198 protein-coding genes and 1 pseudogene (2 of these 199 only partly in view) are annotated in these 227,966 nt (G+C 60.7%); 117 read left to right on the top strand and 82 right to left on the bottom strand.

The window, feature by feature from the left end; translation table 11 throughout:
- The 3 genes from ACKUG4_RS12665 to ACKUG4_RS12655 form a co-directional block, all read right to left on the bottom strand.
- On the bottom strand, nt 1-1,198 hold the 5' portion of the coding sequence (locus tag ACKUG4_RS12665) for a TonB-dependent siderophore receptor (protein ID WP_445434122.1). Its footprint begins 1,238 nt before the window's first position; only the first 1,198 of its 2,436 coding nucleotides appear in the window; the start codon lies at nt 1,196-1,198; its stop codon lies beyond the left edge, outside the window.
- Nucleotides 1,199-1,318: 120 nt separating this feature from the next.
- Nucleotides 1,319-2,266: a FecR domain-containing protein gene (locus ACKUG4_RS12660; RefSeq protein WP_064600638.1), complete on the bottom strand. Its 948-nt coding sequence runs from the start codon at nt 2,264-2,266 to the stop codon at nt 1,319-1,321.
- Nucleotides 2,266-2,772, bottom strand: a complete 507-nt coding sequence (locus tag ACKUG4_RS12655; RefSeq protein ID WP_064600636.1) for a sigma-70 family RNA polymerase sigma factor — start codon at nt 2,770-2,772, stop codon at nt 2,266-2,268. The genes ACKUG4_RS12660 and ACKUG4_RS12655 overlap by 1 nt, the downstream gene beginning before the upstream one ends.
- Before the next feature lie 571 nt (nt 2,773-3,343).
- On the opposite strand from ACKUG4_RS12655, the gene mnmG reads away from it, so the two are divergent.
- The 19 genes from mnmG (at nt 3,344) to ACKUG4_RS12560 (ending at nt 22,871) form a co-directional block, all read left to right on the top strand.
- Nucleotides 3,344-5,242 carry a tRNA uridine-5-carboxymethylaminomethyl(34) synthesis enzyme MnmG gene (mnmG, locus tag ACKUG4_RS12650; protein WP_445434121.1) on the top strand — a complete coding sequence of 633 codons (1,899 nt, stop codon included), beginning with the start codon at nt 3,344-3,346 and terminating at the stop codon, nt 5,240-5,242.
- Nucleotides 5,239-5,883: a 16S rRNA (guanine(527)-N(7))-methyltransferase RsmG gene (rsmG, locus tag ACKUG4_RS12645; RefSeq protein WP_007911906.1), complete on the top strand. Its 645-nt coding sequence runs from the start codon at nt 5,239-5,241 to the stop codon at nt 5,881-5,883. Before mnmG ends, rsmG begins: the two co-directional genes overlap by 4 nt.
- Before the next feature lie 18 nt (nt 5,884-5,901).
- Complete coding sequence (locus tag ACKUG4_RS12640; RefSeq protein WP_007954142.1) at nt 5,902-6,699, top strand: ParA family protein; 798 nt, start codon at nt 5,902-5,904, stop codon at nt 6,697-6,699.
- A gap of 9 nt (nt 6,700-6,708) precedes the next feature.
- The gene (locus tag ACKUG4_RS12635; RefSeq protein ID WP_064600630.1) at nt 6,709-7,581 is read left to right on the top strand and encodes a ParB/RepB/Spo0J family partition protein; all 873 of its coding nucleotides are present in this window, start codon (nt 6,709-6,711) and stop codon (nt 7,579-7,581) included.
- A gap of 148 nt (nt 7,582-7,729) precedes the next feature.
- Nucleotides 7,730-8,137, top strand: a complete 408-nt coding sequence (locus ACKUG4_RS12630; protein ID WP_003229783.1) for a F0F1 ATP synthase subunit I — start codon at nt 7,730-7,732, stop codon at nt 8,135-8,137.
- 16 nt (nt 8,138-8,153) lie between these two features.
- A complete protein-coding gene (atpB, locus tag ACKUG4_RS12625; RefSeq protein ID WP_039764981.1) occupies nt 8,154-9,023 on the top strand; it encodes a F0F1 ATP synthase subunit A in 870 nt (289 codons plus the stop codon).
- Between the two features lie 134 nt (nt 9,024-9,157).
- Nucleotides 9,158-9,415, top strand: a complete 258-nt coding sequence (gene atpE, locus ACKUG4_RS12620; RefSeq protein ID WP_003097235.1) for a F0F1 ATP synthase subunit C — start codon at nt 9,158-9,160, stop codon at nt 9,413-9,415.
- Nucleotides 9,416-9,472: 57 nt separating this feature from the next.
- Nucleotides 9,473-9,943, top strand: coding sequence for a F0F1 ATP synthase subunit B (locus tag ACKUG4_RS12615; protein WP_007954149.1), 471 nt, complete (start codon nt 9,473-9,475; stop codon nt 9,941-9,943).
- Nucleotides 9,944-9,955: 12 nt separating this feature from the next.
- Nucleotides 9,956-10,492, top strand: a complete 537-nt coding sequence (locus ACKUG4_RS12610) for a F0F1 ATP synthase subunit delta (RefSeq protein WP_007911956.1) — start codon at nt 9,956-9,958, stop codon at nt 10,490-10,492.
- Between the two features lie 21 nt (nt 10,493-10,513).
- Nucleotides 10,514-12,058, top strand: coding sequence for a F0F1 ATP synthase subunit alpha (gene atpA / locus ACKUG4_RS12605; RefSeq protein ID WP_041073579.1), 1,545 nt, complete (start codon nt 10,514-10,516; stop codon nt 12,056-12,058).
- Nucleotides 12,059-12,108: 50 nt separating this feature from the next.
- Nucleotides 12,109-12,969, top strand: a complete 861-nt coding sequence (gene atpG, locus ACKUG4_RS12600; protein ID WP_007954161.1) for a F0F1 ATP synthase subunit gamma — start codon at nt 12,109-12,111, stop codon at nt 12,967-12,969.
- Between the two features lie 27 nt (nt 12,970-12,996).
- The gene (gene atpD / locus ACKUG4_RS12595; protein WP_007954162.1) at nt 12,997-14,373 is read left to right on the top strand and encodes a F0F1 ATP synthase subunit beta; all 1,377 of its coding nucleotides are present in this window, start codon (nt 12,997-12,999) and stop codon (nt 14,371-14,373) included.
- Nucleotides 14,374-14,418: 45 nt separating this feature from the next.
- Entirely contained in the window at nt 14,419-14,844 is a 426-nt protein-coding gene (locus ACKUG4_RS12590) for a F0F1 ATP synthase subunit epsilon (RefSeq protein WP_007954164.1), read from the top strand.
- 118 nt (nt 14,845-14,962) lie between these two features.
- The gene (gene glmU / locus ACKUG4_RS12585; protein ID WP_445434120.1) at nt 14,963-16,330 is read left to right on the top strand and encodes a bifunctional UDP-N-acetylglucosamine diphosphorylase/glucosamine-1-phosphate N-acetyltransferase GlmU; all 1,368 of its coding nucleotides are present in this window, start codon (nt 14,963-14,965) and stop codon (nt 16,328-16,330) included.
- Nucleotides 16,331-16,458: 128 nt separating this feature from the next.
- Nucleotides 16,459-17,235, top strand: a complete 777-nt coding sequence (locus ACKUG4_RS12580) for a DeoR/GlpR family DNA-binding transcription regulator (protein ID WP_064600626.1) — start codon at nt 16,459-16,461, stop codon at nt 17,233-17,235.
- Nucleotides 17,236-17,237: 2 nt separating this feature from the next.
- Complete coding sequence (gene glmS / locus ACKUG4_RS12575; RefSeq protein ID WP_445434119.1) at nt 17,238-19,070, top strand: glutamine--fructose-6-phosphate transaminase (isomerizing); 1,833 nt, start codon at nt 17,238-17,240, stop codon at nt 19,068-19,070.
- Between the two features lie 74 nt (nt 19,071-19,144).
- On the top strand, nt 19,145-20,071 hold the full coding sequence (locus ACKUG4_RS12570) for a LysR family transcriptional regulator (protein WP_445434118.1): 927 nt from the start codon (nt 19,145-19,147) through the stop codon (nt 20,069-20,071).
- 104 nt (nt 20,072-20,175) lie between these two features.
- Nucleotides 20,176-20,802, top strand: a complete 627-nt coding sequence (locus ACKUG4_RS12565; RefSeq protein ID WP_064600620.1) for a glutathione S-transferase family protein — start codon at nt 20,176-20,178, stop codon at nt 20,800-20,802.
- A 38-nt stretch (nt 20,803-20,840) separates the two neighbouring features.
- On the top strand, nt 20,841-22,871 hold the full coding sequence (locus ACKUG4_RS12560) for a 2Fe-2S iron-sulfur cluster-binding protein (RefSeq protein WP_445434117.1): 2,031 nt from the start codon (nt 20,841-20,843) through the stop codon (nt 22,869-22,871).
- A gap of 4 nt (nt 22,872-22,875) precedes the next feature.
- Here the strand turns inward: ACKUG4_RS12560 and ACKUG4_RS12555 are convergent, their stop codons facing one another.
- From ACKUG4_RS12555 to ACKUG4_RS12520, 8 genes are read right to left on the bottom strand one after another with little or no spacing between them, the layout of a single operon-like run.
- Nucleotides 22,876-24,006, bottom strand: coding sequence for a glycosyltransferase family 4 protein (locus ACKUG4_RS12555; RefSeq protein ID WP_236187639.1), 1,131 nt, complete (start codon nt 24,004-24,006; stop codon nt 22,876-22,878).
- The gene (locus ACKUG4_RS12550) at nt 24,007-25,137 is read right to left on the bottom strand and encodes a glycosyltransferase family 4 protein (protein ID WP_445434116.1); all 1,131 of its coding nucleotides are present in this window, start codon (nt 25,135-25,137) and stop codon (nt 24,007-24,009) included. It lies immediately after the preceding gene.
- Nucleotides 25,121-26,488: a glycosyltransferase family 4 protein gene (locus ACKUG4_RS12545; RefSeq protein ID WP_445434115.1), complete on the bottom strand. Its 1,368-nt coding sequence runs from the start codon at nt 26,486-26,488 to the stop codon at nt 25,121-25,123. The genes ACKUG4_RS12550 and ACKUG4_RS12545 overlap by 17 nt, the downstream gene beginning before the upstream one ends.
- Nucleotides 26,485-27,735: an ABC transporter ATP-binding protein gene (locus ACKUG4_RS12540; protein ID WP_221398383.1), complete on the bottom strand. Its 1,251-nt coding sequence runs from the start codon at nt 27,733-27,735 to the stop codon at nt 26,485-26,487. The genes ACKUG4_RS12545 and ACKUG4_RS12540 overlap by 4 nt, the downstream gene beginning before the upstream one ends.
- Nucleotides 27,735-28,532 (bottom strand): ABC transporter permease, encoded by a 798-nt coding sequence (locus ACKUG4_RS12535; protein ID WP_236187635.1) that lies wholly within the window; start codon nt 28,530-28,532, stop codon nt 27,735-27,737. The genes ACKUG4_RS12540 and ACKUG4_RS12535 overlap by 1 nt, the downstream gene beginning before the upstream one ends.
- On the bottom strand, nt 28,533-29,975 hold the full coding sequence (locus ACKUG4_RS12530) for a mannose-1-phosphate guanylyltransferase/mannose-6-phosphate isomerase (RefSeq protein ID WP_445434114.1): 1,443 nt from the start codon (nt 29,973-29,975) through the stop codon (nt 28,533-28,535). It abuts the gene before it with no gap.
- Nucleotides 29,976-29,978: 3 nt separating this feature from the next.
- A complete protein-coding gene (gene gmd / locus ACKUG4_RS12525; protein ID WP_445434113.1) occupies nt 29,979-30,950 on the bottom strand; it encodes a GDP-mannose 4,6-dehydratase in 972 nt (323 codons plus the stop codon).
- Nucleotides 30,947-31,861, bottom strand: a complete 915-nt coding sequence (locus ACKUG4_RS12520) for a GDP-mannose 4,6-dehydratase (protein ID WP_445434112.1) — start codon at nt 31,859-31,861, stop codon at nt 30,947-30,949. Before ACKUG4_RS12520 ends, gmd begins: the two co-directional genes overlap by 4 nt.
- Before the next feature lie 426 nt (nt 31,862-32,287).
- Here ACKUG4_RS12520 and ACKUG4_RS12515 point away from each other — a divergent pair, with 426 nt between their 5' ends.
- From ACKUG4_RS12515 to ACKUG4_RS12485, 7 genes are read left to right on the top strand one after another with little or no spacing between them, the layout of a single operon-like run.
- Entirely contained in the window at nt 32,288-33,835 is a 1,548-nt protein-coding gene (locus ACKUG4_RS12515) for a glycosyltransferase (protein ID WP_445434111.1), read from the top strand.
- Entirely contained in the window at nt 33,829-35,133 is a 1,305-nt protein-coding gene (locus ACKUG4_RS12510) for a glycosyltransferase (RefSeq protein ID WP_445434110.1), read from the top strand. The genes ACKUG4_RS12515 and ACKUG4_RS12510 overlap by 7 nt, the downstream gene beginning before the upstream one ends.
- Entirely contained in the window at nt 35,130-36,014 is an 885-nt protein-coding gene (locus ACKUG4_RS12505) for a class I SAM-dependent methyltransferase (protein ID WP_445434109.1), read from the top strand. Before ACKUG4_RS12510 ends, ACKUG4_RS12505 begins: the two co-directional genes overlap by 4 nt.
- A complete protein-coding gene (locus ACKUG4_RS12500) occupies nt 36,011-37,165 on the top strand; it encodes an acyltransferase family protein (protein WP_085647133.1) in 1,155 nt (384 codons plus the stop codon). The genes ACKUG4_RS12505 and ACKUG4_RS12500 overlap by 4 nt, the downstream gene beginning before the upstream one ends.
- A complete protein-coding gene (locus ACKUG4_RS12495) occupies nt 37,159-37,977 on the top strand; it encodes a class I SAM-dependent methyltransferase (protein WP_163973762.1) in 819 nt (272 codons plus the stop codon). The genes ACKUG4_RS12500 and ACKUG4_RS12495 overlap by 7 nt, the downstream gene beginning before the upstream one ends.
- Before the next feature lie 48 nt (nt 37,978-38,025).
- Complete coding sequence (locus ACKUG4_RS12490) at nt 38,026-39,219, top strand: DUF3142 domain-containing protein (protein WP_445434108.1); 1,194 nt, start codon at nt 38,026-38,028, stop codon at nt 39,217-39,219.
- Nucleotides 39,206-41,344 carry a hypothetical protein gene (locus tag ACKUG4_RS12485; RefSeq protein WP_445434107.1) on the top strand — a complete coding sequence of 713 codons (2,139 nt, stop codon included), beginning with the start codon at nt 39,206-39,208 and terminating at the stop codon, nt 41,342-41,344. Before ACKUG4_RS12490 ends, ACKUG4_RS12485 begins: the two co-directional genes overlap by 14 nt.
- Here ACKUG4_RS12485 and ACKUG4_RS12480 read toward each other — a convergent pair.
- A complete protein-coding gene (locus ACKUG4_RS12480) occupies nt 41,341-41,970 on the bottom strand; it encodes a LysE family translocator (protein ID WP_445434106.1) in 630 nt (209 codons plus the stop codon). The two genes, ACKUG4_RS12485 and ACKUG4_RS12480, sit on opposite strands and share 4 nt — an antisense overlap.
- 144 nt (nt 41,971-42,114) lie before the next feature.
- On the opposite strand from ACKUG4_RS12480, the gene ACKUG4_RS12475 reads away from it, so the two are divergent.
- Nucleotides 42,115-42,588 (top strand): Lrp/AsnC family transcriptional regulator, encoded by a 474-nt coding sequence (locus ACKUG4_RS12475; protein ID WP_414882456.1) that lies wholly within the window; start codon nt 42,115-42,117, stop codon nt 42,586-42,588.
- Between the two features lie 37 nt (nt 42,589-42,625).
- On the opposite strand, the gene lpdA is transcribed toward ACKUG4_RS12475, so the two are convergent.
- The gene (gene lpdA / locus ACKUG4_RS12470) at nt 42,626-44,026 is read right to left on the bottom strand and encodes a dihydrolipoyl dehydrogenase (RefSeq protein ID WP_064600586.1); all 1,401 of its coding nucleotides are present in this window, start codon (nt 44,024-44,026) and stop codon (nt 42,626-42,628) included.
- Between the two features lie 210 nt (nt 44,027-44,236).
- Here lpdA and hflK (ACKUG4_RS12465) point away from each other — a divergent pair, with 210 nt between their 5' ends.
- The 5 genes from hflK (ACKUG4_RS12465) (at nt 44,237) to cfaB (ending at nt 51,550) form a co-directional block, all read left to right on the top strand.
- On the top strand, nt 44,237-46,183 hold the full coding sequence (gene hflK, locus ACKUG4_RS12465; protein WP_445434105.1) for a protease modulator HflK: 1,947 nt from the start codon (nt 44,237-44,239) through the stop codon (nt 46,181-46,183).
- Nucleotides 46,180-47,226: a protease modulator HflC gene (gene hflC / locus ACKUG4_RS12460; protein ID WP_445434104.1), complete on the top strand. Its 1,047-nt coding sequence runs from the start codon at nt 46,180-46,182 to the stop codon at nt 47,224-47,226. Before hflK (ACKUG4_RS12465) ends, hflC begins: the two co-directional genes overlap by 4 nt.
- Nucleotides 47,223-48,281 (top strand): protease modulator HflK, encoded by a 1,059-nt coding sequence (gene hflK, locus ACKUG4_RS12455; protein ID WP_064600576.1) that lies wholly within the window; start codon nt 47,223-47,225, stop codon nt 48,279-48,281. Before hflC ends, hflK (ACKUG4_RS12455) begins: the two co-directional genes overlap by 4 nt.
- Nucleotides 48,278-50,185 carry a heavy metal translocating P-type ATPase gene (locus ACKUG4_RS12450; protein ID WP_445434103.1) on the top strand — a complete coding sequence of 636 codons (1,908 nt, stop codon included), beginning with the start codon at nt 48,278-48,280 and terminating at the stop codon, nt 50,183-50,185. Before hflK (ACKUG4_RS12455) ends, ACKUG4_RS12450 begins: the two co-directional genes overlap by 4 nt.
- A 177-nt stretch (nt 50,186-50,362) precedes the next feature.
- The gene (cfaB, locus tag ACKUG4_RS12445) at nt 50,363-51,550 is read left to right on the top strand and encodes a C17 cyclopropane fatty acid synthase CfaB (protein WP_064600572.1); all 1,188 of its coding nucleotides are present in this window, start codon (nt 50,363-50,365) and stop codon (nt 51,548-51,550) included.
- A 2-nt stretch (nt 51,551-51,552) separates the two neighbouring features.
- Here cfaB and cls read toward each other — a convergent pair whose 3' ends face one another.
- Nucleotides 51,553-52,992, bottom strand: coding sequence for a cardiolipin synthase (gene cls / locus ACKUG4_RS12440; RefSeq protein ID WP_085612449.1), 1,440 nt, complete (start codon nt 52,990-52,992; stop codon nt 51,553-51,555).
- A gap of 146 nt (nt 52,993-53,138) precedes the next feature.
- On the opposite strand from cls, the gene ACKUG4_RS12435 reads away from it, so the two are divergent.
- Nucleotides 53,139-53,657 carry a DUF3617 domain-containing protein gene (locus ACKUG4_RS12435; RefSeq protein WP_445434102.1) on the top strand — a complete coding sequence of 173 codons (519 nt, stop codon included), beginning with the start codon at nt 53,139-53,141 and terminating at the stop codon, nt 53,655-53,657.
- Between the two features lie 38 nt (nt 53,658-53,695).
- Here ACKUG4_RS12435 and ACKUG4_RS12430 read toward each other — a convergent pair whose 3' ends face one another.
- Genes ACKUG4_RS12430 through folE2 form a run of 6 tightly spaced genes read right to left on the bottom strand, consistent with a single transcriptional unit; the run spans nt 53,696 to nt 58,908 of the window.
- Complete coding sequence (locus ACKUG4_RS12430; protein ID WP_445434101.1) at nt 53,696-55,033, bottom strand: dihydroorotase; 1,338 nt, start codon at nt 55,031-55,033, stop codon at nt 53,696-53,698.
- Nucleotides 55,034-55,036: 3 nt separating this feature from the next.
- Nucleotides 55,037-55,597 carry a gamma carbonic anhydrase family protein gene (locus ACKUG4_RS12425; protein ID WP_011336655.1) on the bottom strand — a complete coding sequence of 187 codons (561 nt, stop codon included), beginning with the start codon at nt 55,595-55,597 and terminating at the stop codon, nt 55,037-55,039.
- Nucleotides 55,594-56,469, bottom strand: a complete 876-nt coding sequence (locus ACKUG4_RS12420; RefSeq protein ID WP_445434100.1) for a metal ABC transporter substrate-binding protein — start codon at nt 56,467-56,469, stop codon at nt 55,594-55,596. Before ACKUG4_RS12420 ends, ACKUG4_RS12425 begins: the two co-directional genes overlap by 4 nt.
- Before the next feature lie 11 nt (nt 56,470-56,480).
- Entirely contained in the window at nt 56,481-57,347 is an 867-nt protein-coding gene (locus tag ACKUG4_RS12415) for a metal ABC transporter permease (RefSeq protein ID WP_085612445.1), read from the bottom strand.
- A complete protein-coding gene (locus ACKUG4_RS12410; protein WP_445434099.1) occupies nt 57,347-58,015 on the bottom strand; it encodes a metal ABC transporter ATP-binding protein in 669 nt (222 codons plus the stop codon). The genes ACKUG4_RS12415 and ACKUG4_RS12410 overlap by 1 nt, the downstream gene beginning before the upstream one ends.
- The gene (folE2, locus tag ACKUG4_RS12405) at nt 58,012-58,908 is read right to left on the bottom strand and encodes a GTP cyclohydrolase FolE2 (protein ID WP_445434098.1); all 897 of its coding nucleotides are present in this window, start codon (nt 58,906-58,908) and stop codon (nt 58,012-58,014) included. Before folE2 ends, ACKUG4_RS12410 begins: the two co-directional genes overlap by 4 nt.
- Nucleotides 58,909-58,992: 84 nt before the next feature.
- Between folE2 and ACKUG4_RS12400 the strand changes: the two genes are divergently transcribed.
- Entirely contained in the window at nt 58,993-60,192 is a 1,200-nt protein-coding gene (locus tag ACKUG4_RS12400; protein WP_445434097.1) for an N-acetylmuramoyl-L-alanine amidase, read from the top strand.
- Here ACKUG4_RS12400 and ACKUG4_RS12395 read toward each other — a convergent pair.
- Nucleotides 60,189-60,563, bottom strand: a complete 375-nt coding sequence (locus tag ACKUG4_RS12395) for a hypothetical protein (RefSeq protein ID WP_064600551.1) — start codon at nt 60,561-60,563, stop codon at nt 60,189-60,191. The genes ACKUG4_RS12400 and ACKUG4_RS12395 overlap by 4 nt on opposite strands.
- Before the next feature lie 223 nt (nt 60,564-60,786).
- Between ACKUG4_RS12395 and zigA the strand changes: the two genes are divergently transcribed.
- Nucleotides 60,787-61,992, top strand: a complete 1,206-nt coding sequence (zigA, locus tag ACKUG4_RS12390; protein ID WP_085647119.1) for a zinc metallochaperone GTPase ZigA — start codon at nt 60,787-60,789, stop codon at nt 61,990-61,992.
- Nucleotides 61,992-62,642 carry a DUF1826 domain-containing protein gene (locus ACKUG4_RS12385; RefSeq protein ID WP_445434096.1) on the top strand — a complete coding sequence of 217 codons (651 nt, stop codon included), beginning with the start codon at nt 61,992-61,994 and terminating at the stop codon, nt 62,640-62,642. The genes zigA and ACKUG4_RS12385 overlap by 1 nt, the downstream gene beginning before the upstream one ends.
- A gap of 4 nt (nt 62,643-62,646) precedes the next feature.
- Here the strand turns inward: ACKUG4_RS12385 and ACKUG4_RS12380 are convergent, their stop codons facing one another.
- Nucleotides 62,647-63,003 (bottom strand): NADH:ubiquinone oxidoreductase, encoded by a 357-nt coding sequence (locus ACKUG4_RS12380; protein ID WP_445434095.1) that lies wholly within the window; start codon nt 63,001-63,003, stop codon nt 62,647-62,649.
- A gap of 25 nt (nt 63,004-63,028) precedes the next feature.
- On the opposite strand from ACKUG4_RS12380, the gene ACKUG4_RS12375 reads away from it, so the two are divergent.
- Nucleotides 63,029-64,000, top strand: coding sequence for a CobW family GTP-binding protein (locus ACKUG4_RS12375; RefSeq protein WP_445434094.1), 972 nt, complete (start codon nt 63,029-63,031; stop codon nt 63,998-64,000).
- 1 nt (nt 64,001) lies between these two features.
- Here the strand turns inward: ACKUG4_RS12375 and ACKUG4_RS12370 are convergent, their stop codons facing one another.
- Nucleotides 64,002-64,415: a DUF3301 domain-containing protein gene (locus tag ACKUG4_RS12370; protein ID WP_039765057.1), complete on the bottom strand. Its 414-nt coding sequence runs from the start codon at nt 64,413-64,415 to the stop codon at nt 64,002-64,004.
- A 117-nt stretch (nt 64,416-64,532) separates the two neighbouring features.
- Between ACKUG4_RS12370 and pdxY the strand changes: the two genes are divergently transcribed.
- Entirely contained in the window at nt 64,533-65,405 is an 873-nt protein-coding gene (pdxY, locus tag ACKUG4_RS12365; RefSeq protein WP_445434093.1) for a pyridoxal kinase PdxY, read from the top strand.
- Between the two features lie 117 nt (nt 65,406-65,522).
- Here the strand turns inward: pdxY and ACKUG4_RS12360 are convergent, their stop codons facing one another.
- Nucleotides 65,523-66,005, bottom strand: a complete 483-nt coding sequence (locus ACKUG4_RS12360) for an acyl-CoA thioesterase (RefSeq protein ID WP_003229693.1) — start codon at nt 66,003-66,005, stop codon at nt 65,523-65,525.
- Nucleotides 66,006-66,287: 282 nt separating this feature from the next.
- On the opposite strand from ACKUG4_RS12360, the gene ACKUG4_RS12355 reads away from it, so the two are divergent.
- Complete coding sequence (locus tag ACKUG4_RS12355) at nt 66,288-68,051, top strand: cation:proton antiporter (RefSeq protein WP_064379734.1); 1,764 nt, start codon at nt 66,288-66,290, stop codon at nt 68,049-68,051.
- A gap of 21 nt (nt 68,052-68,072) precedes the next feature.
- Here ACKUG4_RS12355 and ACKUG4_RS12350 read toward each other — a convergent pair whose 3' ends face one another.
- The 4 genes from ACKUG4_RS12350 to uvrD all read right to left on the bottom strand — a co-directional run bounded on the left by ACKUG4_RS12350 (nt 68,073) and on the right by uvrD (nt 72,350).
- The gene (locus ACKUG4_RS12350) at nt 68,073-68,480 is read right to left on the bottom strand and encodes an SMI1/KNR4 family protein (protein WP_007954245.1); all 408 of its coding nucleotides are present in this window, start codon (nt 68,478-68,480) and stop codon (nt 68,073-68,075) included.
- A 138-nt stretch (nt 68,481-68,618) separates the two neighbouring features.
- A complete protein-coding gene (locus tag ACKUG4_RS12345) occupies nt 68,619-69,497 on the bottom strand; it encodes a Tim44 domain-containing protein (RefSeq protein ID WP_445434092.1) in 879 nt (292 codons plus the stop codon).
- A gap of 175 nt (nt 69,498-69,672) precedes the next feature.
- Nucleotides 69,673-70,113, bottom strand: a complete 441-nt coding sequence (locus tag ACKUG4_RS12340; RefSeq protein WP_064379739.1) for an EamA family transporter — start codon at nt 70,111-70,113, stop codon at nt 69,673-69,675.
- 53 nt (nt 70,114-70,166) lie between these two features.
- Nucleotides 70,167-72,350 (bottom strand): DNA helicase II, encoded by a 2,184-nt coding sequence (gene uvrD, locus ACKUG4_RS12335; RefSeq protein WP_007954248.1) that lies wholly within the window; start codon nt 72,348-72,350, stop codon nt 70,167-70,169.
- Between the two features lie 259 nt (nt 72,351-72,609).
- On the opposite strand from uvrD, the gene ACKUG4_RS12330 reads away from it, so the two are divergent.
- The 3 genes from ACKUG4_RS12330 (at nt 72,610) to ACKUG4_RS12320 (ending at nt 76,814) form a co-directional block, all read left to right on the top strand.
- On the top strand, nt 72,610-75,483 hold the full coding sequence (locus tag ACKUG4_RS12330; protein WP_445434091.1) for a putative bifunctional diguanylate cyclase/phosphodiesterase: 2,874 nt from the start codon (nt 72,610-72,612) through the stop codon (nt 75,481-75,483).
- Nucleotides 75,484-75,632: 149 nt separating this feature from the next.
- A complete protein-coding gene (gene hexR, locus ACKUG4_RS12325) occupies nt 75,633-76,499 on the top strand; it encodes a transcriptional regulator HexR (protein ID WP_007954250.1) in 867 nt (288 codons plus the stop codon).
- A gap of 108 nt (nt 76,500-76,607) precedes the next feature.
- On the top strand, nt 76,608-76,814 hold the full coding sequence (locus ACKUG4_RS12320) for a PA3496 family putative envelope integrity protein (protein WP_007954251.1): 207 nt from the start codon (nt 76,608-76,610) through the stop codon (nt 76,812-76,814).
- Here ACKUG4_RS12320 and ACKUG4_RS12315 read toward each other — a convergent pair.
- Nucleotides 76,756-77,718 carry a LysR family transcriptional regulator gene (locus ACKUG4_RS12315; protein WP_039765068.1) on the bottom strand — a complete coding sequence of 321 codons (963 nt, stop codon included), beginning with the start codon at nt 77,716-77,718 and terminating at the stop codon, nt 76,756-76,758. The two genes, ACKUG4_RS12320 and ACKUG4_RS12315, sit on opposite strands and share 59 nt — an antisense overlap.
- A gap of 190 nt (nt 77,719-77,908) precedes the next feature.
- Between ACKUG4_RS12315 and ACKUG4_RS12310 the strand changes: the two genes are divergently transcribed.
- Nucleotides 77,909-79,324: an acetyl-CoA carboxylase biotin carboxylase subunit gene (locus ACKUG4_RS12310; RefSeq protein ID WP_007954255.1), complete on the top strand. Its 1,416-nt coding sequence runs from the start codon at nt 77,909-77,911 to the stop codon at nt 79,322-79,324.
- An 11-nt stretch (nt 79,325-79,335) separates the two neighbouring features.
- On the top strand, nt 79,336-81,144 hold the full coding sequence (oadA, locus tag ACKUG4_RS12305) for a sodium-extruding oxaloacetate decarboxylase subunit alpha (RefSeq protein ID WP_445434090.1): 1,809 nt from the start codon (nt 79,336-79,338) through the stop codon (nt 81,142-81,144).
- A gap of 104 nt (nt 81,145-81,248) precedes the next feature.
- Here oadA and ACKUG4_RS12300 read toward each other — a convergent pair whose 3' ends face one another.
- Together ACKUG4_RS12300 and ACKUG4_RS12295 are read right to left on the bottom strand one after the other, a co-directional pair.
- Nucleotides 81,249-83,489, bottom strand: coding sequence for an autotransporter outer membrane beta-barrel domain-containing protein (locus ACKUG4_RS12300; protein ID WP_445434089.1), 2,241 nt, complete (start codon nt 83,487-83,489; stop codon nt 81,249-81,251).
- 172 nt (nt 83,490-83,661) lie between these two features.
- Nucleotides 83,662-86,619: an autotransporter outer membrane beta-barrel domain-containing protein gene (locus tag ACKUG4_RS12295; protein WP_445434088.1), complete on the bottom strand. Its 2,958-nt coding sequence runs from the start codon at nt 86,617-86,619 to the stop codon at nt 83,662-83,664.
- Between the two features lie 240 nt (nt 86,620-86,859).
- Here ACKUG4_RS12295 and ACKUG4_RS12290 point away from each other — a divergent pair, with 240 nt between their 5' ends.
- Nucleotides 86,860-88,212 (top strand): HipA domain-containing protein, encoded by a 1,353-nt coding sequence (locus tag ACKUG4_RS12290; protein WP_445434087.1) that lies wholly within the window; start codon nt 86,860-86,862, stop codon nt 88,210-88,212.
- Nucleotides 88,209-88,487, top strand: a complete 279-nt coding sequence (locus ACKUG4_RS12285) for a helix-turn-helix domain-containing protein (RefSeq protein ID WP_445434086.1) — start codon at nt 88,209-88,211, stop codon at nt 88,485-88,487. The genes ACKUG4_RS12290 and ACKUG4_RS12285 overlap by 4 nt, the downstream gene beginning before the upstream one ends.
- A 30-nt stretch (nt 88,488-88,517) precedes the next feature.
- Here ACKUG4_RS12285 and ACKUG4_RS12280 read toward each other — a convergent pair whose 3' ends face one another.
- From ACKUG4_RS12280 to ACKUG4_RS12270, 3 genes are read right to left on the bottom strand one after another with little or no spacing between them, the layout of a single operon-like run.
- Nucleotides 88,518-89,189, bottom strand: a complete 672-nt coding sequence (locus tag ACKUG4_RS12280; protein WP_445434085.1) for a GNAT family N-acetyltransferase — start codon at nt 89,187-89,189, stop codon at nt 88,518-88,520.
- Nucleotides 89,190-89,201: 12 nt separating this feature from the next.
- Nucleotides 89,202-89,648, bottom strand: a complete 447-nt coding sequence (locus tag ACKUG4_RS12275) for a GNAT family N-acetyltransferase (RefSeq protein ID WP_445434084.1) — start codon at nt 89,646-89,648, stop codon at nt 89,202-89,204.
- A gap of 10 nt (nt 89,649-89,658) precedes the next feature.
- Nucleotides 89,659-90,282 carry an FMN-binding negative transcriptional regulator gene (locus ACKUG4_RS12270; protein WP_445434083.1) on the bottom strand — a complete coding sequence of 208 codons (624 nt, stop codon included), beginning with the start codon at nt 90,280-90,282 and terminating at the stop codon, nt 89,659-89,661.
- A gap of 92 nt (nt 90,283-90,374) precedes the next feature.
- On the opposite strand from ACKUG4_RS12270, the gene pdxR reads away from it, so the two are divergent.
- On the top strand, nt 90,375-91,928 hold the full coding sequence (gene pdxR, locus ACKUG4_RS12265) for a MocR-like pyridoxine biosynthesis transcription factor PdxR (protein ID WP_445434082.1): 1,554 nt from the start codon (nt 90,375-90,377) through the stop codon (nt 91,926-91,928).
- 15 nt (nt 91,929-91,943) lie between these two features.
- Here pdxR and ACKUG4_RS12260 read toward each other — a convergent pair whose 3' ends face one another.
- The 7 genes from ACKUG4_RS12260 to aspA all read right to left on the bottom strand — a co-directional run bounded on the left by ACKUG4_RS12260 (nt 91,944) and on the right by aspA (nt 108,140).
- Nucleotides 91,944-96,536: a dermonecrotic toxin domain-containing protein gene (locus ACKUG4_RS12260; protein ID WP_445434081.1), complete on the bottom strand. Its 4,593-nt coding sequence runs from the start codon at nt 96,534-96,536 to the stop codon at nt 91,944-91,946.
- Between the two features lie 141 nt (nt 96,537-96,677).
- Nucleotides 96,678-101,243, bottom strand: coding sequence for a dermonecrotic toxin domain-containing protein (locus ACKUG4_RS12255; protein ID WP_445434080.1), 4,566 nt, complete (start codon nt 101,241-101,243; stop codon nt 96,678-96,680).
- A gap of 155 nt (nt 101,244-101,398) precedes the next feature.
- Nucleotides 101,399-102,424 (bottom strand): histone deacetylase family protein, encoded by a 1,026-nt coding sequence (locus tag ACKUG4_RS12250; protein WP_085612426.1) that lies wholly within the window; start codon nt 102,422-102,424, stop codon nt 101,399-101,401.
- Between the two features lie 133 nt (nt 102,425-102,557).
- Nucleotides 102,558-103,556, bottom strand: a complete 999-nt coding sequence (locus ACKUG4_RS12245; protein WP_236187603.1) for an AraC family transcriptional regulator — start codon at nt 103,554-103,556, stop codon at nt 102,558-102,560.
- 168 nt (nt 103,557-103,724) lie between these two features.
- Nucleotides 103,725-104,729 (bottom strand): asparaginase, encoded by a 1,005-nt coding sequence (locus ACKUG4_RS12240; protein WP_445434079.1) that lies wholly within the window; start codon nt 104,727-104,729, stop codon nt 103,725-103,727.
- A gap of 99 nt (nt 104,730-104,828) precedes the next feature.
- On the bottom strand, nt 104,829-106,274 hold the full coding sequence (locus ACKUG4_RS12235) for an alanine/glycine:cation symporter family protein (protein ID WP_064600511.1): 1,446 nt from the start codon (nt 106,272-106,274) through the stop codon (nt 104,829-104,831).
- Nucleotides 106,275-106,715: 441 nt separating this feature from the next.
- The gene (gene aspA / locus ACKUG4_RS12230) at nt 106,716-108,140 is read right to left on the bottom strand and encodes an aspartate ammonia-lyase (RefSeq protein ID WP_039765095.1); all 1,425 of its coding nucleotides are present in this window, start codon (nt 108,138-108,140) and stop codon (nt 106,716-106,718) included.
- 180 nt (nt 108,141-108,320) lie between these two features.
- Here aspA and ACKUG4_RS12225 point away from each other — a divergent pair, with 180 nt between their 5' ends.
- Nucleotides 108,321-109,232, top strand: a complete 912-nt coding sequence (locus ACKUG4_RS12225; RefSeq protein WP_064600509.1) for a LysR substrate-binding domain-containing protein — start codon at nt 108,321-108,323, stop codon at nt 109,230-109,232.
- Nucleotides 109,233-109,318: 86 nt separating this feature from the next.
- Here the strand turns inward: ACKUG4_RS12225 and ACKUG4_RS12220 are convergent, their stop codons facing one another.
- On the bottom strand, nt 109,319-109,924 hold the full coding sequence (locus ACKUG4_RS12220; RefSeq protein ID WP_445434078.1) for a zinc metalloprotease: 606 nt from the start codon (nt 109,922-109,924) through the stop codon (nt 109,319-109,321).
- 502 nt (nt 109,925-110,426) lie between these two features.
- On the opposite strand from ACKUG4_RS12220, the gene purE reads away from it, so the two are divergent.
- The 4 genes from purE (at nt 110,427) to ACKUG4_RS12200 (ending at nt 113,010) form a co-directional block, all read left to right on the top strand.
- Nucleotides 110,427-110,918 (top strand): 5-(carboxyamino)imidazole ribonucleotide mutase, encoded by a 492-nt coding sequence (gene purE, locus ACKUG4_RS12215; RefSeq protein ID WP_007954291.1) that lies wholly within the window; start codon nt 110,427-110,429, stop codon nt 110,916-110,918.
- A gap of 10 nt (nt 110,919-110,928) precedes the next feature.
- Nucleotides 110,929-112,011 carry a 5-(carboxyamino)imidazole ribonucleotide synthase gene (locus ACKUG4_RS12210; protein WP_011336621.1) on the top strand — a complete coding sequence of 361 codons (1,083 nt, stop codon included), beginning with the start codon at nt 110,929-110,931 and terminating at the stop codon, nt 112,009-112,011.
- A 113-nt stretch (nt 112,012-112,124) separates the two neighbouring features.
- On the top strand, nt 112,125-112,370 hold the full coding sequence (locus ACKUG4_RS12205; RefSeq protein WP_003229635.1) for a GlsB/YeaQ/YmgE family stress response membrane protein: 246 nt from the start codon (nt 112,125-112,127) through the stop codon (nt 112,368-112,370).
- A 103-nt stretch (nt 112,371-112,473) separates the two neighbouring features.
- On the top strand, nt 112,474-113,010 hold the full coding sequence (locus ACKUG4_RS12200; RefSeq protein WP_064379774.1) for a DUF3299 domain-containing protein: 537 nt from the start codon (nt 112,474-112,476) through the stop codon (nt 113,008-113,010).
- Between the two features lie 126 nt (nt 113,011-113,136).
- Here the strand turns inward: ACKUG4_RS12200 and ACKUG4_RS12195 are convergent, their stop codons facing one another.
- Nucleotides 113,137-114,036, bottom strand: coding sequence for a D-hexose-6-phosphate mutarotase (locus tag ACKUG4_RS12195; RefSeq protein WP_445434077.1), 900 nt, complete (start codon nt 114,034-114,036; stop codon nt 113,137-113,139).
- Nucleotides 114,037-114,093: 57 nt separating this feature from the next.
- Complete coding sequence (locus tag ACKUG4_RS12190) at nt 114,094-114,498, bottom strand: acyl-CoA thioesterase (protein WP_003229628.1); 405 nt, start codon at nt 114,496-114,498, stop codon at nt 114,094-114,096.
- A 378-nt stretch (nt 114,499-114,876) separates the two neighbouring features.
- Between ACKUG4_RS12190 and ACKUG4_RS12185 the strand changes: the two genes are divergently transcribed.
- The 8 genes from ACKUG4_RS12185 (at nt 114,877) to ACKUG4_RS12150 (ending at nt 125,541) form a co-directional block, all read left to right on the top strand.
- Nucleotides 114,877-116,175, top strand: coding sequence for an MFS transporter (locus ACKUG4_RS12185; RefSeq protein WP_236192378.1), 1,299 nt, complete (start codon nt 114,877-114,879; stop codon nt 116,173-116,175).
- 154 nt (nt 116,176-116,329) lie between these two features.
- On the top strand, nt 116,330-117,331 hold the full coding sequence (locus ACKUG4_RS12180; RefSeq protein ID WP_064600501.1) for a phosphate ABC transporter substrate-binding protein PstS: 1,002 nt from the start codon (nt 116,330-116,332) through the stop codon (nt 117,329-117,331).
- Nucleotides 117,332-117,755: 424 nt separating this feature from the next.
- Nucleotides 117,756-119,789, top strand: coding sequence for an ABC transporter permease subunit (locus ACKUG4_RS12175; RefSeq protein ID WP_170844920.1), 2,034 nt, complete (start codon nt 117,756-117,758; stop codon nt 119,787-119,789).
- Nucleotides 119,790-119,805: 16 nt separating this feature from the next.
- Nucleotides 119,806-121,476 carry a phosphate ABC transporter permease PstA gene (gene pstA, locus ACKUG4_RS12170; protein WP_445434076.1) on the top strand — a complete coding sequence of 557 codons (1,671 nt, stop codon included), beginning with the start codon at nt 119,806-119,808 and terminating at the stop codon, nt 121,474-121,476.
- Between the two features lie 160 nt (nt 121,477-121,636).
- Nucleotides 121,637-122,470, top strand: coding sequence for a phosphate ABC transporter ATP-binding protein PstB (gene pstB, locus ACKUG4_RS12165; protein ID WP_007954333.1), 834 nt, complete (start codon nt 121,637-121,639; stop codon nt 122,468-122,470).
- 71 nt (nt 122,471-122,541) lie between these two features.
- Entirely contained in the window at nt 122,542-123,303 is a 762-nt protein-coding gene (gene phoU, locus ACKUG4_RS12160) for a phosphate signaling complex protein PhoU (RefSeq protein ID WP_007954334.1), read from the top strand.
- Between the two features lie 177 nt (nt 123,304-123,480).
- Nucleotides 123,481-124,437 carry a response regulator gene (locus ACKUG4_RS12155; RefSeq protein ID WP_011336612.1) on the top strand — a complete coding sequence of 319 codons (957 nt, stop codon included), beginning with the start codon at nt 123,481-123,483 and terminating at the stop codon, nt 124,435-124,437.
- A gap of 207 nt (nt 124,438-124,644) precedes the next feature.
- Nucleotides 124,645-125,541, top strand: a complete 897-nt coding sequence (locus ACKUG4_RS12150) for a peptidoglycan DD-metalloendopeptidase family protein (RefSeq protein ID WP_445434075.1) — start codon at nt 124,645-124,647, stop codon at nt 125,539-125,541.
- A gap of 6 nt (nt 125,542-125,547) precedes the next feature.
- Here the strand turns inward: ACKUG4_RS12150 and ACKUG4_RS12145 are convergent, their stop codons facing one another.
- The 3 genes from ACKUG4_RS12145 to phoB form a co-directional block, all read right to left on the bottom strand.
- Nucleotides 125,548-126,888: a hemolysin family protein gene (locus ACKUG4_RS12145; RefSeq protein WP_007954342.1), complete on the bottom strand. Its 1,341-nt coding sequence runs from the start codon at nt 126,886-126,888 to the stop codon at nt 125,548-125,550.
- Between the two features lie 111 nt (nt 126,889-126,999).
- Nucleotides 127,000-128,286, bottom strand: coding sequence for a phosphate regulon sensor histidine kinase PhoR (gene phoR, locus ACKUG4_RS12140; protein ID WP_218887987.1), 1,287 nt, complete (start codon nt 128,284-128,286; stop codon nt 127,000-127,002).
- Between the two features lie 74 nt (nt 128,287-128,360).
- The gene (phoB, locus tag ACKUG4_RS12135; protein ID WP_007896474.1) at nt 128,361-129,050 is read right to left on the bottom strand and encodes a phosphate regulon transcriptional regulator PhoB; all 690 of its coding nucleotides are present in this window, start codon (nt 129,048-129,050) and stop codon (nt 128,361-128,363) included.
- A gap of 151 nt (nt 129,051-129,201) precedes the next feature.
- On the opposite strand from phoB, the gene ACKUG4_RS12130 reads away from it, so the two are divergent.
- Nucleotides 129,202-129,585 (top strand): COG4315 family predicted lipoprotein, encoded by a 384-nt coding sequence (locus ACKUG4_RS12130; protein ID WP_445434074.1) that lies wholly within the window; start codon nt 129,202-129,204, stop codon nt 129,583-129,585.
- A 63-nt stretch (nt 129,586-129,648) separates the two neighbouring features.
- Here the strand turns inward: ACKUG4_RS12130 and ubiA are convergent, their stop codons facing one another.
- Both ubiA and ACKUG4_RS12120 read right to left on the bottom strand, forming a co-directional pair.
- Nucleotides 129,649-130,539 carry a 4-hydroxybenzoate octaprenyltransferase gene (ubiA, locus tag ACKUG4_RS12125; RefSeq protein ID WP_064600491.1) on the bottom strand — a complete coding sequence of 297 codons (891 nt, stop codon included), beginning with the start codon at nt 130,537-130,539 and terminating at the stop codon, nt 129,649-129,651.
- A complete protein-coding gene (locus ACKUG4_RS12120; protein WP_445434073.1) occupies nt 130,539-131,090 on the bottom strand; it encodes a chorismate--pyruvate lyase family protein in 552 nt (183 codons plus the stop codon). Before ACKUG4_RS12120 ends, ubiA begins: the two co-directional genes overlap by 1 nt.
- Nucleotides 131,091-131,289: 199 nt before the next feature.
- On the opposite strand from ACKUG4_RS12120, the gene ACKUG4_RS12115 reads away from it, so the two are divergent.
- From ACKUG4_RS12115 to ACKUG4_RS12105, 3 genes are all read left to right on the top strand, one after another.
- Nucleotides 131,290-131,457, top strand: a complete 168-nt coding sequence (locus ACKUG4_RS12115) for a rubredoxin (protein WP_007954349.1) — start codon at nt 131,290-131,292, stop codon at nt 131,455-131,457.
- A 21-nt stretch (nt 131,458-131,478) separates the two neighbouring features.
- Nucleotides 131,479-132,627: an NAD(P)/FAD-dependent oxidoreductase gene (locus tag ACKUG4_RS12110; protein ID WP_445434072.1), complete on the top strand. Its 1,149-nt coding sequence runs from the start codon at nt 131,479-131,481 to the stop codon at nt 132,625-132,627.
- A 190-nt stretch (nt 132,628-132,817) separates the two neighbouring features.
- A complete protein-coding gene (locus ACKUG4_RS12105) occupies nt 132,818-133,093 on the top strand; it encodes an HU family DNA-binding protein (protein WP_003213368.1) in 276 nt (91 codons plus the stop codon).
- Nucleotides 133,094-133,230: 137 nt separating this feature from the next.
- Here the strand turns inward: ACKUG4_RS12105 and ACKUG4_RS12100 are convergent, their stop codons facing one another.
- The 3 genes from ACKUG4_RS12100 to tssI all read right to left on the bottom strand — a co-directional run bounded on the left by ACKUG4_RS12100 (nt 133,231) and on the right by tssI (nt 137,733).
- Nucleotides 133,231-133,479 (bottom strand): hypothetical protein, encoded by a 249-nt coding sequence (locus tag ACKUG4_RS12100; RefSeq protein WP_236187597.1) that lies wholly within the window; start codon nt 133,477-133,479, stop codon nt 133,231-133,233.
- Between the two features lie 233 nt (nt 133,480-133,712).
- Nucleotides 133,713-134,384, bottom strand: coding sequence for a DUF2931 family protein (locus ACKUG4_RS12095; RefSeq protein ID WP_064600479.1), 672 nt, complete (start codon nt 134,382-134,384; stop codon nt 133,713-133,715).
- Nucleotides 134,377-137,733 carry a type VI secretion system tip protein TssI/VgrG gene (gene tssI / locus ACKUG4_RS12090; protein WP_445434071.1) on the bottom strand — a complete coding sequence of 1,119 codons (3,357 nt, stop codon included), beginning with the start codon at nt 137,731-137,733 and terminating at the stop codon, nt 134,377-134,379. Before tssI ends, ACKUG4_RS12095 begins: the two co-directional genes overlap by 8 nt.
- 715 nt (nt 137,734-138,448) lie before the next feature.
- Here tssI and tssA point away from each other — a divergent pair.
- The 33 genes from tssA to ACKUG4_RS11925 all read left to right on the top strand — a co-directional run bounded on the left by tssA (nt 138,449) and on the right by ACKUG4_RS11925 (nt 178,342).
- On the top strand, nt 138,449-140,011 hold the full coding sequence (gene tssA, locus ACKUG4_RS12085; protein WP_064600474.1) for a type VI secretion system protein TssA: 1,563 nt from the start codon (nt 138,449-138,451) through the stop codon (nt 140,009-140,011).
- A gap of 32 nt (nt 140,012-140,043) precedes the next feature.
- Entirely contained in the window at nt 140,044-140,547 is a 504-nt protein-coding gene (tssB, locus tag ACKUG4_RS12080; RefSeq protein WP_003229587.1) for a type VI secretion system contractile sheath small subunit, read from the top strand.
- A 28-nt stretch (nt 140,548-140,575) separates the two neighbouring features.
- The gene (gene tssC, locus ACKUG4_RS12075; RefSeq protein ID WP_011336600.1) at nt 140,576-142,051 is read left to right on the top strand and encodes a type VI secretion system contractile sheath large subunit; all 1,476 of its coding nucleotides are present in this window, start codon (nt 140,576-140,578) and stop codon (nt 142,049-142,051) included.
- Between the two features lie 9 nt (nt 142,052-142,060).
- Nucleotides 142,061-142,468 carry a type VI secretion system baseplate subunit TssE gene (gene tssE, locus ACKUG4_RS12070; protein WP_039765135.1) on the top strand — a complete coding sequence of 136 codons (408 nt, stop codon included), beginning with the start codon at nt 142,061-142,063 and terminating at the stop codon, nt 142,466-142,468.
- An 11-nt stretch (nt 142,469-142,479) separates the two neighbouring features.
- Nucleotides 142,480-143,004 (top strand): PAAR domain-containing protein, encoded by a 525-nt coding sequence (locus tag ACKUG4_RS12065; protein WP_085667339.1) that lies wholly within the window; start codon nt 142,480-142,482, stop codon nt 143,002-143,004.
- Between the two features lie 57 nt (nt 143,005-143,061).
- Nucleotides 143,062-144,030 carry a DUF6402 family protein gene (locus tag ACKUG4_RS12060; RefSeq protein ID WP_085647086.1) on the top strand — a complete coding sequence of 323 codons (969 nt, stop codon included), beginning with the start codon at nt 143,062-143,064 and terminating at the stop codon, nt 144,028-144,030.
- Entirely contained in the window at nt 144,027-144,440 is a 414-nt protein-coding gene (locus ACKUG4_RS12055; protein WP_143491788.1) for a hypothetical protein, read from the top strand. Before ACKUG4_RS12060 ends, ACKUG4_RS12055 begins: the two co-directional genes overlap by 4 nt.
- 134 nt (nt 144,441-144,574) lie before the next feature.
- Nucleotides 144,575-144,856 carry a hypothetical protein gene (locus ACKUG4_RS12050; protein WP_236187594.1) on the top strand — a complete coding sequence of 94 codons (282 nt, stop codon included), beginning with the start codon at nt 144,575-144,577 and terminating at the stop codon, nt 144,854-144,856.
- Nucleotides 144,857-145,003: 147 nt separating this feature from the next.
- Nucleotides 145,004-146,791 carry a type VI secretion system baseplate subunit TssF gene (tssF, locus tag ACKUG4_RS12045; RefSeq protein ID WP_445434070.1) on the top strand — a complete coding sequence of 596 codons (1,788 nt, stop codon included), beginning with the start codon at nt 145,004-145,006 and terminating at the stop codon, nt 146,789-146,791.
- The gene (tssG, locus tag ACKUG4_RS12040) at nt 146,755-147,762 is read left to right on the top strand and encodes a type VI secretion system baseplate subunit TssG (protein ID WP_085647085.1); all 1,008 of its coding nucleotides are present in this window, start codon (nt 146,755-146,757) and stop codon (nt 147,760-147,762) included. The genes tssF and tssG overlap by 37 nt, the downstream gene beginning before the upstream one ends.
- An 11-nt stretch (nt 147,763-147,773) precedes the next feature.
- Nucleotides 147,774-150,431 carry a type VI secretion system ATPase TssH gene (gene tssH, locus ACKUG4_RS12035; protein ID WP_445434069.1) on the top strand — a complete coding sequence of 886 codons (2,658 nt, stop codon included), beginning with the start codon at nt 147,774-147,776 and terminating at the stop codon, nt 150,429-150,431.
- 10 nt (nt 150,432-150,441) lie between these two features.
- Nucleotides 150,442-151,968: a sigma-54 interaction domain-containing protein gene (locus ACKUG4_RS12030; protein ID WP_085612406.1), complete on the top strand. Its 1,527-nt coding sequence runs from the start codon at nt 150,442-150,444 to the stop codon at nt 151,966-151,968.
- Nucleotides 151,969-152,061: 93 nt separating this feature from the next.
- Complete coding sequence (locus tag ACKUG4_RS12025; protein ID WP_003229566.1) at nt 152,062-152,202, top strand: hypothetical protein; 141 nt, start codon at nt 152,062-152,064, stop codon at nt 152,200-152,202.
- An 18-nt stretch (nt 152,203-152,220) separates the two neighbouring features.
- Entirely contained in the window at nt 152,221-153,414 is a 1,194-nt protein-coding gene (gene tagH, locus ACKUG4_RS12020) for a type VI secretion system-associated FHA domain protein TagH (RefSeq protein ID WP_236179737.1), read from the top strand.
- 5 nt (nt 153,415-153,419) lie between these two features.
- On the top strand, nt 153,420-153,920 hold the full coding sequence (gene tssJ, locus ACKUG4_RS12015) for a type VI secretion system lipoprotein TssJ (protein ID WP_011336587.1): 501 nt from the start codon (nt 153,420-153,422) through the stop codon (nt 153,918-153,920).
- 2 nt (nt 153,921-153,922) lie between these two features.
- A complete protein-coding gene (tssK, locus tag ACKUG4_RS12010; protein WP_039765155.1) occupies nt 153,923-155,254 on the top strand; it encodes a type VI secretion system baseplate subunit TssK in 1,332 nt (443 codons plus the stop codon).
- 5 nt (nt 155,255-155,259) lie between these two features.
- Nucleotides 155,260-156,135: a type IVB secretion system protein IcmH/DotU gene (icmH, locus tag ACKUG4_RS12005; RefSeq protein ID WP_064600459.1), complete on the top strand. Its 876-nt coding sequence runs from the start codon at nt 155,260-155,262 to the stop codon at nt 156,133-156,135.
- A 13-nt stretch (nt 156,136-156,148) separates the two neighbouring features.
- Entirely contained in the window at nt 156,149-159,688 is a 3,540-nt protein-coding gene (tssM, locus tag ACKUG4_RS12000) for a type VI secretion system membrane subunit TssM (RefSeq protein ID WP_445434068.1), read from the top strand.
- Nucleotides 159,688-160,416, top strand: coding sequence for a PP2C family protein-serine/threonine phosphatase (locus tag ACKUG4_RS11995; RefSeq protein WP_236187592.1), 729 nt, complete (start codon nt 159,688-159,690; stop codon nt 160,414-160,416). The genes tssM and ACKUG4_RS11995 overlap by 1 nt, the downstream gene beginning before the upstream one ends.
- On the top strand, nt 160,413-161,414 hold the full coding sequence (locus ACKUG4_RS11990) for a serine/threonine-protein kinase (RefSeq protein WP_134334182.1): 1,002 nt from the start codon (nt 160,413-160,415) through the stop codon (nt 161,412-161,414). The genes ACKUG4_RS11995 and ACKUG4_RS11990 overlap by 4 nt, the downstream gene beginning before the upstream one ends.
- Before the next feature lie 28 nt (nt 161,415-161,442).
- Nucleotides 161,443-163,497: a type VI secretion system Vgr family protein gene (locus ACKUG4_RS11985; RefSeq protein WP_445434067.1), complete on the top strand. Its 2,055-nt coding sequence runs from the start codon at nt 161,443-161,445 to the stop codon at nt 163,495-163,497.
- A gap of 51 nt (nt 163,498-163,548) precedes the next feature.
- The gene (locus ACKUG4_RS11980) at nt 163,549-166,350 is read left to right on the top strand and encodes a glycoside hydrolase family 19 protein (protein ID WP_064600453.1); all 2,802 of its coding nucleotides are present in this window, start codon (nt 163,549-163,551) and stop codon (nt 166,348-166,350) included.
- Entirely contained in the window at nt 166,347-167,279 is a 933-nt protein-coding gene (locus ACKUG4_RS11975; RefSeq protein WP_445434066.1) for a tetratricopeptide repeat protein, read from the top strand. The genes ACKUG4_RS11980 and ACKUG4_RS11975 overlap by 4 nt, the downstream gene beginning before the upstream one ends.
- A 37-nt stretch (nt 167,280-167,316) precedes the next feature.
- Nucleotides 167,317-167,778 (top strand): XAC2610-related protein, encoded by a 462-nt coding sequence (locus ACKUG4_RS11970; protein WP_064600452.1) that lies wholly within the window; start codon nt 167,317-167,319, stop codon nt 167,776-167,778.
- Between the two features lie 20 nt (nt 167,779-167,798).
- Entirely contained in the window at nt 167,799-169,163 is a 1,365-nt protein-coding gene (locus ACKUG4_RS11965; RefSeq protein ID WP_064600451.1) for a lysozyme inhibitor LprI family protein, read from the top strand.
- A gap of 138 nt (nt 169,164-169,301) precedes the next feature.
- Nucleotides 169,302-170,696: a TIGR01777 family oxidoreductase gene (locus ACKUG4_RS11960; RefSeq protein WP_445434065.1), complete on the top strand. Its 1,395-nt coding sequence runs from the start codon at nt 169,302-169,304 to the stop codon at nt 170,694-170,696.
- A gap of 9 nt (nt 170,697-170,705) precedes the next feature.
- Nucleotides 170,706-173,156 (top strand): PEP-utilizing enzyme, encoded by a 2,451-nt coding sequence (locus ACKUG4_RS11955; protein WP_445434064.1) that lies wholly within the window; start codon nt 170,706-170,708, stop codon nt 173,154-173,156.
- 53 nt (nt 173,157-173,209) lie between these two features.
- Nucleotides 173,210-173,941, top strand: a complete 732-nt coding sequence (locus ACKUG4_RS11950) for a hypothetical protein (RefSeq protein WP_445434063.1) — start codon at nt 173,210-173,212, stop codon at nt 173,939-173,941.
- A 208-nt stretch (nt 173,942-174,149) separates the two neighbouring features.
- Nucleotides 174,150-174,527: a hypothetical protein gene (locus ACKUG4_RS11945; protein WP_445434062.1), complete on the top strand. Its 378-nt coding sequence runs from the start codon at nt 174,150-174,152 to the stop codon at nt 174,525-174,527.
- 18 nt (nt 174,528-174,545) lie between these two features.
- Nucleotides 174,546-175,412 (top strand): tetratricopeptide repeat protein, encoded by an 867-nt coding sequence (locus ACKUG4_RS11940; protein WP_445434061.1) that lies wholly within the window; start codon nt 174,546-174,548, stop codon nt 175,410-175,412.
- Nucleotides 175,413-175,414: 2 nt separating this feature from the next.
- Complete coding sequence (locus ACKUG4_RS11935) at nt 175,415-176,170, top strand: lysozyme inhibitor LprI family protein (RefSeq protein WP_445434060.1); 756 nt, start codon at nt 175,415-175,417, stop codon at nt 176,168-176,170.
- An 89-nt stretch (nt 176,171-176,259) separates the two neighbouring features.
- The gene (locus ACKUG4_RS11930; RefSeq protein ID WP_445434059.1) at nt 176,260-177,225 is read left to right on the top strand and encodes a hypothetical protein; all 966 of its coding nucleotides are present in this window, start codon (nt 176,260-176,262) and stop codon (nt 177,223-177,225) included.
- Nucleotides 177,226-177,253: 28 nt separating this feature from the next.
- Nucleotides 177,254-178,342, top strand: coding sequence for a hypothetical protein (locus tag ACKUG4_RS11925; RefSeq protein WP_445434058.1), 1,089 nt, complete (start codon nt 177,254-177,256; stop codon nt 178,340-178,342).
- Nucleotides 178,343-178,404: 62 nt separating this feature from the next.
- On the opposite strand, the gene ACKUG4_RS11920 is transcribed toward ACKUG4_RS11925, so the two are convergent.
- Nucleotides 178,405-178,773 (bottom strand): DUF6124 family protein, encoded by a 369-nt coding sequence (locus tag ACKUG4_RS11920; RefSeq protein WP_085612088.1) that lies wholly within the window; start codon nt 178,771-178,773, stop codon nt 178,405-178,407.
- Nucleotides 178,774-179,360: 587 nt separating this feature from the next.
- Here ACKUG4_RS11920 and ACKUG4_RS11915 point away from each other — a divergent pair.
- Nucleotides 179,361-179,744 (top strand): SCP2 sterol-binding domain-containing protein, encoded by a 384-nt coding sequence (locus ACKUG4_RS11915; RefSeq protein ID WP_096817262.1) that lies wholly within the window; start codon nt 179,361-179,363, stop codon nt 179,742-179,744.
- Nucleotides 179,745-179,780: 36 nt separating this feature from the next.
- Here the strand turns inward: ACKUG4_RS11915 and ACKUG4_RS11910 are convergent, their stop codons facing one another.
- From ACKUG4_RS11910 to exbB, 8 genes are all read right to left on the bottom strand, one after another.
- Nucleotides 179,781-180,542, bottom strand: coding sequence for a Fic/DOC family protein (locus ACKUG4_RS11910; protein WP_445434057.1), 762 nt, complete (start codon nt 180,540-180,542; stop codon nt 179,781-179,783).
- Nucleotides 180,539-180,796, bottom strand: a complete 258-nt coding sequence (locus ACKUG4_RS11905) for a hypothetical protein (protein WP_085612086.1) — start codon at nt 180,794-180,796, stop codon at nt 180,539-180,541. The genes ACKUG4_RS11910 and ACKUG4_RS11905 overlap by 4 nt, the downstream gene beginning before the upstream one ends.
- A 137-nt stretch (nt 180,797-180,933) precedes the next feature.
- Nucleotides 180,934-182,334 (bottom strand): aminoacyl-tRNA deacylase and HDOD domain-containing protein, encoded by a 1,401-nt coding sequence (locus tag ACKUG4_RS11900; protein ID WP_039765182.1) that lies wholly within the window; start codon nt 182,332-182,334, stop codon nt 180,934-180,936.
- Between the two features lie 79 nt (nt 182,335-182,413).
- Entirely contained in the window at nt 182,414-184,489 is a 2,076-nt protein-coding gene (gene recG, locus ACKUG4_RS11895; protein ID WP_064600430.1) for an ATP-dependent DNA helicase RecG, read from the bottom strand.
- Nucleotides 184,490-184,498: 9 nt separating this feature from the next.
- Nucleotides 184,499-185,428, bottom strand: coding sequence for a hydrogen peroxide-inducible genes activator (locus ACKUG4_RS11890; RefSeq protein ID WP_007954418.1), 930 nt, complete (start codon nt 185,426-185,428; stop codon nt 184,499-184,501).
- 175 nt (nt 185,429-185,603) lie between these two features.
- Nucleotides 185,604-186,350, bottom strand: coding sequence for a TonB family protein (locus tag ACKUG4_RS11885; protein WP_445434056.1), 747 nt, complete (start codon nt 186,348-186,350; stop codon nt 185,604-185,606).
- Nucleotides 186,347-186,775 (bottom strand): TonB system transport protein ExbD, encoded by a 429-nt coding sequence (gene exbD / locus ACKUG4_RS11880; protein WP_039765185.1) that lies wholly within the window; start codon nt 186,773-186,775, stop codon nt 186,347-186,349. Before exbD ends, ACKUG4_RS11885 begins: the two co-directional genes overlap by 4 nt.
- A gap of 6 nt (nt 186,776-186,781) precedes the next feature.
- Nucleotides 186,782-187,735, bottom strand: coding sequence for a tonB-system energizer ExbB (exbB, locus tag ACKUG4_RS11875; protein ID WP_445434055.1), 954 nt, complete (start codon nt 187,733-187,735; stop codon nt 186,782-186,784).
- 188 nt (nt 187,736-187,923) lie between these two features.
- Here exbB and ACKUG4_RS11870 point away from each other — a divergent pair, with 188 nt between their 5' ends.
- Entirely contained in the window at nt 187,924-188,781 is an 858-nt protein-coding gene (locus ACKUG4_RS11870; protein ID WP_445434054.1) for an SDR family oxidoreductase, read from the top strand.
- Between the two features lie 139 nt (nt 188,782-188,920).
- Here the strand turns inward: ACKUG4_RS11870 and ACKUG4_RS11865 are convergent, their stop codons facing one another.
- From ACKUG4_RS11865 to ACKUG4_RS11840, 6 genes are all read right to left on the bottom strand, one after another.
- Complete coding sequence (locus ACKUG4_RS11865) at nt 188,921-189,661, bottom strand: putative periplasmic lipoprotein (protein ID WP_011336562.1); 741 nt, start codon at nt 189,659-189,661, stop codon at nt 188,921-188,923.
- A 70-nt stretch (nt 189,662-189,731) separates the two neighbouring features.
- Nucleotides 189,732-190,112: a deaminase RidA gene (gene ridA / locus ACKUG4_RS11860; RefSeq protein WP_003229509.1), complete on the bottom strand. Its 381-nt coding sequence runs from the start codon at nt 190,110-190,112 to the stop codon at nt 189,732-189,734.
- Nucleotides 190,113-190,136: 24 nt separating this feature from the next.
- Nucleotides 190,137-192,242 carry a bifunctional GTP diphosphokinase/guanosine-3',5'-bis pyrophosphate 3'-pyrophosphohydrolase gene (spoT, locus tag ACKUG4_RS11855; protein ID WP_007954439.1) on the bottom strand — a complete coding sequence of 702 codons (2,106 nt, stop codon included), beginning with the start codon at nt 192,240-192,242 and terminating at the stop codon, nt 190,137-190,139.
- 57 nt (nt 192,243-192,299) lie between these two features.
- Nucleotides 192,300-192,563 carry a DNA-directed RNA polymerase subunit omega gene (gene rpoZ / locus ACKUG4_RS11850; protein WP_003229503.1) on the bottom strand — a complete coding sequence of 88 codons (264 nt, stop codon included), beginning with the start codon at nt 192,561-192,563 and terminating at the stop codon, nt 192,300-192,302.
- Between the two features lie 168 nt (nt 192,564-192,731).
- Nucleotides 192,732-193,352, bottom strand: a complete 621-nt coding sequence (gmk, locus tag ACKUG4_RS11845) for a guanylate kinase (RefSeq protein WP_236187573.1) — start codon at nt 193,350-193,352, stop codon at nt 192,732-192,734.
- Nucleotides 193,353-193,364: 12 nt separating this feature from the next.
- Nucleotides 193,365-194,228: a YicC/YloC family endoribonuclease gene (locus tag ACKUG4_RS11840; protein ID WP_016770639.1), complete on the bottom strand. Its 864-nt coding sequence runs from the start codon at nt 194,226-194,228 to the stop codon at nt 193,365-193,367.
- A gap of 267 nt (nt 194,229-194,495) precedes the next feature.
- Between ACKUG4_RS11840 and rph the strand changes: the two genes are divergently transcribed.
- The 3 genes from rph to gltS all read left to right on the top strand — a co-directional run bounded on the left by rph (nt 194,496) and on the right by gltS (nt 197,209).
- Nucleotides 194,496-195,218: a ribonuclease PH gene (rph, locus tag ACKUG4_RS11835; RefSeq protein WP_003229494.1), complete on the top strand. Its 723-nt coding sequence runs from the start codon at nt 194,496-194,498 to the stop codon at nt 195,216-195,218.
- Nucleotides 195,219-195,247: 29 nt separating this feature from the next.
- Nucleotides 195,248-195,616 (top strand): DUF4870 domain-containing protein, encoded by a 369-nt coding sequence (locus tag ACKUG4_RS11830; RefSeq protein WP_064600417.1) that lies wholly within the window; start codon nt 195,248-195,250, stop codon nt 195,614-195,616.
- Nucleotides 195,617-196,000: 384 nt separating this feature from the next.
- Nucleotides 196,001-197,209, top strand: a complete 1,209-nt coding sequence (gltS, locus tag ACKUG4_RS11825) for a sodium/glutamate symporter (protein WP_064600414.1) — start codon at nt 196,001-196,003, stop codon at nt 197,207-197,209.
- Nucleotides 197,210-197,288: 79 nt separating this feature from the next.
- Here gltS and crc read toward each other — a convergent pair whose 3' ends face one another.
- On the bottom strand, nt 197,289-198,068 hold the full coding sequence (gene crc, locus ACKUG4_RS11820) for a catabolite repression control protein Crc (protein WP_007920349.1): 780 nt from the start codon (nt 198,066-198,068) through the stop codon (nt 197,289-197,291).
- Nucleotides 198,069-198,150: 82 nt separating this feature from the next.
- Between crc and pyrE the strand changes: the two genes are divergently transcribed.
- The gene (gene pyrE, locus ACKUG4_RS11815) at nt 198,151-198,795 is read left to right on the top strand and encodes an orotate phosphoribosyltransferase (RefSeq protein WP_011336558.1); all 645 of its coding nucleotides are present in this window, start codon (nt 198,151-198,153) and stop codon (nt 198,793-198,795) included.
- A gap of 69 nt (nt 198,796-198,864) precedes the next feature.
- On the opposite strand, the gene argB is transcribed toward pyrE, so the two are convergent.
- The 4 genes and pseudogenes from argB to coaBC form a co-directional block, all read right to left on the bottom strand.
- Nucleotides 198,865-199,770 carry an acetylglutamate kinase gene (argB, locus tag ACKUG4_RS11810; protein ID WP_007954443.1) on the bottom strand — a complete coding sequence of 302 codons (906 nt, stop codon included), beginning with the start codon at nt 199,768-199,770 and terminating at the stop codon, nt 198,865-198,867.
- Nucleotides 199,771-199,794: 24 nt separating this feature from the next.
- A pseudogene (locus tag ACKUG4_RS11805) lies at nt 199,795-201,171 on the bottom strand (phosphomannomutase/phosphoglucomutase); the annotation flags it as partial.
- A 256-nt stretch (nt 201,172-201,427) separates the two neighbouring features.
- Nucleotides 201,428-201,883, bottom strand: a complete 456-nt coding sequence (gene dut / locus ACKUG4_RS11800; RefSeq protein ID WP_007954445.1) for a dUTP diphosphatase — start codon at nt 201,881-201,883, stop codon at nt 201,428-201,430.
- A 5-nt stretch (nt 201,884-201,888) separates the two neighbouring features.
- Nucleotides 201,889-203,097: a bifunctional phosphopantothenoylcysteine decarboxylase/phosphopantothenate--cysteine ligase CoaBC gene (gene coaBC / locus ACKUG4_RS11795; protein ID WP_064600412.1), complete on the bottom strand. Its 1,209-nt coding sequence runs from the start codon at nt 203,095-203,097 to the stop codon at nt 201,889-201,891.
- A 135-nt stretch (nt 203,098-203,232) separates the two neighbouring features.
- Here coaBC and radC point away from each other — a divergent pair, with 135 nt between their 5' ends.
- On the top strand, nt 203,233-203,907 hold the full coding sequence (gene radC / locus ACKUG4_RS11790) for a RadC family protein (RefSeq protein ID WP_064600411.1): 675 nt from the start codon (nt 203,233-203,235) through the stop codon (nt 203,905-203,907).
- A gap of 132 nt (nt 203,908-204,039) precedes the next feature.
- Here the strand turns inward: radC and ACKUG4_RS11785 are convergent, their stop codons facing one another.
- Nucleotides 204,040-205,626: an ABC transporter substrate-binding protein gene (locus tag ACKUG4_RS11785; protein WP_064600406.1), complete on the bottom strand. Its 1,587-nt coding sequence runs from the start codon at nt 205,624-205,626 to the stop codon at nt 204,040-204,042.
- A gap of 446 nt (nt 205,627-206,072) precedes the next feature.
- Between ACKUG4_RS11785 and rpmB the strand changes: the two genes are divergently transcribed.
- Together rpmB and rpmG are read left to right on the top strand one after the other, a co-directional pair.
- Nucleotides 206,073-206,306 (top strand): 50S ribosomal protein L28, encoded by a 234-nt coding sequence (gene rpmB, locus ACKUG4_RS11780; protein ID WP_003177273.1) that lies wholly within the window; start codon nt 206,073-206,075, stop codon nt 206,304-206,306.
- An 11-nt stretch (nt 206,307-206,317) separates the two neighbouring features.
- Nucleotides 206,318-206,473, top strand: coding sequence for a 50S ribosomal protein L33 (gene rpmG, locus ACKUG4_RS11775; protein ID WP_003177274.1), 156 nt, complete (start codon nt 206,318-206,320; stop codon nt 206,471-206,473).
- Between the two features lie 74 nt (nt 206,474-206,547).
- On the opposite strand, the gene ACKUG4_RS11770 is transcribed toward rpmG, so the two are convergent.
- Both ACKUG4_RS11770 and ACKUG4_RS11765 read right to left on the bottom strand, forming a co-directional pair.
- Nucleotides 206,548-206,757: a peptidase inhibitor gene (locus ACKUG4_RS11770; RefSeq protein WP_064600404.1), complete on the bottom strand. Its 210-nt coding sequence runs from the start codon at nt 206,755-206,757 to the stop codon at nt 206,548-206,550.
- Between the two features lie 160 nt (nt 206,758-206,917).
- Entirely contained in the window at nt 206,918-207,280 is a 363-nt protein-coding gene (locus ACKUG4_RS11765) for a cupin domain-containing protein (RefSeq protein ID WP_236187571.1), read from the bottom strand.
- Between the two features lie 234 nt (nt 207,281-207,514).
- On the opposite strand from ACKUG4_RS11765, the gene ACKUG4_RS11760 reads away from it, so the two are divergent.
- A complete protein-coding gene (locus ACKUG4_RS11760) occupies nt 207,515-209,008 on the top strand; it encodes an aldehyde dehydrogenase (RefSeq protein ID WP_064600402.1) in 1,494 nt (497 codons plus the stop codon).
- 184 nt (nt 209,009-209,192) lie between these two features.
- Nucleotides 209,193-210,338: an MFS transporter gene (locus ACKUG4_RS11755; protein ID WP_064600400.1), complete on the top strand. Its 1,146-nt coding sequence runs from the start codon at nt 209,193-209,195 to the stop codon at nt 210,336-210,338.
- A 21-nt stretch (nt 210,339-210,359) separates the two neighbouring features.
- Here ACKUG4_RS11755 and ACKUG4_RS11750 read toward each other — a convergent pair whose 3' ends face one another.
- Together ACKUG4_RS11750 and ACKUG4_RS11745 are read right to left on the bottom strand one after the other, a co-directional pair.
- Nucleotides 210,360-211,928, bottom strand: coding sequence for a phospholipase D family protein (locus ACKUG4_RS11750; RefSeq protein WP_445434053.1), 1,569 nt, complete (start codon nt 211,926-211,928; stop codon nt 210,360-210,362).
- Nucleotides 211,929-211,988: 60 nt separating this feature from the next.
- Nucleotides 211,989-213,410, bottom strand: coding sequence for an aminotransferase-like domain-containing protein (locus tag ACKUG4_RS11745; RefSeq protein ID WP_064600394.1), 1,422 nt, complete (start codon nt 213,408-213,410; stop codon nt 211,989-211,991).
- Between the two features lie 179 nt (nt 213,411-213,589).
- Between ACKUG4_RS11745 and ACKUG4_RS11740 the strand changes: the two genes are divergently transcribed.
- Nucleotides 213,590-213,835, top strand: coding sequence for a DUF1127 domain-containing protein (locus ACKUG4_RS11740; protein ID WP_039765237.1), 246 nt, complete (start codon nt 213,590-213,592; stop codon nt 213,833-213,835).
- Between the two features lie 114 nt (nt 213,836-213,949).
- Here the strand turns inward: ACKUG4_RS11740 and ACKUG4_RS11735 are convergent, their stop codons facing one another.
- Complete coding sequence (locus ACKUG4_RS11735) at nt 213,950-215,260, bottom strand: NAD(P)/FAD-dependent oxidoreductase (RefSeq protein ID WP_445434052.1); 1,311 nt, start codon at nt 215,258-215,260, stop codon at nt 213,950-213,952.
- Nucleotides 215,261-215,405: 145 nt separating this feature from the next.
- Here ACKUG4_RS11735 and ACKUG4_RS11730 point away from each other — a divergent pair, with 145 nt between their 5' ends.
- Nucleotides 215,406-215,759: a YkgJ family cysteine cluster protein gene (locus ACKUG4_RS11730; protein WP_064600390.1), complete on the top strand. Its 354-nt coding sequence runs from the start codon at nt 215,406-215,408 to the stop codon at nt 215,757-215,759.
- Between the two features lie 4 nt (nt 215,760-215,763).
- Here the strand turns inward: ACKUG4_RS11730 and ACKUG4_RS11725 are convergent, their stop codons facing one another.
- A complete protein-coding gene (locus ACKUG4_RS11725; protein WP_003177284.1) occupies nt 215,764-216,252 on the bottom strand; it encodes an Lrp/AsnC ligand binding domain-containing protein in 489 nt (162 codons plus the stop codon).
- Nucleotides 216,253-216,406: 154 nt separating this feature from the next.
- Between ACKUG4_RS11725 and dadA the strand changes: the two genes are divergently transcribed.
- The 6 genes from dadA (at nt 216,407) to ACKUG4_RS11695 (ending at nt 222,499) form a co-directional block, all read left to right on the top strand.
- Nucleotides 216,407-217,711, top strand: coding sequence for a D-amino acid dehydrogenase (gene dadA / locus ACKUG4_RS11720; RefSeq protein ID WP_445434051.1), 1,305 nt, complete (start codon nt 216,407-216,409; stop codon nt 217,709-217,711).
- The gene (locus ACKUG4_RS11715; RefSeq protein ID WP_039765240.1) at nt 217,683-218,036 is read left to right on the top strand and encodes a RidA family protein; all 354 of its coding nucleotides are present in this window, start codon (nt 217,683-217,685) and stop codon (nt 218,034-218,036) included. Before dadA ends, ACKUG4_RS11715 begins: the two co-directional genes overlap by 29 nt.
- 95 nt (nt 218,037-218,131) lie before the next feature.
- A complete protein-coding gene (gene alr / locus ACKUG4_RS11710; RefSeq protein ID WP_445434050.1) occupies nt 218,132-219,205 on the top strand; it encodes an alanine racemase in 1,074 nt (357 codons plus the stop codon).
- A gap of 88 nt (nt 219,206-219,293) precedes the next feature.
- On the top strand, nt 219,294-219,842 hold the full coding sequence (locus ACKUG4_RS11705) for a cupin domain-containing protein (protein ID WP_003229444.1): 549 nt from the start codon (nt 219,294-219,296) through the stop codon (nt 219,840-219,842).
- Nucleotides 219,843-220,023: 181 nt separating this feature from the next.
- On the top strand, nt 220,024-220,440 hold the full coding sequence (locus ACKUG4_RS11700; RefSeq protein ID WP_039765242.1) for a c-type cytochrome: 417 nt from the start codon (nt 220,024-220,026) through the stop codon (nt 220,438-220,440).
- Between the two features lie 136 nt (nt 220,441-220,576).
- Nucleotides 220,577-222,499, top strand: a complete 1,923-nt coding sequence (locus tag ACKUG4_RS11695; protein ID WP_445434049.1) for an acetyl-CoA hydrolase/transferase C-terminal domain-containing protein — start codon at nt 220,577-220,579, stop codon at nt 222,497-222,499.
- Between the two features lie 131 nt (nt 222,500-222,630).
- Here the strand turns inward: ACKUG4_RS11695 and ACKUG4_RS11690 are convergent, their stop codons facing one another.
- Both ACKUG4_RS11690 and rep read right to left on the bottom strand, forming a co-directional pair.
- The gene (locus tag ACKUG4_RS11690) at nt 222,631-223,203 is read right to left on the bottom strand and encodes a xanthine phosphoribosyltransferase (protein ID WP_003229440.1); all 573 of its coding nucleotides are present in this window, start codon (nt 223,201-223,203) and stop codon (nt 222,631-222,633) included.
- Between the two features lie 57 nt (nt 223,204-223,260).
- Nucleotides 223,261-225,270 carry a DNA helicase Rep gene (gene rep, locus ACKUG4_RS11685; protein ID WP_039765244.1) on the bottom strand — a complete coding sequence of 670 codons (2,010 nt, stop codon included), beginning with the start codon at nt 225,268-225,270 and terminating at the stop codon, nt 223,261-223,263.
- Nucleotides 225,271-225,534: 264 nt separating this feature from the next.
- Here rep and ACKUG4_RS11680 point away from each other — a divergent pair, with 264 nt between their 5' ends.
- Nucleotides 225,535-227,205 (top strand): putative bifunctional diguanylate cyclase/phosphodiesterase, encoded by a 1,671-nt coding sequence (locus ACKUG4_RS11680; RefSeq protein WP_064600376.1) that lies wholly within the window; start codon nt 225,535-225,537, stop codon nt 227,203-227,205.
- Between the two features lie 42 nt (nt 227,206-227,247).
- Here ACKUG4_RS11680 and ACKUG4_RS11675 read toward each other — a convergent pair whose 3' ends face one another.
- Nucleotides 227,248-227,966 carry the 3' portion of a NorM family multidrug efflux MATE transporter gene (locus ACKUG4_RS11675; protein ID WP_064600374.1) on the bottom strand. Its footprint extends 676 nt past the window's final position, so the window shows 719 of its 1,395 coding nt (coding positions 677-1,395); its start codon lies off the right edge, out of view; its stop codon occupies nt 227,248-227,250.

Here is a 227,966-nt window from a genome sequence, read left to right as displayed (position 1 = left end):
CAGTGCTCCACGTTTCCCTTTCGAACGTGTTCCAGTCCGGGTCACCGAGCATGGTGCCTTTGGATAACTTGCCGTTAGGGTTTGTCAGCAGAGTCCCGGCGGCCGGCAGGCCAAGTTCCATGTTGGTGTGATCCTTCTGGTAGTTGGCCAGCAGGGTCAGGGTGTTGAAGTCGTCAAAATTCAGGGTCAGGGATGGCGCGATGTAAATCCGGTCATCGGGGACATGATCGGTCTGGGTGTCCGATTTACGTCCGAGCATCACCACCCGCCCGAGAATGTTGCCGCTGTCGTTGAGCGGACCGGAGACATCGACGCCGACCTGCCGGCGATTGTTCGAGCCATAGCCCAGTTGCACTTCCCCCTGGGGTAAAGCGGTTGGACGTTTGCTCACCAGATTCACCAGCCCGCCCGGTGCGTTCTCCCCATAAAGCAGCGAAGAAGGACCTCGGAAGATCTCCACTCGCTCAAGGCCATAAGGCTCGGTGCTGGTGTCATACCGGTTGCCCTGTACGCGTAGTCCATCATGCAACAGACCGTAGCCGTAATCGGTGGCGTTGAAACCGCGAATGTAGAACAGATCCCCCGCCAGACTGTCGCCGGCGGCAAACGGTGGCGCAAAGATCCCCGGTACGTAGCCAAGTACTTCGGTGAGTGTCTGAGATTTCTGATCCTTCATGCGTTGGGCGGTTACGACTGACACGGAACGTGGTGTTTGCGACAACGGCGTACTGGTTTTCGTACCGACCCGACTGTTCTGCGCCTTGTAACCGACGTCGTCGGCGTAATCCAGGTTCATCGGGTTGGCCAGCTGACCATTAATATTGGTCGGTGCCAGCTCCAGCGAATCGCCGTTTGGCAGTGCCTGCAGAATGTAGCTGCCCGGCGCCTGTGGCACGGCTTGCAATCCCGACCCCTGCAGCAGTTGGGCAAACCCTTGTTCCACGCTGAAGTTGCCGTTCAGCCCGGCGCTGCGCAAACGGCTGGTCTGTTGCGGCGAGAACGACAGAATCACATTCGCGGCAGAGGCGAACTGGCTCAGGGCGGTATCGAGCGGTCCCGCAGCAATGGCGTACCGCTGAGCTGCTGTCGCAGCGAAGGCGTCATCGGTGATGACCAGGCAGGACGCAGCACTGGTGATCAGTAAGCTGTAGGCAATGCAGTGGTGGGAAAAACGCTGACGGAACGTGGGAAGACGCATGTGTGGATAAGCCCTGAAAGTGGCAAAGAGCCGCGTTTATCGCGATTACCTGTAGGGCCGGGTCAGGGCAAAAAAAGATAACCCTTGTGTTCAATTATTTTTCCCCAGGTATTTTTTCGCTCAGGCGTCGTGACTGATCGAAACCCAGTAACGGGTGAAGTAGCGGACCTTTATCGGCAGGGACGCCTGAAGATTGGCCAGCACTGCGTCGGTGGAGTCGAGACGAAAGGTGCCGGAAACCCGAAGATCCCGTGCGCGGGTATCGCAATGCAAAACACCGCTGCGATAGCGCCCCAACTCGTCGATCACCTCGCCCAACCGGGCATTGAGCACAATCAACTGACCGTTGGTCCACGCTACTTCCGAGGATTTGAAAGGATGAATCAACCCGATGTGCCGACCATCGAAGTCGGCGCCTTCGCCCGCCTTCAGGATGATTGCGGTTGTCGACAGGTCGGCGGGCTGGACGCTGACCCGGTCTTCCAGCACACCCACACGGGTAGAAACCGACAACTGATGTACAGAGAATCGGGTACCCAGCGCTTGAATCCGGCCATTGCGGGTTTCGACGAAAAAAGGCCGTTGATCACCGAGCTTGCCGGTTTGAATCAGGATCTCTCCAGAGCGTAAACGGATCAGTCGCTGGGCTGCGTCAAAAGACACATCAATCGCTGTACCGGTATTGAGCTGAATCTGGCTGCCATCGGCCAATGTAATGTTGCGGCGCTGACCGACGCCGGTTTTATAGTCGGCCCAGACATCGCCAAGGGAGGTACGCTGCTGAACATTCCAGCCAACGAAACCAGTTCCTGCGGCGAGCAACAACAACTTCAGTACCTGGCGTCGTTGCTGGCCGGTATTCAGCGCACGACGTTTCAAATCCTGCGGCAGGGTGCCGAGGTGACGCTGTAGTTGTTCCATCTGATTCCACGCCGCCAGATGCGCTGGATCACTATCTATCCACAGTTGCCAGGCTTTCTGTTCGGTGAGGGTCGGCGGGTCGGCTTGAAACTGCACGTACCAACTGGCGGCGGTTTCGAAAATCTTGCGGCTGGGTGCGATGGCCATCAACGCTGCGCCATGATCAGGGCACATTCCGTCAAAGCGCGGATCATGTGCTTCTTCACTGTTGTCAGCGACACCTTCAACTGCACGGCGATCTGTTGATAAGTCAGCCCATCGATCTGCGAAAGCATGAAGATCCGCTGGGTTCGTGCGCCAAGACCGGCCAAGGCTTTATCCACAGCAACCAGGGTTTCGATGATCAGCGCCTTGTCTTCTTCGCTGATGGCCGTGGCTTCAGATCTGGCGGCGAGGGTCTGCAAATACGCGGCCTCGATCGCGCGTCTTCTATACCGATCAATGACCAGGCCGCGTGCAACGGTGGCCAGATAATCCCGAGGTTCGCGAATCTGAGCCGCATTGCGGGCGGCCAGGATCCGCACAAACGTGTCATGCGCGACATCGGCCGCATCGCAGGCGTCATGCAATTTTCCCTTCAGCCAACCATATAGCCACGAATGGTGTTGCTCGTAGATTTGCTCGATCGCAGCGTTATGGGCGGGTAGGGACATGGGAGCAACTGGCGAGTTAATGATAATGGCTATTATTAGCCTCTGTTACGTTCTCTCACAATAGCCCTGTCACTTCCCTCCATCAGCTTTTCCACCGTCACCTGCCCCCGGACAGGCGCTTTTATGGCGCCCTGGAAAAGCCGTTTCGTCGATTTTCTGTGGATTAAGCCCTGTGAATAACTGCCACTGAGGGCAGTTGATAACAGGACCTGAAAGCTGAACATAACTGCCTCTGTGGATAACCACCCCATTCATCCACAGGCTTACACCGGTTATCCAAGGGCCTCATGGCGACATGGCCACAGGGTTTTGAATCTCTGTACACATTGAAAATAAAGGCCTGTAGAAATCTATCCACAGATATCATGGGCAGTAAGAATAAGCTTTAAAACAAAGGTTTTATAAATTTCTCTCTTTTTTATTCTTTTAACCGCAAGTTCTCCACAGCTGGTTAAATTTTGTGCAAAGGGTTCTTTAGGAAGGGCGAAGTCCCTATACTTGCCGACCAGGTCCAGAAACCTGATCTCAAACTATTCCTGAATTACCTACTTAAGCAGGCACGAGGTGCGTGGTGGATTTCCCTTCCCGTTTTGAAGTGATCGTCATCGGCGGCGGTCATGCCGGTACCGAGGCAGCACTGGCCTCAGCACGCATGGGTGCAAAAACCCTTCTGCTGACGCACAACGTGGAAACCCTCGGTGCCATGAGTTGCAACCCGGCCATCGGCGGCATTGGCAAAAGCCATCTGGTCAAGGAAATCGACGCCCTCGGCGGCGCGATGGCCATGGCCACCGATCTGGGCGGTATCCAGTTTCGCGTGTTGAACAGCCGCAAAGGCCCGGCCGTACGGGCAACCCGTGCGCAAGCCGACCGGATTTTGTACAAAGCCGCTGTCCGCGAAATACTGGAAAACCAGCCGAACCTGTGGATATTTCAACAAGCCGCTGACGACCTGATCGTCGAGCAGGAACAGGTACGCGGTGTTGTCACGCAAATGGGTCTGCGTTTCTTCGCCGATTCCGTGGTGTTGACCACTGGTACGTTCCTCGGCGGACTTATCCACATCGGCTTGCAGAATTTTTCCGGCGGTCGCGCCGGTGATCCACCGTCGATCGCCCTGGCGCATCGTCTGCGTGAACTGCCGCTGCGTGTCGGTCGCCTGAAAACCGGTACGCCACCGCGTATCGACGGCAAGTCTGTGGATTTCTCGGTGATGACCGAGCAGCCAGGTGATACGCCGATCCCGGTGATGTCGTTCATGGGCAACAAGGAACAGCATCCACGGCAAGTCAGTTGCTGGATTACCCACACCAACGCCCGCACCCACGAAATCATTGCCGCGAACCTCGATCGCTCGCCGATGTATTCCGCTGCAGGCGAAATCGAAGGCATTGGTCCGCGTTATTGCCCGTCGATCGAAGACAAGATTCACCGATTTGCCGACAAGGAAAGCCATCAGGTGTTCATCGAGCCGGAAGGCCTGACCACCCATGAGCTGTATCCGAACGGGATATCCACAAGCTTGCCGTTCGACGTGCAATTGCAGATCGTGCAATCGATCCGCGGCATGGAAAACGCTCACATCGTGCGTCCGGGTTATGCGATCGAGTACGACTACTTCGATCCGCGCGACCTGAAGTACAGCCTGGAAACCAAGGTGATCGGCGGTCTGTTCTTCGCTGGCCAGATCAACGGCACCACCGGTTACGAAGAAGCCGGTGCGCAGGGTTTGCTCGCCGGTGCCAACGCTGCATTGCGTGCGAAAGGCAAAGAGGCCTGGTGCCCGCGTCGCGACGAAGCCTACATTGGGGTATTGGTCGACGACCTGATCACCCTCGGTACCCAAGAGCCGTACCGCATGTTCACTTCCCGTGCCGAGTACCGTCTGATCCTGCGTGAGGACAACGCCGACCTGCGTCTGACCGAAAAAGGTCGCGAACTGGGCCTGGTCGATGACGAGCGCTGGGCAGCGTTCTGCAAGAAACGCGAAAGCATCGAAATCGAAGAGCAACGCCTGAAAAGCACCTGGGTTCGCCCGGGCACCCCGCAGGGCGATGCGATTGCCGACAAATTCGGCACTCCGCTGACTCACGAATACAACTTGCTCAATCTCTTGAGCCGCCCGGAAATCGACTACGCTGGTCTGGTCGAAGTGACCGGGCAGGGCGCCGAAGATCCACAGGTCGCCGAACAGGTCGAGATCAAGACCAAGTACGCCGGTTACATCGATCGCCAACAGGACGAAATCGCCCGTCTGCGTGCCAGTGAAGACACGAAACTGCCTGTGGATATCGATTACACCAACATTTCCGGTCTCTCCAAGGAGATCCAGAGCAAGCTGGGTGCCACGCGTCCCGAGACGCTGGGCCAGGCTTCGCGGATCCCCGGTGTGACCCCGGCAGCGATCTCGCTGTTGATGATTCATTTGAAAAAACGCGGCGCGGGCCGTCAGTTGGAGCAAAGCGCTTGAGTTCTAAGGTCACTTCGCAACACGCCGAAGAGTTATCCACAGGAGCCCGCGAGCTCGGTGTCAATCTCACTGAAACCCAGCACGAACTGCTGCTGGGTTATCTGGCCCTGTTGATCAAATGGAACCAGGCCTACAACCTGACTGCCGTTCGCGATCCGGACGAAATGGTTTCCCGTCATTTGCTCGATAGCCTGAGCGTGATGTCGTTCATCGAAAATGGGCGCTGGCTGGATGTCGGCAGCGGCGGCGGAATGCCGGGGATCCCTCTGGCGATCCTGTATCCGGACTCGCAGGTGACCTGTCTGGACAGCAACGGCAAGAAAACCCGCTTCCTGACCCAGGTCAAACTCGAACTCAAACTGGATAACCTGCAAGTTATCCACAGTCGCGTCGAAGCCTTCCAGCCTGCACAGCCGTTCAACGGGATCATTTCCCGGGCGTTCAGCAGCATGGAGAACTTCACCAACTGGACTCGCCACCTCGGCGACGCCGATACGCGCTGGCTGGCAATGAAGGGCGTCCATCCGGCGGATGAGCTGGTAGCATTGCCGGCAGACTTCAAACTCGATAGCGAACACGCCCTGGCCGTACCCGGTTGCCAAGGCCAACGCCATCTGCTGATACTGCGCCGCACGGCATGATTGGGAACACAAGCAAGAATGGCTAAGGTATTCGCGATAGCGAACCAGAAGGGTGGTGTGGGCAAGACCACCACCTGCATCAACCTCGCAGCATCCCTGGTCGCGACCAAGCGCCGGGTGCTGTTGATCGATCTCGATCCACAGGGCAACGCCACCATGGGTAGCGGTGTGGATAAGCATGGCCTGGAAAACTCGGTCTACGACCTGCTGATCGGCGAATGCGATCTGGCCCAGGCGATGCACTACTCCGAACATGGCGGTTATCAACTGCTGCCGGCCAACCGTGACCTGACGGCGGCCGAAGTGGTGCTGCTGGAAATGCAGATGAAGGAAAGCCGTCTGCGCAGCGCGCTGGCGCCGATCCGCGAGAACTACGATTACATTCTGATCGACTGCCCGCCGTCACTGTCGATGCTCACACTGAACGCACTGGTCGCCGCTGACGGGGTCATTATCCCCATGCAGTGCGAGTATTTTGCGCTCGAAGGTCTGAGCGACCTTGTGGATAACATCAAGCGCATCGCTGAACTGCTGAACCCGAACCTGAAAGTCGAAGGCCTGTTGCGGACCATGTACGACCCGCGCCTGAGTCTGATGAACGACGTTTCGGCCCAGCTCAAGGAACACTTCGGCGATCAGCTTTACGACACGGTGATCCCGCGCAACATTCGTCTGGCCGAAGCACCGAGCTACGGCATGCCGGCGCTGGCCTACGACAAGCAATCGCGTGGCGCGCTGGCCTATCTGGCCCTGGCGGGCGAGATGGTTCGCCGTCAGCGCAAAAATTCACGCATCGCCGCTGCCCAGCCAACTTAAGGAATCCCCATGGCCGTCAAGAAACGAGGTCTCGGACGAGGACTGGATGCGCTGTTGAGCGGTCCGACTGTCAGCTCGCTGGAAGAACAAGCGGCGCAGGCTGACAGCCGCGAGTTGCAGCACCTGCCGCTGGACCTGCTGCAGCGCGGCAAGTATCAGCCACGCCGGGACATGGATCCGCAGGCGCTGGAAGAGCTGGCGCAGTCGATCAAGGCCCAGGGCGTGATGCAACCGATCGTGGTTCGCCCGATTGGTGGTGGTCGTTTTGAAATCATTGCCGGCGAACGTCGCTGGCGCGCGAGTCAACAAGCCGGGCAGGAAACCATCCCGGCGATGGTGCGTGATGTGCCGGATGAAACGGCAATCGCCATTGCGCTGATCGAGAACATCCAGCGCGAAGACCTGAACCCGATTGAAGAGGCGGTAGCCCTGCAGCGCTTGCAGCAGGAATTCCAGCTCACTCAACAACAGGTTGCCGAGGCTGTGGGTAAGTCCCGCGTCACCGTGGCCAACCTGTTGCGCCTGATTGCGCTGCCGGAAGTCATCAAGACCATGCTGTCCCATGGCGACCTGGAGATGGGTCATGCCCGTGCATTGCTTGGTCTGCCGGACAATCAGCAGGTGGAAGGGGCGCGACATGTTGTCGCACGCGGTCTCACCGTGCGCCAAACTGAGGCACTGGTTCGCCAATGGTTGAGTGGCAAACCGGAGCCGGTCGAACCGTCCAAACCCGACCCGGATATCGCCCGCCTCGAACAGCGTCTGGCCGAGCGCCTGGGCTCTGCGGTGCAGATCCGCCACGGGAAGAAGGGCAAGGGGCAGCTGGTGATCGGTTACAACTCCCTCGATGAGCTTCAAGGTGTGCTCGCACACATCCGCTGAAACAATTCCTCTTGTAGCGCGCAGTCGGAAATCACTACCTGACAGTTGAATAGGGGCAGAACCGCCCCTATACTCTGCGCGCATTTTGTCGGCACAAATTATGCCAAGTTATTGAATTTCGGCAGCCGGCCATTGGAGAGCAATAGTGATGGAAACCCGCAAGCCAAACCGCCTGCCGTTCCATCGCCTGGCGGTTTTTCCGGTGTTAATGGCTCAATTTGTCATTTTGCTCATTGCCGCTTTGGCGCTCTGGCAATGGCACGGAGTCGTTGCCGGATACTCGGGACTTTGCGGAGGCCTGATAGCCTTGCTGCCCAATGTTTATTTCGCTCACAAGGCATTTCGGTTTTCCGGCGCCCGAGCAGCCCAGTCCATCGTCCGGTCTTTCTATGCCGGCGAGGCAGGCAAACTGATTTTGACGGCAGTGCTGTTTGCACTGGTGTTTGCAGGTGTGAAGCCACTGGCGCCGATCGCTGTATTCGGCGCCTTCGTGCTGACTCAGTCGGTCAGCTGGTTCGCTCCCCTGCTGATGAGAACAAGACTTTCGAGACCTTAGGGCGTTTGAGGCAACCATGGCAGAAACAACCGCTTCGGGCTATATCCAGCACCACTTGCAGAACCTGACCTTCGGTCAGCTACCCAACGGCGGCTGGGGCTTTGCCCACACCGCAGCAGAAGCCAAGGAAATGGGCTTCTGGGCTTTCCACGTCGATACCCTCGGCTGGTCGGTCGCGCTGGGTCTGATCTTCGTCATTCTTTTCCGCATGGCGGCCAAGAAGGCGACTTCCGGTCAGCCGGGTGCACTGCAGAACTTCGTTGAAGTCCTGGTCGAATTCGTCGATGGCAGCGTGAAAGACAGCTTCCATGGCCGTAGCCCGGTGATCGCACCACTGGCACTGACCATCTTCGTCTGGGTGTTCCTGATGAACGCCGTCGACCTGGTACCGGTCGACTGGATTCCTCAGCTGGCCATCCTGATCTCCGGCGACCACCACATCCCGTTCCGCGCCGTGTCGACGACCGACCCGAACGCGACCCTGGGCATGGCGTTCTCGGTTTTCGCACTGATCATTTTCTATAGCATCAAGGTCAAGGGCATCGGCGGTTTCATCGGCGAACTGACCCTGCACCCGTTCGGCAGCAAGAACATCTTCGTTCAGGCCCTGCTGATCCCGGTGAACTTCCTGCTGGAATTCGTGACCCTGATCGCCAAACCGATCTCTCTGGCTCTGCGTCTGTTCGGCAACATGTATGCCGGCGAGCTGGTGTTCATCCTGATCGCTGTGATGTTCGGCAGCGGCCTGCTCTGGCTCAGCGGCCTGGGCGTTGTCCTGCAGTGGGCGTGGGCTGTGTTCCACATCCTGATCATTACCCTGCAGGCGTTCATCTTCATGATGCTGACCATCGTCTACCTGTCGATGGCGCACGAAGAAAACCATTAAGACCAGTCTCGACTAGTCTGATGTCCTTCCCGGTCAAACGGGAAGGGGCTCCTCACGGGGCACCATGAAACGATTTGTTTTACCGCTTTAATCTAAAAAACCTAAACCATACGACGTAAAAGTCGGGAGGAAAGATGGAAACTGTAGTTGGTCTAACCGCTATCGCTGTTGCACTGTTGATCGGCCTGGGCGCACTGGGTACCGCAATTGGTTTCGGCCTGCTGGGCGGCAAGTTCCTGGAAGGCGCAGCGCGTCAGCCAGAAATGGTTCCAATGCTGCAAGTTAAAATGTTCATCGTTGCCGGTCTGCTCGACGCCGTAACCATGATCGGTGTTGGTATCGCTCTGTTCTTCACCTTTGCGAACCCGTTCGTTGGTCAGATCGCTGGCTAATCATTCGGATCTCCGAGTGATTTGGTGTGATGGACAACGTAACTGCGAGGTGTTGGCGTGAACATTAATGCGACCCTGATTGGCCAGTCCGTTGCGTTCCTGATTTTTGTACTGTTCTGCATGAAGTTCGTATGGCCTCCGGTCATCGCGGCTCTGCACGAACGTCAAAAGAAGATCGCTGATGGTCTGGACGCTGCCAGCCGTGCAGCTCGCGACCTGGAGTTGGCCCAAGAGAAAGCGGGTCAGCAACTGCGCGAAGCGAAAGCTCAGGCAGCTGAAATCATCGAGCAAGCCAAGAAACGCGGTAACCAGATTGTCGAAGAGGCCGTTGAAAAGGCCCGCGTCGACGCTGACCGTGTGAAGGTTCAGGCTCAAGCCGAGATCGAACAGGAACTGAACAGTGTCAAAGACAAGCTGCGCGCCCAAGTGGGCTTGCTGGCTGTCGGCGGCGCCGAGAAGATCCTGGGTGCCACAATCGATCAAAACGCGCACGCAGAGCTGGTTAACCAACTGGCTGCTGAAATCTAAGCGAGGGCGATCATGGCAGAACTGACCACGTTGGCCCGACCTTACGCTAAGGCGGCCTTCGAGCACGCTCAGGCCCACCAGCAACTGGCCAATTGGTCAGCCATGCTCGGCCTGGCAGCAGCGGTGTCGCAAGACGACACCATGCAGCGCGTGCTCAAGGCCCCGCGACTGACGAGCGCAGAAAAGGCCGCCACGTTCATTGACGTGTGCGGCGACAAGTTTGATGCCAAGGCACAGAACTTCATCAATGTCGTTGCCGAAAACGACCGTCTCCCGCTTCTGCCGGAGATCGCCGCTCTTTTCGACCTGTACAAGGCCGAGCAAGAGAAATCGGTAGACGTTGAAGTGACCAGTGCTTTTGCATTGAACCAAGAACAGCAAGACAAACTCGCCAAGGTTCTCAGTGCACGACTCAACCGGGAAGTGCGCCTGCAAGTTGCGGAGGATGCTGCCCTTATAGGTGGTGTCGTTATCCGCGCCGGCGACCTGGTTATCGATGGCTCGATTCGCGGCAAAATCGCGAAACTTGCCGAAGCATTGAAATCTTGAGTTTGAAGGGGCAGCAGAGCAATGCAGCAACTCAATCCTTCCGAAATAAGTGAAATTATCAAGGGCCGCATCGAAAAGCTCGATGTGACCTCCCAAGCCCGTAACGAAGGCACTGTCGTCAGCGTATCTGACGGTATCGTGCGGATTCACGGTCTGGCCGACGTCATGTACGGCGAGATGATCGAGTTTCCGGGCGGCGTCTACGGTATGGCCCTCAACCTGGAGCAAGACTCCGTAGGTGCCGTTGTACTGGGCGCATACACCAGTCTGGCTGAAGGCATGAGCGCCAAGTGCACCGGCCGCATCCTCGAAGTTCCGGTTGGTAAGGAACTGCTGGGTCGCGTTGTCGACGCACTGGGTAACCCTGTTGACGGCAAAGGTCCACTGGGCAACACCGAGACCGACGCGGTCGAGAAAGTTGCTCCGGGCGTGATCTGGCGTAAGTCGGTAGACCAGCCTGTACAGACTGGCTACAAGGCTGTCGATGCCATGATCCCTGTCGGCCGTGGCCAGCGTGAGCTGATCATCGGTGACCGTCAGATCGGTAAAACCGCTCTGGCGATCGACGCGATCATCAACCAGAAAGACAGCGGCATTTTCTGCGTCTACGTGGCAATCGGTCAGAAGCAATCGACCATCGCCAACGTGGTTCGCAAGCTGGAAGAAAACGGTGCACTGGCTAACACCATCATCGTTGCAGCGAGCGCTTCGGAATCTGCAGCACTGCAATTCCTGGCTCCGTACTCCGGTTGCACCATGGGTGAATTCTTCCGCGACCGCGGAGAAGACGCGCTGATCGTTTATGACGATCTGTCCAAGCAAGCAGTGGCTTACCGCCAGATTTCCCTGCTGCTGCGCCGTCCACCAGGCCGTGAAGCTTACCCAGGCGACGTGTTCTATCTCCACTCCCGTCTGCTGGAGCGTGCATCCCGCGTTTCGGAAGAGTACGTAGAGAAGTTCACCAACGGCGCAGTGACCGGCAAAACCGGTTCCCTGACCGCACTGCCGATCATCGAAACCCAGGCTGGCGACGTTTCCGCGTTCGTTCCGACCAACGTGATTTCCATCACCGACGGTCAGATCTTCCTGGAATCGGCCATGTTCAACTCGGGCATCCGCCCTGCAGTGAACGCCGGTGTTTCGGTATCCCGTGTGGGTGGTGCCGCTCAGACCAAGATCATCAAGAAGCTGTCCGGTGGTATCCGTACCGCTCTGGCTCAGTACCGTGAACTGGCGGCATTCGCCCAGTTCGCTTCTGACCTGGACGAAGCGACCCGCAAGCAACTTGAGCATGGTCAGCGCGTTACCGAGCTGATGAAGCAGAAGCAATACGCACCGATGTCGATCGCTGACATGGCGCTGTCGCTGTATGCCGCTGAGCGTGGGTTCCTGACTGACATTGAAATCGCCAAGATCGGCAGCTTCGAACAAGCGCTGATCGCTTTCTTCAACCGCGATCACGCCGATTTGATGGCCAAGATCAACGTTAAAGGTGACTTCAATGACGAAATCGACGCTGGCCTGAAGGCTGGTATCGAGAAGTTCAAGGCCACCCAAACCTGGTAAGCCGCAGCGGGAGCCGCAAGGCTCCCGCTTGCTAACCTGATAGGTGTTACATGGCAGGCGCAAAAGAGATTCGCAGTAAGATTGCGAGCATCAAAAGCACGCAAAAAATTACCAGCGCCATGGAAAAAGTGGCGGTCAGCAAAATGCGCAAGGCACAAATGCGCATGGCTGCTAGCCGTCCTTATGCGGAGCGTATCCGCCAGGTAATTGGGCATCTGGCCAACGCCAACCCGGAATACCGCCACCCGTTCATGATCGATCGCGAAGTAAAGCGCGTCGGTTATGTCGTGGTGAGCAGTGACCGTGGTCTGTGCGGCGGCTTGAACACCAACCTGTTCAAGGCCCTGGTCAAGGACATGGCGGTAAACCGCGAAAACGGCGTCGAGATCGATCTGTGTGTCGTTGGTAGCAAGGGTGCGGCCTTTTTCCGCAACTTCGGCGGTAACGTCGTTGCAGCTATCAGCCACCTGGGTGAAGAGCCGTCGATCAATGATCTGATCGGCAGCGTCAAGGTGATGCTGGATGCCTACCTGGACGGCCGTATTGACCGCCTGTCCGTGGTATCCAACAAGTTCATCAACACCATGACGCAACAGCCTACCGTGGAGCAGTTGATTCCACTGGTGGCGACCCCGGATCAAGAACTCAAGCACCACTGGGACTACCTCTACGAACCAGACGCCAAAGAGCTGCTTGACGGCTTGATGGTGCGTTACGTGGAGTCGCAGGTGTACCAGGCGGTGGTCGAGAACAACGCGGCTGAACAGGCTGCGCGGATGATCGCGATGAAGAACGCTACCGACAACGCCGGTGATTTGATCAGCGATTTGCAGCTGATCTACAACAAGGCGCGTCAGGCTGCGATCACCCAAGAGATCTCGGAAATCGTCGGCGGCGCTGCCGCGGTTTAACGGTTCAAATATTCAGAGGATCCAGCTATGAGTAGCGGACGTATCGTTCAAATCATCGGCGCCGTTATCGACGTGGAATTTCCACGCGACAGCGTACCGAGCATCTACGACGCCTTGAAGGTTCAAGGCGCCGAAACCACTCTGGAAGTTCAGCAGCAGCTGGGCGACGGCGTGGTTCGTACCATTGCGATGGGCTCCACCGAAGGCTTGAAGCGCGGTCTGGACGTCAACAACACTGGCGCAGCCATCTCCGTACCGGTCGGTAAAGCGACTCTGGGCCGGATCATGGACGTACTGGGCAACCCGATCGACGAAGCTGGCCCGATCGGCGAAGAAGAGCGCTGGGGTATCCACCGCGCCGCTCCTTCCTTCGCTGAACAGGCCGGTGGCAACGAGCTGCTGGAAACAGGCATCAAGGTTATCGACCTGGTTTGCCCGTTCGCCAAGGGCGGTAAAGTCGGTCTGTTCGGTGGTGCCGGTGTAGGCAAGACCGTAAACATGATGGAACTGATCCGTAACATCGCCATCGAGCACAGCGGTTATTCCGTGTTCGCCGGTGTGGGTGAGCGTACTCGTGAGGGTAACGACTTCTACCACGAGATGAAGGACTCCAACGTTCTCGACAAGGTAGCCCTGGTCTACGGTCAGATGAACGAGCCACCGGGAAACCGTCTGCGCGTAGCGCTGACCGGTCTGACCATGGCCGAGAAGTTCCGTGACGAAGGTAACGACGTTCTGCTGTTCGTCGACAACATCTATCGTTACACCCTGGCCGGTACCGAAGTATCCGCACTGCTGGGCCGTATGCCTTCGGCAGTAGGTTACCAGCCGACCCTGGCTGAAGAGATGGGCGTGCTGCAAGAGCGCATCACTTCGACCAAACAAGGTTCGATTACTTCGATCCAGGCCGTATACGTACCAGCGGACGACTTGACTGACCCGTCGCCAGCGACCACGTTTGCTCACCTGGACGCCACCGTCGTTCTGTCCCGTGACATCGCTTCCCTGGGTATCTACCCGGCGGTAGACCCACTGGACTCGACTTCGCGTCAGCTGGACCCGAACGTGATCGGCAACGATCACTACGAGACCGCTCGTGGTGTTCAGTACGTGCTGCAGCGTTACAAAGAGCTGAAGGACATCATCGCGATCCTGGGTATGGACGAGCTGTCGGAAGCCGACAAGCAGTTGGTAAACCGTGCTCGTAAGATCCAGCGCTTCTTGTCGCAGCCGTTCTTCGTGGCTGAAGTCTTCACCGGTGCTTCGGGTAAATACGTTTCCCTGAAAGACACCATTGCTGGCTTCAAAGGCATCCTCAACGGTGACTACGACCACCTGCCAGAACAAGCGTTCTACATGGTCGGCGGCATCGAAGAAGCGATCGAGAAAGCCAAGAAACTGTAATCCAGGCGCCCGGCAACGGGCGCTAATTTAGGTTGAGGCAATCAGATGGCTATGACAGTCCATTGCGACATCGTCAGCGCGGAAGGAGAAATCTTTTCCGGCCTGGTCGAGATGGTGATTGCGCACGGTGCTCTGGGTGATCTTGGTATCGCTCTGGGCCACGCGCCGCTGATCACTAATCTGAAGCCAGGTCCGATCCGCCTGATCAAGCAAGGCGGGGAAGCCGAGGTGTTCTACATCTCCGGTGGTTTCCTCGAGGTTCAGCCGAACATGGTCAAGGTGCTTGCCGATACCGTGCAACGTGCCGCCGACCTGGATGAAGCTCAGGCTCAAGCAGCTCTCAAGGCTGCCGAAGCTGCTCTGCATGAGAAGAGCGCAGATTTCGACTACGGAGCTGCGTCCGCACGTCTGGCCGAGGCTGCAGCTCAGCTGCGCACCGTCCAGCAGATCCGCAAGAAGTTTGGCGGTTAATCCGTCAGCCACTTGTTGTGCGATTGATAAAAAAGGGTAGCCTCGGCTACCCTTTTTTCTTTTCAGAATTCTACAAACCCGGTCGCAGTTGCTGACCACCCAGGATTGGTAGCCAGTCATGTCTCTTGAAATCGTTATCCTCGCGGCCGGTCAGGGCACCCGCATGCGTTCCGCGCTGCCAAAAGTGCTGCACCCGATTGCCGGCGACTCCATGCTCGGCCATGTTATCCACAGCGCCCGTCAACTTGATCCACAGCGCATTCATGTCGTCATCGGCCACGGCGCCGATGTAGTGCGCGAGCGTCTGGCCGCTGACGATCTGAATTTCGTATTGCAGGACAAGCAGCTGGGCACCGGCCACGCCACGGCCCAGGCTGTTCCTTTCATCACCGCCGATACCGTACTGATTCTCTACGGCGATGTGCCGTTGATCGAAGTCGAGACCCTGCAACGTCTGCTCAAGCACGTTGTACCCGGGCAGATGGGCTTGCTCACCGTCGAGCTGGACGATCCGACCGGTTATGGCCGCATCGTGCGCGATGCCGACGGCAAGGTTGCCGCCATCGTCGAACACAAGGACGCCAGCGAAGCGCAACGGGCGATCACTGAAGGCAACACCGGCATCCTGGCAGTGCCGGCCAATCGTCTGGCGGACTGGATGAGTCGCCTGTCGAACAACAACGCTCAGGGCGAGTACTACCTGACCGACGTGATCGAGATGGCGGTCAGCGATGGCCTGACCGTCGCCACCGAACAACCTCACGATCCGATGGAAGTGCAGGGCGCCAATGATCGCAAACAGCTCTCCGAGCTGGAGCGTCATTACCAGCTGCGCGCCGGTCGTCGCCTGATGGCTCAGGGTGTCACCCTGCGCGACCCAGCCCGTTTCGATGTGCGAGGCGAAGTGACCGTCGGTCGCGATGTGCTGATCGACATCAACGTGATTCTCGAAGGCAAGGTTGTCATAGAGGACGATGTGGTCATCGGCCCGAACTGCGTGATCAAGGACAGCACCCTGCGCAAAGGCGTAGTGGTCAAGGCCAACAGCCACATCGAAGGCGCGGTGCTGGGCGAAGGCAGCGATGCCGGCCCGTTTGCCCGCCTGCGTCCGGGCACTGTGCTGGAGGCCCGCGCCCATGTGGGTAACTTCGTTGAACTGAAAAACGCGCGCATGGGCGAAGGCGCCAAGGCCGGGCACCTGACTTACCTGGGCGATGCCGAGATCGGTGCGCGTACCAACATCGGCGCCGGCACCATCACTTGCAACTACGATGGCGCCAACAAGTGGAAAACCGTGTTGGGTGAAGACGTGTTCATCGGTTCCAACAACTCGCTGGTGGCGCCTGTGGATATCTCTGCCGGTGCAACTACTGCAGCCGGCTCGACCATCACTCAGAATGTGGATAACGCGCAATTGGCTGTTGGCCGGGCACGGCAGAAGAACATCGATGGCTGGAAGCGGCCTGAGAACATCAAGAAGAGCTGAGTTATCCACAATGCTCAAATTAAAAAAGACCGCTGCCAGCGGTCTTTTTTTTGGGCGCCGACTTGACGATTCGCAGCTGATAGGTTTTGATTGCTTCCGTTATCTTTCGAATCGAAACTTAATTAGCCATGTCGAAACGCAACACACCTCAGCGCCGTCACAACATTCTGGCTTTGCTCAATGAGCAGGGCGAAGTGAGTGTGGATGAACTGGCCAAGCGCTTCGAAACTTCGGAAGTTACGATTCGCAAGGATCTCGCCGCTCTGGAAAGTCATGGCTTGCTGCTGCGTCGCTATGGTGGCGCGATCACCATGCCCCAGGAACTGGTGGCGGACGTCAGTCAGAACGTTTCCAAATACAAACAGGCGATTGCCCGCGCCGCCGTCACACGCATCCGCGAGCACGCCCGCATCATCATCGACAGCGGCAGCACCACCGCCGCGATGATTCCCGAACTCGGCCAGCAGCCAGGCCTGGTGGTGATGACCAACTCTCTGCATGTGGCCAACGCCCTGAGCGAACTCGAGCACGAGCCTGTGCTGCTGATGACCGGCGGCACCTGGGATCCGCACTCGGAATCCTTTCAGGGCCAGGTCGCCGAGCAGGTACTACGCTCTTACGACTTCGACCAATTGTTTATCGGTGCCGATGGCATCGACCTGGTGCGTGGCACCACCACCTTCAATGAATTGCTCGGCCTGAGCCGGGTGATGGCGGAAGTGGCGCGGGAAGTGATCGTGATGGTCGAGGCCGACAAGATCGGCCGCAAAATTCCCAACCTGGAGCTGCCATGGAGCAGCGTCCATACCCTAATTACCGATGATCGCCTGTCCCTGGATGCGCGCGATCAGATTCAGGCTCGCGGTATCAACTTGATTTGCGCGACTGTCAGTCAGGAGAAATAAGCATGTGTGGAATCGTCGGCGCAGTAGCTGAACGTAACATCACCGCCATTCTGGTCGAAGGCCTCAAACGCCTCGAATACCGGGGCTATGACAGTGCCGGTGTGGCGGTGTACACCAATGACGGCATTCTGGAACGCACTCGTCGTGTGGGCAAGGTCAGCGAACTCGACGCGGCGCTGGCCGAACATCCGCTGGTTGGCCGTCTCGGTATTGCCCACACCCGCTGGGCCACCCACGGTGCGCCGAGCGAGCGCAATGCCCACCCGCATTTCTCCGGTGACGTCGCTGTCGTGCACAACGGCATCATCGAAAACCATGAGGCGCTGCGTGAACAGCTGAAGGCACTGGGCTACGTGTTCACTTCGGACACCGACACCGAAGTCATCGCTCACCTGCTGACCGAAAAACTCAAGTCGTTGCCAGACCTCGCCGACGCGCTGAAGGCTGCGGTCAAGGAGCTGCATGGCGCTTACGGTCTGGCGGTTATCCACGCACAGCAACCGGATCGACTCGTTGCTGCTCGCAGCGGCAGCCCGCTGGTGATCGGTCTGGGCCTGGGTGAAAACTTCCTCGCTTCCGATCAACTGGCCCTGCGTCAGGTCACCGACCGTTTCATGTACCTGGAAGAGGGCGATATCGCCGAAATCCAGCGCGACAAGGTGCAGATCTGGGACGTGACCGGCAAAGCCGTCGAGCGCCAGACCGTCCAGTACACGGATGGCGCCGAAGCCGCCGACAAAGGCGAGTTCCGTCACTACATGCTCAAGGAAATCCACGAGCAGCCGTCCGTGGTGCAGCGCACTCTGGAAGGTCGATTGAGTGCGGATCAGGTGCTGGTGCAGGCTTTCGGTCCACAAGCTGCTGAATTGTTCGCCAAAGTGCGCAACGTGCAGATCGTGGCGTGTGGCACCAGCTATCACGCCGGCATGGTTGCCCGTTACTGGCTCGAAGAGCTGGCCGGCATTCCGTGCCAGGTCGAAGTCGCCAGCGAGTTCCGCTACCGCAAGGTGGTGGTGCAGCCGGACACCCTGTTCGTCACCATCTCCCAGTCCGGCGAAACCGCCGACACCCTGGCCGCCCTGCGCAACGCCAAGGAACTGGGTTTCCTCGCAAGTCTGGCGATCTGCAACGTTGGGATCAGTTCGCTGGTGCGCGAGTCCGACCTGACCCTGCTGACCCAGGCCGGTCGTGAAATCGGCGTGGCCTCGACCAAGGCCTTCACTACGCAGTTGGTCGGTCTGCTGCTGCTGACCCTGTCTCTGGGTCAGGTGCGCGGTACTTTGGGCAAAGGCGTTGAAGCCACGCTGGTCGAAGAACTGCGTCGCCTGCCAACCCGTCTGGGCGAAGCCCTGGCGATGGACAGCACCGTGGAAAAAATCGCAGAGCTGTTCGCCGAGAAGAACCACACCCTGTTCCTGGGCCGTGGCGCGCAATTCCCGGTGGCGATGGAAGGGGCCTTGAAGCTCAAGGAAATCTCGTACATCCACGCCGAAGCCTACCCGGCCGGCGAACTGAAGCACGGTCCGCTGGCGCTTGTGGATAACGACATGCCGGTGGTGACCGTCGCACCGAACAACGAACTGCTGGAGAAACTGAAGTCCAACCTGCAGGAAGTCCGCGCCCGCGGTGGCGAACTGGTCGTGTTCGCCGACGAAAAGGCCGGGATGACCAACGGCGAAGGCACACACGTAGTGCAGATGCCGCACATCCACGACATCCTGTCGCCGATCCTCTACACCATTCCGCTGCAACTGCTGTCGTACTACGTTGCGGTGCTCAAGGGCACGGACGTGGATCAGCCGCGTAACCTGGCGAAGTCGGTGACGGTGGAATAAGTTATCCACAGTTGATCACCCCCCAATAAAATCGCAGCTTAGGCTGCGATTTTTTTATCCGGATCGAGGGCACCATGGATCGCTTCCAGGAAATGCAGGTATTCGCCATCGTCGCCCAGGAACAGGGCTTTTCCGCTGCGGCGCGGCGTTTGGGTCTGTCGGCGGCGAGCGTGACCCGGGCGGTGGCCGCGCTGGAGCAGCGGATCGGCACGCAGTTGTTGATCCGTACTACCCGCAACGTGCATTTGAGCGAAGCCGGTCTGCGTTTCCTGGAAGACTGTCGGAGAATTCTCGCGGAGGTGCAGGAAGCGGAGGATTCCGCTGCCGGCAGTCATACCCAGCCGCGTGGGCAGTTGACGGTGACGGCGCCTGTTTTATTCGGCGAGCTGTTTGTCACGCCGGTGATGGCGCGTTATCTGACGCAATACCCGGACGTTTCCATCAATGCCCTGTTGCTCGACCGGGTGGTGAACATGGTCGAGGAGGGCATCGACGTCGCGGTGCGTATCGGCGAGTTGCCGGACAGCAATCAGCATGCGATCCGGGTCGGTGAGGTACGGCGGGTGATTTGCGGCTCGCCGGAATACTTCGCGGTCCATGGTCGGCCTGCCCATCCACAGGCATTGGCCGGGGCGCCGGTGGTGGCGACATCGGCCATCGGTCAACAGCGCAGTTGGCCATTCATGGAACACGGTGAACTCATCGGCGTAAAACCGGAACCGCGTCTGGTGGTCACCGCCAATCAGGCTGCGATCACGGCGGCGTCGCTGGGCCTGGGTCTGACCCGGGTGCTGTCTTATCAGGTGGCCAGCAAGGTCGCCTCCGGCGAACTGGAAATCGTCCTCGCCGAGTTTGAACTGCCTGCTTTGCCGATCCATGTGGTGTATCAGGGCGGGCGCAAGGCGCCGGCGCGGATACGCAGCTTTGTCGACTTTATCGTGCAGGCGTTGCGCGAGCATCCGGCGCTGAAAAACGCCGCGTTATTTCATCCAGAGAAATAATGGATTGCGTTTGCTGGTGATTCTATTGCTTTCGCGATCAAGGGAATATGGCTCCCACGGCCGCCGTCCACCCTGAACGGCGCCATCATCCAGCGGAGTCGACCATGCAAGCGATCAAACTCTACAACTTCCCGCGTTCCGGCCACGCCCATCGCGTCGAACTGATGTTGTCACTGTTGCAACTGCCGACCGAGCTGATCTTTGTCGATCTGGCCAAAGGCGAGCACAAACAGCCCGGCTACCTGGCGATCAACAGCTTCGGGCAAGTACCGGCCATTGATGACAACGGCGTGGTGCTGGCCGACTCCAACGCGATCCTCGTCTATCTGGCACAGAAATACGGTAATGGTCGCTGGCTGCCAAGCGATCCGGTCGGCGCCGCGCATGTGCAGCGCTGGTTGTCCGCTGCCGCCGGGCCGATTGCTTTCGGCCCTGCCGCCGCCCGCCTGATCACGGTGTTCGGGGCGAAGTTCAACGCCGAGGAAGTCATCACCCGCGCGCACAATTTTCTCAAGGTGATGGACCTGGAACTGGGCAAAACCCCGTATTTGGCAGGTACTGAGCCGACCATCGCTGACGTGGCGGCCTACAGCTACATCGCCCACGCACCGGAAGGCAATGTGTCGCTGGACGACTACGCTAACGTTCGCGCCTGGCTCTCGCGCATCGAGGCGTTGCCTGGCTTCGTCGGCATGCCGCGCACCGTTGCCGGCCTGCAAACCACCGTCTGACATTCAATCTGCGCCAACGGCGCAGGGGAGAGACCGTGATGGAACGTTCACCGTGGCACGCTGGCGAGCAACAGTTGCAGGCCCATGTCGGCGTTGCCGAGCGCATGGCGGAATTCGGGCGTAAGGTGATTCGCACCTGGATGCCGGATCAGCACCGTCAGTTCTATGAGCAATTGCCCTTCATGCTGTATGGCGCGGTGGATGCCGAAGGTCGCCCCTGGGCCAGTGTGCTGGAGGGGGAGCCGGGCTTTGCTCACTCTCCCGAGCCGACGCAACTGCAGTTCGCCAGTCTGCCGGCTGCCGATGACCCGGCGCAGTTACAAGCCGGCGCCGCCATCGGTCTGCTTGGTATCGAACTGCACACCCGCCGGCGCAATCGGCTCAATGGCCACATCGATAATCTTGACGCGAACGGGTTCGGGCTGACGGTGGATCAATCGTTCGGCAACTGCCCGCAATACATTCAATTGCGTCAGTTTCAGCGGGTGCCGCTGACCGATCCGCAGACCCGCAAAGCCGAACATCGTGACAGCCTCGACGACGCCGCCATTGCGCTGATTGAAAGTGCTGATACTTTCTTCGTCGCCAGTTACGTCGACGTCGACGGCGAGCGTTCGGTGGATGTTTCCCACCGCGGCGGTCAGCCCGGTTTTGTGCGGATCGAGGGTAATCGCCTGACGATCCCTGATTTTGCCGGCAACCTGCACTTCAACACGCTGGGCAATCTGCTGCTCAATCCCTTGGCCGGCTTGCTGTTCATCGACTTTTCCACAGGCGATGTGTTGCAGCTCAGCGGTCGCACCGAGATCATTCTCGAGGCGCCGCAGATCGAGGCCTTCCAGGGCGCCGAACGCCTGTGGACTTTCGAGGTGGAAAAACTGGTTCGGCGTCCGGCAGCGCTGGCTCTTCGCTGGCGCTTCGACGGCATGTCACCCACCAGCCTGCTGACCGGTAACTGGGCCCAGGCCGATGCACGGTTGCAGGCCAAGGCATTGGGGGACAGCTGGCGGCCATTGCGCGTGGCAAAAGTCGAAATGGAAAGCCGTCACATCCGCTCGATTTATCTGGAGCCGGACGATGGCGCAGGACTGCCGGTGTTTCTCGCCGGTCAGCATCTGCCGCTGCGGTTCACCCTCGATGGCGAGGTGCACATCCGTACCTACAGCCTGTCCGGCGCGCCGTCGGATGATTTCTTCCGGATCAGCGTGAAACGCGAAGGCCGGGTGTCGACGCACCTGCATGAGCAGATTCGCGTGGGCGATGTGCTGGAGGCGCGCTTGCCTCAAGGGCATTTCACGGTCGCGGCGCTGGAGCGTCGTCCACTGGTGTTGTTGGCGGCCGGCGTCGGCATCACGCCGTTGCTGTCGATGCTGCGTGAGGTGGTGTATCAGGGCCTGCGGACCCGGCGGATTCGTCCGACCCTGTTTGTTCAGAGTTCCCGCAGCCTCGCCGACCAGCCGTTCCGCGCAGAGGTGGATCGGTTGCTGGAGGATGCCGGTGATGCCGTGAAAGTGTTGCGAGTGCTAAGTCAGCCGGAAGACGATCTGGTCGAAGGAAAAGACTTCGACCTGCGCGGCCGCATCGATGGCGAGTTGTTACGCAATCTGCTGACCGACGAGGACTTCGATCAGGTCGACTTCGTGCTCTGCGGTCCCGGCGGTTTTACCCAAGGTATTTATGACATCTTGCGCGAACTGGATGTGCGGGACGGGCAGATCCATGCCGAAACCTTCGGCCCTTCGACCCTCAAGCGCCAGGCCGATCCGGACGCGATCGTGATGGAACAACCGCCGGCTGCGACCACGTCGGTGCCGGTGGTGTTCGAACGTTCAGCCAAGGAAGCGCGCTGGCAGCCCGATGGCGGCAGTTTGCTGGAGCTGGCGGAAAGTCGCGGCTTGCGTCCGGAATTCAGTTGTCGCGGGGGTTCGTGCGGCACCTGCAGGACGCGGCTGATCAGCGGCGCGGTGAATTATCCACAGCCTCCGGCAGAAGTGCCGGAGGAGGGGCAGGTGCTGATTTGCTGCGCGGTGCCGGCGCAGAGTGCCCAGCCGCTGGTGCTGGATCTGTAACGGATCAGGCGTAGGACAACGCCTTTTCTTCCAGCAGCTCCTGATACAGCTCGGTCCACTTGCGGCCCATTTCATCGGCTGTGAATAACTGCCGATAGCGGGCCTCCGCCTTGAGGCCCATTTCGGCGGCGCGGGCCGGGTTTTCCCACAGGGTGCGCATCGCTTCGCGAAATGCCGATGGATGACTCGGTGGCACCACCAGTCCGGTTTCGTTGTGGATGTTGATGTAGCTGGTGCCGGTGCCGATTTCGCTGGAGATCATCGGTTTGCCGTACATCGCGCCTTCGAGCAGCGAAATGCCGAACGCTTCCGAGCGCAGGTGCGATGGGAAGACGATGGCGTAGCTCAGTTGCAGCAGGGCGACCTTGTCTTCATCGCTCAGCCGCCCAAGGAAATGAATGTTGCGCAGACCCAGGGCCGCGGCCTGGGCGTGCAGTTCCTGCTCCAGCGGGCCGGCGCCGACGATCACTACCGGATAGTCCACGTCTTTCAAGGCTTCGAGCAGGATGTGCAGGCCTTTGTAATAGCGCATCACCCCGACGAACAGGAAAAACTTGTCCCCAAGCTGCTGACGCCAGCGGTTCATGCGCTCGACGTCAGGCTGTGGATAACCGGCCTTGTTCAAGCCATAGGGGATGACGCGAGTCTTGTCCTGGAATTGCTGCAACACATCACTGGTGTGCAGATAGTTTGGCGAAGCCGCGACAATCCGGTCGGCGCTGGCGAGAAAGCGGTTCATCAGTGGGCGATAGAGTTTGAGCAGGTGCTTCTGGCGAATGATGTCCGAGTGATAGGTCACCACCGTCGGTTTGTTCACGCCGCTGGCAAAATGCACGAGATCCATGAACGGCCACGGGAAGTGGTAGTTGATTACGTCGGCTTCGGCGGCCAGTTCACGAAACTGCTTGAACACGCTCCAGGAAAAACCCGTGGAGGCGAACTGGATATCCAGTTTGGCCCGATGCACTTCATGCTGGCCGAGACGCACCACCGCAGGTTCTGGATTGGCGCTGAGGGTCAGCACCTGGCCTTCGATGCCGTGTTGGGCGCCACTTTCGCAGAGTTGAAAGATCACTTGCTCGATACCGCCGACCGAGTCAGGCAGGTACGTCTTGAAGAAATGAAGAACTCGCATTCAACCTCCCATGGCCTGGTGGTAGGCGCCGGCCGTGGCCTGCGCGCAACGCTTCCAGGAAAAAAGCCGTGCCCGCTGCAATCCGGCTTCCCGGCATGCCTGCCAGTGCGCTTGATCATCGATCAGTCGGCTCATCGCATCACGCAAGCCGTCTGCATCGTCAGCTTCAATATAGTTGCCGGCGTCGCCCGCCACTTCCGGCATGGCCGAAGAGCGGGTGATTACCACTGGCGTGCCGCTGGCCATCGCTTCCAGCACCGGCAGGCCGAAACCTTCATACAGCGACGGAAAAATCAGCGCCCGGGCGCCGGCCAGCAATTGCGCGACTTGCTCATCGGGCAGGTAGCCGAGCAGGCACACGTTCCCGCAAGCCAGCGCCTGATTCAATTCATCACTGAACTGGTCGCGCTGCCAGCCGGCCATGCCGACGATCAACAGCGGGAAACGCTGGCGCACCCGATCCGGCAGCAGCGCGTGGGCACGCAGGGCCAGGTTCAGGTTCTTGCGCGGCTCCAGGGTGCCGACGCAGAGGAAGTACTCCCGGTACTCGACCGCATGGGCCTTGAGCACCGCATCGATGTCCTGCGGCTCGCGCGGATGGAAACGCTCGGCGACACCCAGCGGCGCGACCACGAAGCGCTCGGCAGGCAGTCCGAAATACTCCCGGGCCTCGTCAGCGATGGCTTGCGAGTCGGTCAGAATGATCCGCGCCTGGCGTACGCCTTCGGCGAGCCGGCGCTCGATTTCCCGCAGCCGCGCCGGTGGCTGGGTCTCGGGGAAATGCAGGTGCGTGAGATCGTGCAGGGTAATCACGGTCGGGCCATCGAAGGCCAGCGGCCACAGACTCGGTTCGTGGTACAGATCGACCGGTTGCGCCGGGCCCTGATCGAAGCGTTTCTGCTCCAGCCAGCGGCGCGCCTGATAGGCCCCGGGGATCTGCCGCAGCAGCGGCGTCAGGCGCGAATAACCGGGCATCGCCGCTTCCGGCAGTTGCGAACTCCAGCCCCAGCCATGGAACAGCGCCACCTCGATATCGGTTTCAGTGTGCAAGGCATTCACCAGTTCGGCCACGTAATGGCCGATGCCGGTGCGCGGTGCCTGGAGAATGCGGGTGTTAAGGGCTATGCGCATGTTGCCTCGCTGACACCTGAGGTGCCTCCAGCACATGGCGCGCGGTGCGCTCGGCCAGTTGCGCGCTGGCTTCCCGCCAGCCGATCCATTGCCAGTCACTCACATCGCGAGCGGCGGGGAATCGACCGCTGCGCTCAAAGGTCTGTAGCAGATCGGCGAGGCTTTGCGGCGACTGCAGGTCGAAATACGCCATGAACTCACCGCCGATTTCGCGAAACACCGGGATATCGCTGCCCATCGCCGGCAGCCCGCGTTGCATGGCTTCCACCAGCGGCAGACCAAAGCCTTCGACGAACGACGGAAACACCAGCGCACTGGCATGGGCGTAGGCGTGTTCGAGGCTGGTATCGCTCAAGTCATTGAACATGAACAGCCGCCGGTCCAGCTCGGGATGATGGCGAATCCGGGCCAGCAGTGCGTCGCACTTCCAGCCAATGCGCCCGGCGATGCACAACCGGGCGTTCGAGCCGTTCGCCCAGGCATGGTCGAAGGCATCCAGCAGATAGTCGTGGTTCTTGCGCGGCTCGATGGTGCTGACCATCAGGAACACCGGCTCCTTTGTTGCGAACAGCTTTTGTAGACGCGGTTCGACGGCGGCTTCGACGCTCTGCAGATCCAGCTCCGAACCGAGGTGAAAGTAGTCGAACCAGCGTTTGCCGACTTGTGCCGAACCAAGGCGACGTTGCAGTTCTGCACGCAGCTGATCGCGCACGGTGGCGGAGATGGCCATGAAACCGTCGGCATTACGGGCGATCCAGTCGAACCACTCGCTGTACACCTCGACCAGCCGCGTGTCGTAGAACTGCGGGTGGGACAGGGGAATCAGATCGTAGATCACCGCAACGATGCCCAAGCCTTCCTGTTTGAGGCGCTCGGCATGCAGGAAAAAGTCCGAATGCCAGGACGAGTCCAGCAGCACCAGATGATCGCCAGTCTGGTGTTGCAGTGGTTCGCAGCGTTGAGGCAATTGATAGCGATTGACCTGCTCGACCAGCCGCAGCGGTATTCCGAATGCACCGAACGAGGTCAGGCGATAGCCGACGTACAACAGGCGTCGTACCAGTTTTGTGCGGCAACCGGTATCCAGCCGCTGATGCAGTTGCCAGAAACGATGGGCCAGCCGCTCTAGGCGTTCGCCAAACGTGACGATGGCATTGAACAGCGGCGAATCCAGCGGCGCCAGACGCTTCACTCGGTACAACTGGCCCTTGAGCAGAACCACCGGCACGCATTCGACGCCTTCGGCGCTCGGCGGCAGTTGTTTGATGACGTTGCGCACCACCCGCTGAATCCCCGAATTGACCTTCGGGTGTTTGAACACGTGGGTGCATTCAACCAGCAGGCGGGTCATGGCGCGCGCTCCGCGAGGCTGTCCGCGTGGCGGGTGATCGAGGTGCTGGCGCCCAGCCAGGAACAGCCGACGAAATCTTCCTGACGGTTGTTGATCACGTGGAACACCAGGCCGTAGTCACGCCATTCGAAGTTGCGGTCCAGGTGCGAGTCCAGTCGCGACAGGCTCAGGGCCACGGAGTAATTGCCCTTGCCCAGGCCCATGACGAAGGCGAAGCGATAGGTGATGCGTTCACCCGCACGCAGGTCTTCCAGCGCCTGGTTCTGACGGTGGGTGTTGATCCCGTACATGGCTTGGCCCAGGCGATCCTTGATCATGAAGCCGAGCACCAGCCGTTCGATGTCCTGGCGAATCTCCACCTCGACTTCCAGTGTCACCGGCTGACCGACTTCGGCGGCGTCGATGGAGCGTCCGCGTTCATCGAGCAGGCGCACGCTGAGGATCCCTGCCTCGCCGGTGCCGGACACGGTGCGCACCTGGCCGCCGTCGAGCAGTTCCTGGCGCACGGTCTGGCCTTCGCGTTCAGCAAGCAGGGCGTTGTAGTAATCCATGACCGCTTCGGGCTTGTCGTGCATCACCATGTGGCCGCCTTCGAGCAGGATCGCCGAGTCGCAGATCGACTGGATCGCCGAGCGGTCGTGGGAAACGATCAGCAGCGTGGTGCCAGCCTTGCGGAAGCTGCGGATGCGGTCGAAGCTCTTGTGCTGGAAGTAGGCGTCGCCCACCGACAGCGCTTCGTCGACGATCAGAATGTCCGGGCGGCGCGCGGTGGCGACGCTGAAGGCCAGGCGCATCTGCATGCCGCTGGAGTAGGTGCGCACCGGGTGATCGATGGCTTCGCCGATTTCCGCGAAGCGTTCAATGTCCGGCATGAGTGCTTCGATGTCTTCGACCTGCATGCCCAGCAGTTGCCCGGCCATCACTGCATTCTGCCGACCGGTGAAGTCCGGATGAAAACCCATGCCCAGTTCCAGCAGCGCCGCGACCCGGCCCTCGAGCTGAATCTGGCCGCAGGTCGGTTGGGTGGTGCCGGTGATCATCTTGAGCAAGGTGCTTTTTCCGGCGCCGTTGACCCCGACGATGCCCACCGCTTCACCGGGGGCGATCTCGAAATTCACGTCCTGCAGCACCCAGTGCTGGCGATGGCGCATCGGCGAAAAAGGAATCAGCCATTCGGCCAGGCGACTCCAGCGGGTGGGGTACTGCTTGTAGGCCTTGCCCAGGCCCGTAACGCGTATGTGCCCCATCAGAGTTCATCCACCATTTCGCCGACCCGCCGACGAAACAGGCGCAGGCCGATCGCGCACAGCAGCAGGCCGATCACGAAGATCGGCAGCAGCGAACTCCACACCGGCCACTGACCGTAGAGAAACAGGTTCTGGTAACTGCCGATCAGGTTGGTCAGCGGATTGAGCTGCAACAGGCGCTGCACCCACTCGGGCAGGATGCTCAGCGGATACACGATCGGCGTCAGCCAGAACCAGAATTGCAGGCAGATGGCGAACAATTGCCCGACATCGCGAAAGAACACGTTGAGCACGCCGAGGATCATCCCCAGTCCGGCGCAGAACAGCACTTGCAGCGCCAGCAGCGGCACCAGTGCCAGCAGGGCCATGCCCGGCCAGCGCCCGCTGATCAATAGAAACCCGAGGAACAGGCCGATGATGATCGCGAAGTTGATTCCCGCATTGAGCAGCACGATCACCGGCAGGCAGAGGCGCGGGAAGCTGATTTTCTTCAGCAGGTTGGCGTTTTCCAGAAACATGTTCTGGCTGCGCAGGGTGATTTCCGAGAACAGGCCCCAGGTCAGCAACCCGGCGCACAGGTAGACGCTGTAGGCCATGCCGTCGTCCACGCCGGGCAGGCGGGCGCGCATGATGTGGGAAAAGATCACCGTGTACACGACGATCATCGACAGCGGGTTGAGTACCGTCCACAGCGCGCCGAACAGCGAATTGCGATACCGCGCTTGAAACTCCCGCTTGACGCTACCGAGGATGAAACCTCGATAGTCGTGCAGCGAGCGGTACAGGGAAAGCAGCATTCACACCGTCCTGCCGTATTGGTCTTCGAAGCGGACGATGTCGTCCTCTCCCAGGTATTCGCCGCTTTGCACTTCGATGATCACCAGGTCGATCACGCCGGGGTTTTCCAGACGGTGCTTGTGACCGGCGGCAATGAACGTCGATTCGTTCTTCGCCACCAGGGTCGTGCCGCTGCCGTTGTTGGTGACTTTGGCCATGCCTTCGACCACCACCCAGTGTTCATTGCGGTGATGGTGCATCTGCAACGACAGCTTGCCGCCGGGCTTGACCACGATGCGCTTGATCTTGAAGCGCGGGCCTTCCTCGAGCACGGTGTAGGTGCCCCACGGACGGCTGACCGTGCGGTGCAGGCGATAGGCTTCGTGGGATTTGTCCTTGAGCTGCTTGGCCACCCGCCGCACATCCTGCGCACGGTCGGCATGGGCTACCAGCACGGCGTCGGCGGTGTCGATGACGATCAGGTCTTCCACACCGACGGCGGCCACCAGCCGACCATCGCTTTGAACGAAGTTGTTGCGGCTGTCGATGAAGATCGCCTCGCCGCTCGCACGGTTGTTATCAGCGTCGGCCGGCACCAGCGCGGCCACCGCACCCCAGGACCCAATGTCGCTCCAGTCGAAACCCGCCGGCACCACCACAACCTTTTCCGAGCGCTCCATCAGTGCGTAGTCGATGGAAATGTCGGTGATTTCGGCGAACAGCTGCGCGGACAATTCCTGTTGCAGGCAACCAGCGGTTTCCACCGGTTCGCTGGCGGCCATGCAGGCGCGGGCCTGTTCCAGCAGCTCGGGGGCGTGCAGCGCCAGCTCGGCGATCACCGTTGCGGTGGAGAAACAGAACATTCCCGAATTCCACAGGAAGTTGCCGCTCTCCAGATAATGGGTGGCGGTCTGCAGATCGGGTTTTTCCACGAAACGCTGCACCTTGGCAGCGCCTTTTGCATCCAGCGGGGCGCCGGTCTCGATGTAGCCGAAGCCGGTTTCCGGGGCGGTCGGCACCACGCCAAAGGTCACCAGATAACCGTCCTTCGCCAGATTGACCGCGTGCTCGACCGCGCTTTTGAGCGCCTCTTCATTGACGATCAAATGGTCGGCGGGCATCACCACCATGATTGCCGCATCGCCGTGCAGGGCTTGCAGCGACAGTGCCGCCGCCGCAATGGCCGGTGCGGTGTTGCGTCCGGTGGGCTCGAGCAGGAAGTGCCCGCGATGCCGGGACAGGCGCGCGGCCTGATAGTGATCCTTGCTCTGGAAGTAGTACTCGCGGTTGGTCACCGTGACAATGTCGCCCCAACCGTCCAGCAGCGCGGCGGCGCGCCGGTAGGTCTTGCCCAGCAGCGACTGGCCGTCGGGCAGGGTCATGAACGGCTTCGGATGGCCCTCGCGGGACACCGGCCACAAACGGGTGCCGGCACCGCCGGACAGAATCACGGGGATCAGCATGGCCTACTCCTTGGCGACGCGCTTCATGTCCGCATCCATCATCATGCGAATCAGGGTGTCGAGGTCGGTCCTGGGTTTCCAGCCGAGCACGCGCTGGGCCTTGGCCGGGTTGCCGAGCAGCACTTCGACTTCCGCCGGGCGGAAAAACGCCGGGTCGATCTTCACGTAATCCCGGTAGTTCAGGCCGACGTGATCGAAGGCGATGCGGCACATCTCGCGCACGGTGGTGGTGACGCCGGTGGCGACCACGAAATCGTCGGGCTTGTCCTGTTGCAGCATAAGCCACATGGCCTCGACGTAATCACCGGCAAAGCCCCAGTCGCGCTTGGCGTCGATGTTGCCCAGGGCCAGCTCCTGCTGTTTGCCCTGTTTGATCCGGGCGGCGGCGTCGGTGACCTTGCGGGTCACGAACTCGATGCCGCGCAGGGGCGATTCATGGTTGAACAGGATGCCGCTGCTGGCGTGCAGGTTGAAGCTTTCGCGGTAGTTGACGGTGATCCAGTGGCCATAGAGTTTGGCCACGCCGTAAGGGCTGCGTGGGTAGAACGGGGTGTTCTCGTCCTGTTGCTCGGCCTGGATCAGACCGAACATTTCGCTGGTGGACGCCTGATAGAAACGCGTGTGCGGGCTGAACTGCCGGATCGCTTCGAGCAGGTGGGTCACGCCCAGGCCATCGACGATGCCGGTAGTCACCGGTTGGTCCCAGGAGGCCGCGACGAAGCTCTGGGCTGCCAGGTTATACACCTCGTCCGGCGCCGACTTGATCACCGCGCGCTGCACCGAGCAGGCATCGGCCATGTCGCCATCCAGATAGACGATGTCCGCTTCGACGCCCATCTCCCGCAGGCGCCAGCGTGAATCGCTGCTGCGCCGTGCGACAAGGCCGTGAACCTTGTAACCCTTGTCGAGCAGCAGCTTGGTCAGATACGCGCCGTCCTGGCCGGTGATCCCGGTGATCAATGCACTTTTTGTCATTCTTGTCGTACTCGCGTCTCCCAGTCGGACAGGATCGCCCGCAGGGATTGTTGTGTAGTGATTTGCGGCGTCCATCCTGTGGTCCGGGCCAGCCGTTGGTGGCTGCCGCAGACGCGACGCTGATCCGCGCGGCGCATGCGTGCCGGATCCTGAACCAGTTGCAGCTTGACCTGGGCCAGGTCGCCCATCTGTTCGATGAGGCTGCGGATGCTTTGCTCATGGCCTGAGCAAATGTTGTAGACCTGTCCCGGCGTGCCTTTTTCCAGCAGGGCGAAATAGGCCGAGACTACGTCGCCGACGTCGAGGAAGTCGCGGGTGACATCGATGTCGCCGACTTCCAGGCGCGGCGCTTGCAGCCCTTGCTTGATGCGGTTGATCTGCCGCGCGGCGCTGGCGATGACGAAGCTGTCCTTCTGCCCGGTACCAATGTGGTTGAACGGCCGCGCGACCATTACTCGCCAGCCTTCGCTCAGCCCCCATTGCAGGCTGAGAAATTCCGCCGACAGTTTGCTCACGGCGTAAGGATTGCGCGGGCAGGGTGCTTGTTGTTCGGTGATCGGCAGCGCGGGTTCTTCGACCTGGCCGTAGACATCGCCCGAGCTGACATACAGGAACGTGCCCTTGAAGCCGCGGGCCTTGAGGGCCTGCAACAGGTTCAGGGTGCCGAGCAGGTTGATGTCGAAGGTTCGTGCCGGATCGCGGAACGCTTCAGGAACAAAGGTCTGGCCGGCGAGATGAATGACCGCATCGGGCAGTTGCGGCCACAGATCGATGAGGCTGTCCGGGTTTGTCAGGTCATAGGCAGAGGCGGCAGGCAGCAGTTGCCACGACGCGTCTTCCCCTTGCAGACGTGACTGAATGTGTTGTCCTACGAACCCACTGAGGCCCGTGATGAACAGACTTTTTTTCAAACAGCGACCCCTTGGTCTTTAACTTTCACCTCTTCCCACAGGCTGTAAGGGGATGTCTGTCAGACCGAGAGAAAACCCGGCCCAGACAAAGGGTGAAGTCGTTGTTGTAGTTGTTTGGTTGCCAATCTGTGCCAATTGCGCAGCAATTTCAACAGGGCAAATCGTGACCGGTCAGTTCTCGTCAGCGTAGTCGGGTTTTTCTCGCCCGGCGGTTCCCGAATGCGCGACGGATGTGTTTAGAATGCCCCTCGTCGCGATCCCCGGCGGCTTTTCGCAAGGATCGTGCGACAGGGTAAAACCGACCATTAAAACAAGAACAAAGACGTGCCCGATGACGCAGGACGAACAGCGCTGATGCCGGTTCGATCCGACGCCCGGCCGTCATAGCGTGAAGCTGCCGGGATGGCGGTTGCACCGTGGGATGCCATGAATTTCATTCTCTACTCGGACGTCAACGACCGCTCCATCAGCCAGAGTCTTGGGCGTCCCGAATATAGCTACTACTTCGTGCTCAAGGCCTATCGCCCGGTGCTGGAAAGCCTGGGGCGGGTGCATGTGGTGTCTACCAGCGCCGAGGTTGATCCACTCTATCGGCAACTGCTCGCCGCCGGTGAAAGCAGCGTTTTCCTGTCTTTCACGCCGCCACAAAATACCCCGACCGATCTTGAATGCCCGACGATCTGCGTGATCGCATGGGAGTTCGACTCGATCCCCGATGAGTCATGGGACGATGATCCGCGCCACGACTGGACGCAGATGCTCGCACGACAGGGACGGGTCATCACGCTGTCGAGCCACACCGCCCGCGCGATTCGCCGCGCCATGGGCGAGGACTTTCCGGTACTCGTGCTGCCGACGCCCTTGTGGGAAAACTTCGCCGCCATTCGTGAGCAGCATGTCAGTGCGCCGATCAATCCCGGCGCGACCCTGGCCATCAAGGGCTGCATTTTCGACAGTCGCACGCTGGCGTTATCTGCCGACGATCTGTTGCCCAAGCCGCTGACTGCCGAACAACTGGCTGAAATCGAGGCACTGCGCCCGCCACCGCTGACGTTCAAACGCCGCCTGGTCATTGCCCGTCATTATCTGCGCCTGTGGATGCTGGGGGCGGGTGAAGAACGGGTGAAATACCTGCACCACTGGTACTGGGAAGGTGTGCAGGATCTGCTGTCGGATCGCACACACGCCTGGCTCGAGAAACGCCTGCCGGCCATTGCCGCTCCGCATGCGGTGGCCGTGGCCGAGCCACCGCCGCTGGATCTGCCGGACACGTCCTCGGTGGTCGAGACCACGGTGGAAGGCGTGATCTACGTGACGGTGTTCAACCCCAGGGACGGCCGCAAGAACTGGCATCATCTGGTTACCGCCTTCTGCTGGGCCTTTCGCGAAACGCCTGACGCGACACTTGTGCTGAAGATCACGCAGAACGATCTGGCGTCCTACTACAGCGAACTGATGACCCTGCTCGCACAACTGACACCGTTCGCCTGCCGGGTGCTGGTGATGCACGGTTATCTGGACGACGCGCAATACGCGCGGCTCTACCAGGCGGCCAGTTTTTACGTCAACGCTTCACGCTGCGAAGGCCTGTGCCTGCCGTTGATGGAGTTCATGTCCAGCGGCAAACCGGTGATCGCCCCGGATCACACGGCCATGGAAGACTACATCGACGACACCGTGGCCTTCGTCGTGCAGTCCAGCGAAGAGCTGACGATCTGGCCCCAGGACACCCGCATCATCTACCGCACCCTGCGCTATCGGCCGGACTGGGCTTCGCTCAAAAGCGCCTATGAGAACAGCTACCGGATGGCCAAGGCGCAGCCGCAGGAATACGCGCGCATGTCTGCCGCCGCTGTCGAACGCATGCACGACTACTGCGCGTTTGCTCCGGTGCAGCGGCGCATGGCGGACTTTTTCGGCCTCGAGCCATTGGCCGCCGATACCGCCCCCGTGACGGACAACGCCTCATGCTGATCATCATTCATTCGGAAACCAACCAGCACACCATCGCGCAAAACCTCGGTCGCTCGGAGTACAGCTATTACTTCGTGCTCAAGGAATACCGGCCGGTGCTCGAGCGTCTTGGGCGAGTGGTGGAGGTCGTCGACCCGGCGCGCGAAGTCGATGCGCTGTATCTGGAATGCCTGGCCCGTGGCGAGCCGTGCGTGTTCCTCTCGTTCTCGCCGCCGCACCGCACGCCGATCCACCTGGCGTGCCCGACGTTGCCGGTGTTCGCCTGGGAGTTCAGCACCATCCCCAACGAACCCTTCGACAACGAGCCGCGCAATGACTGGCGCACGGTGCTCCGGGCCTGCGGCGCGGCGATCACCCATTCCACCTACACGGTCAACGCGGTGCGCGAGGCCATGGGCGCCGATTACCCGATTGTCGCGGTGCCGGCGCCGGTGTGGGATCGCTTCGCGGCCCGTGGCGCGCAGCTTCAGGGCCAGCCCTCGACAGGGCCGGTGCGCCTGACGATCAAAGGGCTGGTCGCCGACAGTCGTCAGCTCGATCTCGACGCGTTCGGCCCGAAACACCTGCGCCGTGGCAAGGGCATCGATTTCCAGGCGCCGGCGCGCGAGCAGGAGCTGCTGCTGGACGGTGTCGTCTACACATCGGTGTTCAATCCCGGTGACGGACGCAAGAACTGGGAAGACATGCTCAGCGCATTCTGCGTGACGTTTCGCGAGGTCGAAGACGCGACGCTGGTGCTCAAGCTCACGCACCACGATGCCGAAGAAGCGCTCGGCGACATTCTTCATCACCTGTACAAAAACCAGTCCTACCGCTGCCGCATCGTGCTGATTTATGGCTACCTCGCGGATGCCGACTACGAGCGTCTCGTGCAGGCCACCCGTTACGTGGTGAACACTTCCTACGGCGAGGGCCAGTGCCTGCCGCTGATGGAATTCATGTCCTGCGGCAAGCCGGCCGTGGCGCCGCGGACCACGGCGATGATCGATTATCTGAGCACCGACAACGCGTTCCTGGTCGAGTCCACCGATGAACTCACCGCCTGGCCTCACGATCCGCGCAAGGCGTTCCGCACGTTGCGCTACATGACCAACTGGGCGTCGGTCTGTGTGGCCTATCGCGACAGCTATGAGGTGGCGAAGAACGATCCCGGGCGCTATGCGCAGATGTCGGCGCAGGCCGTTGCCAGCCTGCAGGCGTTCTGCAGTCAGGCGGTGGCCGAGCAGCGGTTGCGTGATTTTCTCGCTCAGGTACACGAGCACCGTGGTGCCGCTGCAACGGAAGCCGCGGGCACATGATCCGCGCATTGCTGAAGCGTTTGCGTCCGGTTGCGCACCCGGCGCCGGTATCCGTGCCTGAACCGGTTGCCGCGGGCGTGTCGCCCAGGGAGGTGGGTCTGCATGACGCCATGCTCGACGGCTGGTTTCACGGCGACAGTGGTGAGTTGCTCAAGGGATTTGTCATTGACGCGGACGACACCCTGCTCGACGTGGGGTGTGGCGAGGGCGTGGCAACATTGTTCGCCGTGCGCCAGGGCGCCTCGGTGATCTTCACCGACAGCGAACACGACAAGGTGCGCGACCTCGCCCGACAAGTCGAAGCGCAGAGCCGCAAGGCCAGTCTCGGTCTGGTCAGCAACAGCCTGCCATTGCCGCTGAGCGACGGCTGTGCGAGCAAGGTCGTGTGCATGGAAGTGCTGGAACACATCGATCATCCCGAGCCGTTCATGGCCGAGCTGGTACGCATGGGCCGTCCCGGTGCGCTGTACCTGCTCAGTGTGCCGGCGCCGGTGGGCGAGCATTTGCAGCAGGGCATTGCCCCGGCGGGTTATTACCAGTCACCCAATCATGTGCAGATCTTCACCCCGGAGCGCTTCGCGGCATTGGTTGAGGATGCCGGTCTGGTGATTGAGCATCGTCAGGCCACGGGATTTTTCTGGGTCATGGGCATGATCTTTTTCTGGGCCAGCGAACGGGCTGCAGGACGTGACCTGGGCGGTGCCGTGCGCGACCGGATCCAGGCGCCGTATCCACCGTTGATGGAGAGTTGGGCCAGAACCTGGCAGGACTTGCTGGCGCAGCCCGATGGATTGGCGATCAAGCAGATGCTCGACCGGTTCATGCCCAAGAGTCAGGTGATCATCGCCCGCAAACCGCTCGATGCAGGACCTGTGTCATGAGCGGCAAGCGGATCATGGACATTGAAGTCCTGCGCGCTGTCGCGGTACTCGGCGTGTTGTTTCATCACTTGCAGGGCAGCCTGTTCACCGACCCGGTGCCGCTGCTTGAAAGGATCCATACCTGGGCGCAGCCATGGTGGGGCGTTGACCTGTTTTTTGCGATCTCGGGGTTTGTCATTGCCCGCAGCCTGATCCCGGCGCTGCGCGGTTGCAGCAATCGCCAGGAATACTGGGAGCAGACGCGCAATTTCTGGCTGCGTCGGGCGTTTCGTCTGTTGCCCTCGGCCTGGCTGTGGCTGGCGTTGATGCTGCTGGCGTGCGTGTTTCTGAATCGATCAGGCGCGTTCGGGACCTGGTCCGCCAACGTCCAGGCCACGTTGGCCGGGGTACTGCAGTACGCCAACTTCCGCTTTGCCGATGCGTTCTTTCATTACGAATACGGCAGCAGTTTTGTCTACTGGAGCCTGGCGCTGGAGGAGCAGTTCTACCTGTTGTTCCCGCTTGTGATCATGCTGTGCCGCAAGTATCTGGTGTGGGCATTGCTGGCGCTGGTGGCGGTGCAATTGTTCACGGTGCGCACGCCGCTGTTGATGGTGATTCGTACCGATGCGCTGGCGCTGGGTGTGCTGTTGGCCATGTGGAGCGTGCAGCCGGGTTATCGCCGTTGGGAGCCGGTATTCCTGCGGCGGCCATGGGCCGGAGTGTTCGCGCTGATCGGCCTCGGAGCGCTGCTGAGCTTCATGGCCACCGACCGTTTCACCTTCGCCGGTTACCGCATCGGGTCGATCGCCGTGCTCAGCGCCGTGCTGGTGTGGATTGCTTCGTACGACCGCGATTACCTGCTGCCGGCCGGCAGGCTGCAACGACTGATGGCCTGGATCGGCAGCCGCTCCTACGGCATATACCTGATCCACATCCCGGCCTATCAACTGGTGCGGGAACTGATCTTTCGTTTGCAGGGCGCCGGCCTACCGAGCCCGGCGGGACATCCGATCCTGACACTGCTGATTGCCGGTGGCCTGATCGTGCTGCTCAGCGAACTCAATTACCGCTTGATCGAAATGCCCATGCGCAATCGAGGCGCCACGCTGGTGAAACGCCTCGCCACCTCGCGAACCGTCGTCTCGTCCCCTGGAGCCACCTCATGCTGAGCCTTCTGAAAAAACTCACGGCGGCTCCGGCCCCCGCACACGCTGTCGCACCGGTCGCCGACAAGGTCGACCCTTACATGCTCGGCCTGCACGACGCGATGCTCAGCGGCTGGTTCAACCAGCAAACCGGTGAGCTGTTCAAGGGTTTCCCGGTGACCGCCGACGACACCCTGCTGGACGTTGGCTGTGGCGACGGTGGCAACGTGCATTTCTGCGGCATGCGCGGGGCGAAGATCATCATCGCCGACATTGACGGCGCCAAGGTCGAAGCGACTCGCCAGCGCCTGAGCGATACGCCGGCGCGTGGCGTCGAATGCCATGTGACCGACTGCAATCCGCTGCCGATCGCCGATGGAACGGCCACTCGCGTGGTGTCCACTGAAGTCATCGAGCACGTCGACGACCCGGCGCAGTTCCTTGCCGAACTGGTGCGCGTCGGTCAGTCGGGCGCGCTGTATTTGCTGAGCGTGCCGCACCCCAGCTCCGAAGACCTGCAAAAAGACATCGCCGCGCCGGAGTATTTCCAGAAGCCCAACCACATTCGCATCATCAGCGAAGAGCAGTTCAAGGCGATGGTCAGCGAGGCGGGACTCGAGATCATCAGCCATAGCCAGTACGGCTTTTACTGGTCGATGTGGATGATGCTGTTCTGGGAAGCGAAGGTCGAGTTCAGCAACCCGGATCATCCGCTGCTCAACCATTGGGCCGAGACCTGGCAAGCGGTGCTCGACTCGCCGCGCGGCGCGCAGATCAAGCAGGCGCTGGATGCGGTGGTGGCGAAAAGTCAGGTCATCATTGCCCGCAAGCCCTGAACGCTTTTGTGTAACCTTGCAGCCTGATGTCTCAGGGATCTGCAAGGTATGCGCTTTATCATCGGGTGGTTCGCCCTGGTGGCTGTGTTGTTGCTGTGTGCTTGTGAGCGACAGGACGCAGTGCCACTCGATCAGCAACTTTACGTCTGGCAACGGCAATGGACGCCGGCCCATGAACCTGCCCTGAACGACAGTCGCAGCGACTTTTCGACGTTGCGGGTCTTGGCGTTGCAGGCGTTCCCGAATGCCGGATGGAGTCGGGCACGCGTCGATTCTGCGTTGCTGAGACGCGATGCCCGGCCGTTGATCGCGGTGATTCGCCTCGACGGCCAGCTCAAGGCGCTCGACCCGCAAGCGGTCACGGCGCAGATCCTCCAAGTGCTCGCTGACTGGCAAGGTCAGGGACTTACCCTGGCCGGGATCGAGATCGACCATGACGCCGGCAATGCCCGCCTGCCTGCTTACATCGGATTCCTTGCTCTCTTGCGTACGGCATTGCCGGCCAATCTGCCCCTGAGCATCACTGCGTTACCTGCCTGGCTCGACAGTCCGCAATTGCCGGCGTTGCTGGCGACCGTCGACAGCAGTGTGTTGCAGGTGCATGCCGTCAGCGATCCGCGTCGCGGTCTGTTCGACTCCGAACAGGCGCGGCGCTGGGCCAAGGCCTGGGGGCGAGTGACCGACAAACCGTTTTATCTGGCGCTGCCGGCCTATGGCGTGGCGCTGTTGCCGGATGTCGATGGCGCTCCGGTGGTGGAAAGCGAAGTACCGCTCGAACGGGGTGGCCAGCGCCGCGAATTGCTTGCCGATCCACAACAACTGGGCCGGCTGGCAAATGAGTTACGCGAGGATCGCCCGGCGCATCTGGCCGGTCTGATCTGGTTTCGGCTGCCATTGGCCAACGACCGCAGGGCCTGGAGCCTGAGCACGCTGCGTGCGGTCGCCCGAGGCGATGCGTTGAGCAGCCATCTCGGCGTGGTGTTTACCGAACAGAATGGCCTGCAAGACATTGCCCTGCGTAATGTCGGTAACCTCGACAGCGCCTGGCCCGCCCGCATCACCCTCAAGGCCCGGGGCTGCGAAGGGGCTGACGCGCTCGCCGGTTATGCGTTGCAACAGACGGCGGATCTGCTTACCTTCACCCGCCTGCGCGACGGCCGCCTGCCGGCGGGCGGGCAGCGGGCGATCGGTTGGGCACGCTGCGCAAATATTGATCAAGGAGGTTCGCATGTTGACCCGTAACTGGCCCCGCCATCTGCTTTGCCTGAGCCTCAGCCTGCCGCTGGGCTCGGCGCTGGCCTGCGGCCCGGATTTTCCGATGCGTCTGCTCGATGATCGTGGGCAATCACTGGCGGAACTGCCGGAGGGCAACTTCAGATTCGAGATCAGTCGCCTCGGCAAAACCATTGCCGGGCTGAAGAACGTTACCGCCGCCACCCACAATCCGGATGACATCTACGCCGAGGCGCCAGATCCCGCCGAGGTGCGCGACAAGGCCGAGCAGATCGGCCTGACCCCTGAACAGCAAGCGCTGGTCAAACAACTGCGCGGCCTGACCGATGCGCATCAGGTTGACGTGCAGGGCGCGAGTCTGCCGGCGGAACTGCGTCTGTATGTGGCGGGCGCGGTGGCATTCGGCGCCGGTGACCATCAACTGGCGGTCGAGTATTTCCGTCAGTTGCTGGCGCTGCCGGCCGATCAGCGTGCGTTGCGCAGCACCTGGGCTGCCTATTCTCTGGGCCGGGCGTACTTTGCCATGAGCATCGAAGCGGGCGATGCGCTCGAAGCCTGGGAAAACGCTATCGACGCGTTCCGCCAGACGCGGCAACTGAGCATCGACGGTTTCAGCGATCCGCTGGAACTGGGCGTGGCCAGCCTTGGCGAAGAGGCGCGGGCGCTGCGCATGGCGGGTGACTGGAACAACGCCATCAAGCTGTATGCCGCGCAAAACCTGCACGGCTCGAACGTCGGTTACACCTCGCTGAAGCAGTTGATGAACGAACTGGCCGAGGAGCCCGAAGATCGGCTGGCGAAATTGCTGCGCCGCGAAGCGGTGCAGCAACTGGTGACCGCCTCGCTGATTAGCCGCATTGGCTGGTCGTTCGGCGATGAACCGCCGAACGAGAAGAAGCTGGTCAAAGCGCTGCAAGCGAGTACCCGAGGCAGCCTCGACAACGCTGATCGCCTGGCGGCGATGAATTATCAGCAAGGCGATTACGCCAGCGCCAAGGCGTTCCTCGAACACGCGGGCGACAGCGGTCTGGCGTGGTGGCTGCGGGCAAAACTGGCGGTGCGCGATGGCGACCGGAACGCAGCGGCTGCGGCCTACGCGAAGGCTGCGCAAGCGTTCCCGCAGGACGAATCCTGGGGCGAGCGGCGCACTGCCGACTGGAATCTCGAAAGCGTGCAGCCCAAATGCCGGGTCGAAGGTGAAAGCGCAATTCTTGCGCTGCAACGTGGCGAGTACCTGCAGGCCTTCGACCAGTTGTATCGCAGCCAGCATATTTACTGGTTCGACGCGGCGACCGTGGCCGAGCGAGTGCTGACGGTCGATGAGCTGAAAAACTATGTCGATACCAACGTCCCGGCACCGCCCGCGCTGAGCCAGCAGGATCGCGACAATTACGTGCCGCTGCCAGTGGCCGCCAGCCTGCGCAATCTGCTGGGCCGGCGTCTGTTGCGAGAGGGGCATTACGAAGAAGCGGTCGGCTATTTCGACAATGCTGATCTGCAGAACAAGGCCCGGCTCTATGGCCAGCAACGCCTCAAGGCCGATTCGGCATGGTGGCCGACCAAGCGTGCCAGCGCGCTGTTCAATGCCGCGTGGACGGCCCGTGAGTGGGGCATGGACATCCTGGGCTATGAAATGGCTCCGGATTACGCGACCTTCGGCGGCAACTACAGCCTGGAAAATACCGAGCTGAAAGTCGGCCCGCTGGTCAGCGAAGCCGAAGTGCAGCGTCAGAAGACCAGTGAAGCGCAGCCGGATGAGCGTTTTCACTATCGGTTTGTCGCCACGGCGCTGGCCAGCCGGGCGGCGGATAATCTGCCGCACACCAGTCAGGCGTTCGCCGCCGTGTTGTGCTCGGCGGCGGGCTGGAACAGCAGCCTGGAAGAGCAGAGCGCCTTGTACAAACGCTATGTCGACGAAGGGCCGTACGTGCCGTGGGCCGTAGATTTCGGCCATCAGTGTCCTTATCCGGACTTCGAAAGTGCCGACAAGCGCTACGTCACTCAGGTGACCGATTCGGTGCGTTCGACACTGCGGCCGTACAAGTGGCCGGTGCAGATCGGAGCGATCGTGGCCTTCAGCGCTGTGGCGTTGCTGCTGATCACCCGCCGCCAGCGTAAGGCCCGCAAAGCCTAAGCCTGCTGGACGAACGTCAGGCGCACGGCGAAGCCGATCAACAGGCTGCCGAACAACCACTGTTGCACTCGCTGGGCCGTCGGGCTGTGTTTCAGCCAGCGGCCCAGCGCGGCGCCGGTCAGGGCGTAGGCGCTGTCGAACAGCAGACCTGTGCCCACCAGCATCGCACCGAGCACGGCGAATTGGGTCAGCACCGCTGCGCCATTTGCCAGGATGAACTGCGGCAGCAGCACCGAGCAGAACAGTAACGCTTTAGGGTTGAGCAGGTTGGTCAGCAGGCCGCGGCGGATGGCTGCATACCACTGCGCATGACTGTCCGTCACGGTGCCGGCGTCCAGATCCGGCAACAGCGTGGTGCGCAGGCATTGAATGCCGATCCACAGCAAATACGCCGCCCCGGCGATCCGCACAGCATCGAAGGTCCACGGCGCTGCCTTGAACAGCGCCGCCAGCCCCAACGCCGCGAGCGCTACATGACAGCCTCGGGCGATGGCCAGACCCACCGCCGTGGCCAGCGCTGCGCCGCGTCCCTGACGGGCACCGGTCTGCAACAGCAGGATCATGTCCGGGCCGGGCAACAGAAAGACCACTGCCAGCGCCAGGAAAAACAGCCAGAGACTTGCCATGTCGCACCCCTTTCGTTGTCGATTCGGTAGCCTCAGTCTAGGGCCGAAGGGCAGGGCAGGTGGTTGCGTAGTCAGCTTCTAAAGGCCTCTGGATTGGCATAATCTGCGCTCTTTCACCGCGAAAACCATCAGGATCTGCCAACCATGAAACTGGATGCCTTCGACCGCAAGATTCTTGCCGCACTGCAACGGGACGGACGCCTGAGCAACGTACAACTGGCCGACGAAATCGGCCTGTCGGCATCGCCGTGCCTGCGCCGGGTGCGGATGCTCGAAGAGGCCGGGGTGATTCGCGGATATCAGGCCAATCTGGATCGTGATGAAGTGGGGTTGGGGCTGACGGTGTTTGTCGGGGTCAAGGTCGAGCGCCACAACGACGAACAGGCCGAGGCATTCCACCGGGCGGTGACCGCATTGCCGGAGGTGATTTCAGCGTTTCTGGTGTCCGGGGAATCGGACTTTCTGCTGCAAGTGGTGGTGCCGGATCTGCGCGCCTACGACCGCTTTCTCACCGGTTGCCTGTTGAAGCTGCCGGGGGTGAGCGATATCCGCAGCAATTTTGCGATCCACACGGTGAAAACGCCCGGCGCATTGCCGCTGGGGCATCTGCCGGCCTGATACTTCCCGCATTGCGCGGGAAGTATTCGCACAGTGCTTACATCTGCGTCGCCATCCCTTCGACATTCATTGCCGCCTGACGCAACGCTTCGGAGCGGGTTGGATGCGGGTGGCAGGTCAGCGCGATGTCTTCGGCCGAGGCGCTGAATTCCATGGCCACGCAGAACTCGCCGATCATTTCGCTGACGCTCGGGCCGACCAGGTGCACGCCGAGGACTTCGTCCGTGCGTTCATCGGCGATGACTTTGGCAAAGCCTTCGGTCTCGTGATTGATCTTCGCCCGGCTGTTGGCGGTGAACGGGAATTTGCCGACCTTGTACGCCCGGCCTTCGGCCTTCAACTGCTCTTCGGTCTTGCCGACGCTGGCCAGCTCCGGCCGGGTGTAGATCACGTTGGGAATCAGCTCGTAATTGACCTCACCGGCCTTGCCGACGATCTGCTCGATGCAGGCCATGGCTTCGTCTTCAGCCTTGTGCGCGAGCATCGGCCCCGAGGTCACGTCACCGATCACCCACACACCGGGCGCTTCGGTGCGATGCTGTTTGTTGGCGAGCATGCCGCGTTTGTCGGTGCTCAGGCCGACGTTTTCCAGGCCCAGGCCCTGGGTGTACGGGCGACGACCAATGGCCACCAGCACGTAATCGGCCTCGAGGATTTCCGCGCTGCCGCCAGCGGCGGGTTCGACGCTGAGCTGTACGCCAGTGGCCGAGGAGGTGGCGCTGGTCACTTTCGAGCTCAGCTTGAAGCTGATGCCTTGTTTGCTCAGCGAGCGTTGCAGGGTCTTGCCGGCTTCGCCGTCGACACCGGGGCAGATGCGGTCGAGGTATTCCACCACCGTCACCTGCGCGCCGAGCCGGCGCCAGACCGAGCCGAGTTCGAGGCCGATCACGCCCGCACCGATTACCACCAGATGCTTGGGCACTTCGCTCAAGGACAGCGCGCCGGTGGAGTCGAGGATGCGCTTGTTGTCGATCTCCACGCCGGGCAGGGGAGTGGGCTCGGAGCCGGTGGCGATGACGATGTCCTTGGCCGTCAGCTCGATCCGGCTGCCCTGATCGCCGGTCACGCTGACTTTTCCGGGGCCGTCGATATGGCCCCAGCCCTTGATCCAGTCGACCTTGTTCTTACGGAACAGGAATTCGATACCTTTGGTCAGGCCGCTCACGCTTTCGTCTTTCTGTTTCATCATTTGCGCGAGGTTGAGCGTGGGTTTGACCTCGATACCGAGGTTGGCGAACTCCGTTCCCAGCGCCGCTTCGTACAGCTCGGACGCATGCAAAAGCGCCTTGGACGGCATGCAGCCGACGTTCAGGCAGGTGCCACCCAGCGTGGCGCGACCCTCGACGCACGCGGCCTTGAGGCCCAGCTGGCCGGCGCGGATCGCTGCGTTATAACCGCCGGGGCCACCGCCCAGAATCACCACGTCATAGTTGCTCATGCTCTTACTCCTGGCTGAAGGATGCGGATCGGTAAAAGTAGTTCGTGCTAAAAATTACGAACGTAATATGTGCGTTTCCAGACATTTCGGTCAAGGCTTCAGGCAAGCGACAGGTTGCCCATCTTTGAATGATGCAAATGAGTACAAATATTTCACGACTTTCGTTATATCGTAACGATATGTGCAGTGAGCCAAAGAGTTTGGGGGGATATGCAAGTCGATCTGGATGAAGGCACGCCGGTGACCGGGTTGCCGCGCTTTCAGCAAGCGGCAACGCAGGGCCGGCGTTTGCGTCGCCTGGCGATCAGTCTGGGCGCGCTGACCGGGGCAGGGTGGGTACTGGCATTTTTTGTCGGGCTGTTTGCGCCGCAATCGCTGTGGCCCGCGCTGCTGGTCAATCAAAGCGCGGCGCTGCTGGTGCTGGTGGCGGGGCTGCAATCGGCGTGGTGGGTGACGCAATGGCGGGCGCGGGTGATCAATCCCGTGGTGCCGGTGACGGTTGCTGAAGAACCTGCGCCGGACGGCTGGTACGAGCGGCTGCTGGATCGGATGAGCCAGCGCAGTCTGCATCTGCTCGGGCAGATCGGCGCGTCCACGTTGTGGCTCGGCGCGTGGTCGTTGTTGGTGTTGTTGAGTCTCGAACAGACGTGGAACCTGACGCTGCCGGCGGCGGGGGTGGGATTGTCCGCTACGGTCGGCGCGGCCATTGCGTTGCTGCTGGCGTTCGGTCTGCTGGTACTGGAGCGACAGCTGGCGCAGGAAAACTCGGCGCAATGGCCCGAAGCCGGAGCGCTGGCGCAGCTGACGCGAGTGGCAATCATCAGTCTGGTGCTGGGCGCGTTGTGCCTGTTGTTCGCCAGTGACAGTGCAATCTGGCCGGTGCGTCTGGCAGTGCTGATTGGCATTCTGCCGGGTTTGGTCGCTGTGGAATTGCTGCTGCGTGCCTTGCTGTCGCTGTTCAGCCCGCGCCGCGAACAACTCGAACCGGTGCTGCTGGCCCGCAGTTTTGTCGCTGATCTGCTGCGTTGGCCGCCACAACCGTTGCTCGCATTGCAACATGAATTGCACAACCGCTTCGGCATCGATCTGCGCCAGATCTGGGCCTTCAGTTACATGCGCCGCGCGTTCTTGCCGGTGTTGGTACTGGTGGCAGCGGTAGGCTGGTTGCTCACCGGCCTTCACGAAATTCCGATGCAAAGCCGTGGGATTTACGAGCGTTTCGGCAAACCGGTGCAGGTGTTCGGGCCGGGGCTGCATGCGGGTTTGCCCTGGCCCTTGGGGCGTGTACTGAATGTTGAAAACGGCGTGGTCCATGAATTGGCGACCAGCGTCGGCGAGAACCCGGCGCCCGTGCAGTTGGACCCGGCAGAAGGCCCGGCGCCACTCACCGCCAACCGTTTGTGGGACGCCAGTCATGTCAATGACAAGTCTCAGGTTATCGCCAGCAGTCGGGGCGATCAGCAGAGCTTTCAGATCGTCAACATGGACGTGCGCTTCGTCTATCGCATCGGCCTGAGCGATCAAGCCGCACTGGCCGCCACCTACAACAGCGCCGATGTGCCGACGCTGATCCGCAGCACCGCCAGCCGGATTCTGGTGCATGACTTTGCCTCGCGTACCCTCGACGGATTGCTTGGCGAGGACAGGATCGGGCTCGCCGAAGAAATCGGCCGCGCCGTGCAAAGCGATCTGCAGAAACTCGACAGCGGCGTGGAAATTCTCGCCACGGTGGTCGAAGCGATACACCCGCCCGCCGGGGCGGCCAATGCCTATCACAGCGTGCAAGCGGCGCAGATCGGCGCTCAGGCGTTGATCTCCCGCGAGCGCGGTGCCGCTGCCGAAGCGAGTAACCAGGCGCAGTTGCAGGCCAGCCTCGCTCGGGATCAGGCCAGTGCCAACGCCCATGAAATCAATGCCACCGCCCGGGCGGCGGATCTGAAATTCAGCGCCGAACAAAAAGCCTACGCCAGCGCCGGCCAAGCCTTCGTGCTGGAGCAATACCTCAGCCAACTCAGCCAGGGTTTGAGCAAAGCCAAACTGTTGGTACTCGACCATCGCCTGGGCGGCAGCAGTAACGCACCGACCATCGACCTGCGTACGTTCACGCTGCCGGCAGATCCGGCGCGCACCACCGCTCAGCCAGGAGCCACCCATTGAGCCAGTCGCACACTCACGATCACCATGACCACAGCGGCCACGATCATGCTCATGGCGGCGGTCATCACCATCACGGGCATCATCACCATCACCACGGTGCGCCGGAAGAGGCGGGGCCTTTTCCGTGGAAACGCATGGGCTGTGCAGCGTTGCTGGTGGCGTTCGCCATCGCGGCGGCGAGTCTGGTGCAAGTGCGTTCCGGTGAAGCCACGGTCATCACCCGTTTCGGCAATCCGTCCCGCGTGCTACTGGAACCGGGGCTGAGTTGGCGCTGGCCGGCACCGTTCGAAGCGGCGATTCCGGTGGATCTGCGTTTGCGCACGACCTCCAGCGGCTTGCAGGATGTCGGCACCCGCGACGGTTTGCGCATCATCGTTCAGGCGTACGTGGCTTGGCAGGTGCAGGGCGATCCCGACAACGTGCAGCGTTTCATGCGCGCTGTGCAGAACCAGCCGGACGAAGCGGCGCGGCAGATTCGCACGTTTGTCGGCTCGGCACTGGAAACCACGGCCAGCAGTTTCGATCTGGCCAATCTGGTGAATACCGATGCCAGCCAGGTACGCATCGCCGATTTTGAAGCGCAGCTGCGCCAGCAAATCGATCAGCAGCTGCTCGCCACTTACGGCGTGCGGGTGGTGCAGGTGGGTATCGAACGGCTGACATTGCCATCGGTGACCCTCACTGCAACGGTTGACCGGATGCGTGCCGAGCGTGAAACCATCGCCACCGAGCGCACGGCCATCGGCAAGCGAGAGGCAGCGCAAATTCGCTCCGCCGCCGAACGCGATGCGCGCATCGTGCAAGCCGATGCCACGGTGAAAGCCGCCGATATCGAAGCCCAATCGCGGGTGGAAGCGGCGCAGATTTATGGGCGCGCTTACGCCGGCTCACCGCAGCTGTACAACTTGCTGCGCTCGCTGGATACCCTCGGCACCATCGTTTCGCCAGATACCAAACTGATCCTTCGCACCGATGCCGCGCCATTTCGGGTGTTGGTCGACGGTCCGCCCAATCTCGACAGCAAGAGCGGATCGCAGCCATGAATGAAGTTCCACGTGGAACACATTCGCTGAACAGTCCGTGGATTCAAGCGGGACGTCTGGCGTTTTTCGCGCTGTATGCGGTGACAGTGCTCGCGGCATTGGCCTGGGCGTTTTCCAATGTCCGGCAGATCGACCCGCAAAATCGAGCGGTGGTTTTGCATTTCGGAGCGCTGGATCGCATTCAGAATGCCGGGTTGTTGTTGGCCTGGCCGCAGCCGTTCGAACAAGTGGTTTTGTTGCCGGCGGCGGATCGGGTGATCGAGCGCAGGGTGGAAAACTTGCTGCGCAGCGATCAGGCCCTGCAGGCGGATCGCGTGGCAACCTTCGCCACGCCGCTGAGTGATGCGCTGGCCGGTTCCGGTTATTTGCTCACCGGTGATGCGGGTGTGGTGCAGCTGGATGTGCGGGTGTTCTACAAAGTCACGGATCCCTATGACTTCGTACTGCAGGGCGAACATGTGCTACCGGCGCTGGATCGATTGGTGACGCGCAGCGCGGTGGCGCTGACGGCCGCGCGGGACTTGGACACGATTCTGGTGGCGCGGCCGGAGTTGATCGGCGCTGACAATCAGGCGGCCGAACGTCGCGAACGGTTGCGCGGTGATCTGGTGCAAGGCATCAACCGACGTCTCGCCGAGTTGAAGGCGAGCGGTCAGGGCATCGGCATCGAAGTGGCGCGGGTCGATGTGCAATCGAGCCTGCCGGAGCCGGCAGTGAGCGCGTTTAACGCGGTCCTCACCGCCAGCCAGCAAGCCGACAAAGCGGTCGCCAATGCCCGCACCGAAGCCGAGAAACTCACCCAGTCCGCCAACGAGCAAGCCGACCGCACGCTGCAAGTCGCCCACGCCCAGGCCGGTGAGCGCCTGGCCAAAGCCTCCGCCGACACGGCGACGGTATTGAGCCTGGCCAAGGCGCAACAGCAGGGCACGGACCCGCAAATGCTCTTGCGTCTGTACCGCGAGCGGATGCCGAAGATTCTCGGTCAGGCCGGTTCGGTCACCACGGTCGATCCGAAAGACGATTCACGCCTGATCATTCAGGGAGCCAGTAAATGACTGCCACCACCACCGCACCGAGCCTGTTGTCCTCGGCCGAACAACGCCGCGCCGCGCGCCAGTTGACCTTGGCGATGCTCGCCCTCGGCTTGCTCGGTTTGGGGCTGATCTGGCGCTGGTTGATGCCGGAACAGACGGGCGTCAGTCAGTTGCTGCTCGGATTTGCTTCTTTGTTAGTCGCGGTGCCGGTAATGCGTTCGGCCTGGTTCAGCCTGCGTTATCCGAGCCTGCACGGCATCACCGACCAGTTGATCGCCCTGGCGATGATCGGGGCCTGGGCCACGGGCGATCTGCTCACGGCGGCGCTGTTGCCGATCATCATGATCTTCGGCCACGTGCTGGAAGAACGCAGTGTGATCGGTTCCCAGGAAGCGATTCATGCCCTCGGCCAATTGACCCGCAGCCACGCGCGCAAGGTGCAGGCGGACGGCTCGATCATCGAAGTCGACAACGGCACGCTCAAGGCCGGCGACAAAGTCGAAGTGCGCGCCGGGGATCGAGTGCCGGCGGACGGTCGGGTTTTATCCGGCCAGGCCAGCCTCGATACGGCGTCGATCACCGGTGAGTCGGTGCCGGTCGAGGCGGGCGTCGGCATGGCGGTATTCGGCGGTGCGATCAACCTCGACGGGCTGCTGCGAATCGAAGTGACTCGCACCGGGGATGAATCCACCCTCGGCAAGGTCATCGCGCTGATGCAGAACGCCGAACGCTCCAAGCCACCGATCACCCGGTTGCTCGAACGTTATGCCGGCAGCTACATGGTGCTGGTGTTGCTGCTCGCGGCGGTGACCTGGTTTATCACCAACGATGCGCAGGCGATGCTCGCGGTGCTGGTGGCGGCATGCCCATGCGCGCTGGTGTTGTCGGCACCGGCCACGGCGATTGCCGGGGTGGCGGTGGCGGCGCGGCACGGGATTCTGATTCGCAGTTCGGCGTTCCTTGAGGAGCTGGCCGATCTCACTTCGCTGGTGGTCGACAAGACCGGCACCCTGACGTACGGCACGCTGCGCTTGCAGTCGATCAACAGCCCGCGAGCAGATCACGGGTCGGTGATGGCGCTGGCTGCAAGCCTGGGTGCGGCTAGCAGCCATCCGGTCAGCCGCGCGCTGGCCGGACTGGTCAGCGCAGAAGAGGCGCTGGTGCTGACCGATATTCATGAGCGGCAGGGGCTGGGCGTAGTGGCCAAAACCGCGCAAGGCGAGGCCGCACTCGGGCGTCCGGAGCTGTTTGCGCAGTTGGGCATCCCGACCACCGCCATCCCCGACCACGATGGCCCGATTGCCGGGTTGGCATTGAACGGAGAATTCCTTGCCTGGCTGTTGTTGGCCGACACGGTCAAACCAGAAGCACGATTTGCGCTGAGTGAACTGCGTGACCTCGGGCTGGGGCGGCAACTGCTGTTGACCGGCGACCGGCAAAGCGTCGCGCAGACACTGGCCAAGGATGTCGGCCTGCACGAAGTCGAAGCCCAGGCGTTGCCCGAAGACAAACTCAATCGAGTGCTCAAGGAAATCGACAACGGCTTCCGGCCGATGGTGGTCGGCGACGGGATCAACGATTCGCTGGCGCTGAAGGCGGGTGTCGTGGGTGTGGCGATGGGCGCGGGCGGCGCGGATATTGCGCTGGCATCCGCCGATATCGTGCTGATCGGCAGCGACCTGCGTCGGCTCGGCACCTGTGTGCGCCTGAGCCGCCAGTGCCGACGGACCTTGCAGGTGAACGTGATCATCGGCCTGGGCTGGACGCTGGCCATCGTGGTTTTCGCCGCCTTCGGCTGGCTCGGTGCGGCGGGGGCGATGATCGCCGCGTTGCTGCACAACCTGAGCACGCTGTTGGTGCTGGGCAACGCCGGACGCCTGCTGCGATTTCAGGAGCCACTGCTGAAGCTGAAAGCGCCGGACTGATCAATTTTCGAACTGTGCGCCGGTCTCGCAGTCATTTGAGAAGGCGCACTGAACCAGGGATGACAGCGCGGTGGCAGCCTCTGTGGCTGATAGTCGGCGACTATCAAATCGATAGCCTGCTAATTTTCAAGGATGGTCTACCCTCAGATCAGACGTCTGAAACCAGGGGGATATTCCATGCTCGCGCAACTTCCACCGGCCTTACAGAATCTGCAGCTTCCGCTACGCCTGCGACTCTGGGACGGCCATGAATTCAATCTGGGCCCGGCGCCCAGTGTCACCATCGTGGTCAAGGACCCGTTGATGGTGTCCCAGTTGACCCATCCAAGTCTCGACGCGCTGGGGGCGGCGTTCGTCGAGGGCAAACTCGAACTGGAGGGCTCGATCAGCGAGGTCATCCGGGTGTGCGATGAGTTGAGCACGGCGCTGCTCGACGAGGACGAAGACAGTCAGCCGGTGCGCACCGTGCATGACAAGGAAACCGACGCCAAAGCCATTTCCTATCACTACGACCTTTCCAACGCGTTCTACCAGCTGTGGCTGGACAGCGACATGGCGTATTCCTGCGCGTATTTCGAAACCGGCAGCGAATCCCTGGAGCAAGCCCAGCAAGCCAAGTTCCGGCACCTGTGCCGCAAGCTGCGCCTGCAGCCCGGCGACTATCTGTTGGACGTCGGTTGCGGTTGGGGCGGACTGGCGCGTTATGCCGCCCGAGAGTTCGGCGCCAAGGTCTTCGGTATCACCCTGAGCAAAGAGCAACTGGCGCTGGCCCGTGAGCGGGTCAAAGCTGAAGGTCTGGAAGACCAGATCGAACTGCAACTGCTTGACTACCGCGATCTGCCCCAGGATGGGCGCTTCGACAAAGTGGTCAGCGTCGGCATGTTCGAGCACGTCGGCCACGCCAACCTCGCCGAATACTGCAAAACCCTGTTTGGCGCGGTGAAAGAGGGCGGTCTGGTGATGAACCACGGCATCACCGCCAAGCACACCGATGGCCGCCCTGTGGGGCGCGGCGCCGGGGATTTCATCGAGAAATATGTGTTCCCCAACGGCGAGTTGCCGCACCTGGCGATGATCTCGGCCGAGATCAGCGAAGCGGGTCTGGAGATCGTCGATGTCGAGAGTCTGCGCCTGCACTACGCGCGCACCCTGGACCACTGGAGCGAACGGCTGGAGGACAACCTTGAAGCCGCCGCGAAACTGGTGCCGGATCAGGCGCTGCGTATTTGGCGTCTGTACCTGGCAGGCTGCGCTTATGCATTCGCTCGCGGCTGGATCAACCTGCACCAGATCCTCGCCGTGAAGGCCCATGCCGACGGCAGCCATGAACTGCCGTGGACGAGGGACGACATCTACCACCCTTGAACCTAGAGGATCGGTGAAATCAGCCGGGCGATCCGCATACCGACCTGTTGCAGGCGGTGGATCTCCCGGCTTTCTTCTTTGGCGACTTCGTAGGCCTGGGCGAAGTCATCGTTGAGCATCTGTTCCACGCTGGCGGCGAATTCGCTGTCGACGGTCAGCAGCATCACCTCGAAATTCAGCCGGAACGAGCGGTTGTCCAGGTTGGCGCTGCCGATGGCGCTGATCTCGCTGTCGATCAACACCACTTTCTGATGCAGGAACCCCGGTTCATAGCGGAATACCCGCACGCCGGCGCGTACCGCTTCGAACGCATACAGGCTGGAAGCGGCGTAGACGATGCGATGGTCGGGGCGCGAAGGCAGCAACAGGCGCACGTCGACCCCGCGCAATACGGCGAGGCGCAATGCTGCGAATACGGCTTCGTCGGGAATGAAGTAGGGGCTGGTGATCCACACGCGCTCGGCGGCGGCGTGGATGGCTTCGACGAAGAACAGCGAGCAGGTTTCGTAGGCGTCCGCCGGGCCGCTGGCGAGCAATTGGCAAAGCACGCCTTCATCCGGGTAAGCGTCCGGCAGGATCAGCGGCGGCAATGACCGCGCGGCCCAGAACCAGTCTTCGGCAAAGGACTCCTGCATGCACGCCACCACCGGGCCGCGCACCTGGACGTGAGTGTCGCGCCACGGTGCCAGCGGTGGTTTTTCACCCATGTACTCGTCGCCGACGTTGTGGCCGCCGACAAATCCGATCAGCCCGTCGACCACCACGATCTTGCGGTGGTTGCGGAAATTCACCTGGAAACGATTGAGCCAGCCGCTGCGGGTGGCGAACGCCTTGACCTCGACGCCGCCATCGCGCAGCGCCTGCACGTAGCTGTGGGGCAGGGCGTGGCTGCCGATGCGGTCGTAGAGCAAATGAATCACCACGCCTTCGGCGGCTTTCTTCAGCAACAGGTCACGCAAACGCTGGCCGAGGCGATCGTCGTGAATGATGAAAAACTGGATCAATACGGCTTTCCGCGCTTGGTCGATTGCGTGGAAAATCGCCTCGAAGGTCGCCGCGCCATTGATCAGCAATCGCACTTCATTGTTGGCCAGGCATGGCATGCGCCCCAGCTTCGGCATTGCGCGCAACGAGTCGTAAGCATTCGAGGCGCGGGCGGTCAGGGCTTCTTCCACCCAGGGCCGCCAGTTGAGCTCGGAAATCGCCAGGCGCATTTGTTCGTTGGCCTGACGGCGGGCCTTGATGTAGCCATCGAAGGTGCTGCGGCCGAACACCAGATAAGGAATAAGGGTGAGGTAGGGAATGAAGATCAGCGACAGCGCCCAGGCGATCGAGCCTTGGGCGGTGCGTACGGTCAATACGGCATGGATCGCGGCGATCGAGCCGAGGGTGTGTATCAGGGCGATCAGATAACCGAAAATGTGCGGTCCGAAATAATCCATGGGGCAACCTTGCTCCTGAAGATTCAATGCTTAACAGACCATGTTCCATGGCGATTGTCGCTATTTGTTTTCAAGACGCCAGCGCCCGCCATGAACCGAAACAGGCGGCCGGCGTCTAACGGCCACTACTGATCAGGAGTTTTTCAATGAACGTTCGTCTGCTGGGTTTGGCGCTGGGCCTGGGTTTGGCCTTGCCGGTGGTTGCTCAGGCGCAAATGCTGCAGCCGGGGTTGTGGGAAATGACGTCAAGCAATGTGAAGGTCGATGATCAGGTGTTGGATGTGCAATCGATCCTCGGTCAGATTCAGGGCCAGATCACCCCGCAGCAGCGGGCGCAACTGGAGAAGCAGGGGATCAACATCGGTGGCAAGGGTATCCGCGCCTGCCTGACGCCACAGCAGGTAGCAACCAACGATATCCCGCTGGCGGACCCGCAGTCGGGTTGCAAACAGCAGATCACCGAGCGCGTCGGCAACCAGTGGAAATTCCGCTTCAGTTGCCCGAAAGCCCAGGGCACCGGCGTCGCGACATTCCTCAGTGATCGTGAGTTCACCACCGTCGCCAACGGCACTTTCAACGCTATCGGGATCAACCAGAAGGGCAGTCTGGAAACCCGGGCGGTCTGGCTGGGGCAGGATTGCGGTACCGTCAAACCGAGAGCGTAAATCAAACCGCCTCCACATCGAGTGGAGGCGGTTTTTTTTCAGCGCATGAACCGCAGCGGCAATCCCTGACAGTTGTCATGGATCCGATGGTCATGCCACGCGATCTGCCCCGACACCATCGTCGTGCTGACCCGATGCCGAAAGCTGCGCTGAGCGAACGGCGTCCAGCCGCATTGCGACAGAACCGGTTGGCGGGACACCGCGACACCCCCAGGCTCCGGTTGAACCAACACCAGATCCGCCCAATACCCTTCACGTAAATAACCGCGATCGGGAATGGCAAACAGATCAGCCACCCGGTGGCTGGTCTTCGCCACCAGCGTGGTGATCGGCAATACGCCATCCGCCACCAGTTCCAGAAGCGCCGGCAGCGCGTGTTGCACCAGTGGCAGTCCAGACGGCGCCTGTTCATACGCTTGCTGCTTTTCCGCCCAGGTGTGCGGTGCGTGATCGCTGCCGATCACGTCCAGTCGATTGCTCAGCAGTGCCTGACGCAAGGCATCACGATCGGCTTGGGACTTGATCGCTGGATTGCATTTGATCAGGTTGCCAAGGTTCGGATAGTCACGGTCATCGAACAGCAAGTGATGCAGGCAGACTTCGGCGGTGACGCGTTTTTGCGACAGCGGTTTGTCTTCGAACAACGCCAGCTCGCGGGCCGTTGTCAGGTGCAGGACGTGCAGGCGAGTGCCATGACGTTTGGCCAGATCCACCGCCAGAGACGATGAACGAAAGCAGCTGTCGGCATTGCGGATCTGCGCGTGGGCATCGGGCGGCAGTTGGTTGCCGAAGCGTTCGCGCAGGTTCGCGGCATTCGCCTCGATGCTCGGGGTGTGTTCGCAGTGGGCCAGCAGAATCGTCGGCACTTCAGCGAACAGGCGCTCGAGGGTGTGCGGGTCGTCCACCAGCATGTTGCCGGTGGACGCGCCCATGAACACTTTCACACCGGCCACCTCGCTCGGATTCAGCGCTGCAACCGTACCCAGATTGTCGTGACTGACTCCAAAGTGAAAACCGTAGTTGGCCACCGAGTTGATTGCTGCCCGGCGCTTTTTGTCGGCCAGCGCTTCAAGGGTCAGGGTGGCTGGGTTGGTGTTGGGCATGTCCATGAAACTGGTGATGCCGCCGGCCACGGCTGCACGGGACTCGGTGTGGATGCTGCCCTTGGCCGGCGCACCCGGCTCACGGAAATGCACCTGGTCGTCAATCATTCCCGGCAGCAGCCATTGACCGTTGGCGTCGATTTCCCGGGTTGCGTTTTCCCCTTCGATGCTGCCGGCGATCTTGACGATGCGCCCGTGGCTGACCAACAGATCGGCGTCGAACTCACGCCCCTCGTTCACCAGCCGCGCATTGCGAATCAACACACTGCTCATGATTCAGAACTCGTTCTGCAAGGCTTTGTAGCCGCGCACCAGGTCGACGTTGGTGCGCGCCACGTCTTCGGAAAACTCCGAAGCGCTGACGCTCACCGGCGGGAATTGCGAGAGGTCGGTGCCCGGGCCGATGCGCGTGGTGGAGGGCACGTAGAACGCGTCCGGCAGATCCCGGCCGTCGACCACCGAGTTGTGCCGCACTACGCAACCGTTGCCCACGACGCAGTTGAACAGCACGCTGTTGAAGCCGATGAACACCCGGTCGCCTACCGTGCACGGGCCATGCACGATCGAGCGGTGGGCGATGGAGCTGAATTCGCCGATGGTCACCGCCGCGCCGGATTTGGAGTGGATCACCACGCCGTCCTGGATGTTCGAATTGGCGCCGATGGTGATCGGTTCCATCTCGCCCGTGGCGTCCACTTCATCGGCGCGGATCACCGCGTACGGGCCCACGAATACGTTTTCACCGATGACGACTTTGCCGCAGATGATCGCGGTTTTATCGACGTAGGCGGACTCGGCAATCTGCGGCAAATCACCGGAAGGATTTTTACGGATCATGGTTGGCTCAGGGCTTGGTAAAGAGTGTTGAGGTTGTATTCGAACAGCCCTGTGAAGGTGCTGGCCGGACCGCTGGCGGCGAGGGCGTCGGAGTACAGCGTGCCGCCGATGTGTGCGCCGCTTTCGTCGGCGATCTGTTTGAGCAGGCGTGCGTCCTTGATGTTTTCCATGAACACCGCTTTGACCTTGGCCTGGCGAATCTGGGTGATCAGCGCGGCGACTTCGGCGGCGGAGGGTTCGCGTTCGGTGGACAGACCTTGTGGCGCCATGAAGTCGATGCCGTAGGCCTGACCGAGATAACCGAAGGCATCGTGGCTGGTGACGATCTTGCGGTTACCCGGCGGCAATGAACCGAGCTTGGTTTTCGCCTGGGCGAGGAGGGCGTAGATCTGTTTCAGGTAGGCCTGGCTGTTGCGCTCGTAGTCGGCCTTGTTTGTCGGGTCAGCAGCGATCAGCGCCTTGGTGATGTTGGCGACGTACAGCTCGGCGTTCGCCAGGTTGTGCCAGGCGTGAGGGTCGGGAACGGTTTCGCCGTCTTCATCCAGCGAGCGCGGAATCACGCCACGACTGGCGCTGATTACCGGAGCTCTGGTGTCGGTGCTGGCGACCAGCCGATCCAGCCACGGCTCGAAGCCCAGCCCGTTCTTGACGATCAGTTTCGCCTTGAGCAGGGCCTTGGCGTCATCCGGAGTGGGTTCGTAAGTGTGGGCATCGGCGTCAGGGCCGACCATGTTGGTGATCTGGATATGCTCGCCGCCGACCTGATGCACCATGTCGGCAAGGATGCTGAAACTGGTGACCACTGGAAGTTTTTCCGCCGCCGATAACGACATCGACAGCATCAGGCTGAACAGCACGAGTAGAGCGCGCATCGGGAAACACCTCATTGGGATGTGAGCAAAGGCGGGCGGCGCAACAGACCGTGCACCGGTCCGAACACCACGGACAACAGGTAACCACCACCGGCGACCAACACGATGGCCGGTCCGCTGGGCAGCGAGTAGTAGAACGACAGCAACAGGCCGAGCCATACCGATGCGCAACCGATGAGCGCGGCGATGGCAATCAGGACCGGCAGGCGTCGGCTCCAGAAGCGTGAAGCGGCGGCGGGCAGCATCATCAGGCCGACTACCATCAAGGCGCCGATCGCCTGGAAACCGATCACCAGATTGAGCACCACCAGCGTCAGGAACACGCCATGGGCGACGGGGCCGAGTCGGCTGACCGTGCGCAGGAAAAACGGATCGAGGGTGTCGAGCAGCAAGGGTTTGTAGATCAGCGCCATGGCCATCAGGCTGAGTGCCGACACCCACAGCATGCCGTTGAGGGTCGGCCCATCGACCGCCAAAGCGGAGCCGAACAGCAGGTGCAGCAAATCGAGTCGCTTGCCAGCGATGCCGAGAATCAGCACGCCGCTGGCCAGCGAGATGGGATAGATGGCCGCGAGGCTGGCGTCTTCGCGCAGGCCGGTGCGGCGGGTGATCCACGCAGCGAGTCCGGCCATGCTCAGGCCGGCACCGAGTCCGCCGAGGGTCAGCGCCGGCAGACTCAGCCCGGCGAACCAGAACCCCAACGCGGCGCCAGGGAGGATGCCGTGGGCAACGGCGTCGCCAATCAGGCTCATCCGGCGCAGGATCAGAAACACGCCCAGTGGCGCCGTGCTGCACGCCAGGACCAGACCGCCGAGCAGGGCCCGGCGCATGAAGACGAACTCGTGGAACGGTTGCCATAAATGGCTCAGCGTGAGCATCAGGCCACCTGCGTGTGAGGCGTTTGCTGGATGAGGTCGGTGCTGCTGCCGAATGCGCAGCCGCTCTGTTTGATCAGCAAGGTCTGTGGAATGTGTTGGCGCACGGCGGCAAGGTCATGGCAAACCACGACCAGGGTTCGTCCCTGCTCATGCCAGGCGTGCAGGTGTTGCCACAACAGTTTCTGCCCCAGTTCGTCGAGCGCGGCATGGGGTTCGTCGAGCAGCAGCAACGGAGTGTCGACCAGACTCAATCGGGCGAGCAGGGCGCGTTGCAGTTCTCCGCCGGAGAGGGCCATCAGGGGACGGTGTTCCAGTCCGCCCAGGTGCCAGTCTTCCAGTGCGGAATCGAGACGTTGGGCCCTGAGTTGCGACGACAGTCGGCGTCCCCAGAAACCGGCGGCCACCAACTCTTGAAGACTGATCGGGAACTGTCGATCCAGATGCTGTTGCTGAGGCAGGAAGGACAAACCGCTTTGGCGTGGAACACCCAGTTCGACTTTGCCGGCCAGCGGTCGCTGTAATCCGGCGATGACTTTGAGCAGGCTGCTTTTGCCGCTGCCGTTGACGCCGATGATTGCCGTCAGACTGCCGCTTTCCAGCCGAAGGTTCAGAGGCGCAGTGAGCGGTTGGCCGGGTGTTCCCCAGCTCAGGTTCTGGCAACGAATCATGGCTGCTCCCGGCGCCAGTGACTTTCGGCGACCGCATCGTGGGCATGAAGGCTTTCGGCGTGGATGACTCGGACGTGAAACTCGCTGATACCGGGTGAACGACGCAGGGCCAGATTCAGGCGTCGAGCAGCGTCTTCGCAGAACATCAGGTTCTGGCCGTTGGCGAGGGCGAAGGCTTGTTCGTCGGCGCGTTTCACAGCGGTTTGCACGGCGGTGCCGAGGGCTGCTTCGGCGTCGTTGATGATGGACGTCAGCGGTAGTTCGTCGACGAATTCGTCCAGATGCAGATGCAACTGGGCGGTACTGCGTTGGCTGTGAGGTGTGGCCACGATGCCTTGGGTCGAACCCAACCACGCCAACACGTCGGCGTGCTGCAGCGGTTTGTTGGCAAAGTCGTCGATGAACTGTTGCTGGATCAGTTGCCTCGCCAATGCTGCAGAACACGGGCAAGTCGACGAGTACGCCACCTCCATTTTCAGTTCCACGTGGAACATTTTGCTTTTCAGGTGGGCTGAAACAGTGACGGGGTAGGTTTTCCATCCTGCCAAAGGACTGACCAATGCCGACCTTCTCAGCAATAAATCTGTGTGGATATTGAGATAGGCGGCTTCGGAAAGATCTTCGTGGCTGTCGAGAAAACGCTGCAGAACTTTTCGCAGAAGCGCGGGAGACAGGTTCTGCTGCTCCAGCGCTTCCAGCCCCAGATAGAGCCGCGACATGTGAATGCCTCGTGCGTCTCCATCATCCAGACTGACGCCTGCATCCGCTTTGGCAGCCAGACGTTGGCCTTCGATAAACACAGGTAATGCGATGCCGCACATCCCCACCCATTCGAGAGGCAGGGCCTGGCGGGCGGCTTGAGCCGCGACATCCGGCAAAGTCAGCGCGTTCATGAGCAGTTCCATCATGGTGATTTAATTTAATGTTACATTATAACAATTCAAACCACGATGCCTTTTTCATGAACAGGCTTTCATATGCACAGACGCCATTTGCTCAACCTGATGCTGGCCAGCGCGGCCTTTGTTTTGCCTTTTTCGGTGTCCGCCACGCAGATACGCAATGCGCGGCTTTGGCGTTCGGATGACAAGCTTCGGCTGGTGTTCGATCTGAGTGGTCCCGTGAGCTACAAGACGTTTACCTTGAGTGCACCGGAACGGTTGATCATCGATTTGAGCGGTGCCAGCCTGAATGGAGATTTCAGCCAGTTGGCCTTATCCGGCACCCCTATTCATTCGATTCGCTCCGGCCATTTTGGCCAAGGGAACACCCGGATCGTGCTGGATTTAAGCAGTCCGGTTCAGCTCAATTCATTCTTGCTGGCGCCTCAAGATGGGCAAGGGCACCGTCTGGTTTTGGACTTGATGAGTGCATCACCGGGGTTGCCTGCGAGCGTTCCACGTGAAACACCTCAGGAAAAATCTCACCCCAAGCGCGACATCATGGTGGTGGTTGACCCAGGGCACGGCGGAAAAGACCCGGGTGCCATTGGCGCCAAAGGCGAGCGCGAAAAGGATGTGGTGCTGTCCATCGCGCAATTGCTTGCACGTCGGCTTAGGCGAGAGAAAGGCTTTGATGTGAAGCTGGTTCGCAACGACGATTTCTTCGTCCCGTTACGCAAGCGTGTGGAGATCGCGCGTCAGCACAAAGCCGACATGTTCATCTCGGTGCACGCCGATGCTGCGCCGCGTCTGACGGCTTCCGGGGCGTCGGTGTACTGCTTGTCCGAAGGTGGCGCTACGTCCGCCACCGCGCGGTTCATGGCGCAGCGTGAGAACGGTGTGGATCTGCTTGGCGCCACCAGCCTGCTCAATCTCAAGGACAAGGATCCGATGCTCGCTGGCGTGATCCTCGACATGTCGATGAACGCAACCATCGCTGCCAGTCTGCAACTCGGAAGCACAGTGCTGGGCAGTCTGGCTGGCATCACTACGCTGCACCAAAAGCGCGTGGAACAGGCTGGATTTGCCGTTCTGAAATCGCCGGATGTGCCGTCAATCCTGGTGGAAACCGGGTTCATTTCTAACGCGCGGGACAGTCAGCGTCTGGTGACCGCGCGTCACCAGCAGGCCGTAGCAGACGGTTTGTTTGAGGGCTTGCAGCGCTATTTCCAGAAGAATCCACCTGTCGACAGCTACATGGCCTGGCAGCAAGAGCAGAAAGGATCGCGGGTTTAACAGCCGGTGATCCGGCTGCAGGTGAACTTTGCGCTGCTGCCGCCGGAGCTGGAGAACCGATTGATTGTCGTCCAGCCCACGCGCCGGTTGTAGCCCACCCAGGCTTCCCCATCGGAAGCGATGCCGGTGAAGAACGTCAGTTGCCCGTAGCGGCTGTTGGTTTGTGCCCAGTAGCGGTTTCCCGCTTTTTCAAATCCGCGCAGGTAAATCGTGCTGCCGACGGTGTTGACGCTGTAGGCGTTGCCGTTGCCATCGATGCACGCCAAAAGGTTTGCGCTGCGCGTGCAATTGGCGAGCCCCGGCACTTGTGCTTCGGCATTCAGCGTCAGCAATGCCAGCCAGATAAACGAGTATTTCAACGCGGTTTTCATGACGTAACTCGGCGACGACCTGATTACAGCTTCCGGCCCTTTGTCACTTTGGGCAAGAAGAGAGTGGATTGATTTTGTTGTTATACTATAACATTCATCGGGCAAGGCTTTCCGTGGCTTCCATTTCAAGCGTACGTTTCCTTGGTGACCCCATCGAAGCCCAAGAACGCTCGCCCGGAGAGCCTCCAGCGCTGTTTAGCGACCGTCTGATGAGGTTTATCCAATGTCTTCCCGACTTCCCGTGACCGTTTTGTCCGGCTTTCTCGGCGCCGGAAAAAGTACACTTTTGAATTACGTACTACGTAACAGAGATGATTTGCGCGTCGCCGTTATCGTCAACGATATGAGCGAGATCAACATCGATGGCAGCGAAGTCCAGCGTGATGTCAGCCTGAACCGTGCTGAAGAGAAGCTCGTCGAAATGAGCAATGGCTGTATCTGCTGTACGTTACGTGAGGACCTTCTGGAAGAGGTCAGTCAGTTGGCCCGCGAAGGCCGCTTCGACTATTTGCTGATCGAGTCCACCGGAATCTCCGAGCCGTTACCCGTGGCCGAGACATTCACCTTCCGTGATGAGCAGGGGCAAAGCCTCGCCGACATCGCACGCCTCGACACCATGGTCACTGTAGTCGACGGCATGAACTTCCTGCCGGACTACCAGGCCGCCGAAAATCTCGCCTCCCGTGGCGAATTCCTCGGTGAAGAAGATGAGCGCTCGATCACCGACCTGTTGATCGAACAGATCGAATTCGCCGACGTCCTGCTGATCAGCAAGATCGACCTGATCAGCAGTCGCGAGCGGGAAGAGCTGATGGCCATTCTCAGACGCCTCAACGCTCAGGCCGAGATCATTCCGATGGTCATGGGTGAGGTACCGCTGGAGAAAATTCTCAATACCGGTCGTTTCGACTTCGAAAAAGCCGCCCAGGCCCCGGGCTGGTTGCAGGAATTGCGTGGCGAACATGTGCCGGAAACCGAGGAGTACGGCATCGCATCCACGGCCTATCGGGCGCGTCGGCCCTTTCATCCGCAACGCTTCTTCGACTTCATTGATCGTCCTTGGGTTAACGGCAAACTGCTGCGCTCCAAAGGCTTCTTCTGGCTGGCCAGCAAACCCACCGACGCCGGTAGCTGGTCTCAGGCAGGTGGCCTGATGCGCCACGGTTTCGCCGGGCGCTGGTGGCGCTTCGTGCCAAAAGAACAGTGGCCGCAGGATCAGGAAAGTACCGCCGCGATCATGGAAAACTGGATCGCCAGCGTAGGCGACTGTCGTCAGGAGCTGGTGTTTATCGGGCAGAACATCGATTTCGCACAGCTGTCGTCGGAACTGGATGATTGCCTGCTGACCGATGATGAAATGGCGCTCGGTACCCAAGGCTGGCTACAACTGCGCGATCCGTTTGGCTCCTGGCACGAAGAGGTGGCCTGATGCTCGCCCTGAAACCGCTGCCAGGCAGTACACGTCATCAATCGTTCGGCCAGACCCCGCAGGCGCTGGCGGACATTCTTGACGATGAGACCAACCTCGCGGTCTGGCAACGCCAGCTTCCGCTGCACATTGCCGAGTTTGCGGACTTGTTGCTGTCTCTGAACGAACCCTACGCCGAGGCACTGTGCCTGGAATTGCCGGACGAAGACGCAGAACCGGATCTCACGGGACTGGCCGGCGGTTTTCGCGACCTGGAGGGCTATGAAGGGTTCATCACTGATCTGAAATGGCTGGTCAGTGCCTTCGCGTGCCTGCTGGGCGCGCGGCGAATCGGCTTGCGCTTGCGGGTATTGGACAAGGCCATGTGTCCGCGTTTTCACGTCGATCATGTGCCGGTGCGGTTGATCACCACGTACGCCGGTGTCGGCAGTGAATGGTTAAGGGAAGGGCAGATGGACCGTCGGCAACTGGGACAACCGCAAGCCGAGCCCCAGGAGACGTCACGGACTCAGCAATTGAATCGGGGCGAAGTGGCATTGCTCAAGGGCGAAAAATGGCACGGCAACGAAGGTTTCGGCCTGATCCATCGCTCGCCACAACCGACGCCGGGAGAGCGGCGACTGATGCTGACCCTCGACTGGCTCGGATAGCGCCTCAGGGCTTGAGCCACTTCCCCTGGCTCTGGCCCTCGCAATAGGGCTGCAAATACGCCGCATCGGTGGCTATGCCGTAATAGTGGATGTCCTGGCGATAAGGCATATTGGCGACTTGCGCGTTGCTGCACACGCCGAACGCGCCAGCGGGGCACTGGTCGACGTATTGAACCTCGACTTTTTGCCCGGCCAGAGTCGGCTGGCAGAAGCCGTCGTTGAACAGTTTTTCCGGGATGTTGCGGTTCTGCTGGCAGACTTTCACGTCGAGCCGCTCCGCCTGGCTGTGCACCACGCAGGCCTGTGCCAAAGCCTCGCTCGACACCAGCGTCAGCAGCAACGACCATCCCATCCACCGCATCTTTGACCTCCAGAAAACCTTGATCATGTTGCAGAACATTCCCACCCACGTCATCGCCGGCCCCTTGGGCGCGGGCAAGACCAGCCTGATCCGCCAGCTCATGGCCCAGCGACCGGCGGGTGAGCGCTGGGCGGTGCTGATCAACGAGTTCGGCCAGATCGGGCTCGACGCTGCGCTGCTGACCCGCGACGCCGATGGTATCGCACTGGGCGAAGTGGCCGGGGGCTGTTTGTGTTGTGTGAACGGTGCGCCGTTCCAGATCGGTCTGGGGCGATTGTTGCGCAAGGCACGGCCGGATCGCTTGTTCATCGAGCCCTCGGGGCTCGGACATCCGGCGCAGTTGCTGAAGCAACTGAACGAGGCGCCGTGGCAAGGCGTACTCGCCGTACAACCTTGCTTGCTGGTGCTGGACGCCCAGGCCCTTGCCGCGGGCAAACCGCTGCCGGACGCGCAGCAGGAAACTTTGTCCAGTGCGGGTCTGCTGCTATTGAACAAGGCAGAAAACCTCGACGAGCCCACACGTAAGCGAATCACCCGACAGTTGCCGCCTGTCAGACTGATCTGGACGCAACAGGCGATGTTGTCGCTCAGCGAGCTGCCGGGGCTGGCCGTACAGGCGCAGGCAGGTGTGGATAAGTTGGTCGTGCCTCAGGGGCTGGCACAAATCCCGGCCATCTGGAGCGATCCGGCGTTGCCGATCTGCCTGAGTCAGGCGCAGGAGGGTGGCTGGAGCATCGGTTGGCGCTGGCATCCGAGCCAGATGTTCGATGTGTCGGGGATAACCCAATGGCTGAAAAGCCTGAACTGGCGCCGGGCCAAACTGGTGATTCACAGCCCGGTCGGCTGGCAGTCAGCCAATGCGCTGGACAATGCCGAGCTCAGCTGGCTGCCCAGTGAATGGCGCAAGGATTGCCGGATCGAGCTGATTTTCGACGAGCCGCAAGCGGTCGGTGAATTACAGGCCGGGCTGGCCCGGTGTCGGCTTCAGGCGAGCTGATTCAAGGCTTCCACTTGGTGTGCTCCTGACGCCACTGGCTCAGCTCGATCACTTCACCACGCGGTTTTGTCACCTCCACCACGGGTGGTGTGTCATCGAACGGTGCCGGGTAGGGCGCCAGTTCAATCTGCGCGCTGTGCGCACCGAACTGGGTGATCGTGCCGTTATGTCGGGTTTCGCCGGTCACGGTAAATTCGAAATTGTAGACCCGGGCCAGACGTCGCCGACCGCTGGCGTCCTTGATCAGGCCGATCTTCTTCAGCGCCACGTTACCGTCGAGCAGCTCGACGCCGACATTCACGCAATGCTGTTTAACCCGCTCCAGCGCCCGCTCGCGCAAGCCGTGGTTGTGCCAGAGCCACGCACCGGCGGCGGCGAACAGCATCAGCACGAAAATGTTTTCCAGGGTGAGCATCAATACGAAACTCCAAATGATGGCGTCAGCTTAACTGCGTCGCCGGTCTGTCGTACAGGCTGCGTTTCGTCGCATACTGCGCGGCTTGAATTTCAATCGTTTTACGGAAAAACCCGAATGAAACGTACGCCTCATCTGCTCGCTATCCAGTCCCATGTGGTGTTCGGCCACGCCGGCAACAGCGCTGCGGTTTTTCCGATGCAGCGGGTCGGGGTGAATGTCTGGCCGCTCAATACGGTGCAGTTCTCCAACCACACCCAGTACGGCCAGTGGGCCGGTGAAGTGCTGGCACCGCACCGGATCCCCGAACTGGTCGAGGGCATCGCCGCGATCGGTGAGCTGGGCAATTGTGATGCGGTGCTGTCAGGTTATCTCGGCAGTGCGGCGCAGGGGCGGGCGATTCTCAGTGGCATCGAGCGGATCAAGGCGGCCAACCCGAAAGCCCTTTATCTGTGCGACCCGGTGATGGGGCATCCGGAAAAGGGCTGCAGCGTTCCTGCTGAAGTCAGTGACTTCCTGCTGGAGGAGGCCGCTGCCGTTGCGGATTTCATGTGCCCGAACCAGTTGGAGCTGGACAGCTTCTCCGGGCGCAAGCCGCAGTCGCTGTTCGATTGCCTGGCGATGGCACGGGCGCTTCTGGCGCCTGGGCCGAAAGCGGTGCTGGTCAAGCATCTGGATTATCCGGGCAAACCGGCGGATGGCTTTGAAATGTTGCTGGTGACGGCCGAGGGCAGCTGGCATTTGCGGCGTCCGCTGCTGGCGTTTCCGCGTCAGCCGGTGGGGGTGGGCGATCTGACGTCCGGTCTGTTCCTGGCGAGAGTGCTGCTCGGTGACAGCCTGGTGGCGGCTTTTGAATTCACCGCAGCAGCGGTGCATGAAGTGCTGCTGGAAACCCAGGCCTGCGCCAGTTACGAGCTGCAACTTGTGCGGGCGCAGGACCGGATTGCGCATCCGCGGGTGAAATTCGAAGCCACGCCGATCAGTCTGTAAGACCGAGTTGTCCCCATTCGCGAGCAAGCCCGCTCCCACAGGGGGAACGCATTCCAAATGTGGGAGCGGGCTTGCTCGCGAAAGCTATCTACAGAGCGCCCTAGATCGAAGGGTTGATCAGGCGTCGCCCTTGATTTCCTGATAGCGCTTTTCCAGCTCCTGACGGATCTGCCGGCGCTGCTGCGCCTGCATGTAGCGGCGCTTATCTTCGCTGTTCTGCGGTTGCAGCGGCGGTACGGCGGCGGGTTTGCGCTGATCGTCCACCGCGACCATGGTGAAGAAGCAGCTGTTGGTGTGGCGCACCGAGCGCTCGCGGATGTTCTCGGTCACCACTTTGATGCCGACTTCCATCGAGGTGTTGCCGGTGTAGTTCACCGACGCCAGGAAGGTCACCAGTTCGCCTACATGGATCGGCTCGCGGAAAATCACCTGATCCACCGACAGGGTCACCACGTAGCGGCCGGCATAACGGCTGGCGCAGGCGTAGGCCACTTCGTCGAGGTATTTGAGCAGGGTGCCGCCGTGGACATTGCCAGAGAAGTTGGCCATGTCGGGGGTCATCAGTACCGTCATCGACAGCTGGGCGTTTCCGGGTTCCATAACGTTCTCACGGGTCAAGGCAGGGTTGCTGGAAGAAACACCTCTGCGGGTGCCTGGTCGCTTTTCAAAAGCACCGTTATCGGGACGCCAGGCAACTGGCCGCCGTCACGCCCGAATCGATCTGTTTCCATATATTGCACCGCCTTTCAGCCGGAAGTCGCGGTGTTACCCTGCAAAAGCGCCTCCCCAAGGGCGATTCCTACACCCAAAGCGGATTTTTACTCAGCTCACCCAGACATTTCCGATGCCTGCGTGAGCCTCGTCATTCAAGGAGCCCACACCATGCATGCCATCAGCTTTATTCAGGATCTGGCGGTGATCATGTTGGTCGCAGGTGTGGTGACCGTGTTGTTCCACCGTTTCAAGCAGCCGGTGGTACTTGGCTATATCGTCGCCGGTTTCATCATCGGCCCTCACACGCCGCCGTTCGGCCTGATCCACGATGAAGAAACCATCAAGACCCTCGCCGAGCTGGGGGTGATTTTCCTGATGTTCTGCCTGGGCCTGGAGTTCAGCCTGCGCAAGCTGTTCAAGGTCGGCGCCACGGCATTCATCGCGGCATTCCTCGAAATTGTCCTGATGATATGGATCGGCTACGAAATCGGCCGCTGGTTTGACTGGAACACCATGGATTCGCTGTTCCTCGGCGCGATCCTGGCGATTTCCTCGACCACCATCATCGTCAAGGCGCTCAACGACCTGAAGATGAAAAACGAGCGCTTCGCGCAGCTGATTTTCGGCGTGCTGATCGTCGAGGACATTCTCGGCATTGGCATCATCGCCTTGTTGTCGAGCATCGCCGTCAGCGGCACGGTGAGTTCCGGCGAAGTGTTTTCCACTGTCGGCAAGCTCTCGCTGTTCATGATTGTCGCCCTGGTGGTCGGCATCCTGCTGGTGCCGCGTCTATTGGCTTACGTCGCCAAATTCGAAAGCAACGAGATGCTGCTGATTACGGTGCTGGGCCTGTGTTTCGGTTTCTGCCTGTTGGTGGTCAAGCTTGAGTACAGCATGGTGCTGGGGGCGTTCCTGATCGGCGCGATCATGGCCGAGTCGCGGCAACTGCTGAAAATCGAGCGCCTGATCGAGCCGGTTCGCGACCTCTTCAGCGCAATCTTTTTCGTCGCCATCGGCCTGATGCTCGACCCGATGATCCTGCTGCAGTATGCGTGGCCGATCGCGGTGATCACGGTCGCCGTGGTGCTGGGCAAGATGCTGTCGTGCGGGCTCGGTGCGTTTATCGCCGGCAATGACGGGCGAACCTCACTGCGGGTCGGGATGGGACTTTCACAGATTGGCGAATTCTCCTTCATCATCGCGGCGCTGGGGATGACCCTGCAGGTCACCAGCAACTTTCTCTATCCGGTGGCCGTGGCGGTTTCGGTGATTACCACGTTGCTGACGCCGTACCTGATTCGGGCTGCCGATCCGCTGTCGATCAAGCTGTCCGCCGCCATGCCGCAACGCCTCGGTCGAGTGTTCGGGATGTACGGCGAGTGGCTGCGCAGCATTCAGCCGCAAGGTGAGGGCGCGATGCTGGCTTCTATGATCCGGCGGATCCTGCTGCAGGTCGGGGTCAATCTGGCGCTGGTGATTGCGATCTTCTTTGCCGGCGCTTTCTTTGCCGGGCGCCTCTCGATCTGGATGCAGGACTGGATCAGCGATCCAAGCTGGCAGAAGGCGTTGATCTGGGGCGGGGCGTTGCTGGTGTCGTTGCCGTTCCTGATCGCGGCCTATCGCAAGCTCAAGGCGCTGTCGATGCTGCTGGCGGAGATGGGCGTGAAGCCGGAAATGGCCGGGCGTCACACGCAGCGAGTGCGCCGGGTGATCGCCGAAGTGATCCCGATCATCTCGCTGCTGGTGATTTTCCTGCTGCTGGCAGCCTTGTCGGCCAGTATCTTGCCGACCAACAAGCTGCTGGTGCTGATCGCCGTGGTCGCGGCCGCCGTGGCGGCGCTGCTCTGGCGCTGGTTCATCCGGGTGCACACGCGGATGCAGGTGGCCCTGCTGGAAACCCTCGACAACCACAAGGAGCCGTCGGGGCACTGACCACCCATGGGGAGGGGCGTTTCAGCTTTCCAGCCAGACGTCCCGCGCCCAGTGCCAGACCGATTCCCAGGACTCTTCGGTGATCAGTTCTTCTTCGCCCGACCACAGCACCACGGTGCCGTCTTCTTCGACGCAGTAGTAGTCGTCGCCGTCCTGGCAGATCGGGATCAGGTCGCGCGGCACGCCGGCATCCCAGGCGTTGGCGGCGACGTCCGGCAGGTAGGTGTGGGATTGCGGGTCGGTGACGGTCACCGGCTCCAGGCTGCCGTAAACCACGTCGCTGACGGTCAGCAGAAACTCTTTGAAGACGAACGGGATGTTGATGAAGAGTTCTTCTTCGATTTCCACCAACTGGTCTTCGTCAGGCAATTCCAAAGGAACCGGTACGGGTTCGTTGGCTTCGCGCAGTTGTTCGATGATTTCTTCCACGTCCGGGATCCTCTTGCTTGAATGGCGCGGTTTATATGGGGCGGTTTATACAGTAGCTCGCTATAGATGCAACCGCGAAATAGAAAACCCCGGCCGAGGCCGGGGTTTTCATTACTGCGGGTAAAACGTCGGAGGTGATCAGCCGTTCTGGCGGATACCGGCGACCAGCCAAGGCTGGTTGTCGCCCTGTGGACGTTCCATGTTCCAGCTTTCGCTGAACACTTCGCCCTGCTGGTCGAAACGCGAAGTCTTCGACACGCCGTTGAAGGTCAGGGTAGCGATGGTCTTGTCCGCACGGTCATCCACGCCATCCAGTTGTACCTGGAGGTTGTCGATGTAGGTGGACTGGAACGCGTCGCCCAGTTCCGCGCGCTCGCGCTTGAGGAACTCGAACATCTGCGGGGTCACGAACTCGGCGATCTTGTCCATTTCGTTGGCGTCCCAGTGCTGCTGCAGCGCCTGGAAGTGGCTGCGGGCAGCTTCGAGGAAACGCTGTTCGTTGAACCAGGCCGGTGCATTGATCACCGGACGGGCGGCAGCAGGCGCCGCCGAACCACCGAAGATCGAACCCATCGCCGCTGGTTTCTGTTCGAACACTTCACGCTGCATCGGCGCGCCGGCCGGAGCGAACTGCTCCTGCTGTTTGCGGCGACGGGCGGCAATGAATCGGAAGATCACGAACGCGATCACGGCCATGATCAGGATGTCGAAGATCTGCATGCCTTCGAAGCCGCCGCCCATGAACATGGAAGCGAGCAGGCCACCGGCCGCGATGCCGGCCAGAGGGCCGAGCCATTTGGAAGCGCCGCCGGCCTTGGCCGCAGCGCCCGCGGCACCGGCAGCACCAGCGGTCGCCGCAGCGCCGCCCATGCCTGGGGAAGAAGGAGCCATCTGGCTGGTCTGGTGCGTCGGCGCAGCGCCGGCGCTTTTGCCACCACCAAAGCGCTTGGCGTTGGCGTCGAGGCTCATCGTCAGGCCGATGCACAACGCCATGGCGATGCTAAGAAAACGTTTCATAAAGGGAATTCCCGTTTGTGGAGACACGCGCGCCATGTTGCACAGCTGAAGTGTTACTGGCTAGCGAGAGAGTGTTTCGGGCTTTTGCCTGACAGGTTACGTTCAGCTCGGTCGGGGCAATAAGGCCATGTACTTTTGTCTGTAGGAAAAGGAGATAGGTTCAGCAGGAAATGGATCAGCGCCGCAAGGCCAGCATCACCACACCGGCGGTGATCAGGCCGATGCCGCCCCACTGGCGCAGGTCGAGTTTCTCGCCCAGCAGGATCACCCCGAGCACCGCCACGAAGACCACGCTGAGCTTGTCCACCGGGGCGACCAGCGATGCCGGGCCGACTTTCAACGCCCGGAAGTAGCACAACCATGAAGCGCCGGTACCCAGGCCCGACAACAACAGGAACAGGTAGCTCTTGGCGGAGATCGATCCCAAGGACTGATATTGGCCCGTGGCGTACAAAATCAAGGCCAGACTGACCAATACGACGATTGTGCGCAGGAGGGTGGCGAAGTCGGAGTTGACGTTTTCGATGCCGATCTTGGCGAAGATGGCCGTCAGCGCGGCGAAAGTAGCCGAGAGCAGGGCCCAGAATGTCCAGGAGGAAAAGAAGCCCGAGCCCATGGATGTTGCCTCCAGTGTTCGTTCCCGCGCCGGGCGCGGGAACGAACGTTGACTTATATGGCTTCCAGCTTCGCGTACCCGAGCATCAGCCACTTGCTGCCTTCGGCGAAGTTCACCTGCACCCGGGCCTGGGCGCCGGCGCCTTCGAAGTTGAGGATCACGCCGTCGCCGAAGATCGAGTGACGGACAGCCTGGCCGAGGCTCAGGCCGGTTTCCGGAATCTCGCTGCCGCTGAACAGGTTGCTGCCGCCCATCGACTGGTTGCCGCCGAACGGCCGACTGACGCTGTTGGACAGACGCACTTCCTGAATCAGGCCTTTCGGTACTTCCCGTACGAAACGCGACACCTTGTTGTAGGTTTCACTGCCGTACAGGCGTCGGGTTTCAGCATAGGTCATCACCAGATTCTGCATTGCCCGGGTAATGCCGACGTAGGCTAGACGCCGCTCTTCCTCAAGGCGTCCCGGTTCTTCCAGGCTCATCTTGTGCGGGAACAGGCCTTCTTCCATGCCCACCAGGAACACGTAAGGGAATTCCAGGCCCTTGGCGCTGTGCAGGGTCATCAACTGAATGCTGTCTTCGTGCTCGTCGGCCTGGGTGTCGCCGGCCTCCAGCGACGCGTGGCCGAGGAATGCCGCCAGTGGCGTCAGCTCTTCGTCTTCTTCGGTGTTCTCGAAGTTGCGCGCGGCGCTGACCAGTTCCTCAAGGTTTTCTACCCGGGCCTGGCCTTTCTCGCCTTTTTCCGCTTCGTGGTAGGCGATCAGTCCGGATTGCTCGATGACGGTCTGGGTCATCAGGTGCAACGGCATCTCGGCGCACTTGGCGGCGAGGTTCTCGATCAGCTCGATAAACGCACCGAGTGCACCGGCGGCGCGACCGGTCAGGCCTTTATTGGCCACCAGCTGGCGCATGGCTTCCCACATCGACACATCGCTGTGGCGTGCATGGTCGCGGATCGCTTCGACGGTTTTTTCGCCGATGCCCCGCGCCGGGACGTTGATTACCCGCTCGAGCGCCGCATCGTTGCCGCGACCTTCCAGCAAACGCAGGTAGGCCATGGCGTTCTTGATTTCCGCCCGCTCGAAGAAGCGCTGGCCGCCATAGATGCGGTACGGAATGCGTTCACGCAGCAAGGCTTCTTCCAAAACGCGCGATTGGGCATTGGAGCGGTAGAGAATCGCGATATCGCTGCGAGCCAGGCCGGTTTTCAGCGCGCTTTCGATGGTCTCGACAACGTAGCGTGCTTCATCGTGTTCGTTGAACGCGGCGTAGAGGTTGATGGCTTCGCCGTCGCCGCCATCGGTCCACAGCTCTTTGCCCAGACGCCCGGTGTTGTTGGCGATCAGGGCGTTGGCGGCTTTCAGGATGCCGGCCGTGGAGCGGTAGTTCTGCTCCAGACGGATGGTCACCGAATCCGGGAAGTCGGAAGAGTACTGGTGGATGTTCTCGATTTTCGCGCCGCGCCAGCCGTAGATCGACTGATCGTCGTCGCCGACCACCATCAGGCTGTCGCCGCCCTTGCCCAGCAGACGCAACCAGGCGTACTGCACGGCGTTGGTGTCCTGGAATTCGTCCACCAGAATGTGTCGGAAACGCTTCTGGTAGTGCGCCAGCAGGCCCGGGTGGTCGCGCCACAGGTCGAGGGCGCGCAGCAGCAGTTCGGAGAAATCGATGACGCCGGCCCGCTGGCATGCCGCCTCGTAGGCTTCATAAATGCCGCGCATGGTCGCCAGGAACAGATCGCCGCTGGCTTGAATGTGTTGCGGACGCAGACCTTCGTCTTTCTGCCCGTTGATGAACCATTGGGCCTGACGGGCCGGCCAGCGTTGCTCGTCCAGCCCCAGCTCGCGGATCACCCGCTTGACCAAGCGTTGCTGGTCGTCGCTGTCGAGAATCTGGAAGGTCTGGCTCAGCCCGGCTTCCTGCCAGTGCGCCCGCAACAGGCGGTGCGCCAGGCCGTGGAAGGTGCCGACCCACATGCCGGCCGGGTTGATGCCCAACAACTGCTCGATGCGGTGACGCATCTCGGCAGCGGCCTTGTTGGTGAAGGTCACCGACAGAATCGAGTGGGGCGAGGCGTTCTCGACCTGGATCAACCAGGCGATACGGTGCACCAGCACTCGGGTTTTGCCGGAGCCGGCACCGGCCAGGACCAATTGACGACCAACGGGAGCCGCTACGGCCTGGCGTTGGGCATCGTTGAGGGAGTTCAGCAGAAGGGAGAGATCATCGCGCATCGGGGCATTCTAGGGTGCGCCGCAGGCCCGGGCAAACCGAGCTTTGCATTAGCCGATGAAAGTGCTGCCCGTGACGACCGGTCGGTCACCGGCTACAGGCGTTGGCCCGCCTGAGCTCAGGGCTTTGGTGGGGGCTGGGCGGCGGAAAAGTTTCGGTGAAATTATGATCTGGGGCAGTTTGGCAAGTGGTTCGGCTTGTGTATGCTCCGTCCACGTTTCCGGGCGCATGCTCACACTTATAAGAACAAGAACGTTGCCTATGACCCTCAGCTTCGACCTGTCGGGCCCCTCCGTGGAGCCTCGGGTGATCCGCAAGCTTTACGCCACCCAGATGGCGGTCGAGCGCACGCGCCTTCTTTATCAGGGTTCGCTGCTGCCCACCCTGTTCATGTTGATCAACGGTCTGGTCTGCGCCGCTCTGCTCTGGAGCCCGCAGCGTTACTTCGTGGTCAGCGTCTGGCTGGTGTGGCTGTTGTCGCTGGTGGCGTTGCGGGTGATTCAGGTCGCCGCGTTCGACTCGGCGACTCCCGATCGCCAGGCCCAGCCGATCTGGGGGCGCATGTTTCTGCTCGGCTCGACCATGACCGGCCTGACCCTGGCCGGCGCCGGCATCGCGCTGGTCCCGGCCGACAACTTCATGCAGCAGGCCTGGGTGTTCGGCCTGATCGGCGCCGCGACCCTGTCGGCCAGCGTGGCTTACGCCGTGAGTATTCCGGCCTTCCTTTCCTTTACCTTGCCGTGCCTGCTGCCGGCCATCGGCTACCTGTTCTGGGGCGGTGACGAACTGGCGCGCGGCTGGGGCTGGCTCGGGCTGATTCTGCTCGGCTCGCTGAGCGTGGTGGCGTGGCAGGTCAACCGGTTGATCGATCGCGGTTTGCTGCGTCGCTTCCAGAACCAGCACCTGATCGAGCACCTGCAACAAACGCAAACCCGCAGCGAACAGCTCAATCAGGAGCTGGCGAAGGAAATCGAGCAGCGGCGTTGCGCCGAGGGCAAGCTGCGCGAGGCGCAGGTCGAGCTGGAGGATCGGGTCGCCCAGCGCAGCCGAGAGCTGGACGTCGCCAACCAGGCGCTGAGCAAAAGCGAGGCGCGCCTGGCCCTGGCGTTGAAGGCCAGTGAGCTGGGGCTGTGGGACTGGAACCTGCAGACCGACGAGGTTCACCACACACAGATTCAGGAACTGTTCGGCCTCGACCCGCAATACGTCACCGGGCTGCTCAGGCATCTGCGGCCACGGCTGCACCCGGAAGACGTGCCGCCGCTCAAACGAGCGCTGATCGAGCACTTGAAGGGGCGCACCGAGGATTATCAGATCGAATACCGCGTGCGCCACGGCGACGGCCACTGGGTCTGGATCGAAGACCGTGGGCGAGCGGTGGAGCGCGACGAGAACGGGCGGGTCATCCGCATGGTCGGCACCCGCCGCGACATCAGCGTCAGCAAAAGCCTGGAAGCCCAGCAACAACTGGCGGCGACGGTGTTCGAGGCCGCCAGCGAAGGCATCGTGATCCTCGACCCGAATTATTCGCTGATCGCCATCAATCAGGCTTTCAGCCGGGTCACCGGGTATGACATCGACGACATGCTCGGGCGCAACGTCGTGGAACTGCCGTGCAGTCGCGATGCCCGCCGACACTACGTCGCGATCCGCCACGCGCTGGAGCAGCACGGCAGCTGGCAGGGCGAACTGGTGGAAACCCGCAAGAACGGCGAGCTGTATCCGCAGTGGCTGCAATTGAATGCCGTGCGCGACAGTCGGGGAAATGTCAGTCATATCGTCGGCTTCTTCGCCGATCTGTCGGCGCGCCGCGAATCCGAAGAGCGCATGCGCTACCTGACCCACTACGACGAGCTCACTGGCCTGGCCAATCGCTCGCTGTTCCGCGAACGCCTGCACGAAGCCCATCAGCGCGTGCGACAGGGCGGGCGTCGGAGTCTGGCGTTGCTGCACATCAATCTGGATCGCTTCAAGCTGCTCAACGACAGCCTTGGCCACGAGATTGCCGACCAGTTGCTGCAAAAGATGTCCCGGCGTCTGGTCAATGCTCTTCCGGAAGCCGACACCATCGCCCGGCTGTCCGGCGATGAGTTCGCGGTACTGTTCGACGCCTACGGCAACCTGTCGAGCCTGGCGCGGGTCGCCACGCGACTGTCGAGCAAGCTGCGCCTGCCGTTGACCGTGGAGGGGCATGAGCTGGTAGTCAGCGCCTCGATGGGCATCAGCATGCTGCCGGACAACGCCCGGGAGATTTCCGCGCTGGTCAGCCAGTCGAACATGGCCATGCAACATGCCAAGCACCTGGGCGGCAACAACTTCCAGTTCTACACCGATAGTCTGCAGGCCAGCACGCTGGAGCGCCTGCAACTGGAAAACCAGCTGCGCAAAGCCATCGAGGAAAAGCAGCTCAAGGTCTTCTATCAACCGAAGCTGTGCCTGGGGACCGGCCGTCTCAACGCGGCGGAAGCGCTGGTGCGCTGGGATCATCCGACCATGGGGCGGGTGCCGCCGGGGGACTTCATCGGTCTGGCGGAGGAGACGGGGCTGATCGGCCCTATCGGCGAATTCGTCCTGCGTCAGGCCTGCTGGCAGGCGTGTGAATGGCAGCGTCAGGGGCTGGCGCCGATTCGGGTTTCGGTGAACCTGTCGGTTCATCAACTGCGCCAGGGAAAACTGGTCAGTCTGGTGCGCCAGGTGCTGGAGGAAACCGGCCTGGCGCCGCACTACCTCGAACTGGAACTGACCGAAAGCCAGCTGCTCGACAGCGTCGAACACATCATCGCCACGTTCCAGCAGTTGCGGGATCTGGGGGTGAAACTGGCCATCGACGATTTTGGCACCGGCTATTCATCGCTGAGCTATCTGAAGCGGATTCCGGTGGATTACGTGAAGATCGATCAGGCCTTTATCCGCGGGTTGGGCGAGGGCAGCGAAGACGCGGCGATCACCCGGGCGATCATTGCGATGGCTCACGGGTTGTCACTGAAAGTTGTCGCCGAAGGCGTCGAGCGATCCGAGCAGCTGGCGTTTCTGAAGGCTGAAGGTTGCGACGAGGTGCAGGGCTATCTGATCAGCCGTCCGGTGGAGGCGGTCGGCCTTGCCGCGTTGTTGCGTGAACAGGAAAAACCGCTGTAAGGGCTACATGCAGCGCATGTCGCCTGATCCGGGGGGATCCGGTTACGCATTGAGCAGGCAAAAAGCCGATTCATGTAGTATAACTACAAGCTTGCTACATCCCTGGCATCTGGCCAAAGCACATCTTTCCATAACAAGAGTCCAGCCCCTTGAATCTGCTGCAACACATCGCCCAGTCACGTCACCTGTTACGCAAGTCGGAGCTCAAGGTCGCCGACCACGTGCTGCTTGACCCTGCGGCAGTGATGCACAGTTCCATGGCCGACCTGGCCCACAGCGTCGGCATCAGCGAGCCGACCATCGTGCGCTTCTGCCGGGCCATCGGTTGTTCCGGTTTCCAGGATCTGAAACTCAAGCTCGCGCAAAGCCTCGCGGCCGGCGCCAGCTTCGGTCAGTTCGCGATCCATGAAGACGACTCCGTCGCCGACTACAGCCTGAAGATTTTCGACACCACGTTGCACACGCTGATGGAGGTTCGCGAGAAGCTCGATCCTCTGGAGCTGCAACGGGCGGTGACGCTGATGTCCCAGGCCCAGCGCGTCGAGTTCTACGGCTTTGGTGCGTCGGGCGCGGTGGCGGCGGATGCGCAGCACAAGTTCTTCCGTTTGCTGCTGACCGCCGCGGCGTATTCCGACCCGCATATGCAGGCGATGTCGGCGGTGACGCTGAAGCCGACCGACGTGGCGATCTGCATTTCCCAGTCCGGCCGCTCCAAAGACTTGCTGATCACCGCCAACCTCGTTCGCGAGAGCGGTGCGTCGCTGATCACCTTGTGCCCGAGCCAGACGCCGCTGGCCGAGCTGTCGACCGTCAACCTGGCGATCGACGTTCATGAAGACACCGAAATCTACACGCCGCTGACTTCGCGTATTGCTCACCTGGTGGTGATCGACGTACTGGCGATGGGCGTGGCCATGGCGCGCGGGCCGAGCCTGGTCAACCACCTCAAGAGCGTCAAGCGCAGCCTGCGCAGCTTGCGGCTGTCGCCAAAATCGGTGAAAGCGCTGGATGACTGATTGTTGTGGGGTGCAGGCAATATTCATCTGCCTGTAACCCCGACGAAGCCAAACCGTCATCCCCCGGGCCTATCGTGAAACTCCCGTAATCGCCTTGGGAGACTCGAAATGGCTCAGCCTTACGAAGAACGCAACAGCGCCGCGAAAACCCGTCGTCAGCAGGAAGACCAGCGCCGCATGGAATTTCGCCGCGCTATCGAAGATCGCTTCGAACTCCGCCAGCTTCAGGCCGAAATCGGCGATTTTCCCGAGGACATCAATCACTGGCAGGCAGCGCCGGCAGCTTCCCGTCGAAGCGCTCAACCAGCGCGCTGATCTGCACCCGTTCGCTGCGGATAAACGCCAGGAAGGCGTGCGCCACCGGTGACAGCCGTTTGGCTTTGGCTTGCACCAGGCACCAGCTGCGAAACAGCGGCAACTCTTCGACCGGCAGCTCGACCAGGCCGCCGGTCGCCAGCTCCAGGTTCAGGGCGTGGCGCGTCAACAGCGCCAGGCCCAGACCCGCCACCACGCATTCACGCTGGGCTTCGGCCGACGCCACTTCCTGGGTCTGGGTGAAGTGCACGCGCTTCTCCTTGAAATACTCCTCGCAGGCCAGCCGCGTACCCGAACCCGGTTCGCGGATCAGCAGGGTGTATGGCTCGAGGTCCTGCAAGCGCAGCGGGCCCATGTGCGCCAGCGGATGATCCGGCCGCGCCACGGCAACGATCGGGTTGTTGAGGAACGGCAGGAATTCCAGGCCCATGTCCTGCGGCACCATCGACATGATCACCAGATCGTCGCGGTTGTCGGAGAGTCGACGAATCACCTGGCCACGGTTGACCACTGTCAGTTGCAGGTTCACTTCCGGATGCTGGCGCTTGAACGCCGCGAACAGGTGGGGCACGAAGTATTTGGCGCTGGATTCCACCGCCAGTTTCAACTGGCCCTGCAGCGAACCCTGCATGTCCGACAGCTGCATGTCGAGGTTTTCCAGGCGGCCGAAGATGTCCCGGCTGGCGCGCTGCAGTGCTTCGGCCGCCTCGGTCATGTAGAGTTTTTTGCCGACGTAATCGAATAATGGCTGGCCGATCAGCTCTTCGAGCTGACGAATCTGTAGGCTGACGGCCGGTTGTGTGAGCGACATTTCCTCGGCCGCTCGGCTGTAGGAACGTAAATCACACACTTCGTTGAAGATCTGCAATTGACGCAATGTCATACGCATCAGGGACTTACGCATTTTCTACTGACTCTGGCCATTGGCTGATGCAATGACTATAAGTCTTTACTTATGCCTGACCCAATTTTTATTCATTTTTGTTAATCCCTTGTCAGCGCTAGTGTGGGGCCGAGACCAGATTGAAACATTTGGTCACGTGCCGACCTGGGTCTAGCAGGTCGTGGTGCCACCGGCTCAAGGGAACCTCCAAGTGATAACAAAGATCCTGATCGCCAACCGTGGTGAGATTGCCGTACGAATCGTGCGTGCCTGCGCCGAGATGGGCATCCGTTCGGTCGCGATCTATTCCGACGCCGACCGGCATGCCTTGCATGTCAAGCGTGCGGACGAGGCCCACAGCATTGGTGCCGAGCCACTGGCCGGTTACCTGAACCCGCGCAAGCTGGTGAACCTGGCCGTGGAAACCGGTTGCGATGCACTGCACCCCGGCTACGGTTTCCTCTCGGAAAACGCCGAGCTGGCAGACATCTGCGCCGAACGCGGGATCAAATTCATCGGCCCGTCGGCGGAAGTCATTCGCCGCATGGGCGACAAGACCGAAGCGCGCCGCAGCATGATCAAGGCCGGTGTGCCGGTCACGCCGGGCACCGAAGGCAACGTCTCGGGCATCGAGGAAGCGTTGAGCGAGGGCGACCGCATCGGTTACCCGGTGATGCTCAAGGCAACTTCCGGTGGTGGCGGTCGCGGTATCCGTCGCTGCAACAGTCGCGAAGAACTCGAACAGAATTTCCCCCGGGTCATTTCCGAAGCCACCAAGGCTTTCGGTTCGGCGGAAGTGTTCCTGGAAAAATGCATCGTCAATCCGAAACACATCGAAGCGCAGATCCTCGGCGACAGCTTCGGCAACGTCGTGCATCTGTTCGAGCGTGACTGCTCGATCCAGCGTCGCAACCAGAAGCTGATCGAAATCGCCCCGAGTCCGCAACTGACCCCGGAACAGCGCGCCTACATCGGCGACCTGTCGGTGCGCGCGGCCAAGGCTGTCGGGTACGAGAACGCCGGCACCGTGGAGTTCCTGCTCGCCGAGGGCGAGGTGTACTTCATGGAGATGAACACCCGGGTGCAGGTGGAACACACCATCACCGAAGAAATCACCGGGATCGACATCGTCCGCGAACAGATCCGCATCGCCTCCGGCCTGCCGCTGTCGGTGAAGCAGGAAGACATTCAGCATCGCGGTTTTGCCCTGCAATTCCGGATCAACGCCGAAGACCCGAAAAACAACTTCCTGCCTAGCTTCGGCAAGATCACGCGCTACTACGCCCCCGGCGGACCTGGCGTGCGTACCGACACGGCGATCTACACCGGCTACACCATCCCGCCGTTCTACGACTCGATGTGCCTGAAACTGGTGGTCTGGGCGCTGACCTGGGAAGAGGCCATGGACCGTGGTCTGCGCGCGCTCGACGACATGCGTCTGCAAGGCGTGAAGACCACCGCCGCGTACTACCAGGAAATCCTGCGCAACCCGGAATTCCGTAGCGGCCAGTTCAATACCAGCTTCGTCGAAAGCCACCCGGAACTGACCAACTACTCGATCAAGCGCAAACCCGAAGAGCTGGCCCTGGCCATCGCCGCCGCCATCGCCGCCCACGCAGGCCTGTGAGGAATACAAGAATGAGCAAGAAGATCTTTGTCACCGATACCATCCTGCGCGACGCTCACCAATCGCTGCTCGCCACCCGCATGCGCACCGAAGACATGCTGCCGATCTGCGACAAGCTCGACAAAGTCGGCTACTGGTCGCTGGAATGCTGGGGCGGCGCGACCTTCGACGCCTGCGTGCGTTTCCTGAAAGAAGACCCGTGGGAGCGTCTGCGCCAACTGCGCGCCGCGCTGCCCAACACCCGTCTGCAAATGCTCTTGCGCGGGCAGAACCTGCTGGGCTACCGCCACTACAGCGATGATGTGGTCAAAGCGTTCGTCGCCAAGGCCGCGGTCAACGGCATCGACGTGTTCCGCATCTTCGACGCGATGAACGACGTGCGTAACCTGCGCGTGGCGATCGAAGCGGTGAAGGCTGCCGGCAAACATGCCCAGGGCACCATCGCCTACACCACCAGCCCGGTGCACACCATCGACGCGTTCGTCGCCCAGGCCAAGCAAATGGAAGCCATGGGTTGCGACTCGGTGGCGATCAAGGACATGGCCGGTCTGCTGACCCCATACGCGACCGGTGAACTGGTACGTGCACTGAAAGCCGAGCAGTCGCTGCCCGTTTTCATCCACTCCCACGACACCGCTGGCCTGGCAACCATGTGCCAGCTCAAGGCGATCGAAAACGGTGCCGACCACATCGACACCGCAATCTCCAGCTTCGCTTCCGGCACCAGTCACCCAGGCACCGAATCGATGGTTGCTGCGCTCAAAGGCACCGAGTTCGATACCGGTCTGAACCTGGAGCTGCTGCAGGAAATCGGCCTGTACTTCTACGCCGTGCGCAAGAAGTACCACCAGTTCGAAAGCGAGTTCACCGCCGTCGACACCCGTGTTCAAGTCAACCAGGTGCCGGGCGGGATGATTTCCAACCTGGCTAACCAGTTGAAGGAGCAAGGCGCCCTGAACCGCATGGGCGAAGTGCTGGCGGAGATCCCGCGCGTGCGTGAAGACCTCGGCTTCCCGCCGCTGGTGACCCCGACTTCGCAGATCGTCGGCACCCAGGCGTTCTTCAACGTACTGGCCGGCGAACGCTACAAGACCATCACCAACGAGGTGAAGCTCTACCTGCAAGGCGGTTATGGCAAGGCGCCGGGCACCGTGAACGAGAAGCTGCGTCGTCAGGCCATTGGCAGCGAAGAGGTGATCGACGTACGCCCGGCCGACCTCCTCAAGCCGGAAATGGCCAAGCTGCGTGCCGATATCGGCGCACTGGCCAAGTCCGAAGAAGACGTGCTGACCTTCGCCATGTTCCCGGACATCGGCCGCAAGTTCCTCGAAGAGCGTGCCGCCGGCACCCTCACCCCGGAAGTGCTGCTGCCGATCCCGGAAGCGGGCAAGGTGGCTTCGGCCGGCGGCGAAGGCGTACCGACCGAGTTCGTCATCGACGTACATGGCGAAACCTACCGCGTGGACATCACCGGTGTCGGCGTCAAGGCTGAAGGCAAGCGTCACTTCTACCTGTCCATCGACGGCATGCCGGAAGAAGTGGTGTTCGAACCGCTCAACGAATTCGTCGGCGGCGGCAGCAGCAAGCGCAAGCAGGCTTCGGCACCGGGTCACGTCAGCACCACCATGCCGGGCAACATCGTCGATGTGCTGGTCAAGGAAGGCGACACCGTCAAGGCGGGTCAGGCCGTGCTGATCACCGAAGCGATGAAGATGGAAACCGAAGTCCAGGCTGCGATTGCCGGCAAGGTCACTGCCATCCATGTTGCCAAAGGCGACCGGGTGAACCCGGGCGAAATCCTGATCGAGATCGAAGGCTGAGATAACGGCCTCGATACAACGCTTTAAACCTCGGGGGGGCATGTGCTCCCCTTTTTTTGCTTTCAAGGCGCTGCCGCAACGTGCGGCAGCAATCCCGTCTGTACTCAGAACGCCATTCGCCATTGGCCTGAGATGCCATGGCTACGGCTGTCGGTACCGATTTCTCCGGACAGTGCGACACCCAATGTGTGACTGTTCGAGACCGCAAGATCCAGCCCGGTGTCGAGTTTCAAGCTGTCGCGATCCAGTTTGGCGCCGTAAACAGTGAAGTCTTCAGTTTCCGTGGCCAGGCGTTGGCGGGTGCTGGTATAGGTCTCGCCGTAAACGTGTTTCCATCCCGCGCTGAGTCGTGGCGTGAGGCGCATGCCGTTATCCAGCGTGCTGACTTTCGCCATGCGCAGGCCGACGGTGGTGTTGAAGTTGCCTTGGGATTGAGCGTGAACCTTGAGCGCCGCATCCCCGCCTTTTTCGGTGTAGCCATCGCGGTGGTAACGCTGGTAGCCAAGGCCGGCAAATGGCTCGATGCTGACGTTGGCCCGACCCAGGTTGTATCCCGATTCGATGAACGCTTGCTGGGTGCTGGCCTGGTAGTTGCCTTTTAGCCGGTCATGGAAACGGCCGAACGCGACTTCGCGACGGGTATTGCCTTCATGACGGCTCCAGGCTGCGCCTAACCGAAGTGACAGCGGGCCGGTCTGGCGCAAGGCGTAGGCGCCGAGGTGCCAACTGTCGAGATCGCCGTCCAGTTCTTTGCTGTCGATGCGCGTGTCGGAGGTGCCGCCCATCAAGCCAAGACGCCAGTCTCCGTCGAGACGCCAGTCCGCGCCGAGCAGCAGTCCTTTGGTGGAGTGCTGCATGGGCTCCATATCGCGATCCAGTTTGCCGCGATGACCGAGGGCCTGCAGCCAGACCCTGCCGCTCTCGGCGTTTCCGGCCGCGTGGCGGGGTGCGTTTGGCTGGTTGTCATGCAGGTTATCGAGCTGGTGCATAGCCGACAGCAGGCTGGCGCTGACCGATGTGACGCTGCTCAGGGTTGCATTGGCGAGGTTGGCGGTGCTGCCGCCGGACAGTTGATCGAGGGCGACGGCGGCTGTGACTTTGTCGCTGGTCAGCAGGGCCGCGACGGCTGCGTTGCGCGGAATGGTCGAAGCCGCCGGCTTCGGAGGCGTGACAGGGGATTGCCGAGTTTGCGTTTGCAGGGGGCGTTCGGGAGGCTGTGACGTTCGGGATTGTGGCTCCCGTGCAGCATGAGAATCTGGCGTTTCTCGCGAAGCCTGGGTTTGGGCCGGGGATGGGTCTGGCAACGCCTGAGTTTCTTTAATGCTTTTACCGAGCTCGCGGCCGTTGTCACTGGTGGCGACTTGCTCGATGGGCACATCGTTGCGGGCATAAGTCAGGCCGACTCGCTTGGGGTCATCATAGTCCAGGGTCGGCGTCATGTAGGCCAGATCATTTTCGACGGTGCCGAACCGGCCCTCGACCTTGCCGGCCTCAAGGATGGTGTGCTGACTGCTTTGTGGATAGTCGCCGCTGGTGACCAGTTTCAGGGTCGCATCCCCGAGGCTGGCAGTGCCCTCGATGATGATGGTCGGGCTGTTGCCGGAAGCATCGACCGAGTAGGCCAATACCGCTGGGCGCGACAGGTTCAGGTCGCCCCTGATCCTGGGCGCGCCATACACCTCGTCAACGGAAAAGCGCCCCTGCACATTCAGGCCACCGACGATACCGCTGCCGGCGAAATGACCGTTCTCCTGTACATCCACGTTGCCGGCGATCAATCCAGAGTGCATCAGGTCTCCACCGGGCAACACCGTGACGTCTCGACCGATCCGTCCCCTGTTGATGAAAATGCCTTCGGTCAGCGCGCCGCCATGAATGTTCCCCTCGTTGACCAGCGAAGCCTTGGCGCGAATCAGCACGCCCGAAGTGAAGTCCCCCGAACCTGTGCGCGTCCAGGTTCCTTGCTTGACCTCCAGTCCCTTGAAGTTACGTGATTCGCCGAGCTTTCCTTCTTTGGCATCGAGTTGCAGTACGTTGTCACCGGCACCGCCATCAACAACTCCGGCGAAGCTGCCACGAGGCTTCACGATCACCAGATCGTTCGCCTCCGTCTGTTGCAGAGAAACCCCGTCCTTGGCTTTTTGCCCGCTCCTGATCGTGGTTGTAACCGTGTCCGGGGCTTTGATGAAGGCATCGAGTGCCGAGATCACTTGCTCCGGGGATTGCCTCAAATGCTGATCAAAATCCAGTTCAAGTTGCTGCGCCAGTGAATTCCCGGCGTAGCCAAGCGTCAATGCAATTGCGACAGCCAGGTGGTGAAGTCGGTGTATATGTCGAGCAGGCATCGGGTCAACCTCCGTGTTGGGAGGTCGAACTCTAGAACGGTGCGACGGGGTATCGATGTCAGACGGATCTGCCGAACATGCAGGGATTGTCGACTGTAGCGACAGTAAAGAGGCCCGTTTTGCTTAATGGGCCGCCTTTGCGTTCATCGTGTGGAACATTTGCCTACAGCATTCAAAAGTTTATCTGCCACTGCCCGATCAACCCGTGATTTCGGCTGTTGCTGCCAATCTCGCCGCTGTATCCAACCCCCAGCGTATGCCGCGAAGAAATGCCCAGATCCAGCCCTGCTTCGAGCACCAGACTGTCACGATCCAGCGAGCTGCCATCGACACTGAACGCCGTGCCGCCGACCACAAACGCCTGACGGGTCGAGCTGCTGACATCGCCGTAGGTGTGCTTCCAGCCAGCGGCCATGCGCGGGGTGAGGCTCATGCCATTGTCCAGCGAGCCGAGGTGCGCCAGGCGTACGCCGAAGGTGCTGCTGAAGTTGTCCTGAGTCTGGCTGTCGACCTGCAAGGCCGCCGCGCCGCCCTTTTCCTGATAGCGGTCGCGGTGATAGCGCTCGTAGCCGAGGCTGGCGAACGGTTCGGCGCTGAGCCGGCCAGTGCCCATGGCATAGCCGAGTTCGGCGAAGGCTTGCTGGCTGTCGGCGTCGTAGTCGCCTTTGGGACGATCGCTGAAACCATTGAACGCGATGGTGCGCTTGCTTTCGCCCTGATGGCCGCTGTACGCCGCGCCCAGGCGCAGGGCCAGCGGGCCGTTTTGATGCAGCGCATAAACACCGGCGTGCCAGCTCTCGACATTGCCGTCGACGCCGGTGGCGTCAAGGTCGGTCTTCGAATAGCCGCCGAGCACGCCCAGTCGCCATTGTGGATTCAGCGCCCAGTCGGCGCCGAGCACGCTGCCCTTGGTGCGCTGTTCCAGACCGCTGCTGCCGTGTTCGCCATCCAGCTTGCCATAGCCGCCGATGGCCTGCAGCCAGAGCCGGCCCCGGGCATTCGGGTCATTAAGGTTTCGCGCTTCGGACGGAACGCCGTTAGCCGCGAGGATCGGCGTATCACGCTGATCAAGACCGACCATCAAGCCGGGACTGCCACCCATTTGCTGCATGGCCGAGAGCATGCTGCTGCCAACCTGGCTGCTGGCGCCGAGGGTGGCGCTGGTGAGGTTGGCGTTGCTGGCGCCGGCCAGTTGCTCGATGGCCGCGCCCGCGCTGGATTGAGTGGTGTTGAGCAGGGCGTTGTACAGCGCATTGTTCTTGCCGATCGAGGCCAGGCTGTTGGCGGCGTTGCTGCCGTTGCCGGTGGCGGCGAATTCATTGAAGGCCACGTCATTGCGGGTATAGGTCAGGTCGACCTGCGTTGGTGTGTAGGCGAGGGTCGGCGTGAGGAAGGCGTAGTCGCTGGTGACCGCGCCGAACTTGCCGTTGACCTTCGCAGCCTGCAGCACCGTGTAATGGCTCTGCCACGGATAGGTTCCGCTACCGGGATTGACCGCCAGCGTCGCGCCGTTGAGGTTGGCCGTGCCGCCAACCTGAACCGGTGCGCTGCTGCCATCGGCGTTGACGCCGTAGGCGAGGGTGGATGCGCTGCCCATGTTCAAGTCGTGCACGATGGTCGCGGTGCCGAGGCGGGTGTCGGTGCGCAACGTGCCATTGACGTTGAGGTTGCCCACCGAACCACCACCCGCATACACACCACCGGCGTCCACGGTCAGATTGCCGGCGATGCCACCCTGGTTGACCAAAGTGGCGCCGTTGCGCACGGCACCGCCGTCGCTGAAGTCGCCGCTGCCGGTGAGCGTCCAGGCGCCTTGTTTGACTTCCAGCCATTCAAAGTTGCGGCTGGCACCGAAGCTGCCGCCCGCCGCGTCGTCCATCACCACCCGGTCGTAACCGCTGCCGCCATCGACCACGCCGACAAAGCGGCTGCCGCTGCGCAGGGTCAGGCTGTCATTGCCGCCACCCAGGTCCAGCGCCAGGCCGTTGCTGCCGCTGATCGTGCCGCCGTTGATCACGCTGTCGGCGAACTCTCCGACGAATTTCACGCCGAAACCGTCGAGACCCTGGATGGTGCCGTAGTTCTCCAGCGTGGTGGCCGCCAGCCCTGAACCGCCGCTTCCGTCATCTACCAGAATGGCGCTGTTGGCGCCGCTGATCAGTGCATCCTTGGCGTTGAGAATGTAACCGCCGCCCAGGGCAATGCCTTCACTGCCATTGGCGAAACCACCCTTGTCCACACCGCCGGCGCCGACGCCCTGGATGGTGCCGTAGTTTTCGATGTGGGCGATGTTGTCGATGTCCACGCCGTCGCCGTCGCCATTGGGTTGCAGCCCGGAATACGCGCCAGTGATGGTGCCGTGGTTGATCACCGTGCCGTCGCCATCGGAGCCGAAACCGGAGCCATTGCGCCCGGTGATCTGCCCGTAGTTGACCAGCGTCGCTCCCAGGTCGGTGGTGATGCCATGCCGGCCGCCGGAAATCACGCCGTAGTTGGTCACGCTGACGCCGGTCGCGGTGTCGATATCGATGCCGTCGAACTTCTGATCGGCATTGTGCGAGTCACCGGTGGAGATCTCGCCGTAGTTGCTGATGGTCGCATTGGCGCCGGTTTTCATGCCGTCGCTGGCGTCGCCACGAATCAGCCCGCCCGCGCGGTTGATGATCGTGGTTTTTACCCCGTCGCTGCGCAACGCATCCAGATCCAGGCCTTGGCCGGTGGTCGAGCGAATGGTGCCGCTATTGTCGATCAACAGGCTGCCGCTGACAAAGTTGCTGTCGATGCGAATCGCATCGTTGGAACCGAGAATCTGCCCGCCGCTGCGGTTATGGATGGCGTAGTTGCGCGCCTGGGTCAGATCGCCGCTGCTATCAATCGCCCGGCCACCGCTGGAAATGATCTTGCCGGCGTTATCGATGATCACACCGACGCCGCTGGTGCCGTCCTTCAGGCTCACAGCCTTGCCGCTGTTGGTGATGCTGCCCGGCGCCGAAATCGTCAGTGTGTCTTTACCGCCCAATGTTTGCGACGCGGTGGTGGCGGTGTCGATCTGCACGGTCTTGCCATGGGCGGCGCTGGTGGCGATCAGCAGGGCAATGGCAAACGACAGGCGCTGGGGCGGGAAGGGCATGGGCAGAACGTCCTTTTTGTTATAAGCGGGGCGTCCTGTATAGCGGAGGGTTTTTACAAAATGATGTCCATGGCGAACTCAGCGGCATCTGCATTATTTTGCGTTTATTTCGAGGTTTTAACCCTTCATCTGCACTTTACTGCATGTTGACGAGACTCCCGATCTTCTGAAATGCACTATATTGCATTTAAAGTTCACCAAACGACCGCAGTAATGCATTTAATTGCAGATGAGAGCCGCATGCACAACCTGACATTGCAGATATTCAACGCCGGCAAATGGCACGACGCGATGGTGTTGAGTTTCGACTCGCCCGAAAAAGGCTTCGAAAGCCGCTGCAGCTTTGGCTACGAGTCGGCGTATCTGGTCGAGAACATCGAGGTCATCGGCTCCCCTTTTTCCAAGGCCGTGAGTGCGCTGTTCCCCCTTGATTGGGAAGGCCGGCGATCCATCACCCCTGCATTCGTGCATGACATCGCGCCGGCAGGCGCCGCTAAAAGGTTTCTTCTTGCACGTCTGGGGCAGGAGAAACCTGCAGGCATCAGTGCCGATCTTTATCTGCTTGGTCGCTGCACTCCGGCTCCGATCGGCAACATGCGGATAAAAGAATCGGCCGAGGCTGTCGATGAGCGCAAGCCCATCGGTTTTCAGCGTCAGGAGGTCGTCAGCCGTGACCACCGCTTCCTTGAATATGCCTATGAAATGGGAGCTGCGATTGGTGGGGCGACAGGGGCCGGAGGTGAGGCTCCCAAGATTCTTCTGGCAGAGGATCACGCCGGTCTTTTGTATCCCGATGCCGTGCTGGATGATGAAAACGTCCATCAGCACTGGTTTGTGAAGTTCGCCCGGAATAAGGGAGGTCAAACCGATCAAGACATCCTGCGCAGCGAATTCCACTACTACCAGGCGCTTCAGGCACTGGGCATCGAAACCGTCGCGGCAGAAGGTCTGGCGTTAGAGGAAGCGAACAAACCCAGCTTGTGGGTGCAGCGTTTTGATCGCCAGGTGACGAGCCGTGGGGTAGAGCGTTTTGCCGTGGAGTCGATTTATTCGCTGGCCGAAGTGACGACGCCGGGAAGCGCGATGAACCATATGGATGTCATTCGCATGCTCGCCGAGCTCTGGCGCAATGCGGGGCAAGCGGATCAGATTCCGGCGCTGGTGGCGGACTATTTACGCCGGGACCTGATCAACAAGATTCTTGGCAACTCGGACAACCACGGTCGCAATACCGCAATCATTCGTGACGAGGGCTCGTATCGTTTGGCCCCCATTTATGATCTGGCCCCCATGGTCATGGATGACGAAGGTGTGACCCGCACCACCAAATGGCCAAAAGAGCTGGAGAGGGCGGGAGATGTCGATTGGCGAGGGGTTTGTCGCGCATTGGCGGATATTTCCGATCCGGATGACCCATTGGCAGGGTTGTCCGACGCGCCGAAATCTTTCGAGCGCCTGCGTGAAGACGCGCAGTGCCTGGCCGAGTTGCCGGACATTTTGAGCGCCAGCGGTTTGCCTGACCGGACAATGAATCATCCGGGCGTCCACCTGAAAAACCTGGAGCAACGATTGAAAGAATGGGATCTGAAATGAGCATGACCGTCGTCGAGCGCACCTTGCTCATCGAAAGCATTCAAGAAGCGCTGGCTGAAGGAACCGTAGAAATCGGTGAAGCCGTTCGCCGTTTGCGCGTGGAGGTGACCGGGCTGCATCAGACCCAGTTCGCGAAGATGTGCAAGATTTCGGTACGCACGCTGGTGCACATCGAACACGGCGAGGGTAATCAGACACTGAAATCGCTGAATGCCGTGTTCCGCCCGTTTGGACTGAAAATGGGCGTGGTACGGGTTCGGCGAAACAACAGCTGAACCCGCAACCCGCTTAGTGTCGATCGAGTTTCAAGCGCGGCACTCGACCAACCCCTTCACCTGCCCATCCGCCGTCTGATTCTCATCGCTCAACCAACGTTCGAACCCGGCCGCAATCGCCGGCCATTCCGAATCCAGAATCGAGTACCACGCGGTATCGCGGTTCTGGCCCTTGACCACCATGTGTTGGCGGAACACGCCTTCGAAGCTGAAGCCCAGGCGCTCGGCCGCGTATTTGGAGCGGGCGTTGCCGTTGTTGCATTTCCATTCCAGGCGGCGGTAGCCGAGGGCGAAGGATTCCCTGGCCAGCAGGTAGACCGCCTCGGTGCTTTTCGGCGAGCGCTGCATCGGGGCGCCGAAGGTGACGTGGCCGATTTCGATGCGGCCCTGAGCCGGGACGATCGACATCAGGCTGAGGATGCCTTGCACCTGGCCGCTGGCGCGGTCGATGACGCTGAAGAAATACGGATCGCTGTGGGCGGCGTGGTTGTTCAGCCAGTCATTGAAGGCACTGCGTTCCGGAAACGGGCCGTAGGGCAAGTAATCCCAGAGTTTCGGGTCGGCGCCGGGGCCTTGCAGGGCATTGAACAGGTCGTCGCCGTGGCGCGCCGGGTCGAGCTTTTCCAGACGGATGAAGCGGCCTTCGATCAGGGTGGTCGAGGGCGGCGGCACGCCTTTCCAGTCAGCGGGAGAAATGGTCATGCGCGTGGCTCCTTAAATGGCTTTGCGAAACTGGATGAAACCCGGGCGTTCGGCGATGCGCTCGTAGAGCTGGATCGCCGTGGCATTGGTTTCGTGGGTCAGCCAGTGCACCTTGCAGCAACCGTTGGCCTTGGCCGTGGCGTAGACGTGTTCGATCAACAGGCGACCGACGCCGGTGCCACGGGTTTGCGGCTCCACCAGCAGGTCTTGCAGGTAGCAGGAGTTTTCGATGCTCCAGTTCGAACGATGGTAGATGAAATGCACCATGCCCACCGCTTTGCCGTCAGCCCAGGCGAGGGCGGCGTGGGTTGGTTCGTTCGGGTCGAGAAAGCGCTGCCAGGTGCTTTGGCTGACGGCGTCCGGCAATTCCGTGTTGTAGAAGCGCAGGTAGGCCTGCCACAGCGGCAGCCAGGCGGCGTGATCGGCGGCGCTGACCGGACGGATGTCGATCTGACTCATGGTGATTTCCTTAACGCATCAAGTGAGCGAGGGTTTGATCGTTGATGTCGGGGCTGGCAGCCAGGCCTTCGCGCACGCCGGCGATGTCTTCGGCGCTGCGGTTCTGGCTGAGCTTGCGCTTGCCTTCGAGGCGGTCGATCGGAATGGCGAACCCGACGATGGCCTTGAGCATGCCGTCGATGTAATCGGCCGGGGCATCGTCGACCGACCAGGGCTGGGCGCGGCCCGCTTCATGGCGATTGGTGAGGGTGCTGACGATATCCAGCAGCCGACCGCCATCGCTGAAGGTTTCGGCGTGACCGTAGGCGTGCACGGCGACGTAGTTCCAGGTTGGCACGACTTTGCCGTGCTCGGCCTTGCTCGGGTAAAAGCCCGGGCTGACGTAGGCATCGGCACCGGGGAAAATCAGCAGGGCCTCGGCGCCGTCGCGCAGGTCTTTCCACTGCGGATTGGCCTTGGCCAGATGCCCGTACAGCGTACCGTTCGGACCTTGTTCACGATGCAGCAGCACCGGCACATGACTGGCCTGCAAGCCTTGTTCGCCGTGGCTGACCAATATGGCGAGGCGGGTGGCGAGGATCAGTTCGTGCAGTTGGGACAGGTCGTCGATGGCAAAGGCGCGGGGTGTGTACATGGAGAAAATTTCCTTGGCGAATGCCTGCATCGTAGGCAGGCTATTGGTCTGTTGTAAGAGCCATTGATGACCAATTTCATAGGTCCATTGTCATGCCCGATCCGACCACACTGTCGCTGCCGTTCAACCCTGCCGGTATCGAACTCGACCGCCGCAAAGGCCTGAGCCGTCAGCTCTACCAGGCCTTGCGCCTGCGGGTACTCGACGGGCGCCTGGCCAGCGGCACGCGGTTGCCGGCGAGCCGTGATCTGGCGGCAGCACTGGCGATTTCCCGCAACAGCGTGGTGCGTGCCTACGATCAGTTGTATGCCGAAGGCTTTATCGAAGGGCGGGTCGGGGACGGCACTTACGTGGCGCAATTACCGCAATCGCTGGCGCCCGCGAAAAAACTATCCACAAAAGTATCCACAGGGTTTTCAACAGGCTTACCCACAGCCTTATCCACATTTTCGTTAGATTCCACTGGTGATTTATCCAGCAAAGTTATCCACAGCGGTGCGTTGCAGCGGCTTGAACAGAACCATTTACCGACGCCACCAAGCGGTCCGCCGCGAGCATTCCGGGTCGGTGTTCCGGCCTTCGATCTGTTCCCGTTCGACGTCTGGGCCAAGCTGAACGCGGCGTTCTGGCGCAAACCCGATTTGCAGCAGCTGTGTTACGGCGACCCGGCAGGCGATGCGCGCCTGCGCGGTCTGATTGCCGCTTATCTGCGAAGTTCGCGGGGTATGCAGTGCTCGGCTGAACAAATTGTGATCACCAGTGGCGCTCAACAGGGAATCAGCCTTTGTGCACAGTTGCTGGTAGAGCCGGGCGCCGGGGTGGGCATCGAGAATCCCGGCTATCGCGCAGCGGGTCATGCGTTCGCGCTGGCCGGTGGTCGATTGCATGGCATTGCCGTGGACGAAGAGGGTATCGACTGCGCGGCACTGGCGGCTGCCGAAGATTGCCGGGTGGCGTATGTCACGCCGTCTCATCAATACCCGACCGGGGTGGTGATGAGCCTGGCCCGTCGTCTCGAACTGCTGGCCTGGGCCGAGCGCACTCAGGGATGGATCGTCGAGGATGATTACGATGGTGAGTACCGCTACACCGGTGCGCCACTGGCCCCTCTGGCTGCACTCGACCGGCAAGGACGGGTGTTGTATGTGGGGACTTTCGGCAAAGTGGCGTTTCCGGCCTTGCGCCTGGGATATCTGGTGTTGCCGCCGGGCCTGGTCGAGGCTTTCTCGCAACGTCGCGCGGTAGACGTACGGCATTCCGAAGTCAGCACTCAGGCGGTGATGGCCGAGTTCATGGCCGCCGGCCATTTTCAGCGGCATATCCGCAGGATGCGCCGAGCCGCCCTGAGCCGGCGCGACACCTTGATGAGTGGCTGGCCGCAGGAGGTCGAGGGTGTCGGCCCGCTGCCCGCAGTCTCCGCCGGCCTGCATTTGACGGTGCCGGTGGAGAGCGTCGAGCGCGAGCGCCAACTGATCGAACTGGCGCGCAGCGTAGAGGTTGAGATCAGCGGATTGAGTAACTACTGGCTGCCCGACTCGCTGACCCCGCTCGATCGGCGAGCCGGTCTGGTGCTGGGTTTCGCCGCCGTCCCGGAGCCGGCGATCGATTCGGCGCTGGGCCGTTTGCGCCGGGCCTGGCGGGTGTGAGCCTGCGACGTGACGTCAATCGTCGACCGGGTCGCGGGGCTGCGGCTTCAGGAACAGGTCCCGAACCACCGGATCGACAATTTTACGCAGCGCATTCTCGACCGCATCGAACGTGCTCAAGGATTGCCGCGTCGCCGCGTCGAGCGTTTGCAAGTAGGGCTCGGCGGGTTTGAGGTGGGCGGTGGTGTATTTCGCGTCGGGGTCCTTCAGGGCGTCGTAATGGAAATGCGCCACCCAGAGCGGTTCATTATTGCGGGCTTTGTCGAGGATCCGGTATTCCTGAAAATAATCCCCGCGTTGCCGGGTGCGGATGCGTCCGCGTTCATCCTTGACCACCTCCACCAGCCCGTTGTCATACAGCCAGTGAAAGTACGCCTCCCGGGGTTTGCGTTGCTTGAGCATCGCGGCATAGGTGCTGATGCCTTCGGTCCGGGTGCGTTGCGCTCCGTTGCGTAGTTCCTGACTGAGAGAGGCCACCGGCAGAGGGGGGCGCCCAGCCCTTTGCTGGGCTGCGAGCGCAGCGTCGACGTCGCTGGCCGTTTGCGTGAGCCTGACCGATTGCTGTTCGAACATGTCACGAATGTCCGCTGGAATGCGGCCGGGACGTTTGGCATCTTCCCGGGTTGTACGGTTGAACTCGTTGATTTTCAGATTCAGTTCCAATGCCCGCGCGATGACATCGACGGCATCAGATTTTTTGGGGAGCCGCGAACGCGACAGTTTGATAAAGGGGATTTCCCTGATAGCACCGGACTCTTCGCTCTCGCGTGACGATTCGCTGGCGCCCTGACGAGGGCGGCTCTTGCTGACCTTCACCCTGGGTCTCGACGTCGACGGTCCCGGCTGCGAAACGGACACGACCGACTGCTCGGTGCGCTCCGGTAGTTCTGCGACCAGGCGCGCGCCGGCCAGCGCATGGAATTCACCGATCAGCTCATGGATGCGATCCAGTCGCGCCTGCACGAACAGTCCCGGGTGGGCGGCGGGCAACTGCTCGATTTCTTGCGCGAGGCTGGCGAAGCGGTCGTTCAAGCGGGCCAATTGCTCGATTCGTTGGTGCTGCGCGCCAGCGATCGGTTCAGCCCTGGTCAGCTCGATCAGGTCATGGCTGGCAGTCGAAGCGTTGCCGGTGATGAGGTTGACGGCTTCTCGGGCATCTTCCATGGCCGGGCCGGGCTGTTCGCGCACGCACCATTCGTAAGCCATGCTGATTTCGTTGGCCTTGAGGTCCAGATCGGTGAACGCCGGAAGCAGCCGTTCCAGATCGTGCCCCACTTTGCTCGAAATCCCCGCCAGTTGCCCCAGGGTGTCCAGCGACTGACGCAGAACCTGCCGTCGGGCGATCATCTGGTCGCTCAGTGCCGTGGCTCGGGTGGTGATATCGATCTGTTCGTCCCGTGACAGGGAGATATCTGTGCTTGCACTGTTGGCGAATTTTTCGGTCATTTGTGCATAGACACGCATCTGCAGGCGCAGTGCACCGCCCAGGCATCGGTGTTGTTCTGCGGTCAGGCGCATCAGTTGGGACTGATAGAACACGCCACCGCCTCCGCTCTGACGCCAGGTTTCCAGGTGTCCGAGCGCCTGGGTGTATTCGTCACCCAGCGCCTCGGCCAACGCCAGGTAGCGTTGGGCCCTGGGTTCGAATTCACTCGAGGAACCGTCCCGTGGCAACTCGAGCAGGGCGCTGCTCACTGCGTTTTTGCGGGTCACTTCCTGCGCCATGAACTGATGAAGGGCCGTCCAGGCTTTTTCCTTGTTTTGCGCCTTGGCGCGCCGCAGCGCCTCGATTCGCCCGGTCGGGCTGCCTCCGCGCAGTCGCAGTTTCGGGTCCCAGTGCCACTCACCCAGCGTGTCATCGAATTTGATGGCCAGGCCGGTATGCGAAGGGTCGGCCGGGTCTACGATGCAGACCGGTTCATTGTCGGGCGCCGTCACTTGAAACCAGCGCGCTCCCACGCGTGCGCATAACCGATCGCCGAGGGTGTAGAGGTGGCTGACCGGGGAAATCGAATGTCCGTCCAGATCCGGATCGGGTATTTGGAAACGCTCCAGCATGGCCGTGAATCCGGCGCTGGTTGACGGTCGTACCAGAGTGCCTGGCTCGACGCTCGACAGATGGTTCGGGGCAATCACGTCGGTCATGGCGTTTGCGTTGAAACGGATGGTCGGCGGCGTTGGCGGGAAAGCACCGGAAACGGCGGGTATCTCTTCCAGTGTCTGTTCAGCCGAGGTCTCGAACAGCGCCAGGGGCGTACGACTGCGCAGCGTGGCGATGTGCTGCGTCAGGATGATGCCGAGGGTCAGCAGGATGTCTCCGACGGAGCGCCACTCCACCAGCGTGTCTCCCTGTTCCCGGGCATCGATTGCCTGCTGGATCTGTTCGATGGTTTGCCAGACCCACACGGCGGTGCCTGCTGCGCCAACCATGAAATTGGACGCGATACTGAACACCGCCCAGCCGCTGTTCGCGAGCAAGGCTCGCCGACGTTCGCTGTTGGAGACTGACTGGCGGTCGGCCAGTTCGGCCAGCGCCTGGCTGTTGGCAGTGTGAAGGGCGTCGAGGATATCGCCGGTCAGCGGCGTATCGTCCAGTCCGATCGGGCCGATCAAGTCGAAGTGGATAAAGGGCTCGAACGCCATCCGGGGAATGATCCAGGGTGACGGAATGCCGCTGGAAAAAACGAACTGGGCGTATTCGAAACTCAGCGACGGGCTGGCCAGCCAGGCCAGCACCGAGTCTCGCAACTCTCCAGGCTGATAAATCGCGTAGAGCAGGTTTTGCGGGGAAGCGAACTGCCGCAGCGGGGTGTCCGACAATGGCCGGTAAAGCACACAGGGGCCCAGCTCCGGCTCGCGCGGCCCGATGATGAACGTGTTGGCCACCGTGTCGGCCACGTTGCTTATGCGGTATCGAGGCCTGAAGGCCAAAGGGCGGATGTACACGCCGGGCTCGGTGTCGGACTGTCCCGCGCTGATGGATGCCATCAGTTGACAGATATACGTGTAACCGCGCTCGTCGACATCGCCTCGATGCCGGAGCTTACACTCCAGGGCCAACAGCGGCAGCAGGGTCGGCAGCTGGCGCCGGTAGCGGGCCCTGTGGCGGGCGGCCTGTTGCGGGTCGTCGATCAGTGCCTTTTTTATCAGTGCCGGATAATGGCCTCCAATATCGACCTGCTCTGCCATCTGCGTCAGGTAGTCGACGGTCAACCATGCCGGCACGCCATGGCCATTGGTGAACGCGACGCTGGCGAGATACGGCGTGGTGTTTTCAAGGGCGAACTCACCGAGGGTCTGATGTTCCTGCTCCAGAGGGTTGGGCAGGGTCAGGCCGGCAACCTCGAAGCTGTGAGTGACGGTTATCTGCAGGTCGTCGAGCGGCAGCGAGGCGGCGTCTTCGGCAGCCTTGTCGGCGACAATCGCCTCGCGCATCTGTTGTTGAGCGTAGGACTTGATCGAAAGCAGAGGCTGTCCGACGTTATCACTCGGTTCCTCCTTATGAAGCCTTCCGAGTTCGACGATGTAGCGTGTGTAAGCCTGAAAATCACGGATCGATCCCGTGTTAAGCCACTTGGGAATGGCCCGGTTCAACTGGCTGAGCCGGGCATGGTCCCTGCCGCTTAAATGCCTGTTGTGCGATGGCGAGGAAAGGGCAGTCGGAACGACGGGGCGGTTGGCGGGATCAAGGGCCTTGATGTCGTCCAGCTGAATGTTCACCAATGCCCACGTACAACTGTCGAAAATGTTTTCCTGCGGCTCCACCAGTCGCCACTCGAGGCTGCGCCCGCTCAGGTCCAGGTCGAGGCGTCCGGGCAGTGACTCTCCCAGTTCGGCAAGGGACGAAAACGATTCGTGGCCGGCGCCGATGGTGTACATCAAAAACCGTTCGCGCTGTTTGACGGTCGCGGTCAGCACGATCGCGCCTGCGATGGTCAAGTGAGTGGTGTTCGAGCCCTCGACCAGGTCGATATCCAGCAGGCAAGCGCGGATCTGGCTGAATCCGTTTAGTGTCGATTGACGCATGGGCTTTTCCGGATGGTTGGCCACCCACCGCCCCAGGGCGCAGGCGTCGGCATCCCAGCCAACCGCGGATTGCACGTCCACGGCGGTTTTCAACGTGTCGGACAGCTCCTGCCAGCGGGGGCAATGTGCGCCGGTTCCATTCCAGTAGTCGAGTTGTTGCTGTGCGAAGGCGATGAAAAAGAATGCGGCGTGCTCGTTGAGCAGCGATGTCAGCTCATCCATGTCGACGGCCAGGTGAGTGGCCGGTTGGGCGTCCGGCGTGACCGTCAGGAAATGTTCGCCTTCGATCAGGTTCGCTCGGGTTTTCTCGACACTCTGTCGGATGAGCGCGTGGGTCAGGGATTCGAACCGGAAAGACTCGATCGCGAACCCTTGTTCATCGTCGCGCCAAACCGGAGTGGCGAGCATGGTGTGATCGGGGTCGATCTGCAGGTGTGCATAGTGCTTTCCCAGCGCCTGTTGCAGTAGCGTCGAGGCCACCTGATTCAGCGTCGGGCCCTGGCTGATCAGATCGATCAGCCGGCTCTGTTCGAGCAAAAACGGGGAAGAGGCAGGCGTGGTGCCGGCGGCGGTTTCAGTCATGGTTCAGATCCCGTGTGAAAGGGCAGCGCGGCTGGCGGCCCTGATGCGACGCACGTTATCCGTGCGGGCATCGGGCAGGGCGGTGCATAGATATATGCCGTCGGCCGATGCCCGAATTTCGCGGGCAGCGGCGCACCGGCGTCAGGAAAAGAACAGCGCAGCGGCCTGCGCACGATTGATTTCACCGCGGTAAATGGCGATGAGTTCCTGGTTGCCGGTGGTGCGCGGATCGAAGCGCCCACCCAGTCGGCGTTGCTCTACGGTTTTCAGGTGCGCGGCGTTGAAGGCGGTCACCGGATCATTGATTCCGCTGTAGTGAAAGTGCGCGTACCACAGAACCGCGTGGGTTTCGTGATCGAGCACCTCGTACTCGTCCAGGTAACCCTTCCCGGAGCCCTTGAGCCGCTGCCGGGCAGTGGCTTTCGAGATGTCTACCTGGCCCTTGCTCTTGAGCCATTCGACACGGGCCGCGGTGGGTGGTTGTTGCTTGATGATCCGGATGCGTGCGCTTTGGCCGCGCTGATAAAGCGCGGTGGCGGCATCGGCGAGTTCTCTGTTCAAAGTGCTGGCCGTGGCATTGCGATCATCGGTGAGATTGCGCGCGGTCAGGGCCCGGTCGATTGCATCCCTCGCTTCGCGCAACCGGTCGGCATGCAGGTAGTAGAGATCCTGAATTTCGCTCGGAATGCGCGCGGCCCGGTTGATGTGGGCCTCCGTGCGCCGGTGAAAGGCAGGCAGGCCATCGATCAGTGCCTGGCCTTCCTCGATACAGCGGTGCAGGCTGGGTGCCGGTCCTTTTGACACGGGTTTGGGTGTGACCCTTTCGAGCCAGACACCCGGACTCTTTTCGTGAAAGGTGGCGATGATCTTGCCCGTCAGGGGCGCGCGCACGTCGACCAGATCGGTTTCCCGGCCACTGGCGTCCTTGCGTGGCTCACCGACGACCGTACCCTTGTAACGGGTCTTGATGACCTTTTTGGCCGACGCCGTCGATGGTTTAGAAGGGCCCGGTACGGGATCGAACTGTCGTTGGTCGCGCAGCAGGTTCACCAGCCGGTCGACCGTCCTGTCGGCAAATCCGGCAACGCGCCGGCGTACCTGTTCGATGCGATCGGCAAGCAGTTGCTCCGGATACTCGACGAGCAGGTCTGCAAAGCGCTGATCGACAGCGACGAACTGTTCGGCCAGATTGCTCATCGTCTCGATCCGCTGACTCAGATTTTGCAGACTCTCCTCGTTGCTCACTTCCAGAGAGCTCTGGATGTTCAGCGCCGCATCATCGATCAGGTTTTCCAGCGCCAGCCGCGCATCGACCGGCTCTTGTGTCAGGTCCGGCCTGATGCACAGCTCCTGCTCCAGCGTGATTTGCAGCAGCTTGAGGTCATCGATCGTGTAGCGGGGGAGTTTCGCCTTGTAGTCTCGCGTGACTTCAAGGGCGTCCCTGCCCAGCAGGCTCAGTTCATCGAGTCGGCTACGGGCGTATTCGATCTTGTCGATCATGCCCTGGGTCATGTCACTGGCTTTGGTAAAAGGCGCGTTGCGCTCTGCCGACAGGGGTGCCGAGGGTTCGTCAAGCAATGCCAGGGTAGTGCTCAGGCTGCTGCGGAATTCGGACGATTGTTCGTCGAGCCAGGATTGCACCAGAAACAGCTGCAGTGATAACCGCTCGATCATGGCGGTACGGTAATTGGGGATAGGTTCGACGACGTTCATGGCCTTGAGCTGCTGGATATGCTCACCGTACGCCCTGATCTGCACCTCCAGGGTGTCGAGAAACTGCTCCCGGGCGCTCGAACGGTTATCGGGGGTGGCCTGCAGCATGGCCTCGCGCACCTCTTTGAGCTGGGTCTGTTTGGCCTGCAAGGTGGCGTCGAAGTCGGTGAGCGCGGCCTTCATCTGAATCAACCGCGCCCGGTTATCGTCCTGCAGTTTCCTGAGCCGGCTGCGCAGGCCGCCACCGTTGAGGCGCAGGCGAAGATCGACGAACCACTGACCGTCGGCATTGTGAGTCAGCAGCGGCCCGGTACGCGCAGGCTGCTGGCGCGAATCGCTGATCTGGACACGTTCGTCGTCATTCACCATCACCTCGAACCAGCGCTGACCGACTGCTGCATACCAGGCGCGCCCATGGGCATGAAGGTGTTGGTATGGGCCCTCGTCCTGGGCATCACCCAGGCTTTCGGGCCTGGGGACCTGGAGGCTGTCGAGCAGCGAGCCAAGCCCCGGTTGCGAGCGGTCCATAGCGCCGATGGCGTTGACCGAGATGTCATGGCTGGCGGACAGTTCGCGGTCGCCGATGTCCGGCAGGCGCAGCACCTTGATGGCCGGGGATAGCGTTCGGGCAGGTGTTTCAACGACGGTTTGCGGCGACGCCGGTGATTCATGGACCGGCCTTCTGCCAACAGCGGCCCTGTGGGCCAGTACCATGCCCAGTGCCAGGAGGATGTCGGCCAGCGCGCTCCAGTCGAGTCGGGCCGGAGCCTCATTGGCGGCGTCATTCATTGCCTGCAAGTCATCGATGATCTGCCAGATCCACGCCGCCGTCCCCACGCTGCGCCCCAGGAACGGCAGCGCCGCATTGAAAATCCGCCAGCCACCATTCTTCAGCGAAGCCCAGCGTGCTTCAGCGTTGGATACCGACTGCCGGTCCGACTGGGTGAGCATGGCTTGCACATTGGCGTTGAACAGGGCTGGCAAAATCGGGTCTTCGATCACGTCGCTGGCCAACGAAACAGGACCGCTCATATCGAGGGCGGCGCTCGGATCGACCAGCGATTGGGGAATCGTCCAGATCGAAGGCAGCCTGGCGGGAAATACGTACTGCTCGTAATTGAAGCGCACGTCGTCAGGCAACCAGGCCAGTACCGCCTGGCGAATCGAGCGTGAATGCTTGATTGCGTATAGCAGGTTGGCGGGGCTGGCGTATTGGATCAGTGGCGGATCGAGCAGAGGCCGGTAAAGCAGGCAGGGGCCCTGATCGGTCTGACGCGGACCGATGATGAACATATTGGCAACGATGTCACGCGGACGCTGGCCGACAATGAAAGCCAGCGGGCGGACAACGATCTGCTGTCCATCCACTTGCCGTTCGCTGGCGGTGTCGGCCAGTGCAGCGACAATGTACCGATAGCCTTGTTCGTCGATATCCATTTCGCCACGGATCTTGTGTTGCAACGCCAGCAGCGGCAGCTCGGCGGCTAACTGTCGAGTGTAAAGCCGCTGCAGGGTGGAGGCCCGGGTGCTGTCCTCGACCAGGCAGCGTTTGAGCATGGCCGGGTAACGGGCCCCGATGTCGACGGTGGTCACGAGCCTTTCCAGATAATCGGCACTCATCCAGTCAGGCACCGGAGTGCCGTCCTTGCAGCGCACGACTTTGTTGCCCGGCGGCAGCCCGGCCAGATTCTGCAAGGCGAGATCGGTGAGGGACAGCGTGAGGGTCTCGGTATTGCCCGGCCACATGAACGTGCCCCAGACCACCAGGCTGGTAATGCTGATTTCGAGGTTGTCGACCCTTACATCGTTTGTCTGGGGTTGTTCTCTGCGGATCTGTGCGCTCAGGGCTTCGAGGGTGAAAGTGCGCAGGTCGGGGACTTCGTTCTGGAACGTCTTGCCGGCGTTCTGGTGTTGTATCAGCACCAGATCCAGCAGGTGGCGGCTGTAGCAGGTCTGGTCATCGGCCCTGGCCTGGTCCAGCCAGGACGGCAGCAGTGGTCGCAAGTGCTCGGCCTGGGGTTGGAGTTGCGGTGGCAGCTCTGCGGTGTGTCTGCCGAGCGTGCCCGGATGCGGTAGAACGCCCGGCCGGGTCGAGGGCGGCGACCCGAGCGCGCCGATGGCGTCTGCTTCCAGAGCGATGAGAATGCAGGCCTGGCGATCAAAAAAATTGCCCTCCGGCTCGATCAGCCGCCAGTTCAGCGAGACCGGAACAGCCTTCGCCGGATACGCGTTCCTGATAGCCTCGCCCAGCTCCTCGAAAGAGTCGAAGCGCTGGAAACCCAGCGGCAGTGAGTGGCTCAGGATCAGGGTGCGCCCGGCTACCGAGCCGACCAGCACGGCGGTGTCGAGGACGTGGAGATGGCGGCGTTGCACCTCGTCACCCGCGTCGACATCGATCAGGTACGCGCGGGTCTTGTACTTGTCCCGGGGCAGGCGCTGCGTTTTGTCAGGATCGGCGAAAACGGCCCGGGCCATGGCCAGCCGATGTTCGTCCCAGTCGGTTGTATCCTTGACGTCCCACAGTGCACGCAAGGCGTCCGACAACGAATACCAGCGCGGATGCGACAGGCCTGTGGGTTCGTTCCAGTAATCGATCTGTTGTTCCTGATAAGCCACGAACAGCAGTGGCGCGAGTTCATTGATCAAGCGGGCGAGCGCATCGATCTTGACCGCCAGCGTGACCGGTTGCTCATTCGTCGAGCGCCGGACAAGGTAATGCTCCCCATCAATCCAGGTGACGGTGGTCGCGCCAAGTCCGAGACGCACCAGCACATTGGTCAGGGATTCGGAGCGGCTTCGGCCAGGAATCACGCGATCTCCGTCGATTTGCCAGACCGGAGTCACCACGAGGGTCTGGCGCGGGTCGAGCTCCAGTTCCGGATACAGGGTCTTGAGTGCCGGGCGCAAGGTATTCGTGGCGACCTCCCACAGTGACGGACCGGTCACCAGTTGGGTCAGTACGTCGACAGCGCTGGGCGTCGGGATTTCAGGCATGGCCATCTCCTTGATTGAACCTCAGGCGGCCGGAAGCGGCGCCGGGTCGAGCAAGGTAGCGGGCGAGACGGGAGCGGTTGCGGTACATAAATATCGCAGGCAAAAAAAGACCCGCGTGTGCGGGTCGGGGTATCAGGTGGCGGACTTGAAGCGGCTCATTGCTCGAAACCTTCGAGCACATTCACCGCGTTGATACCGATTTCTTCTACCGCGTAGCCACCTTCCATGACGAACAGGGTCGGTTTGCCGAGGGCGGCGATGCGCTTGCCCATTGCCAGGTAATCCGGGCTGTCGAGCTTGAACTGCGAGATCGGATCGTCCTTGAAGGTGTCGACGCCCAGCGACACGACGATGATGTCGGCGCCGTAGTTATCGATCTCCTGGCAGGCCTGATCCAGCGCTGCGCTCCAGACATCCCAGCCGGAACCGGCCGGCAGCGGGTAGTTGAAGTTGAAGCCTTCGCCGGCCCCTTCACCGCGTTCGTCTTCGTAGCCGAGGAAGAACGGGAATTCCGCTTCCGGGTGGCCGTGGATCGAGGTGAACAGCACGTCGCTGCGCTCGTAGAAAATCGACTGAGTGCCGTTGCCGTGGTGATAGTCGACGTCGAGGATCGCGACCTTCTTGTGGCCCTGATCGAGGAATGCCTGCGCGGCGATGGCGGCGTTGTTGAGGTAGCAATAACCGCCCATCAAGTCGCCGGCAGCGTGGTGTCCCGGCGGACGGCACAGGGCGAAGGCACCCCGGGCGCCACGCTGGATTTCCGCTTGTGCGGTCAGCGCCACTTGCGCCGCGCTGTACGCCGCTTGCCAGGTGCCGGCGGTGATCGGCGCGCCGCCGTCGAAGCTGTAATAGCCGAGCTGGCCGTGCAGGCTGGTCGGCTTGATCTGACGCAGGGTGCGCGCCGGCCAGGTGTAAGGCAGCAAATCGCCGTCGGTGTTGAATTCGGTCCAGCGCGCCCAGGCGCCTTTGAAGAAGTCGAGGTAGTCGCGGCTGTGGATGCGCTCGATCGGCCCGAGGCCGAAATCCTTCGGTGCCTCGACCGGGCCGAGGTTTTGGTTTTTCACCCGCTGCAGCACGTGGTCGGCACGCGACGGCATCTCGAAGCAAGGCTTGAGCTGCCCGTCGATCAACTCGCAGCGGCCATGGTGCAGGTGGTGATCGTCAGAGTAGATCGTCAGCATTTGTTGTTCTCCGCAGGGGGCTGATTCGGTTGATCACAGTGTTGCGGCGTGAGCCGAATCGGAGAACGGTCAGAGAGGCCAAAAGGGGATCGATGTGGCCAAAAATACTGACCTGATATCGCCCCTCGACGGTTTAACCGTGTGGCCGGAATTGACTCGGTGCCACACCGCTCCAGCGCACGAAGGCATGGCGGAAGCTTGCGGTCTCGCTGAAGCCGAGGGTTTCGGCGATGCGATAAATCGGCAACTGATCCTCGCAAAGCATCTGCTTGGCCCGCTCGAAACGCAGTTCGTCGAGCAGTTCCTGATAGCTGCAACCCATGTCCTTCAGATGCCGGCGCAGGGTGCGCGGCGAGCAGTTCATCTGCTGCGCCAGACCTTCCAGCCCCGGCGCGGCGTTGAGTTGTGCGCAGAGCAACTGACGGATCCGCCCAAGCCACGCCTGACGGCCAGTGAACTCGATGTTCTGCTTGCGGCACCGCTCGGCCATGGCTTGATGGGTGATGATGTCGGCGAGTGGCAGCGGCTGGTCTAGCCAGCATCGGTCGAAGGCGAAGGCGTTGTCCTTGGCGCCGAAATGCACGGGCGCCTTGAAGTGCTCGGCGTAGCTGTCGCGATAGTCCGGCGCAGCGTGTTCGAAGCGGGCAGCCAGCAATGGCAGCGGATGGCCGAGCAGGTCGTCGCAGATGACTTTCAGCGACACCAGACAGAACTCGGCATTGAACACCGCCATTGCCGGGCTTTCGCGGTAATCGGCGGCAACGAACCAGACGCGCTCGCCGTCGTCCTCCAGGCTCAGCTCGAAAAGTGTTCCCAGCAGCGCCGGATAACGGATCGCCAGCCGTAAAGCGTCACCGAAGGTGGCACAGGTCAGCAGCGCGTAACCGAGGATGCCGTAGCAGGAAACATGCATGCGCCGGCCCAGTTCCAGTCCGATGTCGTGCTTGAGCGCGACCGCATTGGCGCAGACCTGCATCTCCTGATTGGTGGTGATGCGGGTGTCGGCGCGGGCCAGATCGGCTGCACGGATGCCGCTGCCAGCGAGCAGCGCTTCACTGGGTAGGCCTTCGGTCTTGAACGTGTTGAGGATCAACGAGACCGCATTGAGCGTAGTGAGGTGGGAGTGGAGCATAAGATCTTCCAGCCTTGGGATAGCTGGAACGCAGCAAGTTACATGCCGCACGAAGAGTCAATTGTGGGGGCGGGCTGGCACGCGAATGCGTTGTGTCAGACGACATCAACGCTATCTGACATAGCGCTTTCGAAAGCAAGCCCGTTCCCACAGGGCGATGACGCGGTCTCAGACCAACTCACCGCACAGGTCGAGTTCGACCAGGCGCCGCACTTCGGCCGTATCAAGGCCTGCACCGAGCAAGCCGTTCAACTTGCCGAACGCTGCTTCGCGGGTCATGCCGCCACCGGACAACACGCCAACACCACGCAAGCGGCTGCCGGCTTCATATACATCCAGTTCCACACCGCCTTCATGGCACTGCGTGACCGCAACCACCACCACGCCGTTGTCCCGCGCCCGGCCAAGGCTGGCGAGGAACTCTGGATTGTCGCTCGGCCCGGTGCCGCTGCCGTAGCACTCCAGCACCAGACCCTGAATGCCGCTGTCGAGCAGGCCGTCGATGATCTCGGCGCCAATGCCCGGGAACAGCGGCAACACCGCAACCTTGGCCAGTTGCTTCGGTTGGTTGTAGTTCAGCGCTGCCGGCAGGGACGTGGCTTTCACGCCGCCGCCCTGACGCTCCAGACGTTTGAACGGATGACGGCCGAAGCTGCGCACTTTCGCGCAACGGGTCGGGGCCAGCAGTTCGCCGTGGAAATACAGGTGCACGCCCGGCGCCAGGCCTTGGCCGAGGGCGACCAGTGCGCCGCTGAGGTTTTCCCAGGCATCGCTGTCGGTGACGCCGGCCGGCAGCATCGAGCCGGTGAAGCACACGCGGGCATGCAGGCCGAGCAACTGGAAGCTCATGGCGGCGGCGCTGTAGGCCAGAGTGTCGGTGCCGTGCAGGATCAGCACACTGTCGCAGCCTTGCACATCGACGGCGTCGACCACCGCTTCACGCAGTTGCTGCCAGTAGGCCGGGGTCATGTTGGCGCTGTCGATCAGCGGCGACATTTCGCGAAAGCGCCACTGCGGCACCACCAGCTCAGGCTGGCTGTGCAGGTAATCGCGCATCCGCGCTTCGAAACCGGACGCCGGGGCCAGGCCATTGGCGCTGGCCTGCATGCCGATGGTGCCACCGGTGTACAGCACCATGACGTGCTGGGCGGCAGGGTAGGTCGAGGAATTCATGGGGAGTTCTCCTGAACGAGGACAGCATGCGGTCGAGCATGACGCCGACCGCTGCTTGTGTCACGCCGGGCGCAGGATCTGCGCCCGGTTTTTACCCGATCAGCGTTGCGCTGCCGGGATGCCTTGCGGCTGAGCGTCAGTCTGGGTGTCGGCCGACGGGTTGGCAGGCCAGGCTTTCAGGTCCAGATCCAGGTCGCTGAACTTGCTGGAGTCGAACACAGGCTGGTCGACGCCGGCGCGGCGCTGCGCGTCGTAGTCGCGCATCACGCGCATGCCGACCTTGAACAGCAGGGCCAGGGCCATCAGGTTGACGAAGGCCAGGCAGGTCATGGTGATGTCGGCGAAGGCGAACACGGTCGACAGATCCTGCATCGAACCCCAGACCACCAGCGCCAGCACCAGGCCGCGGAATGTCATCAGCGCAGCGCGGTTGCGGGTGAGGAACTGCAGGCTGTTTTCGCCCAGGTAGTAGTTGTAGAGGATGCACGTGAAGACGAACAGCGACAGCGCGACGCTGACGAACATGCGGCCCCAGTCACCCACCACGGCGGCCAGCGAGTTCTGGGTCAGGACGATGCCGTCACCTTCGAAGCCCGGGGTGTAGAAGCCCGACAGCAGGATCAGCAGTGCGGTGCAGGTGCAGATCACGAAGGTGTCGAGGAACACGCTGAACGCCTGAACCACGCCCTGAGCACCCGGGTGTTTCACGGCGGCCACGGCGGCGACGTTCGGCGCACTGCCCAGGCCCGCTTCGTTGGCGAACACGCCACGCTTCACGCCCATCACGATCGCGCTGCCGAGCAGGCCGCCGAAAGCCGGGTCAAGACCGAAGGCGCTTTTGAAGATGGTGACCAGCATGGCTGGCACGTGTTCGATCTGAGTGCCGATCACGTACAGGGTCACACCGATGTAGGCCAGGGTCTTGATCGGCACCAGCAGGTCGGACACCGAAGCGATGCGCTTGATGCCGCCGATGAAGGTGATGGCCAGCAGCACTGCCAGGACGATGCCGGTGTGTTGCGGATCAAAGGCAAAGGCGTTTTGCAGCGAGTGGGTCACGGTGTAGGACTGCAGGCCGATGAAGGCGAAGCCGTAGGTGACCAGCAGCAGGATCGAGAACACCACCGCCATGCCTTTGAGCTTCAGGCCGTGCTGGATGTAGTAAGCCGGGCCGCCACGGTACAAACCGTCGCCATCGGCGCGCTTGTAGACCTGGGCCAGCGTACATTCGAAGAAGCTGCTGGACATGCCGACCAGCGCGGTCACCCACATCCAGAACACTGCACCCGGACCACCGAGGGTCACGGCGATGCCGACACCGGCGATGTTGCCTGCACCGACGCGGCCGGCGAGGCTGAGCATCAGGGCCTGAAACGAGCTGAGTTGCCCGGCGCTGCCCTTGAGGCTGTCGCGGAACACCGCGAACATGTGGAAGAAGTGGCGCAATTGAACGAAACGCGAGCGAATCGTGAAGTAGCTACCGAGCCCGACAATGAGCACGATCAGTACTTTCCCTGAGAGGAAGTCGTTGATGACTTCGAGCATGGATTTTTCCTCGCTGTTTATTGTTTAAGCAAATGCTGGATGGTCAGAAACATCGCGTTACACCGGTGTGCGCGCGGCACAACGGGCGAGGCGAGGGTTCGTCCCGGATCCATATCGCGGGTTTGTTATTAGTTCGGGTTTCGCATGGGTTATGGCCTCGTTACCGACGACCGCTCACGCGAAGAGGGGCGGCACTATACCGATCAGTGCGGCGCCCGTCTGCACGGTTGTGGTGCAAGCGACGAAACGAAGCTTTGAAACACCCGACGTTACCGGCGTCGGGCTTGTCTGGGAGCCGGTTTGCAGCCAGCTTCCATACATACGGTTCTCAGGTTCAAACAGTTAAAAAAAAGGGCTCGGGGAATCATCCCCAAGCCCTCAAAAGGTGAGAGGTGTCTAGTCCCTCGACCTGGTGAGCGGTGCTACAAGTCACGCGTCGGCTCAGGCTTTGAGCGGAACCAGACGCGGAGCAATCATGTTTTCCGGGCGCAGGATGTCGGCGAGCATGGCTTCGTCGAGCAGACCTTCTTCGCGCACCAGTTCCAGCACGCCGCGGCCGCTTTCAAGGGCGATACGGGCGATGCGGGTGGCGTTTTTGTAGCCGATGTACGGGTTCAGTGCAGTGACCAGACCGATCGAGTGCTCGACCAGTTCGCGGCAGCGCGCTTCGTTGGCGGTGATGCCGACGATGCAGTGCTCGCGCAGCATGTCCATGGCGCGTTGCAGCAGGCGGATCGAGTCGAGGATCTTGAAAGCGATCAGCGGCTCCATCACGTTCAGTTGCAGTTGGCCGCCTTCGGCTGCCATGGTCAGCGCCAGATCGTTACCGATGACCTGGAACGCCACCTGGTTCACGGCTTCCGGAATCACCGGGTTGACCTTGCCTGGCATGATCGAGCTGCCTGGCTGACGCGCCGGCAGGTTGATTTCGTTGATGCCGGTGCGCGGGCCGCTGGACAGCAGGCGCAGGTCGTTGCAGATCTTCGACAGTTTGACCGCGGTGCGCTTGAGCATGCCGGAGAACAGCACGAAGGCGCCCATGTCGGAGGTGGCTTCGATCAGGTCGGCGGCTGGAACCAGCGGTTGACCGCTGATCAGCGCCAGACGCTGTACGGCCAGGGCCTGATAGCGCGGGTCGGCGTTGATGCCGGTGCCGATCGCGGTGCCGCCCAGGTTCACTTCGGTCAGCAGTTCCGGGGCCAGCGTCTTCAGACGGGCCAGGTCTTCGCCCATGGTGGTGGCGAAAGCACGGAATTCCTGACCCAGGGTCATCGGCACGGCGTCTTGCAGCTGGGTACGACCCATCTTCAGGACGTGGTTGAATTCTTCACCCTTGGCCGCGAATGCCTGAATCAGGCTGTCGAGGCTGGCCAGCAGCGCGTCGTGACCCAGCAGCAGACCCAGGCGGATCGCGGTCGGGTAGGCGTCGTTGGTCGACTGCGCCATGTTCACGTCGTCGTTCGGGTGCAGGTACTGGTACTCGCCTTTCTGGTGACCCATCGCTTCCAGCGCGATGTTGGCGATCACTTCGTTGGCGTTCATGTTGGTGGAGGTACCGGCGCCACCTTGAATCATGTCGACCACGAACTCTTCGTGGAAATCGCCGCGGATCAGACGGGCACAGGCTTCGCTGATGGCAGCGTGCTTGGCTTCGCTCAGGTGACCCAGCTCGCGGTTGGCGTCAGCAGCGGCCTGTTTGACCATTGCCAGACCGACAACCAGCTTCGGGTAGTGCGAAATCGGAACGCCCGAGAGACGGAAGTTGTTCACCGCTCGCAGGGTCTGGATGCCGTAATACGCTTGAGCAGGGACTTCGAGGGTGCCAAGCAGGTCGTTTTCTGTGCGGAATGATGCAGCGGAGGACATGATAGAAATCATCTCGATAGGGACCCGGTCTGTGCCGGAACGCTGCGAATGCTAGGCTTGTGGGAATTTTTGGGCCAATGCTGTTAAACACTGCCCTATGCACATTCGGCATAATGCCCGTGTGACGCCGCGTGGACGGCAGACGTGTGACCTGTTTTGGTGCGTGTCCGGGAGGACGTGATGAATCTGGAAAGCAAATGGCTCGAGGACTTCAGTGCTCTGGCCGCCACCCGCAGCTTCTCGCAGGCGGCCGAACGGCGCTTCGTGACCCAGCCGGCCTTCAGCCGGCGGATCCGCAGCCTGGAAGCGGCGCTCGGGCTGACGCTGGTCAACCGCTCGCGCACGCCGATCGAGCTGACGGCGGCGGGGCAATTGTTCCTGGTCACCGCGCGCACGGTGGTCGAACAGCTCGGTGAAGTGTTGCGCCACCTTCATCACTTGGAAGGCGGGCAGGGCGAAGTGATCCAGGTCGCAGCGGCGCATTCGTTGGCGCTCGGATTCTTCCCGCGCTGGATCGCTCAACTGCGCAACGAAGGCCTGAACATCGCCACCCGGCTGGTCGCGACCAACGTCGGCGACGCGGTGCACGCGCTGCGTGAAGGTGGCTGCGACTTGATGCTGGCGTTCTATGACCCGGACGCGGCCATGCAGATGGACCCGGAAATTTTCCCGTCGCTGCACCTGGGCCAGACCGAAATGCTCCCGGTGTGCGCGGCGGATGCCGATGGCAAACCGATGTTCGATCTGGAAGGAGAGGGCAGTGTGCCGTTGCTGGCGTATAGCGCCGGAGCGTTTCTCGGGCGTTCGGTGAATGGCTTGCTGCGCCAGCGTCAGCTGCGTTTCACCACGATTTATGAAACCGCCATGGCCGACAGCCTGAAAAGCATGGCGCTGGAAGGCCTTGGTATCGCCTGGGTTCCGCAACTGAGCGTGCGGGCCGAACTGGCCCGTGGCGAACTGGTGGTCTGCGGCGGTGCGCAATGGCATGTGCCGCTGGAGATTCGCCTGTACCGCTGCGCGCTGGTGCGCAAGGCCAATGTGCGGTTGTTGTGGCGCAAGCTGGAGGGCGGTGCGGCGAGCAGTAATGCCTGATTGAAAGAAGCAGAGGCGCAAGTTGTTTTGCGCCTCTGCCATTTTGTTGGGTGGCTTTCTTCTGTTCAGTCCCAATCTTCATAATCTTAGAAGCGGAATGTCCAACTCCCTGGGCCTGCGGGTGCCGAGGAGTCTAAATATTTTTGAATGTTTTCCCGATTCTTATCGCTGTATCGGTTTGCGTCAGGGCGAAGTTCAGAGAAGCCACCTATCTCTAACATGATCGTTTCGCTCCACCATCCATTATATAGAATTTCGCCATCTTCATGGGTGGCGTTGAACATATGCCCAACTTCGTGAGCGGCGGTTCTGGTTTTTTCAATTGAAGCTATGCCCGCGAAGCCAGGGGAATGTGCAGCTCCCAGTACGCGATCGTTTATGGGGTAGCGCGTCAGTAATAGATATTTGTTAAATCGAGGGTTCAAATCTTTCCTCGGGCGAGCTCCATGATGTTTACTTACCTTGGTCGTCCACTCTCTCAGCGATGCCCTTGCATCATCGTTTTGATAGGGATGATCGCTCAGATCTTGTGCTTCCGATGGACTGATCAAACGAACCAGCATCTTGCGCCCGGAGATGTTTTCCATTTCCTCGACGAGCCAGGAGAAATGTTTATCGTACAAGTCGTCTTTGTTGTAGTCCGCGAGATCCTTGTGGATGAAGACCAGGAGTGCCAATGGTTCCTTGAACATGTTTTAACCTTTTGATAGTTAGCGGTCAGGCATGAGGCCTGTGACAAAAGTTGTGTCAGATGTAAGGACACAACTTTGTGTGAAGTTATTTAGAGATATAAGCTCTGAAAACAGTTTGGTTGCTGTTTGGTGAGCGGTATTACAGCTGCAGTAGCTGGCGGCTGTTTGTATATCACTAACTATCAGCAATGGCTTTCTGAAGTGTTTTGGATTTTATGTCATAAGAACTGACAGGGCTGAAAGTGCACTTATATGAACGTATGGACGTTCTTTGTTTTTAGAAAAAATTGGCGCCAGATTCTTGATCCTGAAGTCAATTGGATGAATGATTCTGACCAGATGACAGATGGTCGCAACGGGGGCTGTTTATTGCTTTCTTTGCGGTATACTGCGCGGCCTTCGGCCGGTTCGTCCGGCCATTTTTCCTACAACAAGCCACGCATCCTGCGTGGCTTGTTGTTTTTGACGCGCCTGCGGGCGCCCAGAGAGAAGAGGCGCGACGATGAGTGCACTGGTTGGCGTGATCATGGGCTCCAAGTCCGATTGGTCCACCCTTAGCCACACCGCCGATATGCTGGAAAAGCTCGGCATCCCGTACGAGGTCAAGGTGGTTTCTGCCCACCGCACCCCGGATCTGCTGTTCCAGTACGCCGAAGAGGCTGAAGGCCGCGGCATCGAGGTGATTATCGCCGGTGCCGGTGGCGCAGCCCACCTGCCAGGCATGTGTGCGGCCAAGACCCACCTGCCGGTGCTGGGCGTGCCGGTGCAGTCGGCGATGCTTTCGGGCGTCGACTCGCTGCTGTCGATCGTGCAGATGCCGGCCGGTATTCCGGTCGCCACCCTGGCCATCGGCAAGGCCGGCGCGATCAACGCCGCGCTGTTGTCGGCGAGCATCCTGGGCGCCAAGCATCCACAATTCCACGCGGTACTGAAAACCTTCCGTGCCGAGCAGACAGACAGCGTCCTGGACAATCCAGACCCACGTATTGCCTGAGGTTGTTGAGATGAAGATCGGTGTAATCGGTGGCGGCCAGTTGGGTCGCATGTTGGCCTTGGCGGGCACCCCGCTGGGCATGAACTTCGCTTTCCTCGACCCTGCGCCGGACGCTTGCGCCGCTGCGCTGGGCGAACACCTGCGGGCCGATTACGGCGATCAGGATCATCTGCGCCAGTTGGCCGATGAAGTCGATCTGGTGACCTTCGAGTTCGAAAGCGTCCCGGCGGAAACCGTAGCTTTCCTTTCGCAATTCGTGCCGGTCTACCCGAGCGCTGAAGCCCTGCGCATCGCCCGCGACCGCTGGTTCGAAAAGAGCATGTTCAAGGACCTGGGGATTCCGACCCCGGCGTTCGCCGACATCCAGTCGCAAGCCGATCTGGACGCCGCCGTCGCGTCGATCGGCCTGCCGGCCGTGCTGAAAACCCGCACCCTGGGTTACGACGGCAAGGGCCAGAAAGTCCTGCGCAAGCCGGAAGACGTGGTCGGTACGTTCGCCGAACTGGGCAGCGTGCCTTGCCTGCTGGAAGGCTTCGTGCCATTCACTGGCGAAGTGTCGCTGATCGCCGTGCGCGCCCGCGATGGCGAGACGAAATTCTATCCACTGGTGCACAACACCCACGACAGCGGCATTCTCAAGCTGTCGGTCGCCAGCTCCGATCACCCGCTGCAGGCCCTGGCCGAAGACTATTCCAGCCGCGTGCTCAAGCAGCTGGATTATGTCGGTGTGATGGCGTTCGAGTTCTTTGAAGTCGACGGTGGCCTCAAGGCCAACGAAATCGCCCCGCGCGTGCACAACTCCGGGCACTGGACCACCGAAGGCGCCGAGTGCAGCCAGTTCGAAAACCACCTGCGGGCCGTTGCCGGTCTGCCGCTGGGTTCGACCGCCAAGGTCGGCGAGAGCGCGATGCTCAACTTCATCGGTGTGGTGCCGCCGGTCGAGAAGGTCATCGCCATCGACGATTGCCACCTGCATCATTACGGCAAGGCCTTCAAGGCCGGGCGCAAGGTCGGTCACGCCAACCTGCGCTGCAAGGACAAGGCGACCCTCGAGCAGCAGATCCTCAAGGTCGAAGCGCTGATCGCCGAGTAACGACAGTTTCATCTGGCAGCGGCGGAACCATTAAGGGGCCGCCGTTCTCTGATGGCAGGATGCGAAAGTCTGGCTAGGCTTCATCGCATATCTACCATTCAGAGGGAAATGCCATGGGAATTATCGGAACCATCTTTATCGGCCTCATCGTCGGCCTGCTGGCGCGGTTCCTGAAACCGGGCGATGACAGCATGGGCTGGATCATGACCATCCTGCTCGGTATCGGCGGTTCGCTGGCAGCCACTTATGGCGGCCAGGCTCTGGGCATTTATCAGGCCGGTCAGGGCGCAGGTTTCATCGGTGCGCTGGTTGGCGCCATCGTATTGCTGGTGATCTACGGCCTGATCAAAAAGAACTGATTCAAAGCGACAAAGTCCTCTCCGCCAATCCGGCGGGGAGGGCTAAAATGCTCGGCGATTCAGCGTCCCCTCCCTTTTCGAGCATCCTTTACCGAGCACCTTCATGCGCCGTCTTCTGTTGACTCTCCTTTTGCTGGGCAGCGGTCTGGCCCACGCCGGCGAACTGCCGGAAACCGACTGGCTGGAACTGATGCCCAAGTCGGACCAGAAAGCCCTCGAGGCCATGCCTGAAATCGACCACAACTCCCCGGAAGCCACCGGCACCTTCACCCAGAAAGGCGGGATGAAGCAGGCCAAAGGTTTGCCGGCGGTGATGTATTCGACCAAGACCGTGGCGTCGATGAATGACAAACACATCCGCATCGGCGGTTATCCGGTGCCGCTGGAATCCGACGCCAAGGGTCGCAGCACGCTGTTCTTCCTGGTGCCGTACCCGGGCGCCTGCATCCATGTGCCGCCACCGCCACCGAATCAACTGGTGCTGGTGCGCTATCCGAAGGGTTTGAAGCTGGACGATATCTACACGCCGTTATGGGTGACCGGCACGCTGAAGATCGAAAAGGTCAGCAACGACCTGGCCGATGCGGCGTATGCGCTGGAAGCGGACAAGGTGCGGGTGGTGCAGGAATCTGATCTGTAATAGTCACTCCAAAACAACTGTGGGAGCGAGCCTGCTTGCGAAAGCGGTGTATCAGACACTTGAAGGGTGGCTGACATAACGCATTCGCAAGCAGGCTCGCTCCCACATTTTGTTTTGCGGTACTGGTTACAGCGGCTTGCTGCCGACGCTGACGCCCATTGTATGGCTAGCACCTGGCGCCAAAGTCACCACGTCGTCCATCACGTTCGCCGTCTCGATGCACAGCATGCGTTGCCAGCCGTCGTTGTCCATGTCGGCCAGTGCTGCCGCGCGGTCGATCCACGGGTTCCAGATTACCGCCGTGCGCGAGCCGGTAGCCGTCAGCACAATGCGCCGCTCCCAGGCCGGGTCGACGATGCTCAGTTGCGGCGGGGCGTCGAGGTAGATGCGGTCGGTTTCGCCGGCAAAGTGCAGGTCGCCTTGCTGGGTGCAGGTCTTCCAGTCGTCCAGGGTCTCGATGTAATTCAAGCCATCGACGCCGGCGACGTGCACGTTGCGCACATCGCTGACGGAAAAATACGTGTGCAACGCCTGACTGAGGCTGACGGTGTCGTTGCCACGGTTGTGGCTGGTCAGGCTGAACTGCAATTGCTCGGACAAATGCAGGGTCAGGGTCAGGTCGACCTGATGCGGCCAGCCCGGCAGTCCGCCTTCGGGGTGGGGCAGCGTGAATTCGACCTTGACGCCGTCAGCCTCTGATTCGATGCCGCCCAGCTCCCAATCCATTGCCCGCACCAGACCGTGCGCGGCGGCCGGTTGCGCACCTGTGTACATGGCCTGCACGCTCTGCGGGTTGCGTTCGAACTTGCCGAACCACGGCCAGCACACCGGCACACCGGCGCGGATGCTCTGGCCGGTCTTGAACACGGCCTTGTCGTTGAGCCAGATGATCGGCGGCTGGCCGTCCACCTGATAACTGAGGATGTGCGCGCCTTGCTGGGCCACCAGCACTTCGGCCTGACCGTGGCGGATGCGCCAGCAGTTCAGTTCATCCAGTTTCACGGCTTCAACGTTGGGCGTGTTCATGGGACAACTCTCGATCAGCAACTTGGACGACTATCGACCGTGAAACGGTCGCGAGGTTTAACGTGCGCGTGGCGGCACCGAGCGGGTGCGACCGCTGCCATCGATGGCAACGAACACGAACACCGCTTCGGTCACTTTACGCCACTCGCTGGACAGCGGGTCGTCGCTCCACACCTCGACCATCATCTGGATCGAGCTGCGGCCGATTTCCAGGGTCTGGGTATAAAAGGACAATTGCGCGCCGACAGCCACCGGCACCAGAAACGCCATGCGGTCGATGGCGACGGTCGCGACACGGCCACCGGCAACACGGCTGGCCATGGCCGTGCCGGCCAGGTCCATCTGTGCGACCAGCCAACCGCCGAAAATATCGCCGAAGCCGTTGGTTTCGCGGGGTAGCGCGGTGATTTGCAGGGCCAGGTCGCCTTGCGGGATCGGATCTTCTTGTTCGAGCTCTATCATGCCGGGGGTGCCTCTGACCCGTGACTCTTCGTTGGGTATTGCTGGTGGTAGCCGTCTTCGGGAAAAACGATTCAGCACCGAACATACTACGTTCGTCACGTTTTCCATCAGGCGCCTAAGGAGAAACTCTGCGAAACCGGCTAATCCCGAGCAAGGGTCGGGCCAACGACGTTTTCGCACAGCAACCCCTTACAAACCGGAGCAAGGTTGCGAGTATATCGGTCGGTAGACTCCGCGACGACCGTCCGGTTCTGATTTCGACCGGCAAATACGCGCCTCTATGTGCTTTTTCGAACAATTTGCTATGGTGCCGAACCTGCCCGAGCCACAGCCAGCGTTGTTGTGGCGGCAGATCCGACTATAAGAGAAGACCTTGCCATGACCACAGCGCCCTCGAGCCTCGCGCAGCCCGACCAACCCGCACGACCGTTGACCCGCAATGACTACAAGACTCTGTCGCTTTCGGCCCTGGGGGGCGCGCTGGAGTTCTACGATTTCATCATTTTTGTGTTCTTCGCCACCGTGGTCGGCAAATTGTTCTTCCCGGCCGACATGCCCGAGTGGCTGCGCCTGATGCAGACTTTCGGCATTTTCGCCGCCGGCTACCTCGCGCGGCCGCTGGGCGGGATCGTGATGGCGCACTTCGGCGACCTGCTGGGGCGCAAGAAGATGTTCACCCTGAGCATTTTCATGATGGCCGTGCCGACCCTGATCATGGGTCTGCTGCCGACCTACGCGCAGATCGGCCTGTGGGCGCCGATCCTGCTGCTGTTGATGCGCGTCATCCAGGGCGCGGCGATTGGCGGCGAAGTACCGGGGGCATGGGTCTTCGTTTCCGAACACGTACCCGGCAAGCACATCGGCTACGCCTGCGGCACCCTGACCAGCGGCCTGACGGCGGGCATCCTGCTCGGCTCGCTGGTCGCCACTGCGATCAACAGCATTTATACGCCGACGGAAGTTTCGGATTACGCCTGGCGGATCCCGTTCCTGCTGGGGGGCGTGTTCGGCCTGTTCTCGGTTTATCTGCGTCGCTGGCTGCACGAAACCCCGGTGTTCGCCGAACTGCAACTGCGCAAGGCCCTGGCCGAAGAAGTGCCGCTGCGCGCCGTACTGCGCGACCATCGCGGGGCCATTGCAGTGTCGATGCTGCTGACCTGGTTGCTGTCCGCCGGCATCGTCGTGGTGATCCTGATGACCCCGACCGTGCTGCAGACGGTCTATCACTTCTCGCCGACCACCGCGCTGCAATCCAACAGCCTGGCGATCGTGTTCCTGAGCTTTGGCTGCATCATTTCCGGCGCGCTGGCGGATCGCTTTGGTGCCGGTCGCGTGTTTGTGTTCGGCTGCGCGGCTCTGCTTGCCAGCTCCTGGACGTTCTATCACAGCCTCGCCGATCACCCGAACTGGCTGTTCCCGCTGTATGCGCTGACCGGTTTTCTGGTCGGCACCATCGGCGCGGTGCCTTATGTGATGGTCAAAGCGTTCCCGCCGGTGGTGCGCTTCAGCGGTCTGTCCTTCTCTTATAACGTCGCTTACGCGATCTTCGGCGGCCTGACCCCGATGGTCGTCAGCCTGCTGCTGAAAGAAAGCGCGATGGGGCCGGCCTACTATGTGGCGGTGCTGTGCGGGATGGGGATCCTGGTCGGCGCGTGGTTGTGGAGCAAAGGTCGCTAAGCCAACTTCACACTTGCGGTTACAACTGAAAGGCCAGCCTTCCGACAGGGATGCTGGCCTTTCATCCAATTGTCATATTTCAGCCATAGAGTATTCACACGGCCTGCTGATACTTGGCCCCGACTTAACACACCCTATCTGCTAGGAGTAAGGCATGAAACTGAAGCGTTTGATGGCGGCAATGACTTTTGTCGCTGCTGGCGTTGCGACCGCCAACGCGGTTGCCGCTGTTGACCCTGCGATCCCGAGCTACACCAAGACCACTGGTGTGTCGGGCAACCTGTCCAGCGTCGGCTCCGATACCCTGGCCAACCTCATGACCCTCTGGGCCGAGAACTACAAAAAAGAATACCCGAACGTAAACATCCAGATTCAGGCCGCTGGCTCCGCCACCGCGCCACCTGCGCTGACTGAAGGCACCTCCAACCTGGGCCCGATGAGCCGCAAGATGAAGGACACCGAACTGGCAGCCTTCGAACAGAAATACGGCTACAAGCCAACCGCTATCCCGGTTGCCGTGGACGCCCTGGCTGTTTTCGTGCACAAGGACAACCCGATCCAGCACCTGACCATGGAACAGGTTGACGCGATCTTCTCGTCCACCCGCCTGTGCGGCGCCAAAGCCGACGTGAAAACCTGGGGCGACCTGGGCGTGACCGGCGACCTGGCCAACAAGCCGGTTCAGCTGTTTGGCCGTAACTCGGTATCCGGCACCTACGGCTACTTCAAGGAAGAAGCCCTGTGCAAAGGCGATTACAAGCCTAACGTCAACGAACAACCAGGCTCGGCTTCGGTCGTGCAGTCGATCAGCTCCTCGCTGAACGGCATCGGTTACTCGGGCATCGGCTACAAGACCGCCAGCGTGAAAACCGTGGCCCTGGCCAAGAAAGGCAGCTCGGACTTCATCGAAGACACCGAAGAAAACGCCCTGAACGGCAAGTATCCGCTGTCGCGTTTCCTGTACGTATACGTCAACAAAGCCCCGAACAAGCCTCTGGCCCCGCTGGAAGCCGAGTTCGTGAAACTGGTTCTGTCGAAACAGGGCCAGGAAGTGGTCGTGAAAGACGGCTACATCCCGCTGCCGGCCAAGGTTGCTGCAAAAGCACTGGCTGACCTGGGTCTGCAGGAAGGCGGCGCTGAAGTCGCAAAAAAGTAACAAACTGAGTCAGGGGTGAACCCCGCCTGACTCCCGTGTGGGGCCCGGCCCGCAAGCGGCCCGGCCCCCACACTCCCCGAATTCTTCTATCCACTGCCAGTGCCCTGCTGGCGGCGGATTTGGTGCGTCACTGCATTGTCATCTTTCTGTCATACAGGATCGCTAGGGTGTGCGCATGAATGATCTGGCCAATTCCAAAATGACTACGAACCCTCCCAAGCGCATTGACTTCAATACGCCTGAGTTGCAACGCAAGCGCCGCATTCGCGCGCTCAAGGATCGCTTCACCCGCTGGTACGTCCTCGTCGGCGGTCTGGCGGTGCTGGCAGCCATCACCCTGATCTTCTTCTTCCTCGCCTACGTGGTCGCGCCGCTGTTCAAAGGTGCCGACCTGACCGCGAAAGATGCACTCACCCCGGCCTGGATGCAGGACGCCGGCAAGCCGCTGATGATTTCGCTCGAAGAGCAGAATCAGGTGGCCATGCGCGTTTCCGACAAGGGCCAGGCGCTGTTCTTCGACATCGACAGTGGCGCTGAACTGAAGCGCGTCGATCTGCCCCTGCCGGCAGGCGCCAGTGTGACCTCCATCGGCGAAGACCAGCCGGGCCATCCGCTGGTGGCCGTGGGCCTGTCCAACGGCCAGGCGCTGGTGTTCCGTCACACCTATAAAGTCAGCTACCCGGATGGCAAGAAGACCATCACCCCGGCCATTGAGTACCCGTACGGCGAGACACCGATCGCGCTGAACGAAAGTGGCGGTGCGCTGGAGCACGTCAGCCTCAATGCCACCGATTCGACCCTGATGCTGGTCGGCTCCACCGGTTCGCAACTGAATGTGCTGTCGCTGACCAGCGAAGAAAACATGATGACCGGCGAAGTCACCAACGAGCAGAAGCGTATCGATCTGCCGCAGATGACCGAGCCCGTAAAAAACATCTTCGTCGACCCGCGCCAGCAATGGCTGTACGTGGTCAACGGGCGTGCTCAGGCCGACGTGTTCAGCCTGCGCGACAAGAGCCTCAACGGTCGCTACAAACTGCTGGAAAATGCTGACGCTGAAGTCACTGCGACTACGCAACTGGTCGGTGGTATCTCGCTGATCGTCGGTGACTCCAAGGGTGGTCTGGCCCAGTGGTTCATGGCCCGCGACACCGATGGCGAACTGCGCCTGAAGCAGATCCGCACCTTCCAGATGGGCACCACGCCAATCGTTGAAATTTCTGCCGAAGAACGTCGCAAGGGCTTCCTGGCCCTGGATGCCAGCGGCAAGCTCGGCGTGTTCCACAGCACCGCGCATCGCACCTTGCTGGTCGATCAAGTCGTCGAAGGCCAGGGCCTGTTCGGCCTGTCGCCGCGCGCCAACCGCGTGATCGTCGAAGCCGGCGGCAAGCTGCAACCGCTGCTGCTCGACAACCCGCACCCGGAAGTCTCGTGGAGCGCACTGTGGAGCAAGGTCTGGTACGAGAACTACGACGAGCCTAAATACGTCTGGCAATCGACAGCTGCCAACACCGATTTCGAACCGAAACTGAGCCTGTCGCCACTGACCTTCGGCACCCTGAAAGCCGCGTTCTACGCGATGCTGCTGGCCGCACCGCTGGCCGTCGCCGCTGCGATCTACACCGCGTACTTCATGGCCCCGGGCATGCGCCGCAAGGTCAAGCCGGTGATCGAGCTGATGGAAGCGATGCCGACGGTGATCCTCGGCTTCTTCGCCGGTCTGTTCCTCGCGCCTTATGTAGAAGGGCATCTGCCGGGCATCTTCAGCCTGCTGATGCTGCTGCCGATCGGCATCCTGATCGCCGGTTTCACCTTCAGCCGCCTGCCTGAATCGATCCGCCTGAAAGTCCCGGATGGCTGGGAAAGTGCGCTGCTGATCCCGGTGATCCTGTTCGTGGGCTGGCTGTCGCTGTACATGAGCCCGTTCATGGAGAACTGGTTCTTCGGTGGTGACATGCGCATGTGGATCTCCCACGACCTGGGCATCACCTACGACCAGCGCAACGCACTGGTGGTCGGTCTGGCCATGGGTTTTGCGGTGATCCCGAACATCTACTCGATCGCCGAAGACGCCGTGTTCAGCGTGCCGCGCGGCCTGACCCTGGGCTCGCTGGCCCTCGGTGCCACGCCGTGGCAGACCATGACGCGCGTGGTGATCCTGACCGCCAGCCCGGGCATCTTCTCGGCGCTGATGATCGGCATGGGCCGTGCAGTCGGTGAAACCATGATCGTGCTGATGGCCACCGGCAACACCCCGGTCATGGAAATGAACCTGTTCGAAGGCCTGCGCACCCTGGCCGCCAACGTCGCGGTGGAAATGCCGGAGTCGGAAGTCGGCGGCAGCCACTACCGCGTGCTGTTCCTGTCGGCGCTGGTGCTGCTGTTGTTCACCTTCGTCATGAACACCCTCGCGGAACTGATTCGTCAGCGTCTGCGCAAGAAATACTCGTCGCTTTAAGCAAAGGTAGAAGTCTGTGAAACAGAACTCCCTGAAAGGATGGTTCAAGAGCGGCGCCCCCGGCGTCTGGATCAGCGGCGGCGCGGTGTCCATCGCGGTCATCATGACCATTGGCCTGCTGGCGGTGATCGCCGTGCGCGGTCTGGGTCACTTCTGGCCGGCGGATCTGATCCACGCCAGCTATGACGTACCGGGCCAGGGCCAGCATCTGGTCGTGGGCGAAGTGGTGCAGAAAGAAGAAGTGCCGCGCGCCCGTCTGAAGAGCGCCGGCCTGCCGGTGCCGGACGAAGGTCCGGAATTCATGACACGCGAGCTGATCAAGGTCGGCAACCGTGACCTGAACGGCAACGACTTCACCTGGATCGTCGGCGAGTGGCTGACCGACCAGAAGAGTCCGCCGGAGCTGATGGCGCTGGAGCGTCGTGAGTGGGGCAACTTCTACGGCTACCTGGTCAACGTCAAACAGGACGGCAAGGTGATCGCCGAAGGCGAAGCGGCCTGGCCTGAGCTGCAGGCGCGGATCAACCGCGTGAACGGCCTCGCCGCGCAGCTCAAGTCGCTGGAAAAAACCGACATCGGCGCAATCAACGCCGGCCTCGAGCGCATCCGTCTGCACGGTCGCAAGCTGGAGCTGGAAGGCAAGCTCGACGCCACCGCGCAAGCGGACATGGAATCCGAGCGCGCCGAGCTGAACGCCCGCTATCAGGACATCGAAGCCCGTCTGGCTGATCTGCACGCGCAGTTCAACCGTGACGCGCTGACCGCTCGCGATGCCAACGGCAAGGAAATCGAAATCGGCCTGGGCAAAGTGGTTCACGCCTACCAGCCGAACGCGATGGGGACGTTCACCAAGATCGGTTTCTACTTCAGCAAGGTCTGGGAATTCCTGTCCGACGACCCGCGTGAAGCGAACACCGAAGGCGGGATTTTCCCGGCGATCTTCGGCACCGTGATGATGACCCTGATCATGGCGATGATCGTGACCCCGTTCGGCGTGTTGGCGGCGGTGTACCTGCGTGAATACGCCAAGCAGAACACCCTGACCCGGGTGATCCGGATCGCGGTGAACAACCTGGCGGGTGTTCCGGCGATTGTTTACGGCGTGTTCGGTCTGGGCTTCTTCGTCTACGTGCTCGGTGGCTCGCTCGACCGTCTGTTCTTCCCTGAAGCGCTGCCGGCACCGACCTTCGGTACGCCGGGTCTGCTCTGGGCTTCGTTGACTTTGGCGCTGCTGGCGGTGCCGGTGGTGATCGTGGCCACCGAAGAAGGTCTGGCGCGTATCCCGCGCACCGTGCGTGAAGGCTCACTGGCCCTCGGCGCGACCAAGGCTGAAACCCTGTGGAAGATCGTTCTGCCGATGGCCAGTCCGGCCATGATGACCGGCATGATCCTCGCCGTGGCTCGCGCCGCCGGTGAAGTGGCGCCGCTGATGCTGGTAGGTGTGGTGAAACTGGCGCCGTCGCTGCCGGTGGACGGCAACTACCCGTACCTGCACCTGGATCAGAAGATCATGCACCTGGGCTTCCACATCTATGACGTTGGCTTCCAGAGCCCGAACGTCGAGGCCGCGCGGCCGCTGGTGTACGCCACGGCGCTGCTGCTGGTGCTGGTGATCGCCACCCTGAACCTGTCGGCGGTGTACATCCGTAACCACCTGCGCGAGAAGTACAAAGCATTGGATAGCTGATTTCCTGTGGGAGCGGGCTTGCTCGCGAAAGCGGTGGGTCAGGCAGCATTGATGTTGAATGTGCCGACCTCTTCGCGAGCAAGCCCGCTCCCACACTAGATTGCGTACAGCCGCACCAAGCGGCAAACCGAACCGAATTTGTTAGCACAGGGGATCTCCCATGCAGCACGAAACACATACCCACGGCATCAACATGTCTGCCCTGGGCCGCGACAAGCAGAGCCTGAACCTCGAGCAGGAAACCGTGGCCATCGAAGTACCGGGCCTGAGCCTGTACTACGGCGAGAAACAGGCGCTGTTCGACGTCAGCATGAACATCCCGAAACAGCGCGTGACCGCCTTCATCGGCCCGTCCGGCTGCGGCAAGTCCACGCTGCTGCGCACCTTCAACCGCATGAACGACCTGGTGGACGGCTGCCGCGTCGAAGGCGCGATCAACCTGTACGGCAACAACATCTACCGCAAGGGCGAAGACGTGGCCGAGCTGCGTCGCCGGGTCGGCATGGTGTTCCAGAAGCCTAACCCGTTCCCGAAGACCATCTACGAAAACGTGGTCTACGGCCTGCGCATCCAGGGCATCAACAAGAAGCGCATCCTCGACGAAGCCGTCGAGTGGGCGTTGAAAGGCGCGGCCCTGTGGGACGAAGTGAAAGACCGTCTGCATGACTCGGCCCTCGGTCTGTCCGGTGGTCAGCAACAGCGTCTGGTGATCGCCCGTACCATCGCCGTGGAACCGGAAGTGCTGCTGCTCGACGAACCGTGCTCGGCACTCGACCCGATCTCGACCCTGAAAGTCGAAGAGTTGATCTACGAGCTCAAATCCAAGTTCACCATCGTCATCGTGACCCACAACATGCAGCAGGCGGCGCGGGTGTCCGACTACACGGCGTTCATGTACATGGGCAAACTGGTGGAATTCGGCGACACCGATACCCTGTTCACCAATCCGGCCAAGAAGCAGACCGAAGACTACATCACCGGTCGTTACGGCTGACAGTTGCGGGTTATTCACAGAATTGACGCTGCGGCCCGCCGCACCTTACCGGACGCTCCAAGGACGCCAACATGATTAGTAAAGAAGGCCTCACTCATCACATCTCAGCGCAGTTCAACGCCGAACTGGAAGAAGTGCGCAGCCACCTGCTGGCCATGGGCGGGCTGGTCGAGAAGCAGGTCAATGACGCAGTCACCGCGCTGATCGAGGCCGACTCGGGCCTGGCCCAGCAAGTGCGCGAGATTGACGACCAGATCAACCAGATGGAACGCAACATCGACGAAGAATGCCTGCGCATTTTGGCCCGTCGTCAGCCGGCGGCCTCCGACCTGCGTCTGATCATCAGCATCTCCAAGTCGGTGATCGACCTGGAGCGCATCGGCGACGAAGCGACCAAGATCGCCCGCCGTGCGATCCAGTTGTGCGAAGAAGGCGAAGCGCCGCGCGGTTACGTCGAGGTTCGCCACATCGGCGACCAGGTGCGCAACATGGTCCGCGATGCGCTGGACGCTTTCGCCCGCTTCGACGCCGACCTGGCGCTGTCGGTGGCGCAATACGACAAGATCATCGACCGCGAATACAAGACCGCCCTGCGCGAGCTGGCGACCTACATGATGGAAGACCCGCGCTCTATCTCGCGGGTCTTGAGCATTATCTGGGTGCTGCGTTCGCTTGAGCGGATCGGCGACCACGCGCGCAACATCTCCGAGCTGGTGATTTACCTGGTGCGCGGTACCGACGTGCGGCACATGGGCCTCAAGCGCATGAAGGAAGAAGTTGAAGGGACAAGTGGCGAAACCGCTAATGTTCCGGGCGATGCTGACGATAAGTAAGATTGCCTGAGAAAAGCGCCCGGCCCTTTGGCCGGGCGTTTTTGTTTCTGCTTTTCATTGGCAGAACCGAAATAAAAAGCAGCACCCGCGAACGAAAAGTCCCGGCGTGACTGAAGAGTTTTGGCAATGTGCCATCAGCCAGCGTTATGCTTGCCGGGATTTTAATAGGGGTGTTGGATGAGCAAGATCAGTGTGTTGGTCGTGGACGATGCATCGTTCATTCGTGACCTGGTGAAAAAGTGCCTGCGTAATTACTTCCCGGGGATCCGCACCGAGGACGCCATCAACGGCAAGAAGGCCCAGGCCATGCTGGCCAAGGAAGCCTTCGACCTGGTGCTGTGCGACTGGGAAATGCCGGAAATGTCCGGTCTCGAACTGCTGACCTGGTGCCGTGAGCAGGACAACCTCAAGACCATGCCGTTCATCATGGTCACCAGCCGGGGCGACAAGGAAAACGTCGTGCAGGCGATCCAGGCCGGTGTTACCGGTTATGTCAGCAAGCCGTTCACCAACGAGCAACTGCTGACCAAGGTCAAGCAGGCCCTGAACAAGGTCGGCAAGCTCGACACTCTGATGAACAGCGCTCCAACCAAGATGAACTCGGCGTTCGGCAACGACTCCCTGAGCGCGTTGACCGGCGGCAAGGCTGCCGTGGTCGGTTCCGCTCCGGCTGCTGCTGCGGCCAACCCGTTTGCCAAGCCTGCCGCTGCAGCCCCGGCACCTGCCGCCGCGCCACAGCGTGGCCTGCTCAACAGCCCGCCGGTGAAGGCTCCTGCAGCGTCCAGCGCTCCAGCCGGCGGTCGCGGTCAGGGCCAACTGCGCCTCCCTAGCGGCACTCAGCAATGCGTGATCAAGGCCCTGAGCATCAAGGAAGCGCTGCTGGTGGTGAAACGCACCGACACCCTGCCGCAGATCCTCGACAGCGCCGTGCTCGATCTGGAGCAGGGCGACAACGCCGAAATCGCCCGTCTCAACGGCTACCTGCACGCCGTCGTCGCCCACGAGCCGAAACCCGACAGCGACTGGCTGCAACTGACCTTCCGCTTCGTCGACCAGGACGCGCAGAAGCTCGACTACATCTCCCGCCTGATCGCCCGCGGCACGGCGCAGAAGCACTTCGTTCCGGGCGCGTGATCTTCGTCGCCTGACCGTCCGCCATCGCCAGCCGGCTGGCTCCCACGGGGTTCACACCGAACCTGTGGGAGCCAGCCTGCTGGCGATGGGGTCATCAAAAGCACCACCCATCTCTCGCACTGCCCAATTTGAAACATCTGTCGACTAGCCTGGTCTGCTTCAGCTGCTAGGCTCATTCCCAGGCCTTACTCGACAGAACTTTTGCCCATGCCCCTGCGCCTGCTGTTTTTCTGTGGTCTGTTCATGGCCTCCACCTCGACGGTGGCCATGACGATCTACAAGTCCACCGATGCCAACGGAGTGGTTTCGTACAGCGACCGTCCGAGCAAAGGCTCCCAGGTGTTCGTGTTTCAGGATCGGATGGTCGAGCGCCTCGAGCGCCAGGTCTATCTCGACATCAAGAAACAGAAGGGCGCGGACGTGGTGTTCGTGCGCAACGACCTGTATGCGCCGGTCGAGGTTGCCCTGGCGTTTACCGGGATGAGCAACGTGCGCGGCGCACCGGCGCAAACGATTCGCCGGGTGCTGCCGGCGCGCAGCAATACGCGGCTGGCGTTGCTGACGCCGGTATCCGGTGGCAAACCGCTGGTGTACACGCCGATGTTCCAGTATTCCCTCGGCGACCCGGCTGGCGCGGCTCAGGGCTATCGCTATCCGTTTCCATGGCGTGGCGGGCCGTTCCGCCTCAGCCAGGGCGCCAATGGCGATTACAGCCACTTCGGGCCGAAGAACAAATACGCGATGGACATTGCCATGCCGGTCGGCACGCCGATCATTGCGGCGCGGGCCGGGGTGGTGGTGAAGACCGAGAATTCCCAGAACGGACGCGGCACCGATCCGTCCGGCAACTTCGTTCGGATCCTGCACGACGACGGCACGATGGGCGTGTACCTGCATCTCAAACAAGGGTCGGTGAGTGTGCGCGAGGGGCAGCGGGTGACGGTGGGCAGTCCGCTGGCGCTATCCGGCAACACCGGCAACAGCAGCGGCCCGCACTTGCACTTCGTGGTGCAGCGCAATACCGGGATGGGGCTGGTGTCGATTCCGTATCAGTTCAACCAGCCGCTGGGGGCGTTGCCCAACTTTGCGCTGGGCAAGCAGTAAACCCCGTCAGTCGAGCATCAGCACCTTGGCCAGAATGATCTTCGGACCTTTCATCTTCTTGATGATGATCCGCAGGCCTTCGACTTCCAGCACTTCTTCCTCTTCCGGCACCCGTTTCAGGGTTTCGTAGATCAGCCCGGCGAGGGTTTCGGCTTCGATGTGATCCAGGTCGATCCCCAGCAGGCGCTCGACCTTGAACAGCGGCGTATCGCCCCGCACCAGCAACTTGCCCGGCTGGTAGGCGAGGATGCCGCGCTCGGCCTTGCGGTGTTCGTCCTGGATGTCGCCGACCAGCACTTCCAGCACGTCTTCCATGGTCAGGTAGCCGATGATGTTGCCGTCGGCCTCTTCGACCACAGCGAAGTGCGAGCCGCCCTTGCGGAACTGTTCCAGCAGCTGCGACAGCGGCATGTGCCGCGACACGCGCTCCAGTGGGCGGGTCAGTTCGGCGAGGTTGAACGACTCGGGAATGTGATCCAGCGCCGCCAGCTCCAGCAGCAGATCCTTGATGTGCAGCAGGCCGACGAACTCCTTGCGCTCGCTGTCGTATACCGGATAACGGCTGAACTTGTGGCGACGGAACATCGCCAGGATTTCTTTCAGCGGGGCGTTGAACTCGAGGGTGATCAGGTCTTCCCGGGAGTTGGCCCAGTCGACCACTTCCAGTTCGCCCATTTCCACCGCCGAGGCCAGCACACGCATGCCTTGGTCGCTCGGGTCCTGGCCACGGCTGGAGTGTAGGATCAGTTTCAGTTCTTCGCGGCTGTAATGGTGCTCGTGATGCGGGCCGGGCTCACCTTGCCCCGCGATACGCAGGATGGTGTTGGCGCTGGCGTTGAGCAGGTAGATCGCCGGGTACATGGCCCAGTAGAACAGGTACAGCGGCACTGCCGTCCACAGCGACAGCAGCTCGGGTTTGCGGATCGCCCAGGATTTGGGTGCGAGCTCGCCGACCACGATGTGCAGGTACGAAATGATGAAGAACGCGGTGAAGAACGAGATGCCTTTGACGACTTCCGCCGACTGCACGCCGACCGCGCTCAGCAGCGGCTCGAGAATGTGCGCGAACGCCGGCTCGCCGACCCAGCCCAGGCCCAGGGAGGCGAGGGTGATACCGAGCTGGCACGCCGAGAGGTAAGCATCGAGCTGACTGTGCACTGTGCGCAGGATGTGCCCGCGCCAGCCGTGCTGCTCAGCGATGGCTTCGACCCGGGTCGAGCGCAGTTTGACCATGGCGAACTCCGCCGCAACGAAGAAGCCGTTGAGCAAAACCAGGATCAGAGCGAAAAGAATCATGCCGAAATCGGCGAATATTGTTGCGAGGGACAAGCCAGGGGAAGGGTCCATGATGGAGTTTTGCGGGTTCCGTGTGATTCGAAAGAAAGAAAAATCCGCACCTGAAAGGCAGGCGCAAGTCAGCCAATGTAGCGGCTGACCTGGCGATTGCCTAGTCCGGCATTACTCAGCGGCGCTGATGACCCGTGCCTGAGCGACCTGGGCCGGGGCGAAATGGCAGGTGAAGGTGCTGCCATGACCGGGCACGCTGCTGATCTCCATCCGGGCGCGATGGCGCAGCAGTACGTGTTTGACGATGGCCAGGCCCAGGCCCGTGCCGCCGGTGTTGGAGTTGCGGCTGGAGTCGACGCGGTAGAAGCGTTCGGTCAGGCGCGGCAGGTGTTTGCTGTCGATGCCGATCCCGGAATCCTGCACGCTCAGGTGCGCGCCCTGATCGTCGCCCCACCAGCGGATGCGGATATTGCCTTCGGCCGGGGTGTATTTGACGGCGTTGAACACCAGGTTGGAAAACGCACTGCGCAGTTCCGCCTCGCTGCCCTTGAGCAGGATGCTGGTATCGGCTTCCAGGGTGATGCGCTGATTCTTTGAGCCTGACAACTGCTGCGCATCGCTCTTGATCGACTGCAGCAGGGTGTCGATGTGCACCGGCTGGTTGTCCGACGGGTAATCGGTGGCTTCCAGCTTGGCCAGCAACAGCAGGTCGTTGAGCAGGGTTTGCATACGCCCGCCCTGTTGCTGCATCTGCTGCAGGGCGCGGCTCCAGCGCGGGTTCACTTCCTCGACGTTGTCGAGCAGGGTTTCCAGGTAGCCGCAGATCACCGTCAGCGGGGTGCGCAGTTCGTGGGAGACGTTGGCGATGAAGTCTTTGCGCATCTGTTCCAGCTGATGGATGCGGGTGACGTCGCGGACCAGCATCAGGTGTTCGTTGTTGCCGTACCGCGTGAGGTACAGCTGGATGCGTACGCGATCGTTGGTGGGCGAAGGGATTTCCAGCGGTTCGGCGTAGCTTTCCTGCTCGAAGTATTCCTTGAAGCGCGGATGGCGAACCAGATTGGTCACCGGTTGGCCGCTGTCCTGCGGGGTTTTCAAGCCGAGCAGGGTTTCGGCGGCGCGGTTCCACCATTCCAGGTTGCCGTCGCTGTCGAGCATGATCACCGCGTCTTTCAGCGCAGCGGTGGACTCCTGAACGCGGTCGATCACCGCTTGCAGGCGCCCGCGCACTCGTTGGTCGCGGCGTTGCAGGTGGTAGATGCTGTCGAACACCTCGCCCCACAGGCCGTAGCCGTCGGGCGGTGCTTCATCGGGTTGGTGCAGGCGCAGCCATTCGTGCAGGCGCAGCAGTTGCTTGAGCGTCCAGGCCAGGTACAGGCCCAGGCCCGCCGCCAGACTCCAGCCGTAGTAGCCGGTGATCAGGCCGATCACCAGGCAGCCGGTGACCAGCAACAGCATGTGGCGAATCAGGGTGCCATGCCAGTTTTGGTTCACGGAAAATGCGGTCCTTGTCTACGGGGCTGACGCTCGGCTCAGGCTTTGGTGGAGAATCGGTAGCCGGTGCCGCGCACGGTTTGTACCAGATTTTCGTAGGCATCGCCGAGGGCCTTGCGCAGGCGCCGGATGTGCACGTCGACGGTGCGCTCTTCAACATAGACGTTGCCGCCCCAGACCTGATCCAGCAACTGGCCACGGGTGTAGGCGCGCTCCTGGTGGGTCATGAAGAATTGCAGCAGACGGTATTCGGTCGGGCCCATCTCGGCAGGTTTGCCGTCGATGGTCACGCGGTGGCTGATCGGGTCGAGCAGCAGGCCGCCGACTTCGATCGGCGCTTCGCCATCGGTCGGGCCGGCGCGACGCAGCACGGCCTTGAGGCGTGCCACCAGTTCGCGGGGGGAAAACGGTTTGGTGATGTAGTCGTCGGCGCCGACTTCCAGGCCCTGGATCTTGTTGTCCTCTTCGCCCTTGGCGGTGAGCATGATGATCGGGATGTCCCCGGTCAGCTCGTCACGCTTGAGGCGGCGGGCCAGCTCGATGCCGGAAGTGCCGGGCAGCATCCAGTCGAGCAGGATCAGGTCCGGCTTGCGGTCGACGATGATGGCGTGGGCCTGCTGCGAGTTCTCTGCCTCGAGGCAGTCATAGCCGGCCATTTCCAACGCAACGGCGATCATTTCGCGAATGGGCGCTTCGTCGTCGACGATCAGAATGCTCCTGCCAACCATGCCTTAATCCTCTTGTCATTTAACTGTCTTGCGCCGCATTAGATAACGGAATTATTGCAGTCGTGTGACAGTATTTTAGTCCGGCGGCGATTGTGCGAATCCTGAACTAAGCTCTAAGTCCGAATCCTGACAACCACAAGAGAAGGTTTCCATGACTCAAATGACTGCTTCCTTTAAGGCTTTGCTGATGGCTGCCGCCCTGACTCTGCCTGGACTGGCGATGGCGGCCGAGCCGGCCATGATGAAAGACGGAATGATGGTCGACCACAAGGGCATGACGCTTTACACGTTCGACAAGGACAGTGGCGGCAAGTCGATGTGCAACGGCGATTGCGCCAAGAACTGGCCGCCGTTGATGGCGCCGGCAGATGCCAAGGCTGAAGGTAAATGGACAGTCATCAAACGCGATGACGGCATGATGCAGTACGCCTACGACGGCAAGCCGTTGTACACCTTCATGAAGGACGAGAAGCCTGGAGAAAAGAAAGGCGATGGCATGAAGGACGTGTGGCACGTGGTTCACGAGCACAAGTAATTCATTGGCAGTGAATCAGGATCGCGGCCCGCAGGCATTGCCTCGGGCCGCGATTTCTTGAGATCAGCGCAACGCGTAATCCAGCACGATCCCTACGAAAATCGCCAAACCGGCCCAATGGTTGTGCAGGAACGCCTTGAAGCAACGCATCCGGTCCCGGTCGCGGGTGTACCAGAATTCCCAGGCGTAGCACCCGGCGGCTACCAGCAGGCCGAGGTGGAACCAGATTCCCAGCTCGAATTTCGACCCCGCCAGCACCAGACAGCCCAGCGACAGCGCCTGCAAGGTCAGGATGATCACCCGGTCTGCATCGCCGAACAGGATCGCCGTGGATTTCACGCCGATCTTCAGGTCATCGTCGCGGTCGGTCATCGCGTAATAGGTGTCGTAACCCACCGTCCACAGCAGATTGGCGATCCACAGCAGCCAGGCGGTGGCCGGCAGCTCACCGGTTTCGGCGGTGAACGCCATCGGCATGCCCCAGGAAAACGCCGCGCCCAGCACCACTTGCGGGTAGTAGGTGTAGCGCTTCATGAACGGATAAGTGAACGCCAGCGCCAGACCGCCCAGCGACAGCCAGATGGTGGCGGCGTTGGTGCACAGCACCAGCAGGAAACTCACGCCCATCAGCAGCGCGAAAAACACCAGCGCTTCTTTCGAGCTGATCCTGCCGGCAGCAATGGGTCGCTGCGCAGTGCGTTTGACGTGGCCGTCGACCTTGCGGTCGGCCCAGTCATTGATCACGCAACCCCCAGCGCGGGTCAGGATCACGCCGAGGACGAAAATCACGATATTGGCCAGCGATGGCGAGCCTTTACCGGCAATCCACAGGGCCCAGAGCGTCGGCCACAGCAGCAGGTAAATGCCGATCGGCTTGTCCATCCGGGTCAGCTGGATGAAGTCCCAGGCGCGCGGGTTCAAGCGATTCAGGGATTTGAGCAGGCTTTGGTACATCAGCAGTTCTCCGGACAGGCACGGACGGCTTCCCACAGCGCAGGCAGGAAAATCTCCGCCACCAGGACGCTCAAGGCGCCACGGTCGAAACGCGAACGGCGGCCCCACAGGCCGGCAGCCCGGGAACCTTCGGGCAACCAGTGCTCAGGGTAATGACAGACTTCGATGGCGCGACGCTGGAAGGCGTGATCGCAGAACAGCAGTTCGCCCAGCGAGCGGCTGCCCAGTTCATCCATGTGCAAGCCGTCGCCCTGCAAGGCACTGCGCGACGCCACGCTGCGGGCGAACACCCAGGCCTCGCCATGCCCGCGCAGATACACCTCGCGCACCCAGCCCTCGCTGCCTTCGGCCAGGTCCAGCGCGGCGCATTCGTCGTCGCGCAGGGTCTGCCAGCCTTCGAACAGCGGCGTGACGCTGAAGCCGTCATCGGACAGGCGCGTCAGCCGGCGGGTCAGGGAGCCTTCATCGAACAGCCAGTCGAGCGTGGATGTGTCGGGCAGGGGTGTCAGTTCGCTTTGCGGGCGCCACAGCGGAGCGTTTGTGTGTTGCACAATGAGTCATTATTGGCAGCAAATGAGGCGGCGAGCTTACCATGGCGAGCCGTGAGTTTGATTGATCCGGGTCGCCGCTGCGCCGAACAGGCTTGCATCTGCCCGGCCCGATCAGTACAAAACGCCCTGAGCCGGACGGCAACGCTGCACCATCGACCGTCCGCGCCGGCTAAAGCCTGAACCCTGAGGAAGTACCTGAATGAAAAAGTGGCAATGTGTGGTCTGCGGCCTGATCTACAACGAAGCCGACGGCTGGCCGGATGACGGCATTGCGCCGGGCACCCTGTGGCAGGACGTGCCGGAAGACTGGCTGTGCCCGGACTGCGGTGTCGGCAAGATGGACTTCGAAATGATCGAAATCAACTGAGAAAACACTGAGGAGTAGGGCATGAGCGCACCTGTCGTCATCATTGGCACTGGGCTTGCGGGTTACAACCTGGCCCGCGAGTTTCGCAAACTCGATGGCGAAACCCCGTTGCTGCTGATTACCGCCGATGACGGTCGCTCCTACTCCAAGCCGATGCTCTCCACCGGTTTCGGCAAGAACAAGGACGCCGAAGGCCTGAGCATGGCCGAGCCGGGCGCCATGGCCGAGCAGTTGAAGGCCGAAATCCGCACCCACACCCGCATCAGCGGCATCGATCCGGGCCACAAGCGGCTGTGGATCGGTGAGGAAGCGGTGAGCTATCGCGACTTGATCCTCGCCTGGGGCGCGGAAACCGTGCGTGTGCCGATCGAAGGCGACGGCGGGGATCTGGTGTTCCCGATCAACGATCTCGAAGACTACGTGCGCTTTCGCGCGGCGGCCGCCGGCAAGCGTCGGGTGCTGTTGCTCGGTGCCGGGCTGATCGGCTGCGAGTTCGCCAACGACCTGATTCTCGGTGGCTACGAGGTGCAACTGGTTGCACCGTGCGAGCAGGTGATGCCGACCCTGCTGCATCCCGCTGCGGCGGCTGCGGTGCAGGCCGGGCTGGAAAGCCTCGGTGCACGTTTCCACCTCGGCCCGGTGCTGACCCGCCTGCAAAAAGTCGCTGATGGGCTGGAAGCGCACCTGTCCGACGGTCAGGTTGTCCCGTGCGATGTGGTGGTCTCGGCCATCGGCCTGCGCCCGCGGATCGATCTGGCGGCGGCCGCCGGCATCCAGACCAATCGCGGCGTGGTGGTCGACCGTCATCTGCAAACCTCTCACGCCAACATTTACGCCCTAGGCGACTGCGCCGAGGTCGACGGGCTGAATCTTCTGTACGTCATGCCCCTCATGAGTTGTGCGCGAGCGCTGGCACAGACCTTGGCCGGCAACCCGACCGTGGTGAACTACGGACCGATGCCGATCACCGTGAAAACCCCGGTTTGCCCACTGGTGGTTTCCCCGCCGCCACGGGGCCGCGAAGGCGTCTGGACGGTCGAAGGGCAGGGCGCCGACGTCAAGGTGCTGTGTCATGACGCCGAAGGGCAACTGCTCGGTTATGCCCTGACCGGCACGGCGGTGATGGAAAAACTTGCGCTGAACAAACAGCTTCCGGCCTTGCTGGCGTAAATACCGGTCGTTCTGTCGGAATCACCCCGCTTTTGCCCCCACAAACGTCGCGGGGAGACTGGCGCCGCCCTTAACCGCGTGCCATCCTCACTCCCGTCTGCCGCAGAGTAGAGCCTGCGGCGCCTTGGGCGCTGTTCCAACGAGAACAGCACGGACATAACAACAAAAAACCGTCAAAGGGGCTTCACTAATGCGTAAACCAGAACTCGCCGCTGCAATCGCTGAAAAAGCGGATCTGACCAAAGAGCAGGCCAACCGCGTTCTCAACGCCGTTCTCGAAGAAATCACCGGCGCCCTGCACCGCAAGGACAGCGTCACGCTGGTGGGCTTCGGCACCTTCCTGCAACGCCACCGCGGTGCCCGCACCGGCAAAAACCCGCAGACCGGTGAACCAGTGAAGATCAAGGCCAGCAACACCGTTGCGTTCAAGCCAGGCAAATCGTTGAAAGACAGCGTTAATCCATAATCGCGGCGCACTCCCTGAACAGCGGGGGAACACCGTAATAAAAAATGGGCATACCGATTGCGGTCGGATGCCCATTTTTTTGGCTGATGGCGAGCCGAGCTGGTCTTGGTGGATCGTTATGGGATTCGTCTAGCCGGTTACCCGTAGGTGGCCAGCACCATTCTGGCGAACTCGTTCTTGCTTGGCTGGTGTCCATAAGATTTCAGGTATTTACGCCACTCGGACTCGAGAATGGGACTTTCGTATTCGCCCTCCGTCGCCAGATGCGCAGCTGCATCGTCTATCAAGGCTTGGGTGTAATGTTTCGAGGGGCCGTCCGAACTGGCGTCTGAAGTTGAAATGAACGGTCCAACCGTTGTGAATAGCAACCCGATCCCGGTCAGCATCGAGAACTCCAAGGGGCCACCGTTCAATAGGCATCCAAATCCGATGCAGCCCTCAGCACGAGCAGAGGTGCTGGTTGTGAGCGTTAGCATGACAACCAAAGCGCATCCAAACCCTGATATTGATCGTTTATTGTGTCTGCCGCTCATGATGGTTTAACCCTCCCTAACGTTACTTATGGATCCCTTTGTTCAGTGATTGCAGATTGGCAGGTGACTGAAGGGGATGTGATGCCTTACCAGCTCCCGAAGGGAATGCCGTATTTTTCGATGTAGGTTTTGGACTCGGGTGAAAGAGGTAGCGCGTAGCGTCCTCCATTTTTCCCTTGATACGGCCCCTGCTTGACGATGCTCCCTTCAACCCGAGTTATCTCGACAGACTTGAGACAAGGCGCTCCCAGCCAGACCTTGGCAATGCCGCCGGGAGCCAAGCCAATACCTATGCGGTCGCGGTAGTCTGTGATCCATTTGCCATCCAGTCTGCAAAAAGCCTTTTCCGGTTTGCGCATGATTTCCCGCGCGGACTCGGGAATAACAATGTAGGCCTCGTAGGTTTGAGGCTCTGCCAATGATTGCCATCGCACATAGATCAAGCGGGGAAGATCGGCACCGGTGACGTCACGTCCGGCGCCGCTGCCGGGGCTGTCAGGCCAGCCCGCAGGCTTGCCCTTGTTGTCGGCGGGGGTGTTTACCGAGGCAATCCCGGCGCCGGCACGTTTGAACACACGTTCACGGATATCCACTACGTCGGCCGTTTCAATCCAGACCTCCATGTAGGCGGGTGCTCCGAAGCCGAGGTACCAGGGCCGTTTGGTGATCGGTTGTGCATGACTTTGAGTGCAAAGCACCAACAGCAATCCGAGGACGAACCCCGTGTGTTTTTTGATGGGCCGAGTGAGTTTATTCATGGGGGTGCACCACTCGTTGTTTGTCTTTTGTCGGTCGGTTTATGAAAACAATGCTCATGTCGCTGTTGTTGAAATCTTTGGCTGCGTTCCAGTGCGCAGAAAGATGGATATAGCGACTGCGTAACAGAGCCCGTTCTTTGATAGTCAGTCCTTCAACAGATGACTCGCCCAAGGCGTAAGCCTGGAGTTTTTTGTGAATGGGTATTAACTCTACGGGCAAATTTAGCTCTGGCCTGTCGGGAATCAACTTGAGCGGTACACTGACTCTCACCGCAAGCTCATGCATGATGCGTAGATACACCAGCGACAACTCACCGTGTACCGGGCGCTCAATCATGGCCGCAGCATAAACCCGCTTCTGGGGATCCGGTGTGGATCGGCCCCTTTCCAATCGTTGAATGACAGGGGTTTCCCAGAGTGCAACCCGCAGTTGATTGCCTGGAGCGTCATCTTCGATGACGCCTTTTGTATACCAGGTAAATGCCTCCTTTTCGGCAGCGACGTAAGCTGCGCTACGGGTCGCTTCGTGGCTTCGGCTGATGGTGCTGGTGACCGGACTGCTCAATAGAAGTTTCTCCCTGGCCCTGGGCAGATAACCACCTCCCAGATCCGAGTGGGCGCCGGGTAATACCAGATCAATCTCACCCAGGCTGTTAAGGGCAAAGTTCTCGCGATGTTCATCACGCGCCACCAGGTGCACCACTTTGTTGGCGCAACCCTCCGGCAGCTTCAAGTTCAGTCCCGGATTTCTGCTGTTGGCGCCAGTGAAGTCGAGCAACCATGGATTGGCGATTGCCGCGACGGTATCAAACAGACCAATGAAATTGATGCTGATACTGGATTGTGAATCCCAGTCAAAGCTACTGACCAAGAACGGAGAGCCCGCTGGCAACGCCTTTGCGAGAATGCTGCGCTTGCCTTTGAGCACCTCGTTTGCGAAGTGCCGTGCAGCGGCGGCGCCGCGACTGAAACCGAAAATATCGAACTCGATTCTTTCTATTAGCGCATTGGGGTTTTTTTTAATCAGTGTTCGCATTTGGTCCATGATTTTTTCAGGGCTCTGCTCCACACGAGCCAGGACACCGGTTTCGCCTCGGCCGGTTGCCTGTGCGTAAAGTGAATCGCCTCCATCAGCGGTTGTACCGATGCCTTCGATGTATACGCGCAGGGAGGCCTGTTTCGTGTTCTCCGCTAATACCTCGAAGGCATGGTCCGTATACAGTTCATGCAACCGCACAATGTTGCTCACATCGTTTCCATAACTGTTATCCGGCGAGTTGCCATTTCCGTCATAGCCATAAGTGGCGCAGTGCTTCTGAATCTCTTCGGCAGCCTCAGCCAGATTGGCATCTGGCGCATAGCAAGCCGCGACCGTTTCGCTGTTGGCCTTGTTGTTCCCCGTCCCATCGAAAAACACGCCAATCCGCAAAGTAATTCCGGCAGGCGTTTCATCCTCCAGTTCGACCTCTTCCTCCTCTTCTTCGAGTTCTCCTTCCTCCGCTGCTTGAGTGGAAGCAGTTGCTGGTCCTGCGGCCAAGGCACCCGCCATCGCGGCTTCTGGATGATCAACGGTTCCGCTGGCGGACGTCTTTCCACTCGCCACCATCTCGGTACTGCTGAAGATCCCGCCGCTGTCGATCACGATGTGGTGACCGCCCGCCTTCAGCGTGATGCTGGCGCCGGCATCCAGCACCACGCTGGCGCCGGCCTTGATCTGCACCTGCTGGCCCGCCTCGACGGTGATGATTTTTCCGGCCGTCGTCTGGCTGCTGCCCTGGATGCTTTCCCAACGATCGCGCCCGACCGCCAGCCGGCTGTCATGGAGAACCTGCCGCTCCATGTCGCGCTGGGCGCGCAGGTAAACCAGTTCCTGACCGGCGCGATCTTCAAGCGTCAGTTCGTTGTAGCCACCCGTGTCAGGCGAGCTGCGACTGCGCAGCACGGTTCGGGTCTTGTGCTCGGGAAGCTTGTACGGCGCGGGGGTTATCTTGTTGATCACGCAGCCGGTAATCAGCGGCTTGTCGGGATCACCTTCCTCGAAGGTCACCACCACTTCCATCCCGATGCGGGGGAGGATGACGGCACCGAAACCGTTACCGGCCCAGCTCGACGCCACCCGCACCCAGCAACTGCTGCGCTCACTGTTGAATTCGGCGCGGTCCCAGTGGAATTCGACTTTTACGCGGCCGAACTCATCGCAGTAGATCTCTTCCCCTTTGGGGCCGGTTACTCGAGCGGTCTGGCTGACCAGCGGTGACCGGCGTGCGGGCAGTGGCGGGCGGAACACTACTTCGGCAGGAATCGCGCGGAAGGTGTTGCGATAGCCTTGGGTAAAACCGTCCGCCGATTGAGTTTCGCTGCTGGCCGACTCCTCCAGAACTTGCGGCTGCCGTCCGGTGTGGGTGACACCGAGCAGCAGCCACAGACCGTTGTATTTCTGACGAGGGTGTTCGGTCAGTTCAAGCAGATGGCCACAGCGCAGGGTCGGTTGGTTGCTTTGACCCTCGGCCATTTCATAGTCGGCGCGATGGCGTTCCAGAGCCTGACGGGCCAGCTGCTTGCCGCGCTTTTCGTTCTCCAGCAGCAGCGGGTATCGGTAGTCCTCAAGCGTCGGCGTGAATCCGGCGCTGAAGCGGCTTTCGAGTAAAAGCGTCGGTCGCCTCAGGTCATAGTCGCGTCGCGTGACCCGGCTTGTCCGAGCGGCGGCGCGCACGGAAAACCTGCTGACCACCGTATATTCCGGGACCATCCCGCTATCCCGGCGATAGGGTGTGGCGCGCAAAGTCGGGAGGAACACCGCGTCATCGGTGAACACCAGCAAATGGCCTTGCGCGGAGTGCTGGTGATGCCAGGCGATGCCCTCCTCGGCACACAAGCGCTGAATGAACTCGAAATCACTTTCGCCGTATTGGGTGCAGTACTCCCGTGCCGCGAGGGGCTGGACATGAAAGGTGAACGCATCGGCGAGGATGCCATGTCGTTTGAGCGTTTGCGTGATGATCTGCGGGACAGTCTGCTCCTGGTAAATCCGTTGATCGTGACTGAACTGCAAATAGTGGAGGTTCGGCACCAGTGTCAGGCGATAGCGGGTCAGGCGTTTTTCCGACTCACCCGCCAACACATCTTCGATGCGCCCGTGAATACCTTCGCCGTTGAGGCCGAACTGCAGGAAGGCAGGCTGACTGAGCAGGCCTTCCATATCGAAGTCGGGGTCTTCACTGACCAGTTCGACGTGGAGGGCATAAAGGGTACTGACGGTCTCTGTGCCTTCGAAGGCCAGCACCTTGAAATCGTTGCGAACGGCAGGAATCTGCAGCGCAAAGTGCGCAGAACTGACAGCTCCAGGCATACGCTTGTCCTTAAGCAGAGAGGGGAAGACGGCGTGATGTCGAAACCCTCCCTGGTCAGCGCACGCGAACATTGGCCGGCACGCTAACAAGGCGTTAAACAGATTTATGTAAGAAGGATCGCTTGTTTAAGTCGGAGCTTTCCGGGTTGTAAAACAACGTAGAAATTGTGGGAAATGGCTGTGAGAAAGTGACGGCGAATGATTGGAATCCTGCGTAATAGTCTTATGCAGGCAAGGATCCAGGACTCTTAAACATATAAATGCCATCAAATTGATGGCACTTTTAATGTTGTCTGTTGTCGCCAGTCATTTGTTAATAAATGGCGGTGTATTTTCGGAAGCGTCCTACTTCAAATTTTTTCGGGGTTTGTCATGCTTTCGCCGCTTACTTGTGGAACGAGCGTGCAGATGTTCTCGATGCCGCGCGCCGGCCGCTCTGGTCCAATGCTTTCGGAAGGGATAGGCTTAAAAGTGAAATATAAAGGGACATCAGGGAAACCCCTGTCACATATAGGGCGATCTCCTACAGCGCCCAATGAACAGTTCGTCTTGTTGTTTAATCAGATGCTTGCTAGTGGCCATCATAGTGATTACGATGCGCGCACTTGAAAGAGCAAACACTCAATTGGATGAGTCTTCCGACTGCTCTTCGATACTGTCCCGCGCCGCTGCAACTCCAATAGGCGCACGACCGTAATCCTGATAAAGGCCATGGATGTCCTACTCAAGCAAACTTTCCGCCCATTACCTCGAACTCGCTAAAGTCTCTGTTTCCAAAGAGAATTTTGCGGGCGAAGACGTTCGTTTCTCGAGCGAATTCGAGGCCCTGGAAAGCGAGCTGGCCAAAGCCTCGTCGATGCACGAAAGCGGGCAGATCGACTGGCTGAAAATTCGCGAAAACAGCGAAAACCTCCTGCGTACCCAATCCAAGGATTTGCGTGTCGGCGCCTGGCTGACCTGGTCGCTGTACCAGCGTGAATCCTTCCCCGGCCTGCTGGCCGGCCTCGGTTTTCTGCACCATTTGTCGGAAAACCACTGGGCCGAGATTCACCCGCTCAAACCCCGCACCCGGGCCGCCGCCATCGGCTGGCTGGTGCCGCGTCTTGAGCAGGTGATCACCGAAAATATCGCGATCAAGGAACAGCTGCCGATGTTCCGGCAGTTGTCCGAGCATCTGTCCGGTCTCGACGCCGCCTGCACCGAGCATTTGGGCGATGATGCGCCGCTGCTGCTGCCGCTCTCCCGCCGCCTGAAAACCATGATCCAGCGCGCCGCCGACAACCAGCCGGCACCCGGTGTGGTGGGGGCGGCGGTGGCGCAGGTCAAGCAGGCCGCCAGCCAGTTGCTGGCGCCCGGCGCGCCGATCGACAACGAGAAAGAAGCCCACAAGGCCCTGCGCGCCCAGCAGGAAAGCGCCCGCCCGCTGTGCGCCTGGTGGCTCAAGCAGAAAGCCACCGACCTGCGCGCCCTGCGCCTCAACCGCACCTTGCTGTGGATGACGATCGACGCGGTGCCCGAGCGCAACGCCGAGCAGATCACCGTGCTGCGCGGGTTGCCGGTGGACAAGCTCAAGCAGTATCAGGACCGTTTCGATCAGGGCAAATACGCCGACTTGCTGGTGGAACTGGAGGCGAGCCTGGCGAAGGCGCCGTTCTGGTTCGATGGCCAGAGGATGGTCTGGGAATGTCTCCAGAACCTCAACGCCGAGCTGGCCATGCGCGAAGTGGAAATCCACTTCGCGCTTTTGATTCAACGCCTGCCCGGCATCATCGAGCTGCGTTTCCATGACGGCGCGCCGTTCGCCGATCCGTCCACCCGGGCGTGGATCGCCGGCAACGTCATGCCGCACCTGCAAAGCGCCAGCGCACCGCGCAAGGTCGAGACCGAGAACGCCGAAACCCAGCCGGCCTGGGAAAAGGCCCTCGAAGAAGTCCAGCCGATCCTGCGCAAGGAAGGCCTCAAGCCCGCAGTTCAGCTCCTCAAGCAGGGCCTGCAATCGGCGCACGGCGGCCGCGAACGCTTCTTCTGGCAGTTCGCCCTCGCGCGGCTGTGTTTCCTGGCCAAGAAATACGAGCTGGCCAAGAACCAGCTCGAAACCCTCGATCAGACATTACAGGACTCAGGTCTGCACGCCTGGGAGCCCGATCTTGCATTGGAAGTGCTGCACCTGCTGCACAGTTGCTGCGAGTTGTTACCGCAGAACCATGCCGTACGTGAACGCAAGGAAGAGATTTATCGCAGGCTGTGCCACCTCGACCTCGAAGTGGTACTCGAATAGGCCCCAGGGCCACAACCGCAAGGAGAAAAGCCATGGCCAAAGAAGGCTCGGTAGCCCCCAAGGAACGCATCAACGTCACCTTCAAACCCGCCACCGGCGGTGCTCAGGAAGAGATTGAACTGCCGCTGAAGCTGCTGGCAATCGGTGACTACACCCACCGCAAGGACGATCGCAAGATCGAGGATCGCAAGCCGATCAGCATCGACAAGATGACCTTCGACGAAGTGCTGGCCAAGCAAGAGCTGGGTCTGACGCTGAGCGTGCCGAACCGTCTGCAGGAAGATGGCGAGGCCGACGAGCTGGCTGTGCAACTGCGCGTCAACTCCATGAAGGACTTCAACCCGGCCAGTCTGGTCGAGCAAGTGCCCGAGCTGAAAAAACTGATGGAACTGCGCGACGCGCTGGTGGCCCTCAAAGGCCCGCTGGGTAACGCACCTGCGTTCCGTAAAGCCATCGAAGGCGTGCTCGCCGACGATGAATCCCGCGGTCGCGTACTCGGTGAGCTGGGCCTGAACGCCGCAGCTCCGGACGCTTGAGACTCCAGCAGCCAAGGAAGCCAACACAATGAGCACTAGCGCAGCACAACAGAACGCCGCAGAAAACGGCGAATACAGCATCCTCGACAGCATCATCGCCGAAACCCGCCTGACGCCGGACGACGAAGCCTACGACATCGCCAAACGCGGTGTGTCGGCGTTCATCGAAGAGCTGCTCAAGCCGCAGAACAACGGTGAGCCGGTCAAGAAAGCCATGGTTGACCGCATGATCGCCGAGATCGATGCCAAGCTCAGCCGTCAGATGGACGAAATCCTGCACCACCCGGACTTCCAGGCCCTGGAATCGTCGTGGCGTGGCCTGCAACTGCTGGTCGACCGCACCAACTTCCGCGAAAACATCAAGATCGAAATCCTCAACGTCTCCAAAGAAGACCTGCTGGACGATTTCGAAGACTCGCCGGAAGTCATGCAGTCGGGCCTGTACAAGCACATCTACACCGCTGAATACGGCCAGTTCGGTGGTCAGCCGGTTGGCGCGATCATTGCCAACTACTACATGTCCCCAAGCTCGCCGGACGTGAAGCTGATGCAGTACGTGTCCAGCGTAGCCTGCATGTCCCACGCGCCGTTCATCGCCGCCGCCGGCCCGAAATTCTTCGGCCTGGAAAGCTTCACCGGTCTGCCGGACCTGAAGGATCTGAAAGATCACTTCGAAGGCCCGCAATTCGCCAAATGGCAGAGCTTCCGTACCTCGGAAGACTCCCGCTACGTTGGCCTGACTGTGCCGCGTTTCCTGCTGCGTAACCCGTACGACCCGGAAGAAAACCCGGTCAAATCGTTCGTGTACAAGGAAAACGTTGCCAACAGCCACGAGCACTACCTGTGGGGCAACACCGCTTACGCGTTCGGCACCAAGCTGACCGACAGCTTCGCCAAGTTCCGCTGGTGCCCGAACATCATCGGCCCACAGAGCGGCGGCGCCGTTGAAGACCTGCCTCTGCACCACTTCGAAAGCATGGGCGAAATCGAAACCAAGATTCCTACCGAGGTTCTGGTTTCCGACCGTCGTGAATACGAACTGGCCGAGGAAGGCTTCATCTCCCTGACCATGCGTAAAGGCTCCGACAACGCGGCGTTCTTCTCCGCAAGCTCGGTGCAGAAGCCGAAGTTCTTCGGCATCAGCGCAGAAGGCAAGGCTGCAGAGCTGAACTACAAGCTCGGCACCCAACTGCCGTACATGATGATCGTCAACCGCCTGGCTCACTACCTGAAAGTGCTGCAGCGCGAGCAGCTCGGTTCGTGGAAAGAACGTACCGACCTCGAGCTGGAACTGAACAAGTGGATCCGCCAGTACGTGGCCGACCAGGAAAACCCGAGCGCCGAAGTGCGTGGCCGTCGTCCGCTGCGCGCTGCGCAAGTGATCGTCAGCGACGTTGAAGGCGAGCCGGGCTGGTACCGCGTCAGCCTGAACGTGCGCCCGCACTTCAAGTACATGGGTGCCGATTTCACCCTGTCGCTGGTTGGCAAGCTGGACAAAGAGTAAGAGCGACTCATGGACGGATACGGCAGCCTTTTCGAACGCCTCAACGGCGACGCGGAACTACGCAAGGGCAGGAGCCTCGAGGCTTCGGCCATGGCGTCGGTGGCTGCCCATCTGGCCAAAATGCTCAGCACCCGGGCCGGCAGCGTGCAAACGCTGTCCGACTACGGGTTGCCCGATCTCAATGACATGCGCCTGAGCCTGCACGACTCCCTGAGTCAGGCCCGCCTGGCCATCGAAAGCTTCATCGAAGCCTACGAGCCGCGCCTGAGCAACGTGCGTGTCATTTCCCTGCCGCGTGACCACGATCAGCTCCGCCTGGCCTTCAGCATCGAAGGCCTGCTGGAAGTCGAGGGGTTCAAGCGTCAGGTCAGTTTCTCCGCGCGCCTGGATGGCAGCGGTCAAGTGAAGGTCAACTAAGGAGAACCCCGATGTCTGGCAAACCTGCAGCACGCGTATCCGACCCCACCGCTTGCCCGCTCCCCGGCCACGGCACCAACCCGATCGCCGCCGGTTCCGGCGACGTGTTCTTCGACGGCCTCGCGGCCGCCCGCGAAGGCGATGCCTCCGCGTGTGGTGGTGCGATGGTCGGCGGTTTGGCCACGACGGTGAAAATCAATGGCAAGTCTGCTGTCACTGTGGATTCCGTGGGCTCTCACGGCAACAAAGTCACTGCCGGTTCCGGGACGGTGATTATCGGCAATTCACATTCGCCGGCGCCGTTTGTGCCGCCGTTGCCGGTTGAACTCAAATGGCCATTTAACGAGCACTTCGTGATCAATTGCGAAGAGACAGGCAAGCCGCTAGCTGGGGTGGAATACACACTTAAAACAGCTTCGGGGAAAATCATAAACGGTGTGACAGGTGCCGACGGGAAAACTCAAAAAGTGTTTTCCACTACTGCAGAAGCGGTTGAGCTGATCATAGAGCCACAGAGTAGGGTTGTTCTCGCTTAGTTGTTGAACTTTAAAACTGGCGAAATTTACGTGAAGTGATATCAGAGGGATGTGAAGATGGCTGCAACGACAGTAGCAACGACAATGACTCCGGCGAGTAACAAGTCCGGCCAGACTGCTACTGCACGTCAGTTCAAGATTACTGATATTCCGAACACGATGAGAAAACTCAACTGGCCTGTTGCAGCGGATCTGATGGCCCATTGGTTCAATGGCAAACCGTGGCCAAACGAAAGTGGTGGGATGGATGATGCTGTTAAAAGGCATGAAGCTTTTGCACCGGCAGAGTACATCGAAGAGTCCATAGTAAAAATGAGTTGGGTCCTTGGGTTTGAGCGTGCAAATACCGCATTCAAACAACTGAAGGCGAATTGGAATAGCCCGCTTGGGACCGATCTAATAAAGCAGAGATTGCGCAAAGCTTTTTCCAATAGCGCTCCTGGCTGTTATCCACTGGCTTTTAATGGAGTGGCAAGTGCTGCTGAAAAGTTTGGTTACTCCAATAATAAAGTTGTCGAGTTCGAACAGACCGGGGCTGATGACGTAAACGAGCTTCGAGCAGCGCTCGCTAACTTCAATTTGCGTGTCATTGCCGAAGGCTCAGTCGTCGTGACAGGTAAGAGCATTGTTTTTACGCCATCAAAAATTGGTTTTTATATTGAAGATGCTTACGACTTTAATGATGGCATTGCTCTTTTTAGCCAGGTTCTAGGCTATTGGAACTTTGATAAATTGATTGCTGATCCCGTTGTCGGTTTTAAAACAAACGCCAAGCTCGCTACCGAAATGAATTCTGTGATGGCTGAGTCCACGTACAAGCAGGTCACGGGGCAGCAATCGCCTCAGCAGAAAGAAGAAGCCGTACGTCGTTATAGAGAGTTAGAAGGCAAGCATTACATACTTGTTCAAAATAGCGATTTTCGTGACTATCGGGATCAAAATAAAAAAGGCGGAGACTTTCGCGTTTATTCGGACATCTTGTACGAAAGTGTATCAGTCGCTCCTATTGAGGTCATTTCTAAATGAACTCATGGCGTAAGCTTTTTATAAATTTTGCAGCGCTGCTAGCTAGCTTGGTAATCGCTGTTGCTTTTGTAGTAAATGGTATTTTGAGTCGTGCGCCTGATGTCTCAAAAAAGAGTCCGTCCGGACAATATCTTATAGAGTCTATTCCGGCGAGTTCGCTTTTGACTCCACGAGATTCGGTGTACTTGCGCTTTACGGATTTGAATAACCCTGCTCGTACTTATCGAACTCCTCTTTTTTCTGATGTTTCACTGGATATGAATGCCGATGAGGATGATGAGGCGGTCGGTGTTGTATTCATTGAGCTGGATAAGGGAAGCAAGGAATTCACGTTGGCGCTATCTAATCCGAGAAAACATTGGCTTGATCTGTTTATCAGTAATACGCCTTACAAGGTGCTGGAAAATTGATGTCTGGGCTAGGGAAAGAGGGAGTTTTGTGCAATTGCACCAACAGAGCGCATCCAGCTCTTAAGTTGCTTGTTGCTTTCCTTAGTTCCGTTGGACTTCTGGCGATTGTGGTTTTGTTAGCAGTATTGCTGCGAATGGAACGATCTAACCCGCCGACGTTGATCGCTCACCCCAACGCACATTGGGTGGGGGCTGAAGATGGTGGCGTATTTGTCGAGATCGCCAAAGCCGAGGCCCCGGACTACTACGTGCAAGTCCGTCACGAAAGTGGCGAGATATGGTCAGAAGGCTGGGTTCGCTATGGCACAAAAGACGGCTATCCACTAAGTGCTGCCGGGATTGTCGGGTTTGATGGTGTAGAGCTTTATCTGCACACCAGCATGGCGATGACACCTGAAAAATCGAAGGACCAATAATTATGAGGGCGATGGATTTTCGCAATGTCTGTGAACCGTGTGCGAGGAGCCGTTGCCTTGCTCATCGTGGGCTAGGTGGTGTCCGGGCTGGCAGTCGCGCTCTACAGGATATTTTTTTGATGAGTTCCACTACCAGGCAGGTAACCCGTGTCCTTTAACCACTACTACCAAAGCGAACTCACCGCACTGCGCCAACTGGGCCGCCGTTTCGCCGAGCGTAGTCCCGCGTTGGCGCCGTTCCTGGGGCAGGCCGGGCGGGATCCGGATGTGGAGCGGTTGCTGGAAGGCTTTGCGTTTCTGACCGGGCGGCTGCGCCAGAAACTCGATGACGAGTTGCCGGAGCTCAGCCACTCCCTGATGCAATTGCTGTGGCCGAACTACATGCGTCCGCTGCCGGCGTTCAGCATTCTGCAGTTCGATCCGCTCAAGCGTTCCGGGCCGGCGCTGAAGGTCGAGCGTGACACGCCGATCGAGAGCGTGCCGATCGAAGACGTGCGCTGCCGCTTCCGCACCTGCTACCCGACCGAAGTCATGGCACTGGATCTGGCCGCACTGAACTACTCGGTGAAGGGTGACGGTTCGCTGCTCAGCCTGCGTCTTGAGATGAGTGCCGACGGCCACCTCGGCGAGCTGGAGCTGAGCAAGCTGCGCCTGCACTTTGCCGGTGAGCGCTATATCAGCCAGATGCTCTACCTGAGCCTGCTGCGCAACCTCGAGGGCATCGAACTGATCCCGCTTGACGGCGCCGGCAAGCCGATCGATGGCGTGAGCGGCAAGCCGATGGCGTTCAAGATTCCGGGCGACCGCGTGAAGCCAGTGGGCTTTGCCGAAGAAGAAGCGTTGATCCCGTATCCGCTGAACACCTTCCGCGGCTATCGCTACCTGCAGGAATACTTCGCCTTCCAGGACAAATTCCTGTTCGTCGATGTCCACGGCCTGGACATTCTCAAGGCGCTGCCGGAAGACACCCTCAAGCAGATGCGCGGCCTGGAATTGCGCTTCGATATCCGCAAGAGCGGCATCATGCGCATGCGTCCGACCCTGGATAACGTGAAGCTGTTCTGCACGCCGATCGTCAACCTGTTCAAGCACGACGCACTGCCGATCCGCCTCGACGGCAAACAGGACGAATACCTGCTGCTGCCGGCCGAATACGATCTGGAAAACTGCGGCGTGTTCTCGGTGGAGACCGTGACCGGCTGGAAACCCGGCGGCCTCGGCTATCAGGAGTACGTGCCGTTCGAATCCTTCGAGCACGACCCGAGTTTCGACGTGCCCAACAGCCGTCCGCATTACAGCATCCGTCAGCGTTCGTCGCTGCTGCACGACGGCCTCGACACCTACCTGAGCTTCGGTATCCGCCACACCGAAGCCCATGAAACCCTGTCGATCGAGCTGGTCTGCACCAACCAGAACCTGCCGCGCAAACTCAAGCTCGGGCAGATCTGCATGGCCTGCGAAGAGACCCCGGAGTTCCTGAGTTTCCGCAACATCACCCCGGCCACTTCCAGTTTCGCGCCGCCGCTGAACCGTGAATTCCTGTGGAAGCTGATCAGCAACATGTCGCTTAACTATCTGTCGCTGGCCGACGTCAATGCACTGAAGGTGATTCTCGAAACCTACGACCTGCCGCGCTACTACGATCAGCACGCGGAGAAGGTCAGCAAACGCCTGCTCGGCGGCCTCAAGCACATCAAGCATCACCACGTGGACCGGCTGCACCGTGGTCTGCCGGTGCGCGGTTTGCGCACCGAACTGACCATCGACCCGGAAGGGTATATCGGTGAGGGCGACCTGTTCGTCTTCGCCTCGGTTCTCAACGAGTTTTTCGCGCTTTACGCCAGTCTCAATTCATTCCATGAGCTGCGGGTAAAAAGCACACAGGGAGAGGTGTACCAATGGACACCACGTATGGGCCTGCAGCCCCTGCTTTAAGCGGGCTGACGAAGGTAATACGCGAGTACTCGCTGTTTCAGGCCGTGCTGCTGGTGATCGACCGGCTGCGCGATGCGCACCCGTACCTGAGCGAAGACGATTTGTACGACCAGCTGGAATTCCAGGCCAACCCGAGCCTCGGATTTCCGCGCAGCGACGTCGATCGCGTGGAGTTTTTCGAAGAGCACGGGCAGATGCGCGCGCGCCTGCGCTTCAACCTGATCGGCCTGGTCGGTTCCGGTTCGCCGCTGCCGGCGTTCTACGGCGAGCAAGCCCTGGGCGACAGCGAAGACGGCAACCCGACGCGCAACTTCCTCGACCTGTTCCACCATCGCCTGCAACGGCTGATGCTGCCGATCTGGCGCAAATACCGTTACCGCGCGAGCTTCCAGAGCGGCGCGGTCGACCCGTTCTCCTCGCAACTGTTCGCCCTGATCGGCCTCGGCGGCGACGAGATCCGCAAGGCCAAGGAACTGAACTGGAAACGCCTGCTGCCGTACCTCGGCCTGCTCAGTTTGCGGGCGCACTCGGCGGCGCTGATCGAAGCGGTGCTGCGTTACTACTTCAAGCACGAAGAACTGGTGATCGAGCAGTGCATCGAGCGCCGCGTGGAAATCCTCGAAGAACAGCGCAACCGCCTCGGCTTCGCCAACAGCGTGCTGGGTGAAGACCTGGTGCTGGGCGAACGCGTGCGCGATCGCAGCGGCAAATTCCGCATTCACATCACCGAACTCGACTGGGAACGCTTCCACGAATTCCTGCCCATCGGTTTCGGTTACCAGCCGCTCTGCGCGCTGGTGCGGTTCACCCTGCGTGACCCGCTCGATTACGACATTCGCCTGGTGCTGCGCCCGGAAGAAATCCGCGAACTGCGCATTGGCGAGAAGAACGACTGTCGCCTGGGGTGGACCAGTTGGCTGGGCTGCGAAAAAGCAGACGGCGTGGTGACCCTGGGCAGCAAAATTCATTAAGGACGTGAGCCATGATCAACGTAGACCTGCAACAACTCATCCAGGCGCTGGACGCCGAAACCCGTCGCGATCTGGAGCGTTCGGCCGAGCGCTGCGTGGCCCGTGGCGGCAGCAAGATTCTGGTCGAAGACTTGCTGCTCGGCCTGCTGGAGCGCCCGAACGGTCTGCTCTCCCGCGCACTGCAGGATGCCGACGTTGATGCCGGCGAACTGAGCGCCGCCCTGCAATCGCGGGTCGAGCACAGCGCTTCGCGCAACCCGGTATTCGCCCCGGAGCTGGTGCAGTGGCTGCAAGACGCGCTGCTGGTGGCCAACCTTGAGCTGGGCCAGACCTCGGTCGAAGACGCGGCGCTGATCCTCGCGCTGTTGCGCAACCCGATGCGCTACGCCGGCAGCCGCTACCAGCCGTTGCTCGCCAAACTGAACATCGATCGCCTGAAGGAATTTGCCCTGTCGCAACAACCTCAGGCAGCGGCCAACGGCAAACCGGCCGCTCAAGGCGAGTCGTTGCTTGAGCGCTTCACCCACAACCTGACCCAACAGGCCCGCGACGGCAAACTCGACCCGGTGCTGTGCCGCGATGGCGCGATCCGCCAGATGGTCGACATCCTCGCCCGTCGCCGCAAGAACAACCCGATCGTGGTCGGTGAAGCCGGGGTCGGTAAAACCGCCATCGTCGAAGGCCTGGCCTCGCGCATCGCTGCCGGTGAAGTGCCGCAAGTGCTCAAGGGCGTCGAGCTGCTGTCGCTGGACATGGGCCTGTTGCAGGCGGGCGCCAGCGTCAAAGGTGAATTCGAGCGTCGTCTGAAAGGCGTGATCGACGAGGTCAAAGCCTCGCCGAAGCCGATCATCCTGTTCATCGACGAAGCCCACACCCTGATCGGCGCGGGCGGCAATGCCGGCGGTTCCGACGCGGCCAACCTGCTGAAACCGGCGCTGGCGCGCGGCGAGCTGCGCACCATCGCCGCGACCACCTGGGCCGAGTACAAGAAATACTTCGAGAAAGACCCGGCGCTGGCCCGTCGTTTCCAACCGGTTCAACTGCACGAACCGACCGTGAGCGAAGCCGTGACCATCCTGCGTGGCCTGGCTCAGGTCTACGAGAAGAGCCACGGCATCTACCTGCGGGACGACGCGGTGGTTTCCGCAGCCGAGCTGTCCGCCCGTTACCTGGCCGGCCGCCAACTGCCGGACAAGGCTGTCGATGTGCTCGACACCGCGTGCGCCCGTGTTCGCATCAGCCTCGCTGCGGCTCCGGAAAGCCTGGAACGCCTGCGTGGCGAGCTGGCTGAAGGTGGCCGTCAGCGTCAGGCCCTGCGTCGCGATGCCGAAGCCGGTTTGCTGATCGACCACGAAGCGCTGGAGGCACTGGAAACGCGTCTGGACGAAGCCGAAACCGAAATGGTCGCACTGGAAACCCAGTGGACCGAGCAGAAACAACTGGCCGAGCGCCTGCTGGAACTGCGCCAGCAACTGGCCAAGGCCCGTGAAGCCGCTGCGGTCGAGCCGGTGGTCACCGTTGAAGAAGACGCCGAAGGCGCGGTGATCGAAACCGTTGCTGCTGAGGTTGAAGAAGGCCAGAGCGTCGAAGCGCTGGAAGCGCAACTCAACGAAACCCACAGCGCCCTGACCGCCGCTCAGGTCAAGGAGCGTCTGGTCAGCTTCGAAGTCTGCCCGCGTCTGGTGGCCGAAGTGATCAGCGCCTGGACCGGCGTGCCACTGGCGCAACTGGCCCGCGAACACAACGCCAAGGTCGCGAGCTTCGCCACCGACCTGCGCACCCGCATCCGTGGTCAGGAACAAGCCGTGCACGCCCTGGATCGCTCGATGCGCGCCACCGCTGCCGGCCTGAACAAGCCTGACGCACCGGTCGGCGTGTTCCTGCTGGTCGGCCCGAGCGGCGTCGGCAAGACCGAAACCGCTCTGGCACTTGCCGACCTGCTGTACGGCGGCGACCGCTTCATCACCACCATCAACATGTCCGAGTTCCAGGAGAAACACACCGTTTCCCGCCTGATCGGTGCACCGCCAGGCTACGTCGGATACGGCGAGGGCGGCATGCTCACCGAAGCCGTGCGCCAGAAGCCGTACTCGGTGGTGCTGCTCGATGAAGTCGAGAAGGCTGACCCGGACGTGCTCAACCTGTTCTACCAAATCTTCGACAAAGGCGTGGCCAACGACGGCGAAGGGCGCGAGATCGACTTCCGCAATACGCTGATCCTGATGACCTCGAACCTGGGCAGCGACAAGATCAGCGACCTCTGCGAAGACGGCGCGCGTCCGACCGCCGAAGTGCTGGAAGAAACCATTCGCCCGGTGCTCAGCAAACACTTCAAACCGGCGCTGCTGGCGCGGATGAAAGTGGTGCCGTACTACCCGGTCGGCGGCCCGGTGCTGCGCGAGCTGATCGAGATCAAGCTCGGTCGTCTGGGCGAGCGTCTGAACCGTCGCCAGCTGGACTTCACCTGGTGCCAGAACCTCGTCGATCACCTGTCCGAGCGCTGCACCCAAAGCGAAAGCGGTGCACGCCTGATCGACCACTTGCTCGACCAGCACGTGCTGCCGCTGGTGGCCGACCGCTTGCTCGACGCCATGGCCACCGGTGAAAGCCTCAAGCGCGTGCATGCGACGCTTGACGGTGAAGCCAGCGTGACCTGCGAGTTCGCCTGAGGTGAGTGTGATGTTCACTCAAGTGCCGCAGCCACTGCTCTATGCCGAAGCCTTGCTGGCGCAGTTCGCCAGCCTGTCGCGGGCGGCGGACGGTGCTGCGCTGCTGGGTGACTTCGTGCGCGGTCTGGCCGGGCTGAGCGGTTGCGAACTGACGCAGCTGTACTTGCTGGATGCCACGCACACGTCGCTGGGGATGAACGCCGAATGCCTCGACGGCGTGCTGCAACCGCGCAGCGCGGCGAGCCTGCCGGCGGACTACAACGGCGAGCAACTGTTGCAGTTCGCCCTGTGCCAGAACCGCGTGGTGTGCTTCGACGACCTGGGCGGCAGCCTGCACGAAACCAGTTTTCTGCCGGCCTCGTCCACGCCATGGCAGTCGCTGTTGTGCGTGCCTCTGGTCAATCAGCAGAAGGCCGTCGAAGGCCTGTTGCTGTGCGCCAGCCGTCGCCACATCAACCTGCAAGGGTTTGCCGATTCTCTCGGCCAGCTCGGCTCGTTCGTGCTTGGTCAGTTGCACTTGCTGCAACGCCTGCGCCAGCCAGTGGATGCGGCCGCGCCGGTCGTGCGCAGCCTGCCGAGTGCCAGCGGCTACGGCCTGATCGGCAAGAGCGCGGCAATGCGCCAGACCTACTCGCTGATCAGCAAAGTCCTGCACAGCCCGTACACCGTGCTGTTGCGCGGCGAGACCGGCACCGGCAAGGAAGTGGTCGCGCGGGCGATCCACGATTGCGGCCCGCGCCGGTCCCAGGCGTTCATCGTGCAGAACTGCGCGGCGTTCCCGGAAAACCTGCTGGAAAGCGAGCTGTTCGGCTACCGCAAAGGTGCGTTCACCGGTGCCGACCGCGACCGCGCCGGGCTGTTCGACGCGGCCAACGGCGGCACCCTGTTGCTCGACGAAATCGGTGACATGCCGCTGTCGCTGCAAGCCAAGTTGCTGCGCGTGTTGCAGGAAGGCGAGATCCGTCCGCTGGGTTCCAACGACACGCACAAGATCGACGTGCGCATCATCGCTGCAACGCACCGCGATCTGTCGGTGCTGGTCAGCGAAGGCAAATTCCGCGAGGACCTGTACTACCGTCTCGCGCAATTCCCGATCGAATTGCCGGCCCTGCGTCAGCGCGAAGGCGACATCCTCGACCTGGCCAAGCACTTTGCCGATAAGGCCTGCACTTTCCTGCAACGTGATCCGGTGCGCTGGTCGGACGCAGCGCTTGAACACCTGTCCGGCTACACCTTTCCCGGCAACGTGCGTGAACTCAAAGGCCTGGTCGAGCGGGCGGTGCTGTTGTGCGAGGGCGGCGAGTTGCTGGCCGAACATTTCTCGCTGCGTCTGGAATCGGCGCCGGTGCCGGAAGACCACTGCGGCCTCAATCTGCGCGAACGACTGGAAGCGGTCGAACGCAATCTGCTGCTCGATTGCCTGCGCAAGAACGACGGCAATCAGACGCTCGCCGCCCGCGAACTGGGCTTGCCGCGCCGCACGCTGCTGTACCGGCTCGGCCGCTTGAACATCAATCTGGGTGATTTTGATGGGTAGGCGAAAGTCCGTCGGATTCACCTCGAACACCTATTTCAGCGCCGCCCGTGAGGGTCGGCGCTTTGTGCTTTGTCTACACCTGGAGACCCTCTGATGTCTGTTCGTCACTGGCACGCTGTCCTGCTGACCCTCGTCGTTCTATGCGGCCTCGGCGGTTGCAGCGGCAATTACAAATTCAACGATAACGATTACCGCCCGTTGGGTGATCCGCAGGCGGTCAATCGCGGCAAGTGACCGCAAGGAGCATCAAACATGGAATTGGTTTTCGAAATGCTGAACACCAAGCAGTTCGTGCCCACCGAGCTGTGCCAGCGGACCTTCAAACAGGCCGGCGGCGTGATCGGGCGGGGCGAGGACTGCGACTGGATCATCCCTGACCGCAAGCGTCACTTGTCCAATCACCACGCGATTGTCAGCTATCGCGAGGGTTCGTTCTTCCTGACCGACACCAGCAGCAACGGTGTACAGGACGGCGACAGCGGCGCACGCCTGCACAAGGGCGAACCGGTGCGCATCGAGCACGGCAGCACCTACGTGCTGGGCGACTTCGAGATTCGCGCACGACTGGTGCGCGACCCGGCGACGTTCGACGGTGAAGTCGGTCTGCCACGCGCCGCCGGCAGCATCATTCCGGATGACGCGTTCCTCGACCTCGACCCGCTGAAGTCGCTGGAGCAGCAAGAGCGCGTGTACTCGGAATTCGAGGAAATGCTCGCACCGGTGACCGACCCTGAAGACTCCCGTCAGCGCGCCGACTACGCGCGCATCGACATGGAAAGCCTGATGGTGCCGGAGCTGATCGTCGAGCCCACGCCTGAGCCGGCACCGGCCCCGAAAGCGGTCGAGCGTCAGAGCGAAACCTTCTGGGATAAATTCGGCGCGGCCCTTGGCGTGAACGTGAAGAACCTCAGCCACGACGAGCGTGAAGCCCTCGCGCTGAACGCTGCACGTCTGCTGCGCCAGAGCGTCGGCGGTCTGCAACAGAGCCTGCGCACCCGTTCGGAGCTGAAGAACGAACTGCGTCTGGCCCAGACCACCGTGCAAGGCACCAACAAGAATCCGCTGAAATTCGCCGTCGACCCGAGCGAAGCGCTGGACATCCTGTTGCAGCCACACAAGCCGGGCCATCTGCCGGCCGAGCAGGCGATCTCCCGGGCGTTCCGCGATTTGCAGGCGCATCAGGTGGCGCTGCTGACCGCCAGCCGCGCGGCGGTGCGCGGCACTCTGGAACACTTCTCGCCGGAGCAACTGACCCTGCGTTTCGAGCGCGACAACAAGCCGTTGCTCGCCACCGCTGGCGGGCGCTGGAGAGCGTTCAACCGTTATCACCATGCGCTGCGTCAGGACGACGACTGGAGCGAGCGCCTGCTGGCTCGCGACTTCGCCCAGGCCTACGAAGAACAGATCCGCCTGATCTCCACCCTCCACACCGACCACCAAGGATGATGCGCATGTCTCGCCGCTCGACCGCTTTTTTCAAGACGCTGACCGCGCTCACCCTGTTGGTGCTGCTCGCCGGTTGCTCGTCGCTGTCGCCGTACTCGAAAGTGACCAAGATCAACCTGAAGCTGACCGGCAGCGATCAGTTGAACCCGGACCTCAACGGTCGTCCGTCGCCGATCGTGGTGCGCCTGTTCGAACTCAAGCACCCGGTGACCTTCGAGAACGCCGATTTCTTCAGCCTCTACGAACGCGCCAAGGAATCCCTCAACCCGGATCTGGTGGCCAGCGAAGAACTCGAACTGCGCCCGGGTGAAACCGTGGAGCTGAAACTCAGCGTGGAGGAGGGCAGCCGCTTCATCGGCATCCTCGCCGCGTACCGCGACCTGCCGGAAACCAAGTGGCGCCACACGTTCCCGATCACACCGCTGGAAGTCACCGAAGCCGATCTGACCCTGGATCAGGCCGGTATCCGCAAGACCAACGAAGTGCTCGCCAAGGCGGATGACTGACCATGAATACCCATAAAGTCATCTGGCAGGAAGGCATGCTGCTGCGTCCGCAGCACTTCCAGCACAACGACCGCTACTATGATCACCAGATGAAGACCCGCACCCGGTTGCTGGGCGGCTACACCTGGGGTTTCCTGAACCTTGAGATCGACCTGCAGTTCCTCAACATGGGCAAACTGGTGATCAGTGAAGCCTCGGGAATTCTGCCGGACGGCAGCCTGTTCGAACTCGGCGGCAACACCGAACCGCTGGCGCTGGACGTGCCGCCGAACACCGGCAACACGCCGATCTACCTGGCGCTGCCACTGGTCACCGGTAACCACATCGAGGCCCGTCGCCCGGAGCAGTCCGACGTTCTTGCGCGTTACACCGCATATGACGCCGAAGTGGCCGACTCCAACGCCGGTGATGATTCCGCCAGCCAGGTCAGTTGCGGTCGCCCGGACTTCAAGCTGTTGCTCGGCGAGCAGCAGAGCGACCAGGCCTACGTGAAGCTGAAGATCTGCGACGTGCTCGACACCACACCGGACGGCGTGATCAGCCTCGATCCGGATTTCGTGCCGACCTACATTCAGGCCCACGCCTCCAGCTACCTGCTGTCGTGCCTGAAAGAAGTGATCAGCATGCTTGGCCACCGGGGCGACACCATTGCCGAACGGATTCGTTCGAACGGCAAGGTCGGCGGCGCGGAAATCGGCGACTTCATGATGTTGCAACTGATCAACCGCACCGAACTGCTGCTGCGCCACTACCTGGGTCTGGAGCAGGTTCACCCGGAAGAGTTGTACCGCACGCTGCTGACCATGCTCGGCGATCTGGCGACGTTCTCCAGCGACAGCAAACGCCCGCGTCTGGACAGCCGTTACTCCCACGCCGACCAGGGTGCGAGTTTCCGCAAGCTGATGGAGTCGATCCGTCAGGTACTGTCGATGGTGCTGGAACAGCACGCCATCGAACTGATCCTGCAAGCGCGTCAGTACGGGATCATCGTGTCGCCGCTGCACGACCACAAACTGCTGGGCTCGGCGTCGTTCGTGCTGGCAGCCAGTGCCAACTGCGACTCCGAAGAACTGCGCAATCGCTTGCCTGCGCACCTCAAGGTCGGCCCGGTGGAGCGCATCCGCCAACTGGTCAACCTGCACCTGCCGGGGATCAAGGTCAAACCGTTGCCGGTGGCCCCGCGGCAGATCGCGTTCCACTCCAACAAAACCTATTTCATCCTCGAACTCAGTTCCGAAGACCTGGCACAACTCGAGCGCTCCGGCGGCTTCGCGTTCCATGTGTCCGGCGAATTCGCCGAGCTTGAACTGAAATTCTGGGCCATCAGGAACTGACCGACATGATCAAGGACATGGAACACAACCAGGACGACAAAACCGTCCTGCTCGACCGTCAGGGCCATGGCCCGGCGGCGAGTCCGCTGACCGACTTCGCCGCGCCACCGCGCTTCGAGCAACTGGAAGAACGGATGATCTACGCCGCGCGCCTGCGCCCGGCGGAGGCCTTCAACATCAGCCTCAATTCGCTGGTGGCGGCGTCGTCCGAACTGCTGTCGGAAGTGGTGCGCCTCAAGCACAGTGAAACCCGCGAAGACCTCTACGCGCTCAACGAGCGCCTGACCGCCGGGCTCAAGCTGTTCGAAGTGCGCGCCCTGCACAACGGCGCCGAAAGCAGCCAGGTGATGGCCGCCCGTTACGTGCTCTGCACCGTGGTCGACGAAGCCGTCGTGACCACGCCGTGGGGCAATGAAAGCGAGTGGTCGCAGATGAGCCTGCTCAGCAGCTTCCACAACGAAACCTTCGGTGGCGAGAAGTTCTTCCAGTTGCTCGATCGGCTGTCGAAAAACCCGGTCAAGCACCTGCCGATGCTGGAGCTGATGTACCTGTGCCTGTCCCTCGGTTTCGAAGGCAAGTACCGCGTGCAGGCGCGCGGCATGCTGGAACTCGAAGGCATCCGCGACGCCCTGTACCGGCAGATCCGTCAGTTGCGTGGCGACGTGCCGCGCGAATTGTCGCCGCAGTGGGAAGGCCTCAACGATCAGCGCCGCAACCTGGTGCGCATCGTGCCGGCGTGGATGGTGGTGCTGTTCACCTTCGTCTGTCTGGTGATGATGTATTCGGGCTTCGCCTGGGTCTTGGGCGAGCAGCGCGACACCGTTCTGCAACCATATCAGCCGCTTGATCCGGCCGCGGCCTCGCCGCAGTCGCAGCCGTAAACAGGGACGTGTGATGAAAAAGTTTTTCAAGAAAGTCGGCGCCTTCCTGCGCCAGACCTGGGTCTGGACCTTGCTGCTGGTGCTGTTCGTGGCGCTGCTGGTGTGGTTCGTCGGCCCGTTGTTGGCAGTGGATGACTACAAGTTCTGGGAAAGCGCGACTTCGCGTCTGCTGACCATCAGCGTGCTGTTCCTGATCTGGGGCCTGACCATGGTCTTCGTCAGCTGGCGCGCCGGTATCCGCAAGAAAGCCGTCGAAGAAACCGAAGACGGCCAGGACCGTATCCGCCGCGAAGAGTTGATCGACGAAGAGCAGAAAGAGTTGAAGGAGCGTTTCAAGGACGCCCTGAAAACCCTCAAGACTTCGAGCCTGTATCGCGGCCGCAGCGAGCGCTGGCGCAATGACTTGCCGTGGTACTTGCTGATCGGCCCGCAGGCCAGCGGCAAGACCAGCCTGCTGGACTTCTCCGGGCTGGAATTCCCGATCAACAAGATCGACCGCAAACTGACCCGCGACACCCACGGCACCCGTCATTGCGACTGGTACTTCGCCGATCACGGTGTACTGATCGACACCGCCGGCCGCTACCTGACCCAGCCGGATGCGGAAGTCGACGGCAGCGCCTGGACCACCTTGCTGGAACTGTTGCGCAAGCGTCGTCGCGGTCGTCCGCTGAACGGCGTGCTGGTGACCATTCCGGTGGAAACCCTGACCGGTGGCAGCGAACAGGACATCGAAACCCTGGCCCGCCAGGTGCGTGCGCGTCTGCAAGACGTCTATCAGAAGCTGCACGTCGATGTGCCGGTGTATCTGGTGCTGAGCAAGGCCGACAAGCTGCTGGGCTTCGATGAGTTCTTCGACCAACTGACTCGCGAAGAAAGCGATCAGGTGCTGGGCACCAGTTTCCGCAAGGATCAGGTCGGCACCGACGTGACGGTGCTGCGCAACGAGTTCGAAGAGCTGCTGCGTCGCCTCAACAGCCAGGTGATCATGCGCATGCACTCCGAGCGCGACACCCAGCGCCGTGGCCGCATCCTCGACTTCCCGCACCAGATGGGCCAGATCGGCGAGCGTCTGTGCCTGCTGGTCGACATGGCGTTCACCAGCAACCGCTACCAGCGTGCGACGCAACTGCGTGGCTTCTACCTGACCAGCGCACCGCACCTGACTCAGGAAATGGATTCGACCACCGCCGGCATCGGCGCGAGTCTGGGCATGAGCGCCGGCGTGCTGCCGACGCTGCGCAGCGGTCGTTCGCGTTTCATCCATCACTTGCTCAGCCGGGTGATTTTCCCCGAGGCCGATCTGGCCGGTCTGGACAAGCGCGAGCGCAGCCGCATCCACTGGGGCCAGCGTGCGTTGTACGTCGGCGCACTGGGTGCGCTGGTGCTGTTCGGCATGCTCTGGGCCGGTGGTTTCTCGGCCAACTACGAGCGTCTGGAAAGCCTGCGCAATCTGGCGCAGAACTGGACGCAGCAACGCACGGCACTGTCGCCGCGCGATGACGCCATGGGCGCACTGAAAACCCTCGACACCAGCTACGCTGCCACCCAGGTGTTCCCGAAAAAAGGCGACGCGGCGTACCACGAACGGATGGGTCTGTATCAGGGCCAGGACGTCAATCCGGTGGTCAAGGAGGCTTACGAGCACGAGCTCGAAAAGCAACTGCTGCCGCGCGTTGCAACGATGCTCGAAGGCCAGATCCGCGCCAACATGAAGGACCGCGAAAAGCTGATCAACAGCCTGCGCGCGTACCTGATGCTGAACATGAAGGATCGTCGTGACGCGGCATGGCTCAAGGACTGGATCGCGGCGGACTGGTCGCAGCGTTACACCGGCAACACCGCGGTGCAGAACGGTCTGAACACGCACCTCGAGCGTCTGTTGCAGCAGCCGTTTATCTATCCGCTCAACGAGCAACTGGTGGCCCAGGCGCGTCAGATCCTGCGCAGCGAGTCGCTGGCGACCGTGGTTTACCGCATGCTCCGCGAGCAGGCGCGCAACCTGCCGGATTACCGTTTCAGCCAGCACCTCGGGCCGCAGGGCTCGCTGTTCATCGGCACTGAATACGTGATTCCGGGCTTCTACACCCAGACCGGTTATCAGCAGTATTTTTCGGTGCAAGGCGCGTCGCTGGTGACCGACATCCTGCGTGACAACTGGGTGCTGGGCGAAGGCGCGGGCATCAGCGACATGGATCTGCGTCGCCTGATGGTCGAGCTGGAGCAACTGTACTTCCGCGACTACGCCAACTACTGGAGCGAGGCCGTTGGCCAGGTAGCACTGCCGCCGATCAGCGATGCCGGTGAAGGCGCCGAGCAACTGGCGGGCCTGACCTCGGCCAACTCGCCGGTGCTGGCGCTGCTGACCGAAGTGCGCGAGAACACCCGCTTCCCGGCCGCTGCCGATCCGGTGGACGAGGCGGGTGACGCGGCTGATGCGCTGGCCGGACAGAAAGGCAAACTGGGCAAGGTGGGCAAACTCGCCGCGGCGGCAGCGGACAAGGCCTCGGCCCTGAACGTGGCGAAGAACCTGCCGGACACCGCCAAGAAGTCCCTGCAACGCCGCTTCGAGCCGCTGCACAAATTGCTCGACGACAACAACGGCCCGGCCGCTGACCTGACCCCGGCCTTCACCGCGCTCAACGACCTGCAACTGCAGCTGGCGGGCCTCGCCCGTTCCAGCACGCCGGAGCAGGCCGCGTTCGAGCTGGCCAAGACCCGCATGAGCGGCCAGCGTGATGCGCTGACCAACCTGCGCAATGCGTCCGGTCGTCTGCCGCGTCCGCTGAGCGTGTGGTTCAACGTGCTGGCCGAAGACTCGTGGCGCCTGGTGCTTAACGATGCCTACCAGTACCTGAACGGCCGTTATCAGAACGAGCTGTACAGCGTGTATGGCAAAACCATCAACAAGCGTTACCCGTTCAGCGCCTCGAGCACCAGCGACGTGGCGATCAGCGATTTCCGCGAGTTCTTCCGCGCTCAAGGCACCATCGACCGCTTCTTCGACAGCTACATGCGTCCGTTCGTCAGCGGTGATCCGGGCAACTACCGGATGCGCAGCGTCGACGGCCGCAGCCTGCCGGTGTCGAAGGTCTTCCTCGACCAGATGGCGGCGGCCCTGAACATTCGCCAGAGCTTCTTCTCGATCAACCCGGCCGAACCGACCGTGCAGTTCAAGCTGGAGCCGTACACCCTCGATCCGGCGGTCAGCCGTTCCGAGTTCAAGTTCGGCGACAAGACCATGGAGTACCGCCACGGTCCGATCCTGCCCATGAGCTTCAAGTGGCCGACCGATGCTGAAGACGGTCGCACCAGCCTGGTCATGGACAAGATGGCCGGGCGCCCGATCGGCATCGAGAAGAACTCCGGCCCGTGGTCGCTGTTCCGTCTGTTCGACCTGATGCAGACCGAGTACCTGACCGGTCGCGACGTGCTGGTGCTCAAAGCCGACGTGGGTGGCCTGCGCGCCAATTACCTGCTGACCAGCCAGCGCACGCCGAACCCGTTCGACATGGGCGTGCTGCGCACCTTCCGTATGCCGGTGCAGCTCTGATGCTGGTGGCCAGTCCCTGGCGCAGCGCGGCGCGAACCGACCCGGGCAAGGTGCGGTCGCGCAACGAAGATGCCTTCCTCGACACCCCGCAGCATGGGCTGTGGGTGGTCGCGGACGGCATGGGCGGTCATCAGGGTGGCGACATCGCCAGCCAGTTGATCGTCGCCAGCCTGGCTGAACTGCCGCAGTACGAAGACTTCGACGAACGCCTCAAAGCCATCCGCCAGTGCCTGCACTGGCTGAACCGGCGCCTGGGGCAGGAGTTGACCGTCACCGCCGGGCGCCACGACAGCATCATGGGCAGCACCGTCGTGGCGCTGCTGGTGGAAGGCAATCGCGCGGCCTGCATCTGGGCCGGCGACAGTCGTTGCTACATGTGGCGTGGGCAGCGGTTGTATCAGCTGTCGAAGGACCATTCGCTGCAGCAGCAATTGATCGACGAGCAGCAGATGAGCGTCGAACAGGCAGCGGCGCACCCGGCGGCCCAGGCCTTGACCCGGGCGGTCGGCGCGGCGGAACAACTGACGCTGGATGTGCTGGAGCTTGAGGTGTATCCGGGCGATGTGTTCCTGCTGTGCAGCGATGGTTTGTATCAAGGCCTGAGCAGCGATGCCCTCGGCAACGCCCTCAGCCTGGCGGCGCCACATGTGGCGCTGGAACGTCTGTTCGACGGTGCCCTGCGGGGCGCCGCACGGGACAATCTGACGGCCGTGGTGATCCGCCAATGACTGAAATCGAATCCTCAGTCGATGACTTGCTGATGAGCGAGGAGCAGGCCAACAACCTGACCTATTTCGCTTTTGCAAAGCAGCACAACGCCGAACCCGCGCTGGCGCCAACCAAGGCCAGCGTCGGCGCACTGCCGGATGTTCTGGCAGGCCGCTACCACCTCGAGCGCCTGCTCGGGGCCGGTGGCATGGGTGCGGTTTACCGGGCCCGGGATCTACTGCACGAACAGTTCGGCGATCCCGATCCTTACATTGCGCTGAAAATCCTCAGCGAAGAATTTGCCGAGTCGCCGGACGCCAGCGCCTTGCTCTACAGCGAGTTCGCCCTGACCCGACGCCTGCGCCACGACAACGTGCTGCGACCGCACACGTTCGAAGTGGACACCGATTGCCAGCGGGCCTTCATCACCATGGAACTCATGCGTGGCCTGACCCTGGACAAACTGCTCTGCGAGCGGCCGCTGGGGCTGCCGTGGAAAGAACTGCGCGACATCGCGCTGCCGCTGCTCGACGCGCTGGCTTACGCCCACCGTCGCGGCGTGCTGCACGGTGACATGAAACCGAGCAACGTCATGCTCAGCGAAGACGGCGTGCGCCTGTTCGACTTCGGTCTCGGGCAGGCCGAGGAGGGCATTCTGCCCGGCCTGCCGCACCTGAGCCGCGAGCGCTTCAACGCCTGGACCCCGGGCTACGCCGCCCCCGAACTGCTTGAGGGCCAACCGCTGTCGGCCAGCGCGGACGTGTACGGCGTGGCCTGCGTGATCTATGAACTGGCGGGCGGCAAACACCCGTTCCGCCGCTTGCCCTCGACCCAGGCCCGTGACGAACACCTGGATCGCGAACTGCAAGCCCCGGCAAATCTGCCGACACACTGCTGGCCCGCGCTGCGCACCGCGCTGGCCTTTGACGCGGCAGAGCGCAACATTTCTGCCGACCAATTGCGTGACGCCTTGGGCGCCACTTCGTCCTGGCTGCAGCGTTTGCGGCTGAGGGCGTAACGGATGACATTCGAACAGGGAGCACTTTATGTTCAACCCAGCTAACGAAACGCACTTCAGCCTGACTGTTGAAGATTACGTAGGCGACCTGCAAGTCCTGTCGTTCACCGGCACCGAAGGCATCAGCCAGCCGTTCCGTTTCGACATCGAACTGGTCAGCGAAAACCCGGATCTGGACCTGGAAAAGCTCCTGCACAAACAGGCCTTCCTCGCCCTCGATCCGCAGGGCTCGGGCATCCACGGCCAGATCTACCGCGTCGCCCAGGGCGATGCCGGCAAACGCCTGACCCGCTACAAGGTTTCGCTGGTGCCGCAGCTGCAATACCTGCATCACCGCACCAACCAGCGCATCTACCAGCAGATGTCGGCGCCGAAAATCATCGCGCTGATCCTCGACGAGCACGGCATCAAGGGCAACGCCTACAGCTTCCAGCTCAGCCAGCCGTGCCCGGATCGCGACTACTGCGTGCAGTACGACGAAACCGACCTGCACTTCGTCCAGCGTCTGTGCGAAGAAGAAGGCATTCACTACCACTTCCAGCACAGCAAGAAAGGCCATCTGCTGGTGTTCGGCGATGACCAGACCGTGTTCCCGAACCTCGGCCAACCGACCGCGTATGTGCAGGGCAGCGGCATGGTCGCCGAAGAACCGGTGATCAAAGGCTTCAAGCTGCGCCTGGAAACCCGCACCAGCCGCACAACGCGCCGCGACTACGATTTCGAAAAGCCGCGCCTGCAAATGGAAGCGGCCTACAAACCAGACGGCGCTCTCGATAGCAAAGACGCTGAACCGGATCTGGAAGACTACGACTACCCTGGCCGTTTCATCGATCGCGCGCGCGGCAAGTTCCTCAGCCAGCGCGCCCTCGAACGTCATCGCGCCGACTACCGTCAGGCCGAAGGTCGCGGCGATCAGACCAAACTGGTCAGTGGCCATTTCATGGAAATGTCCGACCACCCGCGCAGCGAGTGGAACGACCTGTGGCTGCTCACCGAAATCTTCCACGAAGGCAAACAGCCACAAGTCCTCGAAGAATCGGTGACCAGCGACACCACCGACAACAAGGACGACTTCCACCAGGGCTACCGCAACCGCTTCCTCGCCACCCCGTGGGACGTGTTCTACCGCCCGGCCCTGGAACACCCGAAACCCCGCGTGCTCGGCAGCCAGACCGCGATGGTCACCGGACCCAAAGGCGAAGAAATCCACTGCGACCAGTACGGCCGCATCAAGGTGCAATTCCACTGGGACCGCGAAGGCCTGGCCGACGACAAAACCAGCTGCTGGCTGCGCGTCTCCAGCTCCTGGGCCGGCGACCGCTATGGCGCCATCTCCATCCCGCGCATCGGCATGGAAGTCCTCGTCACCTTCCTCGAAGGCGACCCGGACCAACCGCTGGTCACCGGCTGCCTGTACCACAAGGAAAACCCGGTGCCCTACGCCCTGCCGGCGAACAAAACCCGCAGCGTCTTCAAAACCCTCAGCTCCCCGGGCGGCGGTGGCTACAACGAACTGCGCATCGAAGACAAAAAAGGCGCCGAACAAATCTTCATCCACGCCCAGCGCGACTGGGATGAAAACGTCGAGCACGACCAGAAAATCCGTGTCGGGAATGAACGTCACGACACCGTAGTGAAGAACACCTACACCGAGCTCAAGGCTGAAGAACACCGCACCACGATTTCCGATCGTAAAGTCGAAGCGCGGATGGACGACCACCTGACTATTGGTGAGAGCCAGCATGTGAAGCTCGGGACGGCGCAACTGACCAGTGTCGGGAAAGAGATTCACATCAAGGCGGGGGACAAGATTGTCATTGAGGCTGGGACTGAGCTGACGATTCTCGGCGGCGGCAGTTTCATCAAGCTCGATGGCGGTGGTGTGACGGTGGTTGGGCCGGTGGTGAAGATTAATGCTGGCGGGTCGGCTGGCTCGGGGACCGGGATCGGGATTAAGCCGCCGGTGCTGCCGGGGGCGGCGGATAAGGATAAGGCGGGGAGTTTGATGGATCAGGCGTTGTTGAATGCGCCTGAAGAACAGGCCAAACGCAAGCCAAAACGCATGCTCAATTTTTCCGGTTAAGACATCGACGGCAATCCAAGCCACCAGGGATCAGAATTTAGGTAATTGGTAATGACAGAGACAACGAACAAAATTCAAAAATGGTCGTATCCCCTGAAAGTTGGAACAGCTGAAGCGACCGATCCGCAGCAGTTCTACAAAGCGTTAGCTAAAGCGAAGGATGGTTACTACCCATTGGGGGCCAATGGTCTTTGGCATGGTGGTGTTCATTTCGATGAAGCTTCGGGGTTGGTGAAGGATCTGACGGAGGTCAGGTGCATCGCTGATGGAGAAGTCGTCGCCTACCGTATTGACGAGAAATATCCGACTTCGGATTTTGGCTCGACGCACTCGGTTTATTCGACGGGGTTTGTGCTGGTTAAGCATCGACTTGAGTTACCGGCACCTCCGGCGCCTGCAGCCGGGGCGGCCCCGGCAAGCTCGCCAGTGGCAGGGCCAAGCCTGACGTTTTTCAGCCTCTATATGCACTTGCTGGATTGGGAGGGTTACAAAGCGAACCCTACGCTTAAAGACCGGCCGGGCTTTTGGGGAAAGGGGCTTTATGAAGTTAAGGCCAATGCTCCAGACAAGCCTTTGGGTATCCGGATGCGAAGTGGTAACGCCGGGCACTTTCCCGTCTTGGCAGTTTTGCCCCGGGGGACGACCGTGGTTACACAACCTGCCCCAGCGAATCAAATGTGGGTTGCGGTTATCAGCGTTAGTCCTGAAATCGCAGGCTTGCCTGCGGGCGGATGGGTATATAAGGGGCAATTGAAAGACTTGGGAGGTGGCAAGTATTTTGTGGGTAACGAAGCTCAAGATCCTGTCCCTGGAGGCGCTCAGCACGGAGCGAATATCCGCGGCGCCCATACCAGCGGCCTCCCGCTTAGCCACTTACCAGCAGGCGCACAAGTACGGCTTGGTGACGAAGCGACACCTAACAACTTTCGTAAACTCGCCGAAATCGTCAGTGGCCAGGCGACTCCGGCCTTAGCGCCCGGCGCGGATGGGAAGCTTCCTGGGTTTATTTGGTTGCAGTCACTTACGCCAAAGAGTGAGCCGCACAGCCCAATGGGAGATGTTGTTGTTCTCTCTCCGACATACAAGATCAAAGCTGGTGAGATTCTGGGGCATGTTGGCAAGTATCAGAACCATTCAGATGCAGCTCCGAAGAATCTCTTGCACCTAGAGGTTTTCAGCTGTGAGGATGTGAAGGCGTTCACTGAGCAGAGTAAAGCTAAAGCCGCAGGGGCCCCCGTCGCTGAGAAATCGATAGTCAAAATACCTGTAGGCACCAAGCTTATTACCCACGTGCAAGGTATGAACGCTACAAATCCTCCTAAAGCATCAGACGCTGGGAATGATGTGGGGTACGATTTTTATGTCCCTGTAGGATTGCTGGAGACGCTACCTGCGGACAAAAAAATAAAACAAACAGTCACAATGGGGCAGTCAACGACAACCACGTATTGGTGGCGTCTAGATGGTCTTTTGGGGGACAAGGACGGTAACGGGATTGATGGGTGGTTTGCGGAGCAAGACATAGTCATTTCGCGACATTCACCATTTGAGTGGAATGGCTTCGATTTTATCGAAGAGACCACCAGCAACGCTGATCACTTTGCAGCGTTTTTACATGCCCAAGAGAATCTCAGTGAGCAGGAGCGTGAAGGCTATTTGCCAAACGTGGAGGCGGCTATTGCGGGTTCCGTTAACGAGAAGCTGTATAAAATACTTGATCGGGACGGGGATAAAAAAATCGCCCCGACTGAGATTGCAGAAGCATTGAACAAACCTTGGTTCTCTCAGCCAATATCGCAAATGGTCACCCGTTATGAAAATGAGTGGGACTTTAAAAAAGATAAGTGGGATGCCCTAGACGAAATAATTGGGCATAGCGATTCTGAACCCCATGAAGAATGGGTAGAAGAAAAGGCGCGAATTGAGAAGCTAAGTTGGTGGAGCAAGCTGTTGGGTCAGCATGGAATTACCAGCAATGCGAGTGTGCAACATATTCATCCTATTGGGCTAATTTCGTCATTTGCACATGCAGGTGGTTGTAGCTGCTCGGATACCATTACTAAAGATCAAATGAAATTGATCGATCCTTCAGCGACTCAGGCTAATATTGATAAATATACAGATCTTTTAGGTGAGATGTTTGAGAGGTCTGGGGTAGCTAAGTGTATAAGTAAGGCGCATATCCTTGCGCAAATGCTGCACGAGAGCGGACATCTGCACTACACAGTAGAAGGTCTCGACCCAGATAAACCTTTGCCTACATATCACCCTTACATTGGTCGTGGTCTTATGCAAATTACCCATAGAGTCAATTATGAGGCCTATGGGCAGTTTGCCGGTGAGAGTTTTATAGGTGCGCCAAATTATAACAAACTCGGTCAGTTGCCGCATAGCGTACTGTCGGCGGGATGGTATTGGGTTGACTATAAAAAAATACTCACGCACTCGGATGCCGATGATTTTATATATTGCACGATTTTAGTGAATGGTGGTTTGAACCATTATGATGAAAGATTGTTGTTTTTGAACAATGCTTTGAAAGCCTTGGATATTAAAGGTTGTGCGAAGTTGAATAAATCTGGCGCCTATGATTTGCTCGATAGCAAGGCATATAATAAAGCTAAGTTTTCCTTTGCTTGGGGTCTGTGGAGCGATCCCGCGGGTGGAAAAGCTGGGAAGACACCGGATGCTGCGCAAGCAATAATCGGATATAAAAGGTTCTTGGATTTATATAACTCGGACTCGTCTGTTAGTGGTAATACCAATACCACTTACTATGCGTCAGGACGAATAGCATCGGTAGCTAAACAGTACGCGGAAGCGCGTATCGTCGCACTTGGGGGGACCTTATGATCAAAGTAGCTGTTTTTTTTATTCTCACGTTCATGGCAACAGCGGCAAGTGCGAGCTCTGGCTGCGAGGCTGACCTGAATGGAGATGGAATCTGCGATCCGTATAGTGTTAGCCCACTCGAGGATGACGGCACAATTTCGCGAATCACTATCGATATTGGCGGGAGTAATAAGTCTGTTTCGGGAAATTTTGAGCTTGGAGACGGTGGGTTGTCTGTAGGTTATTTACCAAGTGAATTCTCGTTGCTGCTGGATTTTTATACTCGTAATACAGATCTCACGCAGTTCAGTTTTAAATGGAGTTCTGCGCAGCAAGATTGGGTTCTCTATAAAAAATCTACTTGGGTGGAGCCTAGTAGAGATGAAAAATATACCTTGAGTGGTGAGAAGGCGCCAATTGAATTGCTATTTCCTCAGCAATTTAATGTTCAGCGTATAGCGTGTTGCACTTTGTTTTCTCAATTCTCAGAAAGTGCACCGAATTTTAGCTATTTGAGTGATGAGACTCAGCTTGCAGAAATCAGGAAAGACTTCAAATATATCCTTAGCAAGCTTCCTCAGGGTGAAAAAGGAGAATTATTTTATGGGCTCGATGATAGCGGGAATAAGGTAAGGCGGAACATTCCCCAAGAGCTGGTGTATGAGCTGACTTTGATTGTTGCTGATGATAATGTCGGACCTTTAAATGACTATGCTTATTATTTGTATCGCAGCAAAAACAATGTTTTAGCTGCTTTGCTTTTGAGGGAGATTCATAAAAAATTCCCGGAGAGAGTCGTTGCAACACTAAATTTGGCAGATGCCTATTGGGATATAGGAATGAGGTCCGACGCATGTCCGCTTTATAAGGAATACATCGCGCAAATGACAAAAAACGGAAAAGGTGGACGTATTTCACAGGCGGCGAAATCTCGGGAAAACTGCAATTGAGACGAGCCGCGTTTTTCAGTGAAAGTTAGGCAAGTACATGCAATTCAAAAATCTAGCGGTACCACTGCTCGGCTTGATGTGGACCCTCCAGGCGTTTGCCGAGACGTCGACGTTCAGCCCAACCCAAGGCGTCGAGGCGGCGCTGGTTCTCGAAGGCTCCACGCTGAACATCGCGGTTAAAGGCGAAACGCATAACGAGTCGCGGACAATCGATTTTCAAGCCGAAAACGAACTCCATGTGCAGGTCGATGATTTCAATTTTGACGGCGCCAAGGATTTCGCGGTCCGGCAGCTCGATGACGGCATGGGCACTTACGACTACTACCGGGTATTCATTTACCAAGCCAGAACGGGCACCTTCAAAGAGTTACAGCCGGACTGTGGCGATGGCTTCGTTAATTTGCGTGTCGATAAAAAACGTAAAGCTTTGCTCAGCACCTATTGGGAAATGAACATAGCCAAGCAATGCGTCACCCGGTTCGCCAAACGCAAAGCCTGAATGACTCAAGGAAGAACATAGTGAAACGTTTTGTTTTTACCCTGCTGGCCGTGCTGCTGCCTGTTTCAGCAGTGTATGCGCAGGATGGCTGCAGCAATGTCACCTCTAGCCTGGAAATGGTGCCGTGCTCGGAGGCGGCGAAGAAGGCTGCCGATACGCAGCTGAACGTCAGCTACAAGCAATTGATGGCGCGGCTTGAGTCTGACTATCGAGCAGATCCGGCATTGGGCGCGGAGTACGCGGCGAAGGTTAAAGAGTCGCAACGTGCATGGCTGAAGTTGCGCGATGCGAATTGTCCGTTGGAGGCATTCGAGATCGAGACGGGGATGCCAGCGCATGTGTTCGCGGTCAACTCGTGCATCGCCAGAATGAGTCGCGAACGCTCGGCGTATCTGGACAAGATCGTCCCTGCTCTTGCATCCGACAAGAGTACTTCGACAGCGCCGGCCAACGGCGCTTGTCCTTCGGAGGAGTTCCCTGCTTTCCTGACAGCCTTTTCCGCCAGCAGTGAATTACAGCGCCGTCTCACTGCGATGACGGTCAAGTCGCTTGTTTTGAAGCCGGTAGCAGGCAAGGACCGTAGTACCTTTGAGCCTTCGACCTCGGGCGTCAGCGGAGCTTCCTTCACCTACCCGCTGATGGCCGCCATCACACCCGGCAAGACACCTGGAGTCGAGATTGAAGAGGTCGATGACAGTCACGTCAACGTGGTCGATAAGCGGGCGGGCAACAGCAATGTGAAAATCTTCAACTTCTCTCGTCAGGCATGTTGGGTGCTTGAGGGGATTGAGGATTGGTCAGTGAGTGAGAAGGATCTTGTCGCAACTCGTAACCCCGGAATGAGCCGCGCTGAGAATTTCTGCGAACAGCGTGCTGAAGCTTTAGGAGGGTTAGGTTTTCTTGAGCAATACCCTCTGACTGGGGAGTTGATTGAAGCGTCTCTGGAAAACTATGTCTGTGCAGCAGAGTCGGGTGACCCACAGGCGAGTCTCTCAGCGGCAAGCTTGAGCCTTTCGCAGATGGCGTCTCAGTTGGAAACGAGCAAGGTTGAGGCGTTGTTCAAAGCGGCCTCGAAAATACCGAGTGGTGCGTTGGGCTATGCCACGTTTCTTTGTTCAGGAAACTCCACCGACTATAACGGTCCTTGTCTTCATCCCAAGCAGGCAGAAGAGCAGGTCATTCGAGCAATCAACATGGGCTCCATAGAGGGAATGAGTTATCTGGCTTCTACCTTTGAGGGTGGCGAGTTGGGAACAAAGGATATGTCCCGAGCATTAGCCTGTTATCAAATGGCGGCTGACAAAGGTCATCGGTTGAGCATCGACAACGTGGCGCGATTGAAGTCGCAAGGTCCAGAGCCGATCAAGGCGAGCCACTGCATTTGAATTTCGGGTTCATGCTTGATGCGCTTCCGCACTTGTTGGGCGTGAGCCTGTCACGGTAAACGTTTAACGCTTGTGCATCTGACAACCCCCATTTTCCTTTAAACTCCCCGCCCTCAAGGAACGCGCTCAGGACACGGAATGCCAGCCCCCTCTTTCTCTCTTCGCTCCGCGATGGTGCTTTGGCTGTATGCCGCCGCGATCGTGCATGTGCTCGCCGGTCTCACGCTGACCTGGGCCGGTCATTCCGGATTACTCGACGGCTATTTGCACACCCTCGAACTCGCGTTCTGGGGCGCCGATGCGGTCCCTGCCGCCGGTCACGAACTGCAGGTCTGGTGGCTCGCACTGTTCGGCGCGACGCTGCAAAGTTATTCGCTGTACATGCTTGCGTTGGTGCACCTCGGCAACCGTCTTAAAACTCCCGCAATTTGGGGATGGTTGATGGCGGGCGTGCTGTTATGGGCGCCGCAGGACATGTGGCTTTCAGCTCAACAACAGGTCTGGTCGCATCTGTGGCTCGACGGTTTTGCGTTGCTGGTGCTGTTGCCGCCGCTGATCTGGTTGCTGCTCCATGATCGTCGGAAGTCTCCGCCAGAAAGGGCCGTGAGCAAATCCAACCCGTTTGCCGGCGGCGCCTACAAGCGGGTACTGATCACCGGTGGCACCGGGTTTATCGGTGAAGCCGTAGTCAATCAATTACTCGATGCCGGCCACACCGTCAGCGTGTTGGCGCGTGATCCGCTGAAAGCGGCGAACCTGTTCGACGGTCGCGTCCGCTGTGTACGGTCGTTGAGCGAACTCGGCCGTGACGAACCCTTCGACGTAGTGATCAACCTCGCCGGCGCACCGGTCGCCGGTCCACGCTGGAGCCCCGAGCGGCAGGCGCAATTGCTCGCCAGTCGGGTCAACACCACTGAAGCGTTGATGACCTGGCTGAAAAACGCCAGGCACAAACCGGCGCTGTGGATTCAGGCCTCGGCCATCGGTTTTTACGGCGTGCGCGATGCCAGCGAAAGCCTCGATGAACAAGCCAGCAAGGGCGACGGTTTCATGGCCGAGCTCTGTGCGCGTTGGGAGGCTTCGGCGCAACCCGCCACGCAGTTTGGCGTGCGTCAGGTGGTGCTGCGCCTCGGCGTGGTGTTTGGTCCGGGCGGTGCGCTGCTGCCGTTGCTGATTCCGTTTCGCCTGGGTTTCGGCGGGCGCATGGGTGATGGTCAGCAGATCATGAGCTGGGTGCATCGCGACGATGTGATTCAGGTGATCGCTCGATCCTTCCACGATGAAAATTTGCGCGGCACCTACAACATGGTCGCGCCTGAAACCGTCAGTCAGGCAGCCTTCGCCGAGAGCGTCGGCAAAGTCCTCAAGCGTCCGGTGTGGTTCCACATTCCTGCAGCGCCGGTGCGTGCGTTGGCCGGGGAAATGGCTCAGCTGTTCTTCGACGGTCAGCGTGTGGTGCCGCAGCGTTTGAGCGAGGCGGGCTACACGTTCCGCTATCCGACTCTCGACGCCGCGCTGCGCGATCTGGCCTGAGGATCGCCCATGAGCAAGCCCCTGATGTACTTGCTGGCCGGCAACGGCAGCGCCGCCGATTGGTGGGATGACGCGCTGTCGCATTTTCAGCGTTACACCGTGGTGCCGCTGGAGCTGCCGGGCTTCGGCACCAACCCGCAGCCTCCCTGCGATGATCTGGCGGCTTACGCGCAGTCCTTGTTGGCGATGACGCAAAAGGGCAGCGCGATCATGGCCGTCGGGGTCAACGCGTTGCTGGTGCTGCATGCGCTGCAACGTCGGCCCGGACATTTTTCTCGCAGTGTGTTGCTGGCGCCGGTAGGCGCCTTTTTGTGGCAGCGCCGATTGCCGGCGCTGATGTCACCGCTGCCGATCCGCAAGTCCATTCATTGGCTGCTGTCGAACAAACCCACGCTGTTCGCCCGCAAGTTCTCCAACCAGACCTGGACGCCCGCGCAGTATCAGCGCATGGGCGCCGGCTATGCGCGCTGCCGTGCGTTTGTGCCGCACTGGGATCTGATCCGTGCCGACACCGCGCTGCCATTGTTGGAGTGGATCACCGACTCGGTCGAGCTGGTCTGGGGCGATCAGGACAAGGTGCTCGGCATCGAACAAGCCGCCGCGTGGTCAGCGATTCTTGCGCGTGCAGACCTGACCATCAGCCTCAAACCCGGTTGGGGCCATTACCCGTGGATCGACGCGCCCGCGCAGTTTGCGCAGTGGCTGGAGTCGGGCGAGCGCGGGTTTGTCGCGCACACCAAGGGCGGGCGTTTGCGTCTGGCGGAACTGGCCCGGCAACCGGTGCCGGCGGCGCTGACCCTCAATGATTGCAACGACCCGCGACTACCGAGCTTCCTCGCCAGCCAACCACAGGCGATCTGGGCGGTGCGTTCCTCCAGTTACGGCGAAGATCAGGCCGACTCGGCAAATGCCGGTTTAAGCACGACCTACCTGCGCGAGCCGAGCGCCAACGTGCCGGCGCGCATTGCGGAGCTGACAGCAGAAGGTGTCGAGGAAGTGGTGGTGCAGCGCTTCATCATGCCGCAGGTGTCGGGCATCGCGTTTGTGCGTCATCTGTCGGTGGAACTCGAATGGGTTGAAGGTCATCTTGAGTCCCTTGCCGACGGTCAGATCAGCCCGGAACGAGCGACGCTTTCGCGGCTCGGCGATGCCTGGCGCAGTGGCACGTTCACGGCAACCCATGGTTTGACCGAAGACGTGCTGTGGTGCTTTCTCCAGGATGTCTTGCGGGTGTTCCACTATGTGCCGGGCGATGTCGAATGGGCCTGGGACGGTACGCAACTGTGGCTGCTGCAATACCGGCCGATCAGCGACTACGGCTGGCGCCGGCACCTGACGGCCGCCAACATCGCCGAGATCCTGCCTCCGCAACCCAGCGTGCTGGTGGAGTACGCCCAGCGCCGGGCCGCCGCGAGTATTCCGGCGATCATGGCCCGTTGGGATGCGCGGGTGTTGCAGGACAACGAGCCGTTCACGGCGGTATTTGGCGGCGCGTCCTACATCAACAACGACCTGTTTCTCGCACGCTTGGCCGACTGGGGCATCAGCGCCAGCAACTATGCAGGTGAAGTCGGCGGCGCGACTCCGCATCTGCCGTGGCGACCGCTGCGGATGTTGCGTTCGCTGCCGTTGTTTTTGCGCATGCAACGTATCGCTCGCGGTCATTTGCTGAGCCTTGAGCACGGCTTGCAGCGCTTCGACCGGGAGCTGACCGACCTCGTCGCCCAAGGTGCTGACGGTCAGCAACTGGCCGACTGGTTCACCCGGTTCTATGTGTTCGTGGTGCAGGGCAATTTGTGCATCGCCACGGCGCTGGCCAGCAGTGGCGGGGACTGGCTGGGCCGACCGCCCACCGCTTACGACAACCTGGAAAACAGCCCCCATCGACTGCCGTGGGAGACCGATCCGGCCACACCTCGACCCGCGTCGAGCGCGTTGCCATTACAGGCGTTCCCGCAATGGTCAGGGCTGATTCGCCTCGCTCATTCAACCGGCCTGCCGGGCCTGCGTGGTTACTACCTGCAAGTGCGCGAGTGGTATCGCGACAACCTGATGCGCATCTTCTTCCGCCTGCATCACGCCATGCCACTGGCGGATCGCGAACATTGGTTTGCGCCGCACCCGGACATCCGCACGCGCGACGGCAGCTTCTGGCAGGACGGCCGCGAAGGTGCCGAACAAGCCACCGGATTCATGATTTACCCGGGGCAGGTGCGGGGCATTCTTGGCGAAGACATCTTGTTGGAAGACACCCTCGATCCCGGGCGCCACGCGCACTATCAGGCCGCGCGGGCGGTGATTGCGCGGATGGGCGGGCGGTTGTCGCATGGTTCGACGTTGTTGCGGGAATTGCGCAAACCGTCGGCGGTGATGCCGCAGGTGGATCTGGCGTGGGTGGGGTGTGAGGTGCTGTACCTCGATGGTGAGCTAGAGCTGATCAATCCTGCGAACAAAGGATGAGCCGACTGCTGTCAAGAAATGGTCGATAACGTTATGCATAGGGATATGGATTGATGGGTTTGATCAAGCCTTCATGGCTGCTGGGTTCGCTACTCGGCTGTATTGCTCTGGTACAGACGGCCGTCGCTGCCGATGCCATTGCGGTCGGCAATAAGTCGGGCCTGTCAGCTGTTGCACACGGCCCTGTCCAGGCAGCTGTCGAACTGGATTCATGCCGGTTCTCCATGCCGCTGTTACAGGATCAATGGCTGACGTTCGAAAGCTTTTATCTGGTGTTCGTCGCGGGCAAACAACTGCCCACTCGGGCCAACGCACCTGGCATGTGGCAGGCGGAAACGTCGAGTGGCTATGACTGGCATTTCGAGAAGTCCGGTAACTTGAGCCAGCCGTGGTTTGGCGCGGTGTGTGAAAGCGCTGATAGCTTCTCCTTGCTGACCGCCCGGAAGCCTCCGGAAAATGACTCCATCGCGCTGCAAGTCCTGCGTGATGACAACGACCGTAGATGCCCGGCAACCCTGACCGATCACGGCTGGGAGCCTACGTCGCTGGCAGGGCCCAAGAACAGATACACCTTCGAGACATTAGGTGGAGAGAAGTCTTCGGGTTTTATCTTCGGTTTTCATGACAAGTCACGACGCCACATCACTCGCGTCGCGTTTTGCCTGCTGCGCGGCGAAAGCGTGTTGATCGGCTCGGCGGAATCAGGCTCGGCCACCCCGTTGGCGATCAGCGCCGAAGGATTTGAACAAATCAAAACAGCGGTGCGCAGCATGGCTTTTGAGTAAGCCTGCGATGACCGAACGGAGTTACAGCGTGGCGGCAGCACCCTGTGCGGCGAAGTGCTGGATGCGCACACGGGGAAGGTTGTTGGCGGGTTGCCGAATGCATACGAAAGCCGCTACAGAACCCGCTACTTCGAGTTTGTGAACAATGAGTTCCGGCTGCTGACGTTCAAAGACTTGTGAGCGCCGCCGTTTGATTAAGGATGATTGGATGAACCGCTTTTCCATTCGGCCCATGCTGAGTGCACTTCTACTGTTGCCCCTCATCTACGCCATTCCGGCAACTGCCGAAGCCGGGAGTTGCTACGGCTATCTCACCGAAATGGTCAGGAGCAGCAACTTCCCGTTCCGCTATGTCGGCAAGGACAAGGTCAACCTGCTGATTGATGAAGACGACGGTGAAACCGTGCAAGCCCAGTTGCTCTTTGATACGGACGGCACCGGCACTATCGGCTGGATCAAATACACCCCGGCCACTCGGGTGCTGCTCAATACCTCGGCTGAACTGGAAGAGCCGGTGGAACTGTCATTCGATGCCAAATTCGCCGATGGCTACGCAAATTGTCTGGCTGGACAACACGCCGGTTAACGGCAAAAGGGAATTTTCATGAATCAGCATCTTTTCGCGGGCAGCCTTAAGTGGGTATCGATGGTCGGCTGTCTGTTCGGTGCTATGAGCGCCTTTGCCGAGGCCCCGTCAATAGTTGGTATCAGCGGGCACACGGTGTCGTTTCGGGCTACAGAATGGACGATGCCCGGTGTGGATTCGGCGACTGCATGGTTCACCGCCAATGGTAAAACCTTCCCGCTCTTTGGCGCCGATATTGGCGCCGATGGGCACTCCAATATGCTCAGTCCTGACAAGAAAACCTTGCTGCTCGACCCGGTGATTTTCGGCATGTTGTCGGACGAAAACGGTGAAGAGAAGCTAGTGTCGCAACAGCATTGCACGGTTATCTCAATGGAGACCGGTTGCGTGCTGGCTGATCGTTCGGCCACTTTTTGTGTCGGCCAGTGGAAGGGCAATCAATGGGTCACCGACGACGGCGAAGTGCTCACTCCCGCCCTGGAGACGAGGTCTCCAAAGGACTTGCTGAAACATGTCACAAGTAACGAACTGGCGCAGTCCCGAGCAGAGTCCATCGAATGGGGTCTGGTCTTTTTAAGTCCAGAGTCCTACATGGCGTGTCATCCCCCGGCGCAAAATGTTCAGGCCTATAACGACCTGGGCTTTTACTTGGCCGAGGGCGGCAAAGATGAGCTTGCACTGAAGTTCTATCGCGGCGTTGAGGCCGCCGGAAAACGCACAGTGTTGATGTTGAATATCGCCGACTCGCTCTGGCGCCTTGATCGCAAAGACGAAGCGCAGCGCTATTACAGCCAGTACCGCGACGCGATGAGCGCCGACGGTAAGGCGCAGAAAATACCTCAACGTGCAGTTGAGCGATCCGTCATTCAGGGAATGAAACATTGAACATGTTTGTGCGCTTTATGGCTTTGTCCTTTGGATGCCTGTTTGCCTCTTTCGCAATTGCCGATGACAACTGCAAAGAGATTTCCGTGAGCTCACAGGTTGATCGCTGCGTGGAGGCGGCCCGCAAGGAAGCCGATTCACAGCTCAATGCCAGCTACCAGAAACTGCTGGCGCGATTTGAGTCTCAGCAACGGACCGACCCGGAGCAGGGCAAAGCGCTGGTTGCCATGGCCAGAGAATCCCAGCGCGCCTGGATCAAACTGCGCGACACCACGTGCCCGCTCGAAGCCGCTGAAATTGAGCCGGGGATGGCTGCGCATGTCACGACCATCAACAACTGCGTGGCCAGAATGAGCCTGGAGCGTGCTGCTTATCTGGACACGATCGTCGCTGACGAGCCGGGAAATGTGGTTGATCTCAACAAGGTGTTCCTGTCCGGTTCCCAGCGCTTCGGCGATGTCGTGGCACGTTATGTCAGCACCTTTGGCAGTCCTTGTTTGACTGTTCAGATTCTGGCGCCTAACGGCGGTTGGAGAGTGCTTTCCTCCAAGCGGTTTTGCAGTTTTGACGGCAAATCGTTTTGGAATGGTTATGCCAGCGCATTGTTTGAGGATCATGCATTTGCTGCTGATGGCTTGCACCTGAGGCTCAGCTTGTTCGAGCTTCGTGGAGATGGAGAGAAGCGCCTGACCTGCATGATTCCGATTCAGAACGAGCAGATCAAAGAGCTGAAATGCGGTGCACCTGAATCATCGTGAGGCCACTCGCGTTGGTTTTTTGAAGATTGATCAATTTGTCGATCAACAAGGAAGTAATGGAAGTGACCAGGTTCTCAAGTTGTGTGTGCATGCTCGTATCGATCATCGGTTTTACAGCACAACCGGCAGCAGCTGATGACCTGCAAACCATCAAGCAAATGCATCCGCCGGTGGTGGCATCAGTGGGCGAGCAGAAGATCACCGTGTTGTTTTTGAAGAACACGCTCAAGGGTCAGACGACAGGCGCCTACGTTCCCGGTGGTGAGGTTTTTTACTCGACGATGAGTCCCACGAAGCCGGAACTCTCGTTTGTGGCGCCGCTCATGGGTGATGAAATCGCGTCGGTGTTTTTCTTTGAACGCAAATTTCCTGAGCAAGCGGGGAAATCCCTGTACGTGCTCACGAAGCTAAAAGAGTCATACGGTAACTTTGAAGGCTACACCTATTGGACGCTGGAATTGCCGCTCATCAAGCAGGGGGAACAGTTGTCTTTGCGGTTTTTCCGCGGTGATCCACCAGACCCCGAATTGCAGAACTGTCGCGACGGCCGAGACCTTGAGCATGGCGTCGATGTCGTGTGTGCCTACAAGGATGCAGCGAGTATCAAAAAGCGTCTGGCAGACCTTGATGCAAAGATCATTGCCGATTCGAAACTGCAAAAGGAGATCCGCCAGACAGCGTTAAAGACCGACGATGACGTGACCAGTGTTGCTTGCCCCTCACCCAACTTTTCAACGTTCCTCTCAGCCTTCTCTGAACGCGCGGACGTGCAGAAAGCCTTCGTCCAGCAGCCGCTGAAAATGGTCACGACCGTGGCCGGTGATCCCGAGCCCGAGATGCAAAAAAGCAGCCTCAGCGGCGATCAGCTCAAGTTCCCGATTATCCCGGATCTGGCGAAGCGAGAGGCCCAGGGCCTGACGCTGACCGTCAAGGAAGAGCAGGGTGATCACGCCGTCGCCATCCTGCAGAAACCGGATACCGATTATGTCTTCGAGTATCGGTTTGTTCGTGGGCAATGCTGGCGGCTGGAAGAAGTGATGGATTACTCGCTTTGAAACAGGTGGCAAGTTGAAAAGATTAGGCTTGATCGCGTTATTGCTGTGTTCTTTCTCTGCGGGGGCGGGGCCGATGTTCCCGTCTCTCACGTCGTGCAGGGACGTTGGCAGCGACTGTGCGCTGGCGCTGAAGGACAACTTTCTGGTGGACTCACACTCCGGGCAGCGTCTCTCCGAGATGGAGGAACCGGCAGGGGCGATGAGTGGCTTTTGGCTGTACCGAGATGGTGAACGCTACATCCTTCAGGAAGAAAACTACTCCCAGGCGAAGTCGCGTCGTTGGCTGGTTTTCACCTACGACAGCGGCAAAGTGGTGCTCGACGGCGCTTATGTTTTCTCGATCGACATTGATATGAACACCGGGCCCTACTGGCATGGCTATGACTGCCGAGGTGATGCCAAGCCGCTTGCCGTGTCAACGAAAGACTCGTTCAGTGAAGTCGCCTTGGAGGCGTTATGCGGGGAGGCCGAAGGCTGGGTCGTCTCGGGCGGGGATGCCAAGGTGCCGGTGTCGGCCAAGGGGCTGGCCGTCAGTGTTCCCGTTTATCACGCCCGCAACCGTGAGGGGTCAGCGACGTACCTGTTTGCTGAAAGCGATGTCCCGGATCTTTCGAAACTGGTTTGCCTGTCCAACTGTGCTGATGTCGCGCAAACGCCGGAGCGCGTTTCTCAGGAGACGGCGCTGTTGAAGGGCGGGCAGGATGAAACGTTGTGCTCGGATGACGAAGACATCTACTTCAGCTGCCCTTTGGAGGGCGGCAAGACGGTTTCCGTTTGTGCGCGGGGAAACAGCAAGCCCACGGCCGGTTCTGTTCAGTATCGCTACGGTGTGCCGGGGAACATCGAGATGGTCTACCCGAAGAACGCTACGCCACCCAAGGGCAAATTCTTTGTTGTAGATGCGTCGGAAGGCAGCGTGAACCTGAACATCATCAAGTTCAAAAGCGGTGCGTATACCTACCTCGTTAGTCAGGCCTTCGTGAGTTTTCTGACAGTGCTCAAGGAGGACAAAGTTGTATTCAGGCAGCGATGCGACTCAGGAAGTTATTCCTTCATAAACCGGGCGGCGCTTCTTGGGTTGGAGTCGCGACCCAAAAGCGCAGAGGACTTTCGCTAGTCGCTGCTGCCGAAGATCAGGAAAGGGGACTCAACGTCCCCTTTTTGCCGCCCGCGATTCAGCTACGGCTTGGCTTGATACTCCCGAAACTCAATGTGATCGAGCGTGCCTTCCACCATCAATCGAACGCCGTCCGCCATTCTGCTAAGGCCCAGCGCCATCGAGCGGCGGGGGCCGTCGAGGTCGTCGGCCAGGTTGGCGGCGAAGGCGCTGATGGAGAGCAGGTCTTCGGAGGCGTTGGCCATGAGGGCTTCGGCGTCGGCGTTGGGGCAGAGGGCGAACAGGCCGCCCAGGCGTTTGGGGCGTGGGGTGGTGGGTTTGAAATGGTGGTCGAGGGCGCGTTCGGCGGCTTCGTGGAGTTTCTTCGAATCGGGAGATTCGTAGGGGGAGGTTTCTGGGATTTCAGGAGGGTTGGGTGTTGGTTTGATCATTGGAATTTACCGATTGATGGAGCTAGCAACCTCTCGCTTGCACTTCGAATGAGGTGGCAGCTGTGTATAGGTGTGCAAGACCGGTAATCGATAAACCCGGCAGACCCGAAGATCTCCCACACACAGCCGCCATAACGATTCGCGAGCATAAGAAAACACTCGGTGAATGGCTATAACTGATGTGCATCGATTCCGGACTTGCACGTCCGAGTCACCGATTTTGCGGTGATGGAAAGAGGTTATCGATGAACCCCAAGCACGCCTAGTTCATGGACAGCACCGCAGTTTGAAGGACATTTCCCAAGGATTTGCGAGGTAGATGATCAAAAGATCGTGGCCTTCGGCAGCTCCTACAGGAATGTGTTTCTTCAGGTGTAGGACGGGGGGATGGTGTGACGCGGAGCGTCACGGGAGGCATTCCCACGCGGAGCGTGGGAACGATCAGGCTCAAGGGTTTGGAAGCGTGACTTGGTAGTCATCATGCGAGAAAAGTCCTGCATCGTCTTCTATCAATCCAGGATAGTGGCGAATCCAGCCGAATCCCTTACACTCCCCCAGCCGTTCATTTTCCTTTTGAGGCTGTGCGCATGAAATTTCGTTTTCTTCTGTGGATGCTGGGTCTGTTGATGGGTAAGGCCAGTCGGACAAATCCTGCGTTCCAGCAGCAGTTGGGTGACAAGGATCTGGTGTTTCAGCTGCAGACTCTGGATGGGAAAGTGGCGCGGCATTTCGTGGTGAAGGACCAGCGCATTACCAGCAAGTCCGGGGTGGTGGCGGAGCCGGCGTTTGCGATTGCCTTTAAAGACGCGGCGTTCGGGTTTGCCACGATGCAGGCGAAGAACAAGCAGCTGGCGTTCATGCAGGGGATTCAGGACAAGTCGATCCAGCTCAAGGGGAATCCGGCGCTGGTGATGTGGTTTCAGGGGTTGATGAAGTATTTGAAGCCTAGGAAGGCCAAGCCAAAGGCATAGGGCTTTCAGGTAGCTTGCCGGGACAGGCCTGCCTCTTCAGCTTTCGGGCTCGGGAGGCTCGGCGTCCAGGGGCTGACCCCGGTATGTCTTGTAGATCTGCTGGACTTGCGGGTTGTCCAGGTTCTCGTAAGTGATGTCTTCCTTGTCCAGGCCATCCAGGCCTCGGATGCCACTAATGGTCTCTGGCCATTCGTCACGACTTGATATATCGACTACGAACGGGTTGAGGTAGTTATCGAGATGCCTTTCGCGCGGCTCTCGGATCTCGTCGCTGAGGGCCCGCAAGTAGTCGTCTTTGCTTGTCCTTGACCAGTCGATGGCGAACCCGGCTCGATAACAGAGTTCCATGAAGACCAATAGAATCGCGCGTCCATTGCCGTCCAGGAAGGGGTGTGCGAAAGCCAGTTGGCCCATCACTCCACCGGGATGGTCTCTGAAGCGTTTTTTGTCTGATGCGAGCTTGAGTGCATAGTCGACAGACATTTTGATGGAGTCCGGGCGCTCGAAGACTGTGCTGCGAGGGTCGTCGAAAGAGCCCTTGAAGACCGCCAGATGGGGGACGAGCTCGTTCCGGTCTTTTCCTGCCCAGTGATAGAAGCCTGAGAACAGGATCTCGTGAACCTTGAGTACAGTCTGGTAATCGATTGGCTTTTTCTTGGCCAGATAGGCAAGCGCCTCTTCGATGCTCAATTCGAACGAAAGATGCTCTGACTCTTTTACTTCAACGGGATCTTTCAGTTGCAGCGAGTTTTGAAGATATCCAGCCGTCTCGAAGTCGCCGAATGGATCGAAAGTCATGCGCTACGTTTCTGTGCACGCCTTTCCTGAAGGTAGCGCCCTTGGAGCGCGAGGATTTCAGATTTGCTCAGAACGCCTTTTCGCTTGAGATTGACGAGCAACTGTTCGATGCCATCCAGCTCGACGACATCACCAGCCAAGCGGGTAATGCCCACGGCCATGCGACTCATGCCGTCACGACTGGCTGTAACCTTGTTGTCTTTGGCAAGCTTGCGCACTTCGCTCGCAACGCTGACAGCATCTGTTTGGGTCATCGGAAATTCCTCTGAATGCCGTCAAATCATAGCAGGGCGCTTGTTTGCTGTCGTTGCTGGCAAAGTGGCCGAAATCTGTGGAGCCAGGGCCCAATCTGCAATCAAAACAGGCCCTGGTTGACGTTCCGAAGAATGCTTTAAGCCTGGCTGAACTGCGAAGCCAGTTCACGCAACAACACTTCCGCCTCAAGCACTTTGCTGACCACATCATTGGCCTTGTCACGAGTCAGGCCAACGCGTTCCAGCAGCGCATCCGGAATGTCTTCATCCGGGCCGGAGCCGATCCCGCGACTGCGCAGCAGGCGCACGGCCAGGCAGACGAGGTTCGGGTATTCGGCGTAGGCGCCGTCGTAGTTCGGGTCGTGCTGGAAGCGCAGGGCGGTGGCCAGTTCGTCGGGCATGTCCCAGTAGCGCATCAGCCAGGAGCCGATCTGTTCGCGGCTGATGCCCAGCAGGTGTTGCTCGACGTAGCTGTGGCACAGGTGCGGGTTGACTTCCAAGTGGCGGCAGATCAGCGAGAAGTGCGGCGGGAACACGTGGGCCAGCAGCAGGTAGCCGAAGTTGTGCAGCAGGCCGGCGAGGTAGGTCAGGCCGGATTCCGGGCGCTGGGCACGCGGCATGGCGCGGGTCAGACCTTCGATGACGGCGGCGGTGTAGATAGACTGCTGCCAGTACGGTGTGGTGTGTTGCGGGTGATCCTTGGGCAGGCTCAGGGTCTTGCCGAGGGCCAGGCCCAGCGCCAGGTTGATCACCAGATCGAAGCCCAGCACGCGGACGATCGCGTCTTCCACCGAACGGATCTTGCCCGGCGAGGCGTAGTACGGCGACGCCGCCCAGCTCACCACTTGCGCGGCCAGCGCCGGGTCGGTTTCGACCACGCCGGTGATGTCGTCGATGGTGGCGTTCGGGTCGACGCGCAGCTTGATGATTTTTTGTGCGGTTTCGGCCAGCGGCGGAATCTCGATGGTCGCTTCCAGACGCTGCTGGATGCGCCGCGCGGTGAACGCCTGCACGGCCTGGGTGATTTCCTCGCGGTCATCGTCCGGGCGGTCGAGGTTCGGGCGGATGCTGCTCAGGGCTTCGCCGAAGTTGGCGGCGCTGGCCTTGGTCAGCATGGTCTTGAAGTCTTCGCTGGCGATTTCCAGCAGCAGGCCCGGCTCACCGGAGTTGATCAGCAACTTCGGCTCGCGCAGCAGGCCTTCTTCGTAGAGGCACGGCGAGCTGGTCAGCGCCGGCAGGCCCGGCAGCAGGCTCAGGCTGTGTTTGCCGAGCATCTTTTCCAGGCGCTCGGTGGACACGGCGGTCAGGCGACGGCCCGTCAGCTCGGCGAGGCGGTTGAGATCCAGCAACTGACTCTGTGGAAACAGCACCATCAGCGCACCGACCGCGTCGTCCAGCAACACCGCCTGCACTTTGCGCGAGGCATTGAGGCCGTGGTGGTCGAGCACTTCTTCGTAGGCGACGCCCAGCTTGTTGAGCAGCAGCCGAATAACAGACGGAGCGTGCGGTGATTCGGGGGCGAGAGCAGCTTCGGTCATGGTCTGTATCCGTTTTTGAAACAATTGCAGGAGTATAACCAGCTTGGTTGGAACGAGCTGTCAGAAACTGCGACGGTGCTCACACTTGGCCGTATTGCTGCCCGTGTCGCAGCCAGCGGTCGAGCAACGGGCTGACGTGGGTAGGCCAGCGTTCGAGCAAGGCCTGGGCGGCATCGCGCACGGCGGGCAGCAGATCGGCGTCGCGCATCAGGTCGGCGACCTTGAATTGCAGCAGGCCGGTCTGGCGGGTGCCGAGCATTTCGCCGGGGCCGCGCAGTTCGAGGTCTTTTTCGGCGATGACGAAACCATCGTTGGTCTCGCGCATGATGCCCAGGCGCTGGCGGCCGATCTGCGACAGCGGCGGATGGTAGAGCAGCACGCAATGGCTGACCGCGCTGCCCCGGCCGACCCGACCGCGCAACTGGTGCAGTTGCGCAAGGCCCAGGCGCTCGGGGTTTTCGATGATCATCAGGCTGGCGTTGGGTACGTCCACGCCGACTTCGATCACGGTGGTGGCGACCAGCAGTTGCAGGTTGCCGGCCTTGAATTCGGCCATGACGGCGGCTTTCTCGGCGGGTTTCATGCGGCCGTGGATCAGCCCGACTTTCAACTCGCCGAGGGCGGCGGTCAGGTCTTCGAAGGTGGTTTCAGCAGCCTGACAGGTCAGCTCTTCGGACTCTTCGATCAGCGTGCACACCCAATAGGCCTGACGACCTTCGGCGCAGGCGCTGCGCACCCGTTCGATGACTTCGACGCGGCGGGTGTCGGTGACCAGCACGGTGTTGACCGGGGTTCGGCCGGGCGGCAGTTCGTCGAGGATCGAGGTGTCGAGGTCGGCGTAGGCGCTCATGGCCAGCGTCCGGGGAATCGGCGTGGCGGTCATGATCAGTTGATGCGGACACATGCGTCCGCCGACGCCTTTTTGCCGTAGCGCCAGACGTTGCTGAACGCCGAAGCGGTGTTGTTCGTCGATGATCACCAGAGCGAGGTTCTTGAACTGCACTTCATCCTGGAACAGCGCGTGAGTGCCGACCACCATCGGCGTGCCGCTGGCGATCTGTTCCAGCGCGGCGACGCGGTTCTTGCCCTTGAGCTTGCCGGCCAGCCACGCCACGTCGATGCCCAGCGGTTCGAGCCAGCGCTTGAAGGTGATGAAGTGCTGCTCGGCGAGGATCTCGGTCGGCGCCATCAGCGCGACCTGATAGCCCGCTTCCAGCGCTTGCAGCGCAGCGAGGGCGGCGACCACGGTTTTGCCCGCGCCGACGTCGCCCTGAATCAGCCGCAGCATCGGTTCGTGCTGGCTGAGGTCGTAGGCGATTTCGTTGCCGACCCGTTGCTGAGCGCCGGTCGGATTGAAGCCGAGGTTGGCCAGGTATTTCGCCGGCAGTCTGGTGGCTTTCGGCATCGCCGGCGCACGCAGGGAGCGCATGCTTTCACGCAGGCGTTGCTGGGACAGTTGATGAGTCAGCAGTTCTTCGAAAGCCAGACGATGCTGGGCCCAGTGATGGCCGAGGGCGAGTTCGTCGACGTCGGCATCGGCGGGCGGGTTGTGCAGGTAGCGGATCGCGTCGGCCAGCGGCGCCAGTTGATAGTCGCGGGCCAGTTCGGTCGGCAGCCAGTCGGGCAGGGTGGATGGCTTGAGCAGGGTTAACGTCTGCATGCACAACTGGCGCAGACGCGCCTGTGTCAGGCCTTCGGTCAGCGGGTAGACCGGGGTCAGGGTTTCATCCACCGGTGGAGGTTCGTCGCCGTTGATGGCGCGGTATTCCGGGTGGTAGATCTCCAGCCCCGAGGCGCCGGGCCGGGCTTCGCCGTAGCAGCGAATCCGCGTGCCGCGCTTGAGGCCTTCTTTCTGCGCGTTGCTGAAGTGGTAGAAGCGCAGGCTCAACCCGCCGGTGCCGTCCTGCAAGCGCACGACGAGGCTGCGGCGCCGGCCCATGACCACGTCGGCGCCGCTGACGGTGCCTTCGACCACGGCGTCCTGCCCCGGCCGCAACGCGCCGATCGGCACCACGCGGGTGCGATCCTGATAACGCAGCGGCAGGTGGAACAGCACGTCCTGGAGGTTTTCCAGACCGACCTTGGCCAGTTTCTCGGCCATGGCTTCACCGACACCCTTGAGTGCGGTGACCGAGACCTGCGACAGCTCCGTCATGACGCTGGCTTAACCGGCCGTGACCGGCGCGGCAGGCTTGGCGACCGAGCACAGGCGTATGGAGTCGGCGAGGATCTCGATGGCTTTCGGCCGTGGGAAGCTCGCACGCCAGGCGATGGCCACGGTGCGGAACGGCACCGGTGCCGACAGCGGACGCACTTCGATCACGCCCGGAGCGTAGTGATGGCTATCTACCGCCGACAGCGGCAGGATCGAGATGCCCAGGCCGGACGCGACCATGTGGCGAATGGTTTCCAGCGAGCTGGATTCGACCGTGGTGTGCTTGGCGCCGTCGTTGCCCTTGGTCAGGGTCGGGCAGGCTTCCAGCACCTGATCGCGGAAGCAATGGCCCTCGCCGAGCAGCAGCAGGCTCTTGTCGTTGAGCAGCGCGGCGTCGATGGATTCTTTCTGGGTCCACGGGTGCTGGGCCGGCATCAGGACGTAGAACGGCTCGTCGTAGAGTTGCAGGGTCAGTACGTCGGCTTCGTTGAACGGCAGGGCGATGATGATCGCGTCGAGCTCGCCGTTGCGCAGTTTGTCGCGCAGCACGTGGGTGAAATTTTCTTCGATGTACAACGGCATCTGCGGGGCGACCCGGTGCAGTTGTGGAATCAGGTGCGGGAACAGGTACGGGCCGACGGTGTAGATCGCGCCGACTTTCAGCGGGGCGGTCAGCTGGTTCTTGCCGGCCTGGGCCAGTTCGCGGATGCCCTGGGCCTGCTCCAGCACTTTCTGCGCCTGGGCGACGATGCCTTCACCGACCGGGGTCAGGCGCACGGCGCTTTTGCTGCGCTCGAAAATCAGCACACCGAGTTCGTCTTCAAGCTTTTTCACGCCCACCGACAGGGTCGGCTGGCTGACGTGGCAACGCTCGGCCGCGTGGCCGAAATGCTGCTCTTGGGCGAGGGTAACGATGTAGCGTAATTCTGTGAGAGTCATAGCAAGCGTCCATGAAGATGCGGGCCAAGCATACCGGCTGCAATCGATAGACGCACGTTATCAGACTGAGTGATGAATGCGACACCGGGCAATGCCGGTTTGCCGTGGATGGATAAGCGAAAGGCACCTTGCGGTGCCTTTTTGGCTGGATCAGGCCGGGCTCCGCGAGTGCGGATCAGCGGCGACGTTCCAGTGAGTACACAAACGGCGCAACGATTTCGATCGCGCCATTGGTCAGCATGTCGGCCGGTGGCTTGGGCAGCGGCTGGGCGCGGCGGATCATTTCCAGGGTGGCCCGGTCCAGATCGGCGTTGCCGGAGCGGCCCACCAGTTCGAACGACAGCACGTTGCCTTCGCCATCGACCACGAAACGCAACCGGTTCAAGCCTTCCTTGCCCCGTGCCTGAGCACTGGCCGGGTACTTCTTGTACTTGGCCAGATGCGCGAGCAGGGTGCCTTGCCAGCTGGCCTTGGCGGCCATTTGTGCAGGCGACGGGCCCGGTGCAGGCTGGGCGGATTTCTCCGTCGGGGCCTGAGTCGGCTGGGTATCGGCCGGCTTCTCTTCGGACGGTTTCTCCTTCGGCGGATCGGGCAGTTTCTTCTCGATCGGCTTCGGCGGTTTGGGTTTCGGCTTGGGCTTCGGTTTCGGTACCGCGATCTCGGCTTTCGGCGCTTCGGCCAGTTTCGGGATCGGCAGTTCCTCAACCGGAGCCGGTGGCTGCGGTGGCGTGACGACTTTCGGCGGTGCAGGCGGTGGCGGGGCCGGAACCGGTGCCAGCTCGACCATCATTGCCTGCGGCGGCAATTCGATGGGCGGGCGGACGTTCCAGTTCAGCGCCAGCGCGATGGCCAGCGCGTGAACACCCAGCACCACGGCCAGGCTACCGCTGTAACGCGTCAGCTTATGGCGCGTGGTGATCATTTCTTGACTGCGCTCTCGAGTCCGACCAGACCGACCTTCAGGTAACCGGCGGCGCGCAGGTTATCCATCACGCTCATCAGGTCGCCGTAATCCACGCCTTTGTCGGCCTGGAAGAAGATCGTCGTGTCTTTCTTGCCCTGAGTCTTGGCGTCGAGGACTGCGCCGAGGGTTTCGGCTTTCACTTCGTCATCGCCAATGAACAGGCGCTGGTCAGCCTTCACGCTGAGGAACACCGGTTTCTCCGGCCGCGGCGCCGGTTTGGCGGTCGAGGCAGGCAGGTCAACCTTGATGTCCACGGTGGCCAGTGGCGCGGCCACCATGAAGATGATCAACAGCACCAGCATCACGTCGATGAACGGCGTGACGTTGATTTCGTGGTTCTCGGCCAGATCGTCGTCTGCGCCTTCTTTCAAATGCAGGCCCATGGCCGATTACCCCACTTTCACCATGTGCGGTTGCGAGCTGTTGCGCTCAGGCTGGTGGTCGAGGTCGCGGCTGACCAGCAGCAGCACCTGAGCCGACGCATCGGACACCTGAGCCTTGTAACCGGCGATGGAGCGGGCAAAGACGTTGTAGATGACCACGGCAGGAATCGCGGCCACCAGACCCAGTGCGGTAGCCAGCAGCGCTTCAGCGATACCCGGTGCTACGACGGCAAGGTTGGTGGTCTGGGTTTTGGCGATGCCGATGAAGCTGTTCATGATGCCCCACACGGTACCGAACAGGCCGACGAACGGTGCGGTGGAACCGATGGTGGCGAGGACGCCGGTGCCGCTGCTCATGTTGCGGCCACAGGCTGCGACCAGGCGCTCGAGGCGGAAGCTGACGCGTTCCTTGATGCCTTCTTTTTCGCGGGCGTTGGTCGACAGGCGCATTTCTTCCAGCGCGTCGTGTACCAGCAGGTTGGCGAGGGTGCCTTCCTTCGCGGCGGTGGCGCTGGCCTCTTTGAGCGTGGCGGCTTTTTTCAGGGCGGCAATCTCGCCGCGCAGACGACGCTTGGCGCCCATCAACTCGAAGCCCTTGGCGATCCAGATGGTCCAGGTGATGATCGAGGCGATGGCCAGACCGATCATCACGGCTTTAACGATGACGTCGGCGTTCTGGTACATGCCCCATGGCGACAGGTCGTGGGCCATGCCCAGGGTGTTGTCGGCTTCGAGGACTTCCGGCGCGTCGGCGGCGCTGGCGTCTACGGCCTGCACCGGGTCGGTCGCGGCAGGTGCGGCGGCCGGAGCGCTCTGCTCGGTGGCGGCTGGCGCGGCCGGGGTTTGTGCGTCAGCGAAGGCGGCGGCTGGCGCCAGCATCAGGCTGACCAGCAGGGCAGCCACGGCGCTCCAGGCGCGAGGTCGGTTGGTTGGCGAAGCGGAGTTTTGAATGCGTGTCATGCTGGCCGGACCTGAGATAGAAAAACGGTAATGCTCTTCCAGGCCTCGTGAGGCCGAGAACAAAAGTGGCGTGCATTATTGCAAGTAATTCTTGTTAACAAAAGTAATAGAGTTGCTTTTTTTCCTTGATTGCTAGCCGCTCGTCCCTTGCCGAGGCTAGTCTGTCGCTTTCCGATGGGAGATTTTTGATGTCCGCGCCTTCTGTTTTGATCGCCGGTTGTGGTGATGTCGGCAGTCGTCTGGCCACGCAATTGCTGGCTGCCGGCTTCCAGGTCTACGGCCTGCGCCGTGATATTTCACGTTTGCCGGACGGCGTTATCGGTGTGGCCGGTGACTTGTTCAATGAGGATTGCCCCGAGACGTGGCCGGTGGGCGCTATCGATTACCTGGTGTATAGCGCGGCGGCTACTGATCACGATGAAGCCGGTTATCGCGCGGCTTATGTGCAGGGTTTGCAGCATGTGCTGGGTTGGCTGAACGATTACGGTCAGGAGCCTGAGCGGTTGCTGTTTGTTTCCAGCAGCAGTGTTTACGGGCAGCAGAACGGCGAATGGGTCGATGAAAAATCCGAAACCGTCGCCGCTGGTTATTCCGGACGGGTGATGCTGGAGGCCGAGCAGGTTGCGCTCAACAGCGGCATTCCAGCGAGCATCGTGCGCCTGACGGGTATTTATGGCCCCGGCCGTGAGTGGCTGCTGACTCAGGTGCGGCGTGGTTATCGGGTGGCGGTCGATCCGCCGCTGTATGGCAATCGCATTCATGCCGATGACGCGGCAGGGTTGATGGCGTTTCTGCTGGAGGCGGCTCGCAAGGGCGAGGCGCTGGATGACATCTATATCGGCGTGGACGATGCGCCGGCGCCGCTGGCCGAAGTGGTAGCGTGGTTGCGCGAGTATCTGGGCGTTACCGAATGGTCGGAAGACGAGAGCGTGCGTCGCACCGGCAGCAAGCGTTGCAGCAATGCCCGGGCGAAGGCGCTGGGTTGGGTGCCAAAGTATCCGAGTTATCGCGAGGGGTATGCCGCGATTCTTGAGGGGCGCTGCTGACTTTCAGGCATTACACAGTAAATGTGGGAGCGAGCCTGCTCACGATGAGGTCGTAACATTCAACATTGATGCTGACTGTCAGACTGCTATCGCGAGCAGGCTCGCTCCCACATGGGATCTCTGTAGCTTCAGAGGCTGGTTATTGCTTCTCGAGCAACCACTTGCGCTCACCCGGGGTGAACTGTGGTTGTTCATCCGCCAGTGCCGTGTTCACGGCCTGCAGGATTTCCAGTTCCTTGCCCTTGCGCACAAAGATCCAGTTGTTGCCCTGACCGTTCTGCTGCAACCACATGCTGTCGTTGCCGCTGCTCATCGACGCGCAATCGCCTGCGAGGCACAGCGCATAACGATCGGCACCTGGCAGGCCGGAGACTTGTCCGTCAGCCTGGAATTGCACGGTGGCGCCTTCGCCCTGGCCGCTGGTGATCGTCCAGTTGCCGCCCAGATAAGCGGAATACAGCGCGCGTTCGAAGCTGGCGCCGATCGGTGCGCCCTCCGGCACCGGAATTTGCGCGCGGTCGAAGACCTGTTCCGGTTCGTTTTCATTGGCGACTTGTTGCAGTTGGCCGCCGTCACGTTTCAGCTCGCTGGCGGAGCTGCCATAGAAGTCGACTTTCCAGGCGCCGGACTGTTCGCCGAGCAAGCGACCTTCGACGTTTTCGAAACCGTTGGTGTAGCGGGCCTGGCCGGCCTTGGTGTTGACGTCCCACTCCAGGTTCGGACCGTAAGCCTGAAGCGCTTCGCGCAGGGGGCCGCCCTTGGCAGCGGCATCGATGGCGACCTGATTGATCCAGGTGCCGCTGATGTCACGGTCGGCAGGGTTGCTGGCGCAACCGCCGAGGAAAATGGCGAGCAGCGAGAGAGCAAGCGCTTTGCGCATGGTGGAATCCTTTCAAAACCTTTTCTTTACCGCAGAGCAGTCGGCGCGGCGTGAGGCCGCGCCGTGCGCATTACTCGATGACCAGAATGGCATCCATTTCAACCTGCGAACCCTTTGGCAGGGCTGCCACACCGATGGCGGCGCGCGCCGGGTACGGCTGGTCGAAGTACTTGCCCATGATCTCGTTGACCTTGGCGAAGTGGCTCAGGTCGGTGAGGAAGATGTTCAGCTTGACGATGTCCTTGAACGAACCACCGGCGGCTTCGGCCACGGCTTTCAGGTTCTCGAACACCTGGACGGTCTGGGCTTCGAAGCCTTCGACCAGTTCCATGGTTTTTGGATCGAGGGGAATCTGACCCGACATGTAAACGGTGTTACCGGCCTTGATCGCCTGGGAGTAAGTACCGATGGCGGCCGGGGCCTTGTCGCTGGTGATAACAGTCTTGGTCATGTATGACTCCTTGTAATGTTTGAGTTATGCACGCATGCGGGTGATGCGGATCACCCCGGTCAGGGCGCGCAGTTTCTTGATCACGCGGGCCAGGTGCACACGGTCGTGGACGCTGACCACCAACTGGACAACGCTGATGCGACCATCGCGTTCGTCCATGCTGATTTTTTCGATATTGCCGTCGGCTGCGTTGACGCTGCTGGCCAGCAGCGCGATCAGGCCGCGCTGATGTTCCAGCTCGACGCGCAGTTCGACGTTGAATTCGCCGGTGACATCCTTGGCCCATGAGAGCTGGATGCATTTTTCCGGGTTGTGCCTGATTTCGCTGATGTTGCGGCAGTTGTCCAGGTGCACGACCATGCCTTTGCCCGCCGACAGGTGCCCGACAATCGGGTCGCCCGGGATCGGCGTACAGCATTTGGCGTAGCTGAGGACCAGGCCTTCGGTACCGCGAATCGCCAGCGGGCCTTCCGGGCTTGGCAGTTGTTCACCTTCACCGAGCAGGCGGCGCGCCACGACGTAGGCCATGCGGTTGCCCAGGCCGATGTCTTCCAGCAAGTCTTCGATCAGTTCGAGGCGGTACTCGGTGAGCATCGCCTTCACGCGTTCGGCCGGAATCTGTTCCAGCGCGCTGTCGAAGCCGTTGAGCACCTTGTTCAGCAGGCGTTCGCCGAGGCTGATGGATTCGGAGCGGCGTTGCAGTTTCAGCGCGTGGCGGATATGGGTTCGCGCCTTGCCGGTGACCACGAAGTTGAGCCACGCCGGGTTCGGCCGTGCGCCGGGAGCGCTGACGATCTCGACCGTGGAGCCGCTTTGCAGCGGTTCGGACAGCGGCGCGAGACGACGGTTGATCCGGCAGGCGATGCAGCTGTTGCCGACGTCGGTGTGCACCGCGTAGGCAAAGTCGACCGCTGTGGAGCCTTTGGGCAGCTCCATGATCCGGCCTTTGGGCGTGAACACGTAGACCTCGTCCGGGAACAGGTCGATCTTCACGCTCTCGATGAATTCCAGCGAGTTGCCGGCACGTTGCTGCATTTCCAGCACGCCTTTGACCCACTGACGGGCGCGGGCATGGGTGCCTTTCGGCTGCTCGTCACCGCTGGATTTGTACAGCCAATGGGCGGCGATGCCGTTGTTGGCCATCTCTTCCATTTCGCGGGTGCGGATCTGGATTTCGATCGGTACGCCGTGCATGCCGAACAGCGTGGTGTGCAGCGACTGATAGCCGTTGGCCTTGGGGATCGCGATGTAATCCTTGAAGCGCCCCGGCAACGGTTTGTACAAATTATGTACGGCACCCAGCACGCGGTAGCAGGTATCGACCTTGTCGACGATGATCCGGAACGCGTAGACGTCCATGATCTCGTTGAAGGCTCGACGCTTGCCGCGCATTTTCTTGTAGATGCCGTAAAGGTGTTTCTGGCGACCGCTGACTTCACCCTGGATGCCGTCGATGGCGAGGCAGTGGCCAAGGGATTCTTCGATCTTGTTGACGATTTCCTTGCGGTTACCCCGGGCGCGCTTGACCGCCTGGTAGATACGCGCGGAACGCATCGGGTGCATCGCCTTGAAGCCGAGGTCTTCGAACTCGATGCGGATCGCGTGCATGCCCAGCCGGTTGGCGATGGGGGCGTAGATCTCGAGGGTTTCCTTGGCGATGCGTCGGCGTTTTTCGCCGGACAGCACTTCCAGCGTACGCATGTTGTGCAGACGGTCGGCGAGCTTGACCAGGATCACGCGAATGTCGCGCGCCATGGCCATGGCCATCTTCTGGAAGTTTTCAGCCTGGGCTTCGGCCTTGGTTTCGAAGTTCATCTGGGTCAGTTTGCTGACCCCGTCGACCAGTTCGGCCACGGTTTCACCGAACTGCGCTTGCAGCGCCTCTTTGGCGATACCGGTGTCTTCGATTACGTCATGCAGCATCGCGGCCATCAGGCTTTGATGGTCCATGTGCATGTCGGCAAGAATATTCGCCACGGCAAGGGGATGCGTGACGTACGCCTCGCCGCTGCGGCGGCGTTGGCCGTCGTGGGCTTGTTCGGCGTAGAAATACGCTCGGCGGACCAGGTTGACCTGGTCGTTGCCGAGGTAGGTCGATAAGCGATCGGCGAGGGCGTCTATGCTCGGCATGATGTCTCCTGCCGTAAGCTGTGATCCCGCGCCGTGCTACGTCGACCAGGCATAGGCTTAGACGGCCTCGTTGGACTCGTCCTCGAACGCAGCGAAGACCGGGTCTTCGTGGACGATTTCCTGCTCGGCGATGAACTCGTAGCTCATCAGGCCTTCAGCGATTTCACGCAGCGCAACTACGGTCGGTTTGTCGTTTTCCCACTGAACCAGGGGCTCTTTGCCGCCGGTGGCCAGTTGACGGGCACGCTTGGTAGAGAGCATGACCAGCTCAAAGCGGTTTTCCACGTGTTCTAGGCAGTCTTCAACGGTTACGCGGGCCATGGTATTCCTCGGAGCGAATGCAATATGCGCGCTGCCCGGTTGGGCGAGCGGACTCAACAGTTTAAAAAATCACCAGCGATTAGGGAAGCGCTGATTTTTTGACCAGACTCTTCAACGCGCTGCAAGTGCCAATGTAAAGCCCTTGCTGCGGTTTTGGGAAGTGCTGTTTCAGCCGAGCAATTCAGCCAGCAATTTGCCGAAACGCACTTGCTGACGTTTCTGTTGCAGCTGATTGGCGCGGAAAATCGCCTTCAGATCGTCCAGCGCGTGGGCGAAATCATCGTTGATGATCAGGTAGTCGTACTCGACATAGTGGCTCATCTCGCTGACCGCTTCGCGCATCCGGCCGTCGATGATGTCGTCGCTGTCCTGGCCACGGTTGGTCAGGCGCTGGTGCAGGGCCTGCAGCGATGGCGGCAGAATGAAGATCGAGCGCGCCTGCGGCATCAGCTTGCGCACTTGCTCGGCGCCTTGCCAGTCGATTTCCAGAATCAGGTCGTGGCCTTCGTCCAGGGTCTGCTGCAGACGGCTTTGCGAGGTGCCGTAGAAGTTGCCGAAGACTTCGGCGCGTTCCAGGAAGTCGCCGTGCTCGCCCATCTTCACGAATTCTTCGCGGGTCACGAAGTGATAGTTCACGCCGTCCACTTCGCCCGGGCGCATGGCGCGGGTGGTGTGGGAAATCGAGACGCGGATTTCCGGGTTGGCGTCGGTCAGGGCCTTGACCAGACTGCTCTTGCCCGCGCCCGAAGGGGCGGAAATGATGTACAGGGTGCCGGTGCTGTGGGTCATGTCGGGGTAGCCTTACTCAATATTCTGCACTTGTTCGCGCATCTGCTCGATCAACACCTTGAGGTTGACCGCCGCCTGGGTGCTGCGCGGGTCGAAGGCCTTGGAGCCCAGTGTGTTGGCTTCGCGGTTGAGCTCCTGCATCAGGAAGTCCAGGCGCCGGCCGGCGGCACCGCCGGATTTCAGCACCCGGCGAACTTCGATGATGTGGGTGCTCAGGCGATCCAGTTCTTCGGCCACGTCGCTCTTTTGCGCGAGGATGACCATTTCCTGTTCCAGGCGCTGCGGGTCCAGTTCGGCCTTCATGTCGGCGAAACGGTCGAGGACTTTCTGGCGCTGGGTGGCGAGCATCTGCGGAACCAGTTCGCGCAGGGTCACCACATCTTCCTCGATGGAGGTCAGGCGATCGTTGATCAGGCGGGCCAACTCCGCGCCTTCGCGCTCGCGGCCGGCCTTGAGGTCTTTCAGGCCTTGATTGAACAGGGCCAGCGCCTCGGCGTTCAGCGCCTGCGGGTCGGTGGCGTCGGCGACCAGTACGCCTGGCCAGGCCAGCACTTCCAGCGGGTTCAGCGCGGCCGGGTTCTTGATCAGGCCAGCAACGGTTTCGGCAGCGGCGACCAGTTGCGCGGCGCGCTCGCGATCCACCTGCAGCGGCTTGCCGGTGCTTTCCTCGGTGAAACGCAGGGTGCATTCCAGTTTGCCGCGCGACAGGCCCTGGCGCAGGGCTTCGCGGACAGCGCCTTCGAGGTCGCGAAACGACTCCGGCAGGCGCAGGTGGGGTTCCAGGTAACGGCTGTTGACCGAGCGCAGTTCCCAGCTCAGGGTGCCCTGAACGCCGGCTTTTTCGACGCGGGCGAAGGCGGTCATGCTGTGCACCATGGGGTGACCTCGCGATACAGATCGGCGCGAATTGAAGCTCCGCAGCTCGATATCAATGAATTTAAGCCGACTGGCAGCAAAGGCGCAGGATTGTAGCGCAGTGCGGCAGATGCGCCCAAACACACGGTGTGACAAAGGGCTGCAGGCCGTCGGCGAAGCGCGTTTCAGGGCCTTCGGTCGTCGGCCGGATTTTTTAACGAGTGCCCAGGCGCGGTGCGCGGCTCTATAATGCTCCGCAGTTTTCCGTCCCCAGTACAGGTATCTCCTATGAAACGTCCAAGTGGTCGCGCTGCCGATCAGCTCCGCTCGATCCGCATTACCCGCAACTACACCAAACACGCCGAGGGATCGGTACTGGTCGAATTCGGTGATACCAAGGTCATCTGCACCGTCAGCGTCGAAAACGGCGTGCCGCGTTTCCTCAAAGGCCAGGGCCAGGGTTGGCTGACCGCCGAGTACGGCATGCTGCCGCGCGCCACCGGCGAGCGTAACCAGCGTGAAGCGAGCCGTGGCAAGCAGGGCGGTCGTACCCTGGAAATCCAGCGCCTGATCGGCCGCTCCCTGCGCGCCGCGCTGGACATGTCCAAGCTGGGCGACGTCACCCTGTACGTCGACTGCGACGTGATCCAGGCCGACGGCGGTACCCGCACTGCGTCGATCACCGGCGCCATGGTTGCGCTGGTCGATGCACTGAAAGTGATCAAGAAGCGCGGCGGCCTGAAAGGCGGCGACCCGCTCAAGCAAATGATCGGTGCCGTTTCCGTGGGCATGTACCAGGGCGAGCCGGTGCTGGATCTGGACTATCTTGAAGACTCTGCCGCCGAGACCGACCTCAACGTGGTGATGACCAGCACCGGTGGCTTCATTGAGGTGCAGGGCACCGCCGAAGGCGCGCCGTTCCAGCCTGAAGAGCTGAACGCGATGCTGGAGCTGGCGAAGAAAGGCATGAACGAGATCTTCGAACTGCAAAAGGCTGCACTGGCCGACTGAGCAGGTTCGTAACCCGCAAGGAGGACGCAATGAGTGGTGAGCAAGAGTTGCTGCCCAAGCCGAGCCAGGAGGTTCGCCAATGGGCCATGTTTTGTCACTTGTCCGCCTTGCTGGGGATCTGGATTCCGTTCGGCACGCTGATCGGGCCGCTGGTCCTGTGGCAGATGAAGCGCGAGACCGATCCGTTCATCGACGCCCAGGGCAAGGAAGCGCTGAATTTCCAGATCACCGTGGCGATCGCTTCGATGATCTGCTTCGTGCTGATGCTGCTGATTATCGGATTCGTGCTGTTCGGCCTGCTGGCCATTGCGGCGCTGGTGCTGACAATTATCGGTGGAGTGAAAGCCAACGAAGGTTTCCCGTATCGCTATCCGTTCACTTGGCGGTTGATCAAATAGCATCCGGCCGAAAGGTGCATGTTGGAATAATCAATCCGCATATTTAAAAGCCCTGACTTGTCAGGGCTTTTTTGCAACTCAATAAACCTGTAATGCTTGTAGGAATAATCTTTCTGCGATGAGTGGTAGAGGATATTTAATATATTCATCAGCCTTACATTTTTAGTCACAAGTACGTTGCCTTTATGTTGCCGAAGGACATTGGCAGCATGACTTTATGCTTGCTATGGTTGCCGCACGTTATATTCCTTCAGAAATATTTCGATATGTTCAAGCCATCGAAGGCTTTTGAATTCCAGTGTTTCCGGTGTTGAACAGTTCGCCGGTTCATGAGGCGTATCCAGGGAAAGTTCGCCTCTGAATATATAGCCAAGAATAATCCAGATGATTCAGCTCGATTTCTACGGCACGCTCGTGGCCGCTTCACTCGTACTTCTGCTGGGGCGTGGCCTTGTTGCCCGTGTTGGTGTACTGCGCAATTTCAATATTCCCGAACCCGTTGCGGGTGGGTTGTTGGTTGCGCTGGTTCTTCTGGTATTGCGAGCGCTCGATATAGAAGTTCGTTTCGATACCTCATTGCAGACACCGCTCATGCTGGCGTTTTTTGCCACTATCGGTCTGAGTGCCGATTTCGCCAGTCTCAAGAAGGGCGGTCGCGTAGTCGGAATGTTCTTGTTAGCGGTCATCGGCCTTCTGATTCTGCAAAACGCCATGGGTATCGGACTCGCAAAAGTGCTTGGCCTTGATCCGCTGATGGGGCTGCTGACGGGGTCGATTACCCTGGCGGGCGGTCACGGTACCGGCGCTGCATGGGGCGCGGTATTCAATGAGAAATACGGCCTGGCCTCCGCCTCGGAACTGGCGATCGCCTCTGCGACGTTCGGTCTTGTACTGGGTGGTCTGATAGGCGGTCCGGTTGCTCGTTTACTCATCAAGCGTGTGGAAGTGCCTGGCTGCAACGCCCAGGCGCCGCAAAGCCTGCCACGGGGCTTCGAGCAGCCGAACAAAGAGCGCTCGATCACGCCATTTTCCTTTATCGAAACCCTGGCTCTGATCGCGGTCAGCTTGCTGGCGGGTAATCTTCTTAATGGCCTGCTTCACGGCACGGCATTCGAATTGCCGACGTTCGTTTGCGTGCTGTTCGTGGGCGTGGTGCTGCGCAACGGTCTTTCAGCGCTGGGGTTGTATCAGGTGTTTGAACGTGAAGTCTCGGTGTTGGGGAATGTCAGCCTCTCGCTGTTTCTGGCGATCGCCCTGATGTCGCTCAAATTGTGGGATCTGGCGGCGTTGGCGTTGCCGATCTTCATCATTCTGGCTGTACAGGCGCTGGTCATGGCGCTGTTCGCGATCTTTGTGACGTTCCGGATGATGGGCAGTAACTACGATGCTGCCGTACTGGCGGCGGGGCACTGCGGTTTTGGTCTCGGTGCTACGCCGACTGCCATCGCTAACATGCAAGTGGTTACGCAACGCTATGGGCCTTCGCAGATCGCGTTTTTGGTCGTACCGATGGTGGGGGCGTTCTTCATCGACATTATTAATGTCATCGTGATCAAGCTGTATCTGATGCTGCCTTTCTTCGCCGTCATCTGAGTTCGATTTCACTTCGAACGCAGGCAAAAAAATGCCCGTATCTTGTGATACGGGCATTTTTTCAACTACGAAACTGCGCTTAGATAGTCAGCGTCCAGTCGTAGTCGACGATCAGCGGCGCGTGCTGTGAGAACCGAGGCTGACGCGGCAGGCGTGCGCTGCGCACGAAGCGCCGCAGCCCTGGAGTCAGGATCTGGTAGTCGAAGCGCCAGCCCAGATTCAGCATCTCGGCCTGTTCGTTGTCCGGCCACCAGCTGTACTGGTCGCCTTCGCGGCTGACTTCGCGCAGGGCATCTACGTAGCCCATATTGCCGACAATCTCGTCCATCCAGGCGCGTTCCGGCGCCAGGAAACCCGGGGATTGCTGGCTGTCGCGCCAGTTCTTGATGTCGAGCTTCTGCTGCGCGACGTACAGCGAGCCACAATAAATGTACTCGCGACGTTTACGCCGCTGTTTGTCCAGGTACTTGCCGAAATCGTCCATGAGCTTGAACTTCTGGTTCAAGTCCTCATCGCCGTTCATCCCCGAAGGAAGCAGCAAGGTGGCAATACTGACTTTGTCGAAATCTGCTTGCAGGTAGCGCCCGTAGCGGTCGGCCGTCTCGAATCCGAGACCGCTGATGACAGCCTTCGGTTGCAACCGCGAATACAAAGCCACGCCACCTTGGGCAGGGACTTCAGCATCGCAGGCATAAAGGAAGTAGCCATCCAGTTGGAAGGCTGGGTCGTCCAGTTCAAAGGCGGAGGCACGGGTGTCCTGCAGGCAGATGACGTCGGCATTCTGTGCCTGCAGCCAACTGAGCAAACCGCGCTCGACTGCAGCCTGAATACCATTGACGTTCACACTGATGATCCGCATAAATGGCCCCAAAAATCGCGTGCGTGTATGATACACGGCGTCAAGCTAATTAGCTAAATCCGTGGTATTTGGGGTTTTTTTCATGCAAGCGTATCAGCGCGATTTCATTCGTTTTGCCATCGATCGCGGCGTTTTGCGCTTCGGTGAGTTCACCCTGAAGTCCGGGCGCACCAGTCCTTACTTCTTCAATGCCGGCCTGTTCAACTCGGGTTCCGCGTTGGCGCAGCTGGGTCGTTTCTACGCTGCGGCCATCGCCGAGAGCGGCATTCCGTTCGACGTGCTGTTCGGCCCGGCCTACAAAGGCATCCCGCTGGCGGCGACCACTGCCGTGGCGCTGGCAGAGCACCACAACCGTGACCTGCCTTGGTGCTTCAACCGCAAGGAAGCCAAGGCCCACGGCGAGGGCGGCAGCCTGGTCGGCGCACCGCTGACCGGTGATGTGCTGATCATCGACGATGTGATCACTGCCGGCACCGCCATCCGTGAAGTGATGCAGATCATCGCTTCCCAGGACGGCGCCAAGGCCGCTGGCGTGCTGATCGCTCTGAACCGTCAGGAGCGCGGTAACGGCGAGCTGTCGGCAATCCAGGAAGTCGAGCGTGATTTCGGCATCCCGGTCATCAGCATCGTGTCGCTGAACCAGGTGCTGGAATTCCTGGCTGACGATCCGCAGCTCAAGCAGCACCTGCCAGCCGTTGAAGCCTATCGCGCCCAGTTCGGCGTCTGATCGCAGCTTCAGGCAAAAAAAGACCCCGCTCAGCCAGGCTGAGCGGGGTCTTTTTGTTTGCGCGAGCGCTTACGGACGCTTGCGATTGCTGATCAGCGTACCCACACCGGTATCGGTGAAGATTTCCAGCAGGATCGCGTTCGGTACACGGCCGTCGATGATCAGCGAGCTGCCCACGCCGCCCTGAACCGCTTCCAGTGCACAGCGGATCTTCGGCAGCATGCCGCCGTAGATGGTGCCGTCGGCGATCAGGTCGTCGACCTGCTGGGTGCTCAGGCCGGTCAGTACGGTGCCCGACTTGTCCATCAGGCCGGCGATGTTGGTCAGCAGCATCAGCTTCTCGGCTTTCAGCGCTTCGGCGACCTTGCCGGCCACCAGGTCAGCGTTGATGTTGTACGACTCGCCGTTCTCACCCACGCCGATCGGCGCGATCACCGGGATGAAGTTGCCTTTGACCAGCAGGTTCAGCAGTTCGGTGTTGATCCCGACAACCTCGCCCACATGGCCGATGTCGATGATTTCCGGCTGGGTCATCTCCGGGGTCTGGCGGGTGACGGTGAGCTTCTTCGCACGAATCAGCCCGGCGTCTTTACCGGTCAGGCCGATGGCGCTGCCGCCGTGACGGTTGATCAGGTTGACGATGCTTTTGTTGACCTGACCGCCCAGGACCATCTCCACCACGTCCATGGTCGCGGCGTCGGTGACGCGCATGCCGTCGACGAAGTGGCTTTCGATCGACAGGCGCTTGAGCAGATCACCGATCTGCGGGCCACCGCCGTGCACGACCACCGGGTTGATGCCCACGGCCTTCATCAGCACGATGTCGCGGGCGAAGCCGGTTTTCAGCTCCTCGCTTTCCATCGCGTTGCCGCCGTATTTGATCACCAGGGTCTTGCCGACGTATCGGCGGATGTAAGGCAGCGCTTCGGACAGGACCTTGGCAGTGTTGGCGGCGGCATCGCGTTCGAGGGTCATTCAGGGCTCCGGGTGAATCAGCAATCAGAACGGTAGTTGGAGATCAGGTGCAACGCGTTTCAGTTGGGCATGGAACACAGCCTTGATGCGCTGCAATTCAGCCTCGTCATCGGCCTCGAAGCGCAGCACCAGCACCGGTGTGGTGTTGGACGCGCGCACCAGGCCCCAGCCTTTGGCGTAGTCGACCCGCACGCCGTCAATGGTGGTCAGGTCGGCGCCTGGGCCCCACTGCGCATCGTGCAGTGCATCAATGATGCTGAATTTGCTCTCTTCGGTCACATGGATATTGATTTCCGGCGTGGAAATATCGTTCGGGAAGGTCGCGAACAGCTCCTCGGCCGAAGATTTTTCCTTGCTGAGGATTTCCAGCAGCCGTGCGGCGCTGTAAATGCCGTCGTCGAAACCGAACCAGCGCTCCTTGAAGAAAATGTGCCCGCTCATTTCGCCGGCCAACAGCGCGCCGGACTGTTTCATTTTCTTTTTGATCAACGAGTGACCGGTCTTCCACATTAGCGGCCGACCGCCATATTCCTTGATCAGCGGGATCAGGCGACGGGTGCATTTGACGTCGAAAATGATTTCCGCGTCCGGGTTGCGCGCCACCACGTCACGGGCGAACAGCATCAGCAGGCGATCCGGGAACACAATGGTGCCGGTGTTGGTCACCACGCCGACGCGGTCACCGTCACCGTCGAAGGCCAGGCCGATGTCGGCGTTGGTTTCCTTGACCTTGGCGATCAGGTCGACGAGGTTCTCAGGCTTGCCCGGGTCCGGGTGGTGGTTCGGGAAGTTGCCGTCGACTTCGCAGAACAGCGGGATGACTTCGCAGTTCAGTGCTTCGATCAGTTGCGGGGCGATCACGCCGGCCGCGCCGTTGCCGCAGTCGACCACGACTTTCAGGCGCCGGGCCAGTTTGATGTCCTGGACGATTTCGGTGGTGTAGCGGTCGAGGATTTCGACCTGGGTCACGCTGCCCGTGCCGCTGCTCAGGTTGCCGGTCTTGATACGCTCATGCAAAACCTGAATCTGTTCATTGGCGAGGGTATCGCCGGCGATCACGATCTTGAAGCCGTTGTAGTTCGACGGGTTGTGGCTGCCGGTGAGCATCACGCCGGATTTGCCGGCCAGCACGTTGGCGGCGTAGTACAGCGCTGGGGTCGGCACCAGGCCGACGTCGCTGACATGGCAGCCGCTTTCGGCGATACCGCGGATCAGTTCGGCAACCAGTTCCGGACCGGACAGGCGGCCGTCACGGCCGACGGACACGTTCGGTTCGCCCTGGGCCAGGCTCTGGGAGCCGATGGCGCGACCGATCCAGTAGGCGGTTTCGCCATTGAGGAATTCCGGCACGGTGCCGCGAATGTCATAGGCGCGGAAGATGCTGTCGGGAAGCTTCGGGGCGACTTGGGCGGGGGTGCTCATCTGCGAAAATGCTCCATCTCGAAAGTGGCTGGACACACCGACGACTATTCGACGGCAAGCTCAAACTGAAGGGTATGACGGCGGTTTTCACAGAGAGTTCGTGGTGTGAAAGGGCCATGACGCCTTGTACGGCGTGGCTTTGGCCTGTCAATGCCTTGATTTTCAGCGGTAAAGCTTGCAGATGAATCTGCGTATTTTTATGGCGAGAGAGCAGGCTCCCTCGCCACAAAACCAATCACTTGGTGCCGGAATGGCCGAAACCGCCAGCGCCGCGTTCGGTTTCGACGAACTCTTCAACCATTTCGAAGTGCGCCTGAACCACCGGCACCAGCACCAGCTGCGCCAGGCGCTCGCCGACCGGCATGGTGAATTCGGTCTGGCCACGGTTCCAGCAGGAGACCATCAGCGGGCCCTGGTAGTCGGAGTCGATCAGGCCGACGAGGTTGCCCAGCACGATGCCGTGCTTATGGCCCATGCCCGAGCGCGGCAGGATCAGCGCGGCGAGGTTCGGGTCGCCGATGTAGACCGACAGACCGGTGGGGATCAGCACCGTTTCACCCGGTTTGATCACGATGTCCTCTTGCAGCATGGCGCGCAGGTCGAGGCCGGCGGAGCCCGGTGTGGCGTATTGCGGCAGCGGGAATTCGGTACCGATGCGTGGGTCGAGGATCTTGGCTTGCAAAGCGTGCATGTAAATTAAACCTGGTTCAGACGTTCGGCGATAAAAGTGACCAGTTGGCGAGCGATCTTGCTCTTGCTGGTCTGGGCGAAAAGCGTGGCGTGCAGCGCACGGTCGATGACGCTGCAGGCGTTTTCTTCGCTGTTGAAACCGATGCTCGGGTTGGCGACGTCGTTGGCGACGATCAGATCGAGATTCTTGTCCTTCAGCTTGCGTGCAGCGTAGTCGAGCAGGTGTTCGGTCTCGGCGGCGAAGCCGACACTGAACGGACGGTCGGGACGGGTCGCGATGGTGGCCAGGATGTCCGGGTTGCGCACCATTTGCAGGACGAAGCCGTCGCCGCTCGTAGGGTCTTTCTTCAATTTTTGCGGGGCGACGACTTCCGGGCGGTAGTCCGCCACCGCCGCAGAGGCGATGAAAATGTCGCAAGGGATCGCGGCTTCGCAGGCGGCGAGCATGTCCCGGGCGCTGACCACGTCGATACGGGTCACACGATCCGGCGTCGGCAGGTGCACCGGGCCGCTGATCAGGGTCACGCGGGCGCCGGCCTCCACTGCCGCTTCGGCCAGGGCGAAGCCCATTTTTCCGGAGCTGTGGTTGGTGATGTAGCGCACCGGGTCGATGTTTTCCTGGGTCGGGCCGGCGGTGATCACCACGTGCTTGCCGGTCAATGCCTGACGCTGGAAGCAGTCCGCCGCGAGCTGGGCCAGGTCGGTGGCTTCCATCATGCGGCCCATGCCGACGTCGCCGCAGGCCTGGCTGCCCGAGGCCGGGCCGAAGGTCTTCAGGCCACGGCTTTCAAGAAGTTGCAGGTTGGCCTGGGTCGCCGGGTCGCGCCACATGGCCTGGTTCATGGCCGGGGCGACCGCTACGACCGCGTCGGTGGCCAGCACCAGGGTGGTCAGCAAATCGTTGGCAATGCCTTGGGCCAGACGGGCGAGCAGGTCGGCGGTGGCCGGGGCGATCAGCACCAGATCGGCCCATTTGGCCAGTTCGATGTGGCCCATCGCCGCTTCGGCGGCCGGGTCGAGCAAGTCCAGGTGAACCGGGTGACCGGACAACGCCTGCATGGTCAACGGGGTGATGAATTCGCTGCCGCCACGGGTCATGACCACGCGCACTTCGGCGCCCTGATCGATCAGGCGGCGCACAAGGTCGGCGCTCTTGTAGGCAGCAATGCCGCCGCCGACGCCCAGAACGATGCGTTTCCGATACAGCCGCTGCATAGGTCTGCCTTTCATTTCGTTGGTGACATACGTGGCGAAACCCCCTCCCCAGGGTGAATTCGCCCGCAAAAAAGATGGGCTACGATATCACAGCGACCGCTACGGAACAGCGGCGCCCACAGACAAGGAAGGTGTATGAGTATTCGCGATTGGCCGGCGGCGGAAAGGCCGCGGGAGAAGCTGTTGGAACAGGGCTCGGGAAGTCTTTCCGATGCCGAATTGCTGGCGATTTTTCTACGTACCGGCGTATCCGGCAAAAGTGCGGTGGATGTAGCAAGGCATCTGTTGAGTCAGTTCGGCAGCTTGCGTGCTTTGCTTGAGGCCGATCTCGCAACGTTCAGTGAACAACTGGGCCTGGGCCCGGCGAAGTTCGCCCAGTTGCAGGCCGTGCTGGAAATGGGGCGGCGACACTTGGCCGAGCGCATGCGCCAGAAAACGGCGCTGGAAAATCCGCAGGTCGTGCGTGATTACCTCAAGGCCATGCTGCGCCACGAGCCGCACGAGGTGTTCGGTTGCCTGTTTCTCGACTCCAAACATCAGGTGCTGACTTTCGAGACGCTGTTTCGCGGCTCGATCGACAACACGGCCGTGCATCCCCGGGAAGTCGTGAAGCGTTCCCTGGCCAACAACGCGGCAGCGGTGATCCTGTGCCATAACCATCCGTCGGGAAACTCCGATCCCAGTCAGGCTGATCGATTATTGACCAAGCGCTTGCAGAAGGCTTTGGAGTTGATTGATGTGCGGGTGCTCGATCACTTCATCGTTGGCGATGGTGAACCGTTGTCGATGGCGGAGTGTGGCTGGATGTAGCTCCGAAGGGAGAATGCAAAACCCTGTGGGAGCTGGCTTGCCAGCGATGACGGCGGCACATTCAGCACAATGTTGTCTGTCAGTCCGATATCGCTGGCAAGCCAGCTCCCACAGGTTTTGTGTTGTGGCGGGTTATTTAAGGGTGACTTTGGAGTAATCCTGCCGCCCAAACGGGCTCACCGAGTAACCCTGCACGTCCTTACGCGTCAGCGCATAAGCCGTCGGATGCGCCAGCGGCAGCCACAGCGCCTGCTGCTGGATCTGCGCCTGCGCCTGTTCGTAGAGCTTGGTGCGTACGCCTTGTTCGCTGGTGGTCTTGCCGGCGCTGATCAGCTTGTCCAGGTCGGCATTGCAGTAGCGGGCGAAGTTGGTGCCGGATTTGACCGCCGCGCAGGAAAACTGCGGCGTGAGGAAGTTGTCCGGGTCACCGTTGTCGCCGGCCCAGCCCATGAACAGCAAGTCATGTTCGCCAGCCTTGGCGCGACGGATCAGTTCGCCCCACTCGATCACGCGGATTTCCGCCTGAATGCCGATTTCTGCCAGATCCGATTGCAGGAGCTGCGCGCCGAGGCTCGGGTTCGGGTTGAGCAGGCTGCCGGACGGGCGCGTCCAGATGGTGGTCTGGAAACCGTCCTTCAATCCGGCCTTGGCCAGCAGGGCCTTGGCCTTGTTCACGTCGTGGGCGTAACCCGGCAGGTTCTTCGCGTAGCTCCAGGTGTTCGGCGGGTACGGGCCGTTGGCGGCTTCGGCGGTGTCCTCGAACACGGCTTTCAGGTAGTTGGCCTTGTCGAAGGCGAGGTTGATCGCCTGGCGCACTTCCGCTTTGTCCAGTGGCGGATGCTGGCTGTTGATGCCTACGAAAGCAGTCATGAACGCGTCAGTCTTTTCGACTTTCAGCGTCGGCTCCTGCTTGGCAGCCTGTACGTCCAGTGGTTTTGGCGACAGGGCAATCTGGCACTCGTTGCGCCGCAGCTTTTGCAGCCGCACGTTAGCGTCCGGGGTGATGGCGAAGATCAGCGGGTCCACCGCAGGTTTGCCGCGGAAGTAGTCCGGGTTGGCCTTGTAGCGGATCGAGGCGTCTTTCTGGAACCGGGTGAAGACGAACGGCCCGGTGCCGACCGGCTGGCTGTTGAGCTTGTCGGTGGCGCCGGCCTTCAACAGCTTGTCGGCGTATTCAGCAGAATAAATCGAGGCGAAACCCATGCTCAGGGTCGCGAGGAACGTCGAGTCCGGGTGATCGAGGGTGAAGCGCACGGTCAGCGGATCCAGTGCGTCGATCTTCTTGATCAGGCTCGGCAACTGCATCGACTGAGCATGGGGAAAGCCGCTCTGGGCGACCTTGTGCCACGGATTGGCCGGGTCGAGCATGCGGTCGAAGCTGAATTTGACGTCTTCGGCGGTCAGTTCGCGTGTCGGCTTGAAGTAATCAGTCGTGTGAAACTTCACCTGCGGGTGCAGCTTGAACACGTAGGTCAGGCCGTCGGTGCTGACTTCCCAGCTATCGGCCAGGCTCGGGACCACCTTGCCGCTGGCGGTGTCGAAGTCCACCAGACGGTTCATCAGCACATCGGCCGAGGCGTTGGTGGTGGTCAGCGAGTTGTACTGCACCACGTCGAAGCCCTCGGGGCTGGCCTCGGTGCAGACGCTCAGGGCGGCGGCCTGGGCCAGTGGACTCAGTAACAGCGGGGCGAAGAGCAGGGGGAGGGCAGCGAGGCGCATGGTCGGCTTCCTTTACAGATCGAAGGCCCATCTGCAAGTGCAGTCTGGAAAAGGCCTACCCTAGTGGTCGCGATTGAAAATGACTATCCCCTTTTTGCATTTTCGGGGCTGCGGGGTTAAGGATTTGTCGGAAGAGGTGGCGGGAAAAGTCTCGATTGCGGGCATGGCCGATTTTCTTCGACGAATGGTAAAAATTGCCGGCAGCCTTTGCCCAAGGCGCTTGCGGCCGGGAAAAGCGGCTTTTTAGCCATTCTTTGCGCACGGAAAGTTGTTGCTCCGTGGTCTTTCTGGTATAAAGCAGCGCTCTTTTCTAGGGGCCCGGTTCCTTCGCTTGTAGGTGTAGCCGGTAAGACCTCTAAAGAATCGCGGCGCCTGGCGCCACAATGACTAGAGATTAAGCGGCCAACCCATGCCGGGTTGGGCATGTGGTTTTAGAGGGCTGAGGCATGTCTAGAGTATGTCAAGTTACCGGTAAGGGTCCGGTGACTGGGAACAACATTTCCCACGCAAACAACAAAACCCGTCGTCGTTTCCTGCCGAACCTGCAGCATCACCGCTTCTGGGTTGAAGAAGAGAAACGTTTCGTACGCCTGCGCGTTTCCGCCAAAGGCATGCGTATCATCGACAAGCGTGGCATCAGCGTTGTGCTGGCCGAGCTGCGTCGCGACGGCAAGGTTTAAGGGAGCTAATCATGCGTGAATTGATTCGTTTGATCTCGAGCGCCGGTACTGGTCACTTCTACACTACCGACAAGAACAAGCGTACTACCCCGGACAAAATCGAGATCAAGAAATATGATCCGGTTGTTCGCAAGCACGTGATCTACAAGGAAGGCAAAATCAAGTAATTGATTTTTCCCGACTTACGAAAAAGGCCCGTATCTCACGATACGGGCCTTTTTTGTTGCCTGGCGATTAGCAATCAGCCGCAGATCAGTTCATCGATCTCATTGCGATCGTTGACCAGCACCCTGATCCGGTCAGGTTTGGGCAGGAGATTGAACAAGTCCTCCGGCCGTTCCAGTCGATGTTTCTGAACTCCGGCCGCAGTGCGGATAGCGCTCAGGGTCTCTGGGGTGGCGACTTGGCCGACAGCAAATTGCGCGGCGTTGATATTGCAGAAATCAGGCATGGTGCCTCCTTGCGTTCCATTCGGTTGGGAGCGCTCGCCGGTCAGTCCTGCCGAGACATCCTGCCTCGGTAGGAAATTGCCCGATGTATGAGCGCTGCCGCGAAGTTTCACTCAGAAGCACTGCACGCGTCTTACTCGTGTAGTCACCACTTGTGTCGGATCAGGCCTTCTGTTCGAAGATCACATAGACCTTGCGGCACGCTTCCAGCACTTCCCAGGTGCCACGGAAACCGGCCGGAATCACGAAGCGGTCGCCGACACGCAGGGTCTTTGCATTGCCTTCACCGTCACGCAGCACTGAAACACCTTGCAGGATTTCGCAGTATTCATGTTCGGTGTAATTCACTGTCCACTGCCCGACCGCACCTTCCCAAACGCCAACGCCCATTTGCCCACATGGGCTGTCGTACTGGTTGAACACCGCCTGCTCGGGATCGCCCTTGAGTACTTTGGCCGGGTCCGGGCGATAGCGGTCGGCTTCGGTTGTGGTCAGGCTGATGTCGACGACGTTCTGGATGTTCATTGTTGTTTTCTCCCGTGATGACGGCGCGGTGGCTTGAAAGGGGCAAAGTCTATGTTGATTAAATTGAACGCCGCAAGGCGCTATAACCGCCTTATGTCAAATATATTGAAACAACCCCGGCCGCTGGTTTAGGGTGGCGGATGCCTCGGGCCGAAAGCAGGCTGGCCGGGCAGTATTCCCGAGAACGACCGCGACGATCGCGGCGCTCGTATTGAACAAGAGGAGGACACTCGAATGACCACCCTGACTCGTGCCGACTGGGAACAACGCGCTCGCGACCTGAAGATCGAAGGCCGCGCCTTCCTCAATGGCGAGTACACCGATGCCGTCTCCGGCGAGACCTTCGAGTGCATCAGCCCGGTCGATGGCCGCCTGCTGGGCAAGATTGCCAGCTGTGACGCCGCCGACGCTCAGCGCGCCGTGGAAAACGCCCGCGCCACGTTCAACTCCGGCGTCTGGTCGCGCCTGGCGCCGACCAAACGCAAAGCCACCATGATCCGTTTCGCCGGCCTGCTCAAGCAGCATGCCGAAGAACTGGCCCTGCTCGAAACCCTCGACATGGGCAAGCCGATCAGCGATTCGCTGTATATCGACGTGCCGGGTGCCGCGCAAGCGCTGAGCTGGAGCGGTGAAGCGATCGACAAGATCTACGACGAAGTCGCCGCTACCCCGCACGATCAACTGGGTCTGGTAACCCGTGAGCCGGTTGGCGTGGTCGGGGCCATCGTGCCGTGGAACTTCCCGCTGATGATGGCCTGCTGGAAACTCGGGCCGGCGCTGTCGACCGGTAACTCGGTGATCCTCAAACCGTCGGAAAAATCCCCGCTGACCGCCATCCGCATCGCCGAACTGGCGGTCGAGGCCGGCATCCCGAAAGGAGTGCTGAACGTGCTGCCGGGCTACGGCCACACCGTCGGCAAGGCGCTCGCGCTGCATAACGACGTCGACACCTTGGTGTTCACCGGTTCGACCAAGATCGCCAAGCAACTGATGATCTATTCCGGCGAATCGAACATGAAGCGCGTCTGGCTGGAAGCCGGCGGCAAGAGCCCGAACATCGTGTTTGCCGATGCGCCGGATCTGCAAGCCGCTGCCGAATCCGCCGCCAGCGCCATCGCCTTCAACCAGGGCGAAGTCTGCACCGCAGGTTCCCGTCTGCTGGTCGAGCGTTCGATCAAGGACAAATTCCTGCCGATGGTGATCGAGGCGCTGAAAACCTGGAAACCGGGCAACCCGCTGGATCCGGCCACCAACGTTGGCGCGCTGGTCGACACTCAGCAGATGAACACCGTGCTGTCCTACATCGAGTCGGGCCACACCGATGGCGCCAAACTGGTGGCCGGCGGCAAGCGCATTCTTCAGGAAACCGGTGGTACTTACGTCGAGCCGACGATTTTCGACGGCGTGAGCAACGCGATGAAGATTGCCCAGGAAGAGATCTTCGGCCCGGTGCTGTCGGTTATCGCCTTCGATACCGCCGAGGAAGCGATCAGCATCGCCAACGACACGCCTTACGGCCTGGCGGCGGCAGTCTGGACTCAGGACATTTCCAAGGCGCACCTGACCGCCAAGGCCCTGCGGGCCGGCAGCGTGTGGGTCAATCAGTACGACGGCGGCGACATGACCGCACCGTTTGGCGGCTTCAAGCAGTCGGGCAACGGCCGCGACAAGTCGCTGCACGCGTTCGACAAATACACCGAGCTGAAGGCGACCTGGATCAAGCTGTAAGTCGCTAAGGGAGCCCGCCGAAGCGGGCACCCGAACGGTACAAGGATCCCTGTGGGAGCGGGCTTGCTCGCGAAGGCGGTGTGTCAGTCAGCATCAATGTCGACTGTCAGACTGCATTCGCGAGCAAGTCCGCTCCCACATTGGTTTTGTGTGAATACAAAAAATATCCACAGGAGCGTGGACCATGCGTTGGGCGACGTATTTCGCCGTGTTGGCGTCTGTCTTGAGTGTTGGTCTGGCCCTGGGGGTCAGCATGCCACTGGTGTCGTTGCGCCTGGAGGGCTGGGGCTACGGCTCGTTCGCCATTGGCGTGATGGCGGCGATGCCGGCCATTGGCGTGTTGCTGGGGGCGAAGGTTTCCAGTCATCTGGCCGCGCACTTCGGCACGGCGAACCTGATGCGCCTGTGCCTGTGGGCAGGGGCGCTGTCCATCGGCCTGCTGGCGCTGCTGCCGAGCTACCCGATCTGGCTGGTCCTGCGGCTGATGATCGGCGTGGCTCTGACCATCGTCTTCATCCTTGGCGAGAGCTGGATCAATCAACTGGTGGTCGAGCAGTGGCGTGGGCGACTGGTGGCGCTGTACGGCAGTAGTTACGCGTTGAGCCAACTGTCCGGTCCGTTGCTGTTGGGCGCGCTGGGCACTGATCGCGATTATGGTTTCTGGGTCGGTGTTGGCCTGTTGATCGTATCGCCGCTTCTGCTGCTGGGCCGCAGCGGTGCGCCGAGCAGCGAGGCCAGCAGCGTGACCTTCGGCGATCTGTGGGGCTTCGCTCGCGAACTGCCGGCCATCGCCTGGGCGGTGTCTTTGTTCGCCGCATTCGAAGCGATGATCCTGACGCTGTTGCCGGTGTATTGCCTGCAGCAGGGCTTCACCGCTGAAATCGCGCTGGCGATGGTCAGTACCGTGGTGGTGGGCGATGCGCTGCTGCAATTGCCGATCGGTGCGCTGGCCGATTATCTGTCACGGCGGACCCTGTTCACCGGCTGCGCCGTGGTGTTGATGCTGTCGAGCCTAGCGATCCCGATGCTGCTCGACACCTTGCTGATCTGGCCGCTGTGGGTGCTGTTCGGCGCCAGTGCCGGTGGTCTGTTCACGCTTTCGCTGATTCTGATTGGCGAGCGTTACCGCGACGATGCGCTGGTGCGCGCCAATGCGCATGTCGCGCAGCTGTGGGGTGTCGGTTGTCTGATCGGGCCGTTGATGGCGGGCGCGGGCAGCCAGTGGATCAGCGGACATGCGTTGCCGTGGCTGATGGCGGCCGGCGCGTTCGGGCTGGTGATTCTGCTGTCGCGACAAGGGGCGTTCGGCAAGGTGCCGGAGCCCGCTTGATGAGGCGGCTGGAGCGGGTTGCTACAGCATCCGCTCCAGTCCCACGGTGGTGCTGAACCACGCATTGAAGCGCCGCCACCAGTTGCCGGGCTCCTTGGTCAGCGTGTGCATCTGGCCATTGTCCTCGGTGACCCACACCACTTTTCCGTCCTGCAGTTTCGCTTCGTAGCTGAGCGCCGGCGCCATGCCCTGCAAGGCCAGTTCGCGCACGTGCGCCGCCAGTTCGGGGCTGTCCACCAGCACCCCGACTTCGGTGTTCCACAGCACCGAGCGCGGGTCGAAATTGAATGAGCCGATGAACGATTTTTTGCCGTCGAAGATCATCGCCTTGCTGTGCAGGCTCGAATCCGAGCCACGATAGGACTTGCTGTAAAACAGGTGCGGGCCGCTGCCGTCGTTATCCCCAGGCTGGCGCCGCAGCTCAAACAGCTTCACGCCATGTTCCAGCAACGCCTTGCGATACGGCGCATAACCGCCGTGCACCGCCGGCACGTCGGTGGCTTCCAGCGAGTTGGTCAGCAGGCTTACCGACACGCCCGCATCGGCGCGGCCGGTCAGGTAGACCAGCCCCGGTTGTCCCGGCACGAAATAGGCAGAAATCATCACCAGTTCTTTGCTGACACCGGTGAGCTCCGGCGCCAGTTGTGTGGTCAGCAGCAGCTGCGAATCGGGCTCGCCCTTGGCCAGCACCTTGCTCGGCGCATCCCACAACGCCTGATTCCAGGCCCAGATCAGCTCCCGGCGCCAGACGTCCATGCGCGGAGCGGTGCGGTAAGTCATCAACTGCTGATACAGCGCGTGATTCTGTTTGCGGGTCTCTTCCAGGGATTCTTCCAGGCGCGTGCGGGTGTTCTGCAGGTCTTTGGCCGTGGGTTTGCTGGAGAGGAATTCGTCGATCGGCTTGCTCAGGGCACTGTTCCAGTACTGGTCGAAACTGTGCCCGAGCTGTTCGGCGACCGGCCCGACACTGAGCATGTCGATGTCGGTGAAGTTCAGGTTGGGCTCGGCATCGAAGTATTCATCGCCCAGATTGCGCCCGCCGACGATGGCCACACTGTTGTCCGCCAGCCACAACTTGTTGTGCATGCGCCGATGTTGCAGCGACAGGTTGAACAGCCGCCCGGCCGCACGGGTCACGCCGGTGCTGCGCCCCAGGTGCAGCGGATTGAACAGACGGATCTGGATCTGTGGATGCGCCGCCAGTGTGGCGATGATGAGGTCGAGACCGTCGCTGGTGGTGTCGTCCAGCAGGATCCGCACCCGCACGCCACGGTCGGCGGCCTTCAACAATTCTTCCACCAGCATTCGGGTGCTGATGCCGTCATGGACGATGTAGTACTGCAAATCGAGGCTGCGTTGAGCGTTGCGGATCAGCTCGGCGCGGGCGGTAAAGGCTTCGGTACTGTTGGACAGCAGGCGAAAGCCGGACTGGCCCTTGTAGGGCGCCGCCTGGGCCTGGATCGAACGGCCGAAAGCGGAGTCGGAGGCCGGCAAGGCCTGGCTTGGTTCGCGCGGTACGTCGAGGGACGCACAACCGCCCAGGAACGAGGCGAGTAGCAGCAGAGCGAGTAGGGGCTGTCTGAAGCTCACGTGGGATCGTTCCGGTTGGCGGCAGAGTTGGGCATATGGACGCTTTTTGCTCGGTAAAAGTCAGTCGGCCTCGGCCAACAGTCTGATCGCTGCCGCACCGACCTTGCGCACCGCTTCTTCGATCAGCGGTGTCGGTTTGGCAGCGTAGTTCATGCGCAGGCAATTGCGGTACTTGCCCGAGGCGGAAAAGATGCTGCCGACGGCAATCTGTACGCCTTGATCGTGCAGCGCACGGTTCAGTTTCAGCGTATCGAAACCTTCCGGCAGTTCGACCCAGAGCATGAAGCTGCCCTGTGGGCGGCTGGCGCGGGTGCCGGCCGGGAAGTAGCGCGTCACCCAATCGATCATCACGTCGCGATTGCGCTGGTATTGCGTGCGCATCCGCCGCAAATGCGGTTCGAAGTGCCCAGCCTTGAGAAATTCGGCGATGGCGATCTGCGGTTGCGGTGCCGTGGAGCCAGTGCTGATGTATTTCATGTGCAGCACCCGCTCGAGATAGCGGCCGGGCGCGACCCAGCCAATGCGCAGGCCCGGCGCCAGGGTCTTGGAGAACGAACTGCACAGCAGCACGCGGCCGTCTTCGTCGAAGGATTTGATCGTGCGCGGACGTGGATAGGTGTAGGCCAGTTCGCCATACACATCGTCCTCGATGATCGCCACGTCGAAGCGCTGGGCCAGGTTGAGCAGGGCACGTTTGCGCGACTCCGGCATGATGTAGCCGAGCGGGTTGTTGCAGTTGGGCGTGAGCTGGATGACCTTGATCGGCCATTGTTCCAGCGCCAGTTCCAGCGCTTCGAGGCTGATGCCGGTGAGCGGGTCGGTGGGGATTTCCAGGGCTTTCATGCCCAGGCCTTTTAGGGTCTGCATGGCGCCGTGGAAGCTCGGCGAATCCACCGCGACGATGTCGCCGGGCTCGCAGATCGCGTGGATGCTGGTGGATAGCGCTTCGTGGCAACCGGTGGTGACCACCAGATCGCTGGCGCTCAACTGGCAGCCGGAATCGAGCATCAGCCGGGCAATCTGTTCACGCAATTCGAGAGTGCCGTGGATGTTGTCGTAATACAGACCGGGCATGTCCTGACGGCGGCTGATACGGGCCAGTCCGCGCAGCAGCGGTTTCATCGTCGGCGACGAGATGTCCGGCATGCCGCGACCCAGCTGCACCACGTCCTTGCGCGGCACGGCGCGAATCAGTTCCAGCACCTGATCCCACTGGGAAATTTCCACCGGCCGCTGCGCCGGACGCCCCACCGCCGGCAGTTCCGGCAACTCGCGACCGACCGGCACGAAGTACCCGGACTTGGGTTTCGGCGTGGCCAGGCCGCTGTCTTCCAGCATGCGATAGGCCTGCTGCACCGTGCTCAGGCTGACCCCGTGTTCGACGCTCAAGGCGCGCACCGACGGCAGTCGGTCGCCGGGGCGGTAGAAGCCTTGTTCGATGCGCGTGCCGAGCAGTTCGGCAAGGTTTACATACAGGGTCATGACACTGCCTCGGTGCAGGTGATTCGGTAAACCGGTACAGATGCGGCAAAAATCGACAATTCAGAGCTTGAGACGATCAATCTGTATGGAATTAATACAGATCTGTTGATTCTGTAATGCTTTTGCCCGCCCGCGCATCATGGAATCTCTGGCTACCCAAGTAAACAGGAGCAATGAAAATGAACGGCTTGAGCGATGTGCGGCTGACGTTACACAGTCAGGAACTGGAGGCAGGGCAACAGGACAATGCGCGCAACGAGAGCATGTGCAACGCACCGTCCGGCCTGAGTCGCTGGGACCTGTTCTGGCATCGTCTGCACACGCGCAAGGCGTTGCTGCGCCTGACGCCGGAACAGCTCAAGGATATCGGGCTGACCCGCGAGCAGGCGCTGGAGGAGGGATTGAAGCCGTTCTGGCGGATCTGAATCTTCGGAACTCATGAAGCCCATTCGCGAGCAGGCTCGCTCCCACAGGGATATGCATTGCAAAGTGGGAGCGAGCCTGCTCGCGAAGGCGTCATCAATGGCGCTGCAAAAGTATCAGACCAACTCTTTAAGGCGATGCCACAACATCCCCAACGCCAGCAGCGGCGAGCGCAGATGCTTGCCACCGGGGAAGGTGATGTGTGGCACTTTGGCGAACAGGTCGAAACCGCCGCTTTGCTGTCCGCTGATGGCTTCGGCCAGCAGCTTGCCCGCCAAATGTGTGGCATTCACGCCATGGCCGGAATAGGCCTGGGCGTAATACACGTTCGGCTGCTCCGCGAGCCGGCCAATCTGCGGCAGACGGTTGGCGCCGATGCCGATCATCCCGCCCCACTGATAATCAATCTTCACCGAGGCCAGTTGCGGAAACACTTCCAGCATTTTGGGCCGCATGTACGCGCCGATGTCCTTCGGATCGCGCCCCGAGTAATGGCAGGCGCCGCCGAACAGCAGGCGCCGGTCCGCCGAGAGCCGATAGTAATCCAGCGCCACCCGCTGGTCGCAGACCGCCATGTTCTGTGGCAACAGGTCGTGAGCCTGTTCTTCGCTCAGCGGTTCGGTGGCGATGATGTAGCTGCCGGCCGGCAGCACCTTGCCGCTGAGTTGCGGATTGAGGTCATTGAGATAGGCATTGCAGCCCAGCACCAGAGTTTTCGCCCGCACCGAACCTTGTGCGGTGTACACCCGGACTTCAGGGCCGTAGTCGATGCGGGTGACCGCCGATTGTTCGAACAGCTTCACCCCCAGTTGCTGCGCTGCTGCGGCTTCGCCGAGTGCCAGGTTCAGTGGGTGCAGATGCCCGGAACCCATGTCGATCAAACCGCCGACGTAGCGTTTTGAGCCAACCACGGTGTGCATTTCGTTCGCTTGCAGCAGGCGGGTTTCGTAGCGGTAACCGAGGCTGCGCAGCTCTTCGGCGTCTTCGGCAAAACCTTCAAGGTCGGAAGGTTTGTTGGCAAGGTCGCAGTAACCCCAGGTCAGGTCGCAGGGGATCTGAAATTTTTCGACGCGCTGGCGGACGATTTCCACCGCTTCCAGGCCCATGAGTTTCATCTGACGTACGCCGTCGGTGCCGATCACGTTGGCGAATTGATCGAGGCCGTGACCGACCCCGCGAATCAGTTGCCCGCCGTTGCGACCGCTGGCGCCCCAGCCGATCCGGTGCGCCTCCAGCAACACGACGCTTAAGCCGCGCTCCACCAGTTCCAGCGCGGTGTTCAGCCCGGAGAAACCGCCACCGACCACGCACACGTCCGCGATCAGTTCACCTTGCAGCACCGGATGGTCGGGTTGCGGCAGGCTGCTGGCGGCGTAATAAGAGGCAACGTGAGGTTGGCTCGCGGAGGCGTGGGCGCGGGCATTCATGGGCGTCATCCTGAGCGGGTGTCGAGAAAATTTGACGGAGCATAAGCCGCAGGCCCGAGGACGGGCAACATTGGTCGGCCCGTGGTGTCTGGATCACGGCTTTTGCGGCACAATTGCCGCCTATTCCGCTCCGGTTACCGCTGCAATGAGCTGCAACAGTCAGAAAATCCGCGCCCTGCGTCAGCAGATTCCCACGTTCGAGTGCGTGCCGGGCTGTCATGACTGCTGCGGGCCGGTGACCACCTCGCCCGAGGAAATGTCCCGCCTGCCGCGCAAGACCCGCGCCGAGCAGGACGCGGCCATGGAAGAGCTCAACTGTGTGCATCTGGGGCCAAATGGCTGCACGGTGTATGACGAGCGGCCGCTGATTTGCCGGTTGTTCGGTACGACGCAGACCTTGCCGTGCCCCAACGGCCGGCGCCCGGTGGAGCTGATTCACCCGCGGGTCGAGAAGCAGGTGTTCGAGTACATGGCCGAAAACCGACAGGTGCTGGTCTGAGCGATCAGTCCGGAATCGGCAGGCTCAGGCTCTCCTTTACTTCTTCCATGACGATGTAGCTCTTGGATTCGCGCACGTGCGGCAACTTGAGCAGGATGTCGCCCAGCAATTTGCGGTACGAAGCCATCTCGGAAATCCGCGCCTTCACCAGATAGTCGAAATCCCCTGACACCAAGTGGCATTCGAGCACGTGGGGCAATTTCAGCACCGCACGTCGGAACTCTTCGAAAGTATCGCCGGATTTGTAGTCAAGACTGATCTCGACGAAAACCAGCAGACTACCCTTCAAGTGCTGCGGATTCAGGCGGGCGTTGTAGCCCATGATGATCCCCTCGCGCTCCAGGCGCCGCACCCGCTCCGTGCACGGCGTGGTGGAGAGCCCGACCTTTTCGCCCAGTTCGGTGAATGAAATCCGCCCGTCCGCCTGCAGGATCCGCAAGATGTTGCGGTCGATCTTGTCCAGCTCACGTTTGGTCTGAGTGTTGGTACGCATAGGGGATGCGCCTCCGTGAAAAGGGTTTTTGCCGAGAATTGTCGCCAAATATAGGCGCTTATACAGTGAAAAGCACTGGCCAATCTTTTTTACACTGCGCGCATCATTGCTCTAACAACAGACGTACGCGGCACGCCGCGATGAGGGATACAAAATGCGCGTTATGGTCTTGGGTAGCGGCGTCATCGGTACCGCCAGTGCTTACTATCTGGCCCGTGCCGGGTTTGAAGTGGTGGTGGTCGACCGGCAGCCCGCTGCGGCCATGGAGACCAGTTTCGCCAACGCCGGCCAGGTCTCGCCAGGCTACGCCTCGCCGTGGGCTGCGCCGGGCGTACCCCTCAAAGCCATCAAGTGGCTGCTGCAACGCCACGCGCCGCTGGCAATCAAGGCCACCGCCGACATTGATCAGTACCTGTGGATGGCGCAGATGCTGCGCAACTGCACCGCCAACCGTTACGCGGTGAACAAGGAGCGCATGGTGCGTCTGTCCGAGTACAGCCGCGACTGCCTCGACGAACTGCGCGCCGAAACCGGCATCGCCTACGAAGGCCGCAGCCTCGGCACCACCCAGTTGTTCCGCACCCAGGCGCAACTGGATAACGCCGCCAAGGACATCGCCGTACTGAAAGAATCCGGCGTGCCGTTCGAAGTGCTCGACCGCGCCGGCATTGCCCGCGTCGAACCGGCGCTGGCCGGTGTCACCGACATCCTCGCCGGCGCCCTGCGCCTGCCGAACGACCAGACCGGCGACTGCCAGATCTTCACCACCCGCCTCGCCGAAATGGCCACCCAACTGGGTGTGGAATTCCGCTTTGGCCAGGATATCCAGCGCCTCGACTTCGCCGGTGACCGCATCAACGGCGTGTGGATCGACGGCAAGCTGGAAACCGCTGACCGCTACGTGCTGGCCCTCGGCAGCTACTCCCCGCAACTGCTCAAGCCGCTGGGCATCAAGGCCCCGGTGTATCCATTGAAGGGCTACTCGCTGACCGTGCCGATCACCAACCCGGACATGGCTCCGACCTCGACCATTCTCGACGAGACCTACAAGGTCGCGATCACCCGTTTCGATAACCGCATCCGCGTCGGCGGCATGGCGGAGATCGCCGGTTTTGACCTGTCGCTCAACCCGCGTCGGCGCGAAACCCTGGAGATGATCGTCAACGACCTTTATCCTCAGGGCGGCAATCTGGCCGAAGCGAGCTTCTGGACCGGCCTGCGTCCAACCACCCCGGATGGCACGCCGATCGTCGGCGCCACCCCGTTCAAGAACCTGTTCCTGAACACCGGTCACGGCACTCTCGGCTGGACCATGGCGTGCGGCTCCGGTCGCTTGCTGGCCGACCTGATGGCGAAGAAAAAGCCGCAGATCAGCGCCGAAGGTCTCGATATTTCCCGTTATGGCAACACCACCCAGGAGTCCGCAAAGCATGGCAATCCAGCGCCAGCTCACCAATGAGCGCATGAGTCAGATCGTCAGCCACAACGGTACGGTGTATCTGTCCGGGCAGGTCGGCGATGACTTCAACGCCGGTGTCGAACAGCAGACCCGCGACGTCCTCGCCAACATCGAGCGTCTGCTCGATCTGGCCGGCACCGACAAACAGCATTTGCTGTCGGCGACGATCTACCTGAACGACATCGAGGCGCACTTTGCCGGCATGAATTCGGTGTGGGATCAGTGGCTGCCCAAAGGCGCCGCCCCGGCCCGCGCCACCGTCGAAGCGAAGATGGCCAAGCCGAGCATCCTGGTCGAAATTTCCATCGTCGCCGCGTTGCCGTAACCCGTTGTAAAGATCCCTCTCCCGGTGCTGTTGGCGGTTCACGCCGTCAGCCAGCGCCGGTTTTTATTCCCATGACCGCCAAGAAGTCTGCTGCCATGCGTCCTGCTCGTGCCCTGATCGACCTTCAAGCCCTGCGTCACAACTACCGTATCGCCCGTGAAGTCACCGGTGCCAAGGCACTGGCGGTGATCAAGGCCGATGCCTACGGCCATGGCGCGGTACGTTGCGCCCAGGCGCTGGAGGTTGAAGCGGACGGCTTCGCGGTGGCATGCATCGAAGAAGCCCTGGAGCTGCGTGCCGCCGGGATTCGCGCGCCAGTGCTGCTGCTTGAAGGTTTTTTCGAGGCGGACGAGCTGGCGCTGATCATCGAGCACGATTTCTGGTGCGTGGTGCATTCGCTGTGGCAGCTCGAAGCGATCGAGCAGGCGGCGTTGAGCAAGCCGATCACCGTGTGGCTGAAGCTCGATTCGGGCATGCATCGCGTGGGCCTGCATCCGAAGGATTACCCGGCGGCTTACCAGCGTCTGCTGGCCAGCGGCAAAGTAGCGAAAGTCGTGCTGATGAGCCATTTCGCCCGGGCCGATGAACTGCACGAGCAGAGCAGCGCCGATCAGGTCGCAGTGTTCGAAGCCGCGCGTCAGGGCCTGGCGGCCGAAGTCAGCCTGCGCAACTCGCCGGCGGTGCTGGGCTGGCCGCAGATTCACAGCGACTGGGTGCGTCCGGGCATCATGCTCTACGGCGCCACCCCGTTCGAAGAAGCCAACGCTGTGGCCGAGCGCCTGCAACCGGTGATGACCCTGGAATCGAAAGTCATCAGCGTGCGCGAATTGCCGGCCGGCGAGCCGGTGGGTTACGGCGCGAAGTTCATCACCGACAAACCGATGCGCATCGGCGTGGTCGCCATGGGTTACGCCGACGGTTACCCGCGTCAGGCACCGACCGGCACTCCGGTACTGGTGGCCGGCCAGCGCAGCCGCATTCTTGGCCGGGTGTCGATGGACATGCTGTGCATCGACCTGACTGACGTGCCGCAAGCCGGCCTCGGTTCGACCGTCGAGTTGTGGGGTAAAAACATCCTCGCCAGCGATGTGGCGAGGTGGGCGGACACCATTCCGTACCAGATCTTCTGCAACCTGCGCCGGGTGCCAAGGCTCTATTCCGAGGGTTGAAGCGCTAGCGGGGCCCAAGTGTTGTAAATACTGAACGCTGTCGCCATGATAACGCTCAATATTTCTACAACATCAGGAGGCTCCAGCCTTGGACGTCGGTGAACGACTGCAATCGATCCGCAAGCTCAAAGGGCTTTCCCAGCGTGAACTCGCCAAGCGCGCGGGCGTCACCAACAGCACCATTTCGATGATCGAAAAGAACAGCGTCAGCCCTTCGATCAGTTCGCTGAGGAAGGTTCTTGGCGGGATTCCCATGTCCATGGTCGAGTTCTTTTCCGAAGAGATCCTGCAGGAAAAACCGACCCAGATCGTCTACAAGGCCAACGAGCTGATCGACATTTCCGACGGCGCCGTGACCATGAAGCTGGTCGGCCGCGCGCACCCGAGTCGGGCCATCGCGTTCCTCAATGAAATCTACCCGCCGGGCGCCGACACCGGCGAAGAAATGCTGACCCACGAAGGCGAGGAAACCGGGATTCTGGTGGAAGGGCGCCTGGAACTGGTGGTAGGCCTTGAAACTTTTATCCTCGAAGCCGGCGACAGCTACTACTTTGAAAGTACCAAGCCGCATCGTTTCCGTAACCCGTTCGATGCACCGGCGCGACTAATCAGCGCAGCCACGCCGGCGAATTTTTAAACCAAGAGGCGCCAGGCCATACGGCAAAGGCACCCGAAACGTTTTTCCACAGCGCGATATAACCCCTTCGAATTTGGGGTTGTTTCAGTGAAGCGGGCTAACCGCTATACTTGCGCCCGCCTGCGAACCGTGGCCGCAGGCGTGAATAGCCACCATTGAGGGTGAACGCGTGAACCTAATTATGAAAATGCTGGCTGCACCAGCAACCGTACTGGCCCTCTGGGCTGTCAGCGCTCAAGCTGCGACGAATGACGACATTGCCAAACGCCTCGAGCCGGTCGGCCAGGTGTGTGTTCAAGGGCAAGAGTGCAAGGGGATGGAAGTCGCTGCTTCGGCAGGCGGCGGTGGCGGCGCCAAGACGCCGGACGAAGTGATTGCCAAACATTGCAACGCTTGCCACGGCTCCGGCCTGCTGGGCGCACCGAAAATCGGTGACACCGCGGCCTGGAAAGAGCGCGCCGATCACCAGGGCGGCCTCGACGGCATCCTGGCCAAGGCCATCACCGGCATCAACTCGATGCCGCCAAAAGGCACCTGCGCCGACTGCTCCGATGAAGAGCTCAAGGGCGCGATCCAGAAGATGTCCGGCCTGAAATAAGCCGCGCTTCTGACGAAAAAAACCGTCTCCGGACGGTTTTTTTGTGCCCGCGATTCAGGCTTGAGGCTGTTCTTTGCAGCAAACAACCGGCAATCTCGGTCGTACCTCTATTCACGGAACGGGCAGGAGGCTTCAGATGGTGCAGTTGTGTTCGATCGAACAGGCGGTGGACGACGTGCTGGCGCGGTTGCCGGCGCACATCCACATGGGCCTGCCGCTGGGGCTGGGCAAACCCAATCCCTTCGTCAACGCGCTGTACCGGCGGGTTGCCGGGTTGCCCGAACGTCAGCTGACGATCTACACCGCCTTGTGCCTTGGCCGTCCGACCCTGGGCGATGGTTTGCAGAAGCGCTTCATCGAACCCTTCGTCGAGCGGGTGTTCGGCGATTACCCGGAGCTGGAATTCCTCGCCGACCTGCACCGCGACAGCCTGCCGTCCAACATCCGCATCGAGCAATTCTTCATGCAGCCCGGCAGCCTGCTCAACAGCGCGCCGGCCCAGCAGGATTACGTCAGCAGCAACTACAGCCACGCCGCCCGCGACATCAACGCCGCCGGCCTGAACCTAGTGGCGCAGTTGCTCGCCAGCAGCAGCGAACATCCGGATCGCCTGAGCCTCAGTTGCAACCCGGACATCACCCTCGACCTGTTCCCGATGATCGCCAAACGCCGGGCGGCGGGGGAGACCATTCTGCTGGTCGGCCAGGTGCACACCGAGTTGCCGTACATGCCGGGCGACGCCGAAGTCGACATCGATACCTTCGACCTGCTGATCGACGAGAAGGACAGCAGCACGCTGTTTTCCACACCGAACATGCCTGTCGGCTTTCAGGATCATTTCATCGGTTTGCACGCCAGCACCTTGGTGCGCGATGGCGGCACCTTGCAGATCGGTATCGGCTCGATGGGCGATGCGCTGACCGCAGCGTTGCTGGCGCGTCAGGCCGACAACGCCGGATATCAGGACTTGCTGACCGATGTGAACCTCAGCCAGTGGGCGCAGTTGATCGAACGCGAGGGCGGCATCGAGCCCTTCGCCAAAGGCCTGTACGGTTGCAGCGAAATGTTCGTCAACGGCCTGCTGGTGCTGGCCGAAGCCGGGATCATCCGGCGCAAGGTTTACCCGGATGTACAGACTCAGGAGCAGGCCAACGCCGGGACCCTCGACGAGGCGGCGCAAACCGACGGCATCTCGATCCACGGCGGATTCTTCCTCGGGCCGCGCAGTTTCTATGAACGCTTGCGTGAGTTGCCGCTGAGCAAACGCCTTGAATTCAACATGACCCGCATCAGCTACATCAACGAGCTGTACGGTCAGGAAGAGCTCAAGCGTCTGCAGCGTCTGGACGCGCGGTTCATCAACACCGTGTTCACCATGACTTTGCTGGGTGCCGGGGTGGCGGACCAGCTGGAAGACGGGCGGGTGCTCAGCGGCGTCGGCGGGCAATACAACTTCGTCGCTCAGGGCCATGCGCTGCACGATGCGCGCTCGATCCTGCTGCTGCGCAGCTGGCGCGAATCCGGCGGCGATGTCAGTTCGAACATTGTCTGGGAGTACGGCCACTGCACGATTCCGCGACACCTGCGTGACATCGTAATCACCGAGTACGGTATCGCCGATTTGCGCGGCAAGTCGGATGCGGTGGTGATCGAAGCGCTGCTCAATATCAGCGATTCACGCTTCCAGCAGGGCCTGATCGAACAGGCACAGAAGGTCGGCAAGCTACCGAAGGATTTCCTTCTCGACCCGCGCTTTACCGACAATACCCCGCAACGCTTGCAGGCGATTGCCGCACGGCATCCGAACCTGTTTCCGGAGTATCCGCTGGGCTGCGATTTCACGGAGGTCGAAAAGGATCTGTTGCGGGCGCTGAACTGGCTCAAGAGCAAATTCAAGCTGACGGAGATTCTGGAGTTGGGCAAGGCCGCGCTGGATGCGCCGCAGGCTTCGCTGTATTCGGAGCATCTGGCGCGCATGCAGCTCACCGATCCGGAAGGACTGAAGGAAGACCTGTTTCAGCGGTTGCTCCTCACCGGCCTCAAAGCTACCGCGCAATAATGTTCACCGTAAAACCAACTGTGGGAGCGGGCTTGCTCGCGAAGACGCCGTGTCAGTCGACCTATACTTTGACTGACACAACGCCTTCGCGAGCAAGCCCGCTCCCACAGGGATAATGCGATGAAGCCGGGTTACTCGATGAAGGTAACCACGCCATCCTTCAGTGATTTCACGCGAGCCAGCGACTCGACGCGGTAACCCTGCGAATCCAGCTCCGCACGGCCGCCCTGGAACGACTTCTCGATCACGATGCCCAGGCCAGCGACGGTGGCGCCGGCCTGCTTGATGATCGAGATCAGCGCCTGGGACGCCTTACCGTTGGCCAGGAAGTCGTCGATGATCAGCACACGGTCGCTGCTGGTCAGGTGGCGCGGGGAGATGGCCACTGTGCTTTCGGTTTTCTTGGTGAACGAGTAAACGGTCGCCGACAGCAGGTTTTCAGTCAGGGTCAGGGACTGTTGCTTGCGGGCGAAGATCACCGGCACGCCGAGGTTCAGACCGGTCATGATCGCCGGCGCGATGCCCGAGGCTTCGATGGTGACAATCTTGGTGATGCCCGAATCCTTGAACAGCGTGGCGAATTCGTCGCCGATCAGCTTCATCAGGGCCGGGTCGATCTGGTGGTTCAGGAAGGCGTCGACCTTCAGGACCTGGTCGGAAAGCACAATGCCTTGTTCGCGGATTTTCTGGTGCAATGCTTCCATGAAGCTGTCCTCATTTGGCGCTTTGTGCGCCGAAGGTCTAGTAAAAAGTGGTCAATTCTAGCGCTTTAACATCGCGCGTATATCAGCCAGTGCGCTGTTGCCCCGCACGGCTTTGACTTCGGTCGGTGTGTCGTCGTTGCCTTCCCAGGCCAGGTCGTCCGGCGGCAGTTCATCGAGGAAGCGGCTTGGCGCGCAGTCGATGATCTCGCCGTACTGTTTGCGCTTGGCGGCGAAGGTAAACGCGAGGGTCTGGCGCGCGCGGGTAATGCCCACGTAGGCCAGGCGGCGTTCTTCTTCGATGGTGTCGGCTTCGATGCTGGAACGGTGCGGGAGGATTTCCTCTTCCATGCCCATGATGAACACGTAGGGGAATTCCAGGCCCTTGGACGCATGCAGGGTCATCATCTGCACGCCTTCGGCGCCGTCTTCCTCTTCCTGCTGACGTTCCAGCATGTCACGCAGGACGAGTTTGCCGATGGCGTCCTCGACGGTCATTTCGCCGTCTTCGTCTTTTTCCAGGGTGTTCTTCAAGGCTTCGATCAGGAACCAGACGTTGCTCATCCGGTAGTCCGCGGCCTTGTCGCTGGAACTGTTGGTGCGCAGCCAGTTCTCGTAGTCGATGTCCATGACCATGCTGCGCAGGGCGGAGATCGGGTCTTCGCCGGCGCACTGCTCGCGCACCTTGTCCATGAAACGCTTGAAGCGCGACAGGCGGTCGGTGAAGCGGCTGTCCAGATGTTCGCCCAGGCCGAGTTCGTCGGTGGCGGCGTACATCGAGATCTTGCGTTCGGTGGCGTAGTTGCCGAGTTTTTCCAAAGTCGTGGAGCCGATTTCCCGGCGCGGCACGTTGATCACCCGCAGGAAGGCGTTGTCGTCGTCCGGGTTCACGATCAGGCGGAAGTAGGCCATCAGGTCTTTCACTTCCTGACGACCGAAGAAACTGTTGCCGCCGCTCAGACGGTACGGCACCTGATGGTGCTGCAGTTTCAGCTCGATCAGCTTGGCCTGGTAGTTGCCGCGATAGAGGATCGCGAAATCGCTGTACGGGCGGTCGGTGCGCAAGTGCAGGCTGAGGATTTCCATGGCCACGCGTTCGGCTTCGGCGTCCTCGTTGCGGCAGCGGATCACGCGGATCTCGTCGCCGTGGCCCATCTCACTCCACAGCTGCTTCTCGAATTCGTGCGGGTTGTTCGAGATCAGCACGTTGGCGCAGCGCAGGATGCGGCTGGTGGAGCGGTAGTTCTGCTCGAGCATCACCACTTTCAGGGACGGGTAGTCGTCCTTGAGCAGCATCAGGTTTTCCGGCCGCGCGCCGCGCCAGGCGTAGATCGACTGGTCGTCGTCGCCCACCACGGTGAACTGGTTGCGTTTGCCGATGAGCATTTTCACCAGCAGGTACTGGCTGGCGTTGGTGTCCTGGTATTCGTCGACCAGCAGGTAACGCACCTTGTTCTGCCACTTTTCGAGGATGTCGGCGTGCTCTTCGAAGAGTTTCACCGGCAGCAGGATCAGGTCGTCGAAGTCCACCGCGTTGAACGCCTTGAGCGTGCGCTGGTAGTGGGTGTAGACGATGGCGGCGGTCTGTTCCTTGGGGTTGCGGGCGTTTTCCAGGGCCTGGGCCGGCAGGATCAGGTCGTTTTTCCAGGCGCCGATCATATTCTTGATCTCGTCGACGCCGTCGTCGCCTGCATATTCCTTCTGCATGATGTCGGTCATCAGCGACTTGACGTCGGTTTCGTCGAAGATCGAGAAACCGGGTTTGTAGCCCAGCCGTTCATGTTCCTTGCGGATGATATTCAGGCCCAGGTTGTGGAAGGTGCAGACCGTCAGCCCGCGTCCTTCACCTGGACGCAGCAGGGTGCCGACCCGCTCTTTCATCTCGCGCGCGGCCTTGTTGGTGAAGGTCATGGCGACGATGTACTGGGCGCGGATGCCGCAGTTCTGGATCAAGTGCGCGATCTTGCGCGTGATCACACTGGTCTTGCCGGAGCCAGCACCGGCGAGCACCAATAGAGGGCCGCCGACGTAGTTCACGGCTTCTTGCTGCCGGGGATTGAGTCGGGACATACGAAAATTCGGGAGTCGTTGACGAAATGGGCCGGCATTTTAACAGGCTCAGCGATTTGTGCTGCTCTCTCCGACTTGTGACGCAGCACGCGATTCAAATTTGCCGGTTTTGTTACTTTCACGCAGGATGCGCGGTGATTTTGCGGCTAATGTTCTCATTCGTGACACAAAATAACGTTTTGATAACCGTTGTCGTTTGGTCATTGGTTGCCGCAACGGCATAATGCCCGCCGCCCACATCATTGCAGAGTCTAGGGAGTCAGCTTGACTACGCCTGTCGAACCCTTGCGTTTGCTGCTACTGGCCGAAGAGCCAGCGTGGACAGCGTTATTGCGCGAGTGTCTGGCTCCGTTGGGGAGTGCGGCGGTGCTGATCAGCGCGCCGAGCTGGGAGTCGGTCAGCAGCCTGTTCGAAGACAACCGCCACGCGGTGTTGTTGACCGTTCCCGCGTTGCAGCCGGCGCCCGGCCGTTGCAGCCTGCCGACGGTCTTGCTGTTGGAACACGAGCCGGCGACCGCGCCCGATGGTGTCAGCGACTGGCTGGTGTTCGATGCCCTCGATCCCGGCATGCTTCGACGTTGCCTGCGGCATGTGCGCGAACGTGGCGTGCTGGAAAACACCCTGCAACGCCTGGCCGAGCAGGATCCGCTGACCGGCATCGCCAACCGTCAGGGCTTCCAGACCCTGCTGACGGCGCGCCTCGCCGAAAACGACGGCCGCGGCCTGGCCCTTGGGCACCTCGATCTCGACAACTTCCGTCACGCCAACGATGCCCTTGGCCACCAGGCCGGCGATCGCCTGATCCTGCAAGTCGTCGCACGGCTGAAAAGTCAGCTGGAAGTCGGCGATCAACTGGCGCGCCTCGGCAGCGATGAATTCGCCTTGCTGATCGATACCCGCCGCGCCCCGCAACGGGCCGAATGGATGGCCGAACGCATCACCGAAGCCCTGGCTGAACCTTACTGGGTCGATGGAGAAAGCCTGTTGATTGGCTCCAGCCTCGGCATCGCCCACGCCCGCGCCCAAGGCGGCGCCGATCCGCTGATGTGGCACGCACACATCGCCATGCAGCAGGCCAAGAGCACTCAGGGCTGCACCTTTCACATCTTCAACGAACGAATCAACCGCAACGCGCGAAGCATGGCCGACCTCGAAAGCGAGCTGCGCCGGGCCTTGCGTCGTGACGAGCTGGAGCTGCATTACCAGCCGCGCCTGAACCTGCAGGACGGCCAGATCGTCGGCCTCGAAGCGCTGGTGCGCTGGCGTCACAGTGAGCGCGGCCTGCTGCCGCCGAGCGAATTCGTGCCGCTGGCCGAGCAGAGCGGTCTGATCGTGCCGCTGGGTTACTGGGTGATTTCCCGGGCCCTGCGCGACATGCAGGCGTTGCGCGAACGCGGATTGCCGGCGCTGCATATGGCGATCAACCTGTCGTTCCGCCAGTTTCAGGACAGCCAGTTGCTGCCGACGCTCAGCCGTCTGATCGCCGAGCGCGGAGTAGAAGCGCAGTGGCTGGAATTCGAACTCACCGAAACCGCCGTGATGCGCCGCAGCGATCTGGTCAAGCAGACCATGGACGCCCTCGGTCGCCTCGGCGTGCGATTTTCGCTGGATGATTTCGGCACCGGGTTCTCATCGTTCGTGCACCTCAACAGCCTGCCGATCACCTTGCTGAAGATCGACAAGAGCTTCGTCGGCGGCATGGAGCAGCGCGAAGAGAACCGCAAACTGGTGCACGCCATGATCAACCTCGCGCACAACCTGCACCTGGAAGTGGTGGCCGAAGGGGTGGAAACCCGGGAGCAACTGGATCTGTTGCGCGGGTTCGGCTGTGATCAGGTGCAGGGTTACCTGATCAGCAAGCCGCTGCCGTTGGCGGAACTGGTTGAATATCTGGTGGTTGACGCCAGCCAGCCGCCGCTGGGTATCGTGGTTTAGCCTCAAACCCCTGTGGGAGCGAACTCGCTCCCACAGGGAGACTCATTCGGCCTGAGCGATTTTGAAGCCTTGAGATTGCGGCTCAAGTCGAATCATTCGCTTCATCTTCCATTCGAACGCCAGCGTCAAGCTCACCGCCGCACAGGCCAGCCCCAGCGCCAGACCCCACCAGACGCCGGTCGGCCCCCAGTGCAGATGAAACGCCATCAGCCACGCCGCCGGCGCGCCGATCAGCCAGTAGCAAACAAGCCCGACCAGGAATGTGGTCTTGGCATCCTTGAGCCCGCGGATGCAGCCCATGGCAATCGTCTGCGTGCCGTCGAACAGCTCGAACCAGGCCGCCACGGCCAGCAGGCTGACGGCCAGACGAATCACTTCGGCAAACGCCGGGTCGTTATGGTCGAGGAACAAACCGACCAACTGATTCGGCAGCAACCAGAACACCATCGCAAACCCCAGCATCACCACTGCACCGAAGACGATGCCGACCCGCCCGGACATCCGCGCATCGTTCAATTGCCCGGCGCCGTAATGCTGGCCGACGCGCATGGTGATCGCATACGACATCCCCGCAGGAACCATGAATGCCACCGAGACGATTTGCAGGGCGATCTGATGCGCCGCCAGTTGCGTGCTGCCCATGGTGCCCATGCACAGCGCCGCGAAGGCGAACAGCCCGACTTCCACCGCGTAGGTGCCGCCGATAGGCAGGCCCAGGCGCCAGAGTTCTTTCAGGTACTGCCGGTTCGGCCGCGACAGAC

This window comes from Candidatus Pseudomonas auctus (genome assembly GCF_048654275.1).
Classification (GTDB): Bacteria; Pseudomonadota; Gammaproteobacteria; order Pseudomonadales; family Pseudomonadaceae; genus Aquipseudomonas; species Aquipseudomonas pharyngis.
This window is presented reverse-complemented; position numbering and strand designations above follow the sequence as displayed.

What these genes read in the sequence shown, in the direction of transcription:
- ACKUG4_RS12660 (WP_064600638.1), bottom strand. Translation starts at nt 2,266, where the DNA reads ATGGCCATCGCACCCAGCCGCAAGATTTTCGAAACCGCCGCCAGTTGG.
- ACKUG4_RS12655 (WP_064600636.1), bottom strand. Translation starts at nt 2,772, where the DNA reads ATGTCCCTACCCGCCCATAACGCTGCGATCGAGCAAATCTACGAGCAA.
- ACKUG4_RS12640 (WP_007954142.1), top strand. Translation starts at nt 5,902, where the DNA reads ATGGCTAAGGTATTCGCGATAGCGAACCAGAAGGGTGGTGTGGGCAAG.
- ACKUG4_RS12635 (WP_064600630.1), top strand. Translation starts at nt 6,709, where the DNA reads ATGGCCGTCAAGAAACGAGGTCTCGGACGAGGACTGGATGCGCTGTTG.
- ACKUG4_RS12630 (WP_003229783.1), top strand. Translation starts at nt 7,730, where the DNA reads ATGGAAACCCGCAAGCCAAACCGCCTGCCGTTCCATCGCCTGGCGGTT.
- atpB (WP_039764981.1), top strand. Translation starts at nt 8,154, where the DNA reads ATGGCAGAAACAACCGCTTCGGGCTATATCCAGCACCACTTGCAGAAC.
- atpE (WP_003097235.1), top strand. Translation starts at nt 9,158, where the DNA reads ATGGAAACTGTAGTTGGTCTAACCGCTATCGCTGTTGCACTGTTGATC.
- ACKUG4_RS12610 (WP_007911956.1), top strand. Translation starts at nt 9,956, where the DNA reads ATGGCAGAACTGACCACGTTGGCCCGACCTTACGCTAAGGCGGCCTTC.
- atpA (WP_041073579.1), top strand. Translation starts at nt 10,514, where the DNA reads ATGCAGCAACTCAATCCTTCCGAAATAAGTGAAATTATCAAGGGCCGC.
- atpG (WP_007954161.1), top strand. Translation starts at nt 12,109, where the DNA reads ATGGCAGGCGCAAAAGAGATTCGCAGTAAGATTGCGAGCATCAAAAGC.
- atpD (WP_007954162.1), top strand. Translation starts at nt 12,997, where the DNA reads ATGAGTAGCGGACGTATCGTTCAAATCATCGGCGCCGTTATCGACGTG.
- ACKUG4_RS12590 (WP_007954164.1), top strand. Translation starts at nt 14,419, where the DNA reads ATGGCTATGACAGTCCATTGCGACATCGTCAGCGCGGAAGGAGAAATC.
- glmU (WP_445434120.1), top strand. Translation starts at nt 14,963, where the DNA reads ATGTCTCTTGAAATCGTTATCCTCGCGGCCGGTCAGGGCACCCGCATG.
- ACKUG4_RS12580 (WP_064600626.1), top strand. Translation starts at nt 16,459, where the DNA reads ATGTCGAAACGCAACACACCTCAGCGCCGTCACAACATTCTGGCTTTG.
- glmS (WP_445434119.1), top strand. Translation starts at nt 17,238, where the DNA reads ATGTGTGGAATCGTCGGCGCAGTAGCTGAACGTAACATCACCGCCATT.
- ACKUG4_RS12570 (WP_445434118.1), top strand. Translation starts at nt 19,145, where the DNA reads ATGGATCGCTTCCAGGAAATGCAGGTATTCGCCATCGTCGCCCAGGAA.
- ACKUG4_RS12565 (WP_064600620.1), top strand. Translation starts at nt 20,176, where the DNA reads ATGCAAGCGATCAAACTCTACAACTTCCCGCGTTCCGGCCACGCCCAT.
- ACKUG4_RS12560 (WP_445434117.1), top strand. Translation starts at nt 20,841, where the DNA reads ATGGAACGTTCACCGTGGCACGCTGGCGAGCAACAGTTGCAGGCCCAT.
- ACKUG4_RS12555 (WP_236187639.1), bottom strand. Translation starts at nt 24,006, where the DNA reads ATGCGAGTTCTTCATTTCTTCAAGACGTACCTGCCTGACTCGGTCGGC.
- ACKUG4_RS12550 (WP_445434116.1), bottom strand. Translation starts at nt 25,137, where the DNA reads ATGCGCATAGCCCTTAACACCCGCATTCTCCAGGCACCGCGCACCGGC.
- ACKUG4_RS12545 (WP_445434115.1), bottom strand. Translation starts at nt 26,488, where the DNA reads ATGACCCGCCTGCTGGTTGAATGCACCCACGTGTTCAAACACCCGAAG.
- ACKUG4_RS12540 (WP_221398383.1), bottom strand. Translation starts at nt 27,735, where the DNA reads ATGGGGCACATACGCGTTACGGGCCTGGGCAAGGCCTACAAGCAGTAC.
- ACKUG4_RS12535 (WP_236187635.1), bottom strand. Translation starts at nt 28,532, where the DNA reads ATGCTGCTTTCCCTGTACCGCTCGCTGCACGACTATCGAGGTTTCATC.
- ACKUG4_RS12530 (WP_445434114.1), bottom strand. Translation starts at nt 29,975, where the DNA reads ATGCTGATCCCCGTGATTCTGTCCGGCGGTGCCGGCACCCGTTTGTGG.
- gmd (WP_445434113.1), bottom strand. Translation starts at nt 30,950, where the DNA reads ATGACAAAAAGTGCATTGATCACCGGGATCACCGGCCAGGACGGCGCG.
- ACKUG4_RS12515 (WP_445434111.1), top strand. Translation starts at nt 32,288, where the DNA reads ATGAATTTCATTCTCTACTCGGACGTCAACGACCGCTCCATCAGCCAG.
- ACKUG4_RS12510 (WP_445434110.1), top strand. Translation starts at nt 33,829, where the DNA reads ATGCTGATCATCATTCATTCGGAAACCAACCAGCACACCATCGCGCAA.
- ACKUG4_RS12505 (WP_445434109.1), top strand. Translation starts at nt 35,130, where the DNA reads ATGATCCGCGCATTGCTGAAGCGTTTGCGTCCGGTTGCGCACCCGGCG.
- ACKUG4_RS12500 (WP_085647133.1), top strand. Translation starts at nt 36,011, where the DNA reads ATGAGCGGCAAGCGGATCATGGACATTGAAGTCCTGCGCGCTGTCGCG.
- ACKUG4_RS12495 (WP_163973762.1), top strand. Translation starts at nt 37,159, where the DNA reads ATGCTGAGCCTTCTGAAAAAACTCACGGCGGCTCCGGCCCCCGCACAC.
- ACKUG4_RS12490 (WP_445434108.1), top strand. Translation starts at nt 38,026, where the DNA reads ATGCGCTTTATCATCGGGTGGTTCGCCCTGGTGGCTGTGTTGTTGCTG.
- ACKUG4_RS12485 (WP_445434107.1), top strand. Translation starts at nt 39,206, where the DNA reads ATGTTGACCCGTAACTGGCCCCGCCATCTGCTTTGCCTGAGCCTCAGC.
- ACKUG4_RS12480 (WP_445434106.1), bottom strand. Translation starts at nt 41,970, where the DNA reads ATGGCAAGTCTCTGGCTGTTTTTCCTGGCGCTGGCAGTGGTCTTTCTG.
- ACKUG4_RS12475 (WP_414882456.1), top strand. Translation starts at nt 42,115, where the DNA reads ATGAAACTGGATGCCTTCGACCGCAAGATTCTTGCCGCACTGCAACGG.
- lpdA (WP_064600586.1), bottom strand. Translation starts at nt 44,026, where the DNA reads ATGAGCAACTATGACGTGGTGATTCTGGGCGGTGGCCCCGGCGGTTAT.
- hflK (WP_445434105.1), top strand. Translation starts at nt 44,237, where the DNA reads ATGCAAGTCGATCTGGATGAAGGCACGCCGGTGACCGGGTTGCCGCGC.
- hflK (WP_064600576.1), top strand. Translation starts at nt 47,223, where the DNA reads ATGAATGAAGTTCCACGTGGAACACATTCGCTGAACAGTCCGTGGATT.
- ACKUG4_RS12450 (WP_445434103.1), top strand. Translation starts at nt 48,278, where the DNA reads ATGACTGCCACCACCACCGCACCGAGCCTGTTGTCCTCGGCCGAACAA.
- cfaB (WP_064600572.1), top strand. Translation starts at nt 50,363, where the DNA reads ATGCTCGCGCAACTTCCACCGGCCTTACAGAATCTGCAGCTTCCGCTA.
- cls (WP_085612449.1), bottom strand. Translation starts at nt 52,992, where the DNA reads ATGGATTATTTCGGACCGCACATTTTCGGTTATCTGATCGCCCTGATA.
- ACKUG4_RS12435 (WP_445434102.1), top strand. Translation starts at nt 53,139, where the DNA reads ATGAACGTTCGTCTGCTGGGTTTGGCGCTGGGCCTGGGTTTGGCCTTG.
- ACKUG4_RS12430 (WP_445434101.1), bottom strand. Translation starts at nt 55,033, where the DNA reads ATGAGCAGTGTGTTGATTCGCAATGCGCGGCTGGTGAACGAGGGGCGT.
- ACKUG4_RS12425 (WP_011336655.1), bottom strand. Translation starts at nt 55,597, where the DNA reads ATGATCCGTAAAAATCCTTCCGGTGATTTGCCGCAGATTGCCGAGTCC.
- ACKUG4_RS12420 (WP_445434100.1), bottom strand. Translation starts at nt 56,469, where the DNA reads ATGCGCGCTCTACTCGTGCTGTTCAGCCTGATGCTGTCGATGTCGTTA.
- ACKUG4_RS12415 (WP_085612445.1), bottom strand. Translation starts at nt 57,347, where the DNA reads ATGCTCACGCTGAGCCATTTATGGCAACCGTTCCACGAGTTCGTCTTC.
- ACKUG4_RS12410 (WP_445434099.1), bottom strand. Translation starts at nt 58,015, where the DNA reads ATGATTCGTTGCCAGAACCTGAGCTGGGGAACACCCGGCCAACCGCTC.
- folE2 (WP_445434098.1), bottom strand. Translation starts at nt 58,908, where the DNA reads ATGAACGCGCTGACTTTGCCGGATGTCGCGGCTCAAGCCGCCCGCCAG.
- ACKUG4_RS12400 (WP_445434097.1), top strand. Translation starts at nt 58,993, where the DNA reads ATGCACAGACGCCATTTGCTCAACCTGATGCTGGCCAGCGCGGCCTTT.
- ACKUG4_RS12395 (WP_064600551.1), bottom strand. Translation starts at nt 60,563, where the DNA reads ATGAAAACCGCGTTGAAATACTCGTTTATCTGGCTGGCATTGCTGACG.
- zigA (WP_085647119.1), top strand. Translation starts at nt 60,787, where the DNA reads ATGTCTTCCCGACTTCCCGTGACCGTTTTGTCCGGCTTTCTCGGCGCC.
- ACKUG4_RS12385 (WP_445434096.1), top strand. Translation starts at nt 61,992, where the DNA reads ATGCTCGCCCTGAAACCGCTGCCAGGCAGTACACGTCATCAATCGTTC.
- ACKUG4_RS12380 (WP_445434095.1), bottom strand. Translation starts at nt 63,003, where the DNA reads ATGCGGTGGATGGGATGGTCGTTGCTGCTGACGCTGGTGTCGAGCGAG.
- ACKUG4_RS12375 (WP_445434094.1), top strand. Translation starts at nt 63,029, where the DNA reads ATGTTGCAGAACATTCCCACCCACGTCATCGCCGGCCCCTTGGGCGCG.
- ACKUG4_RS12370 (WP_039765057.1), bottom strand. Translation starts at nt 64,415, where the DNA reads ATGCTCACCCTGGAAAACATTTTCGTGCTGATGCTGTTCGCCGCCGCC.
- pdxY (WP_445434093.1), top strand. Translation starts at nt 64,533, where the DNA reads ATGAAACGTACGCCTCATCTGCTCGCTATCCAGTCCCATGTGGTGTTC.
- ACKUG4_RS12360 (WP_003229693.1), bottom strand. Translation starts at nt 66,005, where the DNA reads ATGGAACCCGGAAACGCCCAGCTGTCGATGACGGTACTGATGACCCCC.
- ACKUG4_RS12355 (WP_064379734.1), top strand. Translation starts at nt 66,288, where the DNA reads ATGCATGCCATCAGCTTTATTCAGGATCTGGCGGTGATCATGTTGGTC.
- ACKUG4_RS12345 (WP_445434092.1), bottom strand. Translation starts at nt 69,497, where the DNA reads ATGAAACGTTTTCTTAGCATCGCCATGGCGTTGTGCATCGGCCTGACG.
- ACKUG4_RS12340 (WP_064379739.1), bottom strand. Translation starts at nt 70,113, where the DNA reads ATGGGCTCGGGCTTCTTTTCCTCCTGGACATTCTGGGCCCTGCTCTCG.
- uvrD (WP_007954248.1), bottom strand. Translation starts at nt 72,350, where the DNA reads ATGCGCGATGATCTCTCCCTTCTGCTGAACTCCCTCAACGATGCCCAA.
- ACKUG4_RS12330 (WP_445434091.1), top strand. Translation starts at nt 72,610, where the DNA reads ATGACCCTCAGCTTCGACCTGTCGGGCCCCTCCGTGGAGCCTCGGGTG.
- ACKUG4_RS12320 (WP_007954251.1), top strand. Translation starts at nt 76,608, where the DNA reads ATGGCTCAGCCTTACGAAGAACGCAACAGCGCCGCGAAAACCCGTCGT.
- ACKUG4_RS12315 (WP_039765068.1), bottom strand. Translation starts at nt 77,718, where the DNA reads ATGCGTAAGTCCCTGATGCGTATGACATTGCGTCAATTGCAGATCTTC.
- oadA (WP_445434090.1), top strand. Translation starts at nt 79,336, where the DNA reads ATGAGCAAGAAGATCTTTGTCACCGATACCATCCTGCGCGACGCTCAC.
- ACKUG4_RS12300 (WP_445434089.1), bottom strand. Translation starts at nt 83,489, where the DNA reads ATGCCTGCTCGACATATACACCGACTTCACCACCTGGCTGTCGCAATT.
- ACKUG4_RS12295 (WP_445434088.1), bottom strand. Translation starts at nt 86,619, where the DNA reads ATGCCCTTCCCGCCCCAGCGCCTGTCGTTTGCCATTGCCCTGCTGATC.
- ACKUG4_RS12290 (WP_445434087.1), top strand. Translation starts at nt 86,860, where the DNA reads ATGCACAACCTGACATTGCAGATATTCAACGCCGGCAAATGGCACGAC.
- ACKUG4_RS12285 (WP_445434086.1), top strand. Translation starts at nt 88,209, where the DNA reads ATGAGCATGACCGTCGTCGAGCGCACCTTGCTCATCGAAAGCATTCAA.
- ACKUG4_RS12280 (WP_445434085.1), bottom strand. Translation starts at nt 89,189, where the DNA reads ATGACCATTTCTCCCGCTGACTGGAAAGGCGTGCCGCCGCCCTCGACC.
- ACKUG4_RS12275 (WP_445434084.1), bottom strand. Translation starts at nt 89,648, where the DNA reads ATGAGTCAGATCGACATCCGTCCGGTCAGCGCCGCCGATCACGCCGCC.
- ACKUG4_RS12270 (WP_445434083.1), bottom strand. Translation starts at nt 90,282, where the DNA reads ATGTACACACCCCGCGCCTTTGCCATCGACGACCTGTCCCAACTGCAC.
- pdxR (WP_445434082.1), top strand. Translation starts at nt 90,375, where the DNA reads ATGCCCGATCCGACCACACTGTCGCTGCCGTTCAACCCTGCCGGTATC.
- ACKUG4_RS12260 (WP_445434081.1), bottom strand. Translation starts at nt 96,536, where the DNA reads ATGACTGAAACCGCCGCCGGCACCACGCCTGCCTCTTCCCCGTTTTTG.
- ACKUG4_RS12255 (WP_445434080.1), bottom strand. Translation starts at nt 101,243, where the DNA reads ATGCCTGAAATCCCGACGCCCAGCGCTGTCGACGTACTGACCCAACTG.
- ACKUG4_RS12250 (WP_085612426.1), bottom strand. Translation starts at nt 102,424, where the DNA reads ATGCTGACGATCTACTCTGACGATCACCACCTGCACCATGGCCGCTGC.
- ACKUG4_RS12245 (WP_236187603.1), bottom strand. Translation starts at nt 103,556, where the DNA reads ATGCTCCACTCCCACCTCACTACGCTCAATGCGGTCTCGTTGATCCTC.
- ACKUG4_RS12240 (WP_445434079.1), bottom strand. Translation starts at nt 104,729, where the DNA reads ATGAATTCCTCGACCTACCCTGCCGCCCAGCACGTCATGGTGCTGTAC.
- ACKUG4_RS12235 (WP_064600511.1), bottom strand. Translation starts at nt 106,274, where the DNA reads ATGCTCGAAGTCATCAACGACTTCCTCTCAGGGAAAGTACTGATCGTG.
- aspA (WP_039765095.1), bottom strand. Translation starts at nt 108,140, where the DNA reads ATGTCCTCCGCTGCATCATTCCGCACAGAAAACGACCTGCTTGGCACC.
- ACKUG4_RS12225 (WP_064600509.1), top strand. Translation starts at nt 108,321, where the DNA reads ATGAATCTGGAAAGCAAATGGCTCGAGGACTTCAGTGCTCTGGCCGCC.
- ACKUG4_RS12220 (WP_445434078.1), bottom strand. Translation starts at nt 109,924, where the DNA reads ATGTTCAAGGAACCATTGGCACTCCTGGTCTTCATCCACAAGGATCTC.
- purE (WP_007954291.1), top strand. Translation starts at nt 110,427, where the DNA reads ATGAGTGCACTGGTTGGCGTGATCATGGGCTCCAAGTCCGATTGGTCC.
- ACKUG4_RS12210 (WP_011336621.1), top strand. Translation starts at nt 110,929, where the DNA reads ATGAAGATCGGTGTAATCGGTGGCGGCCAGTTGGGTCGCATGTTGGCC.
- ACKUG4_RS12205 (WP_003229635.1), top strand. Translation starts at nt 112,125, where the DNA reads ATGGGAATTATCGGAACCATCTTTATCGGCCTCATCGTCGGCCTGCTG.
- ACKUG4_RS12200 (WP_064379774.1), top strand. Translation starts at nt 112,474, where the DNA reads ATGCGCCGTCTTCTGTTGACTCTCCTTTTGCTGGGCAGCGGTCTGGCC.
- ACKUG4_RS12195 (WP_445434077.1), bottom strand. Translation starts at nt 114,036, where the DNA reads ATGAACACGCCCAACGTTGAAGCCGTGAAACTGGATGAACTGAACTGC.
- ACKUG4_RS12190 (WP_003229628.1), bottom strand. Translation starts at nt 114,498, where the DNA reads ATGATAGAGCTCGAACAAGAAGATCCGATCCCGCAAGGCGACCTGGCC.
- ACKUG4_RS12185 (WP_236192378.1), top strand. Translation starts at nt 114,877, where the DNA reads ATGACCACAGCGCCCTCGAGCCTCGCGCAGCCCGACCAACCCGCACGA.
- ACKUG4_RS12180 (WP_064600501.1), top strand. Translation starts at nt 116,330, where the DNA reads ATGAAACTGAAGCGTTTGATGGCGGCAATGACTTTTGTCGCTGCTGGC.
- ACKUG4_RS12175 (WP_170844920.1), top strand. Translation starts at nt 117,756, where the DNA reads ATGCAGGACGCCGGCAAGCCGCTGATGATTTCGCTCGAAGAGCAGAAT.
- pstB (WP_007954333.1), top strand. Translation starts at nt 121,637, where the DNA reads ATGCAGCACGAAACACATACCCACGGCATCAACATGTCTGCCCTGGGC.
- phoU (WP_007954334.1), top strand. Translation starts at nt 122,542, where the DNA reads ATGATTAGTAAAGAAGGCCTCACTCATCACATCTCAGCGCAGTTCAAC.
- ACKUG4_RS12155 (WP_011336612.1), top strand. Translation starts at nt 123,481, where the DNA reads ATGAGCAAGATCAGTGTGTTGGTCGTGGACGATGCATCGTTCATTCGT.
- ACKUG4_RS12150 (WP_445434075.1), top strand. Translation starts at nt 124,645, where the DNA reads ATGCCCCTGCGCCTGCTGTTTTTCTGTGGTCTGTTCATGGCCTCCACC.
- ACKUG4_RS12145 (WP_007954342.1), bottom strand. Translation starts at nt 126,888, where the DNA reads ATGGACCCTTCCCCTGGCTTGTCCCTCGCAACAATATTCGCCGATTTC.
- phoR (WP_218887987.1), bottom strand. Translation starts at nt 128,286, where the DNA reads ATGCTGTTGCTGGTCACCGGCTGCCTGGTGATCGGCCTGATCACCGGC.
- phoB (WP_007896474.1), bottom strand. Translation starts at nt 129,050, where the DNA reads ATGGTTGGCAGGAGCATTCTGATCGTCGACGACGAAGCGCCCATTCGC.
- ACKUG4_RS12130 (WP_445434074.1), top strand. Translation starts at nt 129,202, where the DNA reads ATGACTCAAATGACTGCTTCCTTTAAGGCTTTGCTGATGGCTGCCGCC.
- ubiA (WP_064600491.1), bottom strand. Translation starts at nt 130,539, where the DNA reads ATGTACCAAAGCCTGCTCAAATCCCTGAATCGCTTGAACCCGCGCGCC.
- ACKUG4_RS12115 (WP_007954349.1), top strand. Translation starts at nt 131,290, where the DNA reads ATGAAAAAGTGGCAATGTGTGGTCTGCGGCCTGATCTACAACGAAGCC.
- ACKUG4_RS12110 (WP_445434072.1), top strand. Translation starts at nt 131,479, where the DNA reads ATGAGCGCACCTGTCGTCATCATTGGCACTGGGCTTGCGGGTTACAAC.
- ACKUG4_RS12105 (WP_003213368.1), top strand. Translation starts at nt 132,818, where the DNA reads ATGCGTAAACCAGAACTCGCCGCTGCAATCGCTGAAAAAGCGGATCTG.
- ACKUG4_RS12100 (WP_236187597.1), bottom strand. Translation starts at nt 133,479, where the DNA reads ATGCTGACCGGGATCGGGTTGCTATTCACAACGGTTGGACCGTTCATT.
- ACKUG4_RS12095 (WP_064600479.1), bottom strand. Translation starts at nt 134,384, where the DNA reads ATGAATAAACTCACTCGGCCCATCAAAAAACACACGGGGTTCGTCCTC.
- tssI (WP_445434071.1), bottom strand. Translation starts at nt 137,733, where the DNA reads ATGCCTGGAGCTGTCAGTTCTGCGCACTTTGCGCTGCAGATTCCTGCC.
- tssA (WP_064600474.1), top strand. Translation starts at nt 138,449, where the DNA reads ATGTCCTACTCAAGCAAACTTTCCGCCCATTACCTCGAACTCGCTAAA.
- tssB (WP_003229587.1), top strand. Translation starts at nt 140,044, where the DNA reads ATGGCCAAAGAAGGCTCGGTAGCCCCCAAGGAACGCATCAACGTCACC.
- tssC (WP_011336600.1), top strand. Translation starts at nt 140,576, where the DNA reads ATGAGCACTAGCGCAGCACAACAGAACGCCGCAGAAAACGGCGAATAC.
- tssE (WP_039765135.1), top strand. Translation starts at nt 142,061, where the DNA reads ATGGACGGATACGGCAGCCTTTTCGAACGCCTCAACGGCGACGCGGAA.
- ACKUG4_RS12065 (WP_085667339.1), top strand. Translation starts at nt 142,480, where the DNA reads ATGTCTGGCAAACCTGCAGCACGCGTATCCGACCCCACCGCTTGCCCG.
- ACKUG4_RS12060 (WP_085647086.1), top strand. Translation starts at nt 143,062, where the DNA reads ATGGCTGCAACGACAGTAGCAACGACAATGACTCCGGCGAGTAACAAG.
- ACKUG4_RS12055 (WP_143491788.1), top strand. Translation starts at nt 144,027, where the DNA reads ATGAACTCATGGCGTAAGCTTTTTATAAATTTTGCAGCGCTGCTAGCT.
- ACKUG4_RS12050 (WP_236187594.1), top strand. Translation starts at nt 144,575, where the DNA reads ATGGAACGATCTAACCCGCCGACGTTGATCGCTCACCCCAACGCACAT.
- tssG (WP_085647085.1), top strand. Translation starts at nt 146,755, where the DNA reads ATGGACACCACGTATGGGCCTGCAGCCCCTGCTTTAAGCGGGCTGACG.
- tssH (WP_445434069.1), top strand. Translation starts at nt 147,774, where the DNA reads ATGATCAACGTAGACCTGCAACAACTCATCCAGGCGCTGGACGCCGAA.
- ACKUG4_RS12030 (WP_085612406.1), top strand. Translation starts at nt 150,442, where the DNA reads ATGTTCACTCAAGTGCCGCAGCCACTGCTCTATGCCGAAGCCTTGCTG.
- ACKUG4_RS12025 (WP_003229566.1), top strand. Translation starts at nt 152,062, where the DNA reads ATGTCTGTTCGTCACTGGCACGCTGTCCTGCTGACCCTCGTCGTTCTA.
- tagH (WP_236179737.1), top strand. Translation starts at nt 152,221, where the DNA reads ATGGAATTGGTTTTCGAAATGCTGAACACCAAGCAGTTCGTGCCCACC.
- tssJ (WP_011336587.1), top strand. Translation starts at nt 153,420, where the DNA reads ATGTCTCGCCGCTCGACCGCTTTTTTCAAGACGCTGACCGCGCTCACC.
- tssK (WP_039765155.1), top strand. Translation starts at nt 153,923, where the DNA reads ATGAATACCCATAAAGTCATCTGGCAGGAAGGCATGCTGCTGCGTCCG.
- icmH (WP_064600459.1), top strand. Translation starts at nt 155,260, where the DNA reads ATGATCAAGGACATGGAACACAACCAGGACGACAAAACCGTCCTGCTC.
- tssM (WP_445434068.1), top strand. Translation starts at nt 156,149, where the DNA reads ATGAAAAAGTTTTTCAAGAAAGTCGGCGCCTTCCTGCGCCAGACCTGG.
- ACKUG4_RS11995 (WP_236187592.1), top strand. Translation starts at nt 159,688, where the DNA reads ATGCTGGTGGCCAGTCCCTGGCGCAGCGCGGCGCGAACCGACCCGGGC.
- ACKUG4_RS11990 (WP_134334182.1), top strand. Translation starts at nt 160,413, where the DNA reads ATGACTGAAATCGAATCCTCAGTCGATGACTTGCTGATGAGCGAGGAG.
- ACKUG4_RS11985 (WP_445434067.1), top strand. Translation starts at nt 161,443, where the DNA reads ATGTTCAACCCAGCTAACGAAACGCACTTCAGCCTGACTGTTGAAGAT.
- ACKUG4_RS11980 (WP_064600453.1), top strand. Translation starts at nt 163,549, where the DNA reads ATGACAGAGACAACGAACAAAATTCAAAAATGGTCGTATCCCCTGAAA.
- ACKUG4_RS11975 (WP_445434066.1), top strand. Translation starts at nt 166,347, where the DNA reads ATGATCAAAGTAGCTGTTTTTTTTATTCTCACGTTCATGGCAACAGCG.
- ACKUG4_RS11970 (WP_064600452.1), top strand. Translation starts at nt 167,317, where the DNA reads ATGCAATTCAAAAATCTAGCGGTACCACTGCTCGGCTTGATGTGGACC.
- ACKUG4_RS11960 (WP_445434065.1), top strand. Translation starts at nt 169,302, where the DNA reads ATGCCAGCCCCCTCTTTCTCTCTTCGCTCCGCGATGGTGCTTTGGCTG.
- ACKUG4_RS11955 (WP_445434064.1), top strand. Translation starts at nt 170,706, where the DNA reads ATGAGCAAGCCCCTGATGTACTTGCTGGCCGGCAACGGCAGCGCCGCC.
- ACKUG4_RS11950 (WP_445434063.1), top strand. Translation starts at nt 173,210, where the DNA reads ATGGGTTTGATCAAGCCTTCATGGCTGCTGGGTTCGCTACTCGGCTGT.
- ACKUG4_RS11945 (WP_445434062.1), top strand. Translation starts at nt 174,150, where the DNA reads ATGAACCGCTTTTCCATTCGGCCCATGCTGAGTGCACTTCTACTGTTG.
- ACKUG4_RS11940 (WP_445434061.1), top strand. Translation starts at nt 174,546, where the DNA reads ATGAATCAGCATCTTTTCGCGGGCAGCCTTAAGTGGGTATCGATGGTC.
- ACKUG4_RS11935 (WP_445434060.1), top strand. Translation starts at nt 175,415, where the DNA reads ATGTTTGTGCGCTTTATGGCTTTGTCCTTTGGATGCCTGTTTGCCTCT.
- ACKUG4_RS11930 (WP_445434059.1), top strand. Translation starts at nt 176,260, where the DNA reads ATGCTCGTATCGATCATCGGTTTTACAGCACAACCGGCAGCAGCTGAT.
- ACKUG4_RS11920 (WP_085612088.1), bottom strand. Translation starts at nt 178,773, where the DNA reads ATGATCAAACCAACACCCAACCCTCCTGAAATCCCAGAAACCTCCCCC.
- ACKUG4_RS11915 (WP_096817262.1), top strand. Translation starts at nt 179,361, where the DNA reads ATGAAATTTCGTTTTCTTCTGTGGATGCTGGGTCTGTTGATGGGTAAG.
- ACKUG4_RS11910 (WP_445434057.1), bottom strand. Translation starts at nt 180,542, where the DNA reads ATGACTTTCGATCCATTCGGCGACTTCGAGACGGCTGGATATCTTCAA.
- ACKUG4_RS11905 (WP_085612086.1), bottom strand. Translation starts at nt 180,796, where the DNA reads ATGACCCAAACAGATGCTGTCAGCGTTGCGAGCGAAGTGCGCAAGCTT.
- ACKUG4_RS11900 (WP_039765182.1), bottom strand. Translation starts at nt 182,334, where the DNA reads ATGACCGAAGCTGCTCTCGCCCCCGAATCACCGCACGCTCCGTCTGTT.
- recG (WP_064600430.1), bottom strand. Translation starts at nt 184,489, where the DNA reads ATGACGGAGCTGTCGCAGGTCTCGGTCACCGCACTCAAGGGTGTCGGT.
- ACKUG4_RS11890 (WP_007954418.1), bottom strand. Translation starts at nt 185,428, where the DNA reads ATGACTCTCACAGAATTACGCTACATCGTTACCCTCGCCCAAGAGCAG.
- ACKUG4_RS11885 (WP_445434056.1), bottom strand. Translation starts at nt 186,350, where the DNA reads ATGATCACCACGCGCCATAAGCTGACGCGTTACAGCGGTAGCCTGGCC.
- exbD (WP_039765185.1), bottom strand. Translation starts at nt 186,775, where the DNA reads ATGGGCCTGCATTTGAAAGAAGGCGCAGACGACGATCTGGCCGAGAAC.
- exbB (WP_445434055.1), bottom strand. Translation starts at nt 187,735, where the DNA reads ATGACACGCATTCAAAACTCCGCTTCGCCAACCAACCGACCTCGCGCC.
- ACKUG4_RS11870 (WP_445434054.1), top strand. Translation starts at nt 187,924, where the DNA reads ATGTCCGCGCCTTCTGTTTTGATCGCCGGTTGTGGTGATGTCGGCAGT.
- ACKUG4_RS11865 (WP_011336562.1), bottom strand. Translation starts at nt 189,661, where the DNA reads ATGCGCAAAGCGCTTGCTCTCTCGCTGCTCGCCATTTTCCTCGGCGGT.
- ridA (WP_003229509.1), bottom strand. Translation starts at nt 190,112, where the DNA reads ATGACCAAGACTGTTATCACCAGCGACAAGGCCCCGGCCGCCATCGGT.
- spoT (WP_007954439.1), bottom strand. Translation starts at nt 192,242, where the DNA reads ATGCCGAGCATAGACGCCCTCGCCGATCGCTTATCGACCTACCTCGGC.
- rpoZ (WP_003229503.1), bottom strand. Translation starts at nt 192,563, where the DNA reads ATGGCCCGCGTAACCGTTGAAGACTGCCTAGAACACGTGGAAAACCGC.
- gmk (WP_236187573.1), bottom strand. Translation starts at nt 193,352, where the DNA reads ATGACCCACAGCACCGGCACCCTGTACATCATTTCCGCCCCTTCGGGC.
- ACKUG4_RS11840 (WP_016770639.1), bottom strand. Translation starts at nt 194,228, where the DNA reads ATGGTGCACAGCATGACCGCCTTCGCCCGCGTCGAAAAAGCCGGCGTT.
- rph (WP_003229494.1), top strand. Translation starts at nt 194,496, where the DNA reads ATGAAACGTCCAAGTGGTCGCGCTGCCGATCAGCTCCGCTCGATCCGC.
- ACKUG4_RS11830 (WP_064600417.1), top strand. Translation starts at nt 195,248, where the DNA reads ATGAGTGGTGAGCAAGAGTTGCTGCCCAAGCCGAGCCAGGAGGTTCGC.
- gltS (WP_064600414.1), top strand. Translation starts at nt 196,001, where the DNA reads ATGATTCAGCTCGATTTCTACGGCACGCTCGTGGCCGCTTCACTCGTA.
- crc (WP_007920349.1), bottom strand. Translation starts at nt 198,068, where the DNA reads ATGCGGATCATCAGTGTGAACGTCAATGGTATTCAGGCTGCAGTCGAG.
- pyrE (WP_011336558.1), top strand. Translation starts at nt 198,151, where the DNA reads ATGCAAGCGTATCAGCGCGATTTCATTCGTTTTGCCATCGATCGCGGC.
- argB (WP_007954443.1), bottom strand. Translation starts at nt 199,770, where the DNA reads ATGACCCTCGAACGCGATGCCGCCGCCAACACTGCCAAGGTCCTGTCC.
- dut (WP_007954445.1), bottom strand. Translation starts at nt 201,883, where the DNA reads ATGCACGCTTTGCAAGCCAAGATCCTCGACCCACGCATCGGTACCGAA.
- coaBC (WP_064600412.1), bottom strand. Translation starts at nt 203,097, where the DNA reads ATGCAGCGGCTGTATCGGAAACGCATCGTTCTGGGCGTCGGCGGCGGC.
- radC (WP_064600411.1), top strand. Translation starts at nt 203,233, where the DNA reads ATGAGTATTCGCGATTGGCCGGCGGCGGAAAGGCCGCGGGAGAAGCTG.
- ACKUG4_RS11785 (WP_064600406.1), bottom strand. Translation starts at nt 205,626, where the DNA reads ATGCGCCTCGCTGCCCTCCCCCTGCTCTTCGCCCCGCTGTTACTGAGT.
- rpmB (WP_003177273.1), top strand. Translation starts at nt 206,073, where the DNA reads ATGTCTAGAGTATGTCAAGTTACCGGTAAGGGTCCGGTGACTGGGAAC.
- rpmG (WP_003177274.1), top strand. Translation starts at nt 206,318, where the DNA reads ATGCGTGAATTGATTCGTTTGATCTCGAGCGCCGGTACTGGTCACTTC.
- ACKUG4_RS11770 (WP_064600404.1), bottom strand. Translation starts at nt 206,757, where the DNA reads ATGCCTGATTTCTGCAATATCAACGCCGCGCAATTTGCTGTCGGCCAA.
- ACKUG4_RS11765 (WP_236187571.1), bottom strand. Translation starts at nt 207,280, where the DNA reads ATGAACATCCAGAACGTCGTCGACATCAGCCTGACCACAACCGAAGCC.
- ACKUG4_RS11760 (WP_064600402.1), top strand. Translation starts at nt 207,515, where the DNA reads ATGACCACCCTGACTCGTGCCGACTGGGAACAACGCGCTCGCGACCTG.
- ACKUG4_RS11755 (WP_064600400.1), top strand. Translation starts at nt 209,193, where the DNA reads ATGCGTTGGGCGACGTATTTCGCCGTGTTGGCGTCTGTCTTGAGTGTT.
- ACKUG4_RS11745 (WP_064600394.1), bottom strand. Translation starts at nt 213,410, where the DNA reads ATGACCCTGTATGTAAACCTTGCCGAACTGCTCGGCACGCGCATCGAA.
- ACKUG4_RS11740 (WP_039765237.1), top strand. Translation starts at nt 213,590, where the DNA reads ATGAACGGCTTGAGCGATGTGCGGCTGACGTTACACAGTCAGGAACTG.
- ACKUG4_RS11735 (WP_445434052.1), bottom strand. Translation starts at nt 215,260, where the DNA reads ATGAATGCCCGCGCCCACGCCTCCGCGAGCCAACCTCACGTTGCCTCT.
- ACKUG4_RS11730 (WP_064600390.1), top strand. Translation starts at nt 215,406, where the DNA reads ATGAGCTGCAACAGTCAGAAAATCCGCGCCCTGCGTCAGCAGATTCCC.
- ACKUG4_RS11725 (WP_003177284.1), bottom strand. Translation starts at nt 216,252, where the DNA reads ATGCGTACCAACACTCAGACCAAACGTGAGCTGGACAAGATCGACCGC.
- dadA (WP_445434051.1), top strand. Translation starts at nt 216,407, where the DNA reads ATGCGCGTTATGGTCTTGGGTAGCGGCGTCATCGGTACCGCCAGTGCT.
- ACKUG4_RS11715 (WP_039765240.1), top strand. Translation starts at nt 217,683, where the DNA reads ATGGCAATCCAGCGCCAGCTCACCAATGAGCGCATGAGTCAGATCGTC.
- alr (WP_445434050.1), top strand. Translation starts at nt 218,132, where the DNA reads ATGCGTCCTGCTCGTGCCCTGATCGACCTTCAAGCCCTGCGTCACAAC.
- ACKUG4_RS11700 (WP_039765242.1), top strand. Translation starts at nt 220,024, where the DNA reads ATGAAAATGCTGGCTGCACCAGCAACCGTACTGGCCCTCTGGGCTGTC.
- ACKUG4_RS11695 (WP_445434049.1), top strand. Translation starts at nt 220,577, where the DNA reads ATGGTGCAGTTGTGTTCGATCGAACAGGCGGTGGACGACGTGCTGGCG.
- ACKUG4_RS11690 (WP_003229440.1), bottom strand. Translation starts at nt 223,203, where the DNA reads ATGGAAGCATTGCACCAGAAAATCCGCGAACAAGGCATTGTGCTTTCC.
- rep (WP_039765244.1), bottom strand. Translation starts at nt 225,270, where the DNA reads ATGTCCCGACTCAATCCCCGGCAGCAAGAAGCCGTGAACTACGTCGGC.